Annotated in this window: 180 protein-coding genes, 1 tRNA gene and 7 pseudogenes (1 of these 188 cut by a window edge); 82 read left to right on the plus strand and 106 right to left on the minus strand. The window is 69.7% G+C overall.

Going from position 1 to position 183,744, the window contains the following annotated elements; genetic code table 11:
• The 4 genes in view from K6U06_RS15475 to K6U06_RS15490 are tightly spaced (at most 3 nt apart) and all read left to right on the plus strand, a layout consistent with a single transcriptional unit that may run on beyond the window.
• A protein-coding gene (locus K6U06_RS15475) for a permease (protein ID WP_262322854.1) crosses the window boundary here: on the plus strand, positions 1-209 show its 3' portion. 208 nt of this gene lie to the left of the window's left edge; 209 of the gene's 417 nt are visible here — the last part of the coding sequence; its start codon lies beyond the left edge, outside the window; its stop codon occupies positions 207-209.
• The gene (locus K6U06_RS15480) at positions 206-394 is read left to right on the plus strand and encodes a hypothetical protein (protein ID WP_262322855.1); all 189 of its coding nucleotides are present in this window, start codon (positions 206-208) and stop codon (positions 392-394) included. Before K6U06_RS15475 ends, K6U06_RS15480 begins: the two co-directional genes overlap by 4 nt.
• A gap of 3 nt (positions 395-397) precedes the next feature.
• The gene (locus K6U06_RS15485) at positions 398-1,330 is read left to right on the plus strand and encodes a permease (RefSeq protein ID WP_262322856.1); all 933 of its coding nucleotides are present in this window, start codon (positions 398-400) and stop codon (positions 1,328-1,330) included.
• Positions 1,320-1,976 carry a class I SAM-dependent methyltransferase gene (locus K6U06_RS15490; protein ID WP_262322857.1) on the plus strand — a complete coding sequence of 219 codons (657 nt, stop codon included), beginning with the start codon at positions 1,320-1,322 and terminating at the stop codon, positions 1,974-1,976. The genes K6U06_RS15485 and K6U06_RS15490 overlap by 11 nt, the downstream gene beginning before the upstream one ends.
• A 130-nt stretch (positions 1,977-2,106) precedes the next feature.
• Here K6U06_RS15490 and K6U06_RS15495 read toward each other — a convergent pair whose 3' ends face one another.
• From K6U06_RS15495 to K6U06_RS15505, 3 genes are all read right to left on the minus strand, one after another.
• Positions 2,107-2,745 carry a cation transporter gene (locus tag K6U06_RS15495; RefSeq protein ID WP_262322858.1) on the minus strand — a complete coding sequence of 213 codons (639 nt, stop codon included), beginning with the start codon at positions 2,743-2,745 and terminating at the stop codon, positions 2,107-2,109.
• 23 nt (positions 2,746-2,768) lie between these two features.
• Positions 2,769-3,653 (minus strand): cation diffusion facilitator family transporter, encoded by an 885-nt coding sequence (locus K6U06_RS15500; protein WP_262322859.1) that lies wholly within the window; start codon positions 3,651-3,653, stop codon positions 2,769-2,771.
• A 77-nt stretch (positions 3,654-3,730) separates the two neighbouring features.
• Positions 3,731-4,093 (minus strand): ArsR/SmtB family transcription factor, encoded by a 363-nt coding sequence (locus tag K6U06_RS15505; protein ID WP_410051062.1) that lies wholly within the window; start codon positions 4,091-4,093, stop codon positions 3,731-3,733.
• A 172-nt stretch (positions 4,094-4,265) separates the two neighbouring features.
• Between K6U06_RS15505 and K6U06_RS15510 the strand changes: the two genes are divergently transcribed.
• The gene (locus tag K6U06_RS15510) at positions 4,266-4,559 is read left to right on the plus strand and encodes a zf-TFIIB domain-containing protein (RefSeq protein ID WP_262322861.1); all 294 of its coding nucleotides are present in this window, start codon (positions 4,266-4,268) and stop codon (positions 4,557-4,559) included.
• 40 nt (positions 4,560-4,599) lie between these two features.
• Positions 4,600-5,316 (plus strand): ZIP family metal transporter, encoded by a 717-nt coding sequence (locus tag K6U06_RS15515; RefSeq protein WP_262322862.1) that lies wholly within the window; start codon positions 4,600-4,602, stop codon positions 5,314-5,316.
• Positions 5,317-5,590: 274 nt separating this feature from the next.
• Here the strand turns inward: K6U06_RS15515 and K6U06_RS15520 are convergent, their stop codons facing one another.
• From K6U06_RS15520 to K6U06_RS15530, 3 genes are all read right to left on the minus strand, one after another.
• The gene (locus K6U06_RS15520; RefSeq protein WP_262322863.1) at positions 5,591-6,748 is read right to left on the minus strand and encodes an FAD-dependent oxidoreductase; all 1,158 of its coding nucleotides are present in this window, start codon (positions 6,746-6,748) and stop codon (positions 5,591-5,593) included.
• A gap of 191 nt (positions 6,749-6,939) precedes the next feature.
• Positions 6,940-7,359, minus strand: coding sequence for a hypothetical protein (locus tag K6U06_RS15525; protein WP_262322864.1), 420 nt, complete (start codon positions 7,357-7,359; stop codon positions 6,940-6,942).
• 1,144 nt (positions 7,360-8,503) lie between these two features.
• Positions 8,504-9,898 (minus strand): IS1380 family transposase, encoded by a 1,395-nt coding sequence (locus K6U06_RS15530; protein WP_262322865.1) that lies wholly within the window; start codon positions 9,896-9,898, stop codon positions 8,504-8,506.
• Between the two features lie 425 nt (positions 9,899-10,323).
• Here K6U06_RS15530 and mobF point away from each other — a divergent pair, with 425 nt between their 5' ends.
• Positions 10,324-14,892 carry a MobF family relaxase gene (gene mobF, locus K6U06_RS15535; protein ID WP_262322866.1) on the plus strand — a complete coding sequence of 1,523 codons (4,569 nt, stop codon included), beginning with the start codon at positions 10,324-10,326 and terminating at the stop codon, positions 14,890-14,892.
• A 146-nt stretch (positions 14,893-15,038) separates the two neighbouring features.
• Here the strand turns inward: mobF and K6U06_RS15540 are convergent, their stop codons facing one another.
• The 5 genes from K6U06_RS15540 to K6U06_RS15560 form a co-directional block, all read right to left on the minus strand.
• A complete protein-coding gene (locus tag K6U06_RS15540) occupies positions 15,039-16,403 on the minus strand; it encodes an SIR2 family protein (RefSeq protein WP_262322867.1) in 1,365 nt (454 codons plus the stop codon).
• A gap of 366 nt (positions 16,404-16,769) precedes the next feature.
• Positions 16,770-17,930 carry a three-Cys-motif partner protein TcmP gene (locus tag K6U06_RS15545; protein WP_316044724.1) on the minus strand — a complete coding sequence of 387 codons (1,161 nt, stop codon included), beginning with the start codon at positions 17,928-17,930 and terminating at the stop codon, positions 16,770-16,772.
• Positions 17,846-18,586, minus strand: a complete 741-nt coding sequence (locus tag K6U06_RS15550) for a DUF5131 family protein (RefSeq protein ID WP_262322869.1) — start codon at positions 18,584-18,586, stop codon at positions 17,846-17,848. Before K6U06_RS15550 ends, K6U06_RS15545 begins: the two co-directional genes overlap by 85 nt.
• Before the next feature lie 133 nt (positions 18,587-18,719).
• Positions 18,720-19,049, minus strand: a complete 330-nt coding sequence (locus K6U06_RS15555) for a helix-turn-helix domain-containing protein (RefSeq protein WP_262322870.1) — start codon at positions 19,047-19,049, stop codon at positions 18,720-18,722.
• A gap of 39 nt (positions 19,050-19,088) precedes the next feature.
• Positions 19,089-19,568: a hypothetical protein gene (locus K6U06_RS15560; RefSeq protein WP_262322871.1), complete on the minus strand. Its 480-nt coding sequence runs from the start codon at positions 19,566-19,568 to the stop codon at positions 19,089-19,091.
• 199 nt (positions 19,569-19,767) lie between these two features.
• On the opposite strand from K6U06_RS15560, the gene K6U06_RS15565 reads away from it, so the two are divergent.
• Complete coding sequence (locus tag K6U06_RS15565; RefSeq protein WP_262322872.1) at positions 19,768-20,031, plus strand: helix-turn-helix domain-containing protein; 264 nt, start codon at positions 19,768-19,770, stop codon at positions 20,029-20,031.
• A gap of 8 nt (positions 20,032-20,039) precedes the next feature.
• On the opposite strand, the gene K6U06_RS15570 is transcribed toward K6U06_RS15565, so the two are convergent.
• The gene (locus tag K6U06_RS15570) at positions 20,040-21,386 is read right to left on the minus strand and encodes a tyrosine-type recombinase/integrase (protein WP_262322873.1); all 1,347 of its coding nucleotides are present in this window, start codon (positions 21,384-21,386) and stop codon (positions 20,040-20,042) included.
• 443 nt (positions 21,387-21,829) lie between these two features.
• Positions 21,830-22,384, minus strand: a complete 555-nt coding sequence (locus tag K6U06_RS15575) for a DinB family protein (protein ID WP_316044725.1) — start codon at positions 22,382-22,384, stop codon at positions 21,830-21,832.
• A 190-nt stretch (positions 22,385-22,574) separates the two neighbouring features.
• On the opposite strand from K6U06_RS15575, the gene K6U06_RS15580 reads away from it, so the two are divergent.
• Positions 22,575-23,228: a hypothetical protein gene (locus K6U06_RS15580; RefSeq protein ID WP_262322874.1), complete on the plus strand. Its 654-nt coding sequence runs from the start codon at positions 22,575-22,577 to the stop codon at positions 23,226-23,228.
• Positions 23,225-23,833 (plus strand): RES family NAD+ phosphorylase, encoded by a 609-nt coding sequence (locus K6U06_RS15585; RefSeq protein WP_262322875.1) that lies wholly within the window; start codon positions 23,225-23,227, stop codon positions 23,831-23,833. Before K6U06_RS15580 ends, K6U06_RS15585 begins: the two co-directional genes overlap by 4 nt.
• A gap of 38 nt (positions 23,834-23,871) precedes the next feature.
• Here the strand turns inward: K6U06_RS15585 and K6U06_RS15590 are convergent, their stop codons facing one another.
• Positions 23,872-24,024, minus strand: a complete 153-nt coding sequence (locus K6U06_RS15590) for a hypothetical protein (RefSeq protein WP_262322876.1) — start codon at positions 24,022-24,024, stop codon at positions 23,872-23,874.
• A gap of 175 nt (positions 24,025-24,199) precedes the next feature.
• Here K6U06_RS15590 and K6U06_RS15595 point away from each other — a divergent pair.
• Positions 24,200-24,259 (plus strand) — tRNA-OTHER (locus K6U06_RS15595).
• A gap of 59 nt (positions 24,260-24,318) precedes the next feature.
• On the opposite strand, the gene K6U06_RS15600 is transcribed toward K6U06_RS15595, so the two are convergent.
• Positions 24,319-25,056, minus strand: coding sequence for a TetR/AcrR family transcriptional regulator (locus K6U06_RS15600; RefSeq protein WP_262322877.1), 738 nt, complete (start codon positions 25,054-25,056; stop codon positions 24,319-24,321).
• A gap of 83 nt (positions 25,057-25,139) precedes the next feature.
• On the opposite strand from K6U06_RS15600, the gene K6U06_RS15605 reads away from it, so the two are divergent.
• Positions 25,140-26,573, plus strand: a complete 1,434-nt coding sequence (locus tag K6U06_RS15605) for an MFS transporter (protein ID WP_262322878.1) — start codon at positions 25,140-25,142, stop codon at positions 26,571-26,573.
• Positions 26,574-26,716: 143 nt separating this feature from the next.
• Positions 26,717-27,730 (plus strand): hypothetical protein, encoded by a 1,014-nt coding sequence (locus K6U06_RS15610; protein ID WP_262322879.1) that lies wholly within the window; start codon positions 26,717-26,719, stop codon positions 27,728-27,730.
• Here the strand turns inward: K6U06_RS15610 and K6U06_RS15615 are convergent.
• Positions 27,679-28,182, minus strand: a complete 504-nt coding sequence (locus K6U06_RS15615; RefSeq protein ID WP_262322880.1) for a CoxG family protein — start codon at positions 28,180-28,182, stop codon at positions 27,679-27,681. The genes K6U06_RS15610 and K6U06_RS15615 overlap by 52 nt on opposite strands.
• Before the next feature lie 98 nt (positions 28,183-28,280).
• Between K6U06_RS15615 and K6U06_RS15620 the strand changes: the two genes are divergently transcribed.
• Positions 28,281-28,979 (plus strand): LppX_LprAFG lipoprotein, encoded by a 699-nt coding sequence (locus K6U06_RS15620; protein WP_262322881.1) that lies wholly within the window; start codon positions 28,281-28,283, stop codon positions 28,977-28,979.
• Positions 28,972-30,936 (plus strand): MFS transporter, encoded by a 1,965-nt coding sequence (locus tag K6U06_RS15625; RefSeq protein WP_262322882.1) that lies wholly within the window; start codon positions 28,972-28,974, stop codon positions 30,934-30,936. Before K6U06_RS15620 ends, K6U06_RS15625 begins: the two co-directional genes overlap by 8 nt.
• 29 nt (positions 30,937-30,965) lie before the next feature.
• Here K6U06_RS15625 and K6U06_RS15630 read toward each other — a convergent pair whose 3' ends face one another.
• The gene (locus tag K6U06_RS15630; RefSeq protein ID WP_262322883.1) at positions 30,966-31,778 is read right to left on the minus strand and encodes a DNA-formamidopyrimidine glycosylase family protein; all 813 of its coding nucleotides are present in this window, start codon (positions 31,776-31,778) and stop codon (positions 30,966-30,968) included.
• Between the two features lie 131 nt (positions 31,779-31,909).
• On the opposite strand from K6U06_RS15630, the gene K6U06_RS15635 reads away from it, so the two are divergent.
• On the plus strand, positions 31,910-32,755 hold the full coding sequence (locus tag K6U06_RS15635; RefSeq protein WP_262322884.1) for a sensor histidine kinase: 846 nt from the start codon (positions 31,910-31,912) through the stop codon (positions 32,753-32,755).
• A gap of 59 nt (positions 32,756-32,814) precedes the next feature.
• Here K6U06_RS15635 and K6U06_RS15640 read toward each other — a convergent pair whose 3' ends face one another.
• Positions 32,815-33,528 (minus strand): uracil-DNA glycosylase, encoded by a 714-nt coding sequence (locus K6U06_RS15640; protein ID WP_410051055.1) that lies wholly within the window; start codon positions 33,526-33,528, stop codon positions 32,815-32,817.
• Here K6U06_RS15640 and K6U06_RS15645 point away from each other — a divergent pair.
• The 3 genes from K6U06_RS15645 to K6U06_RS15655 are packed head-to-tail and all read left to right on the plus strand — an operon-like array spanning position 33,527 to position 35,473.
• Positions 33,527-34,207: an MSMEG_4193 family putative phosphomutase gene (locus K6U06_RS15645; RefSeq protein WP_262322886.1), complete on the plus strand. Its 681-nt coding sequence runs from the start codon at positions 33,527-33,529 to the stop codon at positions 34,205-34,207. The genes K6U06_RS15640 and K6U06_RS15645 overlap by 2 nt on opposite strands.
• Positions 34,208-34,238: 31 nt before the next feature.
• A complete protein-coding gene (locus tag K6U06_RS15650) occupies positions 34,239-34,790 on the plus strand; it encodes a DUF3090 family protein (RefSeq protein ID WP_262322887.1) in 552 nt (183 codons plus the stop codon).
• Positions 34,751-35,473, plus strand: coding sequence for an SCO1664 family protein (locus K6U06_RS15655; protein WP_262322888.1), 723 nt, complete (start codon positions 34,751-34,753; stop codon positions 35,471-35,473). Before K6U06_RS15650 ends, K6U06_RS15655 begins: the two co-directional genes overlap by 40 nt.
• A gap of 39 nt (positions 35,474-35,512) precedes the next feature.
• On the opposite strand, the gene K6U06_RS15660 is transcribed toward K6U06_RS15655, so the two are convergent.
• The 3 genes from K6U06_RS15660 to K6U06_RS15670 are packed head-to-tail and all read right to left on the minus strand — an operon-like array spanning position 35,513 to position 38,681.
• On the minus strand, positions 35,513-36,886 hold the full coding sequence (locus K6U06_RS15660; protein ID WP_262322889.1) for a D-arabinono-1,4-lactone oxidase: 1,374 nt from the start codon (positions 36,884-36,886) through the stop codon (positions 35,513-35,515).
• Positions 36,887-36,891: 5 nt separating this feature from the next.
• Positions 36,892-37,860: an electron transfer flavoprotein subunit alpha/FixB family protein gene (locus K6U06_RS15665; protein WP_262322890.1), complete on the minus strand. Its 969-nt coding sequence runs from the start codon at positions 37,858-37,860 to the stop codon at positions 36,892-36,894.
• Between the two features lie 41 nt (positions 37,861-37,901).
• Positions 37,902-38,681, minus strand: coding sequence for an electron transfer flavoprotein subunit beta/FixA family protein (locus K6U06_RS15670; protein WP_262322891.1), 780 nt, complete (start codon positions 38,679-38,681; stop codon positions 37,902-37,904).
• A 219-nt stretch (positions 38,682-38,900) separates the two neighbouring features.
• Between K6U06_RS15670 and K6U06_RS15675 the strand changes: the two genes are divergently transcribed.
• The 4 genes from K6U06_RS15675 to K6U06_RS15690 all read left to right on the plus strand — a co-directional run bounded on the left by K6U06_RS15675 (position 38,901) and on the right by K6U06_RS15690 (position 41,614).
• Positions 38,901-39,341: an ATP-binding protein gene (locus K6U06_RS15675; protein WP_262322892.1), complete on the plus strand. Its 441-nt coding sequence runs from the start codon at positions 38,901-38,903 to the stop codon at positions 39,339-39,341.
• Positions 39,338-40,090: a SigB/SigF/SigG family RNA polymerase sigma factor gene (locus K6U06_RS15680; protein ID WP_262322893.1), complete on the plus strand. Its 753-nt coding sequence runs from the start codon at positions 39,338-39,340 to the stop codon at positions 40,088-40,090. Before K6U06_RS15675 ends, K6U06_RS15680 begins: the two co-directional genes overlap by 4 nt.
• An 18-nt stretch (positions 40,091-40,108) precedes the next feature.
• Positions 40,109-41,038, plus strand: coding sequence for a diacylglycerol/lipid kinase family protein (locus K6U06_RS15685; RefSeq protein ID WP_262322894.1), 930 nt, complete (start codon positions 40,109-40,111; stop codon positions 41,036-41,038).
• A 321-nt stretch (positions 41,039-41,359) separates the two neighbouring features.
• Entirely contained in the window at positions 41,360-41,614 is a 255-nt protein-coding gene (locus K6U06_RS15690; protein ID WP_262323029.1) for a WhiB family transcriptional regulator, read from the plus strand.
• Positions 41,615-41,677: 63 nt separating this feature from the next.
• On the opposite strand, the gene K6U06_RS15695 is transcribed toward K6U06_RS15690, so the two are convergent.
• From K6U06_RS15695 to K6U06_RS15730, 8 genes are all read right to left on the minus strand, one after another.
• Positions 41,678-43,153, minus strand: coding sequence for a sensor histidine kinase (locus K6U06_RS15695; RefSeq protein ID WP_262322895.1), 1,476 nt, complete (start codon positions 43,151-43,153; stop codon positions 41,678-41,680).
• Between the two features lie 64 nt (positions 43,154-43,217).
• The gene (locus tag K6U06_RS15700) at positions 43,218-44,378 is read right to left on the minus strand and encodes an ArsA family ATPase (protein ID WP_262322896.1); all 1,161 of its coding nucleotides are present in this window, start codon (positions 44,376-44,378) and stop codon (positions 43,218-43,220) included.
• Entirely contained in the window at positions 44,379-45,329 is a 951-nt protein-coding gene (locus K6U06_RS15705; RefSeq protein ID WP_262322897.1) for an ArsA family ATPase, read from the minus strand.
• A gap of 14 nt (positions 45,330-45,343) precedes the next feature.
• Positions 45,344-45,586: a DUF3107 domain-containing protein gene (locus tag K6U06_RS15710; RefSeq protein WP_262322898.1), complete on the minus strand. Its 243-nt coding sequence runs from the start codon at positions 45,584-45,586 to the stop codon at positions 45,344-45,346.
• A gap of 139 nt (positions 45,587-45,725) precedes the next feature.
• A complete protein-coding gene (locus K6U06_RS15715; protein WP_262322899.1) occupies positions 45,726-46,709 on the minus strand; it encodes a helix-turn-helix transcriptional regulator in 984 nt (327 codons plus the stop codon).
• Positions 46,710-46,986: 277 nt separating this feature from the next.
• Complete coding sequence (locus K6U06_RS15720) at positions 46,987-48,075, minus strand: HD domain-containing protein (protein WP_410051063.1); 1,089 nt, start codon at positions 48,073-48,075, stop codon at positions 46,987-46,989.
• A 77-nt stretch (positions 48,076-48,152) separates the two neighbouring features.
• Positions 48,153-48,296: a hypothetical protein gene (locus K6U06_RS15725; RefSeq protein ID WP_262322901.1), complete on the minus strand. Its 144-nt coding sequence runs from the start codon at positions 48,294-48,296 to the stop codon at positions 48,153-48,155.
• A gap of 13 nt (positions 48,297-48,309) precedes the next feature.
• Positions 48,310-49,239: a type IV toxin-antitoxin system AbiEi family antitoxin domain-containing protein gene (locus K6U06_RS15730; protein ID WP_262322902.1), complete on the minus strand. Its 930-nt coding sequence runs from the start codon at positions 49,237-49,239 to the stop codon at positions 48,310-48,312.
• Between the two features lie 263 nt (positions 49,240-49,502).
• Here K6U06_RS15730 and K6U06_RS15735 point away from each other — a divergent pair, with 263 nt between their 5' ends.
• From K6U06_RS15735 to deoC, 5 genes are all read left to right on the plus strand, one after another.
• The gene (locus K6U06_RS15735; protein ID WP_262322903.1) at positions 49,503-50,822 is read left to right on the plus strand and encodes an aspartate aminotransferase family protein; all 1,320 of its coding nucleotides are present in this window, start codon (positions 49,503-49,505) and stop codon (positions 50,820-50,822) included.
• Positions 50,823-50,969: 147 nt separating this feature from the next.
• Entirely contained in the window at positions 50,970-51,812 is an 843-nt protein-coding gene (locus tag K6U06_RS15740; RefSeq protein ID WP_262322904.1) for a nitrilase-related carbon-nitrogen hydrolase, read from the plus strand.
• Positions 51,809-53,215, plus strand: a complete 1,407-nt coding sequence (gene hydA / locus K6U06_RS15745) for a dihydropyrimidinase (RefSeq protein ID WP_262322905.1) — start codon at positions 51,809-51,811, stop codon at positions 53,213-53,215. The genes K6U06_RS15740 and hydA overlap by 4 nt, the downstream gene beginning before the upstream one ends.
• A 5-nt stretch (positions 53,216-53,220) precedes the next feature.
• Complete coding sequence (locus K6U06_RS15750; RefSeq protein WP_410051064.1) at positions 53,221-54,228, plus strand: TIGR03842 family LLM class F420-dependent oxidoreductase; 1,008 nt, start codon at positions 53,221-53,223, stop codon at positions 54,226-54,228.
• 52 nt (positions 54,229-54,280) lie between these two features.
• Positions 54,281-54,952 carry a deoxyribose-phosphate aldolase gene (gene deoC / locus K6U06_RS15755; protein ID WP_262322907.1) on the plus strand — a complete coding sequence of 224 codons (672 nt, stop codon included), beginning with the start codon at positions 54,281-54,283 and terminating at the stop codon, positions 54,950-54,952.
• Positions 54,953-55,043: 91 nt separating this feature from the next.
• Here deoC and K6U06_RS15760 read toward each other — a convergent pair whose 3' ends face one another.
• The 6 genes from K6U06_RS15760 to K6U06_RS15785 are packed head-to-tail and all read right to left on the minus strand — an operon-like array spanning position 55,044 to position 62,936.
• Entirely contained in the window at positions 55,044-56,777 is a 1,734-nt protein-coding gene (locus K6U06_RS15760; protein WP_262322908.1) for a phospho-sugar mutase, read from the minus strand.
• Complete coding sequence (locus tag K6U06_RS15765; protein ID WP_262322909.1) at positions 56,774-57,646, minus strand: purine-nucleoside phosphorylase; 873 nt, start codon at positions 57,644-57,646, stop codon at positions 56,774-56,776. The genes K6U06_RS15760 and K6U06_RS15765 overlap by 4 nt, the downstream gene beginning before the upstream one ends.
• The gene (locus K6U06_RS15770; protein WP_262322910.1) at positions 57,643-58,908 is read right to left on the minus strand and encodes an ABC transporter permease; all 1,266 of its coding nucleotides are present in this window, start codon (positions 58,906-58,908) and stop codon (positions 57,643-57,645) included. The genes K6U06_RS15765 and K6U06_RS15770 overlap by 4 nt, the downstream gene beginning before the upstream one ends.
• A gap of 25 nt (positions 58,909-58,933) precedes the next feature.
• Positions 58,934-60,223, minus strand: coding sequence for an ABC transporter permease (locus tag K6U06_RS15775; RefSeq protein ID WP_262322911.1), 1,290 nt, complete (start codon positions 60,221-60,223; stop codon positions 58,934-58,936).
• Between the two features lie 28 nt (positions 60,224-60,251).
• Positions 60,252-61,802 (minus strand): ABC transporter ATP-binding protein, encoded by a 1,551-nt coding sequence (locus K6U06_RS15780; RefSeq protein WP_262322912.1) that lies wholly within the window; start codon positions 61,800-61,802, stop codon positions 60,252-60,254.
• 15 nt (positions 61,803-61,817) lie between these two features.
• A complete protein-coding gene (locus K6U06_RS15785; RefSeq protein ID WP_262322913.1) occupies positions 61,818-62,936 on the minus strand; it encodes a BMP family protein in 1,119 nt (372 codons plus the stop codon).
• A 97-nt stretch (positions 62,937-63,033) separates the two neighbouring features.
• Between K6U06_RS15785 and K6U06_RS15790 the strand changes: the two genes are divergently transcribed.
• From K6U06_RS15790 to K6U06_RS15800, 3 genes are read left to right on the plus strand one after another with little or no spacing between them, the layout of a single operon-like run.
• Positions 63,034-64,128, plus strand: coding sequence for an adenosine deaminase (locus K6U06_RS15790; RefSeq protein ID WP_262322914.1), 1,095 nt, complete (start codon positions 63,034-63,036; stop codon positions 64,126-64,128).
• Positions 64,125-64,571, plus strand: a complete 447-nt coding sequence (locus K6U06_RS15795; protein ID WP_262322915.1) for a cytidine deaminase — start codon at positions 64,125-64,127, stop codon at positions 64,569-64,571. Before K6U06_RS15790 ends, K6U06_RS15795 begins: the two co-directional genes overlap by 4 nt.
• Complete coding sequence (locus K6U06_RS15800) at positions 64,568-65,845, plus strand: thymidine phosphorylase (RefSeq protein ID WP_262322916.1); 1,278 nt, start codon at positions 64,568-64,570, stop codon at positions 65,843-65,845. Before K6U06_RS15795 ends, K6U06_RS15800 begins: the two co-directional genes overlap by 4 nt.
• Before the next feature lie 18 nt (positions 65,846-65,863).
• Here the strand turns inward: K6U06_RS15800 and K6U06_RS15805 are convergent, their stop codons facing one another.
• The 3 genes from K6U06_RS15805 to K6U06_RS15815 all read right to left on the minus strand — a co-directional run bounded on the left by K6U06_RS15805 (position 65,864) and on the right by K6U06_RS15815 (position 68,522).
• The gene (locus K6U06_RS15805; protein ID WP_262322917.1) at positions 65,864-66,532 is read right to left on the minus strand and encodes a cytochrome b/b6 domain-containing protein; all 669 of its coding nucleotides are present in this window, start codon (positions 66,530-66,532) and stop codon (positions 65,864-65,866) included.
• Positions 66,504-67,172 carry a molybdopterin-dependent oxidoreductase gene (locus K6U06_RS15810; protein ID WP_410051065.1) on the minus strand — a complete coding sequence of 223 codons (669 nt, stop codon included), beginning with the start codon at positions 67,170-67,172 and terminating at the stop codon, positions 66,504-66,506. Before K6U06_RS15810 ends, K6U06_RS15805 begins: the two co-directional genes overlap by 29 nt.
• A 159-nt stretch (positions 67,173-67,331) precedes the next feature.
• Entirely contained in the window at positions 67,332-68,522 is a 1,191-nt protein-coding gene (locus K6U06_RS15815; protein WP_262322919.1) for an Mrp/NBP35 family ATP-binding protein, read from the minus strand.
• 88 nt (positions 68,523-68,610) lie between these two features.
• On the opposite strand from K6U06_RS15815, the gene K6U06_RS15820 reads away from it, so the two are divergent.
• Both K6U06_RS15820 and K6U06_RS15825 read left to right on the plus strand, forming a co-directional pair.
• Entirely contained in the window at positions 68,611-69,417 is an 807-nt protein-coding gene (locus K6U06_RS15820; protein ID WP_262322920.1) for a helix-turn-helix transcriptional regulator, read from the plus strand.
• Positions 69,414-70,574: a cysteine desulfurase family protein gene (locus K6U06_RS15825; protein ID WP_262322921.1), complete on the plus strand. Its 1,161-nt coding sequence runs from the start codon at positions 69,414-69,416 to the stop codon at positions 70,572-70,574. The genes K6U06_RS15820 and K6U06_RS15825 overlap by 4 nt, the downstream gene beginning before the upstream one ends.
• A gap of 90 nt (positions 70,575-70,664) precedes the next feature.
• On the opposite strand, the gene K6U06_RS15830 is transcribed toward K6U06_RS15825, so the two are convergent.
• The 12 genes from K6U06_RS15830 to K6U06_RS15885 form a co-directional block, all read right to left on the minus strand.
• Positions 70,665-71,453 (minus strand): dolichyl-phosphate beta-glucosyltransferase, encoded by a 789-nt coding sequence (locus tag K6U06_RS15830; RefSeq protein WP_262322922.1) that lies wholly within the window; start codon positions 71,451-71,453, stop codon positions 70,665-70,667.
• Complete coding sequence (locus tag K6U06_RS15835) at positions 71,372-72,607, minus strand: glycosyltransferase 87 family protein (protein ID WP_262322923.1); 1,236 nt, start codon at positions 72,605-72,607, stop codon at positions 71,372-71,374. Before K6U06_RS15835 ends, K6U06_RS15830 begins: the two co-directional genes overlap by 82 nt.
• 118 nt (positions 72,608-72,725) lie before the next feature.
• Positions 72,726-73,634: a tetratricopeptide repeat protein gene (locus tag K6U06_RS15840; RefSeq protein WP_262322924.1), complete on the minus strand. Its 909-nt coding sequence runs from the start codon at positions 73,632-73,634 to the stop codon at positions 72,726-72,728.
• Positions 73,631-74,218 carry a cytochrome c-type biogenesis protein CcmH gene (locus K6U06_RS15845; protein ID WP_262322925.1) on the minus strand — a complete coding sequence of 196 codons (588 nt, stop codon included), beginning with the start codon at positions 74,216-74,218 and terminating at the stop codon, positions 73,631-73,633. The genes K6U06_RS15840 and K6U06_RS15845 overlap by 4 nt, the downstream gene beginning before the upstream one ends.
• Complete coding sequence (locus K6U06_RS15850; protein ID WP_262322926.1) at positions 74,215-74,817, minus strand: TlpA family protein disulfide reductase; 603 nt, start codon at positions 74,815-74,817, stop codon at positions 74,215-74,217. Before K6U06_RS15850 ends, K6U06_RS15845 begins: the two co-directional genes overlap by 4 nt.
• Positions 74,814-76,871, minus strand: a complete 2,058-nt coding sequence (locus K6U06_RS15855) for a heme lyase CcmF/NrfE family subunit (RefSeq protein WP_262322927.1) — start codon at positions 76,869-76,871, stop codon at positions 74,814-74,816. The genes K6U06_RS15850 and K6U06_RS15855 overlap by 4 nt, the downstream gene beginning before the upstream one ends.
• Positions 76,868-77,350 carry a cytochrome c maturation protein CcmE gene (locus K6U06_RS15860; protein ID WP_262322928.1) on the minus strand — a complete coding sequence of 161 codons (483 nt, stop codon included), beginning with the start codon at positions 77,348-77,350 and terminating at the stop codon, positions 76,868-76,870. Before K6U06_RS15860 ends, K6U06_RS15855 begins: the two co-directional genes overlap by 4 nt.
• Positions 77,341-77,466, minus strand: coding sequence for a hypothetical protein (locus K6U06_RS15865; protein ID WP_262322929.1), 126 nt, complete (start codon positions 77,464-77,466; stop codon positions 77,341-77,343). Before K6U06_RS15865 ends, K6U06_RS15860 begins: the two co-directional genes overlap by 10 nt.
• Positions 77,463-78,275, minus strand: a complete 813-nt coding sequence (ccsA, locus tag K6U06_RS15870; RefSeq protein ID WP_262322930.1) for a cytochrome c biogenesis protein CcsA — start codon at positions 78,273-78,275, stop codon at positions 77,463-77,465. Before ccsA ends, K6U06_RS15865 begins: the two co-directional genes overlap by 4 nt.
• Positions 78,272-78,940 carry a heme exporter protein CcmB gene (locus K6U06_RS15875; protein WP_262322931.1) on the minus strand — a complete coding sequence of 223 codons (669 nt, stop codon included), beginning with the start codon at positions 78,938-78,940 and terminating at the stop codon, positions 78,272-78,274. Before K6U06_RS15875 ends, ccsA begins: the two co-directional genes overlap by 4 nt.
• Complete coding sequence (gene ccmA / locus K6U06_RS15880; protein WP_262322932.1) at positions 78,930-79,649, minus strand: heme ABC exporter ATP-binding protein CcmA; 720 nt, start codon at positions 79,647-79,649, stop codon at positions 78,930-78,932. The genes K6U06_RS15875 and ccmA overlap by 11 nt, the downstream gene beginning before the upstream one ends.
• A 68-nt stretch (positions 79,650-79,717) precedes the next feature.
• Positions 79,718-80,458 (minus strand): cytochrome c biogenesis CcdA family protein, encoded by a 741-nt coding sequence (locus K6U06_RS15885; RefSeq protein WP_262322933.1) that lies wholly within the window; start codon positions 80,456-80,458, stop codon positions 79,718-79,720.
• Between the two features lie 198 nt (positions 80,459-80,656).
• Here K6U06_RS15885 and K6U06_RS15890 point away from each other — a divergent pair, with 198 nt between their 5' ends.
• On the plus strand, positions 80,657-81,925 hold the full coding sequence (locus K6U06_RS15890; protein WP_262322934.1) for a DUF5317 domain-containing protein: 1,269 nt from the start codon (positions 80,657-80,659) through the stop codon (positions 81,923-81,925).
• Positions 81,926-82,196: 271 nt separating this feature from the next.
• Here the strand turns inward: K6U06_RS15890 and K6U06_RS15895 are convergent, their stop codons facing one another.
• Entirely contained in the window at positions 82,197-83,018 is an 822-nt protein-coding gene (locus K6U06_RS15895) for a GGDEF domain-containing protein (RefSeq protein WP_262322935.1), read from the minus strand.
• A 266-nt stretch (positions 83,019-83,284) separates the two neighbouring features.
• On the opposite strand from K6U06_RS15895, the gene K6U06_RS15900 reads away from it, so the two are divergent.
• The 3 genes from K6U06_RS15900 (at position 83,285) to K6U06_RS15910 (ending at position 85,788) form a co-directional block, all read left to right on the plus strand.
• The gene (locus tag K6U06_RS15900) at positions 83,285-84,409 is read left to right on the plus strand and encodes a hypothetical protein (protein ID WP_262322936.1); all 1,125 of its coding nucleotides are present in this window, start codon (positions 83,285-83,287) and stop codon (positions 84,407-84,409) included.
• A 298-nt stretch (positions 84,410-84,707) separates the two neighbouring features.
• Entirely contained in the window at positions 84,708-85,370 is a 663-nt protein-coding gene (locus K6U06_RS15905) for a TetR/AcrR family transcriptional regulator (protein WP_262322937.1), read from the plus strand.
• The gene (locus K6U06_RS15910) at positions 85,363-85,788 is read left to right on the plus strand and encodes a PaaI family thioesterase (RefSeq protein WP_262322938.1); all 426 of its coding nucleotides are present in this window, start codon (positions 85,363-85,365) and stop codon (positions 85,786-85,788) included. Before K6U06_RS15905 ends, K6U06_RS15910 begins: the two co-directional genes overlap by 8 nt.
• Before the next feature lie 82 nt (positions 85,789-85,870).
• Here the strand turns inward: K6U06_RS15910 and K6U06_RS15915 are convergent, their stop codons facing one another.
• A complete protein-coding gene (locus tag K6U06_RS15915) occupies positions 85,871-86,353 on the minus strand; it encodes a peroxiredoxin (protein ID WP_262322939.1) in 483 nt (160 codons plus the stop codon).
• A gap of 98 nt (positions 86,354-86,451) precedes the next feature.
• On the opposite strand from K6U06_RS15915, the gene K6U06_RS15920 reads away from it, so the two are divergent.
• The 4 genes from K6U06_RS15920 to K6U06_RS15935 all read left to right on the plus strand — a co-directional run bounded on the left by K6U06_RS15920 (position 86,452) and on the right by K6U06_RS15935 (position 90,273).
• Complete coding sequence (locus K6U06_RS15920) at positions 86,452-87,240, plus strand: polyphosphate kinase 2 family protein (protein WP_262322940.1); 789 nt, start codon at positions 86,452-86,454, stop codon at positions 87,238-87,240.
• A gap of 291 nt (positions 87,241-87,531) precedes the next feature.
• Positions 87,532-89,331, plus strand: coding sequence for an MFS transporter (locus K6U06_RS15925; RefSeq protein WP_262322941.1), 1,800 nt, complete (start codon positions 87,532-87,534; stop codon positions 89,329-89,331).
• Positions 89,332-89,433: 102 nt separating this feature from the next.
• The gene (locus K6U06_RS15930; protein ID WP_262322942.1) at positions 89,434-89,724 is read left to right on the plus strand and encodes a DUF2277 family protein; all 291 of its coding nucleotides are present in this window, start codon (positions 89,434-89,436) and stop codon (positions 89,722-89,724) included.
• A 6-nt stretch (positions 89,725-89,730) separates the two neighbouring features.
• Positions 89,731-90,273 (plus strand): hypothetical protein, encoded by a 543-nt coding sequence (locus tag K6U06_RS15935; RefSeq protein ID WP_262322943.1) that lies wholly within the window; start codon positions 89,731-89,733, stop codon positions 90,271-90,273.
• A gap of 23 nt (positions 90,274-90,296) precedes the next feature.
• Here K6U06_RS15935 and K6U06_RS15940 read toward each other — a convergent pair whose 3' ends face one another.
• Positions 90,297-91,523 (minus strand): ice-binding family protein, encoded by a 1,227-nt coding sequence (locus tag K6U06_RS15940; protein ID WP_262322944.1) that lies wholly within the window; start codon positions 91,521-91,523, stop codon positions 90,297-90,299.
• A gap of 383 nt (positions 91,524-91,906) precedes the next feature.
• Between K6U06_RS15940 and K6U06_RS15945 the strand changes: the two genes are divergently transcribed.
• Complete coding sequence (locus K6U06_RS15945) at positions 91,907-94,507, plus strand: EAL domain-containing protein (RefSeq protein ID WP_262322945.1); 2,601 nt, start codon at positions 91,907-91,909, stop codon at positions 94,505-94,507.
• Positions 94,508-94,509: 2 nt separating this feature from the next.
• Here K6U06_RS15945 and adhP read toward each other — a convergent pair whose 3' ends face one another.
• The 9 genes from adhP to cysS form a co-directional block, all read right to left on the minus strand.
• On the minus strand, positions 94,510-95,523 hold the full coding sequence (adhP, locus tag K6U06_RS15950; RefSeq protein ID WP_262322946.1) for an alcohol dehydrogenase AdhP: 1,014 nt from the start codon (positions 95,521-95,523) through the stop codon (positions 94,510-94,512).
• Between the two features lie 149 nt (positions 95,524-95,672).
• Positions 95,673-96,080, minus strand: a complete 408-nt coding sequence (locus K6U06_RS15955; RefSeq protein ID WP_262322947.1) for a MerR family transcriptional regulator — start codon at positions 96,078-96,080, stop codon at positions 95,673-95,675.
• Between the two features lie 67 nt (positions 96,081-96,147).
• On the minus strand, positions 96,148-97,746 hold the full coding sequence (locus K6U06_RS15960; protein WP_410051066.1) for a SulP family inorganic anion transporter: 1,599 nt from the start codon (positions 97,744-97,746) through the stop codon (positions 96,148-96,150).
• Between the two features lie 473 nt (positions 97,747-98,219).
• Positions 98,220-98,600 (minus strand): type II toxin-antitoxin system VapC family toxin, encoded by a 381-nt coding sequence (locus K6U06_RS15965; protein WP_262322949.1) that lies wholly within the window; start codon positions 98,598-98,600, stop codon positions 98,220-98,222.
• Positions 98,597-98,848, minus strand: coding sequence for a type II toxin-antitoxin system Phd/YefM family antitoxin (locus K6U06_RS15970; protein ID WP_262322950.1), 252 nt, complete (start codon positions 98,846-98,848; stop codon positions 98,597-98,599). Before K6U06_RS15970 ends, K6U06_RS15965 begins: the two co-directional genes overlap by 4 nt.
• 516 nt (positions 98,849-99,364) lie before the next feature.
• Entirely contained in the window at positions 99,365-100,582 is a 1,218-nt protein-coding gene (locus tag K6U06_RS15975; protein ID WP_262322951.1) for an acyl-CoA dehydrogenase family protein, read from the minus strand.
• A gap of 23 nt (positions 100,583-100,605) precedes the next feature.
• Complete coding sequence (locus tag K6U06_RS15980) at positions 100,606-101,742, minus strand: MFS transporter (RefSeq protein WP_410051056.1); 1,137 nt, start codon at positions 101,740-101,742, stop codon at positions 100,606-100,608.
• Positions 101,743-102,055: 313 nt separating this feature from the next.
• Entirely contained in the window at positions 102,056-102,889 is an 834-nt protein-coding gene (locus tag K6U06_RS15985; protein ID WP_262322953.1) for a thioesterase family protein, read from the minus strand.
• Positions 102,886-104,244, minus strand: a complete 1,359-nt coding sequence (gene cysS / locus K6U06_RS15990; RefSeq protein WP_262322954.1) for a cysteine--tRNA ligase — start codon at positions 104,242-104,244, stop codon at positions 102,886-102,888. Before cysS ends, K6U06_RS15985 begins: the two co-directional genes overlap by 4 nt.
• Before the next feature lie 20 nt (positions 104,245-104,264).
• Between cysS and valS the strand changes: the two genes are divergently transcribed.
• Both valS and K6U06_RS16000 read left to right on the plus strand, forming a co-directional pair.
• The gene (gene valS, locus K6U06_RS15995; protein ID WP_262322955.1) at positions 104,265-106,964 is read left to right on the plus strand and encodes a valine--tRNA ligase; all 2,700 of its coding nucleotides are present in this window, start codon (positions 104,265-104,267) and stop codon (positions 106,962-106,964) included.
• A complete protein-coding gene (locus K6U06_RS16000) occupies positions 106,961-107,926 on the plus strand; it encodes a PfkB family carbohydrate kinase (protein WP_410051067.1) in 966 nt (321 codons plus the stop codon). The genes valS and K6U06_RS16000 overlap by 4 nt, the downstream gene beginning before the upstream one ends.
• A 24-nt stretch (positions 107,927-107,950) precedes the next feature.
• On the opposite strand, the gene K6U06_RS16005 is transcribed toward K6U06_RS16000, so the two are convergent.
• The gene (locus K6U06_RS16005) at positions 107,951-108,706 is read right to left on the minus strand and encodes a class I SAM-dependent methyltransferase (RefSeq protein WP_262322957.1); all 756 of its coding nucleotides are present in this window, start codon (positions 108,704-108,706) and stop codon (positions 107,951-107,953) included.
• 419 nt (positions 108,707-109,125) lie between these two features.
• Between K6U06_RS16005 and K6U06_RS16010 the strand changes: the two genes are divergently transcribed.
• The 4 genes from K6U06_RS16010 to K6U06_RS16025 are packed head-to-tail and all read left to right on the plus strand — an operon-like array spanning position 109,126 to position 112,244.
• Entirely contained in the window at positions 109,126-109,671 is a 546-nt protein-coding gene (locus K6U06_RS16010; protein ID WP_262322958.1) for a ComF family protein, read from the plus strand.
• Positions 109,647-110,162, plus strand: a complete 516-nt coding sequence (locus K6U06_RS16015; protein WP_262322959.1) for a bifunctional nuclease family protein — start codon at positions 109,647-109,649, stop codon at positions 110,160-110,162. Before K6U06_RS16010 ends, K6U06_RS16015 begins: the two co-directional genes overlap by 25 nt.
• Before the next feature lie 50 nt (positions 110,163-110,212).
• Entirely contained in the window at positions 110,213-110,695 is a 483-nt protein-coding gene (locus tag K6U06_RS16020) for an inorganic diphosphatase (protein WP_262322960.1), read from the plus strand.
• A gap of 34 nt (positions 110,696-110,729) precedes the next feature.
• Positions 110,730-112,244: an ABC1 kinase family protein gene (locus tag K6U06_RS16025; protein WP_262322961.1), complete on the plus strand. Its 1,515-nt coding sequence runs from the start codon at positions 110,730-110,732 to the stop codon at positions 112,242-112,244.
• A gap of 6 nt (positions 112,245-112,250) precedes the next feature.
• On the opposite strand, the gene K6U06_RS16030 is transcribed toward K6U06_RS16025, so the two are convergent.
• The 4 genes from K6U06_RS16030 to K6U06_RS16045 all read right to left on the minus strand — a co-directional run bounded on the left by K6U06_RS16030 (position 112,251) and on the right by K6U06_RS16045 (position 115,160).
• Positions 112,251-113,066, minus strand: coding sequence for a B12-binding domain-containing protein (locus K6U06_RS16030; protein WP_262322962.1), 816 nt, complete (start codon positions 113,064-113,066; stop codon positions 112,251-112,253).
• Positions 113,059-114,447, minus strand: a complete 1,389-nt coding sequence (locus tag K6U06_RS16035) for a wax ester/triacylglycerol synthase domain-containing protein (protein WP_262322963.1) — start codon at positions 114,445-114,447, stop codon at positions 113,059-113,061. Before K6U06_RS16035 ends, K6U06_RS16030 begins: the two co-directional genes overlap by 8 nt.
• A 106-nt stretch (positions 114,448-114,553) precedes the next feature.
• Positions 114,554-114,850 (minus strand): isoamylase early set domain-containing protein, encoded by a 297-nt coding sequence (locus tag K6U06_RS16040; RefSeq protein ID WP_262322964.1) that lies wholly within the window; start codon positions 114,848-114,850, stop codon positions 114,554-114,556.
• Between the two features lie 58 nt (positions 114,851-114,908).
• A complete protein-coding gene (locus K6U06_RS16045; RefSeq protein WP_262322965.1) occupies positions 114,909-115,160 on the minus strand; it encodes an acyl carrier protein in 252 nt (83 codons plus the stop codon).
• 65 nt (positions 115,161-115,225) lie between these two features.
• On the opposite strand from K6U06_RS16045, the gene fabI reads away from it, so the two are divergent.
• From fabI to fabZ, 3 genes are read left to right on the plus strand one after another with little or no spacing between them, the layout of a single operon-like run.
• Positions 115,226-116,002, plus strand: a complete 777-nt coding sequence (gene fabI, locus K6U06_RS16050) for an enoyl-ACP reductase FabI (RefSeq protein ID WP_262322966.1) — start codon at positions 115,226-115,228, stop codon at positions 116,000-116,002.
• The gene (fabG, locus tag K6U06_RS16055; RefSeq protein WP_262322967.1) at positions 116,002-116,703 is read left to right on the plus strand and encodes a 3-oxoacyl-ACP reductase FabG; all 702 of its coding nucleotides are present in this window, start codon (positions 116,002-116,004) and stop codon (positions 116,701-116,703) included. Before fabI ends, fabG begins: the two co-directional genes overlap by 1 nt.
• Positions 116,704-116,705: 2 nt before the next feature.
• The gene (gene fabZ, locus K6U06_RS16060; protein ID WP_262322968.1) at positions 116,706-117,137 is read left to right on the plus strand and encodes a 3-hydroxyacyl-ACP dehydratase FabZ; all 432 of its coding nucleotides are present in this window, start codon (positions 116,706-116,708) and stop codon (positions 117,135-117,137) included.
• 18 nt (positions 117,138-117,155) lie between these two features.
• On the opposite strand, the gene fabF is transcribed toward fabZ, so the two are convergent.
• On the minus strand, positions 117,156-118,400 hold the full coding sequence (gene fabF / locus K6U06_RS16065; RefSeq protein ID WP_410051057.1) for a beta-ketoacyl-ACP synthase II: 1,245 nt from the start codon (positions 118,398-118,400) through the stop codon (positions 117,156-117,158).
• A gap of 111 nt (positions 118,401-118,511) precedes the next feature.
• Between fabF and K6U06_RS16070 the strand changes: the two genes are divergently transcribed.
• The 8 genes from K6U06_RS16070 to K6U06_RS16105 all read left to right on the plus strand — a co-directional run bounded on the left by K6U06_RS16070 (position 118,512) and on the right by K6U06_RS16105 (position 125,852).
• Positions 118,512-120,932, plus strand: coding sequence for an amino acid permease (locus K6U06_RS16070; RefSeq protein WP_262322970.1), 2,421 nt, complete (start codon positions 118,512-118,514; stop codon positions 120,930-120,932).
• Between the two features lie 16 nt (positions 120,933-120,948).
• The gene (locus K6U06_RS16075) at positions 120,949-121,731 is read left to right on the plus strand and encodes an SDR family NAD(P)-dependent oxidoreductase (protein ID WP_262322971.1); all 783 of its coding nucleotides are present in this window, start codon (positions 120,949-120,951) and stop codon (positions 121,729-121,731) included.
• A gap of 95 nt (positions 121,732-121,826) precedes the next feature.
• Positions 121,827-122,156: a GNAT family N-acetyltransferase gene (locus tag K6U06_RS16080; protein ID WP_262322972.1), complete on the plus strand. Its 330-nt coding sequence runs from the start codon at positions 121,827-121,829 to the stop codon at positions 122,154-122,156.
• Between the two features lie 142 nt (positions 122,157-122,298).
• Positions 122,299-122,748 (plus strand): hypothetical protein, encoded by a 450-nt coding sequence (locus K6U06_RS16085; RefSeq protein WP_262322973.1) that lies wholly within the window; start codon positions 122,299-122,301, stop codon positions 122,746-122,748.
• Entirely contained in the window at positions 122,745-123,017 is a 273-nt protein-coding gene (locus K6U06_RS16090) for a hypothetical protein (RefSeq protein WP_262322974.1), read from the plus strand. Before K6U06_RS16085 ends, K6U06_RS16090 begins: the two co-directional genes overlap by 4 nt.
• Positions 123,017-123,475 (plus strand): DUF86 domain-containing protein, encoded by a 459-nt coding sequence (locus K6U06_RS16095; protein WP_262323030.1) that lies wholly within the window; start codon positions 123,017-123,019, stop codon positions 123,473-123,475. The genes K6U06_RS16090 and K6U06_RS16095 overlap by 1 nt, the downstream gene beginning before the upstream one ends.
• Before the next feature lie 157 nt (positions 123,476-123,632).
• Positions 123,633-125,132 carry a DHA2 family efflux MFS transporter permease subunit gene (locus tag K6U06_RS16100; protein ID WP_262322975.1) on the plus strand — a complete coding sequence of 500 codons (1,500 nt, stop codon included), beginning with the start codon at positions 123,633-123,635 and terminating at the stop codon, positions 125,130-125,132.
• Positions 125,133-125,852, plus strand: a complete 720-nt coding sequence (locus K6U06_RS16105; protein WP_262322976.1) for a TetR/AcrR family transcriptional regulator — start codon at positions 125,133-125,135, stop codon at positions 125,850-125,852.
• 36 nt (positions 125,853-125,888) lie between these two features.
• Here K6U06_RS16105 and K6U06_RS16110 read toward each other — a convergent pair whose 3' ends face one another.
• From K6U06_RS16110 to K6U06_RS24745, 4 genes are all read right to left on the minus strand, one after another.
• Entirely contained in the window at positions 125,889-126,635 is a 747-nt protein-coding gene (locus tag K6U06_RS16110; RefSeq protein ID WP_262322977.1) for a GntR family transcriptional regulator, read from the minus strand.
• 10 nt (positions 126,636-126,645) lie between these two features.
• Positions 126,646-127,158: a DUF1634 domain-containing protein gene (locus K6U06_RS16115; protein ID WP_262322978.1), complete on the minus strand. Its 513-nt coding sequence runs from the start codon at positions 127,156-127,158 to the stop codon at positions 126,646-126,648.
• Complete coding sequence (locus K6U06_RS16120) at positions 127,155-127,994, minus strand: sulfite exporter TauE/SafE family protein (RefSeq protein WP_262322979.1); 840 nt, start codon at positions 127,992-127,994, stop codon at positions 127,155-127,157. The genes K6U06_RS16115 and K6U06_RS16120 overlap by 4 nt, the downstream gene beginning before the upstream one ends.
• Before the next feature lie 487 nt (positions 127,995-128,481).
• Positions 128,482-128,745: a methyltransferase domain-containing protein gene (locus K6U06_RS24745; RefSeq protein ID WP_410051058.1), complete on the minus strand. Its 264-nt coding sequence runs from the start codon at positions 128,743-128,745 to the stop codon at positions 128,482-128,484.
• 394 nt (positions 128,746-129,139) lie between these two features.
• On the opposite strand from K6U06_RS24745, the pseudogene K6U06_RS24750 reads away from it, so the two are divergent.
• Positions 129,140-129,523: pseudogene (locus K6U06_RS24750) on the plus strand (helicase HerA domain-containing protein); the annotation flags it as partial.
• A 142-nt stretch (positions 129,524-129,665) separates the two neighbouring features.
• On the opposite strand, the gene K6U06_RS16125 reads toward K6U06_RS24750, so the two are convergent.
• Complete coding sequence (locus K6U06_RS16125) at positions 129,666-130,313, minus strand: hypothetical protein (RefSeq protein WP_262322980.1); 648 nt, start codon at positions 130,311-130,313, stop codon at positions 129,666-129,668.
• Positions 130,314-130,437: 124 nt separating this feature from the next.
• On the opposite strand from K6U06_RS16125, the gene K6U06_RS16130 reads away from it, so the two are divergent.
• The 4 genes and pseudogenes from K6U06_RS16130 to K6U06_RS24765 all read left to right on the plus strand — a co-directional run.
• Complete coding sequence (locus K6U06_RS16130) at positions 130,438-130,566, plus strand: hypothetical protein (RefSeq protein ID WP_262322981.1); 129 nt, start codon at positions 130,438-130,440, stop codon at positions 130,564-130,566.
• A gap of 84 nt (positions 130,567-130,650) precedes the next feature.
• Positions 130,651-131,262, plus strand: a pseudogene (locus tag K6U06_RS24755) (replication-relaxation family protein); the annotation flags it as partial.
• A 64-nt stretch (positions 131,263-131,326) separates the two neighbouring features.
• Positions 131,327-131,458, plus strand: a pseudogene (locus tag K6U06_RS24760) (hypothetical protein); the annotation flags it as partial.
• Positions 131,459-131,532: 74 nt separating this feature from the next.
• A pseudogene (locus K6U06_RS24765) lies at positions 131,533-131,784 on the plus strand (NlpC/P60 family protein); the annotation flags it as partial.
• On the opposite strand, the gene K6U06_RS16140 reads toward K6U06_RS24765, so the two are convergent.
• Positions 131,769-133,559, minus strand: coding sequence for an MFS transporter (locus K6U06_RS16140; protein WP_262322982.1), 1,791 nt, complete (start codon positions 133,557-133,559; stop codon positions 131,769-131,771). The pseudogene K6U06_RS24765 and the gene K6U06_RS16140 overlap by 16 nt on opposite strands.
• A 250-nt stretch (positions 133,560-133,809) precedes the next feature.
• Between K6U06_RS16140 and K6U06_RS16145 the strand changes: the two genes are divergently transcribed.
• The gene (locus tag K6U06_RS16145) at positions 133,810-134,418 is read left to right on the plus strand and encodes a TetR/AcrR family transcriptional regulator (RefSeq protein ID WP_262322983.1); all 609 of its coding nucleotides are present in this window, start codon (positions 133,810-133,812) and stop codon (positions 134,416-134,418) included.
• Positions 134,419-134,598: 180 nt separating this feature from the next.
• Here the strand turns inward: K6U06_RS16145 and K6U06_RS16150 are convergent, their stop codons facing one another.
• Together K6U06_RS16150 and K6U06_RS16155 are read right to left on the minus strand one after the other, a co-directional pair.
• Positions 134,599-135,624, minus strand: coding sequence for an MBL fold metallo-hydrolase (locus K6U06_RS16150; RefSeq protein ID WP_262322984.1), 1,026 nt, complete (start codon positions 135,622-135,624; stop codon positions 134,599-134,601).
• Positions 135,625-135,711: 87 nt separating this feature from the next.
• The gene (locus K6U06_RS16155) at positions 135,712-136,383 is read right to left on the minus strand and encodes an AAA family ATPase (protein ID WP_262322985.1); all 672 of its coding nucleotides are present in this window, start codon (positions 136,381-136,383) and stop codon (positions 135,712-135,714) included.
• 57 nt (positions 136,384-136,440) lie between these two features.
• On the opposite strand from K6U06_RS16155, the gene K6U06_RS16160 reads away from it, so the two are divergent.
• Together K6U06_RS16160 and K6U06_RS16165 are read left to right on the plus strand one after the other, a co-directional pair.
• Positions 136,441-136,932: a MarR family winged helix-turn-helix transcriptional regulator gene (locus K6U06_RS16160; protein WP_262322986.1), complete on the plus strand. Its 492-nt coding sequence runs from the start codon at positions 136,441-136,443 to the stop codon at positions 136,930-136,932.
• Positions 136,929-138,683, plus strand: coding sequence for an MFS transporter (locus K6U06_RS16165; RefSeq protein WP_262322987.1), 1,755 nt, complete (start codon positions 136,929-136,931; stop codon positions 138,681-138,683). The genes K6U06_RS16160 and K6U06_RS16165 overlap by 4 nt, the downstream gene beginning before the upstream one ends.
• Before the next feature lie 210 nt (positions 138,684-138,893).
• On the opposite strand, the gene K6U06_RS16170 is transcribed toward K6U06_RS16165, so the two are convergent.
• A complete protein-coding gene (locus tag K6U06_RS16170) occupies positions 138,894-139,637 on the minus strand; it encodes an SDR family NAD(P)-dependent oxidoreductase (RefSeq protein ID WP_262322988.1) in 744 nt (247 codons plus the stop codon).
• A 1-nt stretch (position 139,638) separates the two neighbouring features.
• On the opposite strand from K6U06_RS16170, the gene K6U06_RS16175 reads away from it, so the two are divergent.
• The gene (locus K6U06_RS16175; protein WP_262322989.1) at positions 139,639-140,010 is read left to right on the plus strand and encodes a hypothetical protein; all 372 of its coding nucleotides are present in this window, start codon (positions 139,639-139,641) and stop codon (positions 140,008-140,010) included.
• A 27-nt stretch (positions 140,011-140,037) separates the two neighbouring features.
• On the opposite strand, the gene K6U06_RS16180 is transcribed toward K6U06_RS16175, so the two are convergent.
• Genes K6U06_RS16180 through K6U06_RS16190 form a run of 3 tightly spaced genes read right to left on the minus strand, consistent with a single transcriptional unit; the run spans position 140,038 to position 143,739 of the window.
• Positions 140,038-141,717 carry a long-chain-fatty-acid--CoA ligase gene (locus K6U06_RS16180; protein ID WP_262322990.1) on the minus strand — a complete coding sequence of 560 codons (1,680 nt, stop codon included), beginning with the start codon at positions 141,715-141,717 and terminating at the stop codon, positions 140,038-140,040.
• 52 nt (positions 141,718-141,769) lie between these two features.
• Entirely contained in the window at positions 141,770-142,939 is a 1,170-nt protein-coding gene (locus tag K6U06_RS16185; RefSeq protein WP_262322991.1) for a thiolase family protein, read from the minus strand.
• Positions 142,924-143,739 carry a FadR/GntR family transcriptional regulator gene (locus K6U06_RS16190; protein ID WP_262322992.1) on the minus strand — a complete coding sequence of 272 codons (816 nt, stop codon included), beginning with the start codon at positions 143,737-143,739 and terminating at the stop codon, positions 142,924-142,926. The genes K6U06_RS16185 and K6U06_RS16190 overlap by 16 nt, the downstream gene beginning before the upstream one ends.
• A 21-nt stretch (positions 143,740-143,760) precedes the next feature.
• Here K6U06_RS16190 and K6U06_RS16195 point away from each other — a divergent pair, with 21 nt between their 5' ends.
• The 3 genes from K6U06_RS16195 to K6U06_RS16205 are packed head-to-tail and all read left to right on the plus strand — an operon-like array spanning position 143,761 to position 146,862.
• Positions 143,761-144,927, plus strand: coding sequence for an acyl-CoA dehydrogenase family protein (locus tag K6U06_RS16195; RefSeq protein ID WP_262322993.1), 1,167 nt, complete (start codon positions 143,761-143,763; stop codon positions 144,925-144,927).
• A gap of 29 nt (positions 144,928-144,956) precedes the next feature.
• On the plus strand, positions 144,957-145,730 hold the full coding sequence (locus K6U06_RS16200) for an enoyl-CoA hydratase-related protein (RefSeq protein WP_262322994.1): 774 nt from the start codon (positions 144,957-144,959) through the stop codon (positions 145,728-145,730).
• A 49-nt stretch (positions 145,731-145,779) separates the two neighbouring features.
• Complete coding sequence (locus K6U06_RS16205) at positions 145,780-146,862, plus strand: CaiB/BaiF CoA transferase family protein (RefSeq protein WP_262323031.1); 1,083 nt, start codon at positions 145,780-145,782, stop codon at positions 146,860-146,862.
• 313 nt (positions 146,863-147,175) lie between these two features.
• On the opposite strand, the gene K6U06_RS24770 is transcribed toward K6U06_RS16205, so the two are convergent.
• The 3 genes and pseudogenes from K6U06_RS24770 to K6U06_RS16215 all read right to left on the minus strand — a co-directional run bounded on the left by K6U06_RS24770 (position 147,176) and on the right by K6U06_RS16215 (position 148,748).
• A complete protein-coding gene (locus K6U06_RS24770) occupies positions 147,176-147,589 on the minus strand; it encodes a transposase (protein WP_410051068.1) in 414 nt (137 codons plus the stop codon).
• 152 nt (positions 147,590-147,741) lie between these two features.
• Positions 147,742-148,023 (minus strand): annotated as a pseudogene (locus tag K6U06_RS24775) (transposase); the annotation flags it as partial.
• Positions 147,945-148,748 carry a transposase gene (locus K6U06_RS16215; RefSeq protein ID WP_262322996.1) on the minus strand — a complete coding sequence of 268 codons (804 nt, stop codon included), beginning with the start codon at positions 148,746-148,748 and terminating at the stop codon, positions 147,945-147,947. The pseudogene K6U06_RS24775 and the gene K6U06_RS16215, both read right to left, overlap by 79 nt.
• 111 nt (positions 148,749-148,859) lie before the next feature.
• Here K6U06_RS16215 and K6U06_RS16220 point away from each other — a divergent pair, with 111 nt between their 5' ends.
• Positions 148,860-149,951: an IS630 family transposase gene (locus tag K6U06_RS16220; RefSeq protein ID WP_262322997.1), complete on the plus strand. Its 1,092-nt coding sequence runs from the start codon at positions 148,860-148,862 to the stop codon at positions 149,949-149,951.
• A gap of 210 nt (positions 149,952-150,161) precedes the next feature.
• On the opposite strand, the gene K6U06_RS16225 is transcribed toward K6U06_RS16220, so the two are convergent.
• A complete protein-coding gene (locus K6U06_RS16225) occupies positions 150,162-150,476 on the minus strand; it encodes a transposase (protein WP_262322998.1) in 315 nt (104 codons plus the stop codon).
• Positions 150,418-151,734, minus strand: coding sequence for a transposase (locus tag K6U06_RS16230; protein ID WP_262322999.1), 1,317 nt, complete (start codon positions 151,732-151,734; stop codon positions 150,418-150,420). The genes K6U06_RS16225 and K6U06_RS16230 overlap by 59 nt, the downstream gene beginning before the upstream one ends.
• Positions 151,735-151,841: 107 nt before the next feature.
• Between K6U06_RS16230 and K6U06_RS16235 the strand changes: the two genes are divergently transcribed.
• Positions 151,842-152,099: a hypothetical protein gene (locus tag K6U06_RS16235; protein WP_262323000.1), complete on the plus strand. Its 258-nt coding sequence runs from the start codon at positions 151,842-151,844 to the stop codon at positions 152,097-152,099.
• 272 nt (positions 152,100-152,371) lie between these two features.
• Here K6U06_RS16235 and K6U06_RS16240 read toward each other — a convergent pair whose 3' ends face one another.
• From K6U06_RS16240 to K6U06_RS16275, 9 genes and pseudogenes are all read right to left on the minus strand, one after another.
• A complete protein-coding gene (locus K6U06_RS16240) occupies positions 152,372-153,724 on the minus strand; it encodes an acetyl-CoA hydrolase/transferase family protein (RefSeq protein ID WP_262323001.1) in 1,353 nt (450 codons plus the stop codon).
• Between the two features lie 203 nt (positions 153,725-153,927).
• Positions 153,928-154,156 (minus strand): annotated as a pseudogene (locus K6U06_RS24780) (acyl-CoA dehydrogenase family protein); the annotation flags it as partial.
• 320 nt (positions 154,157-154,476) lie between these two features.
• Entirely contained in the window at positions 154,477-154,761 is a 285-nt protein-coding gene (locus K6U06_RS16245; protein WP_262323002.1) for a hypothetical protein, read from the minus strand.
• Positions 154,761-155,405: a GPR1/FUN34/YaaH family transporter gene (locus K6U06_RS16250; RefSeq protein WP_316044729.1), complete on the minus strand. Its 645-nt coding sequence runs from the start codon at positions 155,403-155,405 to the stop codon at positions 154,761-154,763. The genes K6U06_RS16245 and K6U06_RS16250 overlap by 1 nt, the downstream gene beginning before the upstream one ends.
• Before the next feature lie 229 nt (positions 155,406-155,634).
• Complete coding sequence (locus K6U06_RS16255) at positions 155,635-156,396, minus strand: SDR family NAD(P)-dependent oxidoreductase (RefSeq protein WP_262323003.1); 762 nt, start codon at positions 156,394-156,396, stop codon at positions 155,635-155,637.
• A gap of 4 nt (positions 156,397-156,400) precedes the next feature.
• A complete protein-coding gene (locus tag K6U06_RS16260) occupies positions 156,401-157,585 on the minus strand; it encodes an acyl-CoA dehydrogenase family protein (protein ID WP_262323004.1) in 1,185 nt (394 codons plus the stop codon).
• On the minus strand, positions 157,575-159,134 hold the full coding sequence (locus tag K6U06_RS16265) for a class I adenylate-forming enzyme family protein (RefSeq protein ID WP_262323005.1): 1,560 nt from the start codon (positions 159,132-159,134) through the stop codon (positions 157,575-157,577). The genes K6U06_RS16260 and K6U06_RS16265 overlap by 11 nt, the downstream gene beginning before the upstream one ends.
• A gap of 11 nt (positions 159,135-159,145) precedes the next feature.
• Positions 159,146-160,183 carry an NAD(P)H-dependent flavin oxidoreductase gene (locus K6U06_RS16270; protein WP_262323006.1) on the minus strand — a complete coding sequence of 346 codons (1,038 nt, stop codon included), beginning with the start codon at positions 160,181-160,183 and terminating at the stop codon, positions 159,146-159,148.
• Entirely contained in the window at positions 160,180-161,328 is a 1,149-nt protein-coding gene (locus tag K6U06_RS16275; protein WP_262323007.1) for a thiolase C-terminal domain-containing protein, read from the minus strand. The genes K6U06_RS16270 and K6U06_RS16275 overlap by 4 nt, the downstream gene beginning before the upstream one ends.
• A 96-nt stretch (positions 161,329-161,424) precedes the next feature.
• On the opposite strand from K6U06_RS16275, the gene K6U06_RS16280 reads away from it, so the two are divergent.
• The 5 genes from K6U06_RS16280 to K6U06_RS16300 are packed head-to-tail and all read left to right on the plus strand — an operon-like array spanning position 161,425 to position 164,771.
• The gene (locus tag K6U06_RS16280; RefSeq protein WP_262323008.1) at positions 161,425-161,880 is read left to right on the plus strand and encodes an acyl-CoA thioesterase; all 456 of its coding nucleotides are present in this window, start codon (positions 161,425-161,427) and stop codon (positions 161,878-161,880) included.
• Positions 161,877-162,692, plus strand: a complete 816-nt coding sequence (locus K6U06_RS16285; protein WP_262323009.1) for an enoyl-CoA hydratase/isomerase family protein — start codon at positions 161,877-161,879, stop codon at positions 162,690-162,692. Before K6U06_RS16280 ends, K6U06_RS16285 begins: the two co-directional genes overlap by 4 nt.
• Complete coding sequence (locus K6U06_RS16290) at positions 162,689-163,102, plus strand: Zn-ribbon domain-containing OB-fold protein (protein WP_262323010.1); 414 nt, start codon at positions 162,689-162,691, stop codon at positions 163,100-163,102. Before K6U06_RS16285 ends, K6U06_RS16290 begins: the two co-directional genes overlap by 4 nt.
• On the plus strand, positions 163,099-163,746 hold the full coding sequence (locus tag K6U06_RS16295) for a TetR/AcrR family transcriptional regulator (protein WP_262323011.1): 648 nt from the start codon (positions 163,099-163,101) through the stop codon (positions 163,744-163,746). Before K6U06_RS16290 ends, K6U06_RS16295 begins: the two co-directional genes overlap by 4 nt.
• Positions 163,743-164,771, plus strand: coding sequence for an LLM class flavin-dependent oxidoreductase (locus K6U06_RS16300; RefSeq protein ID WP_262323012.1), 1,029 nt, complete (start codon positions 163,743-163,745; stop codon positions 164,769-164,771). Before K6U06_RS16295 ends, K6U06_RS16300 begins: the two co-directional genes overlap by 4 nt.
• A gap of 263 nt (positions 164,772-165,034) precedes the next feature.
• Here K6U06_RS16300 and K6U06_RS16305 read toward each other — a convergent pair whose 3' ends face one another.
• The 10 genes from K6U06_RS16305 to bioB all read right to left on the minus strand — a co-directional run bounded on the left by K6U06_RS16305 (position 165,035) and on the right by bioB (position 177,006).
• On the minus strand, positions 165,035-165,808 hold the full coding sequence (locus K6U06_RS16305; protein ID WP_410051069.1) for an enoyl-CoA hydratase/isomerase family protein: 774 nt from the start codon (positions 165,806-165,808) through the stop codon (positions 165,035-165,037).
• Positions 165,809-165,826: 18 nt separating this feature from the next.
• Entirely contained in the window at positions 165,827-166,981 is a 1,155-nt protein-coding gene (locus tag K6U06_RS16310) for an acyl-CoA dehydrogenase family protein (RefSeq protein WP_262323014.1), read from the minus strand.
• 48 nt (positions 166,982-167,029) lie between these two features.
• Positions 167,030-169,051, minus strand: coding sequence for a biotin carboxylase N-terminal domain-containing protein (locus K6U06_RS16315; RefSeq protein WP_410051059.1), 2,022 nt, complete (start codon positions 169,049-169,051; stop codon positions 167,030-167,032).
• A 7-nt stretch (positions 169,052-169,058) separates the two neighbouring features.
• On the minus strand, positions 169,059-170,657 hold the full coding sequence (locus K6U06_RS16320) for an acyl-CoA carboxylase subunit beta (protein ID WP_262323016.1): 1,599 nt from the start codon (positions 170,655-170,657) through the stop codon (positions 169,059-169,061).
• Between the two features lie 11 nt (positions 170,658-170,668).
• A complete protein-coding gene (locus tag K6U06_RS16325; protein WP_262323017.1) occupies positions 170,669-171,322 on the minus strand; it encodes a TetR/AcrR family transcriptional regulator in 654 nt (217 codons plus the stop codon).
• 90 nt (positions 171,323-171,412) lie between these two features.
• The gene (locus K6U06_RS16330) at positions 171,413-171,718 is read right to left on the minus strand and encodes a hypothetical protein (protein ID WP_262323018.1); all 306 of its coding nucleotides are present in this window, start codon (positions 171,716-171,718) and stop codon (positions 171,413-171,415) included.
• The gene (locus K6U06_RS16335; protein ID WP_262323019.1) at positions 171,715-173,076 is read right to left on the minus strand and encodes an acyclic terpene utilization AtuA family protein; all 1,362 of its coding nucleotides are present in this window, start codon (positions 173,074-173,076) and stop codon (positions 171,715-171,717) included. The genes K6U06_RS16330 and K6U06_RS16335 overlap by 4 nt, the downstream gene beginning before the upstream one ends.
• Position 173,077: 1 nt before the next feature.
• A complete protein-coding gene (locus K6U06_RS16340) occupies positions 173,078-174,121 on the minus strand; it encodes a phosphate acyltransferase (protein WP_262323020.1) in 1,044 nt (347 codons plus the stop codon).
• Positions 174,114-175,745 carry an AMP-binding protein gene (locus K6U06_RS16345; RefSeq protein WP_262323021.1) on the minus strand — a complete coding sequence of 544 codons (1,632 nt, stop codon included), beginning with the start codon at positions 175,743-175,745 and terminating at the stop codon, positions 174,114-174,116. Before K6U06_RS16345 ends, K6U06_RS16340 begins: the two co-directional genes overlap by 8 nt.
• 268 nt (positions 175,746-176,013) lie before the next feature.
• On the minus strand, positions 176,014-177,006 hold the full coding sequence (gene bioB / locus K6U06_RS16350; RefSeq protein ID WP_262323022.1) for a biotin synthase BioB: 993 nt from the start codon (positions 177,004-177,006) through the stop codon (positions 176,014-176,016).
• Positions 177,007-177,125: 119 nt separating this feature from the next.
• On the opposite strand from bioB, the gene K6U06_RS16355 reads away from it, so the two are divergent.
• Both K6U06_RS16355 and bioD read left to right on the plus strand, forming a co-directional pair.
• Positions 177,126-178,259, plus strand: a complete 1,134-nt coding sequence (locus K6U06_RS16355) for an aminotransferase class I/II-fold pyridoxal phosphate-dependent enzyme (protein WP_262323023.1) — start codon at positions 177,126-177,128, stop codon at positions 178,257-178,259.
• The gene (gene bioD, locus K6U06_RS16360; RefSeq protein ID WP_262323024.1) at positions 178,256-178,945 is read left to right on the plus strand and encodes an ATP-dependent dethiobiotin synthetase BioD; all 690 of its coding nucleotides are present in this window, start codon (positions 178,256-178,258) and stop codon (positions 178,943-178,945) included. Before K6U06_RS16355 ends, bioD begins: the two co-directional genes overlap by 4 nt.
• A gap of 59 nt (positions 178,946-179,004) precedes the next feature.
• Here bioD and K6U06_RS16365 read toward each other — a convergent pair whose 3' ends face one another.
• Positions 179,005-180,309 carry an adenosylmethionine--8-amino-7-oxononanoate transaminase gene (locus K6U06_RS16365; RefSeq protein ID WP_262323025.1) on the minus strand — a complete coding sequence of 435 codons (1,305 nt, stop codon included), beginning with the start codon at positions 180,307-180,309 and terminating at the stop codon, positions 179,005-179,007.
• 480 nt (positions 180,310-180,789) lie between these two features.
• Between K6U06_RS16365 and K6U06_RS16370 the strand changes: the two genes are divergently transcribed.
• On the plus strand, positions 180,790-181,704 hold the full coding sequence (locus K6U06_RS16370) for an IS110 family transposase (RefSeq protein WP_262323033.1): 915 nt from the start codon (positions 180,790-180,792) through the stop codon (positions 181,702-181,704).
• 149 nt (positions 181,705-181,853) lie between these two features.
• Here K6U06_RS16370 and K6U06_RS24785 read toward each other — a convergent pair.
• Positions 181,854-182,195 (minus strand): annotated as a pseudogene (locus K6U06_RS24785) (AMP-binding protein); the annotation flags it as partial.
• Between the two features lie 65 nt (positions 182,196-182,260).
• Between K6U06_RS24785 and tnpC the strand changes: the two are divergent.
• Positions 182,261-183,583, plus strand: coding sequence for an IS66 family transposase (gene tnpC / locus K6U06_RS16375; RefSeq protein WP_262323026.1), 1,323 nt, complete (start codon positions 182,261-182,263; stop codon positions 183,581-183,583).
• Positions 183,584-183,744: the final 161 nt, after the last annotated feature.

Raw genomic sequence — 183,744 nt, forward strand, 5'->3', positions numbered from 1 at the left:
CGTCGATCTACGGGGCGGTGTCGTCGTCGTGTTCGTACGCGGCGTCAGCCATGGCCAAGTCGCTCTTCGCCCGGGGCGCCGACTTCGTTGCCGCCATGGTGTTCATGTTCGCCTCCACCAACCTGGTCGTCGAGCTGGGAATCGTGCTGGTGGTCCTCATCGGCTGGCAGTTCGTCGCTGCCGAGTTCATCGGTGGGATCATCATATGATCGCGCTCCTCGTGGGCGCCGGCGGTCTGTGGTTCCGGGGGCGGGCGCTCGATGAGGCTCGCCGTAACGCCGAGACCACCAGCGGCGGCCACGAACACCACGAACACGGCGGCGATAGCGACGAGGCGCGACCGTGGCGGCTGCGGGTCCGATCGGCCGCCAGGTGGTCCGACGCGGCCGGCTAAACCATGAGCGACGTCACCATGCTGCGCAAGGAGCTCGTGATCGGCTTCGCCGTCGCCGGGTTCCTGGCCACGCTTGTCCCGGTCCACATCTGGAACGACGTGTTCGTCCACGGCCACGGCATCGCCACCACACTCGAGAACGTGGCCGTGGGTCCGTTCGTGGCCATCATCAGCTTCGTGTGCTCCATCGGCAATGTCCCCCTCGCCGCCGCCCTGTGGAAAGGCGGGATCAGCTTCGGCGGGGTGGTCTCCTTCGTGTTCGCCGACCTCATCACCCTCCCCCTGCTGCTGATCTACCGGAAGATGTACGGGCGGCGGATGGTGCTGCGCATGCTCGGCGTGTTCTGGCTGGTCATGTCCCTCGCCGGCCTGGCCACCGAGGAGCTGTTCAACGCCCTCGGATGGATCCCTGCGACCCGTCCCAGCGTCATCGCCGGCGACAGCGTCGGATGGAACTACACCACCGTCTTGGACGTCATCGCCCTGGTCGCCTTCGCCGCCCTCTATTGGCTCTACCGCAACCGCGACCGCTTCGGCGGGGGCGCCGGCTACGCCAAAGACCCCGTCTGCGGCATGCCAGTCCAAACGGCCAACGCCCCCGCCAGCGTCGTCCATCACGGCCAGCGCGTCTTCTTCTGCTCCGGGCGCTGCCAGGGTCGCTTCGACGCCGACCCCGGCCGGTATCTGACCGCCACCGGCGCCGACACGGCCGGTGGCGGCGGCGCCCCCGCACCCAGGCACACGGACCCCGTCTGCGGGATGGCGGTTGACCCCGAGACCGCCACCTGCCACCGGCGACACAACAGCCAGGACCACTGGTTCTGCTCAGCGGGCTGCGCCGAGGCCTTCGACGCCGCCCCGGACACCTATTCGACAGGCAGATCGAGCCAACAGAAGACCATCGCACCCAAACTCGGGACGCCACATGCTCGGTAGCCACCGCTACCGCCTCGTCGCCCCGGTCTACGACGCCGTCTCCTTGGAGCGCCCCTTCTACCAGCGAGGCCGACGACGGGCGGTCGACCTGCTGTCCCTCGCCCCCGGCCATGTGGTCGTCGACCTGGGTTGTGGGACCGGCCTCAGTTTCCCGTTTCTTCAAGCCCATATCGGCCCGAGCGGGACCATCGTCGGGATCGACACCAGCGAAGCCATGCTGGCCCAGGCCCGACGGCGGGCCCAGCGAGCCGGCTGGGACAACGTCCGGCTGGTCAACGCTCCCGCCTCTCGCCTCGACGCCGCGCTCGCCGACGCCCGAGTCTCGCCTGGTGGAGTGGATGCGCTCCTCGCGGTCTACGCCCTGTCGGTCATCGACCACTACCCCGAAACCTGGGACCAGATCCGACAATCGCTTCCGCCCGGAACCCGTATGGCCATCGCTGACCTCAGCCTCGGTCCCCACCCCGCCCTCCAGCCCCTCTGGCGGCTGCTATGCGCGCTCGGCGGCTCCGACCCCAACCGCCGGCCCTGGCAGCCACTCGAAGACCACACCCACGACCTCCGCCGCCAGGACTACCTCGCCGGTCACATCGTCGTCACCGCCGCAACACTCGACCCCCGCCCGCCAGCCCGCCAGACGCCGTGACGCCCTCGCCAACAGGTTCCGTTTGGATAGGCCGCTCTGCTGGTGAGCCCGCGATCGTCGTGGTCAGCCGACAACACCAGCCGCCACGCGACGAGCCGTCCGCCACATGGGCCATCCTTCAGCGCGTGGGTCAGTCGTCGCCGCAACAGTCGAGTTCGCCGGCCCACGCTTCGCGTCCTTCTCGAATGGCGAAGTACACCACGGCCAGACTGGCGACCGGGTCAGCCCGCCACCACCCGAACGCGGCGTTGAGGCCCAAACCAACAAGGGTGGTCGCGGCGAGGGTGGCGCACAAGGCAGTCTCGGCGGCGTCGGCCCGTAACAAGACGGCCGGTCCGGTGAGCCCGCCGGTGTCGAGGCGGGTGGCGATCCGGCGTTTGGCCACGGCCAGGGTCGGCATGACGATCAGGGCCGCGCCGCTGATGGCGACGCCCGCAGGGCTGACCGCGGGGCGCTCGCCGAGGGCAAGGCTGATGGTGGCGTCGATGACGACATAGCCGGCGAGAGCGAAGAAGCACACGGCAACGATCCGCAGGGCGCGGCGTTCCTTGCGTTCATCGGGCTCGCTGCCCGCTACCAGAGCGCGGAGCCGGACCAACACGACGGTCGCGCTGATCAGCTCGATGCCGGAGTCGATCCCGAACGCGGTGAGCGCCACAGACGAAGCGACGACCCCGCTGACGATGGCCACGACCGCTTCCAGGGAGTTCCAGCCGAGAGTGACATACTCGACGCCGATAGCTCGACGGGCCAGTGTCTGCCCGGTCATCCTGGCGGTGTTCGCCCGGTCCATCAGTGGGCACCGGCTTCATGGTCAAGGTGGCCGGCGGCCTCGAGCTGGAAAGTGGAGTGCTCGACGTCGAAGTGGCCGGCCACGCACGCCTGGAGCTGGTCGAGGAGCCGGGGGGCGTGACCGTCCAAGAAACAGGACTCGTCCACAATGACATGAGCGGACAGGGCCGGCAGGCTCGAGGTGACCGTCCAGGCGTGGAGATCGTGGACGTCGGTGACATGCTCGGTGCCGAGAAGATGGCCTCGGACCTCGACGAGGTCGACGCCTTCGGGGGCGGCCTCGAGCAGCACCAGACCGGACGCCTTCAGCAGCCCGTAGGCGGCCTTGACCATGAGGACGACCACGACCAGCGAGGCGATGGCGTCGGCCCTGGCAAACCCGGTGGCCACGATGACGATCCCGGCGATCACCGTGGCGACGAACCCGTAGAGGTCGGTGAGGATGTGCCGGAACGATCCCTCGACGTTGAGGCTCGACCGGTTCGCTTTGGCCAGCACCCAGGCGGCGGTCAAGTTGACCGCAACACCGACCAGGGCCACGATCACCACGAACAGACCCTGCACGCCCGGCGGGTGGACCAGACGACGAACCGACTCGAAGCTCACCAGGGCGGCGACGAGGAGCAGAGTGACCCCGTTCCCAGCAGCCGAGAGGATCTCCGCCCGCTTGAACCCATACGTCCACACCCCCGCCGCTGGGCGCGCCGCCAGACGGGCCGCCCACAACGACGCCCCCAGCGCAGCGGCGTCGGTCAGCATGTGCCCGGCGTCAGCCAGCAGCGCCAACGACCCTGACAGGGCCGCGGCGACGACCTCGACCACCATGAACCCGATGATCAGCAACAGCGCCACGGTCAGATAGCGGGCGTCGGCATCAGCCGCCACTCCGTGACTGTGCCCCGAATCGCCGCTGCTGCTTGGCCCATGGTCGTGCCCGGTCGGCGTGTGCTCGTGACTGTCGGTCATTGCTCTCGGTGGTCTTCGACATGCAGGGCGATGGTGTGGCCGGTGTGTTGTAGCCCGAGGTCGAGCAGCAAACGGACATGCGAGTCGGCTAGGCGGTAGTAGCTCATCCGTCCGGCCCGGCGGACCTGGACCACCCGATGGGCCCGCAGCAGGCGCAGCGCGTGGCTGACCGAAGATTCGTTCAGGCCAGTGGAAGCGGCCAGGTCGCACACGCACAGCTCACCGGCCTCGAGCAGGCTGGTCAGCAGTCGGAGCCGCCCTGGATCGCCGAGCAGGCCGAAGATGTCGGCCAGGTCCGCGATGTCGCCGTCTGGGGGCATCGAAGCCCTGACCGCTTCGACCCGCTCGGGGTCGACCATCCGCACCTCGCAGGTATCCAACGAACCGATCCTCGCAACCACGATCCCTCCATATCTGCGCCTCTGTTCAGATATCCAGCCTACAGTCCTTTGGTGCGGACGGCAATGCAGGCCGCAACCAGCCGACGTTCCGACCGAGGAGACCAAGTGACCGAACCCAACCGCTGCCTCGGTGGGCCCGAAGTGCGCAGGTGAGCTGCGCAGCTACGAGCGCAACGGAGTGACCATCGACCAGTGCAATGACTGCCGTGGCATCGTCCTCGACCGCGGCGAGCTAGAACGGCTCACCGACGCCGAATCCAACCACTATCAGGCCCCCGCGCCGGCCGTTGCCCCGGCTGCCGCGTACGAGCAGGGATACGCTCAGCCTCGCGCCGGCGGTCATCACAGAAGCGACGACAAGCACGACGGGTGGGGCGGGAAACGGCGTCGTCGGGGCGGATTCCTCGGGGAAGTGTTCGACTGACACTGCGCTCGCCGATCCTGCGCCGCCAGGCAGCGTCCAGATGAGCGTCGCTGTTGTCCACGCCGCCGTTCTGGTGGCATTCCCCGTCGCCGCGGCCGTCGCCGGGTCGGTGACGGCCGCATTCGTCACCCCGGGCCCGAAGTTCACCAGCGGCATCCAGCACTTTGCAGCAGGTGTGGTCTTCGCCGCGCTGGCCGGCGAGGTCCTCCCCGATCTACGCAGTAAAGGCAATATCCCCGTCGTTGTGACCGGCTTCGCCGCTGGGGTGGCGTTGCTGTTGGCGCTGGGTGCCTACTCCCGCCGCGTCGAAGCCCGCGCCCAGGCCTCGGCGGTCCCGGTAGGCCTCGTAACCGCGGTTGGCCTGGACCTGCTGATCGACGGCCTTCTCGTCGGGCTCGGCAGCCGCCTCGGCAGCAACCAAGGTGTGGTCCTGACAATCGCGTTGACCCTGGAAATCCTGTTCCTCGCCCTTTCGGTCAGTACCCGACTCGCCGCCGGTGGGGCCAGTCGGTTCACCGCCGCTCTCGTCCCCAGCCTCCTCGGGCTGGGCACCGCCATCGGGGCCATCGGAGGTGCGGCGTTGCTTGGGGGAGCCAGCCAGCAGGTCCTGGCCGGGGTGCTCGCATTCGGCGCAGCCGCCCTGCTGTACCTGGTCACCGAAGAACTGCTGGTCGAAGCGCACGAGACGACCGACAGCCCGTTGCTCACCGGCCTGTTCTTCCTCGGCTTCATCGCCCTGTACGCCCTCGCTTCATGAGCGTGATCCGACACGTGATCAGACCAGCGTGGCGGGCTCAGAAGCGGAGGCGCCTCACCAAGCTCATCCTACGCCCCGTCGTCGTCAGTTCGGTGTGAGCGTCAGCCGGCAACGCCCGCGGCCCCGGCAAAGGATGGGGAGCACAGGGAGCGTGAGACCCTTTTAGCGCTCCGTCACGTTCCGGGTCTCCACCTCCATTCGATCTCCCCGCCAGCGGGGCGAATCACCGGCTGATGGGAGTCGGAGGCTTGCGAAGCGAGAGGGATTGACCCGGCTACGCGGTTGGGCCTGATCGGCTGATGCCGAGCCACGCTTGTAGCCGTTCCGCCTCGAACGCCTCCTTGCGGGCGTAGGTCTCGGCGTTCGGCTCTGCCAGCCGCACGTCGGGTTTCGGTTTGGCGAAGAAGTCGCCCTCAAGGGCCGCGGCTCGACGCCCGTTGAACTCCAGAAAGCAGAAGCCCACCCCGTCGTACCGGCCGCCCGGGCCGGCCCCGATCTCGGAGGCAATGTTCGCCCCGGCCACCTTGCCGAGCGCCTCGGCGAACACGCCCGCCCTCGGCAGGTTTTCCACCGCTGTGCAGTCACCGACCGCATAGACGCCATCGAAGCCGGTGCGCCCCGTCTCGGGATCCGGCCAGATCCAGCCGTCCTCACCAGCCAACGGGCTGTCAGCGATCACCGCCGGCGGGGCCGCCTGCGGTATTCCCAGTAGCAGCGCGTAGTCCATGGTGGCTCCGTCGGCGAAGGACAGGACTTTAGCGTCGGTGTCGACCTCTGCGATTTGCAGGCCGGTGCGCAAGTCGATGCCCTGCCCAGCCAGTCCGTGGGCCACAAGCTCGTCAACGGCGGGTCCGGCCACCGGTAACGGTGAGGGCATCGGGGTGGTGATCACCACCTCGACACGTTCCCGCACCCCCTGGCGGCGAAGGAACTCCTCGACCAAGAACGCTGCCTCATACGGTGCAGGAGGGCACACATAGGGGACCCCGAGCACGCCAACGACCACCCTGCCGTCGTGGAGACTTCCTAGCTCGGCTCGCATCGCCGGTAGCCGGTCGGGGTCGTAAAGATCGTGTGCGCCACGCTCGGCTGACCCCAGCTTCCGCCGGTCAGCCGCGGCGCCCAACGCCACGACCATGTAGTCCGCGTCGAACGAACCGGCGGACGTCTCGACCGCCCGACGGTCAGGGTCGATGGCGGTGACCTGGGCGTGCACGAAACGAATTCCCCGCTCGTCGAGGGCGCTCAGCCGCCCAGTGCCCTGCACAAGGGAACGGGTGCCGACCAGGTCCCACAGTTTGGCGTAACCGACGAAGAAGCGGTCGTCAGCCGCGAGGAGCGTGACCTCATGCTCCGGACCGAGCCGGCCCCTCAGCTCGTGCGCCGCGGCCAAACCCCCGAACCCTCCGCCCAGGATCATCACCTTCGCCATGTCTCAGCCTCCCTGATTTTTCGGTGTGTCGTCGTCATCGACCTTCTCCCCAAAGGATGAGCCGCGCTCGATGACCAGAAAAGGGATACGCACGGCCCGGTACCAGTAGAGAGCGGACGGTGGTCAACGGGCCCGCCACCCCAGCTCGCAGCACGGGCGTGCTCTCTCAACTGGGCCGGACCGCTGAGTGATCAGCGCCGCACTTCCTGACCCGGTGGTGCCCAGTCCGCGGGGCGGCCGGTGCGGTTGGAGAACTCCACCGACCACTGCCACCAACTGTGATCATCGGAGTGCCGCCACGCCGTCAGAATGCCCACCTCGCCACCAGCCAGCAGCACCGGTAGACCGTAGAGCTCCTCGTCTGGCCACACCTCGCTTCGCTGGATACGACCGCCGTCGAGCTCGAGCAGCGTCATGGGCGAATAGTCGCCGTCTCGGTCGAGGTCGGCGCGGGCCACGACCTCGCCGTCATCGGCGATCGCCTCCACCGACGCCTGGGCGGGCGCCGCATGGACCAGCACCCGTGAGAACCCGCCGGCGGTGGTACAGCGGGCGAACTCCAGCCCGTTCATACCCCCATCCCGGGTACGGAGGTTCCAAGTCCAGTTCATGCGCAGGCTCCCATCCAGAAATTCGGCACCTCGACACGGCCCCGAGACAGCAACTACTAGTCGGTATAGTACCCAGGCAACTGAGGCTCACACCACCACTCCTACCTTACTTAGGAGATCGGCCCGGAGCGCCCCCGATGGGGATTGAGATCGAAGCCTCGTAGCGTTGGGGTTCTGGGCCGTTCTAGAGTCCTGTTCTAGCCCTGTTCTAGCCCCCGAGAGTCGTGCAGCTTCCGTCAAACTCCGCAGCCTCGGTGTCCCCTGCGGCCCGGCGCCTGCCGACGCCACGCCGACGCCGCGGCGGCTCACCAATCCCTCCTCGGCACCTACGCTCCAGCATCTACGCCACGACCGAACCACCAATCCCACCGACCACCGGCGCCGACGTGAGGAGGGGCGCCGGCGCCCCCTCACCTGGTTGGTCATAACGAACCGAACCGCGCCGGCTGGGCAGCCGTCGGGCTCGAGGCCGGCCCGCCTGGCGGCTACCGTCCCGCCGGCCACCGGGGCGCGCGGCCGTGTCGTCAGCCACGCGGCAGCGTCCGCCCGTTCACACGGGTTTCCCACCCTCTTCCCCACTCCCGACCCCACGAGAGCGTTTATGGGGAAGGCCTCCCCTCCTTCCCTCGCTCCGCCGCTCTGGCATTCCCCACCCCCGTTCTGAACTGCGGCGACCAGCGCTGAGACAGGCAGAGGCCAGTTCCCCACCCCCCAGCCTTTCCTCCCCAGGCTCGCCACCCTCGCCTCCTCCAACCGGCTCTCTTGCTGACGTGCTCCGCGACGCCGGACCACAGACGACGGGCATCCAGGCTCACCGCGGTCGCCCGATCGGCTTGAGCCCGGCCGGAGCCGGTGGTCGCCGGGATCAGTCGCCGCCGCGCTCACCACGTTTCGGGTTCGCCAAGATCAGACCCTGATATTGCAGCGAGGTCCGGGATAGCCAGGTTCGGGTCGGGGAGCCGACGGGAAGAGCGGTATTGGGGGGCTTCGCCGACGTGTGGGGGTGCGCGGCGATGCGGGAGCGCTCCGAGGAGGTCGTGAGGGACCGTTCGAACGGTGCTCGGCGGTGCTCGGCGGTGCCATGGACGTGGGGGGGCCGCCCCTGGTGGGTTGAGGGCTTCGTGGCTGTCAGCGGGAGGGTAGATCAGGCGAAGTGTGGCAAGGCTCGCAGCTTGGCGAGCCCGGCGATGAAGGCCTCGGCGTGGGTGTAGGCGCGGGGTAACCGCAGCGTCAGGCGTCGTCCGTGACGGACGACCTTGGCCGCCACGTTGAGAAACGCCAGCCGCAGCCGCTTGCCCCGGCAGGTGGCGAACGCCTCGGGGAGCGCCAGCACCCGTATCCAGCGGGCCACGTTGTAGGCGAGCGCGGCGGCGTGCCACCACAGCCAGTTCCCGAAGAAGTTGGCGACCGGGGCGTGGCAGAGACCGAAATCGCCCTTCAGCTGGCGGATAGCTTCTTCTGGTCCGCCGCCGCGCAGGCGATGATGGTGTTCGACTTCAGCCACGGTGCGCAGGCGCGAGTCGATGTTGGTGATGATCGCGTGGAACCGCCACCCGTCGAGATCATCGAGGGATAGCTGCTCACCAGCGGAGGTGCGCTGGCGGCGCACGATCATCCGCAGGTGCCGCCCGGCGAAGTCGAAGTCGCACTCGGCGATCTCCGAGCCGGTCTTCGCCTCCGCACCCAACGCTGGCACCCAGGCAGTGGAGGTGTCGGCGGCGAGCGCATGAACGGCGGCGGCCACCCTGGTGGTCTTCTTGACTGTGATCGTAAAGACCATGTTGTGACGCTCGGCCGCTTCGATCACTTCTGCCTGGTAGCCGGCGGAGTCCACCCGCAGCAACAGCTGGTATCGGCCCCGGAGCGGAACGGGAACAGCGCTTACGCACTCGTCGACGAAACTGGCCAAGCCCCGCCCCGCGTTCGCGTTGCCGCCCCGGGCCCGCAGCCCGAGGACATCGCCGGTCTCGCCGCACACCCCGACCATCGGGGACAGACCGACCTCGTGCTTGTAGGAGAACGCCGCTCCCTCCTTGTGGCGTCCCGAGGTCTCGATCCACGTGGCATCAGGATCGATGGTCAAGATCCCCGGGGCCGGCGCCGCGCCCATCGCCCACGCCCGTCGAAGCATCGCACGGTTGACCGCGGCGGCCTTCTGCGCACGTCCGAGATCGGCACCGGCGATGAAACGATCAAGGGTCGAATGCGACGGCAGCACATGACCGCCTCGCAAGCGGGCGGTCGCCTCATCAGCGAGCAGCGACCGGTCGGAGAGGAACTCGCCGCCAGCCAGCTGGGTCTCCACCACCGCCCGATAGCACTCCCCGCCGGTGTAGCCACCCGGGCCGATCGGTCGCAGGCCGCGACGGTCACCCTCGGCCACCACACCGAGACGGTCGAGCATCTCCCCCCATAACGCCACCCCAGCCACGCCGGTCACCGAGTCCTCCGATGCTTCCACCACCGGATGAGCCACCGAGCGCTCCGCCCCGCCCACCACTCGGTCCCCCAGCTCGAAAACCAGCGCGTTACACTTCACCCGACAGGTGCTCCTCTCCAGCGATCATGCGGTATTTGGCGATTCGCATTCTCGCAGGTGAAGGAGCATCTGCCGCGTCTTCCAGCCCGTCAGGCCACACCCAGCTGCAATATCAGGGTCAGAACGCACGCAGTCACGTCAAGTTGCGCTCCTCGGCAAGCGCGGCGGTCTCTTTACCGTCCCCAACAGTTTGGCTCGAGGAGGCTCGCCTGCACCCAGGGAGCCACGACACACGCCATGCTGCTCACCCCCCGCCAGCACAGCGCAGCCCGGCAACGCGTTGACCCCGACGAGGGCAAGGACGGGGTTCGGGAAGGCGGGTGGCGTAAGCCGCACCCTTGCATTGCCAATGATCCCGGAGGGCCGGCCCGGCGCCTCCGGCGCCGGGTAGAAGCTGGCCCGGCGGCGCGGGGAGTTCGCGACAGGTGTCGGTCTGGCTGCCCGGTATGGGGTGGATGCTCACCATCGGACGGATCTTCGCCGGCCAGGGCTGGCGATACCTGTGGGACCAGGTCGCCGGCGACGCCGGCGACTACTACCTCGTCGACGTCGGCCGGGGAGAGGCACCCGGCCGGTGGGGCGGCGCCGCCGCCGAGCCTGAGCTGGGCCTGGAGGGCAGGGTCAGCGAGGAGCAGATGCGCCGTACCTTCGGCCGGCTCGCCCACCCCGCCACCGGAGCCCCGCTGGGGCGACCGCCGCGCCAGTTTCGCAGCATCGAGGAGCGCCTGAGCGCGGCCCGCGCCGTCCACGATCAGACCGAGACGGCCCGTTGGGTCGAGCGCGAACTCGCCCTGGTCGGCACCGGGACCGAGCGGGAGCGGATCGAGGCCGAAGTGGTCGCGTTCCGTTCCCGGGCCGACGAGCACTGGGCTGCCACCGAGGCGGCCATCCGCCGCGGCGGGCAACGTCAAGCCGTCGCCGGGTTCGACTTGACTTTCAGCCCACCGAAGTCCGTCAGCGTGCTGTGGGCCGCCGCCTCAGCCGAGGGACGCCAGAAGATCTGGGACGCTCACCACGAAGGGGTGGCGGCGGCGATGCGTTTCGTGGAGCGCGAAGCGGCCCTGTCCAGGACGGGGTATGACGGGGTGCGACACGTCGATACCACCGGGCTGGTCACCGCCTCGTTCGATCATCGGATGTCGAGGGCTGGTGACGTGCATGTCCACACGCATACGGCCACGCTCAACCGGGTCCGCTGCGCCGATGGGGAATGGCGGGCCCTGGACGGCCGGGCTCTCTACCGCGTTGCGGCCGCCGCGGGGGCGATCTACGACCGGGTCCGCGAGACGGCGTTGGAACGCGACCTCGGGGTCCGTCACCACGTAGACCCGGTCAGCGGCGCCCGCGAGATCGTCGGCGTCGACGCCGAGGTACGCCGGCTGTTCTCGACCCGGCGGGTGCAGATCGAAGGTCGCCTCGACGAACTGGTCGCCGCCTGGCGGGCCGAGCACGGCACGGACCCGTCGGAGTGGATGGTCACCCGGATGGCCGAATGGGCCCGCCTGGAGACCCGCGCCCCCAAAGGCCCGGACGAGACCACCCAAGCGGCGCTAGGACGGTGGGACGCCCAGTGCCGAACCGGGCTGGGACGATCCCTCGCCTCGGTGTGGCACGCGGCCACCAATCCCGACGGGTCAGGTCACCCCGACGATCCCGGAAGCCCGGCCGGCGGCGATGACCTGCTCGCCAGCGCGGTGCGAGCGGTCGATCAGGCCCGCTCGACCTGGACCCGCTACGACCTGGCCCGGGAACTGACCCGGCGCCTCCGGCTCGACCCGGCCCAGCCGGTCGATGCCGCCCTGGGCCAGGTCGACCAACTCATCGCAAAGGCCCTCGCCCCCGGCAACCGGTGCGGGATCGTCTCCCTCGCCGCCCCGCCCGCCTTCGTCTCCCCGACGTCGTTGCGCCGGGCCAGCGACGACACCTCCGTCTACACCGAGCACGGCGCCGACCGATACACCACCAACGTCGGGTTGGCAATCGAACGGCGCCTGCTCGCCACCGCCAGCGACACCAGCGGCCGACGTCTCGATGCCGACGCCGCCGCAGCCGTGGGGAGTGGTTTGGACGGTGACCAGGGGAGAGCGGTGGCCGCGGTCCTCACGTCCGGTCAGCGCCTGGATATCCTGGTCGGCCCGGCGGGGACGGGCAAGACGACCACCATGGGCGCGGTCGCCCAAGCGTGGACTAATGCGGGCGGGCAGGTGCTGGGAGTGTCGATCGCCGAGAACGCCACCCGGGTCCTCGCCGGCCACGCCGGCATCCAGGCGGTCAACGCGGCCAAGCTGATCTTCGAGTACACCAAACGCGCTCCCCACCGGCGTGGGGAACGTTGGTGGCAGGACACCTACGCCATCCACCCCGGCGCCCTCGTGATCCTCGACGAGGCCGGCATGGCGTCACGACAGACCATCGACGCCCTCGCCGCCATCTGCGCCCAAACCGACGCCAAGCTGCTGCTCGTCGGGGACCCCGAGCAGCTCCCCTCCCCCGACGCCGGGGGGACCTTCGAGCTCATTGCCACCCAGACGGGCGCCGCCACCCTCGGCCAAGTCCGCCGGTTCCGCCACCCCTGGGAACGGGCGGCCAGCCTCCGACTACGCGCCGGGGACGCCACGGTGCTCGCCGAGTACGACCGGCGGGCGCGGATCACCGGAGGCAGCGCGGCGGAAGCCGAAGACGCGGCGTTCGCCGCGGCGACGGCCGACCGGGCCCGCGGGCTCGACGTGTACCTCCTCGCCGATACCAACGACGTCGCCGCCCGCCTGGCCCGCCGAGTCCGCGACCAGCTCGTCGCCGCCGCAGCGGTGGACGACACCCGCACCGTCACCCTGGCCGACGGGAGCCACGCAGGCGTCGGCGACCAGATCGTCACCCGCGACAACGATCGCCTCAACAGGACCGGCGACGGGCGGTTCGTCGCCAACCGAGACCTGTGGACCGTCCAAGCCATCGCCGACAGCGGCGGGCTACGCGTTACCCGGGTCGACACCGACCAGACCGTCGACCTCGACGGAGCGTACGTGGCCGACCGGGTCCAACTGGCCTACGCGTCGACGATCCATGCCGCCCAGGGCGGCACCCGCGACGTCGCCCACACCGTGCTCACGCCCCGCTCCACCCGGACTAGCGCCTATGTCGGCCTCACCCGCGGCCGCGACGCGAACCACGCCTACATCGTCTGCACCCGACCCGAAGGCGCCGACACCGACGGCCCGGCCAACGACCCTCTCGCCGTGCTCACCGACATCCTGGAACGAACCGACCCCCCTGAAGGTACCGCCGCTCTCACCACCCAGACCGACGAAGCCACCCGAGCCGTCAGCCTGGGCACCCTGTACCCGATCTGGCAGGACCTCCTCGCCCACCATGGCGCTCGGCACGCCGAGACCGCCCTATATGCGATTGGCGGTGCCGATCTCGCTACCGCCACCATCGCCTCCCCCGCCTGGCCAGCACTCGCCGCCCGGCTCCGCCGGCTCGAGGCCGCCGGCATCGACTCCGCCGCCGCCCTCGCCGGCGCGGCCGCGCAACAGCCCCTCGACGACGCCGAGGACCTCGCCGCGGTGTTGCACTGGCGGCTCCGCCACACCGAGACCACCGCCACCGACCCGGCGCTGTCGTTCGCCCAGCTGAGCCCCAAAGGCCAAGGCGACGTGCCCGAGACCGCCCGGCAGGTCGCCGCCGCCATGGACCACCGCACCACCGTCCTCGCCCGCCAAGTCGAGGCCAACCCGCCCACCTGGGTCGACGCCCTCGGCGAACACCCCTCCGACAACGCCGAACATCACCGGGGCTGGCTGGCCCGGGCCGGGGTGGTCGCCGGCTACCGCGAAGCCTTCGGTATCACCACCGTCGACGACCCCATCGGTCCAGCCCCCACCGAGGACCGCGTCGACGCCCACGCCTGGTGGACCCGCGCCGCCGCCGCGCTCACCAACAGCGAAGCCCGCGCCCTCGCCGCCCTCCCCGCCGAGCGCCTCGAAGCCATCATCGACCAAGCGCACGCCCACCTCGCCCAAGCACCCCCTCCTGTGGCCGACCAGCTGCGCCGCACAGCCATCGCCCTCCGCGACGCCCACACCCGCCAAGGGACTGCCGTCGCCCACGGTGACACCGCTGCAGCGCGCACCGCCGCAGCCGACGCAGCCCGCCTCGCCCCGCAACTCGGCCGGCTCGAGCACGCCCAAGGCCTCCGGGACCGCTGGAGTCTCACCGCCGCCCGACTCGACGCCCAAGGCGCCGCATCGGAGGCGATACTCGCTGGCCGTCGGGCCGCACAAAAGGCCCGGCCGTACAACCAGGTCAACACCGAGACCCTCGTCCGGCAGCTCCGCACCGCGCGGGTTCGGGTCAACCAGGCCAACGCCACCGCGGAGCGCTACGACCACCAGGCCGAGCAGACCGCCGCCGGGATCGCCGTCCTGCTAGCCGAGATCGACCACACCGCCACCGTCGGGCCAGCACAAAGCCAAGCCCGCCAAACCGTCATCGCCGAACAACAAGCCGCCGCCCGCATCGCCGGCATCGACGCCGCCCTCGACGCCACCCGCCTCGGCCATCACACGATCCGCGGTGACCAGCGAGCCCGGCTCACCGCCGAACTCAACCAGCTCAGACACCACCACCCCGGCCTGGGCGGCAATGACCCAGCCCTCCGGTGGGACACCCTGATCGCTGACGGCAGAACCGCCGACCTCGACACCCTCGCCCAGCTCCGATCCCGCCACGACCAGGCAGCCACCGACCTCGACTGGTACCGCAACACCGCCACCCTGCTCCGAGCCGACGCCGACGAACAATCAAACGTTGTGACGGAAATCAAGGCCGAACTCACTGCTCGTACCAGCACTCCCCAAGACCCGGCACCAACACGCCAGCCCTCACCCCAAACCGCTCCGCACCCGGCAACACGCGCCGCCGTAGAACAGGACCACGTCACCACCACGTCGCCCAAGCCGTCCCAGGACTCGCCTCGAGCCGGACCCGTTTAGGACCGGCGGCATAGGACCGATTGCCGAATCGCTCATCAATATGGCGCCACACGTCGGTTTCCGACAGTCAGGCTTGCTGAAGGCTTCCGACGCAAACGAAGGACCGACGCGTCGACCGTCCTGTGCCAGCCAGGAACCGGCGCCACCTAGTCGGGCAGATGGCTCCTGGGGACGGACGGGTTGAGTGCCCGCCAGGTCAGCGACCGGCCCGAAGCCTCATGAAGTATCCCGGTCTGAGCCAGGACGACCTGGCGCCCGTTAGGGAACCGGGCGACAACCATGCTGGGCTTCGTTGCGCGTACGGCCGCAATCAGCTCGAGGTCAGCCTTCGGTTGTGGTCCGCCTGAGTTCGCCGGCGTGTCGAAGGACGGGCCGGGCAGCGTGCAACCCAGCACCAGGATGCCGTTCTCCGTCGTAATGTCGGTAACCGCTGCCGTGACGTCCGTCCCCCACGAGACAGCCACATACGCGCCGTCGACTGGCTTGGTAGCCGCCAGTTCTTCGGCCAAGTCAGCCGACACTGCTCGCTCCAGTCGGTCCACGAGTAGGCCGACGCAGTCACCCCCCGTGATCGTCTCGATGCTGGCTGCCTGAACCCCAAGATGCTCCAGCTGCCTGCACACATCTTCGGGGCGCGGGTTGACCACAACGAGCCTCGTCTCCGGCGTCAACCGCTCGCGGAGCATTCCGACTGTCACCATGTCGGTACGCGGGAGGCTGTAGCCGACCAAGTACACCTCGTCGGCGGACTCAACCGCCTGCGCTGCCCGCCGCCACAGTTCTCGGGTCAGCGGGTTGGCATAGAAGGCTGACTTCAACGCGTTCGGCGGAACGATGAAGCGAGATCGCCCGGGCAGCTCTCGCTCTCGCTCAGCGAGTCCCTTGGGCTCGGGCCGCTCGATTCCGGTTGTGACCCAACGATTGATCGTGCCACCCGTCGAGTCTCCCGGCACCCACCACCAGTTCAGGGAGCCATGAAGCTTCAGGAGCCGGAAGGTCTCCTCGTGCGATTCTGCCCAGCGCATGTTCGCAGCCGGACGCATCGGCATGTGGTCGAGGGCGTCGGAGTGCTCTGCTCGGCGGTTCGCCTCCCAGTCCCAGAGACAATGCTCATCGACCGCCTGCTCGACCAAGGTGTCGTAGTTGAACGACACCACCGTCGATCGCCACGCGTGCATCACAGCAACGAACCTGAGCAATATCCCTATAGCCGGCGGGGTTGACCACCACACCTCACGTTGCCGCTCCTCCACCACGTCGCCAATCGCCCGGGAGAGCTGAGCGAAGACCGCCCGTTGCTGGAAGTTCTCCGCTTCATCCAAGTCCGGCTGGTCCTCGGCCAAGCGTGACAACCACTCCTCGAATGTGCCCCCCACGAAAGTCATCGGCACTCGCACCGTCGTCGTAGGGAGGCGAGCAACCGCCAGCTCCCCCAACTCGTCGGTGATCGGCATACGCGACGAAAACGCCACCGAGAACCCAGCACCGAGGATGAACACTCGTTTCGTCATCAACCGTGACGGTACCGCCGCTCCGTCGGGTCGACCCGCACCCAGGTTGCCGGGCATCACGGACCGGAACGAGATTGCCTGACCGTCGGCCAGCTCCCGGTAGCCGGGCATCTCGACGCCGGAGAAGTTGAGCGAAGACCGTCCCCTTGACACTCGGCGGGACGAGAACTCCCCATCCTTCGTTCGCGTGCCACACCTGACGGTTCCCGCAGCCGACTGGTCGACGCTCACGCGCCTCACGCCAAGCACGATAGGCAAAAGATCCTTGCCGTCACCGCCGAGTGTCGCTCCGGTACCTGCGACGGATCCGAAAGGTCGTTCCACCCCAGGGTCCACGCTCGGCGGTCGATGATGTCAACCTTGCGATCAGAACAGGGCGACGGGAGCCAACCGCACGACCACGCCTTCGTGGCTCTTCGCGCTGGTCCGCTCCACCCGCCCCTCGTCAGCCAGCTGGCGCACGGCTGGGTCTACGTGTGTCTTCTTAAACACCGTTTGGAGGAGTGCGTGGTCCTTCAGGGCTGCCAGAGATCGCTCTCCCCCGTCCAGGAGATCCATGATCTGCCGTCGCAGGAGGGTCAGGTCGGGGTTGTTGTTCACTACCTCGAAGGAGAGTTGGTTCACGTCGCGAGGATCGCGAAATCGCTGGCCGTTCACCTTGTCGACCGACCACATGGCGTTCTTCATCTTGTCGACGCCAAGGGAGCTCGTGGTGCCGAACACGAGCAGCAGCTCGTGGCCGCCCTCGTCGACCATCTCGAAGGTGAGTGTGTGCGGGAACCCCGCGTCAGCGAGCCGGGCCAGATAGTGGCTGACGAGGAACGACTTCTTCGACTCGGTCGGCAGGTCGGCCACGGCCCGCCAATCCGTGCTCCCGAAGACGAGATCGCCGGCTGTGACGTCGTCGAGTGACGCGAACCGAGTGAACCATTGAGTCTGGACGGTGACCAAAACCTCGCTGGACCGATTCTTCCCGACCCGCTCCACGATCGCGTATGGCGTGTCGACGCCCCAGCCGTCGAGGTTGACGAACATCGGGCCACCCCATGCCCCTGCCGCTTCGAGCACCGGCAGGAGTGACTCCTGGCAGCGGGCGTTTACGGTGGTGAGCTTGGTCCGGTGACTACTGAGCTGGCAGCGCTCGATCAGGCCCGTCAGGTGGTCGAGTCGGTCGGCGCGCTCCTCGATGAAGACCATCCGAAGCTCCGTCTCATGACCGGACACGCCGGGTGCGGTCGCCGCTCGAAGCGCTATGACCGGCGACCCCCAGCCACCGTCGGTGTACTCACCCGGACCGGCGAACGCGTCGACGTAGGTAATGCCTGTGCTCGCCCAGCTCGACGCCATGATCGGAAACCACGCCTTGAGGTATTCGGCGAGCATGGCGTGCTTCGCCTCGGTGTGTGGGTCTCGATTCCACAGAACCTCCGAGGGCAGGGCCATCACACGGCCAAGGCAACAGGCATTTCGTCCCACGTCCTGCCGTCCAGCTCCCTCCCGCCCGACTTGGGGGTGTGACCGCCCCATTGCTTGAAGAAGAAAGCCGTCCTCGCCTCGGCGCACGCGTCCCGCAGCGCTCTCGCCCAGGTCGTCGACAACGGTCGAGCGCCGTGACCGGATTCTCCACCAGCGATCAACCAGTCGATCCCGTCGAGGTCGAGTTCGACTGGGCCGATCAGCGGCTCGGCCGATACGAACCTGACGGCGGATCCGACCGACCGGAGATGGTTGACCCTGAAGGCGTAGCTCTGTGACTCCACCGATACGCCCATCCACACGTTCGGCGGCCAGTCGAGCGAATCGGCCAAATTGGCCAGGCGTTTCGACCGCTTCGTGAGCACTTGGTAGGTATGGCGGGGAGTTGCAGCCATGACCTCGAACACCCGCCGGATGTAGTCGTCCGTGACCCGCTCGTGGAAGAGGTCGGACATCGAGTTCACGAATACGACCCGCGGGCGAGCCCACGAGTGCGGCAGCCCGAGGGTCTCGGGGTGAAGGGTGAGCCCGAATCCCGGTCCACTGGTCCGTGGGTCCCCGTCCGCCTGGTACTTCTCCTGACCCATCGCCTTCAGACGCTTCGCCAGAGTCAGGGCATAACAGTGGTCGCATCCTGGAGACGTCCGGTCGCATCCGGTCGTCGGGTTCCAGGTCAGCTCAGTCCACTCGATTGCAGACTCGGCCATGAGCGCGGACACCTTCCTTCAAGGGTCTCCGCCCCGGCTAACCCTATCGGGCGCTGTCATCGACCGTCAGGTCCGACCCAGCCCGACATCGTCGTCTCGCTCCGGCCAGTGCCGGTGCTGACGGTGAAGTGGATCAGCTCGGGGAGCGTTCGACGAACCGGAGCTCCGCCCCCAAGGCGTCACCAATACGAGCGAGGGTCCGCTCGGTCGGATTGGCCGAGCCGCGCTCGATGCGGCTGATGTCGCCCTGGTTGATCCCGGTACGCTCAGCCAGGTCCCCCTGGGTTAGCCCCCGGCGCTCCCGGAGTGCGGTGACCTGCCCGGCGATGCTGTAGACCCGCTCGAAGACTGCCTGTTGGGCCTGAGCGGCACCCGACAGACGGCTCCGGCGTTCGACGGTTGCGTCCTCGTAACTACGGCTCATCATCATCTCCTCCAGCACCCAGTATGGGGTACGTCCCATACTGATGTCAAGGCTGGCGCTGTCGTCGGGGCATTCCCGTCAGTGTCGAGAGCGTCGAGTGCTGTCCCCGCCCGCGCGTCCCCGGCCCGCGGCCTTCTGTCTGCGCTTCTGCTGCTCGTTCCAGGCCGTGAGGTACTTCCGGGCCTGAGTGATATCGCGTTCTTGGCGTTTCGCCGAGGGGTCCTTGGCCTTGTCGTAACCGGAGAGCAGGAGGACGACCTTGTCTCCGTAGAAGTGCACGAAGACGCGTAGCAGGATCGCCCGGGGAGGGCTGATCGCGTTGGCCGCCTCGTCGGCGTCGACCCCGCCGAACATTTGCTCGATCTCCGCAGCATCATGTCGGACACGGAACTCGTGGAGCCCGGTTCCAAGAGGCTTGAGCCACTCGGTCCGCACGAGGTCGAGGCCTCGAGGGGCAAGAACGGCCCTCAGCGCAGCATCAAGGGCCGCCCAGGTGAAGTCGTCGAGGTTGTCAGCAAACGTCGTAAAGGGCTCAGCCCCATCGTCGGTCGCAAACACCTCCAGCTTCCACGGCGCCGTTGGGTCTCTCGGTGGGTGCGCGGCGCCCGGCATCACGAGCACCGTATCCGGACGCGGCAACCCCAACGGCGAGCGAGAGGTAGCCGAAGAGTTCCTTTCGGCATCGTTCCTCCAACCAACAGGCTTCAGCCTGCCCGGTACCAGGTGAGCTTCAACACCGACCGACCCGGGAGATCCAGTGACCATCATCGCCCAACCAACCGCCGCCAATCCGGCCAAGCTGCTCGATTATCAGGAGCTGAGCACTTGGCTCAACGACAGCGTCCGCCATCTCCGTCGCCTCGTCAATGAGCGGCGCATCCCCTATGTCAAGGTCGGTCACTTCGTGCGGTTCGACCCCGAACAAGTTCGCCGTTGGCTTGAGGACAATGCCAACGCGGCAATCACGATGCCGGTACCCGCTGCGGCCCTTCCTCGCAGCCGTCCACCCGCCCGACACTGACCGTCGGGTCACGCAGCGTCGCCTGCGGTTGCCGCTTGGCCGCTCTCACGCCTGGGAGCGGCACGACGCTTCGGCCCCTTCTTGGGCCCGGCCAGCGCGGCGCTGATCCGCTTGTTGCCGAGCGCTTCGTCGCCCTCCAAGACGCCGGCGTAGGTCGAGACCAGCGTCTCGACACTGTGGCCCATGCGCTTCGCGACCTCGCCGAGGGGGACCCCGGCTCGCAGCCAGGTTGTCGCTGCGGCGTGCCGGCAGTCGTAGACGCGCAGTTCTGGGCAGCCGCATTCCCGCTGCGCCCTGTGCAGGGTCCGGGCCCAGTTCGATCGCGTCGGAGGCGCACCGGTGCGGGTCCGGAAGAGTAAGTCGTCGCCGGAGAAACCGCTGTCGTCTATCCATGCTCGAAGCAGGCCGACCAACTCGGGTGGGATCGGCACCGTCCGGGGTCCCGTCTTCGGTTCCCCCGGCTCGTCGAAGGAGACGTCTGCCTCCGTTACGTGCAGGCGACCCCATCCTCTTTTCGGGAGCTCGAGTGCGTGAGCGCGCAGCATGACGACTTCGGACGGACGAAGTCCGGCGTAGTAAGCGACGGCGGTCATAACCCGGTACTTGCGGCTCCCGGGCTGGTGGCTGACGATGGCATCGAGGATGCGCGCCATCGCGGGCGGGTCGGGCAAGTTGCGGACCGCTACCGCTTTCTTGACCCGGGTTGCCTTTCGCTTGGATCGGCCTCGGGGCGCGGGCGGCCACGGATCGGCGGGAATGATCCCCACGTCCACCGCTCGCTGGATGCAGGCTTTGGACACCTTCCGGTACCGGGCCGACGTGGACGGGGCGAGAGGTTTCCCTACGACGCTCACGCCCAGACCACCGTCCACATCTATCCCCGCGAGCATTGGCCGGGTGAGCTGTCCGAGTTGGAGGCTCCACTGCTCCAACCATCGTCCTGCTGCGTCGTCGACCCGAGGACCGTCCGGCGCCAGCGACGACGCAAGGTGAGCGCGCAGCGTGGCCGGGGGCGGCGGTGCCATCGGAGCGACTAGGAGGGGTACCAGGCGGGCGATAGCTTCGACAGCCGAGACTCGGGTGCGCGGTGCCCACTCCGGCCACTGCTCCGCCAGCCACCGCCGAGCCCACTGATGAACCTGGATCTCGTCGGGTGCCGGCTGCCAGGACATCGGCTCGCCCGTCGCCGCATCGAACGGCTCGCCATGCTGCACGGCCACCAGCAGGGCCGTGCGGAACCGCTCGGCTTCGCCCTTGGTGCGGTAGGAGCGGGCGAAGAAGCGTCCGTTCAGCTTCCAGCGGACGATGTGCGGCTTCTTGTGGCGGTCGCCGGAGCGGTGCTGGATGGACCACACGGCGACATCTGCCAGGGGTCGCCCGCTAGGTACCACGCTTCGCGGGAGGGACGCGGGAGGAACTGCACTCATGCTTGATGATACCGCCTATCACCTGGGCTTTTGTAAATTAAGGACACCGGCCTCCGGAGCCGGTTGCGGAGGTTCGAATCCTCCCGGGGGCACCATGGAATGAGGCCCTGACCAGCACCACGTGCAGGTCAGGGTCTTCTGTAGTGAAACGGTCCGTTTCCATCGACGCCGAAATCGCGGTGGCTGCAGAAGCTGCTGCCGCCGGGAATGGGGTGTCCTTCAGCGCCTGGCTGTCCGATGCGACTCATCGGCAGTTGCTCGTACGCGAGGGCCTGCGTGGAGTCGCCGGGTGGGAGGCGACGGCTGGCCCCCTGTGGCCACCGACCTACGACACCGGCGCGTTGGTGGGCGCCGAGCGCAAGACGTTCCCGTTACGACAAACTGCGACCGGTGATGTCGAGGAGGTGGTGCTGCACCTCGTGGGCGTTGCGGCGGAGTATGTCGATCGCTGCCAGTTCGCCGAACAGGTCGTGGCGGGTGGTCAGATCCTGTGGTGTCGTCGTAGCGGTGGTGACCCAGTTGGCGGTGGCCTGACGCAGCGCGTGCAGGCCGACGGGGATGGACAACATTGAGTAGTTGCGAGCTGCAGCCAAGCCGTTTTCGTCCCAGCATGGGATGCCGGTGTCGGGATCGAGGGTGATCGTCCAGAGCCGTTCCACGCCGATGTGCAGAACGTCCACGACATGCCAGAGGTACATGCCTGCCGACCACCGCCCGTTTTCGGCCGCTGGTCGCGGGCTGACCCCGGCGAGCGCGGCTGCATAAGTGGCGGGGCAGGCGGCCACGATGTCGATCGCGCTGGATGCCGGAACGGCCCAGTCGAACCCGCACTCAGCGCAGACTGGGTTTTCTGGCCCCCACCGCATGCGTGGGAGGGTAGTGCCTGCTAGCAAATGGGACGCTCGCTGTCTCCGCAAGCGCTCCAAGCCGGTCGTTCACGCTGGTGTCAGCTCTCAGCCGATGGCTTGAAGCCAACCGTCCGCCCAGCAACCACCGTGGTGCCTGACACGCAGTTGTTCATGCCTCTTGGCGGGCGCTCCGGTCGCGGCGTGCGATGGCCGTGGCAGAAAGGGAAGCAACCTCACCTCTGGGATAAGTACGTCGTATGATGGCGACGTGACTACGACAGCGATTGATTGGCGTGGCCTCGCCGACGACGTTGGCATTGCCGCCGAGGCGCTGCGCCGGTCGGAGGTCGTCCCGCCCGAGGTCGAGCAGCTGGTTGACGGACTCGGCGACCGGTTGTCTGCGGACCGGCCGATGCATCTGATCGCTGATCCCTACCTCACGACGTCGTTGTTCGCAGCGGCCTACATGGCCGAGAAGGCGCTGCGCCATGATGACGAGAGGTTGCGGCGACGGGACCTTCGTGTGGCGCTGGAGCGCGTCCGCCGTGCCCTTCGTGACATCGACTCCAACCGGCCGTTCTCGCCGGAGGTCCCAGTCCGGGATGTCCTCGCTGCGACCGTCGACGCCCTTTCAGCTTCGCAGGGTGATCTAGCGGCGCTGTTGCGGGTGTCGGTCCGCCAGCTCCAGCGGTGGCTGGCCGACGACGGAGTGCAGCCCGCCGGGAACGACGAAGCCCGAGTCCGAATCGTCGGTCAGACCGTCAACCAGCTCCGCCACGTGTTCACCGGTCCCGGCGTCCTGGCGTGGTTCGGGCGAACCCACCCCACACTTCACGAACCCCCCGCAGTGCTGCTGGCCGACCCGGTCCGGTATCCGGAGCTCTTGGCGGCCGCGACGGGGGCTCGCAGCATGACCGGGTGAAGGTGGAGGTCACCGCCTACCGCCACGCCGCCTACGACACCCCGTGGTGGGCGGCGCCGAGCAGCCGCGCCGGCCGGTTTCACCGGGCCTCCGACGCCACGGTCCAGTACCTAGCACTGCACCCACTAGGACCGGCCGCAGAGGTCCTCCGCCACAACGTCGGCCCCGAGGGTAATCCCGACGATGTCCGCCTCAACCTGTGGGCAGTCCGCGTCGAGCTTGACGGCGTCCTGACCATTGGCTTCGACCGCTGCCCCGAGTACGCCATCACCCCCGACGAATTGGTCGGCGACGACTACGGCCCCACGCAGCGTCTGGCCGACACGCTCCGCAACCGTGGCGCAGGCGGTGTGCGGGTGCCCTCTGCAGCCCTGCCTGGGACCGACAACCTCGTCCTGTTCGGGCCGCGCCTGCTCATCCCCTACATGGCAGAGCCGACCGACGACATCGACGCGCCCTCCGGCCATCTGACCGATCGAGGCCGACCTCCCGGCGAGGTCGCGTCGGTGGTCCGGTGGTTCGGGCACCGGCACCAGGGCCTCGAGCAGTGGAGGAGCGAGGGCCGAGTCGAGGCGTTGGAGGATCCCCGCCCGACTCGCTGGTGACAAGCCGCCGAGCCCGGTACGGGCGGCCTGATCGGGAGCTAGACCCCGGAACGCAGTGCTCCTCCAAGCGCAGCCTCGATGCGCTCGTTCGCCAATGGCTCGCCACCTTCGAGAGCGCCGGTGTAGGTCGACACCAGGGTCTCGACGCTGTGCCCCATCCGTTTGGCTACGTCGCCGAGCGGGACACCCACCCGGAGCCATGTCGTCGCCGCAGCGTGGCGGCAGTCGTAGATCCATCACCTGATAGGTCCGACTTGCCGGCTGGTGGCTCGCATTGCCTCGATGAACTGCGCCATCGTGGCCGGCGATGGGAGGTTGCGGATCGAGACCGCCCTCCGGACGCGGGGCAGATTTGCGGGTCGACCGGCCCCGGGGTGCCGGTGGCCATGGATCGGTGCGGAGGTTCGAATCCTCCCCGGGGCACCACCACCAAGCGGACCCTGACCAGCACATAGGTGCAGGTCAGGGTCTGGTGGCGTTAGACCTCACGACGCCCGGTTGGGTCGCTCCGGCAGCATCGACGCCAACCCGTCGAGCACCAGCTCCAGCCCCCGGCGAAACGCGGTCTCCAGCCGATCGGGGTCGTGGGGGGCTTCGGCGTCGATGATCACCCGGCTGAGCAGCGGGTACCGGCCGCTTTCGACCAGCTCGCGGACGTAGGGGGCTTGCTGGCGCATCCACGCGTCGTTGTCCAGCCCCGATCGACGTATCGCGTCCCGGTCGCCGATCTCCTCGAGGGCTCGGCCGCGGGTGAAAGCGTCGACCGTCTCGACCATCGTCAGCATGTCGTCGATGCCGACGCCGAGCCCGTCGAGGCCGCGCAGCACCCGCTCGAAGGTCGCCGCAGTGTTGGGCCCGAGGCTGGTGCGCCCTGCGCCCTCGACGACCATCCACGGGTGCTTTTGGATCATGGCCCGAAGCGCCCGGGCGTAGGACCGTAGGTGGGAGCGCCAGTCGCGCCCGGCGCGGATCCGCATGTCGGAGCCCATCACGGCGTCGGCCATCAACTCGATCAGCTCGTCTTTGCTCTCGACGTAACGGTAGAGGGACGCGGCGCCGACTCCGAGATCGGCTGCGAGGCCCCGCATGGACAGGTCCTCGAGGCCCTCGGCGTCGGCCAGCCGGACGGCAGCCGCCGCGATCTCCTGGCGGGTGAGCGACGGCGCGGGGCCGCGAGACGCTCGCGCCGGGCGGTTCCAGATCACCTCGGGCACAGAAGTCATTGCGAACACTGTACCCAGTCGTGTACCGTCTTCACCATAACTGCGAACGCTGTACTCAGTAACAGCCCGGAGAGGAGACATTCGTGACCGCAGGCACATCGCCCCCCGTACCGATCGCCGTGGCCGAGGGTCGCGTCGCGCTCCGATGGGTCATCTTCGCCGTCGTCCTCGCGGCCAACGTCATGGACCTGATGGACGCCACCATCGTCAACGTTGCCGGCCCCTCCATCCGTTCGGCTCTCGGTGGCAGCCCGTCGACGTTGCAGTGGCTACCCGCCGGGTACACGCTGGCGCTGGCCGTCCTCCTGATCACCAGCGGCAGGCTCGGCGACATGTTCGGCCGGCGGCGGATGTTCCTCGTCGGTTCTGCCGGCTTCACCTTCTTCTCGGCCGCCTGCGCGGCTGCGCCGTCGATGGGCGTCCTGATCGGCCTGCGCGTCCTGCAAGGGGCGTTCGGGGCGATGATGATCCCGCAGGGTTTCGGCATGCTGAAGGAATCCTTCGCGGAGGATGAGATGGCGAAGGTCTTCGGCGCCTTCGGTCCGACGATGGGGCTGTCGATGCTCGCGGCGCCGATCCTCGCCGGCGGCTTGATCGAGGCCAACCTGTGGGGCACCGGCTGGCGACTGCTGTTTCTCATCAACGTCCCGATCGGCGTGGCTACCTTCGCCGGCGGGGTGCGGGTCCTGCCCCGCACCGTCACCCACCCCGGCATCGGCCTCGACGTCCTTGGCACCGCGCTGGTCGGCATGGCCCTGACCGCCCTGATCTACCCCCTCATCGAGGGTCGCTCCGACGGGTGGCCGGCGTGGACCTTCGTCATGCTCGCCGCCGGCGTGGTCCTGCTCGGAGGCTTCGTGCTCTCGGGCCGCCGTCGCGGCATCGACCCGCTGATCCAGCCGTCGCTGCTGACCAACCGGTCCTACACCAGCGGCGTGCTCGTCGCGCTGGCGTTCTTCGGGACCTTTGCCGGGCTGCTCCTCTGCGTTTCCGTTTTCGTCCAACTCGGCGAAGGATTCTCGCCGATCCGGGCCGGCCTGACCCTGCTCCCGATGGTGGTCGGGATGATCGCCGGGATGGCGGGCGGGTTGGCGCTCGTCAAGCCGCTCGGCCGGCGCGTCCTGCACCTGGGGATCGCGGTGGTCGCCGCCGGCACCGTCACCTTGGCCGTCACGATGTCAGGGCTGCACCACGCGTCGATCCGGGACCTGGCCCCGGCGCTGGTGCTCATCGGGCTCGGCTTCGGCGGGAGCACCGGGCAGCTGTTCGAGTTCCTGCTCGCCGGGGTCAGCATGGACGAGGTCGGCTCGGCGTCCGGTGTCCTCGAGGCGGTGCAGCAGTTCTCCAGCGCGGCGGGCGTCGCAGCCCTCGGCACGGTGTTCTTTGGCGCCTACGCCCACCACGTCCCCACCCATGCCCTCGCGCTCACCGCGTGGGCCTGCCTCGTCCCGATCGCAGCCACGTTCGGACTGGTGTTCATGCTCCCGGAGCGACCCCTCGAATCGACGGTCACATGACCGGTCGGGCCGCCCCGCCCTGACGGGCATCGGGGCAGTCCCTTATGTTCTGGCTGACGATGACCGATTGCTTCGGTGAGTTAGCCACGGCATCGCTCGGGTACTGGTACCGCCGGCGCCACTGACCCGCGGAGACGCGACCCATGCACACAACCCACGCCGCGGCGACCGTGTCCGCCGACAGGCTCAGCGGCGCGACCCTCCCCCGGGTCGTAGCGGCCTGGCAGCGCCCCTCCGCTCGGCGGAAGCTGCAGGTGGCGCTGGGGGTGGCCTGGCTAGTCGACGCCGCCCTCCAGTACCAGCCCTCCATGTTCGCCCGGGCCTTCGTCACCGACACCATCGAACCCACCGCCAGCGGTGCGCCGTGGGTCGTGGCCCACCCGACCCTGTGGGCGTCGCACCTCATGATCCACCACATCGCGGTCTACAACAGCGTCTTCGCCACCGTGCAGCTGGTCATCGCCCTGGCGATCTTCCACCGGCCGCTGGTCCGATTCGGGCTCGGGCTGTCGGTCGCGTGGGGCCTAGGGGTGTGGTGGCTGGCCGAGGGCATCGGTGGGATCTTCGACAACGCGTCCCCGCTCACGGGGGCCCCCGGAGCGGTGCTGCTCTACGTCGTGGTCGCGCTGCTCGTGTGGCCGCGCCCGGCCGGGGGCGCCGAGCCCGGCGCGTCGGTCGCGGAGCAGGGGGCGCTCGGGGCGCGTCCCTCGAGGCTGGCGTGGAGCGCCCTGTGGGCCGGTTTCGTCCTGCTCGTGCTGGAGCGAACCAATCGGGCGCCCTCGGCCGTCCATGACCTGATCCTCGGCGGCGAGCGCGGGGAGCCGGCGTGGATCAAGGCGATCGACCGGGTACTCGCCGCGCTGGCCGCCCACCACGGCAACGAGATCTCGATCGGGCTGGCCGTCGCGTTCGCGGCGGTCGGGCTGTCGGTTTGGGACCGGCGCACCGCCCGCGCCGGGGTGCTGGTGGCCGCCGCGCTCGGGTTGGTCATCTGGCTGGTCGAGGACCTCGGCGCCATCGCCACCGGTGCGGGGACCGATCTCAATTCCGGGCCGCTCCTGATCCTCCTGGCAGCCTGCTTTTGGCCCCTGCCGGAGGCGGCAGGTCAGCTGCCTCCGCGTGATCCCGGCGCCGGAGGCCCGTCCACGCCTAGATAGGCATAGAGGTTCTCAGCGAACTTCTGGCCGGCGCGAGCCATCATCGTGGCCATCACCCCTTCGACTGCGCGTCGCGACACCGACGGCAACGGCAGCTCGATGTGCAAGGTGAGGTGGACCGAGAGATGGGTGCCGCCGCCGGGGAGATCGGAGAGGGTGTAGGTCCCCTGGGCGCCGGCCCGCTCCCGCGACCCCGGCGGCGGGCGGTGCTCGTAAGTCAGGCGGCGGCCCTCGTCGAAGGTCATCTCCTCGGTGAACGACGGGACGACCCGGGCGCCCAGCGCGGCGATCGGCTTCAGCTGCCAGCACCAGCGATCACCGTCGGCGGAGATCCGGTCGATCACCGGCGTCAGCTCGGCGAGCCGGTCGGGGGAGGTCACGACGTCCCAGATCTTCTCTCGCGGGGCCGGGACGTCGGCTTCCGACACGTTGGTCGACTCGAACCTTGCCATCCACCCCATGTACCCCGTTGCGGCCGGTCCCACCGCCTCGGCCGCCGGCGCCGGCTTCACCCGCACCTCGCCTGGCCCTATCGGTAGTGTCGGGTCCGATGCCGCCCCGGAGACGACTCGTGTTCACCCTCTGCGCCGCGGCCTGCGTCGCCGTGGCCGGATGCGGCGGCTCGACGGCGTCGCCCGCGTCGAGCAACCCCCGGACCCTGCTGAGCGACGCCAAGGCGGTCCTCGACCGCAGCCCGTCCGTGCACTTCGTGCTGACCAGCGCCGGCGCGACCGGGTCGGGGACGATCATCACCGGCGGCAGCGGCGACATCGCCCGTCCCGACACCATGCAGGGACAGTTCACCGTCGAGCAGTCCGGGTTCTCCGCGTCGATCGGCATCCTCGCCAAAGGCGCCCAGTTCTACGCCAAGCTGCCGTTCTCCTCGCGCTACACCGCGACCAACCCGGCGACCTACGGGGTGGGCAACCCGGCGCAGCTGATCTCCCCCACCAGCGGGCTGAGCAGCCTGCTGCTGGTGATCAGCCAACCCCGCCTGGGGCCGACGACACGCATCGGCTCCGAGGTCGTCGACCAGGTGGAGGGCACCGTGCCAGGCAGCGCGGTGCCGGTGCTGCCCGACGCCAACCGCTCCGTGCCCGTCGCGGTCACCGCCGCGATCGTCCCGAGCAGCCACCAGCTTCGGCGCATCACCCTGCAAGGGCCCTTCACCTCCGCCGCGCAGTCCACCTACACCGTGGTGCTGTCCAACTACGGCGAAGCGGTGCACGTGACGCTTCCTGGTGGATGAACCCGGTCCGTCCGGGGCCATGACCGCCGCCCGGGCGGTCACCCGGTGGCAGCTGGCGTTCGCCGCGGGGGCGGTACTGCTGGCCGCGGCCGACACCTACGTCGTGGTCGTGGCGCTGCCGTCGATCATGACCGGGGTCGGCCTCGGCATCGACCACCTGGAACGGGCCACGCCGATCGTCAGCGGCTTCCTCCTCGGATACGTCGCCATGCTCCCGTTGCTCGGCCGCCTCTCCGACCTGGTCGGCAGGACGCCCGTGTTCGTCGGGTGCCTGCTGGCCTTCGGGAGCGGCTCGCTGCTGACCGCCACCGCGCACTCGCTCTCGGTGGTGGTGGCCGGGCGGGCCGTCCAAGGTCTCGGCGGGGGCGGCCTGGTGCCGGTGACCCTGGCGCTGGTCGCCGAGCGCTGGCCACCGGAGACGAGGGGCCTGCCGCTCGGCGTGGTGGGAGCGGTGCAAGAGCTCGGCAGCGTCCTCGGGCCGCTCTACGGGGCAGCGATCGTCACCGCCGCCAGCTGGCGGACGATCTTCTGGATCAACCTCCCGCTCTCCGCCGCCCTCGGGATCGCCTTCCTCGCCGCCGGTGCCGGCAGGCAGCGGGCCACCGGCGGCCAGCAGGCGAGCGGCGGGCAGGAGGCAGCCGGGCAGCGGTCAGCCGGGCAGCGGTCAGCCGGGCAGCGGTCAGCCGGGCAGCAGAGCGGGATGCGGTCGGGCAGTCACGGCCCGGGAAGCGACGGGCGGCCCGACTCGGTCGGCGCAGTCCTGGCTCTAGGCGGTGCCGGGCTCATCGGCTTGGGGCTGTGGGCACCGGCGTCGCTGGTCGACTCGGTCCGCTGGGGCGGGTACTGGACCCCCGAAGTCGGCGGCAGCGCGTGGGTCGGGCTGACCACGCCCGTCGCCCTTGCGGGGGTGGCGGCGCTCGGCGCGTTTGTCGTGTGGGAGCTGGCAGCACCCGCCACCTTCCGGCGGCTCTGCGACCTGCGCCGCCTCCCTGCGGTGCTGGCCGGAGCCGATCTGCCGGGAGCGGCGCTGCTCGCCGGGCTCCTGGCGTGCGTGGTCATCTCGTTCTCCACCGCGGACCCGACCAAGCAGGTCACCGCCAGCAGCACCCCGGTGCTGGCGCCGCTGGCGGTGGTGCTCGCAGCCGCCTTCGTGTGGCGCCAGCGGCGGGCCCGCAACCCGCTGTTGGAGCTGGGAGCGCTCCGCCGGCGCGGCGCGTGGGGGGCCATGGCGGTCAACCTGGCTCTCGGCGGGGCGTTGATGGCCGCCCTCGTCGACGTCCCGTTCTTCGCCCGGACGACCCGCTACCCGCACTCCCAGGTCGGCGCGGCGCTGGTGCTGGTCCGCTTCCTCGTCGCCGTCCCCGTCGGCGCCCTCGCCGGCGGGGTGTTGTGCCGCCGGCGCTCGTGGGGGCCCGCGGTCGCCGCCGGCGGCGCCACGGTGGCGGCGCTGGCCTTCGCGGCGATGAGCGGCTGGGGGACCGCAGCGCTCTCCACCCCGCTGCACGTCGGGGGCAGCTCCATCGGGTTCGGTGCCACAGACGTCGAGCTGGCGGTGTGCGGTTTGGGTTTCGGTCTGGCCATCGCCCCGGTCAACGCGGCCGTGCTCGATTCGGTCGCCCCCCGCCTTCACGGCGTGGCCAGCGCGCTGGTCGTCGTGGCCCGCAGCGTGGGCATGCTCGCAGGCCTCTCCGCTCTCACCGCTCTCGGGGTGCGCCGCTTCTACGAGGCACAAGCCCGCATCGGCACGCCGCTGACCCTGTGCCCGGCGGACCCGGCCCACTGCCCCGCCTACGACCGGGCCACCAACGCCGCACTGCTCCAAGAGCTGCACACCGTCTTCGCCGGCGCCGCGGTTTGCGCCGGCATCGGGGCGGTCCTGGCGCTGGCCCTGCTCGGGGTCCGGCGGGAGGCATCGAAGGCCCCCGCCCCGGCCAGCGAGGCCCAGACGATCCCCTGAGCCGTCGCCCCCGACCGGCGGCGGCTGGGCTAGAGCTGGTGCGCCGGGCACCACCACGTGGTGCGCCCGCCGACGGTCGAGCGCCTCAGCGGGGCGCCGTCCCGGGGGCATCGGCCGCCCGGCCGGCGGGCGGCCATGAGGTCTCCGGTGTGGGAGCCGCCGCGGCGGATGAGCATCCTGAGGGTCGCTCCGAGACCGCGGTGCAGCCTGCGGACCTCGTCGTCGTCGAGGCCGCCGGCGGGTCGCTGGGGCGCCAGGGCGCTTCGCCACAGCAGCTCGTCGGCGACCAGGTTGCCGACGCCCGCGAGCCTGGCCTGATCGAGGAGCCGAGCCTTGAGGGCCACGGCCGCGCCCGCCAGGGCAGCGCGCACCTCCGGGAGCGTCGCTCGGAGGGCGTCGGGACCGAGGCGGGCCTCGGCGGGGTCGAGCTCCACCCCGCCGAGACGGCGGGGATCGTGCATCCGCAGATCGCCACCGTCGTCGAAGCGCACCACGAAGCGATCCCACCGCTCGGCGGTGGCCGCGGGCGCGTACAGCAGCCGGTCGATGGCGCTGCGGCCGTCGACCAGCAGCCGTCCGCTCATCCCGAAGTGCAAGCCGACCGCCCGGGGGACCGGTCCCGGCCCGCCGGCGGGCGTCGTCTCCAGGTCCGCGAGCAGCAGCTTGCCCCGCCGCCGGGCCGACACCAGCGACGCCCCGATCAACGCCGAGCGGGCGTCGGCGGCGGTGAGGCCCCGCTTTAGGTACCAGGCGTCCTCGGCGTCCACCCCCACGATCCGCCGGTTCAGGCCGTGATCGGCCAGGAGCTGCCGGTACTGCTCGACCTCCGGCAGCTCAGGCACGCAGTGTGGCTGACTGTGCGGTGGCAGTGACGGTCAGGGTGGGCATCCAGGAGTACGCTAAATCCAATGGGGACGGTCGGCATGTCCCGCCGAGGGCCGGGTGACCGGGGCGCGGCGGCCGGGTGGGGGCCGTGACCGCCTCCGCCGACCGGGCCGAAGCCGTCCTGGCAGTGCTCAAGGGGGCGTCGAGCGAGTCGGTGGCGGCCGGCCTGGAGGTCGAACCAGAGCTGGTCGAGCGGTGGGTCGAGCTGTTCATCGAGGGCGGCCGGTTGCGCCTAGCCGGCCGGCTCGACCCGTCGTCGTTCGAAGCCCGAGACCGGTTCTTGGTGCTCATCGCCCACGAGTTCCGCACCCCGCTCACCACCATCGGCGGGTGGGTCGAGACGATGCTCTCCGACGAGCTGACCCCCGAGCTGCGCCAGCAAGGCATGGAGGTGATCCTCAAACAGGTCGCCCACCTGGAGCGCATCGCCAGCGATGCCCTGGACGCGGGCGCGGTCGCCCGGGGACAGCTGCGCCTCGTGGTCGGCCCGGTCAGGCTCCGGTCGCTGATCTGCGCCATTGCGGCGTCCGCCCGGGACGGCAACGTGAAGGTGGATGAGGGGGCGGAGGTGGAAATCGTCGCCGACGGCGCCCGCATGGAGCAGGTCATCGGCGACGTGGTGGCCCACGCAGTGCGGCTGGCGGCTGGCGGGCCGGTGGTGGCGACGATCGACGGCAGCCACCCGGCCCGGGTGACCGTCACCGTGTCGGTCGCCGGCCGGAGTCTGTCCTACCAGGAGGCGTCCGAGCTGTTCGAGCCCTACCGGCGAAGCGACACGTCGGTCGGGACCGGGCTGGGCCTGTTCCTCAGCCGGGCGCTGCTGGCGGCCCACGGCGGTGAGATCGGCCTGCGCTCCGGCAATCAGGGGACCGAGTTTTGGTTCCGGGTGCCCCGCTCCGGGCCGGACCCGGGGCCCCTGGTCGACACGACCTGACTTCCCCGTCCTGGGTCGGGCCGCTCACCTCGCCTGTCCCCTGCGGTCGCCCGCTCTATTCAGTCGCGGCCCGCGAGAGCCGCGGCGCGGGCGATCACGGCGTCGAGCATGGGCTCGGTCAGGCGCCCGGTGAAGGTGTTCTGCTGGCTGGGGTGGAACGAGCACACCACCTGCAAGCCGCCCGGCGCTGCGGCCTCCACGCCGTGGCCGAAACGGGGTCGGGGCCGGATACCGAGTCGGCGGCCGACGACGTCGTAGGCGAACTGGCCGAGCACGATCACCACCCGAACCCGCTCGAGCAGGGCCATCTCCCGGTCGAGCCACGGCAGGCAGCGGTCCCGCTCCTCGACGGTCGGCTTGTTGGCGGGCGGCGCGCAGCGCACCGCGGCGGCGACGTACACGTCCTCGAGGCGCAGCCCGTCGTCGAGGCTGACGCTGGTCGCCTGGTTGGCCAGCCCGGCCCGGAACAGCGCACCGAAGAGCCAGTCGCCCGACCGGTCACCGGTGAACACCCGGCCGGTCCGGTTGCCGCCGTGGGCCGCCGGCGCCAGGCCGACGATGAGGATCCGCGCGTCGGGGTCGCCGAAACCGGGGACCGGTAGGCCCCAGTACTCCTCGTCGCGGTACGCCGCCCGTCGGGTCGACGCCACCTCCTCCCTCCACGCGACCAGCCGGGGACAGGCCCGGCAGCCGACGATCTCGTCGCGGAGGGCGGCGAGCGCCGCCGGCTGGGATCTAGGCACGGTGTACACGGTAGGTTGACCGCCCGACATGGCGACATCCCCCAAACCCCGGCCTGCCCGCGCCAAACCGGCTCCTCCGACGCTGGTGTTGTTCGTGCGGCACGGGACCACGCCGACCACCGGCAAGGTCCTTCCGGGCCGAGCCCCCGGCCTCCACCTCGCCGACGCCGGCCGTGAGCAGGCCGAGGCGGTGGCCGAGCGGCTGGGGTCGTGGGCGCCGGGTAGCGGTCCGGGGATCGTGGCGGTGTACGCCAGCCCTCTGGAGCGCACCCGGGAGACCGCCAAGCCCATCGCCGCCCGGCTCGGCTTGAAGGTGACCGTCGAGCGGGGTCTGCTCGAGTGCGACTTCGGGGACTGGACCGGGAGGTCGTTGAAGGAGCTGATGAAATTGCCCGAGTGGACCACCGTCCAGCGCTATCCCAGCGGCTTCCGGTTCCCTTCGGGCGAGTCCTTCGCCGGCATGCAGACCCGAATGACCGACACCGTCGCGAAGCTCTGCGCCCGCCATCGCGGCGAGACCATCGTCGCGGTGTCCCACGCCGATCCGATCAAGGCTGCGGTGGCCGACGCGATGGGCACCCACCTCGACTTGTTCCAACGAGTCGTGATCTCCCCGTGCTCGGTTACCGCGGTGAGCTACGGACCGGCGGGACCCAGCGTGCTCGGGGTCAACTCGACACGGTCGCTCGACGAGCTGCGCCCGTCGTGACGACCTCGACCGCCCGGAGGTTGACAGGGCCGTGAGTTCATCGTTCGATCTTTCCGATCCCGACCGGGTAACCGTCGGCACCGTCGGGCCGGCCGGGGGCCGCACGTTCTACCTCCAGGCCCGCCAAGGCGACCGGCTGGTGACCCTCAAGCTCGAGAAGCAGCAGGTCGGCGCCCTCGCCGAGCTGCTCACCGAGCTGCTCTCGGACCTCCCCGACCCCGAAGAGGTGCCCGCCACCGACACCCTGGAGCTCGAGGAGCCGGTGCTCGCCGAATGGGCTGTGGGCAGTATGCAGCTGGCGTTCGACGCCGGCGCCGACCGGATCGTGCTGATCGCCGAGGAGGTGACCGTCGATTCGCCGGCCGCGGCCGGCGAAGAGGAGGCCATCAGCGATGACCCCGCCGAGGCCGACGGCGCCATCGGACGCCTGGCGTTGACCCGGGCGCAGGCCGCGGCGATCATCGCGCGGGGCGTCGAGCTGGTCAGCGCCGGAAGGCCGCCCTGCCCCTTCTGCGGGTACCCGATGGACCCCGCCGGACACTCGTGCCCGAAGACCAACGGACACCGGGCGCCGACGCTCTGAGCATCCTGGCCTCGGGGCAGCTCGAGGTGCAGGGGCGGATGCCGTGGAGCTCGAACGGCACGTACCTAACGGTCGTGGCGGCCGACAACGGCACGCTCGAGGCCATCTACAAGCCGGGTCACGCCGAGCGCCCGCTCTGGGACTTCCCCGACGGGCTGTACCGGCGGGAGGTCGCGGCCTACGAACTGGCGTGCCGCCTGGGCTGGGATCTGGTCCCCGAGACGGTCCTTCGCGACGACGGCCCCCTCGGCGCCGGGTCGCTGCAGCGCTTCGTGGCCGCCGACTTCGAGCAGCACTACTTCACGCTGCTCGAAGAGGAGGCCCATCACGACCAGCTGCGGCTGATGGCCGTGTTCGACGTGGTCGCCAACAACGCGGACCGCAAGGGCGGCCACTGCCTGATCGACGGCGCCGGCCACATCTGGGGCATCGACCACGGCCTGTGCTTCCACGAGAGCTTCAAGCTGCGCACCGTCATCTGGGACTTCGCCGGCGAGGAACTGGATGCGGCCACCCTCGACGCCTTGCGTGGCCTGATCGGTGACGGTCCCGGGCCGGCTCTCGAGCGACTGCTGAGCGCCACCGAGCTGGACGCCATGGAGCGCCGGGCCAGGGCACTGGTCCGGGCCGGCACGCTGCCCGAGCCCCGCTCCGAGCGCCCCTATCCCTGGCCCCTCGTGTAGGCAGCCGCCCTCGAGCCGCCCGTCCGGGCCGGAGACCGCTCAGGCCGGGGGACGAGGGTCGAAGATCTGCGCCAGGTAGTCGTTGCCCCACATCCCGTCGGGGTCTACCCGGCTGCGCTGGTCCTGCCACCTGGACCACTGCGGGTAGTGAGGGGCGAGGTCCGCCGCGCTGCGGGTGTGGAGCTTCCCCCAGTGGGGGCGTCCGTCGAGATTGACCATCACCTCCTCCACCAGGTCGAAGTAGCGCCGGTAGGGCATCCCCTGGAACTGATGAACCGCGACGTAGCACGAGTCCCGGCCGTGAGACGTCGACAACCACACCTCTTCGGCGGGGGCGAAGCGGACCTCGATGGGAAACGCCACCCGTAACGCCTCGCGTTCGATCAGATCCCGGATCCTGCCCAGCGCCTCCCCGGCCGCGGCGCGGGGCAGTGCGTACTCCATCTCCACGAAGGGGACCAGGCGGGGACTGGCGAAGATCCGGTAGCTGCGATCGACGATGTCCCGGTTTCCGCCGGCGGCCATCACCGGCGCCAGGCGCGGGGTCAGCTCAGGCCAGCGCCGCTCCACCCGGCACAGCCCACCGAACGCGACGTTCTCGAGCAGGACCCGGTCGGCGAACCGGCGCATCCGACCGCCGCGGGGTGCCTCGTCGCTGCGGTTGTTGCGCTTGGTGCGGGCTAGGTCTGTGTGGGGGACCCAGTAGAACTCGAAGTGGTCGTTGGCCGCGACGTCGTGGTCCAGCCCGGCCAGGACCCGCTCTAGGGGCTCGACCGCTTCTTGCGCCCGCAGGCTGAACGCGGGCACGGCCTGCAAGGTCACTGCGGTGATCACACCTAGGGCGCCCAGGCTGACCCGGGCGGCCTCGAACAGTTCGCGGTCGCGCTCCGGGGAGCAGGACCGAACCTCGCCGTCCGCGGTCACGATCTGCAGGCCGACCACTTGCGCGGCCAGGCTCCCGGCCGCCGCCCCGGTCCCGTGAGTTCCCGTCGCCAGCGCCCCGGCCAGGGACTGGGCGTCTATGTCGCCCAGGTTGGGGAGGGCCAGGCCGGCCGCCGCCAGCACCTTGTTGAGCCGAGCCAGCGTCATCCCCGCCTCGACGGTCGCCAAACCGGTGTCGGCGTCGACGTCGAGGACCCGGCAGTGGCGGCCGAGATGGATCGCCACGCCGTCGGTGACGGCGGCGCCGGTGAAGGAATGCCCGCTGCCGACGACCTTCGCCCGCCGACCGCTGGCGGCGGCCGCGCCCACGACGGACACGACGTCGTCGAGCGTGACCGGAGACGCGGTCGCGCCAGGCAGGCAGCGCTGCGTCCCGGCCCAGTTGCGCCACTCCTCGGCGGCCGGCGCGAGCGTCGCGCCGGTCGCCGAGGGGCGGCCGGCGCGACGTCGTGCGGGACGCAGCTGGGACAAGCCCGCTACGAGCGGGCCTTGAGCGCCTCGATGAGCTTGGGCAGCACCTTGTGGACGTCGCCCACGATCCCGAGGTCCGCGATCGAGAAGATCGGGGCTTCCTGGTCCTTGTTGATGGCGACGATGTTCTTGGAGTTCTTCATGCCCACCATGTGCTGGGTCGCCCCCGAGATGCCCGCCGCGATGTACACCGTCGGCTTGACCGTCTTGCCGGTCTGGCCCACCTGGTGCGAGTAGGGCACCCAGCCGGCGTCCACGATGGCCCGGGATGCACCGGCCGCGCCCTTGAGCAGCTTGGCCAGGTCCTCGATCATCGAGTACTTGTCCGCCTCGCCGAGGCCCCGGCCGCCGGAGACGACGACGGGGGCCTCGTCCAGCTTCGGGCCCTCGCTCTCCTCGACGTGGCGGTCGGTGATCTTGGCCCCGCCGGTCGCTCCGAGGTCGGGGACCTCCAGCGCGGAGACCGTCGCCGGGCCGCCGTCGCCGGCCTCGGCCGCGAACGACTTCGTGCGCACCACGTAGATGCCCGGGCCCTCGCCGGTGAAACGGGCCTTCAGCACCTCGGTCCCGCCGAAGATCGCGTGCTCGGTCACCAGACCGTCCCCGGCCTCTTCCAGGCCGACCACGTTGGTCAGCACCGGCCTGTCGATCTTCACCGACAGCCGGGCCGCGATGTCGCGCCCGTCGTAGTTGTGCGGAACCAGGATGGCGTCGGGCGCGTTACCGGCGCCGATCGCCGCGGCGAGGGCCGCAGCCACCGCGGGGCCCGGTAGGCCCCCGGCTAGATCGCCGACGTTGTGCAGCGTGGTCGCGCCGTAGCTGCCGACCTCCGCCGCGATGGCGTCGGCGTCGCCCCACGTCACACCCTCCACGGTGCCGCCGAGGCTGCGGGCCTTGGTGAGCAGCTCGAGGCTCAGCGGAGCGATCTTGTCGCCCTGCCGGTCGACGATGACCCAGATCTTGTTGACTGTCATGTTCGTTATTTCCTCTCGACCCTGTCGCTTGATCCGGACCCTCAGATGACCTTGATCTGCTCGAGGAAGGCCACGATCTTCTCGTAGCCGTCTCCCTCGTCCACCACGATCTCGCCGGCCTTGCGAGCCTCGGCGGGCTCCACCGACACGACCTCCTGGCGGGCCCCGGCGGCGCCCACCTGACCCGGTTCGAGACCGAGGTCAGTGACCTTGAGCTCCTCGACCGGCTTGCCCTTGGCCGCCATGATGCCCTTGAACGACGGGTAGCGAGGCTCGACGACGCCGGCGGTCACCGTCACCAGCGCCGGGAGCGACACCTCAACGCTGTCGTAGCCGGTCTCGGTCTGGCGGTCGACTTTGACCGTGCCGTCAGCCACCGCGACCTTCTTCGCGAAGCTGATCGACGGCCACCCGAGCACCTCGGCCACCTGCACCGGCGTGGTGCCGGTGTAACCGTCAGTGGACTCCGTCGCGGCTATGACCAAGTCGGGCTCGGCCCGCTTGATGGCCGCGGCCAGGACCTTCGCGGTGGAGAGGGCGTCGGAGCCGGCGAGGGCGTCGTCGCTCACCAGGATCGCCTTCGCTGCGCCCATGGCCAACGCGGTGCGCAGGCCGCTGGTCTCGCTGTGGGGAGCCATCGACACCAGGGTCACCTCGCCGCCCCCGGCTGCGTCGACCAGCTGGAGGGCCATCTCCACGCCGTACGCGTCGGAGTCGTCCAGGATCAACTTCCCGTCCCGGACGATCGTGTGGGTCTCGGACGTGAGCTTCCCGGGATTTGCCGGGTCGGGAATCTGCTTGACGCAGACGACGACGTTCATGGCGGAGATTCTTTCCCAGTCGTCGCGGTTTCCACCACTTCCCGTGATCCGGGGCCGGCCACCCCCGGCCGCTCCGCTGGCGACCGGGCCCAGAAACCGGCCGGGGCGGTGTAGCGTGGAGAGGTCCCTGCCTCGCCTCGGGCGAAGCGAGGCGCCCCTCCCTGAGGTGCCGGAGTACCGGAGGGTGTCTTGCGCCGGCGAGTAGAAGGAGCGTTACAGGTGGCGACGTCCGATGAGGTGCGCTTGGTCGTACCGGCCATGCCGGAATACCTACGCCTGGCGCGGGTGACCGCCGCTGGGCTGGCCAGCCGCCTCGGCTTCTCCTTCGACGAAGTCGAGGACCTGCGGCTGGCGATCGACGAGCTTTGCTACGGCCTGACCGGTAACACCGGACGGTCGGGGCGGGTCGAGGTGCGCTACCTAGTCGCCACCGACAGCCTGCTCATCGAGGGCGAGGGGCACTTCGAAAGCGCCGGCGCCACCGGCCCGGCGGCCACCAACGTGGCACTCTCCGAGTTGTCGCAGGTCATCCTGGCCGCCCTGGTCGACGAGCACGCCCTCACCGACGGTCCCGACGGTCCCCGCTTCCGGCTGGTCAAGCGCCGCCACACCGGGGACGGCAGCGGCGCCGAGCAGGGGAGCACGTCGGCTACATCATGAGCTTCCAGCCCGCACAGCGCGAGCAGCTGCGCGCCAAGTTCGTCGAGTTCGCCCGCACCGGGGACGTGACCCTCCGCGACGAGCTGGTCGCTGCCCACCTCGGCCTCGCCGAGTACCTGGCGCGCCGTTTCGCCAACCGGGGCGAGCCCCTCGACGACCTGGTGCAGGTCGCGTCGCTCGGCCTGCTCAAAGCCGTCGGCCGCTTCGACCCCGAACGGGGCGTCGAGTTCTCGACCTACGCCACCCACACCATCGTCGGCGAGCTGAAACGACACTTCCGTGACCGCGGGTGGGCGATTCGCGCCCCGCGACGCATGCAGGAGCTGTACCTCCGCCTCGGCAAGGTCGTCGCCACCCTCGGACAGGAGCTAGGCCGCTCACCGACCATCGCGGAGCTGGCGGCGGAAGTCGAGGTGTCCGAGGAAGAGGTCCTCGAAGCCCTCGAGGCGGGGCAGGCATACCGCTTCGCCTCCCTCGACGCGCCGGCCCCCGGCGACAGCGAGGGCGAGTCGCTGGCCACCCGGCTCGGCGAGGACGATCCTGCGCTTTTAGGCGCGGAGCACCGCGCCACCCTTTCCCCGCTCCTCAGCAGGCTGCCCGAGCGGGAGCAGATGATCCTCCACCTGCGATTCTTCGAGGGGCTCACCCAGTCGGAGATCGCCACCCGCCTCGGCATCTCACAGATGCACGTCTCGAGGCTCCTGGCTCGCAGCGTCGCGCAGCTGCGAGCCGCCGCCGAAGCGTCCTAAGGCTGCCGCGCCAGCACCGTGCGGCTCCTCTTCATAGTCAACGCCTCGGCCTCGTCGGTCACCGCCCGAGCCCGAGTCGTCATCCAAAAGGCCCTCTCAGCCGACCACCAGGTCACCGTCGCTGAGACCAGCCGGCGGGGACACGCCACCCGGTTGGCCCAGGGCGCGGCGGCCGACGGCGCCGACGTGGTGGTGGTGCTCGGAGGCGACGGGACCCTCAACGAGGCGGCCAACGGGCTGGCGGGAACCGCCACCGCCCTCGGCGTCCTCCCGGGCGGCTCGACCAACGTGTTCGCCCGCACCCTGGGGATGACCAACGACCCGATCGAGGCCACCGGGGAGCTGCTCGGCGCGCTCGGCCGGGGGTCGATCCGGCCCGTCGGCCTCGGCACGGTCAACGGCCGGGTGTTCCTCTTCCATGTCGGGTTCGGCTACGACGCCGCCGTGGTCGCCCAAGTCGAGCGGCGTGGGAGCCTGAAGCGCTACGCCGGTCACGCGCTTTTCCTCACCGCCGCGGTGAGCACCTGGTTCCGCCACTACGACCGGCGCCACCCGGCGTTCGGGCTGCGGGCCGAGCCTCGCGCCGCGACCGGCCCGGTCGACGAGCTCGACGACGGGTACTTCGGCATCTGCCTCAACACCAACCCATACACCTTCCTCGGGAACCGGCCGCTCAACGTCGCGCCCGGCACCGGCTTGGACTCCGGGCTGACCATGGTCACCCTGCGCCGGCTGGACATCCCAACGCTGTTGCCGCTCGTCGCCGGCGCCCTCCGGGGGCAGGGGGTGGAGGGCAGGCGGAACGTCGCGGTGTCCAGTGACCTGGCTCGCGTCAGCATCGAGGCCCACCACCCGCTCCCCTACCAGGTCGACGGGGACTACCTGGGGGAGGCGACCAGCTTCGATCTTCGCTATTGGGACGGAGCGATCCGCCTGGTCGTCCCCTGACCGCTCGGGCAGCGGCGCGGCTTCCGATACAGACTCCTCGACCTCTCGTCGCCTAGATGTGGCACAGGTCACAGACGAACTCCGGCGCAGGGTGCCATAACGCGCCTACCGTGGTAACCGCCGTTAGTGAACCTCGCTGACCAGCACCTTTCCTCGAATTTTTGGTCGAGAGGGGTTGCCAGGGGCGGAGCACAGCTTTACGCTGTTGCAACGCTGCGGTGAACGGACCAGTTTTTGTTACACCCACACGTGAACTGATTCACAATCTTCGCCAGGAGGCGGCCAGTGGCCCTTACTTGGAGCCGCAACATCGAATGGGACGTGGACGACTGGCGGGACAACGCATCCTGCCGGGATACCGACCCCGACCTGTTCTTCCCCATCGGGACCACCGGTCCGGCAATCGAGCAGATCGAGTCGGCCAAGCGGGTCTGCTGCGCCTGCGAAGCGCAGGAGGCGTGCCTGGAGTTCGCGTTGGCGACCAACCAGGAGTCCGGGATCTGGGGCGGCACCTCGGAGGAAGAGCGCCGCAAGCTGCGCAAGTCCTGGCTCGCCCGCCAGCGCCGCGCCAGCTGACCGCCTCGCCAGTCTCGGGACCGACCCCCGGCGGACACCCCCGGCGGACGCCTCACCGGCCGGTCAGAGCTTCTCGAGGTCCTCGGGGCTGTTGTCCACTGGGATGACCAGCTCGACGATCGTGCCCCCGTCGGTGCGCATGTTGATGGTGCCGCCGAGCTGCGATCCGACCAGGCTGCGCACGATCGACAGCCCCAGGCTGGCGGTGTCTTCGATCACGAATCCCGGCGGTAGGCCCACGCCGTTGTCGCGGACGGTCACCCGGAGACTGGTCGGCGTGCGCTCTAGGTCGACGGTGACTCTTATGGTCTTGATGTCGACGGTCGACCCTTCGGGGAACGCGTGCTCGGCGGCGTTTTGCAGCAGCTCGGTGATGACCACCGCCAACGGCGTGGCCAGCGCGGCTTGAAGTTCCCCGGTCTCCCCGGTCGTGGTGATGTGGACCGGTCGGTCGCTGCTCCCCAGGTCCTCCGCCATCCGTACCAGTGAGGGCAGGATGTCGTTGAAGTCGACCTCGTCGGTCGTGTCGCGCGACAGGATCTCGTGCACCAAGGCGATCGAGCGGACTCTGCGCTCCGACTCCTCGAGAGCGTGACGGGCCTCCCCTTGGGGCAGCCGGCGCGACTGCAGGCGCAGGAGCGACGAGATGGTCTGCAGGTTGTTCTTCACCCGGTGGTGGACCTCGCGGATGGCGGCATCTTTGGACAGCAGCAGCCGGTCTCTCCGGCGCAGCTCGCTGACGTCGCGTAGCAGCACCAACGCCCCGGTGATGTTGCCCTTGTCGAGCAGCGGCACGCAGCGGAACACCATCGAGTCGCTGCCCTCGGTGACCTCCTCGGTGGCGGGAAGGCGAGTTGCGAACGCCACCTTGACCGCGGACTGGTCCAGGCCGGCCTCGTCCAGGCTGACACCTTCGATCCCCGAGTAGATGCCGAGACGGTGGAGGGCGTTGACTGCGTTAGGCGACGCGTAGTCGACCCGGGCGCTGGCGTCGAGGACGAGGACCCCGTCGCCGACGCGGGGCATCTCGCTGGTGACCACCTCGTCGATCGGGAAGGGGAACTCCCCCGCCGCGATCATCCGGGCCAGCCGATCGAAGACCTCGACGTACACCCGCTCCAGCTCCCCCGGCCGGCGCCCCACCGACAGCGCCGACTCCCGGGTCATGAGCGCCACCAACTCGTCCTGCCACCGCACCGGGATCACCACCTGGCGTCCCCGCTCGTTGCGCGATGGGATCGACACCTCGCCCTCGACGACGCTCCCCAGCTGCCAGGCCCGAGCCAGCAGGGGTCGGTCGTCGACGCCCATCACCCGGCCCACCAGATCCTCGAGGTGCAGGGTCTGGTTGGTCGTCGGTCGGACCTGGCCCACGACGACGAAGCGGTCGTCGCTGCCGTCGACGGGCACGAACAAGAGGAGGTCGGCGAAGCACAGGTCCGACAGCGTTCCCCACGACCCGACCAGCCGCTGCAGGTGCGCGGTTACCGGCTGTTCCAGCTTGGTGTGCTCCCGGACCAACTCCGCCAGCGTCGCCAATGTGGTCTCTTTTCTCCGTCGTGTCAGCCGGGTGCGGGCGTCAGTCTCGCGCCGTCGCCGCGCGTCAACCCCAGATGGCCTCGCCCAAGCGCATCAGGCCGGCCAGGTCGTGGATGTCGTCGTCGAACTCGGGGACCGCGGCCACCACGTCCGGCATCTTCGCCAGGTCGCTGCGCTGGGCCGCCTCGCGCTGCGCGACCACCGAGAAGTTCTGGAAGTTGTCTCCCATCTCGGTCAGGACCCGGGCCACCTGGCTGGGGTCGGCGCCGATCACCGCCGCCAGCTCCCCGGCGAGGACGTCGGCCTCGGCGACCAGGCGCCCGGCCCGCAGGTGGGCGGCGTCGTCGAGGAGGTACGGGGGCAGGACCCGGTTGAGCACCAGCGCGCCCAGGTGCAGCTTCTTCGAGGACAGCACGTCGATGAAGAACTCCGCCTCGCGCACCGGCGCAGCCTCCAGGGTCGAGATGACCATGAACGTGGTGCGGTTGTCGCGCAGCAGCCGCTCGACGGCCCGAGCCCGCGTCACGAACCCCGAGTACATGGTCTGGAACAAGATGAAGAACTCGGCGATGTCGGCCAGGAACTGCGAGCCGAGGATCCGGTCGGCGACCTGGTAGAACGGCCGGGACGCCATGTTGACCACCCGGCTGCGGTAGGGGACGATCAGCAGCCGCAGAAGCCGCGACGAGAAGAACTCCGCCATGCGAGCCGGCGCCTCGATGAAGTCGACCGCGTTGCGCGTCGGCGGGGTGTCGACGACGATCAGGTCGAAGCGGCCCTCCGAGTGGATCTCGTAGAGGCGCTCCATGGCGATGTAGTCGTGGCTCTGCACGAACTTGCCGGAGATGTTCTGATATAGCGGGTTCTCGAGGATCCGGTCCCGGGTGTCGGCGTCGGGGGCGTGCCGGCGGACCAGCGCGTCCCAGCTCTGCTTGGTGTCGAGCATGGCGGCCCACAGCTCGCCTCGTGGTTGCACGCCGGCCGCGGCGAACGCCGAGGCGGGGACTCGCTTCTCCGAGTTGCCAAAACCGCTCAGCCCGAGCGCGTTGGCCAACCGTTTCGCGGGGTCGACGGTGACGACGAGGACCTTGCCGCCGTGATGCACCGCTGCCATGGCCGCGGCCGCAGCCGCGGTGGTCGTTTTCCCCACCCCTCCCGAACCGCAGGCGATGGCGATCTCCTTGGACGCCAGCAGCGAGTCGATCGACCCGGCCCGATCGGCCATCTAGTACCCGAGCTCCGCGGAGAGGGCCTCGGCCACCTGCCGGGTGGCCCGCAGCCCGTGGGAACGGAAGAACAGGTACGGCACGTAAAGCATCGGCACCTTGCCGTCGACCGCGCCGCGGAGGCGCTCGAGGTGCTCGGTGCGGCTGCGGCGCATGGTCACCGTCAGCCGGGCGGCGTCGAGCAGCGGCCGGGCCGGGCCGCCGAGCGCTCGGTCAAGGAACTCGGCCGCTGGACGCTCCTCCAGCTGGTCGAAGATGTCCTCTTCGCCCCGCGAGAACAGCTCCGGCAGGACTCGGTTGACGACCACCGCGGCCAGATCCACGTTGGTTTCTGCTGCCACCCGGTCGCGAAGCTCCAGGGTCTCGCTGACCGGCATCTCCGCCGGGATGGCCACGATCACCAGCCCGGTCTGCAGCGGATCCCCGAGGATGTCGAGCATCCAACCGGTCTGCTGGCGGACCAGGCCGACTTGCACCAGCTCGTTGATCGCTTGAGGGGCGGCCAACTGGCTGACTATGTGTCCGCTCGCCGCGGCGTCGACGATCACGATGTCGTAGTGGCGCTCGCGCACCTCCCAGCACAGCTTGCCGACGGTGACGATCTCCTTGACCCCGGGCGCGGCCGACGCGACGAAGTCGAACATCTTCGCCAGCGGGCCGACCCTGGCGACGAGCGGCAGCTTCAGCTGCAGGGCCAGGTACTGGCGAAGCGACGCCTCGGTGTCCATCGACATCGCCCACAGGCGCGGCGAGATCTCCCGCTCCTCGAAGCGGGTGGGCCCGGTCTCGTAGAAGTCGGCCAGGTTGCCCTTCGCATCGACCTCGCAGACCAACGTCTTCTTGCCCCGGTCGGCCGCGAGCGACGCCAGCGCGGCGGCGACGGTCGTCTTGCCGACGCCGCCCTTACCGGTGACGAAAAGGAGCTTCCGGTCGAGGAGGTCGACCGCCACGTCCGGCGAGCTGCTCAGTGAACGACGGACCCGAAGCCGACGCGCCGGTCGTCGCCCTTGGCGTCGATCTCGATGTAGGCGACCTTGGCCGCCGGCACCCCGACCCGCCGGCCCCGCCGGTCGGTCAGCCACAAAACGGCCGTCTCCGAGCCGAGGGTCTCCTCTATCTGCTTCGAGAGGGCATCGGCGTCGGTACCGTCGGGGAGCTCGAGATCGATCTCCTTCGGGGTGTTGGTGACCCCTATGCGCACATCCACGTTCCTGGTTCTCCCTGTCTTCGGCTGCACGGTGTTCGCCGACACGTTCCTGAGCTGCACTGCCGTCGGCTCGCCTGACTGTCGTCAGCGTGCGGGCCCACTGTAGGGACTCGCGGTCCCTAGACGGGAGTGCAGGCGCTCAGCGGACGGCTCGCGCTCTGGCCGGCGGGGCCGCCGGCGAGTACCGAGCGACGAGGCGTGCTCCCACCTCGGCCAGTTCGAGGCGCAGCTCGTCGGGCTCGATCACCTCGACGGTGTCGCCGAAGCAGGCCAGCTCCGAGGCCAGCGACATGACGCTGTGGCCTCGGACCTCTATGTCGACCCGGCCGTCGGCGCCGGCCGGCCCGATCTGCACCCGGGTCCCGAACTGGGCCCGGCACCGCCAGAGCACGCACGCCTCGGCCAACGCCCGTGCCCGGACTGGGCTCCGGCGCTGGTCGATCTCCTCGGTGATCGACCGCCACGCCTCCCGCATGTCGAAGCCATCGGGGCGGACCACCTTCTCGCCCGTCGGGTGGACCGCCTCGATGCGATCCACCCGGAAGGTGCGCTGCCCGGCATCGGTCCCCGCGACCAGGTACCAGGTCTCGCCCTTGGCGGCCAGCCCCAGCGGGTGCACCACCCGGCTGGTCGCGGTCCGGGTCCGGTCGATGTAGTCGAGGCGGACCTGCGTTCCGGTCACGACCGCTTGCTGCACTGCGTCGAGCAAGGGAGGCGGCGGTCGCACGCCGGCCGCCCGACCCCACCCGGCGCGGTCGACCACGACCGCGCTCGTCGTGGCTTCGGCTTCCTCCCGGAACGGCTCGGGGAGTGCGTGGACCAGCTTGCGCAGCGCCGCCTTCACCTCGGGCGTGGCCGACGACGCCGGGCCGGCTACCAGGAACAAGGCTCGGGCCTCGGGACCGGTGAGACCGCTCAGATCGGTCCGGCCGCGCCCGGCCAGGCGCCAGCCACCGCCCTTCCCCTGCTGCGAGTAGACCGGGATGCCGGCCATGCCCAGCGCGTCGAGGTCGCGCCGGGCGGTGCGGGGCGACACCTCCAGCTCCCGGGCGACCTCCGCGGCGGTGACATGGCCGCGCGCCTGGAGCAGGAGCAGGGTGGCGACGAGCCGGTCGGCGCGCATCGGCGCGAGTCTCGCGCGCCGGCGCCGGGTGGCTGCCGTCGAACCCCTGCTTCGAGGTCCAGTTGGCCACGCCCCTCGGTGGAGAGCTGGACGTCGGAGCGCGGCGGCGAGGCCAGCGCCGTCGGGACGCCGGCCCCTCACTGCGAGTCGCGCTCGATGTCCAGTCCGCCACCGCAGGCGGTGTTGAAGTGGCCGTCGGCGCCACGCCGGCACTCCGTGACGCGCCACGCCGGCGCTCCGTGACCAGCCGCCGGCGCGCTCGTGACCAGCCGCCGGCCTAGCCGGCGTCGACTGCTACAGGGAGACGGGCCGGGTCCCACCCGAGGTCGGCCACCGCAGTGCGGAAGGCGAATCGATCGGTCATCCCGCCGACGTAGGTCACCGCTGCTCGCAGCGCCGCCTCGCTGCCCGCCCTCGCGGCGCCACCGTCAGCCCTCGCTCCGGGCAGGCGCCCCGGGTGATCCGCGAAGTGCTCCACGAGCGCGCGCAGCACCGCGATCACCGCGCTGGCCTGGGCCACCGACGCCGGGCGCATGTAGATGTGGCGGTAGTTCGCGGCTCGCATCTGGGCCAACGCCTCGGCGGTATCGGCATCCATGCTCACGTGCCCGTCGCGGGCGGTGCTCGTCACCACGGCCCGGACGAAGGTGTCGAGTTGCTCACGGCGGGTCTCGCCGCATCGCAGCAACACGTCGGCGGGGAGTACGCCGGGGTCGACGATGCCGGCAGCGACGGCGTCCTCGAAGTCGTGGCAGACGTACGCGATGCGGTCGGCCCAGCTCACCACCTCCCCCTCGGCTGTCATCGGGGCCGGGCGCGACCACGAGTGGCACCGGACGCCGTCGAGCGTCTCAGCGCACAGGTTGAGGCCGGCCAGGACCACGTCTGCGCCCCACACCGCGTGGTCGTACCCCTCGGCGACGTACGGTCCGAGGGCGTCCTCGCTGGCGTGGCCGCCGGGCCCGTGGCCGCAGTCGTGGCCAAGGGCGATGGCCTCGACCAGGGCCACGTTGAGGCGGAGGGCCCTGGCGATTGCGGTGGCCACCTGGGCGACCTCGAGAGCGTGGGTCAGACGGGTGCGTTGATGGTCGGCGGGGTGCACGAACACCTGGGTCTTGCCGGCCAGCCGCCTGAACGCCGCCGAGTGCAGGATGCGATCGCGGTCCCGCTCGAAGCAGGTCCGCCAGTCGTCGGGCTCCTCTTCGACGGCCCGCCGGCCGGCGCCGATCGCCCGGCTGGCGCCGGCGGCCAGCGCCGCGTCCTCCGCCGCCTCCCGCTCCTCGCGCCCGAGCATGAAAGGCGCGCCGACGCCGGGGGTGGGGTCGCTGTGGGCCCGACGAACCGCGCCAGCGGTGGTGCCGGCCATGGTCGCCGCCCACTGCTCGGCCCGCCTCGAGCCGAGAGCCGCGGCGTGCGATCCGACGGGGGCGGGGTCCATATCCCTCACGGTACCGACGGCCAGCGACCATGCCCGATCATCCAACCCAGCCCGATCACCCAACCCAGCCCGATCACCCAACCCAGCCCGATCACCCAACCCAGCCCGATCACCCAACCCAGCCCGATCACCCAACCCAGCCCGATCACGCGGGCCGTCCGATCATCCCGCCAGGTCCCGTCGCCGTTGGGTCCAAAGGGAATGGACGGCCGCGCAGATCCGCTCCGGCGACGAGCGCGAGGTGAAGTCGAGCAACCACCACCCCACCGTCGCCAGATCGGCTCGCCGATCGCTGTCGGCGTCGAAGCGACTGCGCGAGCCGTGGTATTCGTAGCCGTTCCAGTCGACCGCGATGCGCTCTGCGACGATCGCCCGGTCCGGGCGGTAGGTGCCTCCCGGCGTCACGATCTCGTACTGGCGCACCGCCGGCGGCAGCCCCCAGGCTTCCCAGCGGTTGTCCATCGTCCGCTCCCACGCGCTGTCACCGGGGTCGTAGCCCGGGAGCCGGTCGGCGAGGACTTCCTCTAGCCGCCCGGCGCCTAGCGGACGCCGGCCGCTGACCCCGACCGAAAGGCCGTCCACATGCCGGCGCAACTGCTCCAGCCCGATGACGCGAAGGCGCAGCGCCTCGTCGGTGAGGCGCCCCAATCGGGCTACGTCCACGGTCCCGGCGAGATCCGTCAGGGTCCTTGGAACGGTGGTCACGGGGATCAGGAGGCGGGTGGTGCGCTCCGCGGGAGGCACCTCCCGGTAGTGGACCCGCGCCCCTCTCATGCGAACCCTGCCGCCCGAGAGGTGGATCCCGCCCGTCCCTCTCGCATCGTCCAGTCCCCACAGCCGGACCGCGCTGTGGGAGGAGGCGACCAGCCTTCCCCGGCTGGCCAGCACCGCGGCCATCAGCCTTACCTCCCAGGTCACGTGGATGCCCGCCAGCCGATATACGCCACGCCGGACCGGCACCAGCCGTCCCTCCGCAACCCAGCGATCGACCTGCCGGCGGCTCAACCCCAGGCCGCACAGCTGCCAGATGGTCACCAGGCCCAGCTGAGCGGCGCCGAGGCCGTCCACCTGGTGGCCTGGGGTCGGGCTCATGTCATCAATTTACATGAAAACTACTCGAACATGAGCAAATCCCTGGTGGCAGGACCTGTCCCTTTTCGACGTCCACTTCCCCACGGAGCTCGGTGGGGAACTGGACATCGAGCTGGGCGGCGCCGCAAGTCGGCCCCCGGGCGGCGCCGCGAGTCGGCCCCGGGCGCCGGCCGAACCGGGCGGATCGGGCGCAGGCCGAACCGGGCCGGGTACAGGCGTGCGCCGGCCGTTGCCTTCCGGGGTCTCAAGGGGCAAGCTGAGGTATGAGCAAATCCGACGAGGGAGCCCACGCCGAGCTGCTGGCCCGGCACGCAAAGGTGATGCCTTCGTGGCTGTCGCTGTACTACGAGGAGCCCATCGAGTTGGTGTCGGGTCAGGGGCGGCATGTGACCGACGCTGAGGGCCGGACCTACCTGGACTTCTTCGGCGGGATCCTCACGACGATGACCGGGCACGCGGTGCCGGAGGTGGTCGACGCCATCCGCACCCAAGCCGGGAGGATGGTTCACACCTCGACGCTCTACCTGATCCGCCCGATGGTCGAGCTGGCCGAGCGGATCGCTGGTTTGTCCGCCATCCCCGACGCCAAGGTGTTCCTGGTGAACTCCGGTACCGAGGCCAACGACACCGCCCTCCAGCTGACCTGTACCGCCCGCCAGTCCAACCAGGTGCTGGCCCTGCGCAACAGCTACCACGGACGTTCGTTCGCCTCCATGGCGATCACCGGCATCCGCTCGTGGTCGTCGTCGTCGCTGACGCCAGTCGACGTTCACTACGTCCACGGCGGTTACCGCTACCGGAGCCCCTTCGGCCATCTCCCCGACGAGGAGTTCGCGCGCGCGGCCGCAGACGACCTGCGCGACATCCTCGAGACCGCGACCGCTGGCGACGTGGCGTGCCTCATCGCCGAGCCGATCCAGGGTGTCGGCGGGTTCATCACCCCTCCCGACGGGTTCTTCGCTCCGATGAAGGCGGTGGCCGACGAGTACGGGGTCCTCTGGGTGTCCGACGAGGTCCAGACCGGATGGGGCCGCACCGGCGAGCATTTCTGGGGATACCAGGCCCACGGCATCACGCCGGATCTCCTCACGTTCGCGAAGGGAATCGGCAACGGGTTGGCCATCGGCGGGGTAGTCGGGCGCGGCGAACTGATCGACTCAGTCCACGCCAACTCCATCTCGACCTTCGGCGGCAACCCCCTTGCGACCGCCGGCGCGTTGGCCAACCTCGAGTACCTCTTGAGCCAGGATCTGCAGGGCAACGCCCTGGCCCGTGGTCGCCAGCTGATGGACCACCTTGCCCCGCTGGTCGACAAGTTCCCGATTGTGGGGGAAGTGCGGGGCAAGGGCTTGATGATCGGCATCGAGCTCGTCGAGGCGGGCAGCGACGGTGCAACCCCCGGGAGGCCGGCGCCGGCCAAGGCCGGCGCGGTGTTGGAAGCGGCCCGAGACCGGGGTTTGCTGGTGGGCAAAGGCGGGATCAAGGGGAACGTGTTGCGCCTGGCCCCTCCCCTGTCGCTCACCGCAGAAGAGGCCGATGAGGGCGCAGCCATGCTCATCGACGCCATCGCCGCCGCGAGCTGACAGCCACCCACCGACAGCCACCCAGCTGGGAGCCCACTGACATCCACTGACAACCACTGACAAATACCCCACTGACAGCCACCCAGCTGAGAGTCCCGCTACCGAGACGCCTGCGAGCCCCGTAGAAGTCAACCGACTGGAGGACCATTGAGCGAGATCGTCCGTGCTGCACTCATCCAGGCATCGTGGACCGGGGACAAGTCCACGATGATCGAATCCAACGTGGCCATGGCCCGGGAGGCCGCCTCTGCGGGAGCCCAGGTCGCGTGCTTCCAGGAGTTGTTCTACGGCCCGTACTTCTGCCAGGTGCAGGACTCGCAGTTCTTCTCCTACACCGAGGGGATCCCTGACGGCGAGACCACCCGCCTCATGTGCGAGGTGGCCGCGGAGACGGGGATGGTGCTGGTCGTCCCCATGTACGAGGAGGAGCAGCCGGGCGTCTATTACAACACCGCCGCGGTCATCGACGCCGACGGGCGGTACCTGGGCAAGTACCGCAAGCATCACCTGCCGCAGGTGAAAGGATTCTGGGAGAAGTACTACTTCCGGCCCGGCAACCTGGGCTACCCGGTGTTCCAGACCGCGGTGGGCCCGATCGGCGTGTACATCTGCTACGACCGGCACTTCCCGGAGGGCTGGCGGGCATTGGGACTCGGCGGGGCCCGCATCGTGTTCAACCCGTCGGCTACCAGCCGGGGGTTGTCGTCGTACCTGTGGCAGCTGGAGCAGCCGGCAGCGGCGGTGGCCAACGAGTTCTTCGTCGGCGCGATCAACCGGGTCGGCACCGAGCCGCTCGGCGACAACGACTTCTACGGCACCACCTATTTCGCTGATCCGCGCGGCCAGATCGTCGGCGGTGCGGCGTCGGACACCAAAGACGAGGTCGTGGTGCGCGACCTCGACATGGAAATGATCACCGAGGTCCGCCAGCTGTGGCAGTTCTACCGGGACCGCCGGCCCGAGAGCTACGGCCAGCTGGTCGAGCCGTGAGCCGCGTCCTCGTCGCCGGCGGGACGGTGGTGGGGGCCGAAGGGTCGGTGCGCGCCGACGTGCTCGTCGACGGGGAGACCATCGTGGCTCTGCTGGCGCCGGGAACCGAGCTGGCGGCCGCGGCAGCGGCCGGCGCGGAGCGGACCGTCGACGCCACAGGCAAGCTGGTGCTGCCGGGCGGCATCGACGTGCACACCCACATGGAGATGCCGTTCGGGGGCACCTTCTCTCACGACACGTTCGAGACCGGCACCGTCGCCGCTGCTTGGGGGGGTACCACCACCATCGTCGACTTCGCCATCCAGTCCAAGGGCTCGACGCTCGGGGCGGCGCTCGACGCCTGGCACGCGAAGGCCGACGGCAATTGCGCGGTGGACTACGGGTTCCACATGATCGTGTCGGATGTCAACGACACCACGTTGAAAGAAATGGACACGATGCTCGGCGAGGGCATCAGCAGCTTCAAGCTGTTCATGGCTTACCCCGGGGTCTTCTACTCGACCGACGGCGAAATACTCCAGGCCATGCAAAAGGCGGCCGACACCGGCGCCACGATCATGATGCACGCCGAGAACGGCATCGCCATAGACGTGCTGGTGGCCCAAGCTTTGGCTCGGGGCCACACCGATCCCCGCTTTCACGGCGTGACCCGCCCGTCGGCTCTGGAGGGAGAGGCGACGTTCCGGGCGATCCAGCTGGCGAAGGTGGCCGGGTCGCCGGTGTATTTCGTGCACTTGTCGGCGACCGAGGCACTCGTCGAGGTTGCTCGGGCCCGCGCCGACAACGGGAACGTGTGGGCCGAGACCTGCCCCCAATACTTGTACCTGACCGACGACGCGATGGAGGGCCCCGGTTTCGAAGGGTCCAAGTACGTGTGCTCGCCGCCGATCCGTCCGGCCGGTCACGGCGCCCACCTGTGGCGGGGGCTGGCGACCGAGACGCTGTCGGTCGTGTCGACCGACCACTGCCCGTTCTGCTTCAAGGAGCAAAAGGAGCTCGGCGTCGGCGACTTCTCCAAGATCCCAAACGGCCTTCCCGGCGTCGAGCACCGGATGAACTTGATCCACGCGGGCGTGGCGGCCGGCCACCTCTCGACCGAGCGGTTCGTCGAGCTGACCGCGGCGGCGCCGGCCAGGCTGTTCGGGATGTATCCGCGCAAAGGCGTGGTGGCTCCCGGCTCCGACGCCGACATTGTCGTCTATGACCCAGCCGCTACCGACACTATTTCTGCGACTACCCACCACATGAACGTGGACTATTCCGCCTTCGAAGGCCAGACGGTCACCGGACGGGTCGACACCGTGCTGTCGCGGGGCTCGTTCGTCATCGACGGGGGCCGCTTCGTCGGGCGGGCCGGTCACGGACGTTTCGTGCGCCGCGGACTCAACCAGATGCTGCGCTGATGGGTATCGACGTCGGCGTGGTCCTGCAGACCGACCCGCCGGCCAGCGCGGTCGTCGAGCGGGCGGTGGCCGCCGAGGCCGCCGGTTTCAGCCACGTCTGGACCTTCGATTCGGTGGTGCTGTGGCAGGAGCCGTTCGTGATCTTCTCGCAGATCCTCGCCCGCACGGAGCGGGTGACGGTGGGACCGATGGTCACCAACCCGGTGACCCGAGACTGGTCAGTGACGGCATCGCTTTTCGCCACCCTCAACTCGATGTTCGGGCCGCGGACGGTGTGCGGCATCGGCAGAGGCGACTCTGCGGTCCGGGTGATCGGCGGGCGTCCAGCCACGTTGGGCATGTTGCGCGACAGCGTGATCGCGATCCGGGACCTGGCCAACGGCCGGGCCGTCCAGGCGGACGGCAAGGAAGTCGCGATCCCGTGGGCGTCCGACACCGGGATCGAAGTGTGGGTCGCAGCGTACGGTCCGAAGGCGCTGGCCGTCGCCGGGTCAGTCGGTGACGGGCTGATCCTGCAACTGGCCGACCCGTACCTGGTGGAGTGGTCGATCAAGACCGCGAGGGACGCCGCGGCGGCTGCCGGACGGGACCCCGACTCGTTGAAGGTGTGCGTGGCCGCTCCCGCCTACATCGGCACCGACCTGGCCCACCAACGCGACCAAGTACGGTGGTTCGGGGGCATGGTCGGCAACCACGTGGCCGATCTGGTGGCCCGGTACGGAGCGCAGTCGGGGTCGGTTCCCGCTGCCCTCACCGACTACATCGCGGGGCGGCACGGATACGACTACGCCCATCACGGGCGGGCCGGCAACCCGAGCACCGACTTCGTGCCCGACGACGTGATCGACCGGTTCTGTCTCCTCGGCCCGGCCCCGGCGCACGTGGCCCGACTGCAGGAGCTGGCCGCGCTCGGTGCTGACCAGTTCGCGCTGTACCTGATGCACGACCAGGCCGGCCCGACCCTGGAGGCCTACGGGCGCGACGTCATCCCTGCGGTGGCCGGTCCCGGCTGAGTCGCGCCGGGTCTCGACGCGGGCGTGGCCGGGCGTGCCACCATGGGGCGCCGTGGACATCGCCCGCACCCGCGCCGGCATCGCCGGCATCATCGACCACACTCTGCTCGCTCCCGAGTCGACCGACGCTCAGGTGGCCTCGCTGTGCCTGGAGGCCATCGACCTCGAGGTGGCAGCGGTGTGCATCAACGCGACCCGGCTGCCGCTCAGCGTTCAGCTGCCCCCGGGTCTGCAAGTCGCCGCCGTGGTCGGGTTCCCGTCCGGGGCGCACCCGACGTCGGTCAAGGTGGTCGAGGCGGAGGCGGTGGTCGCCGGCGGCGCCACCGAGGTGGACGTGGTGGTCGACCTGGCCGCCGCGGTCAGCGGCGACTGGGCGGCCGTCGCCCGGGAGCTGACAGCCATCCGCGCCGCGATCGGGCCGGCGGTCACGATCAAGGCGATCCTCGAGACCGCCCTGCTCACCCCCGCGGCCATCGCAGAGGGATGCCGGGCCGTGGAGGACGCCGGCGGCGACTTCGTGAAGACCTCCAGCGGCTTCCACCCCGCGGGCGGGGCGTCGGTGGAGGCCGTCGAGGTGATGGCCGCGACCGTCGGCGGCCGCCTCGGGATCAAGGCGGCCGGCGGTATCCGCACCGCGGAGACCGCCCTGCGGATGGTCGATGCCGGCGCCACCCGGCTGGGTTGCTCGGCTTCCGCCGCCGTCCTGGCCGGCCTCCCGGCCTGAGGGACAAGCCGGCCTCCCGGCCTGAGGGACAACCCGGCCTCCCGGCCTGAGCGATCGCCCGGCGTGGAGTGGTCGCTGCCGGCCGGGACGCTCAGCCGTCGAGCAGCCCGGCCACGCCAGCCGCGACCCGGTCGAGGACGGCGTCGGCGCCGGCTCGGGCGGCCGCGAGATCCGGGGTCGGTGGCTGGCGGGCCTCCAGGTAGGCCTTGATCTTCGGTTCGGTGCCGCTGGGGCGGACCACGACCCGGCACCCTTCGAGCTGGAAGACGATGGCGTCGGTAGGCGGCAGGCGGCCGCCGCGCGAGAGATCCTCGACCGACAACACCTTCACGCCGCCGATGTCGGCTGGCGGTGCGCTTCTCAGCTTGGCCGCCACCGTCTCGGCAGCCGGGGCGGAGGGCAGGCGGCGGGACACCTGGCGGGTGGCGTGCACCCCGTAGCGTCGCTCGATGTCGTCGACGCGGTGGAGGAGCGTCCTTCCCCGAGCGCGGTCGGCGGCGGCCAAAGCCAAGACGGCGAGCGCGGCCCCGATGCCGTCCTTGTCGGCTACCGCGTCGCCGACCAAGTACCCGAGGGCCTCCTCGTAACCGAACACCAGGCGGCCGCCCGCCACGCCGGCCGCGCCCCGCGCGATCCACTTGAAGCCGGTGAGGGTCTCCACCCAGGTGGCTCCGGCGTCGGCCGCTATCGCCGCCAGCATGGTGGAGGACACCAGGGAGCTGGCCACGACCCGCTGCTCGGCGGCCCCGCCCGCGAGACCGGGCCCGACCTCCCCGGCGAGCACCGCGGCGCCGAGCAGCGCGCCGAGCTGGTCGCCGGTCATCACCCGCCATCCTCCCTGAGCGGCCGGCTCCGCGACCGCGACCGCCAGGCGGTCGCCGTCGGGGTCGTTGGCCAAGACCAAGTCGGCGCCGAGAAGGCGGGCGTCGGCTAGGGCCAGGTCCATGGCCCCGGGCTCCTCGGGGTTGGGGAACGCCACGGTCGGGAAGTCCGGGTCGGGGGCGGCCTGAGCGGCGACGTGGTGGACAGGCGGGTGGCCGGCGCGGGCGACGGCCGCGTCGAACAGACCGGTGGACACCCCGTGCATGGCTGTGTGGACGACTCGCAGCAACCCGGCGCCGTCTGGGGCTGGGGCCATCGCGGCCACCGAGTCGAGGTACGCGTCGGTCACTGACCGGGGGACGGTCACGATGCGAGGGTCGCCGGCGGGGGCGACCGGGACCCCGGCGAGAGGCCCGACCGCGGCGATGGCCGCCTCGACGGCGTCGGCGGGAGACGGAAGGATCTGGGCGCCGTCGCCGACGTAGAGCTTGTAGCCGTTGTCGGCGGCGGGGTTGTGGCTGGCGGTGATCATGATGCCGGCCGCGGCGCCGAGGTGGCGGGTGGCGAAGGCCAGGAGAGGCGTCGGCTGGGCCGGGGCGAGGACCAAGGCGGGGATCCCGGCGCCGGCCAGCACCGCCGCGGTCTCCTCCCACAGTTCCCGTGAACGGTGGCGAGCATCGCATCCCACGACGACGCCCCGAGTGGCGGCGTCGGGCGTTTCGGCCCGCAGCCAGGCAGCCACGCCGGCGGTGGTGGCCCGGACCACCGCCCGGTTGAGACGGGCCGGGCCGGCGCCGACTGGGGCTCGCAGCCCGGCGGTGCCGAAGTGGAGCCCGCCGGCGAAGCGAGCCGCGAGGTCGGCAGCGGCGTCGTCACCCGCCGGTCCCCCGGCCGACGCCGCGGCGAGCAGGTCCTTCAAGAAGCGGCGGTCGCCTTCGTCGGGATCGTCCGCGATCCACGCTTGCGCCTTCCGGCGCAAACCGGGGTCGACGGGGAGTTTCACCGGGCCGCGGCGACGTCGACGGCGACCGCCAGCAGCCTCCCGAGGTCGGCGGTGGCCGCGGTGCCAGCGGCGACCACTTCGGCGTGGTCGAGGGCCTCGCCGGTCACTCCGGCGGCCGCGTTGGTGACCAGCGATATCCCGAGCACCGCGGCGCCGCCGTGGCGGGCGGCGATGGCCTCGTGGACCGTCGACATGCCGACCAGGTCGGCGCCGAGCGTGCGCAGCATGCGGATCTCGGCCGGTGTCTCGTAGTGGGGGCCGGGCAGGCCGGCATAGACCCCTTCGGCCAGCGTGGCCGGACCGCCGGGAGGCAGACCCCTGGACGCGGCGGCCACCGCGACCTGGGCGCGCAGCGAGGCGCTGTAGAGGTCGGTGAGGTCGACGAAGCGCGGTCCGTGCGGCTCGGGCGGCGCCGGCCCCGACAGCGGGGAGCGTCCGGTCAGGTTGAGGTGGTCGCTGATCAGCACCGCCTGCCCAACCCGGTACGTCGGGTTGATCCCGCCGGCTGCGTTGGTGAGCACGACGGTCCGGCACCCCGCGGCCAGCGCGGTGCGAACCGCGTGGACGACGGCGTGGAGGGGGTGACCCTCGTACGCGTGGACCCGCCCGACGAACACCAGCGCCCGCCCCTCGCCGCGAGCCACCGACCGCACGGTCCCCGAGTGGCCGGCGACGCTGGCGGCGCGTCCGCCCAGGTCGGCCATCGCCATCTCCATGCTGGGCGGGCCGAGGGCGTCGGCGGCCGGCGCCCATCCCGAGCCGAGGATCACCGCAACGTCGTGGGCGGCGACACCGCTGCGGGCCGCCAGGGTGGCCGCAGCCTCCTCGGCGTGCTCGTAGGGGTCGAAATTGTCGTCGGCGCCGGTCATGACTTCACGTACGGCCGTCCGTCGGCTGCCGGCGCCCGGACCTTGCCGACCAGCCCGGCGACCACCAGGATCGTCGCGGCGTACGGCAGCATCAGCAGCACGTCCGAAGGGATGGGCGTGCCGAGGATCGACAGGACGTTTTGCAGGGCGTCGGCGAAGCCGAACACCAGCGCCGCTCCGACCGCTCCGAGCGGGGTCCAGCGGCCGAAGATCAGCGCCGCGAGCGCGATGTAGCCCTTCCCGGAGGAGATGTCCTTGCCGAAAGCCCCCACCGAGCCGATGGTCAGGTAGGCCCCGCCCAGACCGGCGACCAGGCCGCCGAGTATGACGTTGCGGTACCGGGTGGCGAGCACCCTGATGCCGACGGTCTCCGCGGCGACTGGATGCTCACCGACGGCTCGTACCCGCAAACCCCACCGGGTGTGGAACAAGAACGCCTGCACCAGGAACAGGGCGCCATACGTGAGGTACAAGAACACGTTGGAGTCGAAGAACACCGGTCCGATTATGGGGATGTCACCGAGGACGGGCACCTTCCAGTTGCGAAACACCGGGGGCTGGTTGAGGGTCCGCTGGTAGGTCACCAGGATCCGGTCGTAGAGGTAACCGGTCAGCCCGGACGCGAAGACGTTGAGGACCACTCCTAGCACCACCTGGTCGACCACGAAGGCGATGGCGAAAGCGGCGAGCATCGCCGCGAGGAGGCCGCCGGCCAACGAACCGGTGAGCAGCCCGACCCACAGGTTGCCGGTGGCGCTGGCCGCGACCGCGGCCACGAACGCCCCGAGCAGCAGCTGGCCTTCGATGGCGATGTTGATCACCCCGGCCCGCTCGCAGAGGCACCCGGCCAGCGCTCCCAGCACGATCGGGATCGACCGGGTGGCGGTGCTCTGCAGCAAGCCGACCAGGCTCAGCGTCTGGCCGGCGGCGGCCCAGCAGAGGAACGAGACCAGGAACAGTCCGATGGCGGCCCCCATCGTGGTCCGCCGCAACGCCGGCGAGAGGTCGAGGCGGATGCGCAGTGCGCCGAGGACGATCGAGATCGCTCCGGCGACGATAGGGGTGCCACGGGCCGGGAGGGAGAGGTCGGGGACGTGGACCGACGCGCCGGCTAGGGACATACCGAACTTGGCGGTGCCGGTGTGGCCGGCCAGGCCGAACAGCGCCAGGTCCATGACCCCGAGGAGGGCCAGGGTGACGCCGGCTGCCAGCTGGCGGTCGACGGTCCGCCTACCGGTGGGGATCAGCGTGGCGGCCGTCATGGTCGCAGGCTCACAGGCGGGCACCTCACGGCTCGGTCACCACCGCCGGCGCGGCGAGGAGGGGCACGGCTTCTGCCTGCTTGGGGGTTCGCAGCCGGAACAAAGCCCGCACCAGCGGTGGAGCAGCGACGAACAAGACGATGACGCTTTGGATCACCGTGACGATCTCGATCGGCGTCTGGGTCGCCGCGACCATGGTCACCCCGCCCGCGTGGAGGGCGCCGTAGAGCAGCGACGCCAGCACCACCCCGAGCGGGGTGCCCCGCCCGAGCAGGGCGATGGTGATGGCGTCGATGCCGTAGGTACCGTAGATCTGGGGGTCGACGGTGTAGTTGGTGCCGAGCACCACGCTGGCGGCCGCCAGCCCGGCCAGGCCGCCGGCGATGAGCATCACGAGGATGTAGCCGCGCTCGACGTTCATCCCGGCGCCGCGCGCGGCGCGGGCGTTGGCGCCCACGGCGCGGATCTCGAAGCCGAGAGTGCTGCGCTTGAGCAGCCACGACACCGCTGCCGCGGCGGCCAGCGCCACCAGGATCCCGGCGTTGATCCGCAGCGACGCCCCGGCCAGGTGAGGCAGGCGGGCGGTGCCGTGCATGAACGGGGTGATGGGGTCGCTGCGCCCCGGACGGCGGAACGGGGAGGTACCGAGGACGTAGAGCAGGAAGTACTCCGCGACGTAGTTGAGCATGATCGTGACGATCACCTCGTTGGCGCCGGTCCGGGCCCGGAGGAAGCCGACGAACCAGCCCACCGCGGCGCCGCCGGCGAACCCGCCCGCGACGGCCACCACCACGTGGATGAACGGCGGGAGCGAGACGGCGAAGCCCAGGTACCCGGCGACGATCGCCCCGCCGATGAACTGGCCGGTGGCGCCGATGTTGAACAGGCCGGCCCGGAACGGAAGCATCACCGCCAGGCCGGCGAAGATCAACGGGGTAGCGTTGACGATGGTCTCGGAGATCGGGTTGAACACGGCGGTCACCGACCCGCCGCGAGAGGCGGCTGAGACCGTGTGGAAGTTGACGATCGCCCCGCGGAACATGGCCGAGTAGGCGGCGCTGGCCGAGTCCCACGCCGCGCCCAGCGCGGCGCCCGGCGCCGAGAAGAAGTGGCCCATCTTCCCCAGCACGTGCGGGTCGGAGAAGGCGATGAGGATCCCGCCGATCACGATGGCAGCCACGACTGCCAGGACGGTGACCGTCGTCGAGCTGCCCTCCACGATCGCCTCGACAAAGGCCGCCACGAAACCCTTGGGCCCCTCGGCGGGATGCTCCCCCGACGGCCGGGGGTCGGTGGCGGGCGCGGCGGCGGTCACGACCCGGCCCCGCTCACGACGCGCCAGGTCACGACGCGGCCTCGGCCGGCGCGTCGCGGTGGGCGCCGCTCATCAGGAGGCCGAGCTCCTCCCGGCTGACCGTCGGCGGCCGGATGCCGATGATCCGCCCGTCGCTCATGACCGCGATGCGATCGGCCAGGGCGTAGATCTCGTCGAGCTCGGAGGACACGATCAACACGCCGGCGCCGCCGTCGCGCGCCGCGACGATCCGCTTGTGGACGAACTCGATGGAGCCGATGTCGAGGCCGCGCGTCGGCTGCGACGCGACGAGCAGGTTGACCGGGCGCGACAGCTCCCGGGCCAGGATGACCTTCTGCTGGTTGCCGCCCGACAGTGTGCGCACCGGCACCTCCGACGAGCGGGTCCGGACGTCGAACTCGGCGATCTGGCGGGCGGCGATGTCCCGAAGGGCGTCGAGGCGCAGCGCCGGCCCCCGGGAGTAGGGGGCCTGGTCGTATACGTCGAGAGCCAGGTTTTCGGCGATGGTGAAGTCACCGACCAGGCCGTCGTCCTGGCGGTCCTCGGGGACGTAGCCGACGCCGGCACGCAGCACTGTCCTGGTGTCGGCGCCGGTGAGGTCGTCACCGGCGATGGTCACGGTGCCGGCCAGCGCAGGGCGAAGGCCGAGGAGCGACTCGCACAGCTCGGTCTGCCCGTTGCCCTGCACGCCGGCTATGCCGACGATCTCCCCCCGGCGCACCTCCAGCGAGAAGTCGTTGACCGCCGTGCCGCCCAGGTCGTCGGCCACCGTCAGGCCGCTGATCGCGAGCACCACCTCCCCCGGCGCGGCCGGGCCCTTCTCGACGCGGAGGCGGACCTCCCGCCCGACCATCGCCGCGGCCAGCTGCGCGTCGGTGGCGGTCGGCGCCAGGTGCTCGACGACCTTCCCCTGCCGGATGACCGTCACCTGGTCGGCGACGGCCTGCACCTCCCGCAGCTTGTGGGTGATGAAGACCACCGACCGCCCGCTCGCCTGCAGCGACTTGAGGATGGCGAACAGCTCGTCGGTCTCGCCGGGGGTGAGCACCGCGGTCGGCTCGTCGAGGATGAGCACCTCCGCCTGACGGGCCAGGGACTTGATGATCTCCACCCGTTGCTGGGTGCCCACCGGCAGGTGCTCGACGACCGCGTCGGGGTCGACGTCGAGGTTGTAGCGGGCCGACAGCTCCTTCACCTCGCGCCGGGCCCGGCGCCGGTCGAGCAGCCCGAGGCGGCCGGCCACGCGGAGGTGGGGCAGGGACCGGACCGGTTCGATGCCGAGCGTGACGTTCTCCGCGACGGTGAAGACCGGGACCAGCATGAAGTGCTGGTGAACCATCCCGATGCCGGCCGCGATGGCGTCTTTGGGGTTGGCGAACGAGACCGGCTTGCCGTCGATGACGATCTGGCCCTCGTCGGGCTCGTAGAGCCCGTAGAGCACGTTCATCAGCGTCGACTTGCCGGCCCCGTTCTCACCGAGCAGGGCGTGGATCTGCCCCGGTTCTACGTCCAGGTCGATGTGGTCGTTGGCGACCAGCGACCCGAACCGCTTGGTGATGCCTCGCAGTTCGAGGTGCAACCGGCGTCCCCGCGCCTAGCTCGACGCCGGTGCGCTCGGCGACGCCACCTTGATGCTGCCGCTGATGATGCCCTGCTTGACGGTGGCCAGCTCGGTTTGCAGGGACTGGGGGACGTCCTTGGCGTAGGGCGCCAACCCAACGCCGTTGTTGGCCAGGGTCCCGACGTAGTTGCCGCCCGTGAAGCTGCCCTTGGCCGCGTCGGTCGCGGCCTTGGCCACCGCCACCGAGATGCCCTTGACGACGCTCGAGTAGAAGAGGCTGCAGTACTGCGGGGCGCTCACGCACCCGTCGGTGTCGACCCAGAGCAGGTGAACGCCGTTGCCGTTTTGCTGGGCGGCCGCCGCGGCACCCAGGCCGACGTTGCCGGCGACGGGGAAGATGATGTCGGCTCCCTGCTGGATGAACGCCAGGGTGTCGGACTTGCCCTTGCTCTGGTCGGTGAAGTCACCGGTGAAGGTCCCGTTCTGGGTCGCTTCGTTCCATCCGAGGACCTTGACGTGCTTGCCGTGCTGGGAGTTGTAGTACTGCACCCCGTCGTAGAAGCCGTCCATGTACACCGTCACCGTCGGCAGCTTCTGGCCGCCGAAGGTGGCGACCGTGCCGGTCTTGGTCATGCCGGCCGCCAGGTAACCGCCGAGGAACCCGGCCTGGGCGGTGTTGAAGATCAAGCCGAGCACGTTCGGAAGCGGCGGCGAGTAGTTGTAGTCGACGATCGCGAACTTCTGGTTGGGGTTGGCCTTGGCCGCGGCCTGGGTGGCGTCGCCCATCAAGAACCCGACGGTGACGATGATGCCGCAGCCCTTCTGGACCAGGCTGTTGATGTTGGGGGTGTAGTCGCTCTCCGTCGTGGAGGGCACGTAAGAGGGGACGATCGCCGGGTCGGAGGCCGCGGCGTCCTTCAGGCCCTGGTAGGAGGAGGCGTTGAACGACCGGTCGTCGATGCCGCCGGTGTCGGTGACCATGCACGCCTGGAACTTGGTGCCGCCGGACCCGCCGCTCGAGGCCGCGGTCGTCGCGGTGGTGGCGCCGGCCGCGGTGGTCGCCGGCGTGGACGACGGCTTGGAACTGCCGCATGCGGTCGCCACCAGCCCGGCGACTGCGACAACGGACGCAACTCTCGTAAACCGTCTCACGTGCGACCTCCTTGCGACGGCACCCCACAGCGCCGCTCGGCCAAACATAGCCACCGCGTCGGGAGCCCGGCGCGATGAGCGGGCCTACCATGAGGCGGTGACCGAGCCCCGACCGACGCTCGAGCAGATCCGGCGGGTGCCGAAGGTGCTGCTCCACGATCATCTCGACGGCGGGCTGCGAGCCCAGACGGTCATCGAGCTGGCCGACGAGATCGGCTACCGGGACCTGCCGACCGACGACCCGGTCCTCCTGGCCCAGTGGTTCACCGACGGCGCTGACCGTCAGGACCTGCCGAAGTACCTCGACGGGTTCCGCCACACCGTCGCGGTCATGCAGAGCGCCGACGCCCTCGCGAGGGTGGCGCGCGAGTGCGCCGAGGACCTGGCCGACGACGGCGTCGCCTACGCCGAGATACGCTACGCCCCGGAATTGCACCAAAGCGGCGGCCTCGGCCTCGACGAGGTGGTGGAGGCGGTGACCGCCGGTTTCGCTGAAGGGTCGGCCGGCCGGCCGATCACCGTCTACAGCCTGCTGACCGCCATGCGCACCGCGGCGCAGTCGCTGTCGATCGCCGAGGTCGCGGTCCGCCACCGCGACTCGGGGGTGGTCGGCTTCGACATCGCCGGGGCCGAGGCCGGCAGCCCGCCGACCCGGCACCTAGACGCGTTCGACTTCGTCCGCCACTCGAACTTCCACATCACCATCCACGCCGGCGAAGGGTTCGGCCTGCCGTCGATCTGGGAGGCGCTGCAGTGGTGCGGCGCCGAGCGCCTCGGCCACGGCGTCCGGCTCATCGACGACATCTCGCTCGACGACGCCGGGCACGCCACGCTCGGTCCGCTGGCGTCGTACGTGCGCGACCGGCGCATCCCCCTCGAGATGTGCCCGACGTCCAACGTCCACACCGGCGCGGCCGCGTCGCTGCACACCCATCCGATCGGCTTGCTGCGCCGGCTGGGGTTCCGGGTCACGGTCAACACCGACAACCGTCTGATGAGCGGGGTGACGGTGAGCGGCGAGCTGCAGCAGATGGTCGAGCAGTTCGACTACGGGTGGGACGACCTGCAGTGGCTCACCATCAACGCCATGAAGAGCGCTTTCGCCCACTTCGACGAACGCCTGGCGCTGATCAACGGGCGCATCAAGCCGGGCTTCGCGGCGGTGCGCGCCGAGGCGGCCCTGCCGGCGTGAACGGCACCGTCGGGCCGGGACCGGCGACGCCGGACTGGGAGCGGCTGCGCGGCGCGGCGCGGGAGGTGGCCGGCCGGGCTCACGCCCCCTGGTCGGGCCTGTCGGTAGGCGCCGCGGGCCTGTCGGACGACGGGACGCTGCTGGCCGCGTGCAACGTCGAGAACGCCTCGTACGGGCTGACCCTCTGCGCGGAGTGCGGGCTGGTCTCGATGCTGCGCGCCGGGGGCGGTCACGCACTGGTGGCGCTCAGCGTGGTGGCCGGCGACGGCGGGCCGCTGACGCCGTGCGGGCGGTGCCGTCAGGTCCTGATGGACAACGGCGGCCCGGAGATGCTGGTGGACGCCGGGCCCGGCGCGGACCCGGTCCGCCTGGCCGATCTGCTACCCGGGGCGTTCGATGCCGCGGCGCTCACCGCCCGCCGGCAGCGCGGGCCGGCGCAGTGAGCGCGCTGGACCCGGTGGCGGTCATCGCCGCCAAACGCGACGGCGGCCGGCTGCCCGACGAGACGATCCGGTGGCTCTTCGACGCCTACCTGGCCGGCCAGGTGGCGGAGGAGCAGATGGCGGCACTGCTGATGGCCATCGTGTGGCGGGGCATGGAGCCAGCCGAGCTGGCCGCCTGGACCGGGGCCATGATCGACTCCGGTGTCCGCCTCGACCTGTCGGGGATCGGCCGCCCTACGGTCGACAAGCACTCGACCGGCGGCGTCGGGGACAAGATCTCGCTGATCCTGGTGCCGCTGGTCGCGGCGCTCGGCGCCGCGGTGCCGCAGCTGTCGGGCCGGGGCCTCGGCCACACCGGTGGCACCCTGGACAAGCTGGAGTCGATCCCCGGGTGGCGCGCCGACCTTCCGCTGAGCGAGGTGCGCGCCTCGCTGGCCGAGCTGGGCGGGGTGATCTGCGCGGCGAGCGCCGACCTGGCTCCCGCCGACCGTCGGCTCTACGCCCTGCGCGACGTAACTGCGACCGTCGAGTCGATCCCGCTGATCGCCAGTTCGATCATGTCGAAGAAGATCGCCGAGGGTACCGAGGCGTTGCTGCTCGACGTGAAGGTGGGCAGCGGTGCGTTCATGACCGAGCTGGGCGCGGCCCGGCGGCTGGCGGAGACCATGATCGCCCTGGGGGAGGCCCACGGCGTGCGGACCGCGGCTCTGCTCACCGCGATGGACACCCCCCTCGGCGAGGCGGCCGGCAACGCGGTGGAGGTCGCGGAGTCCCTCGAGGTGCTCTCCGGGCGCGGCCCGGCAGACGTGCGGGCGCTGGTCGTGGCCGAGGCCGAGGTCATGCTCCGCCTAGCGGGCATCGACGCAGACCCCGCCGCGGCCCTCGACGACGGGCGGGCGCTGGCCAAGTGGCGGGAGCTGATCGGCCGCCAGGGCGGCGACCCCGACGCGCCGCTACCGGCCGGGCGGGAGCTGGCGGTGGTCACGGCGCCGGCCTCGGGGTACGTGACCCGTCTCGACGCCCGGGCCGTGGGGGTGGCGGCGTGGCGGTTGGGGGCCGGCCGGGCCCGCCCGGGCGATTCGGTTTCGGCCACAGCCGGCGTGCTCTGCGTCGCCAAACCGGGGGCGGAGGTGGAGAAAGGAGCGCCGGTGCTGCGCCTGGTCGGCGACGACCCGAGCCGGGTGGACGCGGCCCTCGACGCGCTGCGCGGGGCGATAGGTATCGGACCCGAGCTTCCCCCGCCGGCGCCGCTGGTCATCGAGTCTCTCGGGTGAGGCGCCGCTGGCGGCGGGTCACTCCGCCCCGTCGTCGACCTCTTGCAGCCATCCCCGGGCGTGGGCCCGGGCCCAGCGCCGGCTGACGGTCCCCCGCCACATGGAGCGAAGCGCCTCGGGGTCGCGCACCGCGTAGGTGACGTGGCCGGCCACGACGGCGACCACTGCGGCGGCCAGCCAGTCGTGGGTGTAGGTGGCGCCGGTCCGCCACGACAGCGGCCACGGATGGAACCAGAACATGATCACCCCGGTGGCGAGCATCACCGCGACGACCCCGGCGGTGAACGCCGCGTTGAGCTTCTGGCCGGCGTTGAACTTCCCGTCGAGGAGAGTGGCGCGCCCCGCGGTCCGGGACCGCCGGCCGGCCAGCGCCAAGCGCAACCACACCCTGTCGTCGACGCTCCACCGGTTGAAACGGCGCAGATCGGCCCGGTACCGCCGGCTGGCCAGGCCGGCCAGCAGCGGGATCGGCGCCGCGAGCCCGGCGCCCAGGTGGATGTCCTCGACCAGCCGGCGTCGGCCGACCAACGCCATGAGCGGCGAGAAATACAGCGCCGCGGCGGTGACGATGAGCACCCCGAACACCGCCGCGTTGGCCCAGTGAACCGCCCGCTCCGCCCGGTCGAAACGCTCGACCGGCGTGTCGCCGGCGGCGGGATCAGCTCGTTGCCGGATCGTCTCGGCCATTGCTTCCACCTACCCAGGCGTTCACGTCGTAGTTGCCGACCGTCTCCCAATACCCGGGTTCGACCTGGTCGGTGACGGTGATTCGCGACAGCCACTTGCAGGACTTGTAGCCGTACATCGGCGCCACGTACAGGCGGACCGGGCCGCCGTGCGCTCGGCTGACCGGGCCGCCGAGCATCGAGTACGCGACGATCACGTCCGGGCGGCGGGCCTGGTCGAGGGTCAGGCTCTCGGTGTAGGTCCCGTCGAAGGACTCGAAGCGCAGCGCGCTGCCCGACGGCTGCACCCCGGCCCGCTCGAGCAGGTCGGCCACGGTCACCCCCTGCCAGTGCACGGCCGGCACCCGCCAGCCCGTGACGCACTGGAAGTCCTTGACCAGCGTGGTGGCCGGCATCGCCTGCAGGTCGGCGATGCTCAGCTGCAGCGGGGCGGCGACGCGCCCGTCGACCCGCAGCCGGTAGGTGGAGGGGTCAGCGGCCGGGTAGCCGTCGGTGACGGTGTAGATCTGGAAGTTGTCGCCGCCGGGGAGCAGCGCGCTGAGCCCGGTCGGGTCGCGGCTGGTGAGCGGGCGGAGGGCGGCGTCGACGCCGCGCTGGATCCGGGACCCGGCGACGACGCCGAGCGCTCCGACGCCGAGCATCCCGAGCACCACCCGGCGTCCCACCGGTTTGGGCGCCGGGGCGCCGGGAGTCCCCTCCCCGGCCGGCGCCGGTCTGGGCCCGGCATCCGCCGGATCGAGCGCGTCGCCCCTTTTCACAACTCCAGTTGTACGACTATCCCGGAGTGCGGTGGCGCCACGTCACCGAATCGTAAGCTCCGGACGGAAGATCCGGGTCCGGCCGCGGGCCACGATCTCCTTGGCCAGGGCCGCGAACGCTTCGGCGACCTCGCCGGCCTGGTCGGCGACGGTGACCGGCTGCCCGCTGTCGCCTCCCTGGCGCAGCGCGGTGGCCAGCGGGATCTGCCCGAGCAGGGGAACGCCCAGCTCGCCGGCCAGTTCCTGGCCTCCCCCGGCGCCGAAGAGCTCGTAGCGCTTGCCGTCGTCGCCGGTGAACCAGCTCATGTTCTCGATGACGCCGCGGAGCGGGAGGTTGATCTTCTTGGCCATGTACGCGGTGCGCTGCGCGACCCGCTTCGCCGCCTCCTGCGGGGTCGTCACGACGTAGATCTCCGAGCTCGGCAGGTACTGGGCCATCGACAGGGCGACGTCGCCGGTGCCGGGCGGCATGTCGATGAGCAGGAAGTCCGGCGTCCCCCACTCGACGTCGACTAGGAACTGCTCCAGCGCCTTGTGCAGCATCGGCCCGCGCCACATCACCGGCTGGTCCTCGTCGACGAAGAACCCGACCGACATGCACCGCACGCCGTACGCGACCGGCGGGACCATCTTGTTGTCGCGTACCGTCGGGTCGGCGTCGATGCCGAGCATCCCGGGGATGGAGAAGCCGTAGACGTCGGCGTCGAGGATGGCGACGTCGAAGCCGGCCTTCACCAGCGAGATGGCCAGGTTGACGGTGACCGACGACTTTCCGACCCCGCCCTTGCCGGAGGTGATCCCGATGACCCGGGTCGGGCTGGCCGGGTCCTGGAACGGGTTGGCCTTGCCTTCCTCGTGACCGAGGGGCTGCTGGCCGCCGGCCGGCGCCTGGGTGCCGTGGCTGTGGCCGGCGTGGCTCTGGCCGGCCTGGCCTTGGGCGCCATGCATCGCCTGCATGCGCTGGCGGACCCGGTCCAGCTCGTCGGGGGTCATCACCGTCAGCTCGACGGTGACACCCTTGACTCCGGGCAGGGGGGACACCGCCGCGGTCACCCGGCGGGTGATCTCGTCGCGCAGAGGGCAGCCCGGCACGGTGAGCGCCACGGTCACCGCCACCCGCCCCCGTTTGATGTCCACGGCTCGCACCATGTCCAACTCGACGATGCTGACGTGCAGCTCGGGATCGGTCACCGGACGGAGGGCGTCGATCACCTGCTCTTGGCTCAGGCCCATGGCTCCTCGGGGGGTGCTGTGTCGTCGGTTTGCCGGCCCCGTAGTGGCGCCGGCGCTTTTGCACTACCCGCGTAGGTAGAATACCCGTGTGGCACAGCTAGCCCCCATCCCGGGGGACACCGACCAGGTTGACCCGGCCGCGGTCGTCGCGAACCTGGACGGCCCGGACGGCGGCGCGGCGCTGACCGACTCGGAGTTCTCCGCGGCGGTCGCCGCGGTGACCTCGGCGTTCGGGGATCCGACCCGCCGGCAGATCTATCTGTTCGTGCGGGACCGGGCCGGCGGCGTGACCGCCTCGGACGTGGCGGCCCACTTCGGTCTCCACGCCAACGTCGCCCGCCACCACCTCGACAAGCTGTCCGCCGGCGGGTACGTGGAGGTGTTCGTGCACCGCCCCGGATCCCCGGACGCCGCGGCCAAAGGCGCCGGGCGGCCCTCCAAGCGTTACCGGGCTTCGGCGGCGCGCGCCACCGGCCTCGGCGTCCCGCACCGCACCGACGACCTGCTGATCGTGCTGCTCGGGCGGGCTCTGGCGCTGGTCCCGGTCGCGGAGGCCGAGAGCATGGCCGAGTCGGTCGGCGAGGAGTACGGCCGGCGGCTGGCGTCGCAGATGTCCTGCGGGGAGGGGCAGCGGTCGTTCAGGGCTGCGCTGCACGCCATCGCGGAGGCGCTCACCGCTCACGGGTTCGCGGCCCACGCCGAGGCTAGAGGCGGGGGTCTGGCTCTGATCAAAGACACCTGCCCGTTCTTCGACACGGCCAAGTCCAACCCGGTGGTGTGCGCCGTCGACCGGGGCATGGTCAAGGGCATGCTGGCCGGCCTCTACGGCGAGGCCGTCCCGGCGAGCGAGTCGTCCCGGGCCCTCGGCGACGCCGCCTGCGTCACCGTGGTGTGACCGCCGGGCGGGCCTACCTCGACCACGCGTCGACGTCGATGCTGCGGCCCGCTGCGCTGGACGCGATGGTCCCGTGGCTGAGCGCGGCGGACCCGGGCCGGGTGCACACCGAAGGGCGGATGGCCCGCGCCGCGCTGGAAGACGCCCGGGAGCAGGTGGCGTCGCTTCTCGGGACCCGGCCCCGCCAGGTGGTGTTCACTTCCGGCGCGACCGAGTCGATCAACGCCGCGGTGCACGGCGCCTTGGCCCGGGCCGGGGACGGCCGGTCCGAGGTGGTCGGCCCGGCGGTGGAGCATTCCGCGGTCCGTGAAGCGTCGGAGAGGCGCGCCGCGACGGTCACCTGGACGCCGGTCGACCGCACCGGGCGGGTCGAGGTCGGCGCGCTCCTCGACGCGATCGGCCCCGCGACGGCGCTGGTGCACTGCCAGCTGGCCAACCACGAGGTCGGCACCTTGCAGCCGGTGGCCGAGGTGGTGGCCGCCTGCCGGGAGCGGGGGGTGCTGGTCCACGTCGACGCGGCCACCGCGGCCGGCCACGTACCGGTCGGCTTCGACGACTTGGGCGCCGACCTCCTGTCGGTAGCCGCCCACAAGCTGGGCGGTCCCCGAGGCGCCGGCGCCATGCTCGTGCGCCGAGGCCTGCGGATCCCCCCGCTGCTCGTCGGCGGAGCCCAGGAGCGGGACCGGCGGGCCGGGCTGGAGGACGTGGCGGCCATGGTCGGCTTCGGAGCCGCCGCGGCCGAGCTGCTGCGCACCGGCCCCGGCGCGGAGCCGACCGGGCTGGACGCGGAGGCGGCTCGGGCCGCCGGCCAGATCCAACGGCTGCGGGCCGCCGCGACGGCCATCCCCGGCGTCGAGGCCTTCGGGCCCGACGACCCCGCCGAGCGGGTCCCCCACATCTTGTGCCTGGGCGTCGACGGCGTCGAGGCCGAGGCGGTGCTTCTCGGCTTGGATCAGGCCGGCGTCGCCGCGCACTCAGGGAGCGCGTGCAGCTCCGAGACCCTCGAGCCGTCGCCGGTCCTCGAGGCTATGGGCGTCGCCGCCGAACGGTCGCTGCGCTTGTCTGTCGGCTGGTCGACGACCGACGCCGACATCGACCGGGCCGCCGGCGCTCTGGGGGCGGTCATCAGCCGGTTGCGCGACCTGCGCCGCCCCTGACCGTTCGCCGCCCCTGACCCTTTCCCGTCCCTGACCCTTTCCCGTCCTTGATCCGGACGTCGGCCGCCTCCGGGCGTCAGCGCGTCGGGCTCAGCGCCGGCCGCGAAGGCGGGCCACGCCGCGGAGGTCCTTCCACGCGGTGCGCATGATCCGGACCCGGGTGTCGGGGTCGTCGACCCAGGTGACGGGCACTTCGGTGATCCGCAACCCCCGCCGCTCGGCCAGCACCAGCAGCTCGGTGTCGAAGAACCACTCGTCGTCGACCACATCGGGCAGCAGGTCGCGCGCCGCTTTGGTCCGCATCGCCTTGAACCCGCACTGCAGGTCGGTGATTCGGGTTCCGAGCGCCAGGTGAGCGATGGCTAGGTAGCCCCGGGAGATGACCTCCCGCCTGGTCCCCCGGCTCACCTGCGAGCCGGGCAGACGCCGGGAGCCGACCGCCAGGTCGTACTCGTCGCGCAGCAGCGGCTCGACCAGCGGGGCCAGCGCGGCCAGGTCGGTTGACAAGTCGACGTCCATGTACGCCACGACGGTGGCGTCACTGCTGCTCCACGCCCGGCGGATCGCGCCGCCCCGACCCTTGCGGTCGAGGTGGAGCGCGGCGATCCCCGGCGTGGAGGCGGCCAGGTCGGAGACGATGGCGAAGGTGTCGTCGGTGCTGGCGTTGTCCACGACGGTGATGACCGCCGAGCAGGCGACGGCGTCGTCGAGCCACGCCCGCAGGCGTTCGACGTGGGAGCGGACCTGCTCCGCCTCGTTGTAGACGGGGACGACGACCTCGAGGTCGATGGGCGAGCTCAGGTGAACCAGCCGCCGAGGTTGAACAGCACCTGAAACACGACCGCCAGCGCCACCGACGAGGTGAGCGCCGCGGTCCACAGCCGCTCACCGCGCCAGCGGGCGGCGACCAGGTAGAGCGGCACCAGGCACAGCACGTAGCGGACGTCGGACTCCGGGGAGCTGCCGTGGACCGGACCGTTGGCGACGACGCCGACCATCGACACCAGCGCCGGCGCCAGCATCCACCACAGGTCGCGCTCCCGGCGGGCCCACCGCAGCAGGACCACGAACCCGACCACCGCGGCGACCACCGACGCGTCGTCTAGGAGATAGACCGCGGTGATATTGGCCGAGCCGGGGCCGGTGACATCCCGGTGAAGCAGGTGCTGCAGCGAGCCGACCAGCGGGTGGAACGGCCAGGTGGCGGCGCGTCCCCAGTACTTCTGGGCTCGGAACTCCTCGATCGGGTTGCCGTAGCGAACCCACAAGAACACGGTGAACGCCACGAAGCCGGCTTCGCTAGCCGCGGCCAGCACCACCGCCCGCAGCCACCGCCGGCGCGGTTCGAGGAGGCACCAGAGGACCACCGCCAAGCCCACCGCGGCGCCTTCCGGGCGGGTCAGCGCGGCCAGGCTGGCGAACGCCGCCGCCCACCAAGGGTGTCGCTCCCGGAGCGCGACGAGGGTCCAGGCGAACAGGGCGATGAAGGTGCTCTCGGCGTAACCCGCGATGAGTAACACCGAAGCCGGGAACCACACGAGCAGCCACCCGGCCCGCGCCGGCGCCCCCTCGGGGAGCAGGTCCCGGGCCAGGCGGACGACCCCCCAGGTCGCGAAGAACAGCGACACCCAGCTGACCGCTAGTGCCGCCGGCTGGTAGCCGATCCGGCCCAGGTGCTCGACGGCCCGGGCGGTCTCCGGGTAAAGCGGGAAGAACGGGCTCCACGCCGGCTGATCCTTGGGGTAGCCGCTGGTCGCGACCGACTGGTAGAAGAACGCGTCCCAGGAGAACAGGGCGCCGGTGCCGGAGGTGGCTTTGTTGCCGGCGGCGAGCGGGAAGCCCCGCAACGGCAGCACGCTGAGAGCGAAGCGGCCGACGAGCAGCCCCAGCCCAACCCGGGTAGCGGTGGCCAGCGCGGCCACCGCGGCCGGGGCATGCCACCACCGGCGCCGAGCCGGGCCGGGGGCCGGCGAGGTAGCGACGGCAGGAGGTCCCCCGGCGGTCACCAGCTGCAGTTCGGACTCGTCGAGCAACGTGAGCAACGCTCCAGGGATCGGGCGCCGCCGCGGCGGCCGGCGGCGGCCGCTTTGCTGACCGCCGGCGATGAGGTTACCCGTACGACCAGCGGCGGGCAGCGACCGGGCGCCGCCGCTATCCCTGCGGCGTGGTTACCGTCGGGGCCTTGCGTGCGGCGCCGGCCTGGGCCTGGGCCAGGGCCTGGCGGACCCGTGCCACCAGCGCCGGGTCGGGGTTGTGGGCCAGGTACCACTGCAGGTCGCTGACCGCGTTGGCGTAGTCACCTTCGGCCAGGTAGGAGACGCCTCGGTACACCCGAGCCGGCGGGTACGTCGGGTCCACGCGCACGGCCCGGCTGAGCATGCCGATGCCTTGGGTCAACAGCTGGGGCTGCTGGGTCTGGGCCAGGATCCACCCCTCCGACGCCAGCGCCTCCACCTGGTTGGGGTTCTGCTTGAGCACCGCCTGGAGGTCCTTGAGGGCGGTCACCGCGTCGCCTTTGGCGGTGGCCTGCTGGGCGGCGAGGAGCAGCTTGGCGACCTGTTCTTGGCCGACCGCCTGACCCGACGCCACCTCGCCGGGGAGGCGGGTTCCGGTCGCGGCGACTACGGCCCAGGCGATCCCGCCGGCCGCCAGTGCGGCCGCCACCGTCACCGCGGCGACCCGCCGCCGCCCGCGGCGCCAGCGCCGTGACGATGCGACGGCGGGCGGCGGTTCCTGGCTCGCGTCAGTGGCCTCGGGGCCTCCGGCGAGAGCGGGACCGACGTCTCCTCCTGCCGACCCGTCTCCTGCCGACCCGTCTCCTTCCGGCGCGTATTCTGCCGACCCGTCGCTGGTTTGCGGCGCGTCGAGGGCTTCGAGGCGGCGCAAGACCGCGGCGGCGCGGGCGGTGTAGTCGGAGCGCAAGGCCGCGTAGTCGACGTCGTCGATGTCGCCGGCGGCCCGCTCCGACTCGAGGTCGCGCAGCGACCGGAGGAAGAAATCGCGTTCCTCCTCGAGCACCGCCCGGGCCGGCCCGGCGTGGCCGGCGCGGACCTCGCTCACTCCCCTCCCTCTCCGACCGGCCCGGCGCGCCCCGGCCCGGGCCCGTCGCCGGCTCCCGCCGTCCCGTCGCCGGCTCCCGCCGTCCCGTCGCCGAGGGCCCGGGCCACCAGCGCCTCGTCCTCGGGACGGGCTCCCGGCCCGGTCGCCATGACCCCGCCGCGTCCGGCCGCTGCTGCGGCCGGCCGGCGCCACCGGGCGAAGGCCAGGGCCAGGCCGGCCGCGCCGACGACCACCACCCCGATCGGGATGATCCATACCAGCAGTCCGATACCACGGGCCGGGGGTCGCTCGAGGATGCTCGTTCCGTAGGCCCGGACGATGTTGTCGAGGACCTGGCGGGGCGGGGTGCCGGCGGCCAGCTCCTGGTGAATCTGGGTGCGGATGTCGACCGCGGCCGCGACCTGCGACTGCGCCGCGGACTCCCCTCCGCACACCGGGCAGCGGACCTGGGACGCCAGGGACATCGTGCGCTGCTCGAGGGTCGGGTGGCTGGGTCGGTTGGCCCCGACGACCAGCGCGCCGAGCGCGGCAAGGATGATCACCGCCCAGATCCCCCACCGCCGGACCAGGCTGCCGGCGCTCACGAGCCCGGCGCGGAGTAGGTGGCGATCAGCTTGTCGAGAGCGTCGGCGTTGACGCCGCCGGTGACCTTGGCCACGATCGTGCCCAGCGGATCGACCAGGTAGGACTCGGGGAGGCCCTGGGAGCCGTAGTCGACGAAGGCGTTGGTGTCGTCGACGACCGGCCACGTGGCGTGACGGTCGGCGAGGAAGCTGCGCAGCGACGCCAGGTCGGTCTCGTCCTCCTCGATGGTGATGATGGCCGGGGCGCCCGGCCCGGTATGGCGGTCCGCGAAGGCGATCAGCTGGGGCGTCTCCTCTCGGCACGGCCCGCACCACGACGCGGCGAAGTTGACCAGCAGCCACCGGCCTCGGTACGAGGCGACGGTCACGGTCTTGCCCGACTGGTCCGGTCCCGACACCGCCGGCGCCGGTTTGCCGATGAGCTGGCTGCGCGACGTGCTCTGCCCGGCCTGACTCGACGACGCCAGGACCGCCACCAACGCGGCCAGGAGCGCGGCGACGCCCAGCGAGATCCACATGATCAGCCGCCGGCGGGGAGCGGGACCCGCCGCCGGCGCGCCGCCGGACGTGGCCGGGCCGGTCATGGTCGCTCCGGTCATGACTGGGCCGCCCGCCACCCGCGCAGGCGGGGCGCCCGGGAGCGGGTGAGCGCCGGGGCGGGCTCGGGGTCAGCTCCGGCGGGTTTCGCCACCATGTCCTCGACCGATCCGCCGTCGTCGGGAAGCGCCGAGACCGGGTCCGTCGGCCGGCGCCGCCGCTTGCCGGGGAACGCGGCCAGCCCCGTGCCGAGCAGGATGATCCCACCGCCGATCCACACCCACATGACCAGCGGCTCGACGGTCACCCCGATGGTCGCCGCCCCGTTGGCGGTCGCCGGCGGGTTGGCCAGCGTCAAGTACAGGTCGTCGTTGAGCCGGCTGCGCACCGAGGGGGTGCCGACGGTGTCGGCGGCGATCGGGTACTGGCTGATGGCCGGGGCGTACACCTGGCCGCCGTCGACGCGGACCCGGGCCGACAGGGTGCTCTTCTGGCTGTCCGCGGTGCTGCGCATGCCGAGGTACTGGAAGCTGTGCCCCTCGAAGCGAGCGGTCTGCCCGGGAGCGAGGGCCAGCGTGGTCTGGTGGGTGTACGAGTGGCTGGCCGCGAACGCCACCGCGATGACCACCACCCCGAGGTGGACGATCATCCCGCCGTTGACCCGCCCGACCAGCCCCCGCCGGCCCTGGCGGCGGACGGCCAGCACCAGCTGGCGCAGCGCCGAGGTCGCCGCGAACGCGCCCAGACCGAAGGCCAGCAGCGGGTTGAGCCCTCGGACGCCGAACACCACGCACAGCAGCAGGCACAGCGCCGCCGCGCCGGCAGGCCAGCGCAGGCGGGTGCGCAGCAGCTCCGCCGAGGCTTTGCGCCACGGCAGGACCGGCGCCACCGCCATCAAAAACAGCAGGCAGACCACGATCGGCATGGTCAGCTGGTTGAAGTACGGGGCGCCGACGGTGATGTCGGACCCGTTGACGGCCTGCGCGATCAACGGGAAGACCGTCCCGAGCAGCACCACCAGCGCGAAGGCGCCGAACAGGAGGTTGTTGGCGAGGAACGCGCCCTCCCGCGACACCGGCGAGTCGATCATCCCCGGCGAACGCAACCGGTCGCCGCGCCAGGCCAGCAAGCCGACCGCGGTGGCGACCACCACGCCGAAGAACCCGAGCAGCTCCGGCCCGATGTTGGAGTTGGAGAAGGAGTGCACGGAGTTGAGGACCCCGGAACGGGTGAGGAACGTACCCAGGATGGTCAGGGAGAAGGTGGCCATCACAAGCGAGAGGTTCCAGACCCTGAGCATCCCGCGGCGCTCCTGGACCATGACCGAGTGGATGTAGGCGGTGGCGGTCAGCCACGGGATGAACGCGGCGTTCTCCACCGGGTCCCACGCCCAGAATCCGCCCCATCCGAGGACCTGGTAGCTCCACCACGCCCCGAGGACGATGCCGATGGAGAGGAACGCCCACGCGAACAGGGTCCAGCGGCGGGTCTCGACCATCCACCCCTCGCCGACCCGGCCGGTGATCAGGCTGGCCACCGCGAACGCGAAGGGGATGGTGAAGCCGACCAGGCCCAGGTAGAGGAGCGGCGGGTGGAACGCGACCAGGAGATGGTCCTGCAGCAGCGGGTCGGGACCCGGGCCGTTGGTCACTGGAGCGCCGGACAGACGGTCGAAGGGGTCCGACGCGCTCAGCATGAGCCCGAAGAAGAAGGTCGCGACGAGGAACCCCACCACGGTGGCCCACGCCACCAGCGGGTCGGTGATCCTCGCTCGGAAGTGGACCGCCATCGCCGCCAGGTAGCCGGCCAGGACCAAAGCCCAAAGCAGGATGGAGCCCTGCAGATCCGACCACATCGCAGTGATACGAAACAGCAGCGGCGTGCCGTTGCCGTCGTTGTGGGCCACGTACGCCAGCGTGTAGTCCCGGGTTATCAGGGCGTGCTGGAGGGCGACGGTGGCGATCACCGCTCCAAGGAGGACCACCCACACGTAGCTGCGCCCGGTGCGCATCAGCCGGTCGCGGCCCTTCACCACGCCGACGGTGGTGGTGACCGCGCCGGCCACCGCGCCCAGCAACGCCAGGAGGATGGCGGCGACGCCGACCGACGCGTTCACGGCGCGCTCGTCGCGGTGGTGGGCAGCTGGGACTTCAGCCGGTCGGGGTGGGACTCGACGTAGTTGGCGGTGTGCTTGACCATGATCTGGAACGCCGAGTAGTAGCTGCCCTGCCAGTGGCCTTCGAGCACGACGGGGATCCCGACCTTGAACAGCTGCGGCGGCTGCTGCGAGTCGATGACGTGGACGCTGACGTTGTTGGCGATGACGTCGAACTCGGTGCCGGACGGGTCGTGGCGGATGCCCGGCTCGACGGTTCCCTCCAGGCGGAACTGGCTGGTGCCGAGCCTCGCCTTGTCGGCCACCGCCTGGTCGGCGGTCTTGAAGTACTGGGTGGCGTTGGACAGACCCTGGAAGGCGAGGAACCCGAGGGCGGCGAGGATCACCAGCCCGGCGACGACCTGCCGGCGGCGCGACGCCAGCCACCCCCGCCTCGACCGCAGCGGCTGAGAAGGTGGAGAAATTGTGTCTACTGCCATGTGCGCTCCTCGGGGGGAAGGGAGCGGGACAGGACCCGGCCCCGATGCAGCACCCGCCAGACGTAGGCAACCACGCCGAACGCGGTGACGCCGTAACCGGCCCAGACGTAGCTCATCGGACCGGGGCCTCGGGCGCGGGCGCCGCCGCTTCAGGGGAAGGGGACGCGGCGGCGCCGGTACCCTCTGCCCGCCGCTGGGAGAGGGCCAGGGCGAAGCCCTCGTGCTCGTAGCGGTCCTCGAGCAGCTCGACGCGGTAGCGGTGGATCAAGACCCAAGCGAACAGCAGGCAGAACGCCACGAACGACAGCGAGATGGTGGCCAGCTGCCAGCCGTGGATGGTCGGATTGGACCGGGTGATGGTGTTGCCCTGGTGCAAAGTCTGCCACCAGTTGGTGGCTTCCCGGTCGACGGGCACCACCAGGAAGCAGACGATGGCGGCCACCGCGGAACGCCGGGCCCGCCCTTCGGGTGAGCCGCCGGTGCGGCGCAGCCCCAGGTAGCCGATGAACACCGCGAACAAAAGGGCGGTCAGGGTCAGGCGGGCGTCCCAGGTCCACCACACCCCCCACGACGCCCGGCCCCAGATGGATCCGGTGGCCAGCGTCAACGCGCAGAACATCACCCCGACCTCGGCCGACGCCCCGGCCAGGGCGTCCCAGCGCCGGCTGCGGGTGCGGGGCCACAGCCACGCCAGGCTCGACAACGCGCACACCCCGAAACCGAGGTAGGCCACGGTCGCCACCGCCGGATGCACGTAGATGAGCCGCACCAGCTGCCCCTGCACCACGTCGGGCGGGGACACGACCAGCCCCAGCCAGGCGGTCAGGGCCAGGGCGACGAGCGCCACGACGCCGAGGACCCGGGTGGTGAGGTTGCCGGTGCCGGGGTGGCGGGACGGGGCCGCGGGGGCGGCGTTGGTTGTCATGCTTCCTCCAGGAGGGTGCCGAAGCCGAGCACCCCGAGGGTCAAGTAGATCGCGGCGAAGCAGCCGAGCAGGGTCAGCCACCGCCAGCCGTTGTCAGCGGACAGCCCGAGAGCGGCCCGCCACGCCTGGGTGGCGGCGAGGAGGACCGGGGCGACGACGGGCAGGATGAGCAGCGGCAGGAGGGTCTCGCGGACCTTGAGACCGGCGGCCATGATCCCGTAGACGGTGCCGGCCGCGCCGAGCCCGGCGGTGGCCAGCACGGCGGTCGCGATCAGCAGCAGCGGGTCGTGTAGCCCGGTGCCGTAGAGGATCACGATCCCGACTCCGAGCAGGACCTCGAGCCCGGCGAGCACCGCGGCCACCGCCGCGGCCTTGCCGAGGAAGATGCCGGCGGGGTCCAGCCCGGAGAGGCGCAGACCGTCGCGAGCCCCGTCGGCGGCCTCGATGGCGAAGCTGCGCTGCACTGCCAGCAGCGAACACAGCAGCACCGCCACCCAGAACAACCCGGGCCCGGCTTGCACCAGCAACGGGCGGTTGGAGTCGAACGCGAAACCGAACAGCAGGAGGATCACCAGGGCGTAGGGGGCGACCTGGTTGGTGGCGACCCGGCTGCGGGCCTCGACCCGCAGGTCCTTGCCGGCGACGAGCAGCGCGTCACGCCACATGGGCGGCGCCTCTCGACTCGGATCCGTCGGGGGCCAGGTCCTCGGCGGGTGCGGACGGCTCGGGGGTGAGGGCGTTGACCACGCCGCCGGCCACCTCGACGACGCGCCCGGCCAGCGCATGGGCCCGGTCTTGTTCGTGCGAGGCCAGCACCACCGTCGCCCCTTTGACCACTGCGGTTCGCACCAGGGCGTCCAACAGGTCGCGGTGCTCGGCGTCGAGGCCGGCGTGGGGTTCGTCGAGCAGCCACAGCTCGGGGGCCCTGGCCACGAGCACCGCCAGCGCCACCCGCCGTCGCTGGCCGGCCGACAGGCCGCCGACGGGGGTGCTGGCCAGTCGCCCGGTCAGTCCCAGGGTGTCCAGAGCGGCGTCGACTCCGTCGGCCCGCCCGCCTGCGGCCCGAACCGCGAAGCGGACGTTCTCGCTCACCCGCAGGTCGTCGTAGAGCGCCGAGTGGTGGCCGAGCAACCCGACGCGCCGGCGTACCGCCCGCGGGTCGGCGATCAGGTCGGACCCGAGCACCTGGGCGCTGCCCTGCACGACCGGGAGCAGACCGGCGCAGGCCCGCAGGAGGCTGGTCTTGCCGGCGCCGTTGGGACCCTGGAGCAGCACGATCTCACCCCGGGCGACGTCGAAGTCGACGCCGGCCAGGACTGGGAAGCGCCCGACGAGCGCGACGGCGCTGCGAAAGCGGATGGCGGGATCGACCACGGACCCCTAACGGTACTTAGTGCTGCCCCCGTATCTCCATCCGGGGCAGCGTGACACCCGTCGCCGGGCTACACCGTCGACAGTCGGCTGAGACCCAAGTCGTCGAGCAAAGTGGTGGCCCACGACGACAGCGTGTGGACGCTGCCGGTCAGCAGCAGAACCCCCAGGCCGGCCAGGAACAGGCCGGACACGACGTTGATGCCACGGACGTGGGCCTTGGCGAAGGCCAACACGCCGGTCAGGCGCCCGAAGGCCACCCCGGCGGCGATGAACGGGACGCCAAGCCCAAGCGAGAACGCCACCAGCATCGCCTCGCCTCGCCACAGGGTGTGGGTGTCGGACGCCAGGCTGAGGACCGCGGCCAGCGCCGGTCCGATGCAGGGCGTCCACCCGAACGCGAAGGCCATCCCCATCACCGGTGCGGCCCACTCGCCGAGCTTGGATGGCAGCACCTGCCAGCGCCGCTCCCGTTCCATCAGCCGCGGCCGAAACCCGGCGAACGCCAAGCCGGCGAGGATGATCACCACTCCGGCCACCTGATCGAGGCCGGTCTGGTGACGGCGCAGGGAATCGCTGACCCCGTTGGCGGTGGCCTCCAGACCGGCGAAAACGACCGTGAAGCCGGCGACGAACAGCAGCGTCGAGCGCAGCAGCCGCCGCTGGTCGGTGCCCGTCGCGGTCGCCAGCTGAGCGCCGCCGACCCCCGACATCATCGACAGGTACGACGGCACGAGCGGCAGGACGCACGGCGAGAGGAACGAGACGATCCCGGCCCCGAACGCGACGACGAACCCGATCGGCGAGTGCATGATGAGGTGGTTGCCGGTCACGGTGAGGGGGCCCGCAGCGCCCCGCCGACGGGTGGCGGGGGGCGGAGCGACAATGATGGCACCTGATCCCGTGGCCGCGGCGGCGGCCGGCTGCCGGCCTGCCGCTCCCGGGCGGCGGCCGGCCCGGCCGGCGGGATCCGCCTTGGTCGGGATGGATCGCCGGTAGCGTCGATACCGATGTTGGTGACCGTTGTCGCCGTGGCGATCGGCCTCGGGGCCGGGCTGGCCCTCGGGGGTCGGCCGGCCAGGGCGAGACGCGTCCGGGCGCTGGGGCTGGTGGTGCCGGGCGCCGGTCTGCAGCTCCTGGCCTCCCACGTCGGCCTGGGTTCCCCGCTCGGGCTGCGAGGCGCCGGCCCGTTCCTCGACGTGGCCGGCCTGGTCTGCCTGGCCGCCTTCCTCTGGTGCAACCGGGGGCTGGCCGGGGCCGCGGTGGGTGCGTTCGGCGTGGGCGCCAACGCCGCGGTCATCACCCTCAACGGCGGGATGCCCGTCGACCCTGCAGCCTTGGTGTCAGCGGGAGCGGCCCGCCCCGGGCTGGCGCAGGGGGTCGACTACGGCCTGCTGCACCACCGGCAGGCAGCCGGCGACGTGCTGACCTGGCTCGACGACCGGTGGCCGCTCGCTCTCGGCCACCAGGTGCTCTCCGCCGGCGACGTCCTGCTGGTCGTCGGGGTGGCCGTCGCCGCGCTCGACTGGCTCCGGCCGCCGCGCCTGGCCGCAATCTCGCCGCGCCTGGCCGCAGTCTCGCCGGGCCTGGCCGCAGTGTCGTCGGGCCTGGCCGGCTTCGGCTCCCGAGTGGCCGGCTTCGGCTCCCGGCTGGCGGTCGGCACGGTCCGGCCGCCCGCCGACGGGGATCGCCCTCCGGCCTCAGGCCGGGTGGGTCAGGTCGCCTGGGCCGAGGTTTCCGCCCGGAGCGTGCCGGCTGGCGAGACCGCGGTTGGCGAGCGGCCCGCGGTTGGCGAGTGGGCCGTAGCTGGCCAGCGGTCCGTGGTGCGCGGCGGGACCCTGGTGGGCGGCCGGGCTGTGGTGGAGCGCGGGGGTGGCGGGCCCTTCGGGACGGGAGTGGAGGCCCCCGGGTCCCTCGCTCGACAGCAGGCCGCTGCGGCGCCCGTCCTCCAGGTACCGGTTGAGCCCGTTGAGGACGGCCCGGGCGATCGACTCCTCTTCCCGGCGCCCGCCGGCGAGACCCCTCCGGGTGGCGCTCAACCCCTCGTGACGGAGCTGGACCATGGCTCCCTCGCCGAGATCGCCGGAGAGGACGTGTACCGCAGTCGCTTCAAATGGAACCCTGAGCCCGAGTTCCCCGAGGCCTTCGAGCACCGCCCCGGCGACCGCCAGCCGGTCCCCGGCCACGCAGGAGGTGACCGCCCGCCGGCCGCGGTAGGCGAGGTGGACCTCGATGCGGCCGCCGGCCAGGGCGGCCACGGCGAGCAGCTGGACCCGTAGACGCGACCCGGGGCCCGCCTCTGGAACGCTCGGCGTCGCCTCGATCACGTTCAGCGCGACAGGTCCGTCCAGCTGCGATTCCGCCAGCCGGCCGGCCCGGGCCCGCACCTCGTCGGCGCCGACACCCTCGTCGAGGGTGAGCTCTATGGCGATCACCTCGTCGCGCTGGGTGAACGCGACCAGCACCACGCCCTCGATCTGGCGGAGCTCGAGCTCCAGTTGCGCCAGGTCGTCACGGGGCATCGGGGTGCTCGGTCTCACGATGGTCTCGTCACCGGTGCCCGTCGGGGCGAGCGAGATGAGAACCCTTGTCGGCGTAGAGGCGGCTGTCGGCCACCTTGGTCAAAGCGGCCGGCTCGGTGGCGTCGTCGGGGAAGAACGCCACCCCAGCGGAGAAGCGCAGCCCGGTCCCGCCGGCGGAGATCTCGCTGCTCACCCTGAGGCGTTCGACCAGCCCCATCACCTCGTCGCGCTCGCTCACCGCATGGACGAGGAGGGCGAACTCGTCGCCGCCGACCCGAGCGGCGACGTCCCCGGTGCGCAGGCAGGCCCGGAGGTCGCTGCCGAATGTCCGCAGCGCCTCGTCCCCCCTCCCATGACCCCACTGGTCGTTGATGTCCTTGAAGTGGTCCAGGTCCAGCAGGACGAGCGCGAACGGCCACCCGTAGCGGCGGCTGCGCGCCGTCGACTCGAGCAGCACCTCCTCGTAGGAACGGCGGTTGAGCAGTCCGGTCAGGGGATCCCGGCTGGCGTCGTGGCGGAGCAGGTCCAAGCGCAGCGCCACCTCCACCAGAGCGACCAGGTACGAGGCGCTGATGCTGTCGACCGAGGGCGGGTCGGCGTAGAGACCGGGGCGGGCCAGCGCGACGGGCGGGATCGACGACCCCGGTCTGGGGCTGCCGACCCGGCGCTGCAGCCGGAAAGCCTGGCGGCGGCCGGCGGGGGGTTCGACCACCACCACCGCGTCGTCGAGGCCGAACCTCAGCGCCAGCACGTCGAGCGCCTGGTAGATGAAGGCGATACCACTGTCAGCGCGCACCAGGAGCCCGGGGAGTTCCAGCAACGTGCCGGGGCCGTCCTCGACCAACGCCATAACAGGACCAGTTGTGCCACCCTGGTCTTCGGCTGTGAGGTCAAGCACGTATGCCCTCTCGGTGCTGTGCGGAGTCGGATCCTGCGCGCTCGGAGCGAGGATTCAAGCCCGCTGCGATCGGTGTTGGAACGTCGCTGAACGCGGCCACAGCGTACTCTGGCGGGCCAGCCGTCCCCGACCGACCGCGGTCGGTTCGCCCGCACAAGGAGCCGTTTTTCTTAGTGTTGCTACGCAACGCGCGCAGGCATGTTCCTGAGGCGGTCGTCGTGTCGTTCCGCCTCGGTGGCGCCGACGGGGTATCGGTCGAAGCGGCTAAGTGGTCGGGCGCCCTGCGGGCCCTCGGCTACGCGGTGCGGACGGTGGCGGGCTCCGGCGACGCCGACGTGATCATCCCCGGGCTGGCGGTCGGCGAATCGGTGACCGGCGTCCCCGCCCCTCCCCTCGACCGGACGGCGCTTCGCGCCGCGCTCGGCGGAGCCTCGCTGGCCGTGGTGGAGAATGTGTGCTCGCTGCCGCTCAACGTAGAAGCCGCGGCGGCGCTGGCCGGTGAGCTGCGGGGGCGCCCGACGATCCTGCACCACCATGACCTGCCGTGGCAGCGGGCCAGATGGTCCGACGCGCCGCCTCCTCCCGACGACCCGGCGTGGCGTCACGTGACCATCAACGAGTTGTCGCGCCGGCAGCTGGCGCAGCGTGGCATCGACGCGACCACCGTGCCCAACACGTTCGACACCAACCCGCCCGCCGGCGACCGCAAGGCCTGCCGCGAGGCCCTCGGCATCGGCGACGGCGTGCGACTGGTGCTCCAGCCGACCCGGGCGCTGCCGCGCAAGGACGTGCCGGCCGGGCTGGCCTTGGCCGAAGCCCTCGACGCGGTGTACTGGCTGCTCGGTCCGCCCGAGGAGGGGTACGGCCCGACCCTCGACGCGGCCTTGGCCGCGGCCCGGGTGCCGGTGCGACGAGGGCCGGCCCCGCCAATGCAAGGCAGCGCCGGTGTACACCACGCGTACGCGGCGTGCGACCTGGTGGCGTTCCCGTCGCTCTGGGAGGGGTTCGGCAATCCTCCCGTCGAGGCCGCCGTCCACCGCCGGCCGGTCGCAGTCGGCCCCTACCCGGTCGGCCGCGAGATCGCCGCCCTCGGTTTCCGCTGGTTCGACGCGACCGACCCGCCACCCATCCGGGCGTGGCTCGAACGGCCGGACCAGGCGCTGCTCGACCACAACGCCGCGGTGGCGCGACGCCACCTCGACCTGCGGAGCCTGCCGGATCGTCTGGCTGAGGTCATAACCGGCGCCGGCTGGCCGCTGCCGAGCGCCGCTGAGCCGGCGCCGGGTGGCCGGCTCAGCGGCCGGCGGGAGGCTGCAAGCGGAAGCGGCGCCGGCGGGCCTTGACCGCGAGGTGACTGATCGCCGGCTTGGTCGCGGGGACCGGGCGCAGCGGTTCGGGAGGGCGAGTGGTGGTCCTCGACGGGCTCGACTGGGGGGGGCGCACGGCTGAGTTGTTCGGCGAGCCTGGGGCAGGGTCCTTCTCTGCCCTTGGCCCCTGTCGCGCCTCCGCGCGGGCGGCGCTAGCCTGGCCGTTTCCGGGCCTGGCGGAGAGGTGCCGGCCGGATGCCACCAGGAGCCCCATGACCGACCACGTTCCCGCCGAGACAGTCGCGCGCTCGGGCCTGCGTCAACGCTTGTGCCGATGACCCCAGTGGTGCGCCAGCAGCGGCTCCCGGCCGCCCTTCGCCGGGACCAGCTCCTCGAGGCGGCCTTGGCCCAGTTCGGCGCCAAGGGGTTTCACGGCACGTCGATGGACGACATCGCCGAGGAGGCTGGGGTCACCAAGCCGGTGCTGTACCAGCATTTCCCCTCCAAGCGGACCCTCTACGTCGAGTTGCTCGAGACGGTCGGCGCGGAGATGCTGCGCACCATCGCCGCCCGGGCCGAGACCGCCGACACGCCGCGCCGGCGGGTGCTGGCCGGTTTCGAGGCGTACTTCCAGTTCGTCGGCGAGCGCACCAGCTCGTTCCATCTGCTGTTCAACAGCGCGGCCCGCCAAAGCGACGACTTCTCCGAGGTCATCCGCCGCTTGGAGGACTCGGTGGCCGAGGTCATCGGCACCTTCATCGAGGCCAGCATCGACAAGGACCACCGCGAGCTGCTCGGCTACGGCATCGTCGGCTTGGCCGAGGTCACCGCCCGCCAGTGGGTGCATCGCACCGAGGAGGCCGCGCGAGCCGCCGGCGGCAGCGGCGGTACGGTTCTGGATCCCGCCGAGGGCAGGCAGCTGGCGGAGCGTCTCTCGACGCTGGTGTGGGCCGGCCTGCGGTCCCTCCCAGGGCAGGGCCGGGTTCAAGATGACTGACTCCCCTTCCGAGCCCGGGCGTCCGGCCCTCCAGATCCCGCCCAACTGCGACGTGCTGCTCGGGCTGCGCTGCGTCGACAAGTCGGTGCCGGGCGTAACCGTCTGGGAGATGGACGCCGACGAGCGCTTCGCCAACCCGGTCGGCGCGGTGCAAGGCGGCATCGTCACCGCTCTGGCCGACACGGCGATGTCGGCGTCGGCGGTCACCTACAACAAGGAGCGCAAGGTGTTCGTGGCCAACACCGACCTGCGCATCTCCTTCTTCAAGCCGGCCCGCACCGGGCAGGTGTTGACCTGCACGGCCACGGCGGTCGCCGGGGGGAGACGCACCACCTTCGTCGAGGCGGAGCTGACCGACGCCGACGGCGTGGTGATCGCCCGGGCCTCCTCCACCTACCTGCTCACCGCCCGCGACTGACCCGGCTGGCGCCGCCGGCCGGCGTGGCGCTGGTGACGCCGGCCGGCAGCCCCGGTGCTGCTCTCTCAGGTCCGAGGGGGGCTCAGAGCTTGGCCAGCACTGCGTCGGCGCTGGAGACGTCCAGGCCGCCGCCCTCCTCGACCGCGAGGTCCTTGACCACGCCGTCCTCCAGGATGGCGGCGAAACGCCGCCCTCGCACCCCGAGACCTCCGCCGGAGAGATCGAACTCGAGTCCCAGTGCCTTGGTGAAGACCGCGGAGCCGTCGGCGATGAGCACCACTGACTCACCTACGTTCTGCGCCTCCCCCCACGCCCCCATCACGAACGCGTCGTTGACGGCCATGCACGCGATGGTGTCGACGCCCTTGGCGCCAAGCTCCTCGGCGCGCAGCACGAATCCGGGCAGGTGGTAGTCGGAGCAGGTGGGGGTGAAGGCCCCGGGTACCCCGAAGAGCACGACCTTGCCCTTGCCGAGCAGCTCTTTGGTCTGGACGGCCTTGGGCCCGTCGGGAGTCGGGATCTGGACGGTGACGTCGGGGATGGTGTCGCCCACAGCAATAGTCATAGATGCTCCTTGTCGGTCGGACCGCAGCATCGTATGGGCGAACCGCCCCAAGTCGGCCCGGGTAGGAACGAACCGTTCGCCGCGGCTTGAATGTGCGGGTGCCCAACCTGGACGAGGTCGACCTGTCCCGCAAGCTGTCCAAGGCGGAAGAAGCCGAGCGGATCGAGGCCGGTCAGAAGCGCATGCTGCAGCTGCGCCTGGTCAACGCCGGGTTGATGGGCGACGGGCGCCTCGGCCCACCGGTCTGCATCGTCTTCGAGGGCTGGGACGCGGCCGGCAAGGGGGGCGCCATCAAGCGGCTCGTCGGCCACCTGGACCCTCGCCACGTCCGGGTCGCGTCCTTCGCCAAGCCCACTTTCGACGAGAAGCGCCACCACTTCCTCTGGAGGTTCTTCCCGAGTCTTCCCGGCTGGGGGGGCATGGCGGTGTTCGACCGCTCGTGGTACGGGCGGGTGCTCGTTGAGCGGGTGGAGGGCTTCGCCACCGACGAGCAGTGGTCGCGCGCCTACGACGAGATCTCCCAGTTCGAGCACTCCCTCGGTCAGGAAGGGATGGTGGTGATCAAGCTCTGGCTTCACATCTCCCACGAGGAACAGCTGCGCCGCTTCGAGCGCCGCCAGGGCAACCCGCTGAAGAGCTGGAAGCTCGGCGCCGAGGACTGGCGCAACCGGGAGAAGCGTTCGCACTACGAGGAGGCGGTCCACGACATGCTCCAAAAGACCGACCATCCCCTGGGGCCGTGGGACCTCATCGCGGCGGAGGACAAGCGCTGGGCCCGGGTGGAGGTCCTCGAGACGGTGATCGCCCGCACCGAGGAAGGCATGCGCCGGGTGGGCATCGAAGTGCCGCCCCCGCTGACGGCCAACGCCGGGCCGGACGTCCGCTAGAGCGGCAATCCCCGACCGGGACATGTGTCCCGATTGCCGCGAAGCCTCCCACCCCCGAGAAAAAACTGGGGGGGATGATGGACAGCGTCGTCCGCAGGTGGCAGGCTGCGCCCGAAGTCGGGAACGTACCCGCTCACTTCCCAGGGGGAATATGCATTGACGGTTACCGCAGCTGGTAGCGCGTCCGGGCGTCGGTCTGGCCTGTTGGGCGGCCTGACGCATCGGCAACTCGACACCTATCCAGATACCGGCCCGCGGATCGCATACCTCGCGATCACGGTCCTCGCCACCGTGACCCTCTACTACGAGTTGTACGTGGCGGGCTCGGTGTCGCCGCTCATCCTGGCCAAGCTCCACATGAGCTTCAGCTTCCTCGTCGTGACCCTGGCGGTCGGCAACCTCATCGGGGCGTTCGGCTCGCTGCTGGCGGGAGTCACCGACCGGCTCGGCCGCACCAACCTGGTCGTCGCCGGCCTGCTGGTCACCGGCGTCATCACCGCCTTCATCCTCCCGACCGCGACGAGCAAGTGGCCGTTCACCATCGAGAGCTTCTTCGTCGGATTGGTGGAAGGGATCTGTCTGGTGGCCACCCCCGCCCTGATCCGGGACTTCTCCCCGCAGGCCGGCCGGGCCACCGCAATGGGCTTTTGGACCTCCGGCCCGGTCCTCGGGAGCCTCATCGTCGCGGTCGTCGCCAGCCACACCATCGGAGCATCACCGAGCCCGGCGTTTTGGGTCCACGAGTACAAGATCTGCGGGATCGCCGGCCTGGTCGTGTTCCTAGTCGCCTTGTTCGGGATGAAAGAGCTGTCGCCGGGCCTCCGCGACCAGCTGATGGTCTCCATGCGAGACCGGGCTCTGGTCGAAGCACGAGCCAAGGGCCTCGATATCGAGGATGCGCTGCGCAGCCCGTTCAAGCAGCTGCTCAAGCTTGACGTCGTGGCCTCCGCCCTGGCCATCTCGGTGTTCCTGCTCATCTACTACACCGCCGTGGGATTCAGCCTCATCTACTTCACGACGGTGTTCGGGTTCTCGGTCAAGGACGGCAACGGCCTCGGCAACTGGAACTGGGGCTTCAACGTCATCGCCCTGATCATCGTCGGCCTTGTGTCAGACCGCCTGCGGGTCCGCAAGCCGCTGATGATCGTGGGCGGCGTGGCCTCGGCGATCATGATGGTCGTCTACCTGGAGCAGGCCGGCCACCACACCAGCTACTACCACCTCGCCATCCTGCTGGCCGCCCTGTCGATCTCGCTCGGCGTGGCCTACACCCCGTGGATGGCGAGCTTCACCGAGACCGTCGAGGCCCGCAACCCGGCGCTCACCGCGACCGGCCTGGCCATCTGGGGATGGATCCTCCGGGTCACGGTCTTCGTCGCCTACATGGTCCTGCCCCACGTGGTGACCACTGTGAACCCGTTGGTCAACTACGGCACGACGGTCCAGACCTACGCCGCCGAGTACGGGCCTCAGATCGCGTTCGCCCAGTCGCACGCCGACCTGATCACCTTCGTGCAGACCCATCCGCAGGTGGTCGCCACCGCGCAGAAGTACGCGACCCAGGCTGCCGACGCCCAGAAGTTCGCGCCGGAGCTGGCGGCGATCCAGAAGGATCCGGCCACCTTCATCGGCCTGCAGAGCAACCCGACCGACCCGACGCTGCAAGCCAAGGCGGTGCAGGACCTCGGCGGGGGCGCAACCGGGGTGGCCGCCTTGCAGACGGTGGCGGCCAACCAGGCCGCCATCCAAGCGGTGGTCGCCGCCGCGCCGCAGCTGCAGACGCTGGCCCCGTACTCGGCGCAGCTGACGCAGCTGGCGGCCAACGCGACCCAGCTGCAGGCGTTGCAGAAGGTGCCGGCCAACGTGTTCCCCTACCTGCAGGCGCACGCTGCGGCGGTCCAAAAGGCCGCCAAGGAGACGTCTGGGCAGTGGAAGGACTGGTACTGGATCTGCTTCGGGTGCATCCTGTTCTTCCTGGCGGTCGTCCCGCTCATGAAGGGCCGCTGGAGCCCGGCCAAGGCCAAGGCCGACGAGGAAGCCCACGAGGCGCTGGTCCAAGCGGAGCTGGCCAAGCTCGGCACCACCGCCTGAACCACCCTCTCCTAGAGCATCACTTCCAGCGGCGCCGGGCCTGCCCGGCGCCGCTGGCGCGCCCGGGCTGGGGCCGCCGGGTGTCCTCCTAGGCTTACGGGCATGTGCCGCAACATCACCACCCTCCGGGGCCTGCAGCCACCTGCCTCGGAGGCGGAGATCGAGGCCGCCGCCCGCCAGTACGTCCGCAAGGTCAGCGGGGTGGGCGCACCTTCGGCCCGCAGCGCTCCCGCCGTCGAGGCCGCGGTGGCCGAGATCGCCCGGGCTACCTCCGCTCTGCTCGAGCAGCTGCCGCCCCGCCAGGCGCCTCCGTCGACGCTGCCCCCGCTGCGCCGCCCCTCGGTGCAAGCCAGGATCTCCGCTTCGCACCGTTCGAGCGGCCCGCTAGCCTGAACCGCCGTGGCCTCCACCGAAGGATTCGGGTCGATGCGCCACCTGGCGAGCCGCTTCGCCGGCGCCCTCTCCCCCGCCGGCCCCGCCGCCAGCGACGAGGCGTGGGCCGAGGCCGCCCTGCTCGATGGGGAGCGCAGCCTGTGGCGGCGGATGTCGGGCCCCGACCGCCGTCACGCGGTCGGAGTGGCCCGCGACACCATCGAGTTGCTCGGCGGTGACGCCGACCGCCCGGTCGTCGCCGCCGCCTTGCTCCACGACGTCGGCAAAGTCGAAGCGTCGATCGGGACGTTCGCCCGGGTGCTGGTCACGCTCCTGGCGATGGCGGCCGGCCGGGACCGTCTCGTGCAGTGGTCGCGGCGCGGAGGCTCCTCCGCCCGGCAGCGGATCGGGCTCTACCTCACCCACGACCGGCTAGGCGCCGAGCTTCTGGAGCGAGCCGGCAGCGACCGGTTGACGGTCGCGTGGGCCGGCGAGCACCACCTGGCGCCGGAGCGTTGGAGCGTCGACGCCAAGGTGGGCGCAGCGCTGAAGGCGGCCGACGGGGACTGATACGTCCCCGCCGCGACCAACCCTCAGCCGCGGTCTCGTTGGTCGCTCCCGATGGTCCGGCGGCGTAGGGCGACGGCGACCAGTCCGGTCCCGCACAAGACGAGCAGAGCGGCGAGTTCGAGCATGTGCCCGAGCGGGGCCCCGGTGAACGCCAGGGTCCCCGCCGACGCCGCGCTCTGCTGGGTGGCCAGGGTAGCCCCGCCGCCGCCCGCTGAGGGGCCGGTGGCGCCCGTCGTGCCACTGCCGGAAGACCCTCCGCCGGCCGCCGCCGGCGTGACGGGGGCGAGGCTCGTGGTGGAGCCGCCAGTCGTGGTGCCGGCCGGGGAGGTCGTTGGGGTCGCACCGCTGGTCGTGGGGGTCACGCCGCTGGTCGTAGGGGTGGTGGCCGGCGCGGTGGTCGTCGTAGCCGCCGGCGCCGTGGTCGTCGTAGCCGCCGGCGCCGTAGTGGTGGTCGTAGCCGCCGGCGCCGTGGTCGTCGTAGCCGCCGGCGCCGTCGTGGTCGTCGTCGTGCTTGCGCTGCACGTGGAGCCGCTGAAGACGTTGCCGAGAAGGGTCACCGCTCCGTTGCGGGCCAGGGCCCGGCCTTGGACGGTGGCGCCGGTGTCCAGGCTGATCGACTGCAAGGCCAGGATGTTGCCGACGAAGGTGCTGTCGGCGCCGAGGGTGGCCGAGGACCCGACCTGCCAGAACACGTTGCAGGCCGAGACGCCGCCGGAGAGAAGGACGGAGCTGGCGGACCCGGTGGTGAGAGTGGTGCCCGCCTGGAAGATGAAGACCGAGCTGGAGGTGCCGCTCAGGGTCAGCGCGCCGGTGAGCGACATCGAGCTGGACGCGGTATAGACACCTTCGGTCAGCGTCCTGCCGCCGAGGTCTACCCCTGTCACGTTGGCTGTCGAGGGCGCGGCCACCGCGGCGTCGTACGCGGTGGTCAGATCGCTTTGCGCCGTCTGCGCCACGCCATCCGCCAGGTGCTCGGTGCCCAGGGTCACGCCGGGGGGGAACCCGGAGACCGAGGGCAGCGGCGAGGTGTCGAGGTCGAGGTTGAGGACCGTCGACCCGGAGTTGGTCACACCCTGACCGGCGAGCACCGACGCGAATTGCGCGGTTCCCAAGTCGATGGTCGTGACCGCGGCGTCGGCGGGGGTGATGGTCACCCCGGCGATCGCCAGCCCGGCCGACAGCGACAGTGCCACCGCTACTGGGATCCTCGAGCGCGATCGGCCGGCCCGGCGGGGGGAGGACGTGGGCATCTGAGTCTCGTTTCGCTTGGCGTAGCCGAGGGCGAGACCATCGTCTGATCAAGTCGACCTAACAACTGTGTCGGCAGATTTGGGGCGGAGCGGGAGCAATTCCTCCCAAAATATGGCCGCCACGGCGACCTAGGGTCATTCCTGGTGTTCACCAGCCGGTTTCTGGACAGCTTCTTTTCCGCTTCGTGCCAGCTTCGGGGAAATGCACCGCCCCACGCAAAATCCGCTCCAGCATTGCGAGAGATTGGCCCGCATCGACGGGTAGTGTGACCATCCAGACACCCTCGGTGACTCCTGCTGTGGGGTTTGTAAGGGGAGAGGTCACGTGGCCGGAGCTGTGAGCTTCGAGCGGTGGAGTGCTTCAGTGACTGAAGGGTGCTTCGGTGCGTGAGGGGCCGGCCCAGAGCAGGGGCGGGTTGACGCTCCGCGGCGGGTCGCGGCCCGAGGATCTCCTCGGAGCGGATGGAGCCATCGACTTGATCGGGGCGGCGGCTCAGGCGTTCGACAGCGCGCCGGCGGGAGCCGTGGTCGCGACGACCAGCGGCCGCCTGGTCCTAGTCAACCAGGCGTTCGGGAGACTCCTCGGCTACGAACCGGCCGAACTGGTAGGGCGCAGCTTCGCGGACTTCACCGACGAGCGCGACCGGGATGCCAGTGAAGTCGCGATGGCGGCCCTCCTGGCGGGCGAAGCCGGTGGCCTGCAGTTGGACAAGCGCTACGTCCGCTCCAGCGGCTCGAGCGTGTGGGTTCGGGTCCAAGCCGCCGTGGTGCATGACGTTGCCGGAACGCCGGCGGCCCTGATCGTGCACTGCGACGACATCGACGACCGACGCCGGGCCGAGCAGCACCTGCGGCTCTCAGAAGCTTTCCTCGACCGGATCTTCAACCTGTCGGCCGTCCCCACGGCGTTGCTCGACGGTGGAGGCCGGGCCCACAAGGCCAACGTGGCCATGCTGTCCCTCCTCGGCCGGGGCAGCTTCAGTGGGGTGTCAGGCGTCCACCTGCTCGAACACGTCCTGCCCCCCGACCGAAACGCCATACGGGGGCTGTGCTCCTCGTCGGGCACCGACGTGAAGTTCGAGGCCCGGATCCAGCGGGCGGACGGCGCGGTGCTCGCAGTCTTGTGCCTGATCGGAGCGGCCACGGCCGCGGACGGCGGCCGGGTGACGGTACTGCAGATGATCGACGTCAGCGAGCGCAAAGCGGCGGAGAACATCGCCACGTTCAGGGCCCTGCACGACGAGCTCACCGGGGTCGCCAACCGGCGACTGCTCGTCCAGGACATGAGGGCGGCGATCGGGGACCGGCGCTTCTCGCGCCACAAGACCGCGGTGTTGATGATCGACCTCGACCGCTTCAAGGAGGTCAACGACGGGTTGGGGCACGCCGCCGGCGACGCCGTCTTGGTGGAGGTTGCGAGGCGGCTAGAAGCGGTGACCCGACGAGCTGACACCGTCGGGCGGGTCGGGGGTGACGAATTCTGGGTGGTGGCCTCCGACATCCGCGACGAGATGGGGGCCATCACCCTGGCCACTGCCATCCTCGACGCGCTCTCGTTGCCGTTCAGCATCCAGGCGACCAAGGTCCATGTCGGGGCCAGCATCGGTTTCGCGCTGGCACCGGATGACGGCACGACAGCCCGGGATCTCATGACCAAGGCCGACGCAGCGCAGTACAGAGCCAAGAGCTTGCGGTCAGGGTGGGCCGCTTACGCCCAGGCGGCTGACGACCACCGCCTGGACCAGTTGGGGCTGACCGCCGACCTCAAGGCGGCGATCGAGGCGCAGGCGCTGACGATCGTCTACCAGCCGCTGGTTTCCGCAGCCGGTCACATCCGAGGTTTCGAGGCGCTGTCGCGTTGGCACCATCCGGAGCGGGGCTTGATCCCACCGGACGTGTTCATACCGCTCGCGGAACACGCCAAGCTGACCCTCGCTCTGACCCGCACGGTCCTGCGTCGATCCGCCCGCCAGTGCGCCCTCTGGCGAGCCGCCGGGCACGACGTGTCGATCGCGGTCAACCTCCCCCCGCTGCTCCTCCACGACCCCTCCCTGCCGGAGCTGATCAGCACCGAGCTGGCCGCTGCCGGTCTGGAGCACCGCCACCTCACCCTGGAGATCACCGAAGGCCGCTTGGCAGACGGCTTCGATCCGCTCGTGTCCAAGTCGCTTCAGGACCTGCATGACCTCGGAGTGCGGCTCTCGATCGACGATTTCGGGACCGGGTACTCGTCGCTGGCGTACCTCAAGGAGCTGCCAGTCGACGAGTTGAAGATCGACAAATCGTTCATCGTCCATCTCGACACGGATCGGCGTGACGTGGCCATCGTCCGATCGCTAATGGATCTGGCCCGCATCCTCCGTATGGACGTGGTCGCCGAGGGCGTGGAGTCGCATGCGATCGCGGCGATACTCCGAGAGGCCGGCTGTGACGTGCTGCAAGGCTTCGGCCTAGGGCGCCCGCAGTCCGCCGAAGCGGCGACAATTCTCCTGGCCTCGGAGCAAGCCGTCGAGGACAGGCAGCCAGCGGAAGGTCCCGCCCATCTCCTTTCTGATCGCAACCTGCGGATCCTCCTCGCCGACAACAACGCCAAGGCACGGACCGATCTGAGCCGGACGCTGGCATCGCTCGGCCATCAGGTCCTCGTCGCCGCGACCGGCGCCGAAGCCCTCGAAGCCGTCCACCGCGACGACGCGATCGACCTCGTAATCGCCAGCCAAGTGCTGGGCACCGGCCTGAGCGGGGTGCAGGCCAGCATCGCCCTCCGAGCGGAGGGCTGCGAGTGCCCGATCATCATCCTCTTCGCCTTGAGCCATGCCCGGGCGATGCGCTCCCGCCGGTTTCCCATCGACGTGTGGCCAGTCGCCAGAGACGACCGTCCGACGCTTCTGTATCTCGTTCGGGGATGCTCTGCCAGCGGGCGCCTCCAGCCGGCCCGGGCCGCGGCGCGCACAACTTCACAACGGCGGTCCACCCGTAGCTAGCGCTAGCGGAGGTCGAACACCAGCCGCGCTTCGACCTCTCCGGCCTCGACCTGGGTGATGGCGTCGTTGACCTGCTCCAGCTGGCGCGATTCCCGCACGATGGTCGTGCGGCCGTCGGCATGAAGCCCGAAGGTCTCGGCCAGGTCGACGCGGGTGCCGACGAGGGAGCCGACGACCTTGATCCCCCGCAGCACCGTCTCGAAGATCGGAAGGTGCATGGTGTTGGACTTCGGGAGGCCGACCATGACCAGGGTGCCGTTGGGCCGCAGGGAAGCGAATGCCTGCTCGAAGGCGGCGGGGCTGGGCGCCAATACGATGGCGGCGTCGGCGCCGCCGAGACCTTGGATGACCTCGGGCGCGTCGTCGACCGACCCGTTGATCGTGTAAGAAGCGCCGAGGCGCTTGGCCATGTCCAGCTTGGCATCGACCACGTCGACCGCGGCGACGGTGGCGCCGGCGATCTGCGCGTACTGCAGGGCGAGGTGGCCCAACCCGCCGACGCCGTAGATGGCGACGAGGTCAGACGAACGGGCTCCGGACACCTTGACTGCCTTGTAGGTGGTGACGCCGGCGCAGGTGAGAGGAGCCGCGTCGAGCGGATCGATCTGGGGCGGGACCTTGCCCGCGAACGCGGCCTCGGCCAGGACGTATTCGGCGAACCCGCCGTCGACGGAGTATCCCGTGTAGCGGGCCGACGGGCAGAGGGTCTCCCACCCGGACGCACAAAGCTCGCACGCGCCGCATGCCCATCCGAGCCACGGCACCGCAACCCGGTCACCCTCTTGCAGGTTGGTGACGCCCGGGCCCACTCCGGCGACGATGCCTACCCCTTCGTGGCCGGGGACGAACGGCAACGTCGGCTTGACCGGCCAGTCGCCGCGCGCTGCGTGGATGTCGGTGTGGCACAGGCCGGAAGTCTCGACCTTCACCAAGACCTGCCCGTGACCGGGGCTCGGGGTTGGGATGTCCTCGAGGGTAAAGGGCTGGTCGAACTGGTGCACCACTGCAGCCTTCATGGCTGTCTCCGTTCCAGGATTCGCGCCGCGAACATCGCGTCTCGTCGAGCATCGCCCCGTGGCCTCGACCCTGATAGGGGAGAAGGTCCCCATTGTGAAAACCGTAACGACCTTGGCCATCGCTCCTTTGTGTGGGCCGCCGCCGCCGGCTACCCGCGCTGGAGTTGGACTTGGAGGGTCCGCGCCAGGGCCTCTCCGGCCGCGAGCTGGGCGCGCAGCTTGGCGCAGCGGGTCTCGGTGGCCTCGGCATACACGGCGAGCCGCTCAGCGAGCCGTGGGTCCCGCCGTGGCGAGTCGGCGTTGCGCGCCTCCTCGAGAGCGCCGAGCAGCTCGGCCATTTCCTCGAGCGTGAATCCGAGTGGTTTCATCTGCTTTATCAGCTGCAGCCGCGCAATGTCGCTATCGGTATACAGACGGAACCCGCCGCCGGTACGACCAGAAGGTGGGACCAATCCCACGTCGTGGTAGTGGCGGATGGTCCGGATAGACAGCCCAATAGCTTCGGCGACCTCGCCGATCTGGTGGAGGCGGTCCGGCGCGGCACTGGGTTCGCTCACAACGACGACCCTACGGCCGACCGCTCGGCGCCGGGCCGGTCTGCTTCAACAGGCGGGGGAACCTCACTCAGTGCTCCGAGCTGAGATGGCCGGCCAGGTTCGCGTGGATGTCGGCGCTTGCGGGGTTCATGCCCAGGAGCTCGACGCTCTTTCCGTGCTGCGCGTATTTGGCGACAACACGGTCGAGGGCCGCGACGGTCGAGGCGTCCCAGATGTGGGAGTCGGTGAGGTCGATCACGACGCGGGGCGGGTCACCGAGGTAGTCGAATCGGTCGGGGAGGTCACTGGAGGACGCGAAGAATAACTCTCCGGTCACGACGTAGACAGCGGTGGCCTGATCAGGGGTGGCCTGATCAGCGGTGGGTGTTACGCCGGTGCCCAGCCCGGGATGGTGGCCGTCGCTGCTAGCGGGGTGGCTGCGGCGAAGGAGATCGGGGAAGTGGACGTGCCAGCGGTGGTGGTCGGGTGTGATTCGAGTCACCGTGGCGATGTGCTGGACACGGCGAGCGAAGAGTAGAGCGGCCAGGACGACCCCGGCGAGGACGCCGATGGAGAGGTTGCCCGTCGCGACGGTGAGCACGACGGTCACAGCCATGACGGCGGTCTCGCTGCGAGGCATCCGCTTGAGTTGTGCCGGCTTGATGCTCGCCCAGTCGAAGGTGCTGTAGGCCACCACGAACATGACCGCGACTAGGGCGGCCATGGGAATCCGGGACACGATGGGGTTGAACACGACGACGAGCACGAGGAGGAAGACGCCGGCGAGGAACGTGGAGACCCGGGTCCGTCCGCCGGACTTCACGTTGATCATTGTCTGACCGATCATTGCGCAGCCGCCCATCCCGCCGAAGATGCCCGTGACGATGTTGGCGATGCCCTGACCCCACGACTCGCGGTTCTTGTCCGATCCAGTGTCGGTCAGATCGTCCACCAGTCGGGCGGTCATCTGCGTCTCCAAGAGACCCACGATGGCCATAGTCGCGGCCGGCAGGGCGATGATCGAGAGGGTCGACAAGTCCATCGGGACGTGCGGCAATAGGGGCAGGGGAAGCGAGTGCGGCAAGGCGCCGTGATCACCCACGGTGGGCACCGCGTCGAGGTGTCCGAGGATGGTGATGGCGGTGATGACCACGATGGCTATCAAAGGTGGCGGGATGACCTTGTTGAGCTTCGGGAAGAACCCGATGATCACCAAGCCGCCGATGACCAGGGCGTAGACCACGGCGGGAACGTGTTCGAGATTCGGCCATTGGGCCTTGAACAGCAGGATGCCCAGCGCGTTCACGAAGCCGACTGAGACCGATCGCGGCACATAGCGCATAAGCCTGGCGATCCCGATCACGCCGAGGACCACTTGCAGTGCTCCCGCCAGAAGAACGGCTGCCACCAGGTAGTGCAGTCCGTAGTGCCTGGAGAGTGGAGCGAGGACCAGCGCGGTCGACCCGGTGGCGGCGGAGATCATGGCCCGCCGTCCCCCCACCACCGAGATAGTCACAGCCATGGTGAACGAGGCGAACAGACCGACGCTCGGGTTGACGTGCGCGATCACCGAGAAAGAGATCGCCTCAGGGATGAGCGCGACGCCCACGACCAGCGCGGCGAGGATCTCCGTGCGCCACGCCAGCGGGGAGCGCCACCATGCTTGCCCGTCTACTGCCGGCGCGATGACCCACGGCGGCCCAGTCGACAGGCCGAGGTCCGCGTCGGATTGATCGTTGGTGATGGGGATTCCATTCCGGCCGGCGTGGGGCTCTTGACGTCCGCGGCACGCGCTCCCGACAGAAACGCGCAACAACGGGAAGGGTGGTCACGCCGGCGCCGGGGCCACCCCAGGTCAACTCTACTCTAACGTGAGAGTAGAGCCCACTTGACCGAGGTCCTTCTGCGTGCCCGCCGGCCGCGGCGCGGGTGAGGGACTACCTAATCTGGACGCCGCTGATGTTGCGGACGCCGCTGACGTTGCGGGCGGTGACCAGCCGCTGGGTCTCCGAGGCCCCCTTCGTGGGTCGCTCCCGACGTTGATGCCCTTCCGGTTACCCGAGGGCATCGACGAGAGAGAGCGCCCGATGCTGCCTCCTGGTTGCAAGAGCGGCTTGGACCTCGAGTGCTCGTGGCGCTCAGGCCCGGGGGCGGGGATGATCAGGCCGGTACGAGCTCGACGAGGTCCTCGATCCCGGCCAGGTCTGAAGCGTTCCGGGTATAGAGCCGGGCGCCGTGGGCGTGGGCGGTCGCTGCGATCAGGATGTCCATCACCCGCGATCGTGGCTGACGGCCTGCGGCGACCACTGCTGCGGCAAGTCGTCCATAGCTGGTGGCGACGTCATCGTCCACAGGGAGCGCGTCGAAGGTTCGCTGGAGCAGGGACAGCCTCCGCAGCCGTTCGGCCCGAACGCCAGGATCAGCAGTGACGAGGACCCCGAAGTGCAACTCGGCTAGTGACGCTGCACTGATCGCAAGCTCTCCCTCCAGAGGTTCGACGTCGGTGGCGATCAACAGGCTGGTGTCAAGGATCGCCTTCAACGCGAACGCTCCCAGGGATTGGTAACGGAGTGATCGACAAGTTCGACGTCGCGTTGCCAGTCTGGGTCAGGACGGCCGGTGAACAACTCCGCGACACGGTCCCATCGCTGCCACCGCTTCGGCGCGGCAGGGACCATCCGGGCCGCGGGGCGACCGGAGACGGTGATCTCGATCTCCTCTCCGTCCTCTACCTGTCGCACCAGCTCGGATGCTTCCTGGCGTAGCTCTCGAAGGCCGACGGTACGCATATAGGAAACGTAGCACAAATGCTACGTTGCCCTCCGGCAGTCGGCACGCCAGGGGGCGTGGGTCTACTTGAGGTGGACGCCGCTCACGTTGCGGGCGATGCGTCCAGGACTTCTCCATCTGGTTGCGTCCCGTCCAGGCCGTTGTAGGGATCGTAGCGATGGCCGCCGGCGGCGGTCTCCGCTGGTCTTCCTCGGCAGGCAGGGCCACTCCCAGGTATGGCCGGTGGGCGCCTCGGCGCCGACCCCGGCGAAGTCAACTGGCCTCCGCTGCGATGCTAAAGGTTCAAGGCTGGAAGATACTGACGGTGGCTGGTTGCTAAGAGTGGCCTTGCAGAGCTGAGTGGTCAAGGCCTCCGGACCACCCCTCCCTGGGGTGCTTCTTCTTCCCCCTACCCGGCGACCACCGCACGCTCCAGCGCACGTCCAACACCGTCGGCGAGCTGTACGGCCTGGTCTTCGGGCGAAGACCACGCAGCCCACGGGCGCCGCCCTGGGCAACGAGAGTCCAGCCCAGCGCTACTGGATCTTCATCCCGGAGATGGCCCGGGCGATGACCAGGCGCTGGATCTCCGAGGTCCCCTCGAAGATGGTGTAGATCTTCGAGTCGCGGTGCCAGCGTTCGACGGGGTGCTCCCGGATGTAGCCGGCCCCACCGAGGATCTGGATCGCCTCCTCGGTCACCTTCACCGCCGTCTCCCCCGCGAACAGCTTGGACATCGATCCCTCACCCGACTCGAAGGGCTTCTGGGCGTGGCCCATCCACGCCGCCCGCCACACAAGGAGGCGGGACGCGTCGATCATGGTCTTCATGTCGGCCAGCTTGAAGGCGATGGCCTGGTTCTCGATGATGGCCCGGCCGAACTGCTTGCGCTCCTTGGCGTAGTCGAGGGCGTACTCGTAGGCGGCCCTCGCGATTCCGACGGCCTGCGCGCCGACCATCGGGCGGGACGCCTCGAAGGTCGCCATAGCTGCCTGCGACCGCTGACCCTTCTTGCCCTCGCGGGCCCGGGCTAGGCGCTCGTCGAGCTTGTCCTTGCCACCGAGCAGGAGGCGTCCGGGTACCCGGACCTCGTCGAGCACCACCTCGGCGGTGTGCGAGGCCCGGATGCCCATCTTCTGGAACTTCTGTCCCTGGGACAGGCCCTTGGTGCCGGGAGGGACGATGAAGCTGGCCTGACCCCGCGATCCCAGGTCGGGGTCGACCGACGCCACCACGACGTGGATGTCGGCGATGCCGCCGTTGGTGATCCAGGTCTTGGTGCCGTTGAGGACCCACTCGTCGTTGGCCTCGTCGTAGACGGCCCTGGTCCGCAAGGAGCTGACGTCGGAACCGGCGTCGGGCTCGGAGACGCAGAACGCGGCCAAGGCCAGCTTGTCGGGGGTGCCGAAGCACTGCGGGAGCCATTCGCCCACCTGCTCGGGGGTGCCGTTAGCCACGATGCCCGACACGCCGAGAGTGGTACCGAAGATGGCCAGCGCGATGCCGGCGTCGCCCCAGGACATCTCTTCCATGACCACCGGCATCAGGATCCCGGTCGGGTCCGCAAAGGCGTTGGCGATGAAGTCGAGTGAGTAAAGCCCCACGTTGGCGGCTTCTTGGATCACCGGCCAGGGGGTCTCCTCCCGTTCGTCCCACTCATGGGCGACGGGACGCATGACGTTCTCGGCGAAGTCATGGACCCACTTCTGGATCTGGAGCTGGTCCTCGTTGAGCTCCAGGGAGAAATCAGCCATTACATCCTCCAGCGGTCGGCTTGTTACTTCAAGGTAACATGGGCTGTGGCGCTTTGCACAGCGCTCCACCTGGACGCCTGGAGCGCGACGAGGGCCACGGCGCACAGACCGGCACCGAGGAAGTACGGGGCGCCGGACGCGCTGGAGCCGAGAAGGGCGCCGCCGAGAGCCGGTCCGACCACCCGCCCGAGGCCGCCCGCTGATTGCTGCAGTCCAAGGAGCTGGCCCCGCCGGTCGGCGCCGACCCGGCCCGACAGCGTGGAGGCCATGGTCGTTTGCACCAGCGCCTGGCCAACGGTCAGCGCTGCCAGGGCAGGCACCGCCAGCACCCAGCCGCGGGCCAACGCGAGGAGCACCAGGCCCGCGACGTCCGCGCCCAGTCCCGCGGCGAGGATCCGCTCCTCCCCGACGCGGCCGACGAGGGGCCGCACGAGGCCGCCCTGGACGCCGACGAGGGCCACCCCGACGACGGCGAAGGTCGCCGCCGAGGACCCGATGCCCAGACCGAAGTGGCGGTGGCCGAAGATGGCCAGGGTGGCCTCGAACGCGCTGAAGGCGGTCAGCGCGCAGAAGCTGACGAGCAGGAGAGGGGCCAGGCCCGAGCCCCGCAGCTGGCTCGGCTCCGCCGGCCGGTCCGCGGCGGCGTGGCGGGTTTCGGGTAACCGGCGGAACGCGACCAGCGCGTTGGTCCCGGCAACACCGGCCGCCACGTAGAACGGCACCCTCGGGCCGGCTAGGGCGGCCAGGGCGCCGATGGCCGGCCCGGCCACGAACCCGAGGCCGAACGCCGCGCCGAGCAGGCCGAACAGCCGGGGACGGTCCTCGGCGGTGGCTAGATCACCGACGGTCGCTTGGGCCACCGAGACCGTCGAGCCGGAGGCGCCGTCGATGATCCGGCCGATGAACAGGATCACCAGACCTCCGGCCATCCCGGTGAGGAGGCTGCCGACGGTGGTGCCGACCAGCGAGACGAGTAGGACCGGCCGGCGCCCGATTCGGTCAGACACCCGACCCCACACCGGCGAGAAGAGCAGGGCGGCGGCGGAGTACACCGCTATCAGCAGGGTGGCCTCGAATGACGAGGCGTGGAACCGCTTGGCGTAGAGCGGGAGGATCGGGATGACGATCCCGAAGCCGATCATGTTGATCGCCACCGTCACCCACACAGTCGAGAATCCGGGTGGGAGCGGGGTCCTTCCCGGCCGACGGCGCACCCGGCCAGACAACGCCGCATGGTCGCCACCCGTCAAGTCAGCTGCCGCCGGCGCCTGCCAGGCCGACCCGGCCAGGCGTTGCGACAGCGGCCGATTCGGCGTCCAGTTCGCCACCGACGTCCGTGGACAACTGGACGCCGAGCTGGAGACCTCGGCGCCCCGCGACGGCACCGCCCCGGCGCCTGCCAGCTAGCCGCCAACCCTGCACCGCTGCCAGCCGGGCCGGCACCCGGCACCCGGCACCCGGCCGGCACCCGGCCTACGCCCGGTCGAGCACCAGCGCCAGCTGGCGCGACAGCGCCACCGGCCGCCCCGAGGAGTCCCACAGCTCGCCGTCCTCCTCGAGCAGCCCGTCCATCAGGAACCGGGTGACGAAGGTCCCGAGCATCCATCCCGGCGCCGGCCGGGCCCGCACGTGCACGGTGAGCTCGAGGGTCGGCACCCACCCGGCGGCGATCGAGCCGATCAGGGTGGGCGGGAAAGCGTCGGCGAAGGTGACCAGCGACCGCTGGTCGGGCTGGGTCCCGTCGCGGAAGCGGATCCACCCGGTGACCGACAGGGGGTCGTCCTCTGGCACCCGGCCCCAGGTGGTGTCCCGCGGCAGCATCAGGTCGAAGCGGTCCATGATCTGCGGGACCGGCCGGCCGGCCGCCTCGCTCAGCTCCCGCATCGACACGCACTGGTCGGGGTCGGGCAGCACCGGCGGCCGGGCGGCGACGCGCGTCGGGCCCTTCTGGGCTTCGAGGTCGCCGAGGACCCCGAGGAGGCGGACCCGTTCCCTGCCGTCCTGGACCACCCGGGCGGTGACGTTGACGTAGCTGCGACCCGGCTTGACCATGTCGACCTCGACGGTCACCGGGCCGGCGGTGGGCGGGGACAGGTAGTGGGCGGTGGTGGAGAGCGGGTCGGGGCGCCCGGCGGCCTCCTGCATGGCCCGCACGGCGATGGCGAGGAGGTAGCCGCCGTTGGGGTTGTTGCCGATGTTCCACCGGGGGTTGACGTCGGCGGTCCAGGTCCGCTCGTCGACGCGGGTCACGGTGGTGTCAGTGAGGAACGCCGACTCCCCGGCGTCCCCCTTCGCTGGTGATGTCACCGGTGCAGTGTGGTGCCTGACGGTCCGTCCTCGACAATCCACCCGGCGGCGGCCAGCTGGTCCCTCAGGGCGTCGCTGCGGGCGAAGTCCCTGGCGGCCCTGGCCGCGGTGCGCTCGTCGACCAGCGCCTGGATGTCCGCCGGCACCGCCGTGTCCTCCCGGCCGATCGGGAGGCCGAACACTTCGGCGATCTCGAACACGGTGGCCGCCCACCGGGCGGCGTCGGCACCGGACCCGGCTGCGGTCGCGGTCCGGGCCCGGTCGCGGGCGTCGAAGAGCAGGCGCAGCGCGCCGGGGGTGTCGAGGTCGTCGTCCATCCGCTCCCGCAGCAGGGCCAGCACCTCAGGGTCCGGCGCTGCGGACCGGGCAGGCGCGAAGTCGGAGGCGAAGGTGTCCAGGCCCCGCAGGGTGTTGGTCGCGGCCGCGAGGGTCGAAGGGCCGATGGTGATCGGCGAGCGGTAGTGGCTTTGCAGCACCTGCAGCCGCAGGACTCTCGGGTCGTGCGCGTCGAGCAGCTCGGGGAGCGACAGCGTGTTGCCGAGCGACTTGCTCATTTTCTCCCCTCCTTCGGCCTCGACCATCCCGGAGTGCACCCAGTGACGGGCGAAAGGGCGGCCGATGGCCTCGGCCTGGGCCCGCTCGTTCTCGTGGTGGGGGAAGGCCAGGTCGTTGCCGCCGCCGTGAAGGTCGAAGCCGTCGCCGAGGAGGTCTAGGGACATGACCACGCACTCGGTGTGCCAGCCCGGGCGGCCGTCACCCCACGGGGAGAGCCAGCTCGGCTCGCCGGGCTTGGCCAGCTTCCAGAGAACGAAGTCGACCGGGGAGCGCTTGCCTGACTCCTCGGTCACCTCGATGCGGGCGCCGGATCGCAGGGACTCCAGGGGCTGGCGGGCCAGGAGGCCGTAGTCGGGCACCGTCTCCGACGCGAAGTACACACCATCCCCGCCGACGTAGGCGTGGCCGGTCCTGATCAACCCCTCGATCAGCTCGACCATCTGGGGGACGTACCTGGTGGCGTGGGGGTCCTCGGTCGGGCGCAGCACGCCGAGGCGGTCCATGGCGTCCCACCACACCTTCTCGTAGGTGGCCGCCACCTGTTCGGTGGTGGTGCCGTCGGAGGCGGCGCGGGCGATGATCTTGTCCTCGATGTCGGTGATGTTCGACACGTAGCGGACCTCGATGCCCGACCAGGTCAGGTACCGGCGCAGCACGTCCCAGGTGAGGGTGAACCGGCCGTGGCCGAGGTGAGGCTCGCCGGAGACGGTGGGGCCGCACACGTACACCGACAGCTGGCCGGGGCGACGGGCCTCGATGGGCGTCACCTGCCCTAACGCGGTGTCGAAGAGGTGCAGCACGCCAGTACCGTAGCGGGATCATGCCTGGCACGGTTCCCGAACGACCATCCCTCGAGGGCCTCGAGACATCCTGGACCGAGCGGTGGGAGGCCGATGGCACCTACCGCTTCGACCGCAGCGCGCCGCGGGAGCGGGTGTACGCCATCGACACGCCGCCGCCGACCGCCAGCGGGTCGCTGCACGTCGGGCACGTGTTCTCCTACACCCAGACCGACGCCATCGCCCGCTACCAGCGGATGGCCGGCAAGTCGGTCTTCTACCCGATGGGCTGGGACGACAACGGCCTGCCGACCGAGCGGCGGGTGCAGGCCTACTTCGGTGTGCGCTGCGACCCTTCGCTGCCGTACCAGCCCGACTTCACGCCGCCGGCGGAGGGGGGTCTGGCAAAGAAGCAGGACGTGGTCCCCGTCTCGCGCCCCAACTTCGTCGAGCTGTGCGAGCGGCTGACCGCCGAGGACGAGAAGGCCTTCGAAGCGCTGTTCCGCCGCCTCGGGCTGTCGGTCGACTGGGACCACCAGTACGTGACCATCGGGCAGCGGGCGCAGCGGGCGTCGCAGCGGGCGTTCCTGCGCCTCCTGCAGAAAGGCGAGGCGTACAGCGCCGAGGCGCCGACGCTGTGGGACGTCGACTTCCGCACCGCGGTCGCCCAGGCCGAGCTGGAGGACCGGGACCGGCCCGGCGCCTACCACCGCCTGGTGTTCCACGCCGCGCCGTCGCCGGGCCGCGACGAGGACCTGCTCGTCGACACCACCCGCCCGGAGCTGCTCGCCGCTTGCGTCGCGGTGGTCGCCCACCCCGACGATCAGCGCTTCGCCCACCTGGTGGGGACCAGCGTCCGCACTCCGGTGTTCGGCGTCGAGGTCCCCTTTGTCACCCATCCCCTCGCCCAGCCCGACAAGGGCACCGGCGTGGCCATGATCTGCACCTTCGGTGACGTCACCGACGTCGTGTGGTGGAGGGAGCTGTCGCTCCCCGTCCGGGCCATCCTCGGCCGGGACGGACGGCTGCTGCCCACCCCGCCGACCACCTTCACGCCGGGCGCGGCGACGGTCTACACCGAGTCGCTCGCCGGCCGGACGGTCAACCAGGCCCGGGCCGCGATGGTGGGGCTGCTGCAGGAGTCCGGGGAGATGCTGGGCGAGCCGACCCCGATCCAGCACCCGGTCAAGTTCTACGAGAAAGGCGACCGTCCCCTCGAGATCGTCACCAGCCGCCAGTGGTGGATCCGGACCCTGGCCCACCGGGAGTCGCTGGTGGAGCGGGGCAACTCCATCTCGTGGCACCCCGCCTTCATGCAGGGCCGCTACACCGACTGGGTGCAGGGGCTCAACAGCGACTGGCTGATCAGCCGGCAGCGGTTCTTCGGCGTGCCGTTCCCGGTGTGGTATCGCCTCGACGGTGAGGGCAACCCGGACTACAACGACATCCTGCTGCCCTCGGAGTCCCGTCTCCCGGTCGACCCTTCCACCGACGTGCCCGACGGCTACGACGAGGACCAGCGGGGCAAGCCGGGCGGCTTCGCCGCCGACCCCGACGTGATGGACACGTGGGCCACCTCGTCGCTCACGCCGCAGATCGCCGGCGGCTGGGAGGAGGACCCGGAGCTGTTCGAGCGGGTGTGGCCGATGGACCTGCGCCCGCAGGGCCACGACATAATCCGGACCTGGCTGTTCTCGACGGTCGTGCGTTCCCACCTCGAGTTCGACTCAGCGCCGTGGACCGACGCGGCGCTCTCGGGGTGGATCCTCGACCCGGACCGCAAGAAGATGGGCAAGTCCAAGGGCAACGCCATGACCCCCGTCGACCTCCTCGAGAACCACGGCAGCGACGCCGTCCGCTACTGGGCCTGCTCGGCGCGTCTCGGGACCGACACCGCGTTCGACGAGGGTCAGATGAAGATCGGGCGCAAGCTGGCGACCAAGGTGCTCAACGCCTCCAACTTCGTGCTCGGGCCTCGCGGCCTCGGACTGGCGGCGCTGGCCTCCTCGGGCGAGCCGCCCGACCTCTCGGTGGTCACCGAGGCCCTCGACCGGTCGCTGCTGGCGGCGCTGGCCGGGCTGGTGACCGACGCCACGACCGCCTATCAGGGTTACGACTACGCGAGGGCGTTGGAGCGCACCGAGTCGTTCTTCTGGACGTTTTGCGACGACTACGTCGAGCTGGTGAAGGCCCGGGCCTACGGCGAGCGGGACGACGCCGGTACCGCCTCGGCGCGGGCCACGCTGCTCACCGCCCTGTCGGTCCTGCTGCGCCTGTTCGCCCCCGTGCTGCCCTTCGTCACCGAGGAGGTCTGGTCGTGGTGGCACACCGCCTCGCCGGCCGGCAGCGCCTCGCCGGCCGACAGCGAGTCCGGGTCGATCCACCGGGCCCGGTGGCCGCAGCTGTCGGAGGTCACCGGGCGCGCCGCGCCTTCCCGGTCAGAGCCCTCCTCCGAGCCGGCGACCGCCTCACTGCCGGCCGGTGACCCGGCGGTCCTTCCGTCGGTGGCCGCGGTCCTGGCCCAGGTCCGGCGGGCCAAGACCGAGGCCGGACGAAGCCTCAAGGCCGCAGTGTCGTCCCTGACGGTGACTGGACCTGCCGAGAGGCTGGCCCGCGTCGCGGCCGGCGTCCCCGACCTGGCAGCCGCGGCCGGCGCCGCTCCCGACACCGTCCGGCTGGTCGACGGTCCGGCCGGCCCCAACGGGCTGCCGGTGGTCAGCGTCGATCTGGCCGACTCCTGAGCGCCGCCCCCGCCGGTCGGGTGACCGTCGTCGGGTCGCTCAACCTCGATCACGTCGTGGGCGTCGAGCGCCTGCCCACCGAAGGGGCGACGGTGGCGGCGTCGGCCTACAGCACCGGTGCTGGCGGCAAGGGCCTCAACCAGGCGGTCGCAGCCGCCCGCCAGGGCGCGGCGGTGGCCATGGTCGGCGCGGTCGGCGACGACGACGCCGGGCGGGGGCTGCTCGCCCTGCTCGCCGGCGAGGGGATCGACGCCGGCGGGGTGCGCGTCGATGACGGCCGGCCGACCGGGCTGGCGCTGATCACCGTCGCCGAGGGCGGCGCCAACACGATCGTGGTGGTGGCCGGCGCGAATGCCGGTGTGACCGAAGCGGCCGCAGCAGTCACCGGCAGCGGGTCGACGCAGTCCGGGGCCGTGGCGACGGAGCCCGCGGGTGCCGGGCTCGCCGGCCGACCCCGCGACGTGGTGCTGACCCAGCTCGAGATCCCTCTCGCGGCGGTGCGAGCCGCCCTGCGGGCGGCTCGGGACGCAGACGCTCTCGGCATCCTCAACCCGGCGCCGGCCGCGGGTCCGCTGCCCGCCGACGTGCTTGCTCTGGCCTCGATAGTCGTGCCCAACGAGACCGAGGCGCGGGCCCTCACCGGCGAAGCCGACCCGGAGGCGGCGGCGGTGGCCCTGGTGGCGGCGGGCTGCCCGGCGGCGATCGTCACCGTCGGGGAGGCCGGGGCGGTGGTGGCCCAACCGGGCCGGGTGTTCCGGGTGCCGGCGTTCCCGGTCACCCCGGTCGACACCACCGCGGCGGGGGACGCCTTCTGCGGGACGCTGGCGGCGGCGCTGGCCGGCGGGGCGCTGCTGGCGGACGCGGTTCGCCGGGCGTGCGCGGCCGGCAGCCTGGCCGCGGCGGCGCCGGGAGCGGTGGCCAGCCTCCCCGGTGCCGCCGCGGTGGCGGCCCTCACCGGCTGAGGCGCTCCGCCGGCCGGGACCGGCTCAGGCGACGGGCGCCCACACCTCGATGACGGTTCGCAGCGGGACCACGACCGGGAGGGTGTCGCCGACCGCGGCCCGCAGCTCGTCGAGCATGGCCGCTCGTTGCGGCGCGGCCAGCAGGATCGCGAAGCTGATCGACTCGAAGCGAGCGTTGAAGTCGTCCCAGGTCTCGAAGCGCTGCTCGTGGGGCAGCTCGATGCGTTCGACCCGGGCGAAGACCCCGCTGTCGTAGAGGCCTTCGCGCCACGCCCCCACCGACTCCGGACGGGGTCCGAGCGCCTCGTAGCGGCCCAGGATGTCCGCGACGCGCTCCACCGCCGACCACGCCGGGTCCCTGCCGTTGGTGACGATGGCCAGCCTCCCCTCCGGCTGCAGCACCCGGCGCAGCTCGGCGGCGGCCTCGGGAAGACGGAACCAATGGAACGCCTGGGCCACGGTCGCGCCTCGCAGGCTGGCGTCGCGCAGGGGGAGGTGCTCGGCGGTACCCGCGGCGACCCTGGGCCCCGTCACCTCCCGCAACCGGGCTCGCATGCCGGGCATGGGCTCGACGGCAAGCACGTCGGCGCCGGTGGTGGCCAGCACCCGGGTCAGCTTGCCGGTACCGGCCGCCACGTCTGCCACCCACTCTCCGGCGCCGAGCCTCAGCTGCTCGGCGAGGATCGGACCGGCCTGATCGGGGTAGGTCGGGCGGCCCCGCTCGTAGCGGGTGCCCTCTTCCTCGGTGGCCCAGCTCGTCGCATGCCGGCGGTCGTGCACGGCCCGAGTATGTCCGCTGCCCGACACAGGGTGCGGGCAGGATGGACTCGGCTCGCCCGCCGCCCAGACGGGGTCTCAGTTCCATGCCGAACCTCAGGTCCATGCCGAACCTCAGGTCCAATGTCGAGGAGCAGCCCGTGCCCCCACCCCCTCCGCCACCCCCACCCCCAGCCCCAGCCCCAGCCCCGGCTGGCGAATCGCCGGGCGGCCCGGTCCCGGCCGGCTTTCCCTGCTGCGGGCGTTGCCCGTACCGCCGGGCCGAGCAGCCCGGGGTGTGCCTGGCCTGCGTCACCGGAGCGACCGGGCCGGCCCAGCAAGCCGGCGCGGCCCCGAGCGGTTGTGCGGCGTGCGGCCAGGCCGCTCCCGGCCCGGGCCGGTGCCCCAATCCGTGGTGCCAGCGAGCGGACCGGGGCTGGTCGGTGGCCTTCGCGGTGGCTGTCCACGCCGGTCCGCTGCGGCGGGTGCTGGTCGACTACAAGTACCGCCGGCAGCAGCGGTGGGCGCCGGTGCTCGCTCGCCTGGTCGCGGGCTGGCTGGAGGTCCATCAGCCTTGGGTGGAGGATTTCGACGTCATCGTGCCGGTCCCCGCCTACCTGGGGCCCGGCGCCCGGCGGGGTTGGGATCCTGTCGCCGAGCTGGCTTCTCACGTCGCCGGCCTGGTCGGGCCGCTCTGGGAGGTCGCGACCGGCACGGTGGTCAAGACCGCGGAGACCCCTGCGATGACGGGCAGGTCGCGCCTGGCCCGCCTGGCGCTGGCGGAGGGCCCGCTGCGCGCCGCTTTGGCGGTCCCCGACCCGGCGCGGGTGGCCGGCGCGCGGGTCCTGGTCCTCGACGACGTGCTGACCGAGGGGTCCACCCTCAGGGAGATGGCTCGCTGCCTGCGCCGGGCCGGGGCCACGGAGGTGGCCGGGTTGGCGTTGAGCCGGCCTACAGTCGCCGGGTGGCGCCGCGACTGGTCAAGATGACGGTGGGCGACGTCCGTCTGGCCGTGCCGGCTGGACCGGGCGTAGAGGCCGGGATGGTCACCCTCCGGGAGGAAGCCCCGCCCCACCGCCAGCTGCGCATCGTGGTCGGCCAGCCCGAGGCCCGGGCGATTCGCGCCGCGTGGCAGGGCGACGTACCGGCGAGGCCATCGACCTGGGACCTCCTGGTGTCCGCGGTGGCCCTGCTCGACGGGCGCGTCGAGCGCGCCGTGATCACTGCCGTGGAGGAGGAACGCCACTGGTACGCGTCCCTCGAGCTGGAGCGGGGGGAGGAGCGGCGGGCCCTCGCGTGCCGGCCGTCCGATGCGGTGGCCCTGGCCCTTCGGTCATGGGGGGCGGGGATCTTCGCCCACGAGGAGGTCCTGATCGCTGCGGGGGTGCTGGAGGACGGCACCAAGCCAGGAGCGGCGGCCCGCGACGGCCTCGACCGGGAGGTCGATCCGGGCGGCAACGAGGGCACCAGCTTCATCTGACATCCGCCCGGCGGGCGCGCGCCGCCTTCCAGGTGGTACGAACACTGCCCATGGAGATCGTGGTGGTCATCGAGATCCCGAAGGGGACCCGCAACAAGTACGAGTCCAACGATGCAGGTGAGATCTGGCTCGACCGCACCCTGTTCACCGCGACGCAGTACCCGGAGGACTACGGCTTCGTCCCCGACACCCTCGCGGAGGACGGCGACCCGGTCGACGCGATGGTGCTGCTCGAGGAGCCGACGTTCCCCGGCTGCCACATCAAGGCCCGACCCATCGGCGTGTTCAAGATGACCGACGAGGAAGGCGTCGACGCCAAGCTGCTGTGCGTGCCGGCGACCGATCCGCGCACCGCGGCGGTCACCGAGCTGGAGCACGTCCCGAGCTACGAACTCGACGAGATCGCCCACTTCTTCGAGATCTACAAGGCGCTGGAGCCCGGCAAGAGCACCGACCCGGGCGGCTGGGAGGGGCGCGAGGCGGCCGAGGCCGCCATCGAAGCCGGCCGCCGGGCGTACGCCGCGAAGCGCTGAGGCCGCCGCGACCTGCCGGAGCGGGGGGAGCCTGATGCCGACACCGCCCGCCGCTCGCCCCCGGGTGACCGGCGTCGCCGCGGCCGCCGGCGGGATCGCTCTCGGCGTCGCCGCGCTCGCGGCCTGGCTGCTGCGCCGCCCCGACCACCGGCCCGGCGCCGGCCTCAACTCCACCGGACGCCTCGGCCGCAGCCTGCACCTGGCCCGCCTGACGTCGCGGGTGTCGACGGGGTACCTGACCGGTTCGGCGCGTGAGGTCTTCGCGTCCGCCGAGCGCAAGGAGGAGCTTCGCGCCGAGCGCCAGCTGCGCAGCACCGCCGACGTCGTCGCCACTCTCGGTTCGATGAAGGGGGCGTTCATGAAGCTGGGTCAGATGGCCAGCTACCTCGACGCCGGCCTCCCCGACCACGTCCGCGACGCGCTGGCCACCTTGCAGGCAGACGCCCCGCCGATGACAGGCGAGCTGGCGGCGTCGGTCCTGGCCGAGGAGCTCGGCGCCGGGCCCGACGAGCTGTTCGAGGAGTGGGATCCGGTGCCGATCGCGGCCGCGTCGATCGGGCAGGTGCACCGGGCGATCACCCTCGACGGCCGGGCGGTGGCGGTCAAGATCCAATATCCCGGCGTCGACCGGGCCATCCGCGCCGATCTGGACAACTCCGCCCTGCTGCTCCAGCTGCTCCGGGGGGCGTTCCCCAGCCTGGAGGCCGAGCCGCTGGTCGCCGAGCTGCGCGAACGGATCGGCGAAGAGCTCGACTACCGCCTCGAAGCCCGCAACCAGACGTTTTTCGCCGACGCCTTCGCCGGCCATCCCTTCATCCACGTCCCTGCGGTGGTGCCCGAACTGTCCAGCCAACGGGTCCTGACCTCCGAGCTGGTGGTCGGCAGCCGCTACGAGGAGGTCCTGACCTGGCCGCAAGAAGAACGGGACCTGGCCGGCGAGACGATCTTCCGCTTCGTGTTCGGCTGCCTGTACCGGCTGCGGGTGTTCAACGGCGATCCTCACCCCGGCAACTACCTGTTCCACCGGGGTGGTCGGGTCACGTTCCTCGACTTCGGGCTGGTCAAATGGTTCGACGACGCCGACGTCGAGATCCTGGCCTCGATGGTCCAGAGCCTGGTGACCGCCGACGACCCGGTGGCGTTTCGCAGGACCGCCGAGCGGGCCGGCTTCCTCCGCCCCAACAGCGACTTCCCGAACGAGCCGGGGCTCTCCGACGAGCAGGTGGGCGACTACTTCCGCCACTACTACGAGCTGGTCCTGGCCGAAGGCCCGCAAAGGTTCTCGCCGGATTACGCGAGCGAGACCCTCCGGCATTTCTTCGCGGCCGGCGACCCGGTGCTCAAACGGGCGAACGTCCCCCCGTCGTTCGCCATCCTGCAGCGCATCAACTTGGGCCTCTACGCGGTGCTGGCCGGCCTGGGGGCCACCGGCGACTGGCGGCGGATCGCCAGCGAGATCTGGCCATGGGTGGCGGCGCCGCCGTCCACGCCGCTCGGCGAGCTGGCTGCCGGATGGACCCCCGGCGCCCCGCCACGCCCGGTGGGGTGAACGCCCTCAGGCGGCGCGGGCCTGGGTGATCAGCTCGGCCAGCGCCCTCCCGGACCCGCCGACCAGCACCGGGGGGCCGAGGCGGCGCACCGCGGCGGCGAGCGCCTCTGCCTGCTCGGAGGCGGGCAGCCACGTGACACTGACCACGACCAGGTCGGGCCCCACCCGGCGGATCATGCCCACCAGCTCCTCGAAGGGCACGTTGACCCCCAGGTGGTGGACCCGCCAGTGGTCCTCGCGAAGCGCCGCGGTCGCCATCCCGCCGGGCAGTTGGTGCTCCTCGACCGGAGGTGAGCACACCACCGCCACCCCCCGGGGGCGCCCGGGCGGGGCCGGCGTGAGGCGGCCGAGCAGCCGCTCGCAGATCGCAGAGGCCCGCCGCTCGTCGGCGACGGTCAGCTGGCCGGCCTCCCACTGGTCGCCGATCTTCCGCATCGCCGGACCGATCAGCCGGTCGCAGCAGTCCACCACCCGGACCCCGCTACCAACGAGACCTTCCACCAGGTCCCGGGCGGCGCCCTCCTCGCCGGCGATCAGCGCCTGGTGGAGCTGCGCCGCGAACCGCTCCCAGTCCCGCACGACGCGCTCGGGAGGCGGCGGGCTCGGCCGACGCCGCTCGCGGTCGAAGGCCTCCAGGTCCCCGACCTCGACCTGGTAGACCCCGCCGATCTTGGCGGCCCGGAGGGCCCCGGACCGGACCCAGCGGTACGCGGTCTGGTAGTGCACGCCGAGGCGGCCGGCCGCATCGTGAAGCGTGATGCGCGTACCGCCAGCACCGTCCTCGCCCGCGGGCGCAGGCGCCGGCGCGGCGGGTTCACGCATATATGACGGACTCCGAGAAGGCCTCCGCGAGGCACTCCATCAGCGTGGAGGTGTCGGGCGTGGCAGCCGGGTCCATGTTGACCCCGACGTGGAGGCTTCCGTCGTAGCTGACGGTGGTCAGGTTCAAGCCCGAGCCGCCGCGGGGGCCGAAGGGGATCAGCCGGAGCACCCGGGCGCCCGCCAGGTACAGCGGGTCGGCCGACCCGACGACGTTGCTCGCCATCACATCGACGGAGGTGAGGACCTTCCCGATGAGCGCCTCCGACCCCTCGATGCGGGTGGCGGCCGCCGCCAGCGGCTGGTAGGCGCGAAGCGCGGGCTGTCGCCGTTGGTCGAGCACCAGGTCGTGCACCGCCCGCAGCCGGTCCATGGGATCCTGGATCTGCAGCGGCACCATCATCCGGGCCGGGAAGAACTGGTTGCGGAGGCTGTCATCGCCGGCGTCGCGCAGGTTGACGGGCATCCCCAGACGCAGGTGCTCCGGGGCCGAGGCGTGGCGGGCGTGGTAGCGGCGCAACCCGTCGATCACCGCCGAGATGAACATGTCGTTGACCGTCGCTCCTGCCGCGGCCGCCACGGCGCGCACCTCCTCGAGGTCGGCGCTGAGCGCCCCGAAGGCGGCGCCGGTGGACCGGCCGGTCATAACCGGGCTGGCGGGCCGGTCGGAGGGGGTGAGCACACGGGCCACGCTGCGGACCAACCCGACGGTGGCGGCGAGCCGCTGCTCGGGGTCCGCGACCGTGTCGCGGGCCACGCCGGTGAGCGTCGGGACCGCCCAGCGGAGCGCGCCCAGCACCCGCCCCGTCTCGTGTGCCACGTCGCCGGCGAGCCGCTCCGCGACCGAAGGCGTCCGGACCTCCTCCAGGGGGGGCAGGTCGGGGACCGTGGCGCCGGCCTCCAGGTCGAAGAGGACCATCGCCAGCTTCATGGCCCCCAGGCCGTCGGTGAAGGTGTGGTGGAGGCGGACGATCACCGCGGCGCGCCCGCCGGCCATGCCCTCGACCAGCTCCATGTGCCACAGCGGGCGGGACGGGTCCAAGCCGGTGGACGCCATCGGCGCGGCCATCTCCAAGACGTCGTCGACGGTTCCCTCTCCCCCGGCGACGACCTGCCTGACGTGCCACGCCAGGTCGAAGTCGGCGTCGGGCTGCCAGGACGGCGTGGCCCACCCGGTGACCGGGGGGACCACCCGTTCCCGGAAGCGGGGCAAGGCCCGGGTCAGGACGTCGACCCGGCGGCGCAGCGCCGCCAGGCCCGGCGATCGGTCGAGGACGACGACCACGGTGATCACCGACCGGAACCGGGCGTCGAAGCGATCGAGGCGCCACATCAACGCCTCGATGTCGGTCATCCGAGCGTCGGATCCCGCAGCGCCGGCCATTGGGCGAGGCTAGTGGCTCCCCGGCGAAACGCCGCCTCCGGCCGGGCCGACCGGGGGCCGGTCGGGCCGGTCGGTCGGTCGGTCGGTCGGTCGGTTGCCCCGTAGCTCACAGGCTGAGGATGCTGTCCTCGCTGCCGTGGTCGTTGGCGACGTAGGCGTCGGCCTGCCAGTCGTTCTCCCAGCGGGCACCGTCGAGGAGGTACCGGTACCGGTAGCAGCGCTCCGTCGCCAGCGTCAGCGTCACGCTGAAGCGACCGTCCTTGCGCTTGACCAACGGCGTGGCGTCGGGAGACCACTCGTTGAAGTCCCCGACCAGGGTGGCCGTCTCGGCGTCCACCTCGGCTGGGAGTTCGAAGGTGACCCGAGCCGTCCTGCCGCCCTTGCTGTAGGTCTTTCTCGCCATCGCAAAATCTACCCCGGCGCCCGGCGGCGACAAGGGTCCGGCGCGAGGCGCCGGCCGGTCAGTTGTCGACGCCGACCAGCGCCGCCACCAGGTCGAACGCCTGCCCGACAGTCGTCAGCTTCTCGGGCTCCACGTCGGGCAGTTTGATGGCGAACGCGTCGTTGAGCGCCAAGGTGATCTCGACCACGGCCAGGCTGTCGGCGTCGAGGTCCTCACGCCAGCGGGCGTCGGGCACGACCTCCGATGTGTCGATGTCGAGCACCTCGGCAACGCACTCGGAGAACGTCGAGAAGGCTTCGGCCCGATCCATCTGCGTGACGGTAGCCAAGATCAGAGATCGGCCGCGGGTCGGCGGTGCTTCTACGATGCCGGGTCATGTCCGGACTCCTCGAAGGCAAACGTCTGCTCGTGACCGGCGTACTCACCGACGACTCGCTGGCCTTCTCCGCCGCCCGCCACGCCCAAGAGCAGGGCGCGCAGGTAGTGCTGAGCGGCGCGGGGCGCGGTCTGCGCCTGACCCAGCGGGTAGCCAAGCACCTGCCCGACCCGCCGGACGTGCTCGAACTCGACGTCACCCAGCCCGAGCACATCGCCACCGTCCGAGCCGCTCTTGAGCGGCGGTGGGGCGCCCTGGACGGCATCGTGCACGCCATTGCCTTCGCCCCGGCGGAGGCGCTCGGGGGCGGGTTCATGGACGCCGGGTGGGAGGTGGTGAGCACCGCGGTGGAGATCTCCGCCTTCTCGCTGAAGCTGCTCGCCGCCGGCCTGCGCCCGCTGATGGTGGCCGCCGGCGGAGGCTCGATCGTGGGCTTGGACTTCGACGCGACGGTGGCGTGGCCCGGCTACGACTGGATGGGCGTAGCCAAGGCCGCCCTCGAGTCCACCGCGCGCTACCTGGCCCGGGACCTGGGGCCCGACAACATCCGGGTCAACCTGGTCGCGGCCGGGCCAGTGCGGACCGTCGCCGCCAAGTCCATTCCCGGCTTCTCGCTGTTCGAGGACGTATGGGACGGGCGGGCCCCGCTCGGCTGGGACATCAACGACCCCGACCCGGTCGGGCGGGCCTGCGTGGCGCTCCTCTCCGACTGGTTCCCCGCGACCACCGGCGAGATGCTCCACGTCGACGGCGGCTACCACGCGATGGGCGCCTGATGAGCCGCGTCGTGCTGGTGACCGGCGGCAATCGGGGCATCGGCGCTGCCATCGCGGCCGCGTTCAAGGCCGGCGGCGACCAGGTGGCGGTCACCAGCCGGCACGGGGAGGTGGAAGGTTTCTTCACCGTTCCCTGCGACGTGACGTCGAGCGAGGACGTCGACGCGGCGTTCGCGACGGTGGAGGCCGAGCTGGGACCGGTCGAGGTGCTCGTCGCCAACGCCGGGATCACCGCCGACACCCTGCTTTTGTCGATGAAGGAGGACGCCTGGGACCGGGTGCTCGACACCAACCTGTCGGGTGCCTACCGGGTGGCCAAGCGGGCCACCTCGAAGATGATCAGGGCCCGCAAAGGGAGGATCATCCTGGTGTCGTCGGTGGTCGCCCTGACCGGCTCGGCCGGCCAGACCAACTACGCGGCGTCCAAAGCCGGCATGGTGGGCTTCGCCCGCAGCCTGGCCCGGGAGATCGGCGGGCGGGGGGTCACGGTGAACGTCGTCGCGCCGGGGTTCGTCGAGTCGGACATGACCGCCGCGCTCTCCGAGTCGCGCCGAGCCGAGATCCTCGAGGCCGTCCCGCTCAAGCGGATGGCGACCCCGGAGGAGGTCGCGGCGTCGGTGGTGTGGCTCGCGTCGGAGGCCGCCGGGTACGTGACCGGCGCGGTGATCCCCGTCGACGGCGGTCTCGGGATGGGACACTGACGATGGAGAAAGGTTTCCCGGCCCCGGCTGACGTCCTGCCCCACCGCCCGCCGTTCCTGTTCGTCGACGAGCTCACCGGCATCGAGCCGGGCATCTCGGCGACGGGCCGCTGGCATCTCACCGGTGAGGAGTGGTTCTTCCCGGGGCACTTCCCGGGGAGGCCCACCCTCCCGGGGGTGGTGATGGTCGAGGCGCTGGCCCAGCTCGGCGGCATCGCCGTCCTGCTCGACGAGCGCTTCACCGGCAAGCTGCCCCTCTTCGGCGGGATCGACAAGGCCCGCTTCCGCCGCCAGGTCGGCCCCGGCGACACGCTCGAGATGGAGGTCACCTTGGACCAGCTCGGGACCCGGGCCGGCAAGGGTACGGGCGTGGCCCGCGTCGATGGGAAAGTCGCCTGCCAGGCCGGCCTGCTCTTCGTCATCGTCGACGGCTGATCACGCCGCCGGCGGCGCCTACGCCTGCGTGAAGATCAGCGTGGCGTTGTGGCCGCCGAAACCGAAGCTGTTGGTGAGCGCCGCGGCCACCGAGGCCCGGCGAGCGACGTGGGCCACGTGGTCCAGCTCGCAGCCGGCGTCGACGTCGTCGAGGTTGATGGTCGGCGGCAGCAGGCCGGTGCGGATGGCCTGGATGCACGCGATCGCCTCCAGCGCGCCCGCCGCGCCGAGGGTGTGACCGGTCATCGACTTAGTGGAGCTGACCGGCGGCCCGGACGGCCCGAACACCCGGCGTAGCGCCAGCGCCTCGACCCGGTCGTTCGGAGGCGTCGACGTGCCGTGGGCGTTGACGTAGCCGACGTCGCCGGGGCCGAGGCCCGCGTCGGCCAGAGCCGCTTCCATGGCCCGCACCGCCCCGTCGCCGTCCGGGTGAGGAGCGGTGATGTGGTGGGCGTCGGCCGTCGAGCCGTAACCGGCAACCTCGGCCAGGATCGTCGCCCCCCTCGCCAGCGCCGCCTCCCGCTCCTCGAGCACCAGCGTCGCGGCGGCCTCCCCCATCACGAACCCGTCGCGGCCGGAGTCGAATGGCCGCGACGCTCGGCCCGGCTCGTCGTTGCGGGTCGAAAGCGCCTTCATGGCCGCGAATGCCGCTATACCGACCTCCCCGACCGCGGCCTCGCACCCCCCGCAGATCATGGCGTCGGCCCGGCCCAGGCGGATCTGGTCGGCGCCCTCGCCGATCGCCTGCGCCGAGGCCGCGCACGCCGTCACGGTGCAGGAGTTGTAGCCGGTGGCACCGTGCTGCATGGCGATGAGCCCGGCGGCCATGTTGGCCAGGGTCATGGGCAGCGTGTACGGGCTGACCCACTCCGGCCCGCGGTCTCGTAGCACCCCGACACCGTCGGTCAGCGAGCCGAGCCCGCCGATGCCGGTCCCGTAGATGACCCCGACCCGCTCGGGGGCGGCGGCGATGTCCAGCTTGGAGGCGTCGACCGCCTCGGCGGTCGCGGCCAGCGCCAGCTGCACGTTGCGGTCCAAATGGCGCGCCCGGCGCTTTCCGAAGTGCGCGACGGGGTCGAAGCCGCGGACCTCGGCCGCTATCCGCACCGCCAGGCCCGACGCGTCGAACCCGGCGATCGGCGCCACGCCGGAGCGTCCGGCGACCATCGCGTCCCAGGTGGCTTCGGCGCTGGTCCCGAGCGCGCTCAGCGCCCCCATACCGGTGACCACGACCCGCCGTCGCTCGCTGCGCACCCGAGTCATCCTAGGTTGCCGGGCGTCCCGCACCCCGCAGCCCGTCCCTGCGAGCGGCGCGCCTGTCGCGGCCCGGCCCGGGATGGCTGGGAGCGCCCTACACTGGTAGACACTCGCGCTATGGCGGTCCCGCAACTCCCACCATCGGCACCCCAGGCCGCCAGCGGCATTCCCCGGTCTTCGCTTCCCGAGACGCGGGCCTACCGCTTCAAGCGCAAGGTCCTCGGCGAGCCGCTGGTCAACGAGGCGCTGTCGGAGGAGCGTCTCCCGAATCCCATCGCCCTCGGCGTGCTCGCCCCCGACTGCATCTCCTCGACGGCATACGGCAGTGAGGAGATCCTCAACATCCTGGTCCCGGTGGCCGGGGTGGCCGCCTTCAGCCTGGTCGTACCCCTGACCCTCGGGATCCTCGTCATCCTGTTCTTCGTGACGCTCTCCTACCGGGAGGTCGTCATGGTCTACACCAAGGCCGGCGGCTCCTACGTCGTCGCCCGGGACAACTTCGGGCTGAACGTGGCCCAGATCGCCGCGGTGGCGTTGCTCATCGACTACGTCGTGACCGTCGCGGTGCAGTCCGCGGCCGGCACCAACGCCTTGACGTCCGCTGTTCCCTCTCTGACCCCCTACCAGGTGCCCATCACGATCGGCGTCGTGGTGCTGCTCGTCTATGGGAACCTCCGCGGGATCAGAGAAGCCGGACGGGCGTTCGCCCTGCCCACGTACCTGTTCATCGCCGCAGTGGCGTCAGTAGTGGTCGTGGGGATCGTCAAGGACCTGATCAGCGGGTTGCCGCACGTGGCACTCAAGGCGCACGCCTTGGTCCAGGAGCCCCAATACGTCGGGCACACCGGCAGCGGTCACGGCTTGCTGATGGGCGTGGCGGTGTTCTACGTGCTCAAGTCGTTCGCCAACGGCGGCGCTTCGCTCACCGGCCTGGAGGCCATCTCAAACGGGGTCGGCGCATTTCAGCCTCCCGAGGGCCGCAACGCCCGCAAGGTGCTGGTCATCATGTCGTGCACACTCGGCACCCTGGTGCTCGGCGTGTCGGTCCTGGCCCACATCACCCACGCCACCCCCTACGCGGCAGGCACGCCAACGGTCCTGTCCCAGGAGGCCAAGGTGGTGTTCGGGACCGGGGGCTTCGGCAGCGTCATTTACTACATCGTGCAGCTGGCCACCCTGCTCATTCTCTACACCGGCGCCAACACCAGCTTCAACGGGTTCCCGTTCCTCGCCAGCTTCGTCGCCGAGGACCGCTTCTTGCCCTACAAGCTGACCAAGCGGGGCCACCGTCTGGTCTTCTCCAACGGGATCATCATCCTCGCAGTGGTGTCCATCACCTTGCTCCTGGTCACCAGGGCCAACGTGAACTCCCTGGTCGCGGTGTACGCGATCGGAGTGTTCACCGGTTTCACCCTCGCCGGCGCCGGAATGGTCAAGCACCACATCACCGAGAAGGAGCCGGCGTGGCGACGCAAGCTGGTCATCAACGGCTTCGCCTCGTTCTTGTCGTTCGCGGTGGTGATCATCTTCGCGGTCACCAAGTTCACCGAGGGGGCGTGGGTCGTGGTGATCCTGTTCCCCATCATGTGGATCGGGCTGACCCGCCTCAACAAGCGCTACCGGCTCGAGGCGTCGGTGCTCGGCGAGACGGTGGCCGAGGCCGCAGCCGAAGCCAAGCCGCTGCCCCGGGCCGTGGCCCTCATGCTCGTCGACCGGATGGACCTGGCCACCGCCCGGGCCATCCAGTACGCCAAGACCCTCAACGTAGACGAGCTGCGAGCGGTGCACTTCTCGATCGACACCACCCGAGCCGCCCGCCTCCAGGAGCGGTGGGTCCGCCTCGGGCTCACCCGGCTGCCGCTGGAGCTGATCGACTGCCCGGACCGGCGGGTCATCCGGGCCTGCCTCGAGCTGGTGGAGGACTACCTCTCCGATGGGCGCACCGAGGTGAACGTCTTGCTCCCCCGCCGCTCCTACAAGCGGGCCTACAGCCGTTTCCTGCATGACGCCACGGGCGAGCGCCTGGCCGCGGCGGTGAGCCGCCTGCCCCACGTCAACGCCACCATCGTCCCCTTCGACGTCGACGAGGAACTGCGGGAGCGACGCCGGGCCAAGCATGAGCTGCGCTCCGACAGCTCAGCCTCCGCCGCGGCCGGCGACCCGGTCGGCGCCCGTCACGGCCACGGTCACGGCGGTCACCGGGCCAAGGCCGAGGCAGGCGCGGAAGCCAACGACGGGGCGTCCCTGGCCAACCTGCCGGGGGTTCGCCCGATCGTCGGCCTCCAGCCTCGTCAGCGGGCCCGGGTCGCGGGTCGCATCCGCAGCCTCACCGTCCAGCCGTGGGGGAGCGTGCCCACCCTCGAGTGTGTCATCGACGACGACAGGGGCCGCCTGGTCGTCGCCTTCCTCGGGCGGCGCCAGATCGCCGGCATCCAACCCGGAGCGCGGATCATCGTGGAAGGGACCGTCACCGAGCGCAAGGGCAAGCTGACGATCATCAACCCGACCTACGAGTTCGCCGCCGCCAACCCGGCGTGAGCCGTCGCTGACCTGCGTGAAGCGCGGACCCATCCTCCTCCTCGGAGGTCGCAGCGAGATTGGCCTGGCGGTCGTGGAGCGCCTGGTGCGAGCCGACCCCCGACCGGTGGTCCTCGCCGCTCGGGCCGAGCGGCACGGCGCCGTGTCGTCCGGTGCCGTGCCGGCGCCGGGCCGGGCGGCGGCGGGTGCCGCGCTGCGGGCGGCGGGCGCCCCCACCGTCAGCCAGGTTGACTTCGACGCTGACGACTTGGCCTCACACGCAGGGATCCTGGACGCGGTGATAGCCGAGTACGGCCCTATAGGCACCGCCGTCGTCGCTTTCGGGATCCTGGGCGACCAAGCCCGGGCGGAGCGCGACGTCGATCACGCCCTGGCCATCGTGCACACCGACTACGTCGCTCAGGTCAGCATGCTGACCCTCTTGGCCGAGCGGGGACGGACAGCCGGCGCCGGGCAGATCGTCGCCTTCTCCTCCATCGCCGGCGCTCGGGTGCGGAGGGCCAACTACGTTTACGGGTCGGCCAAGGCCGGCCTCGACGGTTTCGCGACCGGCCTGTCGAGCGCCCTGGCCGGGAGCGGTGTGAGCCTTCTCCTGGTCCGGCCCGGCTTCGTCACCGGACGGATGACTGCGGGCATGCCACCGGCGCCGCTGGCGCGCACCCCCGAACAGGTCGCCGACGCGACGGTCCGAGCGCTCGCCGCCGGCCGGCGCGAGGTGTGGGTGCCGGCGACGCTCGGGCCGCTGGCTGCGGTCGCCCACCTGGTGCCCTCGACGCTGTGGCGACGACTGCCCCGCTGAGCGCTCACGGCCCCGCCGCTGCGCCACCGGGGGTGGGCCGGCCCGGCGCGCCGACCCGCGCCTGGTGGCCGGCGCCCGGCTCTAGCCTGGCGTCCATGGCAGACGGCTCGACGGTCCAGGTCCGCGACAACCCGGAGGCTGGGTGCTTCGAGCTCAGCGTCGACGGCCAGCCGGCGGGCCAGGCCGAGTATCAAGCGGCCGGAGGCACCGTCACCATGACCCACACCGAGATCTATGACGCCTACGGAGGGCGCGGCCTCGGCTCGACGCTCATCAAAGCCGCCCTGGATGCGCTCCGCGAGCGCGGCGCGTCGGTGATCCCCGAGTGCCCTTTCGTCCGGTCCTACCTGCAGCGCCACTCCGAGTACGCAGCCATGGTGCCGCTCGAGGAGCGATCCCGCTTCGAGCTGCCCGACGGGGAGTAGCCGCCAGGCGGCTCCCGCCGCTTGCAACCCCGCTCCTACTGGGATAGCATGAAACACATCTGAATACCTCGTGCTCCGGCACCGTGTCGGCCCCCTCGGCTGCGGGCCCTTCCCACCCGGCAGGACCACAGCGGAGGCAAGCGTGCGTGACCCACAAATCACGGTCGACGGCTACCAGGTCGGCGACCGCTCGAGACTCGACATGCACGACTGCGTGTGGTCACTGGCCCTCGACCAGCGGGCCTTTGGACCTCGCCGCTTGATCGTTTGCTGCACCGACCGGGATGGACGGGTGCTCGGGATGGCCCACACCGGTCGCACCGACCCGCCGGAGCTGGCGCTCGGACCGTGCCTGGCACACATCGGGGCGGGGGCCTCCGCCGCAGTGGCCTTCTGCGACGAGCTGCTCTCGGTCGGCCCACCACCACCAGACCTCGGGCCTCGCTTCGCCGCCGCCCGAGCGATCGCCCACCACCACGGCATCCACCTGGTCGACTGGATCGCCTGCGACGACCGGCTGCTGCGCAGCGCCCGCTTCGCCCTCCAGCCCGACACCGAGGCCGAAGGTTGGTGGGACGTGCCGGCGACATGAGCGCATCCCTCGACCTGGTCCGGAGCCACCGCGACCAGCTCCTCGCCCTCGCCGCCGGCCACGGCATCTCCAACATCCGGATCATCACCGCGGGAGCCGGGGTCGGCGGCGACCCAGACGTCGTCCGGCTCCTCGTCGACACCGACCCTCGCCGCCCGGGCATCGAGTTCTTCGCGTTCGCGGCCGACGCCGAAGACCTCCTCGCCACCCGGGTCGAGGTCGGCACCAGCATCCGCGCCGACGCGCCGGTGCGAAGCGAGCCGCTGTGATGCGGCGCAGCGCCGAGGAGCACCTTCGCTACATCAAAGCCACCGCCGCGCTGGTCGAGGCCGAGACCCGGCGGATCGGCCGGGCCCGGTGGATGGCCGACGAGCAGGTCCGGACCGCCACCTACTACCGGCTGCACACCGTGGCCGAATCGGCCAAGGTCCTCCCCGACGAGGTGAAGGGCCGCCACCCCGAGGTGCCGTGGCGGGCGATGACGGCCATGCGCAACCGCCTGGTCCACGACCACCTCGACGTCGACCCGGGCATCGTCTGGTCGGTGGCCACCGAGGACCTCCCCCGGCTGGGGGCGGTGGCCGCAGCCGAGTTGGTGCGATCGCCAACGCTCAGCCGGGCCAATGGCCGCACTCAGGCCGGGCCCGGGACGGGCCGCGTTGCCGGCGTCACCGACCGCCCCAGGGGCCTGACCGACCGGGGAGGCGCCCTGACCCTCGAGCCGTGAGCACGGTCGTAGTCCCGGCCCCGGCGGCGGGGCTACTCAGACCTCCCTCAGAAGTGACCGATGTCGCTCCCAAAACCGGAAGAACAGCCTCCGGATCCGGGTTGGATCAGGGCATGATGTGGAGGACCAGCCTCCACATCCCCCCTTGGAGCGTGAGATGACCTCGAACAACGTGCTGCCCGACGTTGGCCCCGCGCGTGGCACCAGCGCCAGCAAGGACCACCACGCCCGCCGGTGGTGGATCCTCGCCGCGCTGACCCTCGCCCAGCTGATGGTCGTGCTCGACGCCACGGTGGTCAACATCGCCCTCCCGTCCGCCCAGCACGCCCTGCGGTTCTCGACCGCCGACCGGCAGTGGATCGTGACCGCGTACTCATTGGCGTTCGGGAGCCTGCTCCTGCTCGGGGGACGCCTCTCGGACCTGCTCGGCGCCCGACGGGTGCTGATCGCGGGGATGATCGGCTTTGCCGCCGCCTCCGCTCTGGGCGGGGCCGCCACCGGGTTCCCGATGCTGGTAGTCGCCAGGGCCGTTCAGGGTGCGTTCGGGGCGCTGCTCGCCCCCGCCGCCCTCTCGCAGCTAACGACGACCTTCAGCGACCCGGCCGAACGAGGCAAGGCGTTCGGGATCTTCGGGGCGGTGGCCGGAGCCGGTGGGGCCGTGGGGCTGATCCTCGGCGGCGCTTTGACCCAATACCTGGACTGGCGGTGGTGCCTCTACATCAACGACGTGCTGGTCGTGTTCGCCCTGGCCGGGGCGATGACGTTCCTGCCCAGGAGCGAGCGGGCGCGCAACGTGCGGCTGGACTGGCCCGGAGTCGGGACGGTGGTGGCCGGCCTGGTCGGGATCGTCTACGGCTTCTCCGAGGCCGAGCATCGGGGATGGGCCGATCCCATCACCATCGGCCTTTTGCTCGCGGGCGTCGTGCTGCTCGGCGCGTTCGCGGCCATCGAGCGGCGCTCCGCCCACCCCCTTCTGCCCCTGCGCGTGCTCGCGGACCGCAATCGGGGCACCGCCAACCTGGTGATCCTCGTATCGGGGATCGGGATGTTCGGTGTGTTCCTCTTCCTCACCTACTACATCCAGCTGGTGCTGGGGTTCTCGCCGCTGATGTCGGGTGTCGCGTTCTTGCCCATGATCGGCGCGCTGATGATCACCTCGACGGTGGCCACCGCCAAGCTCCTGCCCCGCACCGGCCCCCGGCCGCTGGTCAGCGCGGGGATGGCCATCGCCGCCGCCGGGCTCGTCGTCTTCGCCCAGCTCGGGGTCAGCTCGACGTATGGGGCTCTGGTGGTCCCGGGCCTGATCCTCGCCGGGGCCGGACTCGGGCTGGTGTTCGGGGCGGCCATGAACGTGGCCACGTCGGGTTCGGGCTCCGAGGACGCCGGCGTCGCTTCGGCCCTCCCCAACATCGGGCAGCAGGTCGGCGGCTCGATCGGCACCGCGCTGCTCAACACGCTGGCAGCATCGGCGGCCACCTCCTACATCCACCAGCACGGTCCGTCCCTCGCCTCGCAGGCCGCGGCGTCCGTACGGGGCGACGACGTGGCCTTCTGGGTGGCCGCCGGGGTCTTCGCCGCTGGCGCCGTCCTGTCTGCCCTCCTCTTCGAGCGGGGGCCGATGGCCATGGACCCTCACGCCGCTCCCGCCATGATCTGAGTGCCCGTGCCAGCCCGCCACTCGACCCTCCACACCCAGGCCAACAAAGATGTCATCGGCGTGCCCGTCGCGGTACGGCGGTTGCGCCGTGATGCCGAGGCCAACCGCCAGCACATCCTCGAAGCCGCCGGCACCCTGATGGCCGAGCGGGGCCTGGCCACTCCGCTCGAGGACATCGCCGCCGCCGCCGGGGTCGGCGTCGCCACCCTGTACCGCCGGTTCCCCACCAGGACCACCCTGATCGAGGCGCTGTTCCAAGACCGCTTCGCCGCCTACCTGGCGGACCTCGAGACCGCGGTTGGCATGCCCGACGGCTGGGAGGCCCTCCTGTGGTTCCTGCGAAAAGCGTCGGGCCGCCAGATCGCGGACCGGGCCCTCAACGAGCTGCTCGACCACGACCCAGGCGCCGACACCATCCGCCACCTGATCGAGCAGGTCAAGCCGCTGGCCATGAGGCTCGTGGAGAGAGCCCAGGCCACCGGGCGGCTCCGTCCCGACTTCACCGTCACCGACCTCGGCTTCCTGCAGAAGATGCTGGTGGCGGTGGGGGCCGCGATGCTTCCGGTCAGCGACACGGCCTGGGAGCGATACCTGACCTTTCTCGCCGACGGGTTGATCGCGGCCAGAGGCGAGCCATCGCCGGCCGCGGCGGCGCTCACCGTCGATCAGGTGCAGCGCCTCCACACCGCGGCCGGGGCGCCCGAGCGGACCCGCCGGTAGCGGCGAGTACCGCCGTCGGAGATGAGGACCAGTCGGTCATGAGGGCCGGTCGGATCTGGGAGACGCCCCCGACGGCCACTGCGCGATCAGCGAGTAGCGGTCGCCGCGGATGAGGCTCCGGCGCCACTCGACGGGCAGCTCACCGGCGGCCGCCAGCCGTTCGATGGAAAACGCTGCCTCCTGGGCCGGAAGCCGCAGCAGCTCGCGTTCGACAGCCGAGGGGACGACCGGCCGGATCCGCTCCCATCCGCCGGTGATGCGCAATGCGCAGCAGGCGGCGAGGAGGTCGTAGAGGCCGCCTGAAGAGAGATCGGCGCCGAGCAGCGCCCCGGCGTGGTCGTTGGACAACCACGACCGGTCCCAAGCGATGGGCTGGGGACCAGCGAAGCGGAGCCGCTCGATGAACACCACCTCGGCCCCGGGGTCCACACGGAGCTGCTCGGCGGCCTCGAGGGTGGCAGGGCGGCGCTCGGCAGCCAGAACCTCGCTGCGCTCCTCGATGCCCCCGGCTCGCACCGTGGAGGCGAGGCTGTAGAGCGAGTGGAGGGGTTGCTCGAGGATCGGCTGGGTGACCGAGCTGCCCCGGCCCCGCTGGCGGGTCACCAGGCCCTCCTGGGTGAGGCGACGGACGGCCTCGCGCACCGTCTGGCGGCTGACCCCGTAGTCCCGGGTGAGCTCCTCGTCGGTCGGGAAGTGGTCCTCGAACTCGCCGCCGACGAGGCGCCGGCGGAGATCGTCGGCGATTTGAGCCCAGAGGGGCAGCGGGCTCAGCCGGTCGAGCACCTAGACCGCCTCAGGCCCCGGCGAGGAAGAACGAGCCGACGAGCACCACCAGAACGTAGAGGGTCACCAGCGCCATCGGGAGATCCTTCTCGTAGAGGAACGTCACCACGCCCACCGCGACGCGAAGCACGGGGGTGAGGATCAATATGAACACCCCGAGCACGATGACCCCTCTCCCCTCCCCTCGCGCCAGAGAGTGCCCGAGGGACTTGAACGAGTGCGGGAACTGCGTCGAGCGGGATGTGAGCTCACGGTAGGAGTAGTGGCCGCGAATGGGCAGGTACTCCCCATGGTGGGCGAACATGAGCCCGAGCCCGGCCGCGATGACCGCCACGCTCACCAAAACGCCGACGCGCAGCACCAGGCTGATCGCCAGCTCCGCGTTGCGGACCCTCCTTTCCATGACCGCGACCTCGTCGGGACGTAGCGGCCGGCGCCGACCGGGACGGCTGCCGCCCTCCGATGCCGGCCGGTCCGGCCCGCCCGGCCCCTGAGGATCGCTCGTTGCGCTCGGATCGGTCACGGGAGGATTCCCTTCTGGAGCATCTCCAAGGAGATGACGACGAGGACGACGACGAAGACGATCCGGACCGTCTTGCTCGCCACCCGGCCCAGCACGCGGGCCCCGAACGTCGCCCCGAGGAGCACCCCGGCCGCCACCGGGGCGGCGATGATCGGGTCGATCTGGCCTCTGATGAAGTAGACGCCGGCACTCGCCGCGGCGGTAACGCCGATCATGAAGTTGCTAGTAGCCGAGGACACCTTCATGGGCAGGTGCATGGCGCTGTCCATCGCGGGCACCTTCAAGGCTCCCGACCCGATGCCGAGCAGGGCGCTGACCAGGCCGGCGAGGTACATCAGGGCCAGCCCCGGCGTGGTGCCGACCACCTTGTAGGCGATCTCGCGCTTCACGGCGGGGTCATAGTAGGAGCCGTGCAGGTCGAAGTAGTTGGCGATCCGGTCGTTGGAAACGGTGAGCGGCTCGTCGGTGTGCCGGCGGCGGAACGTGGCGAAAGAGGAGTAGGCGAGGACCACCCCGAAGACGATGAACAAGAACCGGGTGGGGAGGACCGTGGTGAGGTAGGCACCGCTCAGCGCGCCGGTCGTCGTGGCTATCTCGAGGAACATTCCGGCCCGGAGGTTGGTCATGCGCTCACGGACGTACGCGGCGGCCGCCCCGCTCGAGGTGGCGATCACCGACACGATGCTCGCCCCGATCGCCAGGCGGATGTCCACGTGATACAGGAGGGTGAGCACCGGGACGATGACCACACCACCCCCCAGGCCGACCAGGGAGCCGAGGATCCCCGCGGCGACCGAGATCAGCGCCAGGGAGACCACGAAGTCGAGCGGGGTCATGAAGGTATTGTACGTACAACCGCATGTACGTACAATTAGCCAATGTTCGGCCCCACCGAGACCTACCAGAGCCGTCGGTGCCCCTTCCCCCCTGAGCTGCGGAAACGCTGGTGCCCCCAGCCTTACACAATGCGAACCTTTCAACCGAGCTGCCCGGCGACGTGTTGTCACTGGTCAGCGTGCACGCCAAGGTGCGACGGGATGGCTACCGCGCGTAGGGCGACGACGCTTCTTGGCGGGGCGGCCGCCGCGACTTGTCCTGAATGCTGGGGAGCGTGCAGCTGGTTGCAGCGTCGCTGACATTGTGGGCGTGGCGGGTCACGAGCGGCTGTTGTCGTGAGATGTAGCGAGCCGTCCCTGCCCGCTGTGACCTTGCCGAGGGCGACGAAGCACGGACGATCTCAGGAATCGGCGTGTCGCTCGGCTTCTGCGAGGAACGGAGCGGCTGGCGACGACCTCGAACCCAGCGTCGCCAAGCACCCGACCCTTAGGAAGTCGGCCCGTTCGTAGAAGGTATGGCCGGACCAGCCCTTCTCCTGTCGTAAGACCCACAGGCGCTGTTGAGCGGTACGATGCCGATTGCGAGGGGGCCGTCGGGGGAAAGCACACGCCGGGCCTCGGCGAGCAGACCGGCCGTGTCCTTGGCGAAGCAGAGGGTGACGACGAGGACGACCGCCCTGAAGCGGTTTTCCACGAACGGGAGCTGCTCGACCGGCGCCCTGCATGGCGAGAACGCCCCGCGCCCTCGCAAAGACGAGCGGCGCCCTGGGCGACGTCGAGGCCGACGTCAAGGCCGCGCGGCGCCGATCCGCCTTCGACTCGAGAGCGGGCGGGGACGCCCGGTGGAGGTCGACCCGGCCCGGAGCGTGGATGTGGCCGCCATCTTGGACAAGGCCGCCCAGCCGTGCTGGGCCGTCGCCTTCCGCTACGGAGTCGCCACCGACCAGCCCGGCCGCCAAAGCCACGCTGCGGGGCGGGCGCACGCCATCGCCTCCGCCTTCGCCGTCTACTCGGGGCGGAACCACCTCGACCGCCACCGGCTCCGTCGTCCTCCCGCCGTCCTCGCCGCCCGCCGCCTCGGCCGGGGCAATCTCCCCTCGGTGGCCGAGCTGGCCGCCCTCGCCCACCTGCCCAGCGATCAGACCGTGGCCGGCCTGGCCCCGGCCGGTGCCAAAGCCGTCGCCCCACCACCAGCCGTCGCCCAGCTCGCCCGACCTGCGGGCACCGCCCTGCCAGGGACCGGGCTGCCCGCCGGGAGTAGGGCGCCGGACGAGCTGAAGATCCTCGGGGATGCCGAGACCGGCAGCCGCCGGCCCGTCGCCCTCGCCGCCGCGGACGCCCGACACCACCTGCATCTCATGGGGGCCACCGGGTCGGGCAAGTCCACGCTGCTCACGAAGCTCGTCCTCTCCGACGTCGAAGCCGGGCGGGGCGTGGTCGTCATCGACCCAAAGGGCGATCTTGTCACCGACCTGTGCGACCGGCTCCCCGCCGGTGCGGAGGCCCGCACCGTGCTCATCGACCCGGCCGAACGCCACGCCCCGCCGGTGCTCAACGTGCTCGCCGGCCCCGACCCCGACCTGGTGGTCGACAACCTCGTCGGGATCTTCCGCAACATCTTCGCCGCCTACTGGGGGCCGCGCACCGACGACGTGCTGCGCGCCGCCTGCCTCACCCTGCGCCACACCGACACCGAAGATGCCCCGGCCTCGTTGGCCGACGTGCCCCGACTGCTTTCCGACGCGTGCCCCCAAGGTCGCCGCCGTTGCCGGCGACGCGGTCGGTCTCGGCGGGTTCTGGCGCTGGTACGACGTGCTCGGCACCGCCGCCCAGAGCCAGGTCGTCGGCCCGCTCATGAACAAGCTCCGGGCGTTCCTGTTGCCCGACTTCGCCCGCCAGGTCGTCGGCCGCGGCCACTCCAGCATCGACGTCGGCCAGGTATCGGACGGCGGGGCCCTCCTCGCACGCCTGCCCAAAGGCCTCCTCGGCGACGACACCGCCCGCCTCCTCGGCAGCTTCATCGTCGCCGCCGTCTGGCAGGCCGCCACCCACCGGGCCCGCCTCGGCCAGGCCGCCCGGGTCGACTGCTCCCTCTACGTCGACGAACGCCCAGAACCGCCCCGCAGCTTCGAAGAGCTCCTCGCCGAGGCCCGGGGCTACCGCCTCTCCCTCGTCCTCAGCCCACCAGCACCTCGCCCAGCTGCCCGCGAGCTGCGCGACGCGGTCAGCTCGAACGCCCGCACCAAGGTCTGGTTCTCCATGAGTCCCGAGGACGCCCACGCCCTCGGCCGCCACGTCGCCCCCGAGCGGAGCGAGCACGACCCCGCCCACCTCGGCGTTTACCAGGCCGCCGCCCGCCTCGTCGTCGACGGCCAGGAGACCCCCGCCTGCACGCTTCGCACCCGCCCCGCTCCGCCCCCCATACCCCGGCCGGGGCGAACAGGTGCGCGCCGCGGCGCTCGTCGCTCACGGGCGTCCCGTCGAGCCGGCCGGCGACCGCCTCAGCGTCGAGGTCGCCCCCGAGGCGATGACCCTCGACGCCAGCGCCCGTGGCACTGGGCAGGGCTGGTGAGCCCGGGCCGCAGCGGCGGCGCTGTCACCGGGCCGGTGACGTTGCAGGGGTCGTCTCACGGGTCGTCTCACGGGTCGCGCTCTCATGCGACCCCCCACGCGGGCGCGAACCGGCACGTCGAACCTGGTGCAGGGGGGTCGTCACCGAGGCCGACAAAGGGGGGAGAGGGGCAGGTCCGTCGGAGTGAGGCAGGTAACCACCAAAGGGGGCCGGGTCGGTGCGACGCGCACCGTGGGTCGGGACGATCGACTCTACGAGCTGGCCGGTCGGCTCACCGAACGGGACCGAAGGATCTGCCGGCTGCTGCTCGACCATCGGGTCCTCACCACCGCCCAGGTAGCCGACATCGGCTTCGACTCGACTCGCAAAGCCCAGGCACGCCTGTCCGTGCTCCACGCCGTCGGCGTGGTCGACCGCTTCCGCCTCCGCTCCTGGTCGGGCACCAGCCCCTACCACTTCACCCTCGGTCCGGCCGGAGCGGCAGGCGTCGCCGCCGAGCGCGGCGTGACCGTGGCCGACCTCGGCTGGCACAAGGAGACCGCCACCGCGCTCGCCACCAACCGCCAGCTCACCCACCTCGTCGGCTGCAACGGCGTCCTCTGCGCACTCATCCGCAACGCCCGCACCCGCCCCGGCTGCGCCCTCGACCAGTGGTGGTCGGCCCGGCGCTGCGCGGCGGCCTGGGGCGAGATCGTCCGCCCCGACGCCGTATGCCGTCTGGGTCGAGCACGGCGTCCGCCAGCCGTTCTGCTTCGAGTACGACACCGGCACCGAGACCCTCCGCCGCCTCGCCCACAAGCTCGACGGCTACGCCCGCCTCGCCCGGACCGTCGGCCATGCCACCTGGGTCCTCGTCGCCTTCCCCTCACCCGGCCGGGAAACCGCCGCCTGACGGGTGCTGCGCCACCCCGCCGTCCCCGTCGCCACCGCCGTCATCGCGCCGCATACCGCCCCGGACGGCCCGGTGTGGCAGGCGATCGGCGACCACCGCCCACCGGTCCGGCTGGCCGATCTCGGCCACCCGAGCCGCATCCTCGGGGCCGCCGCCGCTACCGCGCCGCCGGCGTCACCCTGCCCCGAGTCGCCCAAGACCAGCACGACGCCGGATCACAGCTCCCACCAGGAGCCACCCTCGAACGCGGCGACCTCGTCTTCTTCGGCGGCGGCCCGCAGGACGTCTCGCACGTCCCAATATGCGGGATCTACGTCCGCACCCAAGGCGGCCGGGCAGTTATGGTCGAGGCCCCCCACACCGGCGCCGACGTCCGAGTCGAACCCTTCCTCACCACCATGGGCGCCAGCATCGGAGGCGGAGACATCGTCGTCGGCTTCACCCGGCTGGCCCTCTTGGGGGGATAGCCTCCCAGCTCGGATCCCTCTTCGGCCGGAACCTCGATCTCGGGTTTGGGGCGGTCGACGAACACGCCGAGCGCGGCGGTGACGAGGCAGACGGCGGCGGCAATGCCCAGGGCGAGGTGCAGGCCGGACATGAAGGCGCCGTGACTGGCACGAGTGACTGCTGCCTGCAACGGTGCTGGGGTTCCGGGCAGGTGGGGGGCGAGACCTTGGGCGACGAGCTGCTTGGCGGCGAGGAACCGGCGGGCGACAGGTGCGGGCACTCCGGCTGCCTCGAGCTTTGCGACGAGTGTCGATGCGACCCGGCTGGCGAGGATCGAGCCGAGCACACTCGTGCCGAGGACACCGCCGAGCTGGAGGCCGGTCGCCTGGATGCCGCCGGCGATGCCTGCCTCGGCGGGCGGGGCGCTGGCGACGATGGCGTCGGAGGCGGCCACGATGACCACCCCGACACCGAGGCCGAGCATGACGAACGACGGCCACAGGCGGATGTAACCGGAGCCTGGGTCTAGCCAGAGCAGCAGCACCAGCGCGATGGTCATCGATACCATGCCGAAGGGGATGGCGAAGCGCGGGCCCAGGCGGTCGTTCAGGAGGGCGCCGAGCGGCGCGGCCACGGCGAAGATGGCGGTGAGGGGAAGCAGGCGCACCCCGGCAGCCACCGGGTCGTAGCCGTGGATGTTCTCCAGGTAGAGGGTGACGAAGAACAGCACCCCGTACATGGCGAAGAACGCCAAGGTAACCGCCGTCGTGCCCAGGGTGAGGGATCGTCTCGTGAACAGCACCGGGGGGAGCAGCGGCGCGTGGACGCGTCGTTCGACCAAACCGAGCGCCACGAGCAGGGCTGCCCCGCCGGCCAACAGCCCGATGGTCATGGCGTCACCCCAACCCCACGTCTCGGCCTTGATGAGGGCGAACACCATGCACAACAGCCCACCCGCCAGCAGGAGGAGCCCTGCGGCGTCCAGCGGCCTTGGGTGGCGGTCGCGGCTTTCGGCCAGGGCGAGGAGCCCGACGATCAGGCCGAGCGCGCCGATGGGCACGTTGACGTAGAACACCGACTCCCACGAGACGTGCTCGACGAGCAGACCGCCCACGATCGGGCCCGCCGCGATCGAGATGGCCGAGGAGCCACCCCAGATGCCGATCGCCTGGTTGAGTTTTTCGGGTGGGAAGGTGTTGCGCAAGATGGCCAGGGTGTTGGGCAAGATGATGGCGCCGAAGATCCCTTGGACAGCTCGGAAGGCGATGACGCCAGCGACCGAGCCGATCTCGCCTACAGCCAGCGACGCCAGCGCGAAACCCACCACGCCGATCAGGAACAGCCGGCGGCGGCCGAAGCGGTCTCCCAGCATCCCCATGGGGATGAGCAGCACCGCGAGCACCAGCAGATAGGCGTTGGTGATCCACTGCAGGTCGCTCAGCGACCCGTGCAACGAGCGGGCGATGTAGGGGTTGGCGACAGCCACCACGGTGGCGTCAACCCCGACCATGACCACCCCGAAGGCGATCGCCACCAGCGTCCATCCCGGATGACCCCGGCCAGCTGCCCCTCGCTGCCCCCGGTTTTGGTGCCACGCGTCGAGCCCCGCCGTGGGAGACCCGCCGTCGCTTCGTCGCTTGGGCTGGTCGGTCATTCCCGATCCTTTCGATGCCTCACGTGCCGTCAGCGGTAGAAGGGGTGCACAGCACACGCTGTTGGCATGCTATGACCGTATGGCACGACATGCCATACCCGCACGATGTGTCAGACTTCTGGTTCTTGGTCCCGGATCTGGTAAGCGTCCGATGGCGTCGGCCTCGCCGCGCCGCGGGGGGCGCTGAGAACCTGTGGACGCTTCCTCGACCGTGCAGGTGCCGTCGGCCACGGCGAACCAGGTGGGCGCCATGAGCGCAGTGGGGCCCGGGCCGGTGTCGATCACCGTCCGGCGGATCGCGCAGAGCCGGCGCGAGCTCGCTCGAGCCGCCGCACGGCTCTTCGTTGAACGGGGCTACGAAGCCACCACCGTCGAGGAGATCGCCCGCGCCGCTGGCATCTCAGTTCGCAGCTTCTTCCGCTACCTGGGTGCCAAGGAGGAGGTCATCGACGACATCCTTGAGCAACGCATCGCCGGGTTCGCCGCCGCCCTCGGGGCCCGCCCGCCGGGCGAGGCGCTCGTCGACAGCCTGCGAGCGGCCGGCCGCGACAGCCTCACCAAGGCGCTCGACGACGGGACCGTCGACCTGTACGCGGTGGTTCGGCACACCCCGGTGCTGCGCGCCCGGTGGCTGGCCCGGTGCAACACCTACACCGACATGGTCGCCGACAGCCTCCGTGGTCGCCTCGCCGTCGAGAGCGACCCGATCGTTGCCGACCTCGCTGCCGGGGCCTTGATCGGTCTGATGACCACCGTCATCGACCGCTTCGCCGACACGGCGAGCGACATGCTCGCCGATGTCCTCGACACGGCCTTCGACCGCTTCGTGCACGGCTTCGGCGACCGACCGCGGCCATGAACCCGTCCGGGAACCGTGACCTGGTCGCAGACGACAGCCGCCTGGTTCTGTCTCGGCTTCGTTCCCGGCGAGCGGGCGCTTACACGCCGGGGAACACGCTCGCCGCGCTGCGCCGGTCGGATGGAAGGCCCTACGCGCTCGATGCGTCGGCGACCGGCGATGCCGGCCTGCCGTAGATGGTCAGGGCAGCGAAGAGTACCGGTAGATCCCGTCGTCGAGGACCTGGTCGACCCGCTGCTGGGCGACCAATACGCGTAGGTGGGCGGCGGTCTCGGTGACCGCCAGCATCTGGTTGAACAAGTCGAGTTCGGCGAGCGTGCGCTGCCGACGGGTCCAGGACAGCCGGGCTGCTACCTCGAACACGCTGGTGGCTCCGGCTGCGAGCGCGTCGAGGGTCTGCTCGAGCCGTCTGCCGTGGTGGTCGACGAGCTGGTCGATCCGGGCGTGCACGCTCGGCGCCACGGGACCGTGGGCGGGGAGCAGCATGGCGTCGGGGAGGCGCCGGACCCGGGCTAGTGATCTCAGAAAGTCGCCGAGCGGGTTGTCCGATGCCACGGGCTCCAAGCCAATGGAGGGAGTGATGGTCGGCAGCACGTGGTCCCCGGCGAACAGCAACCGGTTGGCGGGATCGGTGAAAACCACGTGACCGCGGGTGTGGCCGGGGGTCTCGACCACCCCGAGGCGCCGGCCCGACCCGAGCACGATGTCGCCTTCGTCGAGCCAGGTGTCGGGGGGCTCCCACTCGGAGCGCTGCGTGTCGGGGCCGCCGACCATCTCGGCGCGAACAAGCTTGGCGAGGTGGGCCGCCCCGTAGCGGCGAAGCGCGCTCAGCTGGTCCTCGAAGGGGCGGTGGTCAGGATCGGCGATCGCGTCGAGCGACGGGCGCTCCCCGGCGCCGAGACTGACGGCTGTGCCCTCTGACCGGCGCAGCGAAACCGCCGTGGTGTAGTGGTCTCGATGGGCGTGGGTGACGAGGAACCGGTCGATGTCGGCGACGCTGCAGCCCAGCGACGCCAACGCAGCGTCAAGGACCTTCCGGGCCTCGGGCACAGCCCAGCCCGAATCGATGCACACCAGACGGCCGGCGTCGACGATGACATAGATGTTGACCGCCCGCAGCCCGTCGGTGGGAAGCGGTAACGGCACCCGGAACACGCCGGCGGCGACCTCGTGCACTCCCGGTGCTGCCCAATCCTCGCCGCTCATTCGTCACCGACCGTAGGGGATGTCCAGCCGTACCGGCCCTGGCGGCCCGCCCGGTGATGTTCGGGCGCTGAGCCCGGCAGGGACCGATCAGGCGCGGTCATGGTCGTCGGTTCCGAGCTGGCGGAGCTGGTCTCGTCCCTGGACGGCGCTGACGATGATGTCGACACAGGTGGCCAGGGGGACAGCGGTGGCATCGATCCACAGGTGGTAGAGGCGATGGTCGGCGACATCGGCGTGGTAGAGGCGGTGGACGTAGCGATACCGGGCGGTGTCGCTTTGATGCTGGGCCCGCCGGGCGCTGCGCTCGTCCAAGCCGCCCAGGTCCATCACCTGGTCGATACGCCGTTCGAGCGGGCCATCGAGGCGGACGTGCAGCGCCCCGGGATGGCCCGCCAGCACGATCGCCGCCCCACGACCGAGGAACACCGCGCCACGCTCCGCCTCGCGCCGCAGCACCAAGTTGATGTGCTCTTTGTACGACGCCTCGTCGTGGTGCCCAGCCATCTCTTGAGAGGGGATCCCCGTCCAGACCGCCCCCGCCGGGGCGAAGAACGAGACCCAGCGGCTGACCCCCCGACCCAGGTCGTCCTCGACCGCGAGCACCTCGTCAGATCGTTCGGCGAGGTCCGCGGCGACCTGGGCGGGGATGGCCCGGTCCCAGAACGTGACGCCGAGCCGCTCGGCGACCCGGGGGCCGACCAAGCCCCCGCCCGCCCCATAGGCGGCGGAGATGGTCACCACCGGCTTTCCTGCTCCCACGGTGCAGCCTACCGATCCTTCGACTCGTCTATATAGATGCGAGTATAGTCAGGCGCCGTGAGCCACCAGGGATCCGAGGCCATCGCAGGCCACAACGACGTCGCGGTCGCCTTGTACTCGCTCGCCGCAGCGGTCGTGCGGCGCATGCCGCGCGACATCAGCCTCACCGCCGCGGCAACCCTGTACGCACTCGAACGCCACGGTCCCCAGCGCCTCACCCGCCTCGCCGCCCTCGAAGGGGTCACCCAGCCGTCGATGACCGCGCTGGTGACCAAGCTCGAGCGCAGCGGTCTCGCCCAGCGCCGTGCCGACCCCACCGATAGGCGTGGTGTTCTGGTCGCCCTCACCGGTGCCGGTGAGCGCTACGTCCACGAGCGCCGCCAGGCCGGCGCTGGCGGCCTCGCCCGGCTCATCGACGAGCTCCCTGCCGATCAAACGAGATCGCTTCGCGATGCGCTCCCGGCGCTGCAAGCCGTAGCCGTACTCGACCACCGCCGCACCGAGACGACCAGTCGGCTCACTCTTACAGCGAGAGGCGCTCTGGGGTGACCAACACGCACGCCCGAGCGGCCAGCCCGCACGCCGGAGCGGCCAGCCCATTCCGCCAGCCCAAAGCCGTGTGGGCGGTGGCCTTCGCCTGCGTCGTGTCGTTCATGGGCATCGGGCTTGTCGACCCGATCCTGCCGGCGCTCGCCAAGGACCTGAAGGCCACCCCCTCCACCGTCGAGCTGCTCTTCACCAGCTACCTGGTGATCACCGCGGTGGCGATGCTCATCACCGGCTGGGTCTCCAGCCGCATCGGAGCCAAACGCACCCTGGTCGCCGGTCTAGTGCTCATCGTCGTCTTCAGTGCGCTCGCCGGTGCGTCCAACAGCATCGGCGAAATCATCGGCTTCCGGGCCGGCTGGGGGCTCGGCAACGCCTTTTTCATCGCCACCTCCCTAGCAGCGATCATCGCCTCGGCAAGCGGCGGGTTCGTCGGCGCGATCGTCCTGTACGAAACCGCCCTCGGGGTCGGGATCGGTCTCGGACCGCTCATCGGCGGCGAACTGGGGGGCATCTCCTGGCGGGGACCGTTCTTCGGAGTGACGGTTCTCATGGCGATCTCCCTCGTCTCGATCCTGGTGCTGCTGGACGCCACGCCGAAGCCCCCACGGAAGATCTCGGTCAAAGAACCGATCACCTGTCTGCGCAACCGGGGCCTGGCCATCATGAGCCTGACCGCCCTCTGCTACAACTGGGGCTTTTTCACCCTGCTCGCCTACACCCCGTTCCCGATGCGTCTCGGGATCCACCAACTCGGCTACACCTTCACCGCCTGGGGGATCCTCGTCGGGATCTTCGCCGTCTTCATAGCGCCCCGTCTCCAACGCCGCTTCGGCACCCCCCAGGTTCTCTACGTCAACCTGGCGATGCTCGCCGCCGACCTGGTCGTCATCGCCGCCTTCACTACCTCCCAGACCACCCTGATCGTCGCAGTGATCGTCTCGGGCGTCTTCGTCGGACTGAACAACACCCTCACCACCCAAGCCGTCATGGCCGTCTCGCCCTTTGAACGGTCACTGACCTCGGCAACCTACGGCTTCGTCCGTTTCATCGGCGGCGGTATCGCGCCCTATATCGCCGCCAGGCTCGCTGCCCACTTCAACGTCCACGTGCCGTTTTACCTCGGCGCCGCCGTCGTGGTCATCGGCATCGTCATACTGACCAGGGGCCACTCCCTGCTCTCCGCCGCCGACCAGGACCAAGTACAAGACCAGATCGGCCAGTCCCCGTCAACACCAACGGCGGCACCCACATCGCAGCCCTTCCAACCAGTCATCGGCTCCGCCACCCTCTCAGAATCGTCCCAGGACGGACATCACGCTCCGATCGTCGTCGCCATCGACGGCGGCCCCGGATCCGACCAACTCTGTGCAGCCGCCGCCGACCTCGCCGAAACGCTCGCCAGTCCCCTCGAAATCCTCCACGTAGTCGAAACCGACATTGCGATGGACCAAGCCGCAGACACCGAAGACCCCGCCCCGATCACCGCCGCACTCACACGGCTCGTCGAACAAGTCGCAGCCCGAGGGATCCCAGCGAGCAGCCACCTGCTCGAGATCGTCGGCGACCACGGCGACGTCGGGCGTCGCATCGCCGCTTTCGCCGACGGCCATCACGCCCGCATGATCGTCGCCGGCGCACCCACCCACGGCCGCTACGCCGGCCTCCTCGACGCCAGCACCACCGCCGAGCTGGCACGCCACACCCACTGCGATCTCCACATCGTCCACCCCGATTCCCCACTGCTGAACTGACTAGGGTGCGGCTCAGCCGGATCGATGTGGACACCAGGATCCCCGCTGGCCTTGTCGGTCCCCTGCCTGGCGGGCACGAGCTGCGGTCGAGTCGCCGAGCCACCTGCGCGACCATTCCCGCTAGACGAGGCTGACGCTGCTCGGCGCGTTGGTGTTCGTCAGACCCCTGGACGCTGCCGGCAGCTGCGTTGAGACTGGTGGCAGTGGCGCTCAGGCGGGCCGCAGGATCATGCCGGCGTCCAGTCGGATCGTGCGGCCGTTGTGCATGGGGTTGCGGACTATCTCCTCGATGAGCAGGCCGAACTCCGACGGCTTTCCCATACGGGGCGGGAACAGCGACTGGGCGGCGAGGTCCGCCTTCACGGCAGGGGGCATCTGGTCGTAGATCGGGGTGTCGAAGGCGCCGGGGGCGATGGTCATCACCCGGATCCCGTGGGCGGCGAGCTCGCGGAAGAGCGGCATCGTCAGTCCGACCAGGGCAGCCTTGGAGGCGCTGTAGGCGACCTGCCCGATCTGCCCCTCCCACGCGGCGCCCGAGGAGACGTTGATGATCACTCCGCGCTCGCCATCCTCGTTCGGCTCGCTCGCCGCCATCGCCGGAACGACGCTGCGCATCACGTGGATCGGACCGTAAAGGTTGATCTTGATCCCCTCGTCGAAGATCTCCATCGGAATGGGTCCCCGGCTGCTCAGCAGCTTGGCCGGGGCCGCGACCGCCGCGGCATTCACGAGTACCTGGGCGGCGCCGTACTCGGCCTCGATGGCGGCGACCGCTGCTTCGACCTGATCGAGATCACTCACGTCGACACGGTGGTGGCTGAACCGCTCGCCCAGTTCGTCCCGCAGCCCGGCTGCGCGCTCGTCATTGAGATCCAGAGCGACCACGGCCCGAGCGTCGAGCTCCAGCAGCCGCCGTACGGCAGCCTCCCCCAGGCCGGAGGCGCCCCCGGTCACGATGGCGACGGCGTTCTCGATCTGCATGTTCTCTCCTTGTCGTGTGCGTCGGCAGGCGGGCTCAGCGGCCGACAGCCGGGTGGCCGAAATTCGGCGTCCGCTTTTCGGCGAAGGCACGCAGTCCCTCCTGCACGTCGCCGCTGTGCAGGTGTTCGGCGGTGACCAGGCGCTCGAGACCTACCGGTGCGACGCGGAGCTCGCCACCGACGTCGACACCTCGCTGCTCGCCAACCTGACGCTCAGCATGCTGACGAGCCTGCACCGGTGGTACGACCCCTCCGGACCCATCACCCCCGAGGATCTGGCCCACCAGGTCCTGGCGATGCTGTCCGGCCCACTGGCCTTTCTGTCCTCCGAAGCCTTGTGCCAGTGACAAGAGCAACCTCATCCCCCGCGGCGGCTACTGACCGGCTTGTTCGGTGGCGCCGGTGTAGGTGTCGGCGTACTGCGCGCGCAGCAGCTTCTTGTCGATCTTCCCGACGCTGGTCTTCACGATCTCGTCAACGACGATGACCTTCTCCGGCAGCTGCCAGCGGGCGAAGGAGTCCTCGAGGACGCCGTGGATGTCGGCGGGCGTGATGGTGTGCCCGGGGCGTGGCACCACCAGCGCGACGGGTCGCTCCTGCCACTTGGGGTGGGCGACGCCTATGACCGCAGCATCGAGGACGCCAGGGTGGGCCAGGATCGCGTTCTCCATGTCGATAGAGGAAATCCATTCCCCGCCGCTCTTGATGACATCCTTGATCCTGTCGGTCAGCTTCAGGTAGCCGTCGGGGTCGATGGTGCCCACGTCGCCGCTGCGCCAGAAGCCGTCGATGAACCGGTCGGCCGAGTCGGGCATGTCGTAGTAGCAGGTGGTGATCCAGGGGCCGCGCATGCACACCTCGCCGACGGATCGGCCGTCGTGTGGCTGTGGACTGTTATCGGGGCCGAGGATCACCACGTCAACACCGGAGATGGGCAGGCCCTGCTTGCGCTTGAGTTCCCACAGCTCGTCTCCGGACAGCCGGGCACGAACCGATGGTTTGAAGCGGTTGAGCGTGACCAACGGGGTGGTCTCGGTGGCGCCGTAGGCGTGGATGGTTTCCGCCCCGGTGAGTTGATGGAATCCGCGCATCAGCGACAGCGGGGGCTCGGTGGCTCCAGACACCAGCCGGGTCCGGCTGAAGTCCGGCTTCTTCTCCATCGTCTCGATGTAGCGCAACATCGGCAGGAAGATCGCCGGTGCTCCGTTGGCGACGGTGACGTTCTCGGCGATCATCGCGTCGGTGAGGGGTTTGGTGTCCTCAGCGGTGTAGCGGCCGGGCAGCACGATCTTGTTGGCCATCAGGGTCGCGGCCTGCGGCAGTCCCCAGGCCTGGCCGTGGAACATCGGCGTGATGATCATCGTGCAGTCATCGAGGGTCATGCCAAGGTTGGCGGCCATGGCCATCGAGTGCAGGTAGATACCGCGGTGGGAGTAGTAGACGCCCTTGGGGCGGCCGGTGGTGCCGGTGGTGTAGCAGGCGCTGTAGGCGGAGGTCTCCTCGATCCACGGCCAGTCGAAGTGGTCGTCGGCGGCGGTGAGCAGGTCCTCATAGTGGTAGAGCGGGGTCAGCGTCGTGTCGATCTCGTCGAGCGGTCGGTCGCTGAGGACGATCCAGCCGCGCACCGTCTCCAGGAGGGGTGCGATGGCCTCGGCGACCGGGAGCAACGATTCGTCGACGGCGATCAGCGACGCCCCGCTGTGGTTGACCACGTAGCCGAGGTCCTCGCTGCCGAGTCGGAGGTTCATCTGCAGCAGCACCGCGGCCAAGCCGGGGATGGCGTAGTACAGCTCGAAGTGGCGGCGAGTGTTCCAGTCCAGAACGCCGATACGGTCGCCGGCGGCCACCCCGAGCCCGGTTAGCGCGTGACCGGAGCGGCAGATCCGCCGGTAGGCGTCGGCGTAGGTGTAGCGGTCCCAGCCGCCGTCGGGGGTGCGGTAGACGATCTCCTGGTCGCCGTGCGTGCGGGCGGCGTGGCGGATCAGGGTGGTGGTATTGAGCGGGAAGTCGTCGCCATGGGTGGACGGGAAACCGCGGATGACGCTGGTGGGCATGGGGCGCTCCATTGCTTGGACTGGGTTGCTTGGACTGGGTGGGCGGGGTCGTCTACTGGACTGCGAGGATGGTGACGACGCACGCGGCGGGGCCGTTGCCGAGCGACCCGCCGGCGTTCTCTGCGAGGCCGATGCGGGCTCGGGCGACCTGCCGGTCGCCGGCTCGGCCGCGTAGCTGGTCGGTCAGCTCGACGATCTGGGCGGCCCCGGTGGCGCCGACGGGGTGACCGCGGGCGATCAGCCCTCCAGAGGGGTTGATCGGGATCCGCCCGCTGATCTCGGTGGCACCGCTGCGTACCAGGCCGGCGGCCTCACCTTCGGCGGCCAACCCGAGTTCCTCGGCGATCACCAGCTCGGCGGGGGCGGCGGCGTCGTGCACCTCGCACACGCCGATGTCGCCCGGCCTGAGTGAGGCCTGCTCGTAGGCGGCGCGGGCGGTGCGGGCGACGACGTCGCCGTCGTCACCGGCTCGGGCGGCGCCGACGGTGCAGGCCAGGACCCGCACGCCCGGGTTTCCCCGTCGGGCGGCCAGCTCGGGGCGGGTCAGCACGACCGCGGCGGCGCCGTCGCCGATGGAAGAGCACATGGGCCGGGTGAGTGGATCGACGATGGTCCGGGCGGCCAGGACGTCGTCGACGGTGAGCGCGTTCCCGTTCTGAGCGATCGGGTTGAGACTTCCGTTGCGGCTGTTCTTCGCGGCCACTCGGGCCAGGTCGCGCGCAGTGGCGCCGGTGCGCCGCATGTAGTCCCGGGCCTCGGCGGCGTAGATCTCCATGAACACCGGCCGGGGCGGCAGCTCGGGGTCCTCGCTGGGCTCGAGCTCGACGTCGACCGCGGCGGCCAGCGCCCGTGCGGCGCGGGAACGGTCGGTGCTGGTCATCTTCTCGGCGCCGACGATCAGGACGGTGTCGTAGCCGCCTGAGGCGACGGCAAGGGCGCCGAGGTGGAAGGCGCTGGAGCTGGATGCGCAGGCGTTCTCCACCGAGATCATCGGGCGTCCGGCGACCCGAGAGGAGCCCAGCGCGGTGTGGGCACGGATCATCTCCTGCCCGGTCAGCAGGCCGGCAGCGGCGTTACCGAAGACGACCAGGCCGACCTCTTCGGCAGAGACGCCGGCGTCGGCGAGGGCGCGGTCGGCGGCCTCGCTGGCCAGCTCCCGCAGCCGGGTCTCGACGAACATTCCGAACCGGGTGATCCCGGTGCCGATCACGGTGACGTCCATCCGGTATCGCCTTTCGCGTTGTCTTTCGGGTCGTTGTGCTCTTCGTTGCCGTGCATGAGTTCGTCCACATCGGCCCAGACCACCCGGGCCGACAGGTGTTCGGCGTTGCGCGGGTCGTCGAGCACGCCGGCGAACATGGCCGCCGTCAGGTCGCGCGCGCGTGTCTCGTCGCGGGCTTGGAGAGCGCCGACGATCGCCTTCTTCTGGCGGACGATCCGCTCCTGCGTGGGCTGGTCATAGCGCCACTCGACAGCCCGAGACATCCAGGCCAGCGCAGCGACCAGCAGGGCGAGCGCCTCGTTGCCGGCGGCGATCGCCAGCAGATGGTGGAACTGGTGGTTGGGCCCGGTGAAGCCTTCGGTGCCGACCGCCGCTTCTAGGCGAACCGTGCACGCCTCGAGCGCGGCAAGTTCGTCGTCTTTGCGCCGGGCTGCGGCCAGCGCGGCGATTGACGGTTCCATCGCAGCGCGCGCCTCGAGCAGTGTGCGCAGGGTGGCGCCGCGGAACTGCAGCGCCATCGCCAGGGAACTACCGACCACCTGCGGCTGCGGCATCGCGATGCGCGGCCCGCCGCCCGGGCCGGGACGAATCTCGATCGCTCCGAGAAAGGCCAACACCCGCAACGCTTCCCGCAGCGAGCCGCGGGACACCTCGAAGTAGCTCATCAACGTTCGCTCGGAAGCCAGCCGGGCACCGGGCACGAGGCTGCGTCGCAGCGCTTCGCGCATCATGCGGCGCGCGGTGCGCTGCGGAACCGTCCCACGTTCAGTCAGGTCACCTCTCTCCTCGACACGCGCCACGCTATCTCGTACTCTACATCTGTGCGAACAGGTACACCAGATCCACCGTTTGTGTTCGGGGCGGAGCACCGGCAGTTCGAGGAGTCCGTCGCCAAGCTGGCCCGGGGGCAGTTCCACGACGGGTATCTCCAGCGGGCCACGACCGATGACATGTGCTGGGACGAGCTCGCCGAGCTCGGCCGGCACGGCCTGCTCGGCATGGGACTTCCCGCCGAGCTAGGAGGACAGGATGCCGACCCGATCGCCCGGGGGATCGCCTGCGAACAGGTCGCCCGCGCCGATTTCAACCTCGCCTACCTGGTGTTCGGCTCCGAGCTGGCCGCCGCGCTCGTACGCGGATCGCCGCCCGAGATCGCGCACCCCCTCGTCCGCGATGTCACCGCCGGCCGACGGCTCATCGCGCTGGCACTGACCGAGCCCCGCGGCGGTTCCGATGCCTCCGGCACCTCGGTCCGGGCTCACCAGGTTGACGGCGGCTACCGTCTCAGCGGCGAGAAGACCTCGGTCACCCTCGGCATGCACGCCTCCCACGCCATCACCGTCGCGACCGTCGACCCTGGGGCCGGTTCGCGCGGCACCCGGCGATTCCTCGTCCCACTCGACGACCAGAGCATCAGCCGGCAGAGCTTCGCGGACCCTGGCTTTCGCCCGCTCAGCCGGGCCGCGCTCAACTTCGACGACACCTTCGTGCCCGACGACCACGAGATGACCGACGCGGGCAGCGGGCTGTCCGCGGTGCTCTCGGATTTCGACCTCACCCGCACGCTGCTGGGGCTCATGGTCATCGGGGCGGCGCGCCGCGCTATCGACGCGACGGTCGAGTGGGTCCGCGAGCGGGAGGCCTTCGGCCGGCCGATCGCCGGCTTTCAGGGCGTCTCGTTCACGCTGGCCGAGCACGATACCCAGCTCGAGGCCGCCCGCTGGCTCTGCTACCGGGCGCTCGGCCTGCGCACCGCGGGTCTGCCGCACACCCGCGAGGCCGCCATGTGCAAATGGTGGGCCCCGCGGCTCGCGGTCCAAGCCATCAACGACTGCATCGTGTTGCACGGCCACGTCGGCTGGTCCAGCGAAATGCCGCTGCAACAGCTGCTGCTCGACGTCAGCGGCCTGCAGATCGGCGACGGCACCCCCCAGATCCAGAAACTCGTCATCGCCCGCCACCTCATCGGCCGGGACTACGTCGGCTGACCTCCATCCCGACGAAAGGCGCCCAGCCCGTGCCCGAACCCGCAGTCCTCACCGAACGCCGCGACCGCGTACTGATCATCACCCTCAACCGCCCCGAAGCCCGCAACGCCGTCAACGGCGCACTCGCCCAAGGGCTGGAGAACGCCATCGACCTGCTGGAAGACGACGACGACCTGTGGGCGGCGATACTCACCGGCGCGGGCCCGGTGTTCTGCGCAGGAGCCGACCTCAAGACCGTCGCCGCGGGAAACCTCGACGAGCTGCGCACCGAGCGCGGGGGATTCGCCGGGTTCGTGCAGCGCGGCCGCGCCAAGCCGGTGATCGCCGCGCTGACCGGTGACGCCATCGCCGGCGGCCTGGAGATCGCGATCGCCGCCGACCTCATCGTCGCCGGCAGCAACGTCCGCCTCGGCATCCCAGAGGCCGGCCGATCACTGCTCGCCATCGGCGGCGGCCTGGCCGAACTACCGCGACTCATCGGGGAGAAGGCCGCCCTCGAACTGGCACTGACCGCGAACCCCTGGCCCGCGGCACGCTTGGCCTCCCTCGGCTTGATCTCCCGCATCGTCGAGCCCCCCGCGGTCCTCGCCGAAGCCCTCACCCTCGCCGAGAGCATCTGCGTGAACGCACCCCTGGCGGTGCGGGCCAGCCGCCGCGTCATCGTCGGCGGCCGTGACCTGGACTCCAACGCCCGCTGGGCCCTGGCCGAGCAGGAACTCGCCCGGCTCGCCGAGACCGCCGACTATCAGGAAGGACCGAGATCCTTTGTCGAGAAGAGAACCCCCCGCTGGTCCGGCCGCTGACCCGGCCGACACCACCTCTCCCCAAGACACCCCACCCGCGCAAGGACCACTGCACGGCGTTCGCGTGCTCGAGTTCGCCGGGATCGGACCCGGACCCTTCTGCGGCATGCTGCTCGCAGACCTGGGCGCCGACGTCGTACGCGTCGAACGCCCCGGCACAGAGGGCCTACTCTTGCCCTGGTCCCGCGACCTGCTCAACCGCGGCAAGCGATCCGTCGCAGCCGACCTCAAGACTACCGACGGGCTCGACCTAACCCTCAGCCTCGTCGCCAAGGCAGACGTGGCCTTCGAGGGATTCCGTCCCGGCGTCGCCGAGCGCCTCGGCATCGGCCCGGAGGCCTGCTGGCAGCGCCGACCGCAGCTGGTCTACGGGCGGATGACCGGTTGGGGACAGACAGGGCCGTTGGCCAACACGGCCGGCCACGACATCACCTACATCGCCCCCACCGGCGCCCTGCATGCCATCGGCAGCGCCGGCGGCCCGCCCCAGGCACCGCTGAACCTCGTGGGCGACTTCGGTGGCGGCGCCCTCTACCTCGCCGTCGGCCTGCTCGCCGCGCTCCACGAAGCCCGCACCAGCGCACGCGGGCAGGTCGTCGACGTCGCCATGGTCGACGGCGCCGCACACCTGATGACCATGTTCTACGCGTTGCACAGCGCCGGAGTCTGGGCCGACGAACGAGGCACCAACCTCCTCGACGGTGGCGCCCCCTTCTACGGTATCTACCGCACCGCCGACGGTGAGCACATAGCCGTCGGCGCCCTCGAGCCACAGTTCTTCGCCGACTTCGTCGACCGGCTCGGAATCACCGTCCCTGACGATGCACAACAGGATCCGACGACCTGGCCGCAGCTACGCCAGCGGATCACCACCGCCTTCGCCAGCCGAACCCGCCAGGAATGGACCGACGCCTTCCAAGACAGCGACGCCTGCGTCGCCCCCGTGCTCTCCATGACAGAAGCCCCCCACCACCCGCACCTGCGCGCCCGAAACACCTTCGTCGAACACGACGGCATCGTTCAACCAGGCCCTGCGCCGCGGTTCTCCCGCACACCAGGCAACATCAGGCGCCCACCCTCCATCCCCGGCCAGCACACCGAGGAAGTCCTCGCCGAGTGGCTCGGCGACTGACCACTCAAGACCACGGAGAAAGTTCAGACCTCTGGATGGGTCCGTGCAGGCATGCGCAGGTGTCAATGGCCAAGTTGCGGTCCCCACTGGTGGCCACCTAGGTGAGTCCTGAAGTACGGGGCTGCTGTGCGGCCTGTGGCGGGGTTGGACGGGTGTGGGAGGGCGGTCTGGCGGGACCGGGTGGCTTGTGTCGGGGTTGTCTTGCTCTTCTGGTCCTGCTTGGCTCCCGGTTCCCTCTGTTTGGGAGGGTTTCGGGGCGGGCGGGAGCAGCGGGAGGGCAAGACGATCGGAGCGGGCGGGTCTTCGATCGTGGTCAGGGTGGGGCGGCTGTCCATGCCCCGCCATGGCGGGTGACGCCCAGGGCGGCGAGGCGCGCCCAGTTGACCGCCGCGGCCCGGGTGTCGGCGTCGGTGGCGATACGGATCGCGCCCCGGACCCTTGCTTTGCGCCCACCCCAGCTGCGGCGCACGAAGTGGGCGATCTTGCGCTCGACCTTCGGGCGGGTGCCGGTGTATGCCTCCTGCCATTCCGGGCTGGCTTGAGCGGCCTTGTGGGCTTGGAGGAGGTCTTCTCGGGCGTGGATGGTGACGGTCCGCCCCGACGCCGAGGTGGTGCACGATTCGCGCAGCGGGCAGGCGGTGCAGTGACCGGCGAAGTCCGCTCGACCCGAGCCGTCTGACAGCCGTCCTTGCCGCTTCGGATCACCGCCACCTTCCCGGCCGGGCAGGTGATGCGGCCGGCGTCGAGATCGACGGTGAAGTCGTCCTTGCCGAACCGTCCGTCCCGCCCCCGGGCCGGTGCCACCTTCGCTTTCACGTCGTCATATCCGGCGTCGGTGAGGCGGGCCAGGGTCTCGGCGGTCCCATACGCACAGTCACCCATCACCGTCGGCTTCACCTTGTCGTCGGCGTGGCCGGCCAGCAAGTCGACCACCGGTGTCGAGTCGTGCACGTTGCCCGCGGTGACGATCACCTCGTCGATCAGCTCCGAGTCGGGGTCGACCGACAGGTGCGCCTTGTAGCCGTCGAAACGGCGGTCATGGGACTTGTGCCCGTGACGGGCCTCGACATCCACCGTGGAGATCACCCGGTCGGCAGCGACCCGCCGGGCGATGCGGAACACCCCGTCGTCTCCCGCTTCGACGTCCTGGCCGGCGACCACAGCCAGCAACTCGACCGCATTGGCGGCCGGACCCTCCAGCGCTTCACCGTCCAACACGGCCAGCGCAGCGGCGCAGTCACGGACCAACGCGTCAACCAACACCTCCCGGGCCGCAGGGTCGTCCCAGTCACAGGCTGGTTTCCCCGGTCCTGCGTAGTCGTCGTCGCGGGCCAGCACGGCCCGCACCTTGGCCGCCAGCAGCGGTGCAGCGCTCGCAGCAGCTTGCGGATCGCGGAGCGCAGCTGGGTGACGGTGTCTTGGGTGGCGACCGAGTCATAGATCGGCGTGGAGTCCAACACCCGCACCCGCCTGCCCATCACCCCCGCCTCGACCGCGGCGGCCTTCGTGTCCTCGAACAGCCGTCGGGGACGGGCCGAGGCACGCAGACGGTTCCGCAACCCGACCAGGGTCGTCGGATGGAACGACTCCGCCCCCGTGGGCAGCCCTGCTGCGGCCTGCCAGGCCAGGTCCCGCTCCAGACGATCGCATGCCTCTCGGTCCGAGAGGCCCTCGTGCGCCTGGAGGATCATCACCGTGGCCAACGTCCGAGCCGGCACCGTCGGGCGTCCCAACCTCGACGCCTTGTACAGGTCCGCGAAGTAGTCGTCGGCGAACATGACCCCGCCATGATCGGCCAACAACAGGTAGATCCCCCGCAGCCGATCCCCCAACAGGACCCTCGGATCCTCGAAGCGGGGCTGGACCTTCGACCGACCGAGCGCCATACCCAAGTCTCGCCGACCCGCCCACAGAACGCGAATCCAACTACGACTACTTCAGGACGCTCCTAGTGTCATCCGCCTGAAGTAAGCCGCGTAAGTGTGTTATGCTTTGGAATGGCACGGACCGGGCGACCGAAAGCAGCGTTGGTGTTGACCGACGAAGAGCGTGATCAGCTGGTGCGCTGGTCTCGGCGGGCGAAGTCGTCTCAGGCGTTGGCGTTACGTTCTCGGATCGTGCTGGCCTGCGGGGAGGGATTGGCGAACAAGGCGGTGGCAGAACGCGAGCGGGTCAATCAGGCGACAGTCGGTAAGTGGCGCAGACGGTTCGTAGAGTCCCGCCTCGACGGGCTCGTCGATGATCCCCGTCCGGGACGGCCGCCCACGATCACCGCCGCACAGGTCGAGGACGTGGTGGTCGCCACGCTGGAGCAGACGCCATCGAATGCCACGCACTGGTCGAGAGCGAAGATGGCCGAGCGCTCCGGGCTGTCAGCATCGACGATCGGGCGGATCTGGAAGACCTTCGAGCTGAAACCGCACCGGACCGACGGGTTCAAGCTGTCAAACGATCCGCTGTTTGTGGACAAGGTGTACGACGTCGTTGGGCTTTACCTCAACCCTCCTGACGGCGCCGTTGTCTATTGCGTGGACGAGAAGTCACAAGTGCAGGCGCTGGCCCGCTCGCAGCCGGCGTTCCCGATGATGCCGTATATGCCCGAGAAACGCACGCATGACTACCTACGGCATGGCACGACGAGCCTATTCGCGGCGTTCAACACCTCCGACGGGTCGGTCATCTCCTCACTGCACCGTCGGCACCGCTCGATCGAGTTCAAGAAGTTCCTGGCCAAGATCGACGCCACGGTCCCCGACGGACTCGACATCCACCTGGTGTGCGATAACTACGGCACTCACAAGTCGCCAGCGGTGAAGGCCTGGCTGGACCGCCATCCCCGGTTCCACCTGCACCACACGCCGACCTACTCGAGTTGGATCAATCAGGTCGAACGGTTCTTCGCCTACATCACCGCCGACCTGCTGCAACGCTCGGACCATCGCAGCGTCCAAGCTCTGGAGGCCGACATCCGTGCCTGGATTGCAGCATGGAACGACAACCCCAAGCCGTTCATCTGGACCAAGACCGCCGACCAGATCCTCGAAAAGCTTGGACGACTATTACAACGGATTAACGGCGGAGGACACTAGGAGACTCCTGAAGTAGAGGTGGTCCGTGAGCCAGTGGGGCCGCCGGATGACGTGGAGCGCGCTCGCAGGGGTCATCGGGAGTTGCCCTGGGTGCCGATCCGGTCCGCGTGCCCCCCGCTACCCGGGTCGTTCCGGTGTCGTTCGGGGGTTCTCGGGCGTTCGGGGGTCACGGGGGGGGTGGGGAGGGGTGCGGCGGCGGGTCGATTGTCCTCACGGTGGGGCGGTGGTCCACGTTCCGCCTAAGAAGTTGACTCCGAGGGTGGCGAGGCGGGACCAGTTGAGGGCCGCGGCGCGGGTGTCGGCGTCCGTGGCGATGCGGGCCTGGCCCCGGACCCGGGCTCTTCGTCCTCCCCAGGATCGGCGCACGAAGTGGGCGATCTTGCGCTCCACCTTGGGCCGGGTGCCGGTGTAGACCTCCTGCCATCGGGGGTCGCGCTGTTGGGCCTTGTGGGCCTGGAGGAGCTCCTCACGGGCGTGGATCGTGACGGTGCGCCCCGACGACGAGGTGGTGCACGAGGTCCGCAACGGGCAGCCGGCGCACTGCGAAGCGAAGTCGGCGAGCCCCGAGCCGTCCTTGGCGGTGCGGATGGCAGCGGTGTTGCCGGCGAGACAGGTGACCGCTCCGGCCTCGAGGTCGACGCTGAAGTCGTCCTTGCCGAAGCGACCCGCTCGCCCGGTGGCGGGGGCGACCTTCGCCTTCACGTCCTCGTAGCCGGCGTCTTCGAGCCGGGAGAGGGTCTCTGCGGTCCCATAGGCGCAGTCGCCCATCACGGATCGGCTTCACCTCGTCGGCGGCGTGCTCGTTGAGCAGGTCCTCGACAGGGGTCGCATCGTGGGTGTTGGCGGGGGTGACGATCACCTCGCAGACCAGCTCGGCGTCGGGGTCGACCGACAGGTGCGCCTTGTAGCCGTCGAAGCGGCGGTTGTGGGACTTGTGACCGTGTCGGGCCTCGACATCGACCGTCGAGATGATCCGGTCCTTCGCGACGCGCCGGGCGATCCGGAAGATCCCGTCGTCACCTTGCTCTACGTCCTGGCCCGCCACGATCGCCACGAGCTGTGCGGCGTCGGCGACGGCGCCGTCGAGCTCCTCTCCGTCAAGGACACCGAGGACGGCGAGGCAGTCCCGGACGAGCGCATCGACGAGCTTCTCGCGGGCCGCCTCGTCGTCCCAGTCACAGCTCGGCTTGCCCGGCTCCGCGTAGTCGTCGTCGCGGGTGAGCACCGAGCGGACTTTCGCCGCCAGCTCGGGCGCGCGCTGATCGAGGGCACGGAGGAGCTTTCGGATCGCCGAGCGCAGCTGGGTGATCGTGTCCTGGGTGGCCACCGCGTCGTAGATTGGCGTCGAGTCGAGCACCCGCACCCGGTTTCCGAGCACGCCCGCCTCGGCTGCTGCCGCTTTGGTGTCCTCGAACAGCCGGCGAGGACGCGCCGAGCCCCGCAGGCGGTTGCGCAGACCGACGAGGGTCGTCGGATGGAACGACTCGGCACCGACATCCACCCCGGCGGCTGCCTGCCAGGCAAGATCGCGCTCCAAGCGGTCGCAGGCCTCCTGGTCGGAGAGGCCCTCGTGGGACTGAAGGAGCATCACCGTCGCGAGCACCCTGGCGGGGATCGTCGGGCGCCCGAGCTTGGAGGACTTGTACAGATCGGCGAAGTAGTCGTCCGCGAACATCGCTGCGCCGTGCTCGGCCAACAGCAGGTAGATCCCCCGCAGCCGGTCACCGAGCAGGCTCCGAGGATCCTCGAAGCGGGGCTGGACCTTGGAACGACCGAGCGCCATGGCCAATTCTCGCCCACCCGCCCGCAGATCGCGAATCGAGCAGCGACTAAATCAGGCGTCTCCTAGAAGCGATCGGGCGAGACGGTCCAGCTCGGTGACCACCAAGGGTGTCGCCGTCGCGGCAGGCGGAGCCCCGCGGCGGCGGGTCGGGCACAGGCGCGGTTGGGAGCGGCCTGCTCGGCTCGGTGATCGGGTTGTTGTTGTTCGTGCCCGTCTTGGGTCTGGTGGTCGGCGCCGCCGGTGGTGCGATCGCCGCCGGCGGCAGCCGCATGGGTGTGGGGAGAAGGTCCGCCGCTCTGTTCGTCCTCATCCGCCAGGGCGACCCACAGCGTGACGTGCCCGAGTGGCCGGCCGAGTTCTGGTAGTCCTTCATGTTGGCGGTTCCCTTCCTGATCGGATGTCTTGATCGAACGCCCGACACCTACCACTCGGCATCAGGCGGGGGACCGCCACCTCAAATTTCCGCCCTCAGCGGGACAACCTCGGCCCGCGTAACAGCCGGGTCAGATCCAGCACTCTCAGCCCGTCGAGTGCTCCCCCTAACTGCAATCACCTCCGTTATCTCACAATGAGCCCCGCGTCGCGCATGCCCCCACTGCCCCCCACTGCCTCGTCAGGGCCGATGTCGGCTTGCCAACTACTCCAGTAGGTGGAGCCGCCTAGCTTCTTCCTCTAGAAGTGGCTGGAAAAGCGGGTCGGCAATACTGATCAACAACTCCGCCCTCTGCCGACGGGGCTTGCCTTTCAGGCTTACCGCGCCGTATTCAGTCACTACCCAGTCGACGTCGTTTCTCGGAGTGCTCACGATCACCCCCGGTGGCAGCTGTGGGACAATGCGAGACACCCTGTCGCCCTTGGCGAGTGTTGGTGCCGTTTCATAAAGTTGTTGACTTTTGTTCCCTGACGCATAGGTGACGAGAATAGCCTTGCCACCGTCGGATTTAGACGCTCCGCGGGTGAAATCCATCTGTCCTCCGGAACCCGTGTACTGAAGAGGCCCGATCGATTCGCACGTTGCTTGCCCAGTGAGGTCAATCATAATTATCGAGTTGATCGCTACAACCTTCGGATTTTGCGCGATCACGAAAGGATCATTCGTCTGAGATACGGGACGCATATCAATGCTTCCATTGTCGTTTATCCAGTCATACAGGTCCTGGGTGCCGGAAGCAAAGGTGGCGACAAATTTGCCTCGGCCAACCGTTTTGTGTCTGTTGGTGATGGCTCCCATATCGAAGAGGCTCATATACGCGTCTACAATCATTTCCGTGTGAACCCCCAGTCCTTTCTTATGCTCAAAGCAGTGGGCAACCGCGTTCGGTATGCCTCCGAACCCCAACTGTATGGTTGACTCGTCCTCAACCAAGGCGTCAATGTGTGCAGCGATCCTCTTATCTAGCTCGCACGGAGGAACATCTGGCACGATCGGCTGCGCCTTGTGATTTTCCACAATGTAATCGACTTCATCGATATGAACCATGCAATTTCCCAGCAGCCGTGGGCATCTTTCGTTGACTTCAAGGATGACTGTACGAGCGTTCTCAATCATCGCCCTGGTATACCCAGCCCCGACCCCGAAGCTACAGAAACCCGCATTGTCTGGCGGCGACACCTCAACAAGTGCCACATCAATTCTCGCCCGTTTCTGGTCCAAGAGAGTAGGAATGTCGGAGAAATGAACGGGTATTTGGTCCCCGCGGCCAGTTTGAATCAGCTCTCTTTGAGCGGGGAGTGTTGTGAACCCGGTGATCGTCTTGATGTGCTTCTCGCTCGTCGGAATCGCCAGCAATTCCTGAAAATAGTCGACGCTAGGGTGGGGACACGGGATATCGAACAGCTTCACGTCCATCAGTTCATCTCGACGGGCGATCAGCGCCTTCACTACCGCTGCGGGGTAGGGGTTGAATACCCCGATGTAAACGTGGTCGCCTGACCTCACCGCGCGCGCGGCCTGATGGGGTGATACCACCTTCTTCTTGTAAGTCTCCATCCCCGACATTTCCGTTCCTACTTCCTTTCGGTATGATGTTGCTGCCAGAGTCCCGCTTAGTAAATTCGCTCTGGCCCTGCCTAGCCCGGTCCGTGTTGGTCCGGCCCTCAGCCGCTTGGTAGAGCGATGAGCTGGGCGAGCTGTGCCCCCGGTAGGCCTCCAGCCGTTCCGGGCGCTAGCTGGGTCGCTCTTGGGGCACGGCACGGATCCGTACGGGCACGTAAGATCGCGAACTGCGTGTGGTGCGCGCTGGAAGTCCCCCTTCTGTCCGGTCACCCGCCAGCTGTCACCATCAGCGACGGCCCGCGTCGCGACCGCGGCAAGATCGGAGCCTGCGCCCGGCTCGCTGAACTGCTGCCACCAGATCTCCTCACCCAGCCACAACGGCCTTAGGAACCGGTTCTTCTGGTCCTGCGTACCAAAACCTAAAATGCGTCCCTCGTTTGTTCGTGTGGGCAGGTCCGGTCCCGACGCCCCGAAAGGCACTCAGCAGTAGCCCGACGAATCCCGGCCAGGCGCCCGATGACTGGCAGCGAGTTGCTGTCAAGCCTGGCCGAAGGCCACCCGGAGGGCTCGGCCTTGACGGCACCGTGACTTGGGATTTCATGGCCACGACCATGGGGACAGACCGCCGCCAGGCGGTCCTGGCCGTGGCCCCAACCCACTGGGAACCACCGCCAAAGGCCGTCCACGATGGAGGGGGTAGTCGAGAAGGTGCGGACGCATCCGCCCACACGAAACAGCGAGGAGCACTAAAGTGGTCGCCGCTGCCATGCCGAGCCCGATCCCGTTGCGGGCGGAGTCGTGCAGTGCAGCGGGGCGCCGGTCTCGGCTAGCTGGGCGTCGACGTCGCCCTGCCACGCTCGCGGCAACCCGAGACCACCAAGACCATCGGGATAGTGCACCCGGGCCAATCCGGCGTCGAAGCGGGCCGCCAGGAACTCCACGGGGTGGGTCGTGCGCGGCGAAGGAGCGCGCGTCACGTGATCGAGCCGGCCGGCGAGTTGTTCCCGGGTCGTCCGGGACTGATCTGTCATCAAAACGCTCCGTCGCCATGCCGAGCACGGACAAGTGCACGACCCAGCGGGAGGACATCGAGGCCTTCCCACTTCAACCATCGCGAGGCCATGAAGTAGCCGCCTCCCACTGCGCACGCCAGCAGCAGCCAACCCGAGGCCTTCTCCAGATCCGCGTTCGAATTCCAGATCCCGCCGACGAGGGTCCACAACGCGCCGTTGATCAGCAGAAGCAGCAGGCTGAAGAACAGCGGCAGCACGACGCTGAGCAGCAGCCATAGGGACAGCACGGCGGTCCAGCCGATCAGGAAAGCGCCCTGCACGTGAGCCAGATCGGTGGCCGGTACGGGCCACCAGCCGTGTATGAGCCCCACGTTCAGCGCCGCAAACGAGAGCAGGAATGGACCAAACGTGCAGAAGAATAGCCCTATCACATGGTCGCCTCCCTTAACCGCGATGGCACCCACGATGAGTTGGGTCAAGCCGCACACGAAAAGCATCGGAATGAACGCCAGCCCACTGGTGGCCGGGATCGCATCGGTAAACTGCAAACCGAGCAGAAGAACCGCCACCGTGAACACGCTAATACCCGCGGCGGCGGCGTCAGCGGGCGGCGGCGGAGTGGTGTGCCTAACCTGTGTGGACGTGATCTGTTCCGACATCATGACCCCCTATAGACGTGTTGGCCGTCGGTAGTCCCGGACGGTCGTGGTGCTTCTGCTTGGTGCTCTGCGGTGCTCTATACGGGGCGCCTGGATCAACCCACCGGCCCCTCGCTCTGCGTCGACGGCCGCCACCGCCTGCTACGGCAAGTGGCACAGCGGCGCCGAGGACGGGCCGCTGGCGCACCGACCACTCGGCTAGTTGGAACTGGAAGGAGCTACGCATGGTGGCTCAAGTGATGCTTACCCCGCCGTCGACGACGAGCGTGTGGCCGGTTACGTAGCTGCTTGCGTCGCTGGCGAGGAAGACCAGCGCGGCGGCAAGCTCGTCTCCTTCGCCCCAACGGCCCGTCAATGTCCGCTGCATCTGCTCTTCGACGTAGCCGGGAGCGTATTGGTCGGTCATCTCGGAGCGGAAGAAACCCGGTGCAAGTGCGTTCACTCGAATACCCTTCCGCCCCGTCCACTGCTGTGCGAGGTCACGGGTTAGCCCCAGGAGTGCAGACTTGCTTGCCGTGTAGGCCGCTTGGGGGAGACCGGCGGTCGTCAGGGCTAGAACGCTTGCGATGTTGACAATCGAAGATCCGGGTTGCATGACTCGCCCGCACTCTTGGGCCATCCAGTAGCAGCCGCTCAGGTTGACGTCGATGACTCGCCGGAACTGCTCGGGCGTCTCCCGGCTAGCGGGGACGGCTGTCCCGACCCCAGCGTTGTTTACAAGAACGTCGACGCGACCGAAGGTGTCAATTGTGGCAGCGACTAGCCTGTGGCATTCGTCGGGAACGGCCACGTCGGTCGGCACAGCGACCGCCCGACGACCCGTTCGCTCGACGAGGTGCTTGGTCTGGGCCAGGCGATCCGGGCGACGGGCGGCGAGTACGACATCAGCTCCAGCCTCGGCGAGCGCCACCGCGAAGTCGACACCGAGCCCGGACGATGAGCCGGTTACGATGGCGACTCGGCCGTCTAGCCGGAAGCGGTCGAGGATCGGCACCGCGTCAGTATGACTTCGCCAAGCCGAGTACATGCTGACCGATCTGGTTTAGCACCATCTCGTTGTTGATCGGGGCGAACCGCATCAGGCGTGTGGTACGCCACAGCGGCACAAGGTCGTACTCGTCGGTGATGCCATTGCCGCCGTGGATCTGAATGGCGTGGTCGGCGGCGCGGTTAGCGGCCTCGCTGCCAAGCCACTTAGCGGCGTTGGCGAGGCCTGCTGCCGAAGCGTCTGACAATCCGACAGCACGAACCGCCTCACGGTTGAGCGCCCTGGCGGCGCTCAACTCGGCCCACAGCGCGGAGAGGGGGTGCTGGACGGACTGGTAGCTGCCGATTGGATCACCGAACGGCGCTCGTTCCCGAGCGTAGTGGACAGCCCTTTCGACACAGTGGAATCCGAGGCCGTAGGCGAACGCAGCGATCAGGACTCGCTCGGTGTTCAGCGCCTCGAACAACGCTGTGGCGCCCTCGCCTTCGGCACCGACGAGGTTTCCCGCTGGCACCCGCAGGTCGTCGAACACGACGTCGTACTGGCGCTCGGGTGTGCCCGCGTCCGCTGTCAGTAGCTCTGTCGAGACGCCCGGAGCGGCAAGGTCGATCATGAGGATTGTGAGAGGCCGCCGCCCTCGAGAACTGGGCCGGTCGCCGGCTGCGCATACCAGGAAAAGATCCTCGGCATTCCCAGCCGAGGAGATCCAGCGCTTGCGCCCGGAGACGACGTACTCAGAGCCAGAGGGCGTTGCCGTGGTCTTCATAGCGAAGGAGTTCGTCCCGGCGTCAGGTTCGGTGATGGCGAACGCGAGACGGCGTTCGCCGGACACGATAGGCGGCAGAAGCCGGGTCGCCAGCTCCTGCGAGGCATGACGAGCGATCACCGGCAGGCACAGTTCGGTCATGATGAACGACAACAGGGGAAGCCCCGCAGCGGCGAGCTCCTCGGCGACGGCAACAGCGGAATCGAGGGCAGCACCACCTCCTCCGAACTGTTCGGGCACGCCCGTGCCCACGTACCCGGCGGCGCACAACTCCCGCCACAACGCATCAGGCTCGCGCCCGTCGCGATAACAAGCCAAGAAGTAGCTTCTGTCGTAGCGTTTGAGGAGGGAGCGGACACCGCCGCGTAGCAGAGCGTCGCCCTCGTCGAAGGCCGAAAGCTCGTCGAGGCGCCCCGGTTCACCCGACACGTCGGCTCTCCCCGGCCCAGTGCTTTTCGCGAAGGGCCCGGCGGAACAGCTTGCCAACCGCGGTCTTTGGGACTTCGTCGACCAGCTCGAGCCGGATCGGCTTCTTGTAGCTGGCCAAGCCCACGTCCCGACAGTGCTGTTGGATCTCATCGAGCGTCGGCGTGGCGCCTGCTACTGGGGCGATGCAAGCCATGACGCCCTCACCCCACTTCTCATCGGGCACGCCGATGACTGCCACCTCACGTACGGCTGGGTGGGAGGCGATGGCGTCCTCGACCTCGCGAGGGTAGACGTTGAGGCCGCCGCTCACGATCATGTCATTCTTACGGTCGACGATGGTGATGTACCCCTCGGGGTCACGGATGGCGAGGTCTCCCATTTTGAACCATCCGTCCTCGTAGGCTTGAGCGGTCGCCTCAGGCTGGTTCCAGTAGCGCACGGAGGCCGCGTCGCCACGTACCCATATCTCGCCCATCTCACCGACGGGCACCTCATGGCCATCGTCGTCTACGAGACGGACGTCGAAAAAGGGGACCGGCCGTCCACATGAGGACAGGCGCTCGGGGTTGTGCTCGAGTGCGCGGACGTGCTCGTCGGGATAAAGGATCGTATTGTAAACGGTGCCGCCTTCGGTCGAGCCGTAGCCCTGCAGGAAGATCGGCCCGAATACCTCCATCGCCTTGGACAGCGCGGTCGGCGATATCGGCGCGCCAGAGTAATAGATCACCTTCAGGCTTGATAGGTTGGCCGCTGCCGCGGAGGGGTGGGTGGCGAGCATGTTGATGATGGCCGGCGCTAGTATCGTGCAGCTGATGCGTTCCCGTTCCACGATCTCGAAGAACGATTCGGGGTCGAAGTGCTCCATCATCACCGAGCGGGCGCCTTGGTAGAGGGCTGGAGCGGTGAGTATCCCCGACTGGTGGGACAACGGCCCGACGTGCAGGAGCGCGTCGGTGTGGTCGAGACCACCCATGAACAGCGCCATGATGTTCCGGTAGGTGTTGAACCAGTTGCGGTGCAGATAGACGGCACCTTTGTAGCGTCCGGTGGTGCCCGACGTGTGGAAAACGAGGTAGATGTCGTCTTCATCGACCGGCACAGGATCTGTGGGCTTGGAGGCGTCTATCAGCTCCTCGTACGAACTCCCTGTCCCGAGGACAAGGAGACTGAAGTCGCCGACGTTCGGGGAGGCGGACCGAATTCGTTCGAGAGTGTCGACAAATTCGGGTCCGGCTACGACCACTTTGGGCGTGAGGTCTTCCAGTGTGACCGTCCACTCCCGTTCTCCGTCGCGGGCGTTCAACCGTCCCCGTATACCACCGATCATTGAAACCGCGAGGTCGGTCTCCACCCACTCATTTCGGTTGTGCATGACAGCCACCACCCGGTCACCCTTGGCGATCCCATGAGATCGCAGGCCGCCGGCGAGGCGCGCCGAACGCTCCCACAACTCGTTGTAGCTGAGCGTGCCGCGCGAATCGACCAATGCCGGTCGGTCCCCGTGGCGGATCACTGCCTTGCGCATGAAGTCGTGCACGAGCATCGGCATGTCGAGCCTCCTCAGGTGGAGCGGGTCAGTTGCGCCGCTGCCGATAGTCGGTGCAGCACCGCGGCGGCCTCGGCAGCCATCTCCGGCACGAGATGAGCGACCGAGACGATGTCGTGAATGCCGCTGGCGACCTGGCCAGCGGGGAGGATGCCCGAGTCCAGGTCGCCGTCCTCTTCGGCTCGGATCAGCGCCTGGTCTTTGTAGGCCAACAGCTCGTCGTCGGTCGCACCGCTCCGCATCATCTCGGTGAGACGCTCGACTCCGGCGCTGCGCAGACCGCGCGCCGGGCTGTACACACCAGGGAAGATGGTGTCGTCGCCCTCGGCGGCATCAACGATCCGCTTGGCTGTGGCGCGATGCCAGTCGCGGTTGTCCTCGGATGCGATGAACCGCGTGCCCATAGCAACCCCGGCGGCTCCGAGGCAGAGCGCAGCCGCCAGTGTCCGTCCGTCCCGGGCCCCCCCCGACAGCAGAACCGGGATCGAGACCGCTTCGGTCACGTTGGGCACGAGCACAAACGTGTGCATCGGCACGGTGTGGGTATGGCCACCCATCTCGTAGCCAGAAGCGATAACGACGTCGACGCCGAGCCGCTCTGCCTTCACTGCCTGGCGGGTGGAGCCGACCTTGTGCATGTGTATAAGTCCGGCGTCCGCGATCAAGTCCCGGAACTCGCCCGGGAAACCAGCCGAGGTCGTGAGGACCCGAAGTTGCCGGGCGATTACCGGATCGGCCTTTCTCGCTTCGACAACGGCGCGGATGTACGCCTCCGAGACCGGCAACACCTCCCCGTCGGCCGCCCGACCGACGGGGACGTTGACGGCGAACGGTTTCCGGGTGAGCGAGGCGGTCTCCTCTATGTGCTCGCGCAGCGTGCGTGCTGCCACGCTCGGTTCGGTTGTCATCCCGGGCATGCTCACCGTGCCGAGCCCGCCTGCCTCGCTCACCGCCGCCGCGAGCTTCGAGGTCTTGAACGGCCCCATGCCTTCCTGCACGATCGGGTAGTCGATTCCGACGAGCTCGGTGAAAGGGGTCGGGAGTGTAGTCATGCCGCCACCAGCACCATCGCCGAGCCGTCCACCAGCGCGCCAGAGGTGACGACGGCTACCTCGTTGTGGGGAACCTGGCGTTCGCCGCATCGGCCCTGGATTTGTAGCACCGCTTCCGCGATGGTGTTCATCCCGTGCAGGTACCCTTCGGCGAGGAGGCCTCCGTTGGTGTTGACCGGGAGCCGTCCGTCTATGGCGGTGGCACCGGAGGCCACGAAGTCGACCGCCTCACCGCGGCCGCAGAAGCCGAGACCCTCCAAACCGAAGACAACCGTAGAGGAGAAGCAGTCGTAAATCTCTGCGAACTCGACATCCTCGGGTCCGATCCCTGCCCGCGCGTACAACTCGTCGCGAAGCAGCGAGGTGAAGTTGTGCGTGTAGTCGCGGTAGAGGAGATGGTCGCCGATGTCGAGCCCGGGGCGAGCGCCGGCCCTGTAGGCGGCCGAGGCGATCCGAGCCGGCCGGTGCGGCAGGTCACGGGCTCGGTCGAGAGTGGTGACAAGCACCGCGCATCCGCCGTCCACCTCGCTCGTGCAGTCCGGCACGCGGAAAGGGTCGACGACCTTCGACGACGCGAGATAGGCCGCGCGATCGAGGGGCTTGCGCTGGATCGCCCGCTCGTTGCGCTCTCCGTACCAGCGCTGTGCTATCGGGATCTCGCCGAACTCCTCGGGTTGGCGACCTGTCTCGATGAGGTAGCGCCTCGCCCACATGGCGATGTACTGCATGTAGGTGTCGTAGCCGATGGGGTAGCGGTACTGGCCGGCGCCGCCGAGAAAGGCCGAGCTGCCGACACGGATGCCGCTGCGCCCGTTGAGAGCGCGGAAGACAACCACGTTCTCGGCGTAGCCAAGGCTCACCGCCATGGCTGCGTTGGCCACGACCCAAGCCGGTGACTGGCCGCCCTGCTGGAAGTCCATCACGTACCGGCTCTGGCGAAGCGCCAGTGCGGTCGCAACCGCCTCGCTTGAGACGGAGTCTCCGAGCACCATGAAGCTACCCACCCCGTCCACATCGCTCAGACCAAGTCCAGCGTCCTCGATGGCCGCCCTGCAGGCCTCGGTGGCGAGGTCGAGCACGCTGCGACCCGAGCGCTTCGACAGTTTGGTGTAGCCGACGCCAGCTATCGCGGTTGCACGTTCCACTGGTACGGATAATAGACGGGATCGCCAGAGGAAGTCAACCCAAGAGTTGGAATCCCCCCCTTGACCCGTTTCTTGACTGATAGGTAGAGTATGGTTGTGCTGATCAAAGGCAGCTGGCGGGTCACCATGGCCGATGTCGACGCCGCGGGCATCATCTACTACGCGAGTCCCCTGCGGTGGACAGAGGTTCTGCTCGGAGACTGGCTCGAACAACTCGGGCATCCGATCAGCTCGATGATCTCGGCGAAGGAAGCCACGCCCGTCGTCGGTGTGAACGTCAACTACCGGTCGATGTTGGGTCTCGACGACCACTGCCGTCTTGAGCTGTCGGCCGCCAAGATCGGCGCCAGTTCGTTCACCCTGCAGTGCGCGGTCTGGGGGCCGAGCACTGACGAAGTGGCCGTCGAGACACTGGTCACGCACGCCTATGTGAGCTACTGCCGCCCCGGGCCGGGAGGTCGGGCGGCTGCGGAGCGGCAGTCGCTGCCGACGTGGCTGAGGGGGGCGCTCGAAGCAGGCTATCGCCCAGACAACGAGGGAGGCACTCAGTGAGCAGCAACGCCGATACGGTCGTAGCCGAGCGCATAGACGTGGACGGCGAGCCGGCGCTGGCACTCGTCACGTTGAACCGAGCGGAAGAGATGAACCCCCTTGACTGGGACACGGTCATAGAGCTGCGCCGCGTCCTCGACGCCTCGGCCGCGGACCCATCTGTGCGGGTCATTGCCATCACCGGCTCCGGGCGAGCCTTCAGCGCTGGCGGCGACATGAAGAAGTACCGGACTCTGCAGCGCGACCCGCACGGCTTCCCGCGCTTCCTCGCTGACATCCACGAGACCTTCCAGCGGATTCCCCAGTACCCCAAACCGGTACTCGCCTTGGTAAACGGCATCGCGATCGCCGGCGGCATCGAGCTCGTGCTGTTCTGCGACATCGCCCTCATGGCGGAATCAGCCAAGATCGGCGACGCGCACCTCCCATACGGCCAGATGGGAGGCGGTGGGGTCCTCACGATGCTGCCGCGGGTCGTTGGGCCGTCACGGGCACGGGAGCTCATCATTTCCGGCCGGCTGCTCGGGGCGGAGGAGGCCGCGGCCTGGGGGCTCATCTCCCGCGTCGTGCCCGACGGAACACTCGTGGAAGCAGCCGTCGGTCTTACCAGAGAGGTGGTCAAGAAGTCTCCACTCGCCGTCGCGAACGCCAAGACGACGCTCAACTCGTCCTTCTTCGCGGGGACGAGCGTCGAAGCTGCACTGCGCCTCGAGCGTGAGGTCACCTCTCGGTACTGCCTCACGAGCGCCGACGCACCAGAAGGTCTCGAGGCGTTCTTCGAGAAGCGCACACCCCGATGGACAGGACAATGACAACAGCCCCGAGCGAGCAGACCCCCGCGGTGGTCGGCCCGACACCCGACATCGACTCCCAATTCTACTGGGACGGTCTCGCCCGCTCCCAGCTGCTCCTGCAGGAATGCAGCTCCTGCCAAAAGCGTCGCTTCCCACCCATGCCCTCCTGCCCTTACTGCGGCTCTACGGACTTCGAGATTCGCGAGGCAACCAAGGGCACGATCTACTCGTGGGTCACCGTCCACCGCGCGTTCCAGCCGGCCTTCGCCGGAGAGGTTCCCTATACTCTGGTTACTGTCGATCTCGACGGAGGCGGTCGGATCGTCGGGCGGCTCGAACCAGGGGCGGCCGCAGCCGCGGGGCTTCATGTCAGCCCGCACTTCGTACCCCACGAGGGTTGGACCGAAGCCCGGTTCCACCCGGAATGACCAGGCCTACGGCGACAACACCGCCCCCATCTGGTGAGGCACCCCCCCGTCGCGCTGACCGCCGCAGGGCCAAGCGGATAGACGACATCCTGAGGGTCGCCGCGAGCCATCTCGCGGAACGGGGCTACGCGGCGACCAGCCTCGACGAGATTGCGGAGACACTTGACGTATCAAAGGCCTCGCTCTATCACTACTTCCCCAGCAAAGAGGACCTGGTCCTCGCCTGCTTGGAGCGCACAGCAAGCAGCACCTTTGAGCGCCTAGCAGCTGTGGCCGAAAGTTCGCTGCCTCCTCGTCAGCACCTGCGGGCCCTGATACGCACGCAGGTGGTCATACTGGTCCGGGACGAGCCGGCTGGTGCCTCCCTGTTTCTGCACGATCTCGGTCTGCCACAAACTGCACGGGATCGTCTTCGCGCCTTCGTCGACCACCACGACGAGATCTTCAAATCCATCATAGACAAGGGCATCCGCCGGGGTGAGTTCCATGTTTCGAAGCCACCGGTCGCACGCCTCTTGATGCACGGGGCCATCAACTTCATCCCCTCCTGGTTCCACCAGAGTGAGCTAACCCCGCCAGAGGAATTTGCCGACGTTGTCGCTGACACATTGCTGCAGCTCTTTATCGACAACAACACCCCATGAAGCTTGGCATCTACCTCTTCGGTGACACGATGTCGATCGGTGAGATCGGCACGCTAGCCGCTCAGGCCGAGGCGGCGGGCTTCGAGTCTGTCTGGGCGGGCGAATACTGGCACAGCGGATTTCAGGCAGCCGCTGCGATCGCCCGCGCGACCTCAAAGGTCCGTGTTGGAACCGGCGTGGTGCAAGCGTTCGTCCGCACTCCGCTCACCACCGCCATCGAAGCACTCGACCTCGACGATGTTGCCGGAGGCCGCCTGATCCTCGGGCTCGGCTCTCAGGTGCGGCGCTACGTCGAACGCCTACATGGCATTGACTATGGCAAGCCCGTACCCCGCATGCGCGAGTACCTGAACGCCCTCCGGTCTCTGTCCACCCTTTCGACCGGCGGATCGCCAGTCATGCCACACGGCGACTACTACCACTTCGACCTAACCGGATTCGTCCGCCCCACACCCGCACCCCGCGAATCGATTCCTCTCTATCTCTCAGCGGTACGTCCGGGCATGACCCGACTCGCGGGAGAGATCGCCGACGGGATCATCGGACACCCGATGTCCTCCGACCAGGACCTCGACGCGTACGAAAGATGGATCCGAGAAGGCGCCAACCGAGCCGGCCGGAACGTGTCAGAGATCGAGCACGTCCAGTTCGTCATCTGTGCCGTCGCCGACGACGCCGCCCAAGCACGCCACGAGGCCGCCCAACAAATAGCCCTGTACGCGGCAACACAGACCTATGCATACCGGCTTGAGCAGCTGGGCTTCGAACGGGAACGGCACGCCATCCGCTCCGCATACGAAGCTCGCGATCTGGCAGCGATGGCCTCAGCCGTAAGCGACCGCGTTCTCGATGCCTTCGCTCTCGCTGGCACCCCCGAAGACGTGATACACAGGCTATCGGAGCGCGTTCGTCCCAGCCACACGACGGTCCTCGCGCCACCCACATACGGCCTAAGCGCCACGCGCGCCTCGGAGATAACGCAACTACTCATCACGACTCTTCTCCGGGCGGGATGGACTCGATAACCCGCGGCCTGGTCAGGCCCGAACGGGCGAACCCCAGCCGCGTCGCCACCGGCACAGTGCGAGGACGCAAACTATCCCAGAACATGAATGGTACGGAGCGAGCTTCAGTATCGGGTCCGTGTCAAGACCCCCTACTGTCCAGCTGGGCAGCCTCCACCCCAGCAACCCCGCCTCACGATCGCTTCGCTCGTTGCGTCCGGGGACTCACGCCCACGGATGCGTCAATAGAAACGCTTTCTCGGCCGGCGGTGTCGTGTTGCCGGTCACCGGCCCTGCCATTGTGGTGCACGCTTTTCTCGAAAAGCTCGCGGACCCTCCTGTGCGTCGGCACTCAGGTAGACCGGCTCCCAGATTCGGTCCGCCTCGTCTAGCGCATCGTGCCAGCCGCGATCAGCCGACGCGTAGACCATCGCCTTGGATGCAGCGACGGAGAGCGGGGCATTGACTGCTATCCGTTCGCCCATCTCCTGAGCGGCTTCGCGCAGATGCTCGGCCGGCACAACCTCGTTGACGAGGCCGACTTCGCGGGCCCTCGTGGCATCGATAGGGTCGCCGGTCAGAAGCAACTGCATTGCCACACGCGGCGGAATCATCCAGGGCAACGGTGCCGCCCACGGGGATCCGCGACCAACTTTGACCTCTGTCACCGCGAAGCGGGCATGGTCTGCTGCGACGACCAAGTCGCACATCTGCGCCAGGAGGAAGCCACCGGCGTAGGCCACGCCGTTCACGGCTGCGATCGTCGGCTTGTTCACAGCAACCGTCCGACCGAAGTACGGAATGAAGTCGCGTGGTGGCAGGGCCAAGCGTTGCTGCGCCATCTCCTTCAGGTCACCTCCTGCGCAGAAGGCAGCGTCACCCGTTCCGGTGAGTATCAGGACCTTGGCCTCCGTATCGGCGTTGAAGCGTTCGACGGCCTGGAACAGTCCGGCGCGAACCGCTGCGTTGATAGCGTTCCGTGCTTCTGGTCTGTTGAGTCTCACCCAGGCGACATCGTTGACGACCTCATAGGTGACCGCGTCGGTGGCAGTTTTCATCTGTTTCATCCGCACTCCTCAGTAAGAACTCGGCAGGCCGAGGCTGTGCCGGGCGACGTAGTTGAGGATCATCTCGCGACTGATCGGCGCCGTCCGCATAAGCCTCATCGGTCCCCACAGGGTGGCCAGGCCGTACTCGGTAGATAGCCCATTGCCACCGTGGGTCTGGATGGCTTGGTCGAGGGCGGCTATCCCCGCCTCGGCGGCCGCGAACTTCGCCATGTTCGCGGCCTCCCCAGCAAGGGGATCTCTCTCATCGTGCAACCACGCGGCACGCTGCGTCATTAGCCGGGCGAGGTCGACGTTGATCCTCGCATGCGCAAGAGGATGCGCTACGCCTTGGTGTGTGCCGATGGGAACACCCCAGACCTGGCGCACACGGGCGTAGTCGGCGGCCTTCTCGAGAGCGTATCGGGCGATGCCGTTGCCGACGGCGGCACCCATGATGCGTTCGGGATTGAGACCTTGGAAGAGCTGGCGTAGGCCGTCACCCTCGGTGCCAATCAGGTTCTCTGTAGGGACCCGGACATCGTCGAAGAACAGCGTGAACTGTTTCTCCGGCGCGGTCATCTCAACCGGGATCACTGTCTTTGACAGGCCTGGGGCGTCCGTGGGAACCACGATGAGGCTCAGTTGACCACGTCCCGCATGGTCGGTGCCGGTCCGGGTCACGACGAGGATGGCGTCGGCCTCGTCGACACCAGAGATGTAGTACTTGGTTCCGCGAAGCACATAGTCGCCGCCATCGCGGGTGGCGGTGGTCGCCAGGTTGTGTGAGTTCGAGCCGGCGTCCGGCTCGGTGATAGCGAAGGACATGATCGACTCTCCGCTGATGATGCTCCGCAGCCAGCGCTCTCGCTGCTCCTTGCCGCCGAAAGTCTGGATAATGGAGCCACAAATGGCAGGGGAGACCACCAGCATGAGCAGCGGACAGCCAGCGGCTGCCAACTCCTCGGCCACGATCTGCAACTCGTAGACCCCGGCACCGCCACCCCCGTACTCCTCTGCCAGGTTCACTCCCAGGAAGCCGTACTTTCCTGCCATCTGCCAGAGTGCGGTGCTCTTGCCACCAGACTTCGCCGTCTCGACGAAGTACTCGTGGCCAAACGATCGCCCGAGCTTACCGACCGCCCCACGCAGCGCCTGCTGCTCTTCAGTTTCGTGAAACTCCACCTGTCATCTCCTTACCGAAGTCCAAATCCCGAACGCTCAAAATGCTCATCAGTACCGAGACAAGGGTCTCCCCTCGTCCTCCTGCTCGAGAACCACCAGAACCTCACCGTCGCGGACTGCTGCTCCCTGATTAACCGCGACCTCCCGGACCAGACCTGGGTAGGGGCTCGTTACTGTGTGCTCCATCTTCATGGCTTCCAAGATGAGCAGTGGCTGACCGGCAATGACCTCCTCGCCAACTTCAACCAGGACGCGTACGACGCTGCCCGGCATGGGGGCCGTGAGCGAGCCGCCTGGTTCGGCCGCGCTCGGCGCCCCGAATCGCGGCTCCCGGATCAGCTTGGTGTAGCCGAGCCGACTGTCCACATGGACAACGCAAGAGGCGGCTGCCTCTCCCGAGATGGTGACTTCAAAGGCGGTGCGCACACCGTCGATTTCGAGGATCACCCGTTCGGGGGCCAGCGTTCGGAGGAGCAGCTCTGGAAAGTCCTCGTTGTTCACGCGCGCGAGAACGGTGCCATGAGCGAGCACATAGTCAACCCGGTATTGGGCTTCAGCCACCTGGAAGGTGACGTTCTGCATCTGGGAGGCGTTGTTCCGCCATGCCGCGGGAACTGTCTGCTGTACCGACGCATTAGCTCGCTTCTGAGCGAGAAGAGCCAGGCTGGCAGCCACCGCATGTAACTGCTCTGCTTCCGGCTCGGCCAACGGCTTGCCGAGTTCTGCAGGCGGATGGCGGACTAGAAATCCCGTATCGGTATCGCCGGCCAGAAACTCTGGGTGCCGGAGGATCCGAACCAGGAGGTCCCGGTTGGTCACCAGCCCGTGGATCCGGGCGCCTGCGAGCACCGTGCTGAGCTTGCGGATCGCTTCGGCGCGGTTAGGCGCCCAGGAGATCACCTTTGCCACCATGGGGTCGTAGTACTGGCTGATCGATGATCCGGATTCCACGCCGCTGTCGATGCGTACTCCTGGCACCGTGTCGAAGTCGAACGTCTCGAGTGTCCCGGTCTGGGGCAGAAACTGCTCCACCGGGTTCTCGGCGTAGAGCCTCGCCTCCACGGCATGACCGGTGATCACTGCCTCCGAAACCTCGGCGGGAACCGGCTCTCCCATGGCGACCAACAGTTGTTGCCGGACCAGATCGATGCCGGTGACGAGCTCAGTGACCGGGTGCTCGACCTGCAGCCGCGTGTTCATCTCGAGGAAGTAGTAGTGGCCGTCAGTGTCCATCACGAATTCCACGGTCCCCGCACCCACGTAGCCAACGGCTCGCGCGGCCGACACTGCGGCATTGCCCATCCGCTCGCGCAGTGCGTCGTCGACTGCAGGTGAGGGGCTCTCCTCGATGATCTTCTGGTATCGACGCTGGATCGAACATTCCCGTTCAAACAGAGCGACCACGCTGCCATGAGAGTCCGCCAGTACCTGGATCTCGACGTGGCGAGGCTGGACAACCAGTCGCTCAAGGAACACGGTCGCGTCGCTGAAGGCCGCTGCAGCCTCGCGCTTGGCGCCCGTCACAGCATCGAACAACCCATGTCCGTCGAGCACCTGACGCATGCCTCGCCCCCCACCACCGGACGACGCCTTAACCAACAACGGGTAGCCGATATCTTCTGCGACCCTTCGGAGCTTGTCCTCTTCGAGGTCGGACACGTCAGTCCACGGCAGGGTCGGGACGCCGGCGGCCGACATCATCGTCTTGGCGGTGAGCTTGGATCCCATCGCCTCGATCGCCTCCGCGGGCGGACCAACGAACGTCAGCTCTTTGTCGGTGCAGGCACGAGCAAAGGCGGCGTTCTCTGAGAGAAATCCGTACCCTGGATGAACGGAGTCCGCGCCCACAGCGATGGCGGCAGTCACCAGGAGGTCGGGGTTCAGGTAGGTCTCCGCCGGTGTCACGCCGGGCAACCGCACGGCTACATCCGCCTCTGAAGCGTGCAGTGCGTCCGCATCGGCGTCGGAGTAGACCGCGGCCGTGGCAATGCCCATCTCACGACAGGTGCGGAAGATTCGCCGCGCAATCTCCCCCCGGTTTGCGACCAGCAGCATCTTCATGGAAGTCATGGCTCTCTCACATCCTGAAGACACCGTAGCCGCGCTGACCACGGATTTCGGCATTGTGGACGACGGAAAGGCATATGCCGAGAACGGTCCGGGTGTCGCGCGGATCAATGATCGCGTCGTCGTACACCCTTGAGCTGTTGGCCAACGCAGTCTCCTCACGCTCGATCTGGGCCTGCACTGCCTCGCGCATTCGCGTGTCCGCCTTCTCATCGAACGGAACGCCCCTGTCGGCAGCGGACTGCTTAGCTACGATCGACATCACGCCGGCTAGCTGCTGGGGCCCCATGACCGCAGTCTTGGAGTTGGCCCAGGAAAAAAGGAAGCGAGGGCCGAAGGCACGACCACACATTCCGTAGTTGCCTGCACCGTATGAGACGCCGATGTTGACGGTGAGATGCGGCACTCGACTGTTGGTGACCGCATTGATCATTTTGGCTCCGTCCTTGATGATTCCGTTCTGCTCGTAGGTCTTGCCCACCATGTAGCCCGTCGTGTTCTGCAGGAACAGCAGAGGTGTATCAACCTGGTTAGCCAACTGTATGAACTGGGCTGCCTTCTCGGCCTCCTCGCTCAGGAGCACGCCTCGGGCGTTGGCCAGCACGCCCAGCGGGTACCCGTGGAGGGAAGCCCAGCCGGTCACGAGGGAGCTGCCATAGAGGGGTTTGAACTCATCGAACCGCGAGCCGTCAACAATTCTGGCGACCACGTCACGCGGATCAAACGGCACCTTTGGCTCGTACGAGGGAATGCCCAGGAGCTGTTCTGCGGGGTAGAGCGGCTCGTCGGGTGGTTCGCTGGGCCCCGGTCCCAACTTGCGCCAGTTTAACCGTCGCACAATCTCCCTGCCGATACGAATTGCATCTACCTCATTCTCCGCAAGATAGTCGGCGAGGCCGGAGGTCCGGGCGTGCATCTCCGCTCCGCCGAGCGACTCGTCGTCGGACTCTTCTCCCGTAGCCATCTTGACCAGTGGCGGCCCCCCGAGGAAGACTTTTGATTGCCCGCGCACCATGACCACGTAATCGGACATCCCTGGCATGTAGGCACCGCCGGCAGTTGCATTACCGAAGACCAAGGCAATCGTGGGTAGGCCGGCCGCGGAGTGATCGGTCAGGTCGCGGAACATGCGACCGCCCGGAATAGCCACCTCCGCCTGCGTCGGAAGGTCCGCGCCTCCCGACTCCACGAGTGTCATGAGGGGCAGCCGGTTCTCCTTCGCAATTTCCATCGCCCGTGAGACCTTCTTGAAGCTGTGCGGATTCAACGTGCCGCCCCGCACCGTCGGATCGTGTGCGATCACCATGACCTCCACGCCCTCGATGACTCCAATGCCTGTCACCAGGCTGGCTCCCACCGTGAACTCACTGTGCCATCCGACGAAAGGCATGAGCTCCAGGAAGGCCGAGTCCTCATCGAGCAGAAGCTCGATGCGTTCGCGCGCCAGCATCTTTCCGCGTGCGCGATGTCGCGCTACAGACTTTTCGCCGCCGCCGGCAAGCGTCGCAGTGAGGACCGCGTCGAGCTCTGCCAGTTTTTGGATGAGGTGTTGCCTGTTTTCCTGAAATGCGCTGGACGAGGCATCCACGCGATCTGGCACTACCTGCATATCCCCTCATCTCATCTGAATGCAACTTGGCGCGCTAGATCGCTGCGGATCACCGCCGCCTCCTGCAATTGGTCGCTATTGAGAACACCCGTCAAGAGGATCGCCATAATGTCGTCGACCATCCGATCGAGGGAGATCCTTCCGTCGGGCTCGTACCACTGCGGAAGCGAGTTGAGTCCCCCGAAGATGAACTTGACTACGGGTCGCAGTGGCACGTCCCGGAACTGACCAGCCTCAATACCAGCCTTTAGGATCGACATCAGGACGTCCTCGTAATGTCCCCGAGCCTCGGCGAGCCCGCGCGGGGCCGACCTGGACATCAGCACCGCACTGTTCTGAGCCAATGCCTTACCTGCCACCGTGTTCACCACACGGCTCACGTGCGTATGGACGAAAGTTCGCAAACGCTCGGAGGGCTCGCCCTGTCCGACCTCGATCGGCTGGGTCTCGATCGCGTCGGTCAGCAACTCAGCAAGCAGGTCGCTCTTAGATGACACGTAGTAGTAGAGACTGGGCTTCGAAAGCCCGACCCGCTCGCCAATTCGCCGCAAACTCGCCTCGTGGTAACCACAGGTGGCCAATTCCTCCGCGGCCGCGGCGAGGATCTCCTTCCGCCGGCGGGCTTGCCGTAGCGCCTTGCGTTTCCCACTTGCATCCTCAGTCACGCTACGACTCCCTCCGCTGGGCGATTGCACATGCCCGTCCACCCTCCTGATGTCCCGGACCACCAACCCAGCATTTGAGCGCCCAGCCGTTCAGGCATCGATCTCCATCAGTAGTAGCGCCTCACCCATTGCCTTCCCTTGAGCGTCCACCCGCAGCGAAGCCGTCCCTCCTCCGCCGAGCGCAGACTCCAGAACGAAATTGAGCGCCCCGAGGTTCGGCAGTTCGTACCGCCGAACCTCGCCGAGGCAGATACCCGCAAAGTGCTCCGCCACGCGATCGGCGGTCACCTCTCGCTCGAGCAGCGCATAATGCGAGCGATCTCGTGCGATGAGGCCAATATTGACGGAGTCGCCCTTGTCTCCGGACTTAGCATGTGCGATGTCGATAAGTCTCATGCGCGCTCCCTAATAGTCACCTGAGGATGGACCGCACTCTTGGGGATCAGAGCCGGCCAGTAGGCCATCACGCGGCTCGGCTGAATCCGACCGCCGGCCAGCAGGCCAGTGAACCCAGGCGGGCCCATTACTAAAGGAGCGATCTCGGCCGCGAACCTGCGTACCGTACGGTCGTCGTCCGCCCACACCGAGACCCGCAAGACGACCTCCGACGGATCCGATGCTGGCGGCGTGAGACGGCCGTGAACGGAGTTGTAGCCGACGAGATCGGTGCGGATCTGACGGAACGATAGGCCTAGTTCGTCCAACCGGGTCCGAAGGATGGAATCCGCCAACTCCGCTTTGGCGATCGCGTCCGGCCAGGCCCAGGTGATCATCCCGGAACCCCGGAATCCATCCGGATAGGCCATCGACACTTTAAGCGAGTCGGTCGGTGAGCTGCCTTGCGCCCCTGACACCTCGACGCGGTCCTCACCTACCTCGCGCAGTCGAATACTGGTGAAGTCCGCCGTCACGTCGGGCGACAGGTACGCGGTGGGGTCCCCGATCTCGTACAGCAGCTGTTCGGTCACGGTCGCGGTCGTGACGGCTCCCCCGGTGCCGGAGTGCTTGGTGACGATGAAGGTGCCGTTGGCTCGAGCCTCGATGATCGGGTAGCCGACATGGGCCAGGTCGGGCATCTTCTCCCAACCACCCTGGAAGTTCCCGCCGCTGGCCTGGGCCCCGCATTCGATGATGTGGCCGGCGATGGTGCCCGCGCTGAGTAGGTCCCAATCGTCCCATTGCCAACCGAACTCATGCATCAGCGGGCCCAGCACGAGTCCGGGGTCGGTGCAACGTCCGGTGATCACGACGTTCGCCCCTTCGGCGAGAGCGCGTGCGATTGGCTCGGCCCCCAGATACGCGTTCGCGCTAGCTATCCGGTCTCTGACCGTGTCGAACTGCTCACCAGTTTCCATGTTTTGGAGGGATACCCCGCCCCCGAGTAGGTCGTCCAACTGCCCCATGATGTCGTCGCCCGTGATAACACCGACGCGCAGACCGCGGATTCCTTGTTCCTCGGCAACTTCGAGCAGGGCCCGTGCACAAGCTTCCGGATTTATCCCGCCCGCGTTGGCTACTACCTTGATATTTCGTTCTATGCACTCTCGCATGATCTCGGACATCAGCCCGACGAAATCCTTGGCGTACCCGGCAGTCGCGTCGCGCTCATACTGCTTCCGGAGCACTGACATGGTGATTTCCGCCAGGTAATCTAGAGTCAGGTATTCGATGTCGCCACCTCTAACCTGGGCGACCGGTGCCGAGGGGCTGTCGCCCCAGAAGGCTTGCCCGTTCGCAACCCTGACCGTCTTCAATTCATCTCTCCTCATGATAGTGGGCTCCCGGGGCCTCTCGGTCCTGTAGCACGTATAGCAGCATTCCAACAGTGGTCACGATGTCGTCCACACTGCATCCGCGTGAGACGTCTGCGAATGGCCGAGCGAGGCCTTGCAGGAAGGCTCGTGCTTGGGCACCCCCAAGCTGTTCCGCTACCTTGTAGGCGATGTTGGCCGAGTCGAGGCTCGGGAATACGAGAACATTCGCCGAGCCTCCCACCGCTCCTGATGCGGATTTCCGAGCGGCGACGGCACCAGACACGGCCGCGTCGAACTGCAGCTCCCCGTCCACGACTTCGTCGGGGAAAGACCGCTGGAACAGACGAAGTGCCTCCCGTACCCGATCTACGTGCAGGGATTTGGAACTGCCCTTGGTGGAAAACGACAGGAACCCAATCCGTGGCTCGGTCCGCATCAACGACCGCCATGACTGGGCCGTGGCAGCAGCAATATCCACGAGTTGCTCCACCGTTGGCATGGGAGTTACGACAGCGTCGGCGAAGACGAGCGTGCCCCCCGACCCGACGTCCGGCCGCTGGGTGTCGAGGAAGACGGCACCACTGACGGTGGTTCGCCCCGGCGCCACTCCGATATATGACATTCCGGCACGGAGCATGTCCGCGCTGCTCGTCCGAGCCCCTCCGATGGCCGCGTCGACCCATCCGGAACGGACGAGCATCGCACTCGCATTGGCACGAGTCGACAGGAACTCAGTGTCGAAACCCGCCTCTATGGCAGGGCGCCCGAATTCGTCGAGCTGGTTGTCGCGCAACACCTCGTCATTCACGTCGAGCATTTCGACTGCGCTGAGGTCCAGGCCGAGACTGCGGGCAGTGATCAACATCTCAGACACGCGACCTAACACCACCGGACGACACAACCCCACGTCCCCCGCGGCGATAGCAGCTCTCAGCATCCGCGTGTCCTCACCCTCGAAGAATAGGACCCGCGTCGACGAGGACACGTTCTTGACGTCCCTCCATGCGGTGCCTATTCCATGGGGAGCGACCCCAGCCTTATTCACCCGCTTTGATCCCTAGGGCTTCGACATATTGATGCTGAAGCACGAATTTCTTGACCTTGCCCGCCGGGGTCAGGGGATACTCGGAGACGAACTGAACGTAGCGAGGCACCTTAAAACTGGCGAGCCGTCCACGGCAGTAATCGATCAGTTCCGCTTCGGTCGCCTCATGACCTTCCTTCAGCTGGACCACCGCAAGGCCCACCTCCCCGTACTTCTCATCCGGCACGCCGACGAGATAGGCGTCTTGGACGGCAGGGTGAGTCCGCATAAACGCTTCTACCTCCGCTGGAGCAACGTTCTCCCCCCCGACGATGTACAGGTCCTTCAGCCGACCCGTGATGTAATAAAAGCCGTCTGTGTCCCGCCTGACCATGTCCCCGGTGTGTAACCAGCCGTCCTCGTCGATCGCTTTGGACGTCTCCCGAGGCATCTTGTAGTAGCCCTGCATGACGTTGGGCCCTCGAGTACATAGCTCGCCATCCACTCCTGGTGCCACTTCGTCCCCAGTGGCTGGGTCGATGACCTTGGCTTCACATCCCTTGGGGCGGCCCACAGAGCCAACTCGCTGGGTGAGGGGATCGGTCCGGCTGGAAATGCTGATCAGCGGCGAACTCTCGGTCATGCCCAGTCCGATGATCAGCGTCAGCCCGAAGGCCTCCTCCACCGCCTTGCACGTTTCGACAGGGCACGGCGCGCCCGCCATGAACGCCATCCTCAATGAGCTGAAATCCAAATCCTGAAGGCTCGAATCGTGCAGCATCGTGATGTAGATGGTAGGCACGCCCCCAGTATGAGTGCAGTTTTCCTCAGCCAAGATGCGCAGGGCTAGGGGAGGAACAAAACGGTCCATGGAGATCAGCGTGGATTCCCTTTGTAGAGCGCTCAGCAGGCCAAGAACACAACCACCGTTGTGGAAGAACGGAATTGGAATGAGATACCTGCTGTCGTCATCAAGCTCCATTGCCTCGCTGAAGTGCCACGCGTTCTCCAGGAGATTCGCGTGAGACAGCAGACAACCCTTCGGCTCCCCGGTGGTGCCCGAGGTGTACATGATCATGAGCGTGTCGCTGGGCTTGACGTTGGCTGCGAGCTTGAGAATCTCCTCGTCACTGAGGGAGCGCCCGGCATTTACCAGCTCGTCGAGCGTGATGACTCCGGTCAGACTGCGGTCCCCCACGCAGACTACGTCCCGCAGCATCGGAAACCGGTCAAATCGACCGTCGCCGCCGGCATCGGAGCCGTCTAACTTAGGCAACAGATTCTGAAGGGTTTGCTCGTAGTCGACATTGAGGAATCGCGGAGTGTAGATCAGAGCCACCGAATCAGACTGCCGAAGCAGATACTCGAACTCGGACTGCCGATAGAAGGAGTTCGCTGGCACGAAGACAGCTCCGAGCATCGCGGTAGCGTGCTGGAACAGCACCCACTCGATACTGTTTGGCAGCCATACCACGACGTGGTCTCCATGACCAATGCCCCGCGAACTCAACCCCTTGGCGATCTCCACGGCCTGCAAGTAGAGCTGGTCGTAGGTCAGGCGCCGCACCCGCTTGCCGTCGTCTTCATAGCAGACAACCGCTTCTCGTTGGGAATTGTGCTCTCGCGCGGCGACGAGACGGTCCACCAGGGTATCGGAGGCATTCATTACGGGCACCGCTCTGTTCTGTCGACTATACAGCCATTCGATTGCTGGTCGAAAATCCTACTCCTGGTTGACCTTCAAGTCAAGCCGACCGGACGCAAGCGCGACCCGCTTGCATGAGCGCGGCGAGGGCCACCAGCTCGGCGGAGATGGCCCGCCGTTCGACGTCGCCGACGGGATGGTCCTTGGCGGTCACGCCCTGGACGGTATGAGCCGGGGCCGGCACCGGGTAGGGCCGGAAGGCCCGACGTCAGCCGAGCGGCGAAGCGCTCGGCTCGAGCCGTCCGGTCCGCTCTGGCGTGGCGGTCTGCGTGTCCAGGCGACACAGAAGGTCCCGGTCGTGGTCCTCGCCCGGGTTGGCCGTGGTGAGAAGCTTGTCGCCGAGGAACACGCTGCTGGCGCCGGCGTGGAGACAAAGGGCCTGCAGCTCGTCGGTCATCTGGGCCCGCCCCGCGGACAGGCGCACGACGGAGCCGGGCATCATCAGCCGGGCCGCGGCGACGGTTCGGACCAGCTCTAGGGGGTCGAGGTCCTCGGCGCCGAACAGCGGCGTCCCCGGGACCTGCACGAGGAGGTTGATCGGCACGCTCTCGGGGTGCGGGTCGAGGCGGGCCAGCTGCACCAGCAGCCCGGCCCGGTCCCGCCGGCTCTCGCCCATCCCGACGATGCCCCCGCAGCACAGCTTCACGCCGGCGTCTCGGACGTTGGCCAACGTCTCGAGCCGGTCGCCGTAGGTGCGGGTGGTGATGATCTCACCGTAGAACTCCGGCGAGGTGTCCAGGTTGTGGTTGTAGAAGTCCAGGCCCGCGTCGGCCAGCCGCTGCGCCTGGCCCGCCGCCAGCATCCCGAGGGTCACGCAGGTCTCCATCCCGAGAGCCTTGACCGCTTCGACCGCGGCGGCCACCTCGCCCACCTGGCGGTCCGTCGGTGACCGCCACGCCGCCCCCATGCAAAAGCGGGTCGCGCCAGCGGCCTGGGCCTGGCGGGCCGCGGCCACGATGTCGTCGGGGGCCATGAGCCGCTCAGGCTTGAGGTCGGTGTTCCATTTCGCCGACTGAGGGCAGTAAGCGCAGTCCTCGGGGCACGCCCCGGTCTTGACCGACAGCAGGATGGCCGCCTCGACGACGTGAGGGTCGAACCGCTCGCGGTGCGCGGCGTGGGCTTCGAAGAGCAGATCGTGGAACGGTCGCCCGATCAGCTCTTCGGCCTGGTCGACGGTCCAGTCGTGGCGGAGGGTAACCATCGCAGAGAGTCTGTCCGTGCCGTCCGGACCGGCACAAACCTGCGTCGGGGGGCCCGCCCGTCGCGGACGGACCGGCGCGAATGGACTGCGGCGGGAGGCGGGTGCCATGGTGACCCGCCGTGGTCTGGCGCGAGTGGATCGATTCGCAGCTCGACGAGGTGCGCAGCGCCGGGCGGTGGCGTCAGACCCGCACCTTCGACGGCTTCGGGCCGGCAGGTCGGATGGGTGCGGCGGCCGTCGTGTCGTTCGCGTCCAACGACTACCTGGGCCTCTCCGCTCATCCGGCGGTGGTGGCCGCGGCTGGGGCCGCCGCGGCCAGGTGGGGTACCGGCGCCACCGCTTCCCGCCTGATCGTCGGTACCCGGCCGGTGCACGAGGAGCTCGAGGCGGAGATCGCCGATTGGACGGGCACGGACGCCGCTCTGGTCTTCTCGAGCGGGTACACCGCCAACGTCGGGGTGATGGCCACGTTCGGCGGCCCGGACGTGACCGTCTTCAGCGACGAGCTCAACCACGCCTCGATCATCGACGGTTGCCGGCTCAGCCGGTCGTCGATCCGGGTGTACCGCCACTGCGACGCCTCCCACCTCGACGGGCTGCTGATCGACGCCGCCACCTCGGCCCCCGGCGGCCGGCGGCTGGTGGTCACTGACTCCGTCTTCTCGATGGACGGCGACGTCGCCCCCCTCGTCGAGCTCACCCGGGTGTGCGCCCGCCACGACGCTCTGCTCGTCGTCGACGACGCCCACGCGGTGCTCGACGGGCACCGCGCCGTGCCGGCCGCCGGGGAGGGACCCGATGTCGTGCGGGTGGGCACCCTGTCGAAGGCGCTCGGCGCTCTCGGCGGGTGGGTGGCGGGGTCCACGCCGGCGGTGGACTTGCTGGTCAACCGGGCCCGGTCGTTCATCTTCACCACCGGCCTCTCGCCGGCTGACGCCGCGGCGGCGCTGGCCGCGCTGCGCGTCGTGCGCTCGCCGGAGGGCGACGGGTTAGTCGGCCGGCTCCGGGCGGCGATCGACCGGGTCCGGCCCGGCCACCCATCGCCGATCATCCCGATCGTCCTCGGCGGCGAGGACCGGGCCGTGGACGCGGCCGCCGCCCTCCTCGAGCGCGGCCTGCTCGTCCCGGCGATCCGGCCCCCCACCGTGCCCGCCGGAACGTCCCGGCTCCGGGTGGCCATGTCCGCCGCGCACACCGACGAGGACATCGACCGCCTCCAGGAGGCCCTCGCCGGGCTGGGCGTGACGCCGTGAGCGACCACCAGACCGGACCCGCCCACCGGACCGGACCCGCCGGCAGGCCGGCCAGGCTGGTGGCGGTGGTAGGGACCGGCACCGAGGTGGGCAAGACGTGGGTCACCCGCGAGGCAGCCGCCGGTCTGGTCGCGGCCGGCCGGTCGGGTGGTGTCGGGGTCGCGGTCCGCAAACCGGCCCAGTCGTTCGACGCCGACCGCTCCGGGGCGCCGCTCGAGCCGACCGACGCCGACCTCCTCGCCGAGGCAACCGGAGAGGACCGCCTCGCGGTCTGCCCAGCCCACCGGTGGTACCCGCTGCCCATGGCGCCGCCGATGGCCGCCGACGCGCTCGGCCGGCCGCCGATCGCCGTCGCTGACCTCCTCGACGAGCTGCAGTGGGCGCCGGGGACCGAGCTCGGGCTGGTCGAAACCGCCGGCGGGGTGCGCTCGCCGCTCGCCCACGACGCGGACGGCGCGACCTTCGCCCGGCTGCTGCGGCCCGATCTGACCGTCCTCGTCGCCGACGCCGGGCTGGGGACCATCAACGCGGTCCGCCTGTCACTGGCCGCCCTGGCCCCCCTCGACGTGATCGTCGTCCTCAACCGCTACGACCCCGGTGACGACCTGCACGTCCGCAACCGGGACTGGCTGGTCGAGCGCGACGGGTACCGGGTGGTGACCGAGCCCAGGCAACTGGATCTCTGACAGCAGCTGGGTTTCTGCCGGCGCTGGGTGTTGGCCTGTTGGCCGACGCCGCCGGCGGGTCAGGCGGGACCGACGTCGCGTGCCACCGCGACCATCGCCCCGGCGATGCGGGCGACGTCGTCGTCGGACGCGACGTAGGGCGGCATGGCGTAGACCAACCGCCCGAAGGGTCGAAGCCACACGCCGCGTGCGACGAACGTCTCTTGCATCGCGGCCATCGGCAGGGCCTGTTCCAGCTCGATGACACCGATGGCGCCGAGCACCCGCACGTCGACCACGTTGGGCAGCCCCACCGCGGCCGCCAGGCCTTCCCGCAGCCCGGCCTCGATACCCCCGACTCGTGACTGCCACGGCCCGTCGAGGAGGAGCCGGATCGAGGCCAGCGCCACCGCGCACCCTAGAGGGTTGCCCATGAAGGTCGGCCCGTGCATCAAGGCCCCGGATTCGGCGTGGCTCACCCAGTGGGCCACCTCCGGGGTGCAAAGCGTGGCGGCCATCGACATGTATCCGCCGGTCATCGCCTTGCCCACGCACATGATGTCGGGCGCGACGCCGGCGTGGTCGCAGCCGAACAGCTCGCCGCTTCGTCCGAAGCCGGTGGCGATCTCGTCAGCGATGAGCAGCACGCCGTGCTCGTCGCACAGCGCCCGGACGCCGGCGAGGTAGCCCGGGGCGTAGAAGCGCATGCCGCCGGCGCCCTGAACCACCGGCTCGAGGATCACCGCCGCCACCTCCTCCCGGTGGTCGGCGAGCAGCGCGGCCAGCGGTTCGAGGTCCTCGCCGGTGCAGGTTTCCCCAAAGCGCGGCGTCGGCGCCGGCGCGAACAGCTGCTGCTGGAGGGACGCGCTGAACATGTGGTGCATTCCCGTCTCCGGGTCGCACACCGCCATCGCCCCGAGGGTGTCACCGTGGTATCCGGAGCGCACCGTGACCAGGCGGTGCTTCGCGGGGCGGCCCCGTCCGAGCCAGTACTGCAGCGCCATCTTCATCGCCACTTCGACCGACACCGACCCCGAGTCGCAGAAGAAGACGTGACCCAAGCCGCCGGGGGTGATGTCCACCAGCAGCTCCGCCAGCTCCACCGCCGGCCGGTGGGTGAGGCCTCCGAACATCACGTGGGCCATCGCATCGAGCTGGGCCCGTAGCGCGTCGTCGAGCACCGGGTGGCGGTACCCGTGGATCGCCGCCCACCACGACGACATGCCGTCCACCAGCTCCCGGCCGTCGGCCAGACGTAGGCGGGTCCCTTGCGCGCCGATCACCTCCAGCGGGGCCAGCGCCGCGGGCATGGGAGCGTACGGGTGCCACACCGTCCCGCGGTCGCGGGCAATCAGGTCGCCAGCAGTCAGGTCCGAGACGTCCACGGGGGCAGTCTGCCAGGCGCCCCGCCACCCTCGATCGCCTGGCCCGGGGAGGCCCGTCCGGCCCCGGGGCGGCGGCTTGCCTACTCTGCTCCTCCGTGGCCGTCGCGGTGGGTTGCTCGGATCCCGCCCCCGCGAGGCGGTGGACGAGCCGGGGAAGGGCCGGCCAGGGCGACCAGCGCCACCCGCAGGTTGAGTACTTGGGCTATCTGGCGGACCGGAACTACTCGGTTCAGATCAGTAGCTCATGGCCGCCTGTGGCGGCCTCCTGCGGACCATGAAATGCTGTGGGGGTCGTCTGCTGTGACGCCGGCTTCGTCTTGGTGCCAGGAGCCCGTAGATCAGTATGGCGCGGGGGCCCGGTCGGCACCTCGGACTGCTGCCATCGAGCGCGACGGTCAGATTCGTTGATCGTGACGGGCCCTCCTGCAGGCGGCGCCGCGAGCGATCAGGGAGGTGGAGGTGGCCAGGACCAAGCCGCAGGTGGAGGAGCTGGATGTCCTCATCGAGCGTTGTGCGGGGATCGACGTGGGCCAAGCGGAGGTGGTGGTCTGCGCCCGGGTGCCCGGCGATGACGGCAAGACCAACCGGCTGATCGAGACGTTCGGCACGACGGTCCCGGATCTTTTGGCGCTCGGTGACTGGCTGGGCGGACTGGGGGTGACCGACGTCGCGATGGAGTCGACCGGGGTGTATTGGAAGCCCGTCTACTACCTGCTCGAGGACGCATTCGCCGTGATGGTGGTCAACGCCGCGCACATCAAGCACGTGCCCGGCCGCAAGACCGACACCATCGACGCCGCGTGGATCGCGTTGCTGCTGTCTCGCGGGCTGCTGCGGGGCAGTTTCGTGCCGCCGGTGCCGATCCGCGAACTGCGGGATCTGACCCGGTATCGCAAGGCGCTCACCAACGAGCGCTCGTCGGAAGTGAACCGGATCCACAAGACCCTCGAGGACGCCGGCGTGAAGCTGTCCAGCGTGGCAACCGACGTGATGGGCGCCTCCGGGCGCGACATGATGCGCGCGTTGATCGCGGGCAGCGCCGATCCCGAGGCGCTCGCCGAGCTGGCCCGGGGCAAGCTGCGGGCGAAGCTGCCCGCCCTGCGCAAGGCGTTGACCTCCCGCTTCCGTGAGCATCACGCCTTCTTGTTGGAGCGGATGCTGACCCACGTCGAGGACCTCGAAGCAGATATCAAGGCGATCAGCGAGCGGATCGAGGCGGCGTGCGCCCCTTTCGCCGTCCACGACCTGGGCCGGGACCACGCCGGTCGAGTACGAAAACCTGTACCGTCAAACCCTGCCAGCCCCACCAACCGGTGTCGCTGTGTGACAACCCAGCCTCCGACAAACCCAGGGCAGTTCACGGTTGTTGATTTTCCGGACAGTCCCGGAGGGTAGACGTTGAGGCCGCTGCTCACGATCATGTCATTCTTACGGTCGACGATGGTGATGTACCCCTCGGGGTCACGGATGGCGAGGTCTCCCATTTTGAACCATCCGTCCTCGTAGGCTTGAGCGGTCGCCTCAGGCTGGTTCCAGTAGCGCACGGAGGCCGCGTCGCCACGTACCCATATCTCGCCCATCTCACCGACGGGCACCTCATGGCCATCGTCGTCTACGAGACGGACGTCGAAAAAGGGGACCGGCCGTCCACATGAGGACAGGCGCTCGGGGTTGTGCTCGAGTGCGCGGACGTGCTCGTCGGGATAAAGGATCGTATTGTAAACGGTGCCGCCTTCGGTCGAGCCGTAGCCCTGCAGGAAGATCGGCCCGAATACCTCCATCGCCTTGGACAGCGCGGTCGGCGATATCGGCGCGCCAGAGTAATAGATCACCTTCAGGCTTGATAGGTTGGCCGCTGCCGCGGAGGGGTGGGTGTAACCAGTCAGGGGGTAGTCGCGCGGAGCGCGCGATCATCCACCACGATCCGCGCGGGTAGTTGTAGAACGATGACGTGGACGCTGACTCCCGGACCGCCGAACTGGAGGCGGAGAACCTGGCGTTGCGGGCTCGGGTGGCTGAACTGAACGAGCAGGTGGCGGCGCTGGCGGGCAAGGTGGCGGAGCTCGAGAAGCTGCTGCGCCGGGACTCGTCCAACTCTTCCAAGCCTCCCTCCAGTGATCCTGGTTCGGCCAAGTCGGCCCGACCGGAGAACGCCAACCGGGCCGCCCGGCGGGCGATGGGCCGCAAGCAGGGCAAGCAGCCCGGCACGCCGGGCCACACCCTGGCGCAGGTGGCCGACCCCGACGTGGTGGTCGTCCACCGCCCGGACCGCTGCGCCGGCTGCGAACGCCCGCTCGATGACGCCGAGGTAGTCGCCACCTCGTCCAGGCAGGTTTTCGACGTCCCCGACCCCACGGTGGTAGTGACCGAGCACCGGGTGGAGCGCCGCCGTTGCACCTGCGGGTGCGAGACGGCCGCCGCCTTCCCGCCAGAGGCGACCGCGCCGGCCTGCTACGGGCCGTCGATCAAGGCCCATGCCATCTACTTGATGTGCTCCCAGCACCTCCCTCGGGAACGTTGCGCCCAGGCGCTGGCTGACCTGTTCGGCGTGTCGGTGTCGACAGGGACCCTGGACAACTGGATGCGCGAAGCCGCCGATGCGCTGGTTGGGTTCCTGGCGGTGGTCGCCGCCCAGCTGGCAGCGGCGCCGGTGGTGCACGCCGATGAAACCTCGGTGCGCTCCGGCAAGGCCGCGCTGTGTGTGCACGTGTGGTGCACCGCGCTGGTGACCATGTTGCATGTCGGCCGGCGTAACAAGGCGACTGTCGAGGCCGGGCCGCTGGGCGACTACGCCGGCACCATCGTTCATGATCGCCTGGCCATGTACTTCGGCTACGGCCGGTCCCATGTGTTGTGCAACGCCCACATCCTGCGCTCGCTCAACGAGCTGCTCGGCAACGACCGCCACCGGCAGTGGGCGAGGGGGTTCATCGAACTCATCACCGAGACCAAAAAGATCGCCGATGCCGCCCGCGTCGGCGGTCAACACCAGCTCAGCCAATACCAGCGGCGCAAGATCCGCCGACGTTGGAACGACCTGTGCGACCAAGCGGCTGGCGCCGCGCCACCGCCGACGCCAGGCACCAAGCTTTACGGGACGAACAAGGACGCCCGGAACCTCGCCGTCGCGCTGGCCGAGCACCGCGACCTGTTCCTCGCCTACACACGCGACCTCACTCTGCCATTCGACAACAACGCGGCGGAGCGCGACCTGCGCATGGTCAAAATATCGGTTTACCGGCCTTCGGGGCTCGGTCTCCGCGTAGCGGCCTGAGGGTCCACCACGGGCTGCCGGCGGAGTTGAATACTCGACTTCGAGGAGCACGCTCATGGGACTCAAGGTTGTTGTTGTGGATGGCGGTCACCGTCTTGGCGGGGGTGGTCCGGTCGACGATCTGGCGAACCGTTACCTGGGCCATCTCGCCGTGCGGAGGT

Source organism: Acidiferrimicrobium sp. IK (assembly GCF_025499425.1).
Classification (GTDB): Bacteria; Actinomycetota; Acidimicrobiia; order Acidimicrobiales; family Palsa-688; genus Acidiferrimicrobium.

Excerpts from the sequence above, each read along its gene's own strand:
- K6U06_RS15480 (WP_262322855.1), top strand. The coding sequence starts at position 206 with ATGATCGCGCTCCTCGTGGGCGCCGGCGGTCTGTGGTTCCGGGGGCGG.
- K6U06_RS15485 (WP_262322856.1), top strand. The coding sequence starts at position 398 with ATGAGCGACGTCACCATGCTGCGCAAGGAGCTCGTGATCGGCTTCGCC.
- K6U06_RS15490 (WP_262322857.1), top strand. The coding sequence starts at position 1,320 with ATGCTCGGTAGCCACCGCTACCGCCTCGTCGCCCCGGTCTACGACGCC.
- K6U06_RS15495 (WP_262322858.1), bottom strand. The coding sequence starts at position 2,745 with ATGACCGGGCAGACACTGGCCCGTCGAGCTATCGGCGTCGAGTATGTC.
- K6U06_RS15505 (WP_410051062.1), bottom strand. The coding sequence starts at position 4,093 with ATGGTCGACCCCGAGCGGGTCGAAGCGGTCAGGGCTTCGATGCCCCCA.
- K6U06_RS15515 (WP_262322862.1), top strand. The coding sequence starts at position 4,600 with ATGAGCGTCGCTGTTGTCCACGCCGCCGTTCTGGTGGCATTCCCCGTC.
- K6U06_RS15520 (WP_262322863.1), bottom strand. The coding sequence starts at position 6,748 with ATGGCGAAGGTGATGATCCTGGGCGGAGGGTTCGGGGGTTTGGCCGCG.
- K6U06_RS15525 (WP_262322864.1), bottom strand. The coding sequence starts at position 7,359 with ATGAACTGGACTTGGAACCTCCGTACCCGGGATGGGGGTATGAACGGG.
- K6U06_RS15540 (WP_262322867.1), bottom strand. The coding sequence starts at position 16,403 with ATGACGAAACGAGTGTTCATCCTCGGTGCTGGGTTCTCGGTGGCGTTT.
- K6U06_RS15545 (WP_316044724.1), bottom strand. The coding sequence starts at position 17,930 with ATGGGGCGGTCACACCCCCAAGTCGGGCGGGAGGGAGCTGGACGGCAG.
- K6U06_RS15550 (WP_262322869.1), bottom strand. The coding sequence starts at position 18,586 with ATGGCCGAGTCTGCAATCGAGTGGACTGAGCTGACCTGGAACCCGACG.
- K6U06_RS15555 (WP_262322870.1), bottom strand. The coding sequence starts at position 19,049 with ATGGGACGTACCCCATACTGGGTGCTGGAGGAGATGATGATGAGCCGT.
- K6U06_RS15600 (WP_262322877.1), bottom strand. The coding sequence starts at position 25,056 with ATGACTTCTGTGCCCGAGGTGATCTGGAACCGCCCGGCGCGAGCGTCT.
- K6U06_RS15610 (WP_262322879.1), top strand. The coding sequence starts at position 26,717 with ATGCACACAACCCACGCCGCGGCGACCGTGTCCGCCGACAGGCTCAGC.
- K6U06_RS15615 (WP_262322880.1), bottom strand. The coding sequence starts at position 28,182 with ATGGCAAGGTTCGAGTCGACCAACGTGTCGGAAGCCGACGTCCCGGCC.
- K6U06_RS15620 (WP_262322881.1), top strand. The coding sequence starts at position 28,281 with ATGCCGCCCCGGAGACGACTCGTGTTCACCCTCTGCGCCGCGGCCTGC.
- K6U06_RS15645 (WP_262322886.1), top strand. The coding sequence starts at position 33,527 with ATGGCGACATCCCCCAAACCCCGGCCTGCCCGCGCCAAACCGGCTCCT.
- K6U06_RS15640 (WP_410051055.1), bottom strand. The coding sequence starts at position 33,528 with ATGTCGGGCGGTCAACCTACCGTGTACACCGTGCCTAGATCCCAGCCG.
- K6U06_RS15665 (WP_262322890.1), bottom strand. The coding sequence starts at position 37,860 with ATGACAGTCAACAAGATCTGGGTCATCGTCGACCGGCAGGGCGACAAG.
- K6U06_RS15670 (WP_262322891.1), bottom strand. The coding sequence starts at position 38,681 with ATGAACGTCGTCGTCTGCGTCAAGCAGATTCCCGACCCGGCAAATCCC.
- K6U06_RS15680 (WP_262322893.1), top strand. The coding sequence starts at position 39,338 with ATGAGCTTCCAGCCCGCACAGCGCGAGCAGCTGCGCGCCAAGTTCGTC.
- K6U06_RS15700 (WP_262322896.1), bottom strand. The coding sequence starts at position 44,378 with ATGGCCGATCGGGCCGGGTCGATCGACTCGCTGCTGGCGTCCAAGGAG.
- K6U06_RS15715 (WP_262322899.1), bottom strand. The coding sequence starts at position 46,709 with ATGCGCGCCGACCGGCTCGTCGCCACCCTGCTCCTGCTCCAGGCGCGC.
- K6U06_RS15720 (WP_410051063.1), bottom strand. The coding sequence starts at position 48,075 with ATGGCCGGCACCACCGCTGGCGCGGTTCGTCGGGCCCACAGCGACCCC.
- K6U06_RS15730 (WP_262322902.1), bottom strand. The coding sequence starts at position 49,239 with ATGAGCCCGACCCCAGGCCACCAGGTGGACGGCCTCGGCGCCGCTCAG.
- K6U06_RS15735 (WP_262322903.1), top strand. The coding sequence starts at position 49,503 with ATGAGCAAATCCGACGAGGGAGCCCACGCCGAGCTGCTGGCCCGGCAC.
- K6U06_RS15765 (WP_262322909.1), bottom strand. The coding sequence starts at position 57,646 with ATGACCGGCGCCGACGACAATTTCGACCCCTACGAGCACGCCGAGGAG.
- K6U06_RS15770 (WP_262322910.1), bottom strand. The coding sequence starts at position 58,908 with ATGACGGCCGCCACGCTGATCCCCACCGGTAGGCGGACCGTCGACCGC.
- K6U06_RS15805 (WP_262322917.1), bottom strand. The coding sequence starts at position 66,532 with ATGGCCGAGACGATCCGGCAACGAGCTGATCCCGCCGCCGGCGACACG.
- K6U06_RS15810 (WP_410051065.1), bottom strand. The coding sequence starts at position 67,172 with ATGCTCGGCGTCGGAGCGCTCGGCGTCGTCGCCGGGTCCCGGATCCAG.
- K6U06_RS15815 (WP_262322919.1), bottom strand. The coding sequence starts at position 68,522 with ATGGGCCTGAGCCAAGAGCAGGTGATCGACGCCCTCCGTCCGGTGACC.
- K6U06_RS15850 (WP_262322926.1), bottom strand. The coding sequence starts at position 74,817 with ATGACCGGAGCGACCATGACCGGCCCGGCCACGTCCGGCGGCGCGCCG.
- K6U06_RS15860 (WP_262322928.1), bottom strand. The coding sequence starts at position 77,350 with ATGGCAGTAGACACAATTTCTCCACCTTCTCAGCCGCTGCGGTCGAGG.
- K6U06_RS15865 (WP_262322929.1), bottom strand. The coding sequence starts at position 77,466 with ATGAGCTACGTCTGGGCCGGTTACGGCGTCACCGCGTTCGGCGTGGTT.
- ccsA (WP_262322930.1), bottom strand. The coding sequence starts at position 78,275 with ATGACAACCAACGCCGCCCCCGCGGCCCCGTCCCGCCACCCCGGCACC.
- K6U06_RS15875 (WP_262322931.1), bottom strand. The coding sequence starts at position 78,940 with ATGTGGCGTGACGCGCTGCTCGTCGCCGGCAAGGACCTGCGGGTCGAG.
- K6U06_RS15885 (WP_262322933.1), bottom strand. The coding sequence starts at position 80,458 with ATGCACTCGCCGATCGGGTTCGTCGTCGCGTTCGGGGCCGGGATCGTC.
- K6U06_RS15890 (WP_262322934.1), top strand. The coding sequence starts at position 80,657 with ATGTTGGTGACCGTTGTCGCCGTGGCGATCGGCCTCGGGGCCGGGCTG.
- K6U06_RS15895 (WP_262322935.1), bottom strand. The coding sequence starts at position 83,018 with ATGGCGTTGGTCGAGGACGGCCCCGGCACGTTGCTGGAACTCCCCGGG.
- K6U06_RS15905 (WP_262322937.1), top strand. The coding sequence starts at position 84,708 with ATGACCCCAGTGGTGCGCCAGCAGCGGCTCCCGGCCGCCCTTCGCCGG.
- K6U06_RS15910 (WP_262322938.1), top strand. The coding sequence starts at position 85,363 with ATGACTGACTCCCCTTCCGAGCCCGGGCGTCCGGCCCTCCAGATCCCG.
- K6U06_RS15915 (WP_262322939.1), bottom strand. The coding sequence starts at position 86,353 with ATGACTATTGCTGTGGGCGACACCATCCCCGACGTCACCGTCCAGATC.
- K6U06_RS15930 (WP_262322942.1), top strand. The coding sequence starts at position 89,434 with ATGTGCCGCAACATCACCACCCTCCGGGGCCTGCAGCCACCTGCCTCG.
- K6U06_RS15940 (WP_262322944.1), bottom strand. The coding sequence starts at position 91,523 with ATGCCCACGTCCTCCCCCCGCCGGGCCGGCCGATCGCGCTCGAGGATC.
- adhP (WP_262322946.1), bottom strand. The coding sequence starts at position 95,523 with ATGAAGGCTGCAGTGGTGCACCAGTTCGACCAGCCCTTTACCCTCGAG.
- K6U06_RS15970 (WP_262322950.1), bottom strand. The coding sequence starts at position 98,848 with ATGCGTACCGTCGGCCTTCGAGAGCTACGCCAGGAAGCATCCGAGCTG.
- K6U06_RS15975 (WP_262322951.1), bottom strand. The coding sequence starts at position 100,582 with ATGGCTGATTTCTCCCTGGAGCTCAACGAGGACCAGCTCCAGATCCAG.
- valS (WP_262322955.1), top strand. The coding sequence starts at position 104,265 with ATGCCTGGCACGGTTCCCGAACGACCATCCCTCGAGGGCCTCGAGACA.
- K6U06_RS16020 (WP_262322960.1), top strand. The coding sequence starts at position 110,213 with ATGGAGATCGTGGTGGTCATCGAGATCCCGAAGGGGACCCGCAACAAG.
- K6U06_RS16025 (WP_262322961.1), top strand. The coding sequence starts at position 110,730 with ATGCCGACACCGCCCGCCGCTCGCCCCCGGGTGACCGGCGTCGCCGCG.
- K6U06_RS16030 (WP_262322962.1), bottom strand. The coding sequence starts at position 113,066 with ATGCGTGAACCCGCCGCGCCGGCGCCTGCGCCCGCGGGCGAGGACGGT.
- K6U06_RS16035 (WP_262322963.1), bottom strand. The coding sequence starts at position 114,447 with ATGGCCGGCGCTGCGGGATCCGACGCTCGGATGACCGACATCGAGGCG.
- K6U06_RS16040 (WP_262322964.1), bottom strand. The coding sequence starts at position 114,850 with ATGGCGAGAAAGACCTACAGCAAGGGCGGCAGGACGGCTCGGGTCACC.
- K6U06_RS16045 (WP_262322965.1), bottom strand. The coding sequence starts at position 115,160 with ATGGATCGGGCCGAAGCCTTCTCGACGTTCTCCGAGTGCGTTGCCGAG.
- fabI (WP_262322966.1), top strand. The coding sequence starts at position 115,226 with ATGTCCGGACTCCTCGAAGGCAAACGTCTGCTCGTGACCGGCGTACTC.
- fabG (WP_262322967.1), top strand. The coding sequence starts at position 116,002 with ATGAGCCGCGTCGTGCTGGTGACCGGCGGCAATCGGGGCATCGGCGCT.
- fabZ (WP_262322968.1), top strand. The coding sequence starts at position 116,706 with ATGGAGAAAGGTTTCCCGGCCCCGGCTGACGTCCTGCCCCACCGCCCG.
- fabF (WP_410051057.1), bottom strand. The coding sequence starts at position 118,400 with ATGACTCGGGTGCGCAGCGAGCGACGGCGGGTCGTGGTCACCGGTATG.
- K6U06_RS16070 (WP_262322970.1), top strand. The coding sequence starts at position 118,512 with ATGGCGGTCCCGCAACTCCCACCATCGGCACCCCAGGCCGCCAGCGGC.
- K6U06_RS16080 (WP_262322972.1), top strand. The coding sequence starts at position 121,827 with ATGGCAGACGGCTCGACGGTCCAGGTCCGCGACAACCCGGAGGCTGGG.
- K6U06_RS16090 (WP_262322974.1), top strand. The coding sequence starts at position 122,745 with ATGAGCGCATCCCTCGACCTGGTCCGGAGCCACCGCGACCAGCTCCTC.
- K6U06_RS16095 (WP_262323030.1), top strand. The coding sequence starts at position 123,017 with ATGCGGCGCAGCGCCGAGGAGCACCTTCGCTACATCAAAGCCACCGCC.
- K6U06_RS16100 (WP_262322975.1), top strand. The coding sequence starts at position 123,633 with ATGACCTCGAACAACGTGCTGCCCGACGTTGGCCCCGCGCGTGGCACC.
- K6U06_RS16120 (WP_262322979.1), bottom strand. The coding sequence starts at position 127,994 with ATGACCCCGCTCGACTTCGTGGTCTCCCTGGCGCTGATCTCGGTCGCC.
- K6U06_RS16140 (WP_262322982.1), bottom strand. The coding sequence starts at position 133,559 with ATGACCGACCAGCCCAAGCGACGAAGCGACGGCGGGTCTCCCACGGCG.
- K6U06_RS16145 (WP_262322983.1), top strand. The coding sequence starts at position 133,810 with ATGAGCGCAGTGGGGCCCGGGCCGGTGTCGATCACCGTCCGGCGGATC.
- K6U06_RS16150 (WP_262322984.1), bottom strand. The coding sequence starts at position 135,624 with ATGAGCGGCGAGGATTGGGCAGCACCGGGAGTGCACGAGGTCGCCGCC.
- K6U06_RS16175 (WP_262322989.1), top strand. The coding sequence starts at position 139,639 with ATGGCGACGGCGTTCTCGATCTGCATGTTCTCTCCTTGTCGTGTGCGT.
- K6U06_RS16180 (WP_262322990.1), bottom strand. The coding sequence starts at position 141,717 with ATGCCCACCAGCGTCATCCGCGGTTTCCCGTCCACCCATGGCGACGAC.
- K6U06_RS16185 (WP_262322991.1), bottom strand. The coding sequence starts at position 142,939 with ATGGACGTCACCGTGATCGGCACCGGGATCACCCGGTTCGGAATGTTC.
- K6U06_RS16215 (WP_262322996.1), bottom strand. The coding sequence starts at position 148,748 with ATGGCGCTCGGTCGGTCGAAGGTCCAGCCCCGCTTCGAGGATCCGAGG.
- K6U06_RS16220 (WP_262322997.1), top strand. The coding sequence starts at position 148,860 with ATGGCACGGACCGGGCGACCGAAAGCAGCGTTGGTGTTGACCGACGAA.
- K6U06_RS16230 (WP_262322999.1), bottom strand. The coding sequence starts at position 151,734 with ATGGCGCTCGGTCGTTCCAAGGTCCAGCCCCGCTTCGAGGATCCTCGG.
- K6U06_RS16240 (WP_262323001.1), bottom strand. The coding sequence starts at position 153,724 with ATGGAGACTTACAAGAAGAAGGTGGTATCACCCCATCAGGCCGCGCGC.
- K6U06_RS16245 (WP_262323002.1), bottom strand. The coding sequence starts at position 154,761 with ATGACAGATCAGTCCCGGACGACCCGGGAACAACTCGCCGGCCGGCTC.
- K6U06_RS16250 (WP_316044729.1), bottom strand. The coding sequence starts at position 155,405 with ATGATGTCGGAACAGATCACGTCCACACAGGTTAGGCACACCACTCCG.
- K6U06_RS16265 (WP_262323005.1), bottom strand. The coding sequence starts at position 159,134 with ATGCCGATGCTCGTGCACGACTTCATGCGCAAGGCAGTGATCCGCCAC.
- K6U06_RS16270 (WP_262323006.1), bottom strand. The coding sequence starts at position 160,183 with ATGACTACACTCCCGACCCCTTTCACCGAGCTCGTCGGAATCGACTAC.
- K6U06_RS16290 (WP_262323010.1), top strand. The coding sequence starts at position 162,689 with ATGACAACAGCCCCGAGCGAGCAGACCCCCGCGGTGGTCGGCCCGACA.
- K6U06_RS16295 (WP_262323011.1), top strand. The coding sequence starts at position 163,099 with ATGACCAGGCCTACGGCGACAACACCGCCCCCATCTGGTGAGGCACCC.
- K6U06_RS16300 (WP_262323012.1), top strand. The coding sequence starts at position 163,743 with ATGAAGCTTGGCATCTACCTCTTCGGTGACACGATGTCGATCGGTGAG.
- K6U06_RS16305 (WP_410051069.1), bottom strand. The coding sequence starts at position 165,808 with ATGAAAACTGCCACCGACGCGGTCACCTATGAGGTCGTCAACGATGTC.
- K6U06_RS16315 (WP_410051059.1), bottom strand. The coding sequence starts at position 169,051 with ATGACTTCCATGAAGATGCTGCTGGTCGCAAACCGGGGGGAGATTGCG.
- K6U06_RS16320 (WP_262323016.1), bottom strand. The coding sequence starts at position 170,657 with ATGCAGGTAGTGCCAGATCGCGTGGATGCCTCGTCCAGCGCATTTCAG.
- K6U06_RS16330 (WP_262323018.1), bottom strand. The coding sequence starts at position 171,718 with ATGAGACTTATCGACATCGCACATGCTAAGTCCGGAGACAAGGGCGAC.
- bioB (WP_262323022.1), bottom strand. The coding sequence starts at position 177,006 with ATGGTTACCCTCCGCCACGACTGGACCGTCGACCAGGCCGAAGAGCTG.